Origin of the sequence: uncultured Polaribacter sp., from assembly GCF_947500975.1 — a bacterium.
In the GTDB taxonomy this organism is placed as follows: Bacteria; Bacteroidota; Bacteroidia; order Flavobacteriales; family Flavobacteriaceae; genus Polaribacter.
The window spans coordinates 1-230686 of record NZ_CANMUE010000005.1 but is presented as its reverse complement, the minus strand read 5'-3'; the positions used below and the strand labels follow the sequence as shown (position 1 = coordinate 230686).

The 230686-nt window shown below is 29.8% G+C and carries 200 protein-coding genes, 8 tRNA genes and 1 pseudogene (1 of these 209 cut by a window edge); 75 read left to right on the top strand and 134 right to left on the bottom strand.

Annotation, left to right across the window (positions count from 1 at the left end; all coding sequences use genetic code 11):
• The 10 genes from ligA to Q0733_RS07845 all read right to left on the bottom strand — a co-directional run.
• A protein-coding gene (ligA, locus tag Q0733_RS07890; RefSeq protein ID WP_298781008.1) for an NAD-dependent DNA ligase LigA crosses the window boundary here: on the bottom strand, nt 1–1318 show its 5' portion. It extends 680 nt beyond the left edge of the window; 1318 of the gene's 1998 nt are visible here — the first part of the coding sequence; its start codon is at nt 1316–1318; its stop codon lies beyond the left edge, outside the window.
• The gene (locus Q0733_RS07885; protein ID WP_298781005.1) at nt 1319–1879 is read right to left on the bottom strand and encodes a hypothetical protein; all 561 of its coding nucleotides are present in this window, start codon (nt 1877–1879) and stop codon (nt 1319–1321) included.
• A 411-nt stretch (nt 1880–2290) separates the two neighbouring features.
• Complete coding sequence (locus tag Q0733_RS07880; protein WP_298781002.1) at nt 2291–3979, bottom strand: hypothetical protein; 1689 nt, start codon at nt 3977–3979, stop codon at nt 2291–2293.
• 110 nt (nt 3980–4089) lie between these two features.
• A complete protein-coding gene (locus Q0733_RS07875) occupies nt 4090–4611 on the bottom strand; it encodes a hypothetical protein (RefSeq protein WP_298780999.1) in 522 nt (173 codons plus the stop codon).
• Between the two features lie 54 nt (nt 4612–4665).
• Nucleotides 4666–5118, bottom strand: coding sequence for a DUF1569 domain-containing protein (locus Q0733_RS07870; protein ID WP_298780992.1), 453 nt, complete (start codon nt 5116–5118; stop codon nt 4666–4668).
• A gap of 57 nt (nt 5119–5175) precedes the next feature.
• Entirely contained in the window at nt 5176–6411 is a 1236-nt protein-coding gene (locus tag Q0733_RS07865; RefSeq protein WP_298780989.1) for a DUF6638 family protein, read from the bottom strand.
• Between the two features lie 42 nt (nt 6412–6453).
• Nucleotides 6454–7044 (bottom strand): NUDIX domain-containing protein, encoded by a 591-nt coding sequence (locus Q0733_RS07860; protein WP_298780986.1) that lies wholly within the window; start codon nt 7042–7044, stop codon nt 6454–6456.
• Nucleotides 7034–8995 carry an AAA family ATPase gene (locus Q0733_RS07855; protein ID WP_298780984.1) on the bottom strand — a complete coding sequence of 654 codons (1962 nt, stop codon included), beginning with the start codon at nt 8993–8995 and terminating at the stop codon, nt 7034–7036. Before Q0733_RS07855 ends, Q0733_RS07860 begins: the two co-directional genes overlap by 11 nt.
• Before the next feature lie 67 nt (nt 8996–9062).
• The gene (locus tag Q0733_RS07850) at nt 9063–10112 is read right to left on the bottom strand and encodes a hypothetical protein (protein ID WP_298780982.1); all 1050 of its coding nucleotides are present in this window, start codon (nt 10110–10112) and stop codon (nt 9063–9065) included.
• 87 nt (nt 10113–10199) lie between these two features.
• Entirely contained in the window at nt 10200–11543 is a 1344-nt protein-coding gene (locus Q0733_RS07845; RefSeq protein ID WP_298780980.1) for a microtubule-binding protein, read from the bottom strand.
• Nucleotides 11544–11862: 319 nt separating this feature from the next.
• Between Q0733_RS07845 and Q0733_RS07840 the strand changes: the two genes are divergently transcribed.
• The 5 genes from Q0733_RS07840 (at nt 11863) to Q0733_RS07820 (ending at nt 17885) form a co-directional block, all read left to right on the top strand.
• A complete protein-coding gene (locus Q0733_RS07840; RefSeq protein WP_298780978.1) occupies nt 11863–13491 on the top strand; it encodes an acyl-CoA carboxylase subunit beta in 1629 nt (542 codons plus the stop codon).
• A gap of 133 nt (nt 13492–13624) precedes the next feature.
• Nucleotides 13625–15718, top strand: coding sequence for a phosphate acetyltransferase (pta, locus tag Q0733_RS07835; protein WP_298780975.1), 2094 nt, complete (start codon nt 13625–13627; stop codon nt 15716–15718).
• Between the two features lies 1 nt (nt 15719).
• The gene (locus tag Q0733_RS07830; RefSeq protein ID WP_298780973.1) at nt 15720–16904 is read left to right on the top strand and encodes an acetate/propionate family kinase; all 1185 of its coding nucleotides are present in this window, start codon (nt 15720–15722) and stop codon (nt 16902–16904) included.
• Nucleotides 16905–16992: 88 nt separating this feature from the next.
• Nucleotides 16993–17709, top strand: coding sequence for a YebC/PmpR family DNA-binding transcriptional regulator (locus Q0733_RS07825; RefSeq protein WP_298780971.1), 717 nt, complete (start codon nt 16993–16995; stop codon nt 17707–17709).
• A gap of 23 nt (nt 17710–17732) precedes the next feature.
• Nucleotides 17733–17885, top strand: a complete 153-nt coding sequence (locus Q0733_RS07820; RefSeq protein ID WP_298780969.1) for a hypothetical protein — start codon at nt 17733–17735, stop codon at nt 17883–17885.
• Here the strand turns inward: Q0733_RS07820 and Q0733_RS07815 are convergent.
• Nucleotides 17882–18337 carry a DUF4442 domain-containing protein gene (locus Q0733_RS07815; protein ID WP_298780967.1) on the bottom strand — a complete coding sequence of 152 codons (456 nt, stop codon included), beginning with the start codon at nt 18335–18337 and terminating at the stop codon, nt 17882–17884. The two genes, Q0733_RS07820 and Q0733_RS07815, sit on opposite strands and share 4 nt — an antisense overlap.
• A gap of 153 nt (nt 18338–18490) precedes the next feature.
• On the opposite strand from Q0733_RS07815, the gene Q0733_RS07810 reads away from it, so the two are divergent.
• From Q0733_RS07810 to Q0733_RS07760, 11 genes are all read left to right on the top strand, one after another.
• Complete coding sequence (locus tag Q0733_RS07810) at nt 18491–18931, top strand: DUF4870 domain-containing protein (protein WP_298780965.1); 441 nt, start codon at nt 18491–18493, stop codon at nt 18929–18931.
• 126 nt (nt 18932–19057) lie between these two features.
• Entirely contained in the window at nt 19058–19402 is a 345-nt protein-coding gene (locus tag Q0733_RS07805; RefSeq protein ID WP_298780963.1) for a PadR family transcriptional regulator, read from the top strand.
• Nucleotides 19395–21125 (top strand): PspC domain-containing protein, encoded by a 1731-nt coding sequence (locus tag Q0733_RS07800; RefSeq protein WP_298780961.1) that lies wholly within the window; start codon nt 19395–19397, stop codon nt 21123–21125. Before Q0733_RS07805 ends, Q0733_RS07800 begins: the two co-directional genes overlap by 8 nt.
• A 95-nt stretch (nt 21126–21220) precedes the next feature.
• A complete protein-coding gene (locus Q0733_RS07795) occupies nt 21221–21946 on the top strand; it encodes a head GIN domain-containing protein (RefSeq protein ID WP_298780958.1) in 726 nt (241 codons plus the stop codon).
• Nucleotides 21947–21982: 36 nt separating this feature from the next.
• Nucleotides 21983–22507 (top strand): nuclear transport factor 2 family protein, encoded by a 525-nt coding sequence (locus tag Q0733_RS07790; protein ID WP_298780956.1) that lies wholly within the window; start codon nt 21983–21985, stop codon nt 22505–22507.
• A 291-nt stretch (nt 22508–22798) separates the two neighbouring features.
• The gene (locus Q0733_RS07785; protein WP_298780954.1) at nt 22799–23467 is read left to right on the top strand and encodes a M15 family metallopeptidase; all 669 of its coding nucleotides are present in this window, start codon (nt 22799–22801) and stop codon (nt 23465–23467) included.
• Between the two features lie 80 nt (nt 23468–23547).
• Nucleotides 23548–24222: a hypothetical protein gene (locus Q0733_RS07780; protein WP_298780953.1), complete on the top strand. Its 675-nt coding sequence runs from the start codon at nt 23548–23550 to the stop codon at nt 24220–24222.
• Nucleotides 24223–24353: 131 nt separating this feature from the next.
• Nucleotides 24354–25343 carry a pyruvate dehydrogenase (acetyl-transferring) E1 component subunit alpha gene (gene pdhA, locus Q0733_RS07775; protein WP_298780951.1) on the top strand — a complete coding sequence of 330 codons (990 nt, stop codon included), beginning with the start codon at nt 24354–24356 and terminating at the stop codon, nt 25341–25343.
• A 3-nt stretch (nt 25344–25346) separates the two neighbouring features.
• Nucleotides 25347–26966, top strand: a complete 1620-nt coding sequence (locus tag Q0733_RS07770) for a pyruvate dehydrogenase complex dihydrolipoamide acetyltransferase (RefSeq protein ID WP_298780948.1) — start codon at nt 25347–25349, stop codon at nt 26964–26966.
• Between the two features lie 180 nt (nt 26967–27146).
• Nucleotides 27147–27983, top strand: a complete 837-nt coding sequence (locus Q0733_RS07765) for a hypothetical protein (protein WP_298780946.1) — start codon at nt 27147–27149, stop codon at nt 27981–27983.
• A gap of 74 nt (nt 27984–28057) precedes the next feature.
• Nucleotides 28058–28321: a sigma factor gene (locus tag Q0733_RS07760; protein ID WP_298780944.1), complete on the top strand. Its 264-nt coding sequence runs from the start codon at nt 28058–28060 to the stop codon at nt 28319–28321.
• 22 nt (nt 28322–28343) lie between these two features.
• Here Q0733_RS07760 and Q0733_RS07755 read toward each other — a convergent pair.
• Nucleotides 28344–28714, bottom strand: a pseudogene (locus tag Q0733_RS07755) (aromatic amino acid lyase); the annotation flags it as partial.
• A 39-nt stretch (nt 28715–28753) separates the two neighbouring features.
• Complete coding sequence (locus tag Q0733_RS07750; protein ID WP_298780942.1) at nt 28754–28876, bottom strand: hypothetical protein; 123 nt, start codon at nt 28874–28876, stop codon at nt 28754–28756.
• 117 nt (nt 28877–28993) lie between these two features.
• Between Q0733_RS07750 and Q0733_RS07745 the strand changes: the two genes are divergently transcribed.
• On the top strand, nt 28994–30022 hold the full coding sequence (locus Q0733_RS07745) for a TlpA disulfide reductase family protein (RefSeq protein WP_298780939.1): 1029 nt from the start codon (nt 28994–28996) through the stop codon (nt 30020–30022).
• Nucleotides 30023–30150: 128 nt separating this feature from the next.
• Here the strand turns inward: Q0733_RS07745 and Q0733_RS07740 are convergent, their stop codons facing one another.
• The 7 genes from Q0733_RS07740 to Q0733_RS07710 all read right to left on the bottom strand — a co-directional run bounded on the left by Q0733_RS07740 (nt 30151) and on the right by Q0733_RS07710 (nt 37950).
• Nucleotides 30151–31104: an acetyl-CoA carboxylase carboxyltransferase subunit alpha gene (locus Q0733_RS07740; RefSeq protein WP_298780937.1), complete on the bottom strand. Its 954-nt coding sequence runs from the start codon at nt 31102–31104 to the stop codon at nt 30151–30153.
• Between the two features lie 72 nt (nt 31105–31176).
• On the bottom strand, nt 31177–32091 hold the full coding sequence (locus tag Q0733_RS07735) for an EamA family transporter (RefSeq protein WP_298780934.1): 915 nt from the start codon (nt 32089–32091) through the stop codon (nt 31177–31179).
• Nucleotides 32078–33169, bottom strand: a complete 1092-nt coding sequence (locus tag Q0733_RS07730; protein ID WP_298780932.1) for an LptF/LptG family permease — start codon at nt 33167–33169, stop codon at nt 32078–32080. Before Q0733_RS07730 ends, Q0733_RS07735 begins: the two co-directional genes overlap by 14 nt.
• Before the next feature lie 78 nt (nt 33170–33247).
• Nucleotides 33248–34378, bottom strand: coding sequence for a tRNA guanosine(34) transglycosylase Tgt (gene tgt / locus Q0733_RS07725; RefSeq protein WP_298780930.1), 1131 nt, complete (start codon nt 34376–34378; stop codon nt 33248–33250).
• Between the two features lie 61 nt (nt 34379–34439).
• Nucleotides 34440–35333, bottom strand: coding sequence for a 23S rRNA pseudouridine(2604) synthase RluF (gene rluF, locus Q0733_RS07720; protein WP_298780927.1), 894 nt, complete (start codon nt 35331–35333; stop codon nt 34440–34442).
• A 45-nt stretch (nt 35334–35378) separates the two neighbouring features.
• Nucleotides 35379–36623, bottom strand: a complete 1245-nt coding sequence (locus Q0733_RS07715; protein ID WP_298780924.1) for a hypothetical protein — start codon at nt 36621–36623, stop codon at nt 35379–35381.
• Nucleotide 36624: 1 nt separating this feature from the next.
• Nucleotides 36625–37950: a DUF4270 family protein gene (locus tag Q0733_RS07710; protein WP_298780921.1), complete on the bottom strand. Its 1326-nt coding sequence runs from the start codon at nt 37948–37950 to the stop codon at nt 36625–36627.
• 249 nt (nt 37951–38199) lie between these two features.
• Here Q0733_RS07710 and Q0733_RS07705 point away from each other — a divergent pair, with 249 nt between their 5' ends.
• The 3 genes from Q0733_RS07705 (at nt 38200) to Q0733_RS07695 (ending at nt 41112) form a co-directional block, all read left to right on the top strand.
• A complete protein-coding gene (locus Q0733_RS07705) occupies nt 38200–39207 on the top strand; it encodes a kelch repeat-containing protein (protein WP_298780919.1) in 1008 nt (335 codons plus the stop codon).
• Between the two features lie 411 nt (nt 39208–39618).
• A complete protein-coding gene (locus tag Q0733_RS07700) occupies nt 39619–40401 on the top strand; it encodes a sensor histidine kinase (RefSeq protein ID WP_298780917.1) in 783 nt (260 codons plus the stop codon).
• Nucleotides 40402–40404: 3 nt separating this feature from the next.
• Nucleotides 40405–41112 (top strand): LytTR family DNA-binding domain-containing protein, encoded by a 708-nt coding sequence (locus tag Q0733_RS07695; protein WP_298780914.1) that lies wholly within the window; start codon nt 40405–40407, stop codon nt 41110–41112.
• Between the two features lie 5 nt (nt 41113–41117).
• Here Q0733_RS07695 and Q0733_RS07690 read toward each other — a convergent pair whose 3' ends face one another.
• Together Q0733_RS07690 and Q0733_RS07685 are read right to left on the bottom strand one after the other, a co-directional pair.
• Nucleotides 41118–41720 (bottom strand): alpha-ketoglutarate-dependent dioxygenase AlkB, encoded by a 603-nt coding sequence (locus Q0733_RS07690; RefSeq protein ID WP_298780911.1) that lies wholly within the window; start codon nt 41718–41720, stop codon nt 41118–41120.
• 46 nt (nt 41721–41766) lie between these two features.
• Nucleotides 41767–41851, bottom strand: a tRNA-Ser gene (locus tag Q0733_RS07685).
• 243 nt (nt 41852–42094) lie between these two features.
• On the opposite strand from Q0733_RS07685, the gene aroC reads away from it, so the two are divergent.
• The 4 genes from aroC to Q0733_RS07665 all read left to right on the top strand — a co-directional run bounded on the left by aroC (nt 42095) and on the right by Q0733_RS07665 (nt 46413).
• Entirely contained in the window at nt 42095–43159 is a 1065-nt protein-coding gene (gene aroC, locus Q0733_RS07680) for a chorismate synthase (RefSeq protein ID WP_298780908.1), read from the top strand.
• A 265-nt stretch (nt 43160–43424) separates the two neighbouring features.
• Nucleotides 43425–44183, top strand: a complete 759-nt coding sequence (locus tag Q0733_RS07675) for a hypothetical protein (protein ID WP_298780906.1) — start codon at nt 43425–43427, stop codon at nt 44181–44183.
• 231 nt (nt 44184–44414) lie between these two features.
• On the top strand, nt 44415–45506 hold the full coding sequence (locus tag Q0733_RS07670) for a heparan-alpha-glucosaminide N-acetyltransferase domain-containing protein (RefSeq protein ID WP_298780905.1): 1092 nt from the start codon (nt 44415–44417) through the stop codon (nt 45504–45506).
• A 22-nt stretch (nt 45507–45528) separates the two neighbouring features.
• Complete coding sequence (locus Q0733_RS07665) at nt 45529–46413, top strand: alpha/beta hydrolase (protein ID WP_298780903.1); 885 nt, start codon at nt 45529–45531, stop codon at nt 46411–46413.
• Nucleotides 46414–46463: 50 nt separating this feature from the next.
• Here the strand turns inward: Q0733_RS07665 and Q0733_RS07660 are convergent, their stop codons facing one another.
• From Q0733_RS07660 to Q0733_RS07545, 24 genes are all read right to left on the bottom strand, one after another.
• A complete protein-coding gene (locus tag Q0733_RS07660) occupies nt 46464–46775 on the bottom strand; it encodes a DUF3467 domain-containing protein (RefSeq protein WP_298780900.1) in 312 nt (103 codons plus the stop codon).
• Between the two features lie 91 nt (nt 46776–46866).
• On the bottom strand, nt 46867–51141 hold the full coding sequence (gene rpoC, locus Q0733_RS07655) for a DNA-directed RNA polymerase subunit beta' (RefSeq protein ID WP_298780898.1): 4275 nt from the start codon (nt 51139–51141) through the stop codon (nt 46867–46869).
• Nucleotides 51142–51220: 79 nt separating this feature from the next.
• Nucleotides 51221–55030 (bottom strand): DNA-directed RNA polymerase subunit beta, encoded by a 3810-nt coding sequence (gene rpoB / locus Q0733_RS07650; protein ID WP_298780895.1) that lies wholly within the window; start codon nt 55028–55030, stop codon nt 51221–51223.
• A gap of 147 nt (nt 55031–55177) precedes the next feature.
• Entirely contained in the window at nt 55178–55552 is a 375-nt protein-coding gene (gene rplL, locus Q0733_RS07645) for a 50S ribosomal protein L7/L12 (RefSeq protein WP_298780893.1), read from the bottom strand.
• Between the two features lie 47 nt (nt 55553–55599).
• Nucleotides 55600–56115 (bottom strand): 50S ribosomal protein L10, encoded by a 516-nt coding sequence (gene rplJ / locus Q0733_RS07640; RefSeq protein WP_298780891.1) that lies wholly within the window; start codon nt 56113–56115, stop codon nt 55600–55602.
• A 17-nt stretch (nt 56116–56132) separates the two neighbouring features.
• Complete coding sequence (rplA, locus tag Q0733_RS07635; protein ID WP_298780888.1) at nt 56133–56822, bottom strand: 50S ribosomal protein L1; 690 nt, start codon at nt 56820–56822, stop codon at nt 56133–56135.
• A gap of 20 nt (nt 56823–56842) precedes the next feature.
• The gene (gene rplK / locus Q0733_RS07630) at nt 56843–57280 is read right to left on the bottom strand and encodes a 50S ribosomal protein L11 (protein ID WP_298780885.1); all 438 of its coding nucleotides are present in this window, start codon (nt 57278–57280) and stop codon (nt 56843–56845) included.
• A 71-nt stretch (nt 57281–57351) separates the two neighbouring features.
• Nucleotides 57352–57900, bottom strand: coding sequence for a transcription termination/antitermination protein NusG (gene nusG, locus Q0733_RS07625; RefSeq protein ID WP_298780881.1), 549 nt, complete (start codon nt 57898–57900; stop codon nt 57352–57354).
• A gap of 5 nt (nt 57901–57905) precedes the next feature.
• A complete protein-coding gene (gene secE, locus Q0733_RS07620) occupies nt 57906–58094 on the bottom strand; it encodes a preprotein translocase subunit SecE (RefSeq protein WP_298780879.1) in 189 nt (62 codons plus the stop codon).
• A gap of 21 nt (nt 58095–58115) precedes the next feature.
• A tRNA-Trp gene (locus Q0733_RS07615) sits at nt 58116–58187 on the bottom strand.
• A 78-nt stretch (nt 58188–58265) separates the two neighbouring features.
• Nucleotides 58266–59453, bottom strand: a complete 1188-nt coding sequence (tuf, locus tag Q0733_RS07610; RefSeq protein ID WP_298780877.1) for an elongation factor Tu — start codon at nt 59451–59453, stop codon at nt 58266–58268.
• 63 nt (nt 59454–59516) lie between these two features.
• Nucleotides 59517–59589, bottom strand: a tRNA-Thr gene (locus Q0733_RS07605).
• Between the two features lie 17 nt (nt 59590–59606).
• Nucleotides 59607–59679, bottom strand: a tRNA-Gly gene (locus tag Q0733_RS07600).
• A gap of 14 nt (nt 59680–59693) precedes the next feature.
• Nucleotides 59694–59775: transfer RNA gene (locus Q0733_RS07595), tRNA-Tyr, on the bottom strand.
• A gap of 38 nt (nt 59776–59813) precedes the next feature.
• Nucleotides 59814–59887: transfer RNA gene (locus Q0733_RS07590), tRNA-Thr, on the bottom strand.
• A 101-nt stretch (nt 59888–59988) separates the two neighbouring features.
• Nucleotides 59989–60297, bottom strand: coding sequence for a ribosome-associated translation inhibitor RaiA (raiA, locus tag Q0733_RS07585; protein ID WP_298780875.1), 309 nt, complete (start codon nt 60295–60297; stop codon nt 59989–59991).
• A complete protein-coding gene (locus tag Q0733_RS07580) occupies nt 60294–61187 on the bottom strand; it encodes a tyrosine-type recombinase/integrase (RefSeq protein WP_298780874.1) in 894 nt (297 codons plus the stop codon). Before Q0733_RS07580 ends, raiA begins: the two co-directional genes overlap by 4 nt.
• A gap of 113 nt (nt 61188–61300) precedes the next feature.
• Nucleotides 61301–61498 carry a 30S ribosomal protein S21 gene (gene rpsU, locus Q0733_RS07575; protein ID WP_015480739.1) on the bottom strand — a complete coding sequence of 66 codons (198 nt, stop codon included), beginning with the start codon at nt 61496–61498 and terminating at the stop codon, nt 61301–61303.
• Between the two features lie 277 nt (nt 61499–61775).
• Nucleotides 61776–62942 (bottom strand): acyl-CoA dehydrogenase family protein, encoded by a 1167-nt coding sequence (locus Q0733_RS07570; protein ID WP_298780870.1) that lies wholly within the window; start codon nt 62940–62942, stop codon nt 61776–61778.
• A gap of 27 nt (nt 62943–62969) precedes the next feature.
• On the bottom strand, nt 62970–63878 hold the full coding sequence (locus Q0733_RS07565; protein ID WP_298780867.1) for a helix-hairpin-helix domain-containing protein: 909 nt from the start codon (nt 63876–63878) through the stop codon (nt 62970–62972).
• Nucleotides 63879–63889: 11 nt separating this feature from the next.
• Nucleotides 63890–65494 (bottom strand): sodium:alanine symporter family protein, encoded by a 1605-nt coding sequence (locus Q0733_RS07560; protein WP_298780865.1) that lies wholly within the window; start codon nt 65492–65494, stop codon nt 63890–63892.
• A gap of 75 nt (nt 65495–65569) precedes the next feature.
• Nucleotides 65570–66481: an SDR family oxidoreductase gene (locus Q0733_RS07555; protein ID WP_298780863.1), complete on the bottom strand. Its 912-nt coding sequence runs from the start codon at nt 66479–66481 to the stop codon at nt 65570–65572.
• Nucleotides 66481–67479: a TrkA family potassium uptake protein gene (locus Q0733_RS07550; RefSeq protein WP_298780861.1), complete on the bottom strand. Its 999-nt coding sequence runs from the start codon at nt 67477–67479 to the stop codon at nt 66481–66483. Before Q0733_RS07550 ends, Q0733_RS07555 begins: the two co-directional genes overlap by 1 nt.
• 3 nt (nt 67480–67482) lie before the next feature.
• Nucleotides 67483–67710, bottom strand: a complete 228-nt coding sequence (locus Q0733_RS07545; RefSeq protein WP_298780859.1) for a PspC domain-containing protein — start codon at nt 67708–67710, stop codon at nt 67483–67485.
• 110 nt (nt 67711–67820) lie between these two features.
• Between Q0733_RS07545 and uvrA the strand changes: the two genes are divergently transcribed.
• The 5 genes from uvrA (at nt 67821) to Q0733_RS07520 (ending at nt 79429) form a co-directional block, all read left to right on the top strand.
• Nucleotides 67821–70643, top strand: a complete 2823-nt coding sequence (gene uvrA / locus Q0733_RS07540; protein WP_298780857.1) for an excinuclease ABC subunit UvrA — start codon at nt 67821–67823, stop codon at nt 70641–70643.
• A 45-nt stretch (nt 70644–70688) separates the two neighbouring features.
• Nucleotides 70689–71396 (top strand): TIGR00730 family Rossman fold protein, encoded by a 708-nt coding sequence (locus tag Q0733_RS07535; RefSeq protein WP_298780855.1) that lies wholly within the window; start codon nt 70689–70691, stop codon nt 71394–71396.
• A 113-nt stretch (nt 71397–71509) separates the two neighbouring features.
• A complete protein-coding gene (locus Q0733_RS07530; RefSeq protein WP_298780854.1) occupies nt 71510–74275 on the top strand; it encodes an aminopeptidase in 2766 nt (921 codons plus the stop codon).
• Nucleotides 74276–74415: 140 nt separating this feature from the next.
• Nucleotides 74416–76869, top strand: a complete 2454-nt coding sequence (locus Q0733_RS07525) for a thiamine pyrophosphate-dependent enzyme (protein ID WP_298780852.1) — start codon at nt 74416–74418, stop codon at nt 76867–76869.
• A 133-nt stretch (nt 76870–77002) separates the two neighbouring features.
• Nucleotides 77003–79429 carry a zinc-dependent metalloprotease gene (locus Q0733_RS07520; RefSeq protein ID WP_298780850.1) on the top strand — a complete coding sequence of 809 codons (2427 nt, stop codon included), beginning with the start codon at nt 77003–77005 and terminating at the stop codon, nt 79427–79429.
• A 1-nt stretch (nt 79430) separates the two neighbouring features.
• Here the strand turns inward: Q0733_RS07520 and Q0733_RS07515 are convergent, their stop codons facing one another.
• On the bottom strand, nt 79431–80702 hold the full coding sequence (locus Q0733_RS07515) for a DUF2851 family protein (RefSeq protein ID WP_298780848.1): 1272 nt from the start codon (nt 80700–80702) through the stop codon (nt 79431–79433).
• Between the two features lie 108 nt (nt 80703–80810).
• Between Q0733_RS07515 and Q0733_RS07510 the strand changes: the two genes are divergently transcribed.
• The 9 genes from Q0733_RS07510 (at nt 80811) to Q0733_RS07470 (ending at nt 89007) form a co-directional block, all read left to right on the top strand.
• Nucleotides 80811–81443: an NAD(P)H-dependent oxidoreductase gene (locus tag Q0733_RS07510; RefSeq protein WP_298780846.1), complete on the top strand. Its 633-nt coding sequence runs from the start codon at nt 80811–80813 to the stop codon at nt 81441–81443.
• Between the two features lie 136 nt (nt 81444–81579).
• A complete protein-coding gene (locus Q0733_RS07505; protein ID WP_298780844.1) occupies nt 81580–83046 on the top strand; it encodes an aminoacyl-histidine dipeptidase in 1467 nt (488 codons plus the stop codon).
• 174 nt (nt 83047–83220) lie between these two features.
• Complete coding sequence (locus tag Q0733_RS07500; protein WP_298780842.1) at nt 83221–83985, top strand: ParA family protein; 765 nt, start codon at nt 83221–83223, stop codon at nt 83983–83985.
• 1 nt (nt 83986) lies between these two features.
• The gene (locus tag Q0733_RS07495; protein WP_298780840.1) at nt 83987–84871 is read left to right on the top strand and encodes a ParB/RepB/Spo0J family partition protein; all 885 of its coding nucleotides are present in this window, start codon (nt 83987–83989) and stop codon (nt 84869–84871) included.
• Nucleotides 84872–84913: 42 nt separating this feature from the next.
• On the top strand, nt 84914–85474 hold the full coding sequence (locus Q0733_RS07490; RefSeq protein WP_298780838.1) for a DUF5683 domain-containing protein: 561 nt from the start codon (nt 84914–84916) through the stop codon (nt 85472–85474).
• Nucleotide 85475: 1 nt separating this feature from the next.
• On the top strand, nt 85476–86177 hold the full coding sequence (dapB, locus tag Q0733_RS07485; protein ID WP_298780836.1) for a 4-hydroxy-tetrahydrodipicolinate reductase: 702 nt from the start codon (nt 85476–85478) through the stop codon (nt 86175–86177).
• A gap of 80 nt (nt 86178–86257) precedes the next feature.
• Entirely contained in the window at nt 86258–87994 is a 1737-nt protein-coding gene (gene lepB, locus Q0733_RS07480) for a signal peptidase I (protein WP_298780833.1), read from the top strand.
• Nucleotides 87995–87999: 5 nt separating this feature from the next.
• Nucleotides 88000–88596 carry a WbqC family protein gene (locus tag Q0733_RS07475; protein ID WP_298780831.1) on the top strand — a complete coding sequence of 199 codons (597 nt, stop codon included), beginning with the start codon at nt 88000–88002 and terminating at the stop codon, nt 88594–88596.
• A gap of 105 nt (nt 88597–88701) precedes the next feature.
• Nucleotides 88702–89007, top strand: a complete 306-nt coding sequence (locus tag Q0733_RS07470) for a DUF6122 family protein (protein ID WP_298780829.1) — start codon at nt 88702–88704, stop codon at nt 89005–89007.
• Here the strand turns inward: Q0733_RS07470 and Q0733_RS07465 are convergent.
• Genes Q0733_RS07465 through Q0733_RS07445 form a run of 5 tightly spaced genes read right to left on the bottom strand, consistent with a single transcriptional unit; the run spans nt 89002 to nt 95649 of the window.
• Nucleotides 89002–90495 carry a lipopolysaccharide biosynthesis protein gene (locus tag Q0733_RS07465; RefSeq protein ID WP_298780827.1) on the bottom strand — a complete coding sequence of 498 codons (1494 nt, stop codon included), beginning with the start codon at nt 90493–90495 and terminating at the stop codon, nt 89002–89004. The genes Q0733_RS07470 and Q0733_RS07465 overlap by 6 nt on opposite strands.
• Before the next feature lie 8 nt (nt 90496–90503).
• Entirely contained in the window at nt 90504–91763 is a 1260-nt protein-coding gene (locus Q0733_RS07460) for a glycosyltransferase family 4 protein (RefSeq protein WP_298780824.1), read from the bottom strand.
• The gene (locus Q0733_RS07455) at nt 91760–92938 is read right to left on the bottom strand and encodes a glycosyltransferase family 4 protein (protein WP_298780821.1); all 1179 of its coding nucleotides are present in this window, start codon (nt 92936–92938) and stop codon (nt 91760–91762) included. The genes Q0733_RS07460 and Q0733_RS07455 overlap by 4 nt, the downstream gene beginning before the upstream one ends.
• A gap of 8 nt (nt 92939–92946) precedes the next feature.
• Nucleotides 92947–95388 (bottom strand): YfhO family protein, encoded by a 2442-nt coding sequence (locus Q0733_RS07450; RefSeq protein WP_298780819.1) that lies wholly within the window; start codon nt 95386–95388, stop codon nt 92947–92949.
• A 3-nt stretch (nt 95389–95391) separates the two neighbouring features.
• Entirely contained in the window at nt 95392–95649 is a 258-nt protein-coding gene (locus Q0733_RS07445; RefSeq protein WP_298780817.1) for a DUF4834 family protein, read from the bottom strand.
• Between the two features lie 176 nt (nt 95650–95825).
• Between Q0733_RS07445 and Q0733_RS07440 the strand changes: the two genes are divergently transcribed.
• Genes Q0733_RS07440 through Q0733_RS07415 form a run of 6 tightly spaced genes read left to right on the top strand, consistent with a single transcriptional unit; the run spans nt 95826 to nt 101495 of the window.
• Nucleotides 95826–96968 carry a transporter gene (locus Q0733_RS07440; RefSeq protein WP_298780815.1) on the top strand — a complete coding sequence of 381 codons (1143 nt, stop codon included), beginning with the start codon at nt 95826–95828 and terminating at the stop codon, nt 96966–96968.
• Nucleotides 96969–96985: 17 nt separating this feature from the next.
• On the top strand, nt 96986–98119 hold the full coding sequence (locus tag Q0733_RS07435) for a GTP cyclohydrolase (protein WP_298780812.1): 1134 nt from the start codon (nt 96986–96988) through the stop codon (nt 98117–98119).
• Entirely contained in the window at nt 98103–98810 is a 708-nt protein-coding gene (locus Q0733_RS07430; RefSeq protein WP_298780809.1) for a 16S rRNA (uracil(1498)-N(3))-methyltransferase, read from the top strand. Before Q0733_RS07435 ends, Q0733_RS07430 begins: the two co-directional genes overlap by 17 nt.
• A 38-nt stretch (nt 98811–98848) precedes the next feature.
• Nucleotides 98849–99490, top strand: a complete 642-nt coding sequence (locus Q0733_RS07425) for a DUF4159 domain-containing protein (RefSeq protein ID WP_298780806.1) — start codon at nt 98849–98851, stop codon at nt 99488–99490.
• Nucleotides 99474–100394, top strand: a complete 921-nt coding sequence (locus tag Q0733_RS07420; protein WP_298780804.1) for a bile acid:sodium symporter family protein — start codon at nt 99474–99476, stop codon at nt 100392–100394. The genes Q0733_RS07425 and Q0733_RS07420 overlap by 17 nt, the downstream gene beginning before the upstream one ends.
• Before the next feature lie 18 nt (nt 100395–100412).
• Complete coding sequence (locus Q0733_RS07415) at nt 100413–101495, top strand: lysophospholipid acyltransferase family protein (RefSeq protein ID WP_298780802.1); 1083 nt, start codon at nt 100413–100415, stop codon at nt 101493–101495.
• 68 nt (nt 101496–101563) lie between these two features.
• On the opposite strand, the gene Q0733_RS07410 is transcribed toward Q0733_RS07415, so the two are convergent.
• From Q0733_RS07410 to Q0733_RS07390, 5 genes are all read right to left on the bottom strand, one after another.
• Nucleotides 101564–104482 (bottom strand): glycoside hydrolase family 3 N-terminal domain-containing protein, encoded by a 2919-nt coding sequence (locus Q0733_RS07410; RefSeq protein ID WP_298780800.1) that lies wholly within the window; start codon nt 104480–104482, stop codon nt 101564–101566.
• Between the two features lie 21 nt (nt 104483–104503).
• Nucleotides 104504–104989: an ABC transporter ATPase gene (locus Q0733_RS07405; RefSeq protein ID WP_298780798.1), complete on the bottom strand. Its 486-nt coding sequence runs from the start codon at nt 104987–104989 to the stop codon at nt 104504–104506.
• A 10-nt stretch (nt 104990–104999) separates the two neighbouring features.
• Nucleotides 105000–105887, bottom strand: a complete 888-nt coding sequence (locus Q0733_RS07400) for a carboxypeptidase-like regulatory domain-containing protein (protein WP_298780796.1) — start codon at nt 105885–105887, stop codon at nt 105000–105002.
• A gap of 18 nt (nt 105888–105905) precedes the next feature.
• Complete coding sequence (locus tag Q0733_RS07395; protein ID WP_298780794.1) at nt 105906–106733, bottom strand: 3'-5' exonuclease; 828 nt, start codon at nt 106731–106733, stop codon at nt 105906–105908.
• A gap of 65 nt (nt 106734–106798) precedes the next feature.
• Nucleotides 106799–107659 (bottom strand): PPK2 family polyphosphate kinase, encoded by an 861-nt coding sequence (locus Q0733_RS07390; protein WP_298780791.1) that lies wholly within the window; start codon nt 107657–107659, stop codon nt 106799–106801.
• 136 nt (nt 107660–107795) lie between these two features.
• On the opposite strand from Q0733_RS07390, the gene Q0733_RS07385 reads away from it, so the two are divergent.
• Entirely contained in the window at nt 107796–107957 is a 162-nt protein-coding gene (locus Q0733_RS07385; protein ID WP_298780789.1) for a hypothetical protein, read from the top strand.
• Between the two features lie 62 nt (nt 107958–108019).
• Here Q0733_RS07385 and Q0733_RS07380 read toward each other — a convergent pair whose 3' ends face one another.
• The 3 genes from Q0733_RS07380 to Q0733_RS07370 are packed head-to-tail and all read right to left on the bottom strand — an operon-like array spanning nt 108020 to nt 109243.
• On the bottom strand, nt 108020–108277 hold the full coding sequence (locus tag Q0733_RS07380) for a hypothetical protein (protein WP_298780786.1): 258 nt from the start codon (nt 108275–108277) through the stop codon (nt 108020–108022).
• Nucleotides 108278–108279: 2 nt separating this feature from the next.
• Nucleotides 108280–108588 carry a co-chaperone YbbN gene (locus tag Q0733_RS07375; RefSeq protein ID WP_298780785.1) on the bottom strand — a complete coding sequence of 103 codons (309 nt, stop codon included), beginning with the start codon at nt 108586–108588 and terminating at the stop codon, nt 108280–108282.
• Between the two features lie 13 nt (nt 108589–108601).
• Nucleotides 108602–109243: a peroxiredoxin gene (locus tag Q0733_RS07370; RefSeq protein ID WP_298780782.1), complete on the bottom strand. Its 642-nt coding sequence runs from the start codon at nt 109241–109243 to the stop codon at nt 108602–108604.
• A gap of 256 nt (nt 109244–109499) precedes the next feature.
• On the opposite strand from Q0733_RS07370, the gene katG reads away from it, so the two are divergent.
• Nucleotides 109500–111698: a catalase/peroxidase HPI gene (katG, locus tag Q0733_RS07365; RefSeq protein WP_298780778.1), complete on the top strand. Its 2199-nt coding sequence runs from the start codon at nt 109500–109502 to the stop codon at nt 111696–111698.
• A 71-nt stretch (nt 111699–111769) separates the two neighbouring features.
• Here katG and Q0733_RS07360 read toward each other — a convergent pair whose 3' ends face one another.
• From Q0733_RS07360 to Q0733_RS07350, 4 genes are all read right to left on the bottom strand, one after another.
• Complete coding sequence (locus Q0733_RS07360; RefSeq protein ID WP_298780776.1) at nt 111770–113548, bottom strand: hypothetical protein; 1779 nt, start codon at nt 113546–113548, stop codon at nt 111770–111772.
• Between the two features lie 166 nt (nt 113549–113714).
• A complete protein-coding gene (locus tag Q0733_RS13135; RefSeq protein ID WP_367276300.1) occupies nt 113715–113918 on the bottom strand; it encodes a T9SS type B sorting domain-containing protein in 204 nt (67 codons plus the stop codon).
• 82 nt (nt 113919–114000) lie between these two features.
• Nucleotides 114001–115893, bottom strand: coding sequence for a phosphoglycerate dehydrogenase (gene serA, locus Q0733_RS07355; protein WP_298780774.1), 1893 nt, complete (start codon nt 115891–115893; stop codon nt 114001–114003).
• Between the two features lie 140 nt (nt 115894–116033).
• Nucleotides 116034–116855, bottom strand: coding sequence for a hypothetical protein (locus Q0733_RS07350; protein WP_298780772.1), 822 nt, complete (start codon nt 116853–116855; stop codon nt 116034–116036).
• Between the two features lie 186 nt (nt 116856–117041).
• Between Q0733_RS07350 and gcvP the strand changes: the two genes are divergently transcribed.
• Complete coding sequence (gene gcvP, locus Q0733_RS07345; protein WP_298780771.1) at nt 117042–119879, top strand: aminomethyl-transferring glycine dehydrogenase; 2838 nt, start codon at nt 117042–117044, stop codon at nt 119877–119879.
• Between the two features lie 106 nt (nt 119880–119985).
• Here gcvP and Q0733_RS07340 read toward each other — a convergent pair whose 3' ends face one another.
• Complete coding sequence (locus Q0733_RS07340) at nt 119986–121491, bottom strand: FMN-binding glutamate synthase family protein (protein WP_298780770.1); 1506 nt, start codon at nt 121489–121491, stop codon at nt 119986–119988.
• 259 nt (nt 121492–121750) lie between these two features.
• The gene (locus tag Q0733_RS07335) at nt 121751–122002 is read right to left on the bottom strand and encodes a type B 50S ribosomal protein L31 (RefSeq protein WP_068363688.1); all 252 of its coding nucleotides are present in this window, start codon (nt 122000–122002) and stop codon (nt 121751–121753) included.
• A 262-nt stretch (nt 122003–122264) separates the two neighbouring features.
• Here Q0733_RS07335 and Q0733_RS07330 point away from each other — a divergent pair, with 262 nt between their 5' ends.
• A complete protein-coding gene (locus tag Q0733_RS07330) occupies nt 122265–123302 on the top strand; it encodes a glutaminyl-peptide cyclotransferase (protein WP_298780767.1) in 1038 nt (345 codons plus the stop codon).
• 44 nt (nt 123303–123346) lie between these two features.
• A complete protein-coding gene (locus Q0733_RS07325; protein WP_298780765.1) occupies nt 123347–124861 on the top strand; it encodes a hypothetical protein in 1515 nt (504 codons plus the stop codon).
• Between the two features lie 55 nt (nt 124862–124916).
• Here Q0733_RS07325 and Q0733_RS07320 read toward each other — a convergent pair whose 3' ends face one another.
• Nucleotides 124917–125108, bottom strand: a complete 192-nt coding sequence (locus tag Q0733_RS07320; RefSeq protein ID WP_298780762.1) for a hypothetical protein — start codon at nt 125106–125108, stop codon at nt 124917–124919.
• A 6-nt stretch (nt 125109–125114) separates the two neighbouring features.
• Nucleotides 125115–126395 (bottom strand): amidohydrolase family protein, encoded by a 1281-nt coding sequence (locus tag Q0733_RS07315; RefSeq protein WP_298780759.1) that lies wholly within the window; start codon nt 126393–126395, stop codon nt 125115–125117.
• A gap of 70 nt (nt 126396–126465) precedes the next feature.
• On the opposite strand from Q0733_RS07315, the gene Q0733_RS07310 reads away from it, so the two are divergent.
• Both Q0733_RS07310 and Q0733_RS07305 read left to right on the top strand, forming a co-directional pair.
• The gene (locus tag Q0733_RS07310; protein WP_298780755.1) at nt 126466–127146 is read left to right on the top strand and encodes an SDR family oxidoreductase; all 681 of its coding nucleotides are present in this window, start codon (nt 126466–126468) and stop codon (nt 127144–127146) included.
• 11 nt (nt 127147–127157) lie between these two features.
• Nucleotides 127158–127751 (top strand): SprT-like domain-containing protein, encoded by a 594-nt coding sequence (locus tag Q0733_RS07305; RefSeq protein ID WP_298780754.1) that lies wholly within the window; start codon nt 127158–127160, stop codon nt 127749–127751.
• 11 nt (nt 127752–127762) lie between these two features.
• Here the strand turns inward: Q0733_RS07305 and glpK are convergent, their stop codons facing one another.
• The 6 genes from glpK to Q0733_RS07275 form a co-directional block, all read right to left on the bottom strand.
• On the bottom strand, nt 127763–130933 hold the full coding sequence (gene glpK / locus Q0733_RS07300; protein ID WP_298780751.1) for a glycerol kinase GlpK: 3171 nt from the start codon (nt 130931–130933) through the stop codon (nt 127763–127765).
• An 18-nt stretch (nt 130934–130951) separates the two neighbouring features.
• Complete coding sequence (locus tag Q0733_RS07295; protein WP_298780748.1) at nt 130952–132436, bottom strand: DUF389 domain-containing protein; 1485 nt, start codon at nt 132434–132436, stop codon at nt 130952–130954.
• 55 nt (nt 132437–132491) lie between these two features.
• Entirely contained in the window at nt 132492–132989 is a 498-nt protein-coding gene (locus Q0733_RS07290) for a CIA30 family protein (protein ID WP_298780745.1), read from the bottom strand.
• A 78-nt stretch (nt 132990–133067) separates the two neighbouring features.
• Nucleotides 133068–133140: transfer RNA gene (locus Q0733_RS07285), tRNA-Lys, on the bottom strand.
• A gap of 60 nt (nt 133141–133200) precedes the next feature.
• A complete protein-coding gene (locus Q0733_RS07280) occupies nt 133201–133968 on the bottom strand; it encodes an ABC transporter ATP-binding protein (protein WP_298780743.1) in 768 nt (255 codons plus the stop codon).
• On the bottom strand, nt 133969–134709 hold the full coding sequence (locus Q0733_RS07275) for an ABC transporter permease (RefSeq protein ID WP_298780741.1): 741 nt from the start codon (nt 134707–134709) through the stop codon (nt 133969–133971).
• A gap of 112 nt (nt 134710–134821) precedes the next feature.
• Here Q0733_RS07275 and pafA point away from each other — a divergent pair, with 112 nt between their 5' ends.
• On the top strand, nt 134822–136465 hold the full coding sequence (pafA, locus tag Q0733_RS07270; RefSeq protein ID WP_298780739.1) for an alkaline phosphatase PafA: 1644 nt from the start codon (nt 134822–134824) through the stop codon (nt 136463–136465).
• A gap of 6 nt (nt 136466–136471) precedes the next feature.
• On the opposite strand, the gene Q0733_RS07265 is transcribed toward pafA, so the two are convergent.
• The 39 genes from Q0733_RS07265 to rpsL all read right to left on the bottom strand — a co-directional run bounded on the left by Q0733_RS07265 (nt 136472) and on the right by rpsL (nt 166454).
• Nucleotides 136472–137146: a PrsW family glutamic-type intramembrane protease gene (locus tag Q0733_RS07265; protein ID WP_298780735.1), complete on the bottom strand. Its 675-nt coding sequence runs from the start codon at nt 137144–137146 to the stop codon at nt 136472–136474.
• A gap of 44 nt (nt 137147–137190) precedes the next feature.
• Nucleotides 137191–138123 carry a citrulline utilization hydrolase CtlX gene (gene ctlX, locus Q0733_RS07260; RefSeq protein WP_298780733.1) on the bottom strand — a complete coding sequence of 311 codons (933 nt, stop codon included), beginning with the start codon at nt 138121–138123 and terminating at the stop codon, nt 137191–137193.
• 119 nt (nt 138124–138242) lie between these two features.
• Nucleotides 138243–139157: a dimethylarginine dimethylaminohydrolase family protein gene (locus tag Q0733_RS07255; protein WP_298780730.1), complete on the bottom strand. Its 915-nt coding sequence runs from the start codon at nt 139155–139157 to the stop codon at nt 138243–138245.
• 67 nt (nt 139158–139224) lie between these two features.
• Nucleotides 139225–140511: a citrate synthase gene (locus Q0733_RS07250; protein ID WP_298780727.1), complete on the bottom strand. Its 1287-nt coding sequence runs from the start codon at nt 140509–140511 to the stop codon at nt 139225–139227.
• 177 nt (nt 140512–140688) lie between these two features.
• Nucleotides 140689–141978, bottom strand: coding sequence for a phosphopyruvate hydratase (eno, locus tag Q0733_RS07245; RefSeq protein WP_298780725.1), 1290 nt, complete (start codon nt 141976–141978; stop codon nt 140689–140691).
• 158 nt (nt 141979–142136) lie between these two features.
• Nucleotides 142137–147407, bottom strand: coding sequence for a DUF11 domain-containing protein (locus Q0733_RS07240; protein WP_298780722.1), 5271 nt, complete (start codon nt 147405–147407; stop codon nt 142137–142139).
• 428 nt (nt 147408–147835) lie between these two features.
• Complete coding sequence (carA, locus tag Q0733_RS07235) at nt 147836–148954, bottom strand: glutamine-hydrolyzing carbamoyl-phosphate synthase small subunit (protein WP_298780719.1); 1119 nt, start codon at nt 148952–148954, stop codon at nt 147836–147838.
• Nucleotides 148955–149046: 92 nt separating this feature from the next.
• Nucleotides 149047–149520, bottom strand: coding sequence for a 50S ribosomal protein L17 (gene rplQ / locus Q0733_RS07230; RefSeq protein ID WP_298780716.1), 474 nt, complete (start codon nt 149518–149520; stop codon nt 149047–149049).
• A 59-nt stretch (nt 149521–149579) separates the two neighbouring features.
• Nucleotides 149580–150572, bottom strand: coding sequence for a DNA-directed RNA polymerase subunit alpha (locus Q0733_RS07225; RefSeq protein WP_298780714.1), 993 nt, complete (start codon nt 150570–150572; stop codon nt 149580–149582).
• 93 nt (nt 150573–150665) lie between these two features.
• Nucleotides 150666–151271 carry a 30S ribosomal protein S4 gene (rpsD, locus tag Q0733_RS07220; RefSeq protein WP_298780712.1) on the bottom strand — a complete coding sequence of 202 codons (606 nt, stop codon included), beginning with the start codon at nt 151269–151271 and terminating at the stop codon, nt 150666–150668.
• Between the two features lie 125 nt (nt 151272–151396).
• Nucleotides 151397–151780 carry a 30S ribosomal protein S11 gene (gene rpsK / locus Q0733_RS07215; protein WP_298780709.1) on the bottom strand — a complete coding sequence of 128 codons (384 nt, stop codon included), beginning with the start codon at nt 151778–151780 and terminating at the stop codon, nt 151397–151399.
• A gap of 78 nt (nt 151781–151858) precedes the next feature.
• The gene (gene rpsM / locus Q0733_RS07210; RefSeq protein ID WP_298780706.1) at nt 151859–152224 is read right to left on the bottom strand and encodes a 30S ribosomal protein S13; all 366 of its coding nucleotides are present in this window, start codon (nt 152222–152224) and stop codon (nt 151859–151861) included.
• Nucleotides 152224–152340 carry a type B 50S ribosomal protein L36 gene (ykgO, locus tag Q0733_RS07205; protein ID WP_004568720.1) on the bottom strand — a complete coding sequence of 39 codons (117 nt, stop codon included), beginning with the start codon at nt 152338–152340 and terminating at the stop codon, nt 152224–152226. Before ykgO ends, rpsM begins: the two co-directional genes overlap by 1 nt.
• A gap of 16 nt (nt 152341–152356) precedes the next feature.
• Nucleotides 152357–152572, bottom strand: coding sequence for a translation initiation factor IF-1 (gene infA, locus Q0733_RS07200; protein WP_004568721.1), 216 nt, complete (start codon nt 152570–152572; stop codon nt 152357–152359).
• Between the two features lie 6 nt (nt 152573–152578).
• Nucleotides 152579–153901 carry a preprotein translocase subunit SecY gene (gene secY / locus Q0733_RS07195; protein ID WP_298781017.1) on the bottom strand — a complete coding sequence of 441 codons (1323 nt, stop codon included), beginning with the start codon at nt 153899–153901 and terminating at the stop codon, nt 152579–152581.
• A 13-nt stretch (nt 153902–153914) separates the two neighbouring features.
• On the bottom strand, nt 153915–154367 hold the full coding sequence (gene rplO, locus Q0733_RS07190; RefSeq protein WP_298780704.1) for a 50S ribosomal protein L15: 453 nt from the start codon (nt 154365–154367) through the stop codon (nt 153915–153917).
• Nucleotides 154368–154377: 10 nt separating this feature from the next.
• Nucleotides 154378–154560 (bottom strand): 50S ribosomal protein L30, encoded by a 183-nt coding sequence (gene rpmD, locus Q0733_RS07185; protein ID WP_298780702.1) that lies wholly within the window; start codon nt 154558–154560, stop codon nt 154378–154380.
• A gap of 11 nt (nt 154561–154571) precedes the next feature.
• Complete coding sequence (rpsE, locus tag Q0733_RS07180) at nt 154572–155096, bottom strand: 30S ribosomal protein S5 (RefSeq protein ID WP_298781014.1); 525 nt, start codon at nt 155094–155096, stop codon at nt 154572–154574.
• Between the two features lie 3 nt (nt 155097–155099).
• Nucleotides 155100–155450 (bottom strand): 50S ribosomal protein L18, encoded by a 351-nt coding sequence (rplR, locus tag Q0733_RS07175; protein ID WP_298780700.1) that lies wholly within the window; start codon nt 155448–155450, stop codon nt 155100–155102.
• An 11-nt stretch (nt 155451–155461) separates the two neighbouring features.
• Complete coding sequence (rplF, locus tag Q0733_RS07170; RefSeq protein ID WP_298780697.1) at nt 155462–156007, bottom strand: 50S ribosomal protein L6; 546 nt, start codon at nt 156005–156007, stop codon at nt 155462–155464.
• A gap of 10 nt (nt 156008–156017) precedes the next feature.
• Nucleotides 156018–156416 carry a 30S ribosomal protein S8 gene (gene rpsH, locus Q0733_RS07165; protein WP_298780694.1) on the bottom strand — a complete coding sequence of 133 codons (399 nt, stop codon included), beginning with the start codon at nt 156414–156416 and terminating at the stop codon, nt 156018–156020.
• 162 nt (nt 156417–156578) lie between these two features.
• The gene (gene rpsN, locus Q0733_RS07160) at nt 156579–156848 is read right to left on the bottom strand and encodes a 30S ribosomal protein S14 (protein WP_298780691.1); all 270 of its coding nucleotides are present in this window, start codon (nt 156846–156848) and stop codon (nt 156579–156581) included.
• A gap of 3 nt (nt 156849–156851) precedes the next feature.
• Nucleotides 156852–157403, bottom strand: coding sequence for a 50S ribosomal protein L5 (gene rplE / locus Q0733_RS07155; RefSeq protein ID WP_298780688.1), 552 nt, complete (start codon nt 157401–157403; stop codon nt 156852–156854).
• An 8-nt stretch (nt 157404–157411) separates the two neighbouring features.
• Nucleotides 157412–157714 (bottom strand): 50S ribosomal protein L24, encoded by a 303-nt coding sequence (gene rplX, locus Q0733_RS07150; protein WP_298780685.1) that lies wholly within the window; start codon nt 157712–157714, stop codon nt 157412–157414.
• A 12-nt stretch (nt 157715–157726) separates the two neighbouring features.
• Nucleotides 157727–158095 carry a 50S ribosomal protein L14 gene (rplN, locus tag Q0733_RS07145; RefSeq protein ID WP_298780683.1) on the bottom strand — a complete coding sequence of 123 codons (369 nt, stop codon included), beginning with the start codon at nt 158093–158095 and terminating at the stop codon, nt 157727–157729.
• 1 nt (nt 158096) lies between these two features.
• On the bottom strand, nt 158097–158354 hold the full coding sequence (rpsQ, locus tag Q0733_RS07140) for a 30S ribosomal protein S17 (RefSeq protein WP_298780681.1): 258 nt from the start codon (nt 158352–158354) through the stop codon (nt 158097–158099).
• Between the two features lie 20 nt (nt 158355–158374).
• Nucleotides 158375–158566, bottom strand: a complete 192-nt coding sequence (rpmC, locus tag Q0733_RS07135) for a 50S ribosomal protein L29 (protein ID WP_298780679.1) — start codon at nt 158564–158566, stop codon at nt 158375–158377.
• Nucleotides 158567–158577: 11 nt separating this feature from the next.
• Nucleotides 158578–159009 (bottom strand): 50S ribosomal protein L16, encoded by a 432-nt coding sequence (rplP, locus tag Q0733_RS07130; protein WP_298780677.1) that lies wholly within the window; start codon nt 159007–159009, stop codon nt 158578–158580.
• Nucleotides 159010–159030: 21 nt separating this feature from the next.
• The gene (gene rpsC / locus Q0733_RS07125; RefSeq protein ID WP_298780674.1) at nt 159031–159753 is read right to left on the bottom strand and encodes a 30S ribosomal protein S3; all 723 of its coding nucleotides are present in this window, start codon (nt 159751–159753) and stop codon (nt 159031–159033) included.
• A gap of 11 nt (nt 159754–159764) precedes the next feature.
• Nucleotides 159765–160169, bottom strand: a complete 405-nt coding sequence (gene rplV / locus Q0733_RS07120) for a 50S ribosomal protein L22 (RefSeq protein WP_298780671.1) — start codon at nt 160167–160169, stop codon at nt 159765–159767.
• Nucleotides 160170–160175: 6 nt separating this feature from the next.
• Nucleotides 160176–160454, bottom strand: coding sequence for a 30S ribosomal protein S19 (gene rpsS, locus Q0733_RS07115; protein ID WP_015482224.1), 279 nt, complete (start codon nt 160452–160454; stop codon nt 160176–160178).
• Between the two features lie 6 nt (nt 160455–160460).
• Nucleotides 160461–161285, bottom strand: coding sequence for a 50S ribosomal protein L2 (rplB, locus tag Q0733_RS07110; RefSeq protein WP_298780669.1), 825 nt, complete (start codon nt 161283–161285; stop codon nt 160461–160463).
• Nucleotides 161286–161296: 11 nt separating this feature from the next.
• Complete coding sequence (rplW, locus tag Q0733_RS07105) at nt 161297–161587, bottom strand: 50S ribosomal protein L23 (protein ID WP_298780667.1); 291 nt, start codon at nt 161585–161587, stop codon at nt 161297–161299.
• Between the two features lie 4 nt (nt 161588–161591).
• Entirely contained in the window at nt 161592–162221 is a 630-nt protein-coding gene (gene rplD / locus Q0733_RS07100) for a 50S ribosomal protein L4 (RefSeq protein WP_298780665.1), read from the bottom strand.
• Nucleotides 162221–162838, bottom strand: coding sequence for a 50S ribosomal protein L3 (rplC, locus tag Q0733_RS07095; RefSeq protein ID WP_298780661.1), 618 nt, complete (start codon nt 162836–162838; stop codon nt 162221–162223). Before rplC ends, rplD begins: the two co-directional genes overlap by 1 nt.
• Before the next feature lie 290 nt (nt 162839–163128).
• Complete coding sequence (rpsJ, locus tag Q0733_RS07090) at nt 163129–163434, bottom strand: 30S ribosomal protein S10 (protein ID WP_068363283.1); 306 nt, start codon at nt 163432–163434, stop codon at nt 163129–163131.
• Nucleotides 163435–163452: 18 nt separating this feature from the next.
• The gene (fusA, locus tag Q0733_RS07085; protein ID WP_298780655.1) at nt 163453–165570 is read right to left on the bottom strand and encodes an elongation factor G; all 2118 of its coding nucleotides are present in this window, start codon (nt 165568–165570) and stop codon (nt 163453–163455) included.
• 3 nt (nt 165571–165573) lie between these two features.
• Nucleotides 165574–166053: a 30S ribosomal protein S7 gene (rpsG, locus tag Q0733_RS07080; RefSeq protein WP_298780653.1), complete on the bottom strand. Its 480-nt coding sequence runs from the start codon at nt 166051–166053 to the stop codon at nt 165574–165576.
• 26 nt (nt 166054–166079) lie between these two features.
• Nucleotides 166080–166454, bottom strand: a complete 375-nt coding sequence (gene rpsL, locus Q0733_RS07075) for a 30S ribosomal protein S12 (protein ID WP_018943587.1) — start codon at nt 166452–166454, stop codon at nt 166080–166082.
• A gap of 221 nt (nt 166455–166675) precedes the next feature.
• Between rpsL and Q0733_RS07070 the strand changes: the two genes are divergently transcribed.
• From Q0733_RS07070 to Q0733_RS13130, 4 genes are all read left to right on the top strand, one after another.
• Nucleotides 166676–168256, top strand: a complete 1581-nt coding sequence (locus tag Q0733_RS07070; protein ID WP_298780650.1) for a BamA/TamA family outer membrane protein — start codon at nt 166676–166678, stop codon at nt 168254–168256.
• A gap of 162 nt (nt 168257–168418) precedes the next feature.
• Nucleotides 168419–171541, top strand: coding sequence for a SusC/RagA family TonB-linked outer membrane protein (locus tag Q0733_RS07065; protein WP_298780649.1), 3123 nt, complete (start codon nt 168419–168421; stop codon nt 171539–171541).
• 25 nt (nt 171542–171566) lie between these two features.
• Nucleotides 171567–173180: a RagB/SusD family nutrient uptake outer membrane protein gene (locus tag Q0733_RS07060; RefSeq protein WP_298780646.1), complete on the top strand. Its 1614-nt coding sequence runs from the start codon at nt 171567–171569 to the stop codon at nt 173178–173180.
• Nucleotides 173181–173941: 761 nt separating this feature from the next.
• Nucleotides 173942–174145, top strand: coding sequence for a transposase (locus Q0733_RS13130; RefSeq protein ID WP_367276299.1), 204 nt, complete (start codon nt 173942–173944; stop codon nt 174143–174145).
• Between the two features lie 590 nt (nt 174146–174735).
• Here the strand turns inward: Q0733_RS13130 and Q0733_RS07055 are convergent.
• From Q0733_RS07055 to Q0733_RS07040, 4 genes are all read right to left on the bottom strand, one after another.
• On the bottom strand, nt 174736–178716 hold the full coding sequence (locus Q0733_RS07055; protein ID WP_298780643.1) for an FG-GAP-like repeat-containing protein: 3981 nt from the start codon (nt 178714–178716) through the stop codon (nt 174736–174738).
• A 69-nt stretch (nt 178717–178785) separates the two neighbouring features.
• The gene (locus Q0733_RS07050) at nt 178786–179721 is read right to left on the bottom strand and encodes a hypothetical protein (RefSeq protein ID WP_298780639.1); all 936 of its coding nucleotides are present in this window, start codon (nt 179719–179721) and stop codon (nt 178786–178788) included.
• A gap of 17 nt (nt 179722–179738) precedes the next feature.
• Entirely contained in the window at nt 179739–181361 is a 1623-nt protein-coding gene (locus Q0733_RS07045) for a SusD/RagB family nutrient-binding outer membrane lipoprotein (protein ID WP_298780636.1), read from the bottom strand.
• 17 nt (nt 181362–181378) lie between these two features.
• Nucleotides 181379–184576, bottom strand: coding sequence for a SusC/RagA family TonB-linked outer membrane protein (locus Q0733_RS07040; protein ID WP_298780634.1), 3198 nt, complete (start codon nt 184574–184576; stop codon nt 181379–181381).
• A 351-nt stretch (nt 184577–184927) separates the two neighbouring features.
• On the opposite strand from Q0733_RS07040, the gene Q0733_RS07035 reads away from it, so the two are divergent.
• The 7 genes from Q0733_RS07035 to rlmB all read left to right on the top strand — a co-directional run bounded on the left by Q0733_RS07035 (nt 184928) and on the right by rlmB (nt 195680).
• The gene (locus tag Q0733_RS07035; RefSeq protein ID WP_298780632.1) at nt 184928–185086 is read left to right on the top strand and encodes a hypothetical protein; all 159 of its coding nucleotides are present in this window, start codon (nt 184928–184930) and stop codon (nt 185084–185086) included.
• Nucleotides 185087–185244: 158 nt separating this feature from the next.
• Complete coding sequence (locus Q0733_RS07030) at nt 185245–188394, top strand: SusC/RagA family TonB-linked outer membrane protein (protein WP_298780630.1); 3150 nt, start codon at nt 185245–185247, stop codon at nt 188392–188394.
• An 11-nt stretch (nt 188395–188405) separates the two neighbouring features.
• Nucleotides 188406–189824, top strand: coding sequence for a SusD/RagB family nutrient-binding outer membrane lipoprotein (locus Q0733_RS07025; protein WP_298780628.1), 1419 nt, complete (start codon nt 188406–188408; stop codon nt 189822–189824).
• A gap of 29 nt (nt 189825–189853) precedes the next feature.
• Nucleotides 189854–190651, top strand: a complete 798-nt coding sequence (locus tag Q0733_RS07020; protein WP_298780626.1) for a hypothetical protein — start codon at nt 189854–189856, stop codon at nt 190649–190651.
• 15 nt (nt 190652–190666) lie between these two features.
• The gene (locus Q0733_RS07015; protein WP_298780624.1) at nt 190667–191533 is read left to right on the top strand and encodes a hypothetical protein; all 867 of its coding nucleotides are present in this window, start codon (nt 190667–190669) and stop codon (nt 191531–191533) included.
• A 90-nt stretch (nt 191534–191623) separates the two neighbouring features.
• Entirely contained in the window at nt 191624–194809 is a 3186-nt protein-coding gene (locus Q0733_RS07010) for a PA domain-containing protein (RefSeq protein ID WP_298780621.1), read from the top strand.
• A 127-nt stretch (nt 194810–194936) separates the two neighbouring features.
• Complete coding sequence (rlmB, locus tag Q0733_RS07005) at nt 194937–195680, top strand: 23S rRNA (guanosine(2251)-2'-O)-methyltransferase RlmB (protein ID WP_298780619.1); 744 nt, start codon at nt 194937–194939, stop codon at nt 195678–195680.
• A gap of 20 nt (nt 195681–195700) precedes the next feature.
• Here rlmB and Q0733_RS07000 read toward each other — a convergent pair whose 3' ends face one another.
• The gene (locus Q0733_RS07000) at nt 195701–196369 is read right to left on the bottom strand and encodes a rhomboid family intramembrane serine protease (protein ID WP_298780617.1); all 669 of its coding nucleotides are present in this window, start codon (nt 196367–196369) and stop codon (nt 195701–195703) included.
• A gap of 76 nt (nt 196370–196445) precedes the next feature.
• Here Q0733_RS07000 and Q0733_RS06995 point away from each other — a divergent pair, with 76 nt between their 5' ends.
• Nucleotides 196446–197717 carry a replication-associated recombination protein A gene (locus tag Q0733_RS06995; RefSeq protein WP_298780614.1) on the top strand — a complete coding sequence of 424 codons (1272 nt, stop codon included), beginning with the start codon at nt 196446–196448 and terminating at the stop codon, nt 197715–197717.
• Here Q0733_RS06995 and Q0733_RS06990 read toward each other — a convergent pair.
• From Q0733_RS06990 to Q0733_RS06975, 4 genes are read right to left on the bottom strand one after another with little or no spacing between them, the layout of a single operon-like run.
• Complete coding sequence (locus tag Q0733_RS06990) at nt 197714–198448, bottom strand: hypothetical protein (protein WP_298780611.1); 735 nt, start codon at nt 198446–198448, stop codon at nt 197714–197716. The two genes, Q0733_RS06995 and Q0733_RS06990, sit on opposite strands and share 4 nt — an antisense overlap.
• 37 nt (nt 198449–198485) lie before the next feature.
• The gene (locus Q0733_RS06985) at nt 198486–199817 is read right to left on the bottom strand and encodes a DUF5723 family protein (RefSeq protein WP_298780609.1); all 1332 of its coding nucleotides are present in this window, start codon (nt 199815–199817) and stop codon (nt 198486–198488) included.
• A gap of 41 nt (nt 199818–199858) precedes the next feature.
• Nucleotides 199859–200404: a hypothetical protein gene (locus Q0733_RS06980; RefSeq protein WP_298780606.1), complete on the bottom strand. Its 546-nt coding sequence runs from the start codon at nt 200402–200404 to the stop codon at nt 199859–199861.
• A gap of 31 nt (nt 200405–200435) precedes the next feature.
• A complete protein-coding gene (locus Q0733_RS06975) occupies nt 200436–201119 on the bottom strand; it encodes a YjjG family noncanonical pyrimidine nucleotidase (RefSeq protein ID WP_298780603.1) in 684 nt (227 codons plus the stop codon).
• Nucleotides 201120–201195: 76 nt separating this feature from the next.
• Between Q0733_RS06975 and Q0733_RS06970 the strand changes: the two genes are divergently transcribed.
• Nucleotides 201196–202332 carry a glycosyltransferase family 4 protein gene (locus tag Q0733_RS06970; protein ID WP_298780600.1) on the top strand — a complete coding sequence of 379 codons (1137 nt, stop codon included), beginning with the start codon at nt 201196–201198 and terminating at the stop codon, nt 202330–202332.
• Nucleotides 202333–202349: 17 nt separating this feature from the next.
• On the top strand, nt 202350–203615 hold the full coding sequence (locus Q0733_RS06965; protein ID WP_298780598.1) for a polysaccharide biosynthesis C-terminal domain-containing protein: 1266 nt from the start codon (nt 202350–202352) through the stop codon (nt 203613–203615).
• Here the strand turns inward: Q0733_RS06965 and Q0733_RS06960 are convergent.
• The 3 genes from Q0733_RS06960 to radC all read right to left on the bottom strand — a co-directional run bounded on the left by Q0733_RS06960 (nt 203595) and on the right by radC (nt 206565).
• Nucleotides 203595–204503: a hypothetical protein gene (locus tag Q0733_RS06960; protein ID WP_298780596.1), complete on the bottom strand. Its 909-nt coding sequence runs from the start codon at nt 204501–204503 to the stop codon at nt 203595–203597. The two genes, Q0733_RS06965 and Q0733_RS06960, sit on opposite strands and share 21 nt — an antisense overlap.
• Nucleotides 204504–205808, bottom strand: a complete 1305-nt coding sequence (locus Q0733_RS06955; RefSeq protein ID WP_298780594.1) for a polysaccharide deacetylase family protein — start codon at nt 205806–205808, stop codon at nt 204504–204506.
• A gap of 70 nt (nt 205809–205878) precedes the next feature.
• A complete protein-coding gene (radC, locus tag Q0733_RS06950) occupies nt 205879–206565 on the bottom strand; it encodes a DNA repair protein RadC (RefSeq protein WP_298780592.1) in 687 nt (228 codons plus the stop codon).
• A gap of 114 nt (nt 206566–206679) precedes the next feature.
• Here radC and trkA point away from each other — a divergent pair, with 114 nt between their 5' ends.
• Together trkA and Q0733_RS06940 are read left to right on the top strand one after the other, a co-directional pair.
• On the top strand, nt 206680–208026 hold the full coding sequence (gene trkA, locus Q0733_RS06945) for a Trk system potassium transporter TrkA (protein ID WP_298780590.1): 1347 nt from the start codon (nt 206680–206682) through the stop codon (nt 208024–208026).
• A gap of 3 nt (nt 208027–208029) precedes the next feature.
• A complete protein-coding gene (locus Q0733_RS06940) occupies nt 208030–209529 on the top strand; it encodes a TrkH family potassium uptake protein (RefSeq protein ID WP_298780588.1) in 1500 nt (499 codons plus the stop codon).
• Nucleotides 209530–209949: 420 nt separating this feature from the next.
• On the opposite strand, the gene Q0733_RS06935 is transcribed toward Q0733_RS06940, so the two are convergent.
• From Q0733_RS06935 to Q0733_RS06900, 8 genes are all read right to left on the bottom strand, one after another.
• A tRNA-Val gene (locus Q0733_RS06935) sits at nt 209950–210027 on the bottom strand.
• Nucleotides 210028–210086: 59 nt separating this feature from the next.
• Complete coding sequence (locus Q0733_RS06930) at nt 210087–211295, bottom strand: folylpolyglutamate synthase/dihydrofolate synthase family protein (RefSeq protein ID WP_298780586.1); 1209 nt, start codon at nt 211293–211295, stop codon at nt 210087–210089.
• A gap of 17 nt (nt 211296–211312) precedes the next feature.
• Complete coding sequence (locus Q0733_RS06925; protein ID WP_298780584.1) at nt 211313–212137, bottom strand: energy transducer TonB; 825 nt, start codon at nt 212135–212137, stop codon at nt 211313–211315.
• Nucleotides 212138–212140: 3 nt separating this feature from the next.
• Entirely contained in the window at nt 212141–212533 is a 393-nt protein-coding gene (locus Q0733_RS06920; RefSeq protein ID WP_298780582.1) for a biopolymer transporter ExbD, read from the bottom strand.
• 89 nt (nt 212534–212622) lie between these two features.
• Nucleotides 212623–213303, bottom strand: a complete 681-nt coding sequence (locus Q0733_RS06915) for a MotA/TolQ/ExbB proton channel family protein (protein WP_298780580.1) — start codon at nt 213301–213303, stop codon at nt 212623–212625.
• Nucleotides 213304–213409: 106 nt separating this feature from the next.
• Nucleotides 213410–214906, bottom strand: coding sequence for a sodium/proton antiporter NhaB (nhaB, locus tag Q0733_RS06910; RefSeq protein ID WP_298780578.1), 1497 nt, complete (start codon nt 214904–214906; stop codon nt 213410–213412).
• A gap of 23 nt (nt 214907–214929) precedes the next feature.
• Nucleotides 214930–216156 carry a Glu/Leu/Phe/Val dehydrogenase dimerization domain-containing protein gene (locus tag Q0733_RS06905; protein WP_298780575.1) on the bottom strand — a complete coding sequence of 409 codons (1227 nt, stop codon included), beginning with the start codon at nt 216154–216156 and terminating at the stop codon, nt 214930–214932.
• A 176-nt stretch (nt 216157–216332) separates the two neighbouring features.
• On the bottom strand, nt 216333–217394 hold the full coding sequence (locus tag Q0733_RS06900; RefSeq protein WP_298780572.1) for an anhydro-N-acetylmuramic acid kinase: 1062 nt from the start codon (nt 217392–217394) through the stop codon (nt 216333–216335).
• 89 nt (nt 217395–217483) lie between these two features.
• On the opposite strand from Q0733_RS06900, the gene Q0733_RS06895 reads away from it, so the two are divergent.
• Nucleotides 217484–218626, top strand: coding sequence for an acyl-CoA dehydrogenase (locus tag Q0733_RS06895; RefSeq protein ID WP_298780569.1), 1143 nt, complete (start codon nt 217484–217486; stop codon nt 218624–218626).
• Between the two features lie 233 nt (nt 218627–218859).
• On the opposite strand, the gene Q0733_RS06890 is transcribed toward Q0733_RS06895, so the two are convergent.
• Entirely contained in the window at nt 218860–219642 is a 783-nt protein-coding gene (locus Q0733_RS06890) for a tRNA pseudouridine(38-40) synthase TruA (RefSeq protein ID WP_298780567.1), read from the bottom strand.
• A gap of 267 nt (nt 219643–219909) precedes the next feature.
• On the opposite strand from Q0733_RS06890, the gene Q0733_RS06885 reads away from it, so the two are divergent.
• From Q0733_RS06885 to Q0733_RS06860, 6 genes are all read left to right on the top strand, one after another.
• Nucleotides 219910–220896, top strand: coding sequence for an outer membrane beta-barrel protein (locus tag Q0733_RS06885; protein ID WP_298780565.1), 987 nt, complete (start codon nt 219910–219912; stop codon nt 220894–220896).
• A 40-nt stretch (nt 220897–220936) separates the two neighbouring features.
• Nucleotides 220937–222244, top strand: coding sequence for an ammonium transporter (locus tag Q0733_RS06880; protein ID WP_298780562.1), 1308 nt, complete (start codon nt 220937–220939; stop codon nt 222242–222244).
• 117 nt (nt 222245–222361) lie between these two features.
• Complete coding sequence (locus Q0733_RS06875) at nt 222362–222700, top strand: P-II family nitrogen regulator (protein WP_298780560.1); 339 nt, start codon at nt 222362–222364, stop codon at nt 222698–222700.
• A 15-nt stretch (nt 222701–222715) separates the two neighbouring features.
• Nucleotides 222716–223942 (top strand): ammonium transporter, encoded by a 1227-nt coding sequence (locus Q0733_RS06870; protein WP_298780557.1) that lies wholly within the window; start codon nt 222716–222718, stop codon nt 223940–223942.
• A 232-nt stretch (nt 223943–224174) separates the two neighbouring features.
• Complete coding sequence (gene gltB / locus Q0733_RS06865; protein ID WP_298780555.1) at nt 224175–228686, top strand: glutamate synthase large subunit; 4512 nt, start codon at nt 224175–224177, stop codon at nt 228684–228686.
• A 4-nt stretch (nt 228687–228690) separates the two neighbouring features.
• Nucleotides 228691–230154, top strand: coding sequence for a glutamate synthase subunit beta (locus tag Q0733_RS06860; RefSeq protein WP_298780553.1), 1464 nt, complete (start codon nt 228691–228693; stop codon nt 230152–230154).
• The last annotated feature ends 532 nt before the right edge of the window (nt 230155–230686 follow it).

The window sequence follows — 230686 nt, the reverse complement described above, 5'->3', positions numbered from 1 at the left end:
AAATGAAATGCTTAATTCTACCTGTAATTTGAGGCGCACAACCAAACTCATTAGAACAATAATGTTTTGCATCGCCTTCAGACCTAATTAATTCTGTATTACATTCTGGGCAATTGGTTACATAAACCGTTGGATTAGAATATTCTGGACGTTTTGAAAAATCAACAGCAATAATTTTTGGAATAATTTCACCTCCTTTTTCTACAAAAACAGTATCATTAATTCTAATATCTAACTTTTCAATTTGATCTGCATTATGCAAAGAAGCACGTTTCACAATAGTTCCTGCGAGCTGTACAGGTTCTAAATTTGCAACAGGTGTAATTGCACCAGTTCTACCAACCTGATAAGTAATCTCATTTAAAGTTGTAGATACTTGCTCCGCCTTAAACTTGTATGCAATTGCCCATCTTGGCGCTTTAGATGTAAAACCTAATTCTTCTTGTTGTTGTAAATTATTTACTTTAATAACAATTCCGTCAGTTTCATAAGGCAAATTATGACGTTCTGCATCCCAATAATTTACAAACTCAAAAACTTTATCAATAGTTTTAGCTAAAACAATTGTGTCTGGAACCTTAAATCCTACTTTTCGGGCATTTTCTAAACTTTCAAAATGTGTTTTGTATTTTCGTTCATCAGTAACTACTTGATATAATAAACAATCTAATGGTCGTTTTGCAACTTCAGCACTATCTTGAAGCTTTAAACTTCCACTTGCTGTGTTTCTTGGGTTTCTATATTCTTCTTCATTATTTGCTACGCGTTCTTCATTCATTTTATTAAAACCATCTAATGGTAAAATAATTTCTCCTCGCATTTCAAAATTAGAAACGAAATCTTCTTTTATTGATAAGGGTATTGAACGAATGGTTTTGATATTATTTGTTACATCATCTCCTTGAAAACCATCACCTCTAGTAACTGCTTTCATAAATTGACCGTTTTCAAAAGTTAAATTAATAGAAGCTCCATCATATTTTAACTCACACGTATACTCAATTTCTGATGTTCCTAAAGCTTTTTGAATACGCTTTTCCCAATCAAATAAATCTTCTTTTGAATATGAATTATCCAAAGAATACATTCTATTCTTATGAGTTATTGTTTCAAAATTTTTTGTAATGGTACCTCCTACTCTTTGTGTTGGAGAATTTTCATCAAAAAAGATAGGATTCTCTTTTTCTAACTTTTCTAGTTCTTTTAGCTTTTTGTCAAACTCAAAATCAGAAATTGTTGCATTATCTAATACATAATAATTATATGTATGTGTATTTAATTCATCTCTTAACGAATATATTAATTGTTCTATTGTCATTTAGCTTTTCTTTATACCCTGTAAAACACTAACTCCTTTTGGAAAAGGATTACCAGAAGATCGTCTAAAAGAAACAACTTGACCTACATGCCAAATTGCATCTGCTATAGGGCCATTAATTGCATTCCAAAATGGATATACTTTTTCTCCAAAAATCAATTTAAATTCTGACACATCATTACTGTTTCTTAAAATATCACTTGCCTTTTTTAGGTTTATTAATGTTTTTTTACGTTTCTCAGCATAAGTCATTTCTGGTTGTTTGGCTCCGTTTGCAACTTTTAAAGTAGCATTTAAAATTACTTGAGACAAACCCAAAATATGATCTATAGTTTCCTCAGTTGTTCTTGCTTCTTCATTTGGTTTAAATCTTAAATCTTTTTCCGTTAAACCCTCTGTTGCCCAATAATACCTGAAACCCAAACCATCTACCATTCTACTTGCTGTTGTACCTGGAGTAAATTCTTTCGCAGGTTCAGGAATTTGATAGTAAGGTAATTTATCTTGAGAATTCATAGAAAAGATAGTTGTTAAGATAATTATTAAGGTGATTTTTTTCATCAATATAATTTTTGATAAAAATAAGAAAAAGGATTTTGAATTTCACAAATAGTTGTGTTCCTTTTTTAATAAAGAACTTACTGCAGTATTATTGTTTTGTTACTTAAATTTAGATCAAACAAGTAACTATAATGAACAAGTAATAATTTACCTATTCAAAAAAAAAGCCAAAATACAATTGCTTTTTGCTATGAAAAGTAGGTTGTTATTTAATAAATAAATATTTTTTTCAACTCTTAAAATTAGCAAACTAGTTTAGCCCTGATTGTAGCAATTGTTTGAGCTCTTTTTTTTGATGATTTAAAAAACTTACTATCTACAATAATCTATTAGTCTTTTATAAAAAGAAGAGAAAATAAATTCAGCATAAAAAAAGCGAGTGCGGAAAGCAGGAAATAGCTTCAAAATAAATTATTCATTCATTTTAATAGAATCTATTTGTTTTTGAAGTTCTTGAATCTTTTTTACATTAATTTCTTTCTTGGAAAGTATCTTTATAGAATCTAATATTTGTTGATTTTTTTCTACAATTGTTTTTTCTTTATCAAAATAAATATTAGTTTTTTCACTTGATCTCCAAGCTTCATTTAATTGTTTGTAAACTTCTTCGTTCCAAGTACTCGGTCTTTTTGCATCAATCCAAACAACATCTCTATACTCACTATCAATTAATGCTAAATCTGGCGTTGCAGAACCATCGAACTGTGAATTTTCTTTTTTAATAGCAGAAATTGTACTCAAAAAAAACATTCGTTTTCTACCAGAAATATTTTTAATATATGGTCTAAATTCTACTGGTTTATTTACAGACCAATCATATTCTTTTTTAGATTCAATTACTTTTAAAGGCATTGCAGAAACACCTGCATAACCTTGTTTTTTTGAAGCATGATCGTAATAATACAAAGCATCTGTACCGTCTGCAGGAATAAAAACACTAAAGGTTAAACTGGTTCGTTCATCGCCAACTGGCTCTAATCCAAACCAATGATACAAACCACTGTAAGCACCCGTTTTGGTATCAGAAAAATCGAAATCGGTTACAAAAGGTTGTTGATTTTGATCATCTGTTAAATCTGGAATTTTAACAGCTGTTTTCATATTCCAAGGCAATGGATCTTGAAAACCACCTAAAAACTTTAAACTCTCTGCTTTTAATCTAGAAACTTTTTCAGATAAGGTATTTTGCCTTGTTAAAAATTGATAGTTTTTCATTTCTTCTGGCGAAATAAATTTTCCTTTACCAATTGTAATTCTCTCTAAATAATCGTTAAAATCATGCGCTCCGTTTTCTATCACCATTACTCCGCCAAAAGTTGGGTAAGGAAAAAAGAAACCTTTCCATTTTATTAAACTTACCACTTCTACCCAAGCACCTTTATCGTTTTTCATATAATAGGTATCACTTGGCTCGTAATTAAATAATTTCCAAATATTTAAACGTTGAACAACTGCATTATAAGTGTTTCTACTAAATTTTAAAGATTCTCCAATTGAAAACGTAACAGGTATTCTATTTTCACTAGAAAAACGAGGAAAAGGTGTTGTACTTGACACCGAAAAAACCTCTTCGGTATTGTCTTTTATACCTTGCCAAACATATTTTTCTGTGGGCTGAATTGCCATTGTCCATTGATTAGAACCATCAATTCTAACCAAATGCGGCAAAGAAACATCTTTAGTTTCGCCTACAGATTCATTTGCCATTGAAAAAATATTTCTTAATGGTTGAATTCTTTCATTCTGTGTTAATGGTAATTCTACAATTTCAACTCGATTTAAATCATTAAAAACATTATAGGTTTTCATATAATCATAAAATTTAAAATGAAACCCTACAAAATAAACTGCACCAAAAAAGAAGGATATCAAAATTAAAATCCCTATTCTTTTTCCTGAACTTGCTGAATTTCTGAATTTTCTCAACCCAAAAAACAAAACTGTAAAACCTAATAAAATTAGAAAAATGAATTTTCTAAAAAATAATAATGCTGGTTGATAATCATCTCTTAAAAAAAATAATAACACTAAAGCTATTATACTTAATAAAACAACTACCTTCTTTTGTTTTGCTCCTTTTTTCCAATAATTTTTTAACATAATATATATCTGTCATTGCTAGACTTTTGAAAAAAAGTCGTGGCAATCTGTTAATTTTTAGTTTTAATTTAAAAGATTTCTTCGTCGAAAACTCCTCGTAATGAGACTTACTACAACAAACCTTTATCTTTTAAACGCTCTCTAGCACTTTTTTCATCAGCCTTAGGTGCTTCTTTATTTACTTCTATCTCTTCTATTTTTTTTGAATCTTTTGTTTGTAAATCCTCAATAAAATCTTTTCCTTTTTCTATAACATCTTGAAATTTATCTTCTAAAGAATCAGCTTGTTCTTCTATAACCGCTGTTGATTTAAAAATAAAACCTGCTAAATAGGTTCCTACTAAAGTTCCAAAAATCATTGAAGCAAATAAGGAAATAGTTGCTAAATCAATAGGAATTAGAAATCTTGTTATTAGAATTATTATCAAAAATAAAGCTATTATAAAAACCAATCTTAATAAAAGTGACTGTTGATACACAAACCCTTTTTTATCTCCTGATTTCATTTGTAATTCTTTGGAATTCATTATTTTATTAAAAAAACGATAAATAGCATTTCCTTGAGATTCTCTCCAGAAAATAATTGCTCCAAATAAAATAGATGCTATAAATATGATAAGTTCTAGTGTCATAATTTTTAAATTTAAGAATTAAAAGCTTTAAACCTTTAACTGAATATTATTTAATTAAACTCCAAATTGAGATAAATGATGATCCAAGTGTTTGTAAAACATATTATTCCATTCTTTTTTATTCAATTTACCAAATGAATGTGATTCTTTTTGATCAAAATAAGTAGCTCCTAACTTTTGGGTTTTCTTAATATAATCTATTAAGTTTTTCTTTTCCTTCTCAAATTCTCTTTCATCAGATATTAAAAATTGTGGTGCAGTTTTTCCATTTTTTGAATATTCTTTTTCTCCAACAACAATCTTTTTAACAAATGTTTTTAAAATAAGCTTCATTACAAAATTTGGTTTTGGGTGTTTCTCAGTATAAACCATTTCGTAAGTTACATTACAATGAGCTAGCATTTGCGAAACATTCATTTTACCCCATAAACTTTTCGTTGCTGGTGTTAATAAATTAATTCTATCAATAATTTCTGATGATACTTCTAATTCAAATATGTTTTTCATCCTTAGATTTTAACTAAAATATATTTTCAACTTCTTATAAAATTAATCTATTTTTTTCTAAAATCCACTTTTAATCGTTTCAATAATCCAATCTTTAGTTGAGTCATCAAAAGTTTTAAAGAGCTTAAAAAATTGTTCTTTATCATACCAATATAAAAATAAGACATCTTTTGGTGCAATATTAACCAACAAATGCCAAATTAAATCTTGATGATTGGGTCTTAACGATGAGTGTGGTTTATGCAATGCAACATAAAATTCTTCATCAACAATATCTTTAATTTTAATGGTATTATTAATTGATTTTTTTTCTAAATACAATTCAACACTCATTACTTTTTTACGCGATTTTAAATCAATTTTATTCAAATAACTCTTAAACAACATTTTATCACTTAAAATATCTCTAATTGGGTGTTGTGAATCTTTTAAGTATTCAGAAAAAATAAAATTCTTTATTCTATTATATCTATTTGTTTGTGCTTCTTCTGATAAATTGCACTCAATAATTAGATGATCTTTTAATTGGTTTATTAATTCAGGTTGTGAAATATGAAACATTAAAACATCATGAGTGGTATCATTAATTGCTTCTTTATAAGCTTCTTTTTCGACAAAAATTAAAATAGGTGAAATAAAATTTCGCAATAAATAAATTCCTCCAAAAGCTTCTGTATAAAAAGAGTCTGTTGTAAAAGTTATAGGATCTAAAGTTAAATCTCTAGTTCTTAAATCTCCATATTGTTTTGCTGATGAAATTAGTTGTTCATGTAAATTTTCGTCTATAAAATTAAAATCTCTATTAAAAGTTTCTATTAATAAAAGTTGCTCCTTTTTAGCCTTCTCTAAATCATCAATTAAATGAAAATTAATAACAACATCTTTGTATTTTAAAACATCTAAAGGTTCATAAAAAACATCTATACTTTGATCAAAATCTACACAAATTGCAGAATCTCTAGTTATATTTTGAATTTTTTTAAAGTGTGTTTTAAACACTAATTTCATCAATTCTTTATCAAAAGAATGAAAAGAACAGTAAACTGGCAACCCTTTTTGAAGTGGTGTAATAATAATTGCATGCGGATTTGCCTCGCCATTATTTAAATAAAAAGGTTCGTTTTTTTCTTCAGCAATTTCTGGACTCCAACCAATAGCATCAATAGAAAAAGAGGTTAACTTAGTTTTTGTAAAACCTAATTTAATCAAACATTTATTGTAACGCTCTACTAGTTTTCCACTAATAGGTATTAGTTCGTTTCTATATAATTTTGCTTCTTTTAGTTTTTGCATATGACCTATCCTAAAATCCTTCTATAGAAAAAAGAATTTTTCTTATTCTATTAATTTATTAATCTGTAAATATTGCAACAACATAATTGTTCTTGCATCAATAATCTCTTCTACTTCTATCATTTTCAAAGCATTTATAAATGATGTTTCTAAAACTTCAATTTCTTCATTTTCTTCTTCAAGTCCTCCTCCTTTTTCGGTTTTGTCTTCGTTTGTATATTCTCCTATAAACAGGTGTACTCTTTCTTTTACAATTCCAGGAGATAAAAAAGTGGTAGTTACTTTTTTTACTTCAGATATTTTATAACCAACTTCTTCTTCTGTTTCGCGAATTACACAATTTTCTGGTGATTCGTTTGTATCTATAGCACCACCAACAACTTCAATAGAAAATCCATTTGAAATACCTGCATGATAAACAGGCATTCTAAATTGTTTAGATAAAATTACATTTTTAGTCTTTACATTATATAATAAAATTGCAACCCCATCATTTTTTCCATAGACTTCATGTGTTAAGTTTACTAATTTTCCATTTTTAAATGTAAAATCAAAATTGATGTGTTCTAATTTTCCCCAAAAGCTGGAAACTACTTTAGAAGTAACATTTTTAATTTTATTACTAATTTTCATTTTCAAAATTTCTTCTAGCCTCCAAATCAATATTTAATTGATTTACTCTTGCATCTACTTTTCTCTTAAAATCTGTATCTGCAATTGTAGCAACATTATCCAAATAACGTACTACTTCTTGTCTTCTAATTTCAGAAAAATCTAATCCATTCATATTACTTTTCATCAACTCTTGCAACATATTAAACTTGGTTTGGTAATCTTTTTTGAAATAAATTTCAGGATTCTCAAACCAATCTTGTTCTAAATCAAAATCTGTTAATCGTAATGATATTGCAGATTGTATATTTCTAACATCTCTTGATGAAAAGAATGGAAATATTTTTTGAATTTCTTTATACAAGCTTGCAAAAAACAAATGTTCGCTAGTTTTGTGCAATTTTTGAGCTTTATCATAAGCTTCTAAAACTCTTTCTTCGGATGGTTTTGCAACAGAGTTTAAAATATCACCCATGTTTTTTGCTAAACCCTGATCTTTTAAAAACTCATAATTCGTAGGATTTTGCATATTTACAAAATCAGGAATTGTTTTTTCAAATTTCTTCCACCAAATATAATCTTGATCTAAAAAATCATGTTCTGTTCTTGCTCCATCAATCTTAAACCTACCTTGCACTCTAGAGATCACAGCTTTATCTAACATTTCGGGTAAGTTTGTAAACAATCCTACAGAAGAATTTCCATAATTTACAGCATAAGCGCCTTCTGTATAACGTAAGAAAACACCGATAACTTCTTTAACTCCAGCAGAAACTCCTTGTGCAGTTCTTTCCTGTAAATTATTTTCAGCATCATCAATAGGTGCAAAAATTAATTTTGTAGGATCTTGCATCGGCTTCATCCACTCTACCATTTTTTCTGCAGATCCTCCTTGAAAAGTTGATATCAACGTATCTGGCATTGGATGAAACAAAAACGGTATCTCTAAATTATCACAATGCTCTTTTAAACGAGTTGCAATAGCTGCAATTAACATACTTTTTCCTGTTCCTGGAATTCCGTATCCCATAAACACAGGCATAAAACCACCTAACTCTTGAAACGGATTTTTTTGTGCATCAAAATCATAACTTAACATTCGTTCTGTTAAACGACGTGCAAAATGTTTTGCATCTTTATTACCTACAATTTGTTCAAACTGAATTTCATTAAATTCTACACTTACTGCTGTTCCTGCAAAAGTATTTTCCCAACCAGAAATAGCAAAATCTGTATTTTCAAGTTTATAGGTTCTATCTGTAATGGTTTCTGTATATTCTAAACTACTTTTTCTTAGATTAATTTCGTCTATGAAAGCTTCAAAATACACAACTGTAAAATCAACTACATCTTTATCGCTTTTAATAATATCTGGATGTCCTAAATATTTTTCATAATAAAACAACATACACGCAATTCCTTTTAGTGGCGATAAAAAAGACACCTCTGGAATACCTGCAAATTTTTGTTTCATTACTGATAAATCTTCTGATGCGCTCGTTTTTAAATCGTGTAATATTTTATAGGAAGTTGCAAATATTTGAAAAGCTGTTGCTGTTTGCATTTTACTTTCAAATTCTCTTTTTCCATTTGAATCTAAAGCTGATTTTTTTTCTGACAAACTAGATAAACCAGAGGCATCGTAATAACTATCTTTTATCCAAATACCTAAAGTAAGTCCTTCTTGAACCGCATATAAAGTCTGATTTAAATGTACAGGAATAGCAATTGAATCTGGTAATAATCGTTTTTTTAATGCTAAAATTGTTTTAGAAACAGACGTTATTTCTACATTACTTCCACTATTTGCTCTTGACAAATACAATAAAATAGATTCGTCTTTTGCATCATTATCTTTATTTTTTGCTCTATTACCTTGCTCCCATTGAACAGATTTTAAATAACCAGAGGCTTCATCTCTGAGCATATCTAATTCATTTTGTTTTATTGGGAATGTTGAATTATGTTCCATAGTTTTTTAGTGTACAGTTTTCATTTACAGCAATCAGTTTTCTAAACTAATACTGTAACTACCAACTTTATTTTTTATCAATTTTTAAATCTGCCATTTGAATTGGCTCTTTTGCTAGCTCATGTAAAGATTCAGGTGTTTGATTGTGTAATAATTGAATAATTCTGTGTGGTGCAAAAACATATTTTTGTGGAATTACATCACTCCATTTCTGTAAGGTTGTTTTTGAAAAAAATCCACCTTCGGTAAAAGTATCTCCAGAAAAAACCTCATCAATCTTTAGAGATAAGGCATAAGATTCTATAGAAATATCTTTTCGCCCAATTCCTTCTAAAATAGCATGTGTAATTTCATTTTCATCTTTTGCAAAAACATTGTGTAAAGGTCCTAAATCTATTCTTTTAATATGTTTTGGTTGAATTTCTGGCAATTTCCTATCAATTGTATAAGCCATTGTATTTAATGCCATTTCTCTATCTGCACTTTCTTTTAAAACTTGATAGATTTTTTCTTTATCCTTTTCTATTTTTTTTCCATCATAATCAAAATACATAAAGCAAACAAATGGTCTGTTATGGCTTACATCGTAAAAACTCCAACTTGTTAAATATTGAGATGTAGAACCTTTTGGAGCTTCTAAAATTTTACCTTGTACAAACCTGTTAAAAATATATTTTTTTTCTACTGATGTATAATAAATGATTGAAGATGCTTTAAATAAATCTGACTTTTTAACTGGTTTTTTATGAACTAAAAGAGTGTCTAAAAATGTTTTTTTTAATGTTTCTGTGTCAACTAGTTTATCTGTGTATTCCTTTTTAAGCTCTAAATCATTATACAAAAATCTGAATTCTAAATAATTAGGAAAACCAGAATCTGTTAGATCAATCTTCATATTATCTTCTTCATCATACATATACTTAATACGCATTGCTTCAATTGAATACAATAACAAATCTGAATATTGTTTAAAAAAAACAATTTCTTGTTGAGTACAAAGTTGTTGCTGCTGAATCCTAACAATCAATTCTTTAAGCGCAAAATCTACCATTTTATGGTAAAAAACATATTGCTCTTTAGAATTTAAAACAGCTGAATCTAAAGGTGTAGTAATCATTTATTTTTAAGTTTACAGCATTCAATTAACAGTTTACAGCTAAGTTGATTGTTAACCATAAACTGTTTTATTTAACTGATTCCTTTTTTATGACAACATGTCGTCATTTGAAGATTCTTTTTTTGGTGCTTCAGATGGTTTATCATCTTCTCCTTCTGGAGCATCGGCATCTGCTTTGTAATAGTCTTCAAAAATTTCTTTCATATCAATTCCGTAACGATCTGCGAAATTCTTTTGAATGTCTGAATCTTTATCACGAATTTCTTGTAAAGCCTCTGCATAAGAACTATAAACACCTTTCATTACTTTTTCATGAACAGGAATATTATCCATCATATCTTGTCTTGCTCTTGCACTTGCAGAATGCATAGATGCTAAAGTTTCTCCAATATGTTCATCTGTTTTAACACCTAAATGCTCTAAAATGGCTGCAAATTCTTGATCTGTTCTTGCTTTTAAAGCAACAATATAACCATCATAATATTTTAATCTTTCTTCAGTATCAGACTTTAATTTAGCTCTATGAGTTTGTAAATTAGAACGCAAAGAAGTTAAAACCTTTATGGTTAAATTATGCTTATGAACAAAACTATCTTTACTGGCAGCTAAAGTTGTATAAGCGTTTTTTAGACCTTCTAACTCCTCTACTTTTTGTTCTATAGAAGTTACTTTACCAATTGCTTCAGAATATTCTGTTGATTGTTTATCTGCAATCTCTTCTAATTCTTGACGAGATTGTTTTAATAAAGCATATTGCTCCTCTAGCTTACCTTCTACTTCTTTCTTTTTTTCTAAAGCTTTTGTATGGTTTTTAGAAGCCTCAACTATGGCAACTTTCAACTTTTCTTCTACTTCTTTAATTTCTACTTCTCTATTTTTTAAACGAGTAACAGCAGCTTGAGATTTGTAAGAAAGTTCTCCTAACAAGGTTTCAACATCGGCACTTTCAATTCTTTGTTGAAACATTGCTTTCGCTTTATTATCTGCACCTAAGCGTACCTTTTCTGCTTCTTTAAATTCTTGTTGTTCTTTTTTAATTTTACTTTTTCTTCCCCAAAGATTATTCCACCAAGTATCTGGTTTATTTTCTGCGTCTTCTAACTCAATTCTTGCTCTTTCTAATTCTTTTTGAGCATCATCAATAACCTTTTGTTCTGTTGCGTTTAATGATGAAAATTTCTCAAACATAATACCAACTTCATCTTGGTAATCTGTTAAATCTTTTATAGCATCTAATAATGTTGTTCTATCTTTTTCTGCCATTTGAACAACATCATCTAACGTAGCATTTAATATTTTTTGACGTGTTTGAGGGTCATCTTCCTGTGCTAATTTAGACTTCATGGTATCTATAGCTTTCCCCCAATTTACATCTACTTTTTCAGTTTTCTGGTTCGAATTAGTTTCTAATAAATCAAAATCATCAGACATATTTTTTTAGTTTTTAAAGTTGAACAATTTTTAGACAAGCAATTTCGTTAAAAATTTTGAAATAAAATAAAATTGTATCTAAATATATGTAGTAATTACATCTTATTTGTTACAAAGAGTCTAATATTTTTTTTTATGAAAACATATTACTTGTGTTATTTATCAAACTTACTCGAAGAAACTATAGAGAAAGAGTAGCAGAATAAAAGCTGACTTTAAAAAAATAGCTATAAAAAAATCAAAAAAAACTGTTGAAAATATTATCAATTCTTACAATTAAAATTTAGTAAATTAGCCATCAAAATTCAAATACTTTTTTATGGATATTAACTTCAATAAAAACGAAGATTATAACAAACTTTTAGCTTCGGACTTAAAAAAACGTTTTGCTAAAGTAAAATTAGGTGGTGGTCAAAAAAGAATTGATAAGCTTCACGAAAAAGGTAAAATGACTGCAAGAGAAAGAGTTGATTATCTTTTAGATAAAAAATCAAAATCTATAGAAATTGGTGCTTTTGCTGGTGAAGATATGTACGCAGAACACGGAGGCTGTCCTTCTGGAGGTGTTGTTGTAAAAATAGGTTATATTAAAGGAAAGCAGTGTATTGTAGTAGCCAATGATGCTACAGTAAAAGCTGGCGCTTGGTTTCCTATTACAGGAAAAAAGAATTTACGAGCGCAAGAAATTTCCATAGAAAATAGATTGCCAATTATTTATTTGGTAGATTCTGCTGGGGTTTACTTACCAATGCAAGATGAAATTTTTCCTGATAAAGAACATTTCGGGCGCATATTTAGAAACAATGCGGTAATGAGTAGCATGGGCATTACACAAATTTCTGCAGTAATGGGAAGCTGTGTTGCTGGTGGTGCATATTTGCCAATTATGAGCGATGAAGCTTTAATTGTTGACAAAACCGCAAGTATTTTTCTTGCAGGGAGTTACTTGGTAAAAGCTGCAATTGGCGAAAGTATTGATAATGAAACATTAGGTGGAGCAACTACACATTGTGAAATTTCTGGCGTTACAGATTACAAAGCCAAAGATGATAAAGACGCATTAGATAAAATAAAGTTTATTGTTGATAAAATTGGTGATTACGACAAAGCTGGTTTTAGTAAAACTGAATCTTTTCCTCCAAAGGAAAAAGAAGATGATATTTTTGGAATTCTTCCTAAAGAGAGAAATGCACAATATGACATGTTAGAAATTATTAAACGTTTAGTTGATAATTCTGAATTTGAACAATATAAAGAAGGCTACGGTCAAACCATTTTAACAGGGTATGCAAGAATAGATGGTTGGGCAGTTGGTATTGTTGCCAATCAACGAAAATTAGTAAAAACAAAAAAAGGAGAAATGCAATTTGGTGGGGTTATCTATAACGATTCTGCTGATAAATCTACACGTTTTATTGCCAATTGTAATCAGAAAAAAATACCTTTAGTTTTCTTGCAAGACGTAACTGGTTTTATGGTTGGTAGCAAATCTGAACACGGCGGAATTATAAAAGATGGTGCTAAAATGGTAAATGCAGTTAGTAACTCTGTAGTACCAAAATTTACAATTGTTATTGGAAATTCTTACGGAGCAGGAAATTACGCCATGTGTGGAAAAGCTTATGACCCAAGATTAATTGCCGCTTGGCCAAGCGCAGAATTGGCCGTAATGAGTGGTAATTCGGCAGCAAAAGTTTTATTACAAATAGAAACTGCTTCACTTAAAAAACGAGGAGAAGAAATTACTCCTGAAAAAGAAGCTGAGTTATTTGATAAAATAAAATCTAGGTATGACAAGCAAATTTCGCCTTATTATGCTGCTGCAAGAATTTGGACAGATGCAGTAATAAATCCCTTAGAAACAAGAACTTGGATTTCTATGGGAATTGAAGCTGCAAACCATGCTCCTATTGAAAAGAAATTTAATATGGGCGTTTTACAAGTTTAAAAATGAAAGCTATAAATTTTACAAAAAAAATACTCTAAACAATGTTATGAGTGAAAAATGTTTCCAAAATTAATGACTAATATCACAATTAGTCATTTTTTTATGCCTTATTTTTGCATAAGAATTAAAAGAAATGAGCAAAGCAATATACGTAACTACCATAGAGTCTAACAGTGGTAAATCATTAGTATCATTAGGTATTTTAAGAATGATGCTAAATCAATCTTCTAAAGTTGGTTATTTTAGACCCATTATCAATAAAGATAAAAATAACACACTCGATAATCATATAAATACAGCAATTAACTTTTTTAATTTAGATATTAATTATGACGATTGTTACGCTTTTGATCAAAGCGAAGTTGTAGAATTATTGAGCGAAGGAAAAACTGATGATGTAATTCATAACATCATCAAAAAATATAAAGACCTAGAAGAAAAATACGATTACGTTTTAGTAGAAGGTACCGATTTTTCTGGTAAAGGAGGTTTTACAGAATTGGATGTAAACCTTATGGTTGCTAAAAACTTAGGAATACCTGTATTAATTGTTGGTGCCGGAAATGATAAAAAGAAGAAAGATTTTATCAACACAATGCAATTAACCTACAAATCTTTTATTCAAAAAGAAGTAGATGTTATTGGTGTTATTGCTAACAAAATTGAAGTTGATGAGATTGACTATATAGAAACAGAATTAAAGAAAGTAATTCCTACAGAAATTCATATTGATGTTGTTCCTAAAGTTAACTTTTTAGCATATCCAACAGTAAAAGAAGTTGTTGAATCTTTAAACGGAAAAGTACTTTTTGGAGAGCAATTTTTAAACAATGCAATAGGTAGCTATAGCACTGGCGCAATGCAATTGCGTAACTACATAACACGTATTAAAGAAAATGCACTTGTAATTACCCCGGGAGACAGAGCCGATATTATTTTAGGCGCATTACAAGCAAATGCATCTAGTAATTATCCAAAAATATCAGGCATCATTTTAACAGGGAATTTAACTCCAGAAGATTCAATCTTAAAACTGATTGAAGGTGTACAATCTACTATACCAATTATTTCTGTTGAAGGAGGAACTTTTGGTATTTCTAATAAAATTGGCGATGTAAAACCAAAAATTTATGCCTCTAACAGTAAAAAAATATTATTAGCTTTAGATACTTTTGATACCTATATTAATGTTAATGCTCTTAAAAACATTTTGTCTAGCTTTAATTCAGACAAGTTAACACCAAGTATGTTTCAATATAATTTGTTACAAAAAGCAAAAATCAATAAAAAACATATTGTTTTACCAGAAGGAAATGATGATAGAATAATACAAGCCGCAGCTCGTTTGCAATTATTAAATATTGTTAACTTAACTTTATTAGGAGATAAAAAAGAAATTCAGATTAAAGCAAATCAATTAGGTTTACAAATAGATTTAAACAAAATAAACATCTTAAATCCAGAAGATTCTATTCATAATAAAAACTTTGCTAAAACGCTTTACGAAGCTAGAAAACACAAAGGAATGACGGAAACAACTGCACAAGATTTAACTAGAGATGTTTCTTATTATGGAACTTTAATGATCTTAAACGGTTTAGCTGATGGTATGGTTTCTGGAGCAGTACACACAACAATGCACACCATAAAACCAGCCTTGCAAATTATTAAAACAAAACCCGGAGTTTCAGTTGTTTCTTCTGTCTTTTTTATGTGTTTATCAGATAGAGTTTCTGTTATGGGAGATTGTGCTGTTAATCCGAACCCAAATGCAGAACAATTAGCAGAAATTGCAATTTCTTCTGCACAATCTGCTGAAGCCTTTGGTATTAAAGCAAAAGTAGCAATGTTGTCTTATTCATCTGGAAGTTCTGGAAAAGGAGAAGAAGTAGAAAAAGTAAGAAAAGCCACTGAGATTGCAAAAAATATAAATCCAAATTTGTTAATTGAAGGGCCAATACAATATGATGCTGCTGTAGATATGTCTGTGGCAAAAACAAAAATGCCAGATTCTAAAGTTGCCGGTCAAGCATCTGTTTTAATTTTTCCTGATTTAAATACCGGTAATAATACCTACAAAGCCATTCAAAGAGAAACGGGCGCTTTGGCAATTGGTCCAATGCTACAAGGCTTAAACAAACCTGTAAACGATTTAAGTAGAGGTTGTACAGTAGATGATATTTTTAATACCGTTTTATTAACCGCAATTCAAGCTCATCAAAATTAATATGAATATTTTAATTATAAATGCTGGCTCATCATCTTTAAAATACCAGGTGATAGAAATGCCTTCTGAAAACGTAAAATGTGTAGGTTTAGTAGAAAGAATTGGTATGGAAGATGCCATTTTTACACATCAAAAAAACAACCAAAAGCACTCTGAAACACTATCAATTAAAAACCATGAGATAGGTTTACAAAAAATTACAAAAACCTTATTAGATACAAAAATTGGAGTAATAAATTCTGTGGAGGAAATTGAAGCAGTGGGTCATAGAGTGGTTCATGGTGGTAGTAAATTTAGCAAAACAGTTATTGTAAATAAAGAAGTTAAAGACAATATTCGTAATTTATTTGACTTGGCTCCTTTGCACAATCCAGCAAATTTAACAGGAATTGAAATTGCTGAAACTATTTTTACAACCGCAAAACAAATTGCAATTTTCGATACCGCTTTTCATCAAACAATGCCTAAAGAAGCCTATCAATATGCAATTGATAATCAATTTCTCGAAAAGCATAAAATTAGAGCTTACGGTTTTCATGGTACAAGCCATAAATATGTTTCTGAAAAAGCGATTGAATTCTTAAATAACAATTCTTCAAAAATTATAACAATTCATTTAGGAAATGGATGCAGCATGTCTGCCATTAAAGACGGAAAAAGCATTGAAAACTCTTTAGGTTTCGGACCAATGAATGGCCTAGTTATGGGTACGCGTTCTGGAGATATAGATCAATCTGTAATCTTCTTTTTGATGAAAAAACTAAATAAAACTGCTGATGAAGTTTCAAATTTACTCAATAAAGAATCTGGAATGAAAGGTTTAACAGGTTTTTCTGATTTGCGTGAAATTGAAGAAGCTGCCAATAAAGGTAATGAAAATTGTAAAAATGCACTACAACTAGCTGCATATAGAATTAAAAAATATATAGGCTCTTATACAGCTATTTTAAATGGCTTAGATGCCATTATTTTTACTGCTGGTATTGGAGAAAACTCATCTTTAATGAGAAAATTATCTTGTGAAAATTTAGATTTTTTAGGAATTGATTTAAACAATACAAAAAACGAAATTCGTTCTAAAGAAATTAGAGAAATTCAAAGTGAAACATCCAAAGTAAAAATATTAATCATACCAACAAATGAAGAAATTGAAATTGCTAAGCAATCTTATCAACTATTAAAATAACCATACAATTGAAATCCTAAATTATAATTGTAAAAGACCATCTTGTTTTTTACATTTGTGAGCATTTTAATTAAAACAATCAACAGAAATGGGTAGAGCATTTGAGTTCAGGAAAGCAAGAAAGATGAAACGTTGGTCAGCAATGGCAAAAACTTTTACCAGAATTGGTAAAGATATTGTGATGGCTGTAAAAGAAGGTGGACCAAACCCTGATTCTAATTCAAGATTAAGAGCGGTAATGCAAAACGCCAAGGCTGCAAATATGCCTAAGGATAATGTTGAACGTGCTATTAAAAAAGCAACTGATAAAGACACTGCAGATTATAAAGAAGTACTTTTTGAAGGATATGCCCCTCATGGTATTGCTATTTTATTAGAAACCGCAACTGACAATAATAATAGAACTGTTGCTAATGTAAGAGCTGCATTTAATAAATGTGATGGTAATTTAGGAACTTCTGGCTCTGTAGTATTTATGTTTGACCATACTTGTAATTTTACTGTTAAAAAGGAAGATATTACAATGGACATGGAAGAGTTAGAATTAGAATTAATTGATTTTGAAGTTGAAGAGGTTTTTGATGACGAAGAAGGTGTTATCATTTATGCTCCTTTTGAGCAATTTGGCGCTATACAATCTTTCTTTGAAGAAAACAATGTAGAAATTTTATCTTCTGGTTTTGAGAGAATACCAACAACTACCACAAAATTAAATGAGGATCAGAAAGCTGATGTAGAAAAACTTTTGGAAAAACTAGAAGAAGATGATGATGTAAACTCTGTTTATCATTCTATGGAAGAATAGAGTAAATCAATTAAAAAGATATTATGAAGTATTTAACTCCAGAACTAGAAGCTTTTTATAAAAAATCTGAAACTACAAAATCATTAGCACGTACAAATGTATCTTGTGGAATTTTTCAGGATTGCGACCCAAAAGAAGAAAGGCCTAAATTATATCAAAAGAAAACAAAAAACTAGTTTTTGACTTTTAAACTCCATTGAAATTTAAACTCTGAAACTACTACCCCATTTTCATTTTTTCCTTCTGAAGTTAAAAAAACCACTTGTCCTTCTCCTGTATTTATAGATTCTTGTATTGCATCTTTAATCTCATTTCCGCCCAAACAAGTAAACATAATTTTACCAGTAGCTTTTTTATAAAAATTTGCTTCTTGATGCGTAACTAACATAGATACATTTCGTTTAGAGTTTGCTATTGCTTGCATAACCAAAACACCTGTACTCATTTCCGCAGCCATACCTTGAGCAGCCCAAAACATACTTTTAAACGGATTTTGGTTTATCCATTTATGCTTAATTTTCACTTCGCAGGTAGTATCTGTTAAACTTCTTACCCTCATTCCAGACAACCAACCTAAAGGCAATTTAAAAAACATAAAAGCATTAACATTTTTTGGAGTAATCTTCATTTGTATTGGTTTTACTGGCAAAATACCACTTTTTAATCAATAATAAAGATTTTTTTAAATGTTAAAAAAATGTTAATTATAGTACTATGTATTGCACAATACCTTTTTAAAAACATATATTTGCATAAGAAAGTATTATATATTTTATTAGAAATGAAAAAAAACAAAGAAAATACCAACGCTTTTTTAATTCATATTTCGGCATTTGCTGGATTTATGTTTCCTTTTGGTAATATTATTACACCATTAATTGCTTGGCAAACACTAAAAGATAGAAGCGCTTTTTTAGATGAACAAGGTAAAGAAGCTATAAATTTTAATATAAGTTACACACTTTATACGTTTCTTTTAACCATCATTTTTATTCCGTTTGCGTTAGGATCATTATTTAGAAATAGTCACAATCTTTTTAGACACAATAATTTTAATTTTAGTTTCGATTTCAATTTTTCTAACACTTTTGGGTTATTTGGTCTAGGCTCTGTAGCCGGATTCATTTATATTATATCCATAGCATTAGTAATTATTGCCTCATTAAAAGCTAAAGAAGGAGAAAATTATAAGTATCCTTTTACAATAAAATTTATAAAATAAATAACTGCTTTTAACTCTTATAAAAGAAGAAAATAAATTAAAAAATGATTATAATTAATAATATAACGCTCTTACAACAGGTTAACTTCATTAAGGAAGCTAGTATGAGCTTTAAATCTACAATACATGAAGATTGAAAACACAAAAGCGCAAATGCGAAAAGGTGTTTTAGAATATTGCATTTTATCCATTTTAAAAAATGGAGATGCCTATACTTCTGAAATTCTTTCAACGCTAAAAAGTGCACAAATGATTGTGGTTGAAGGAACCATTTACCCATTATTAACACGTTTAAAAAACGCAGGTTTATTAACGTACCGATGGGAAGAATCTACCTCTGGACCACCAAGAAAATATTACGTTTTAACAGAAAACGGCGGCATGTTTTTAAAAGAATTAGATAAAACATGGAGTAATTTAATCAATTCAGTAAACCAAGTAATTAGCAAAAAATCAACTACAGATGAATAAGACAATTAATATAAATTTGGGCGGATTTTTCTTCCACATAGATGAAATTGCCTATCAAAAGCTAAAACGATATTTAGAATCTATTTCTAAATCATTAAGTGATGATCCTCAAGGTAAAAACGAAATTATTGCAGATATCGAAGCAAGAATAAGCGAACTTTTATCAGAAAAAATTACTGATGCAAGACAAGTTGTTAACGAAAATGATATTGAAGATATCATTAAAATAATGGGAGAACCTGAAGATTATGCAGATGCTGAACAAGAATATAGTGATGCTAGTTATTCTTATAAAAGAAATAACACATCTGGCAAAAAACTATTTAGAGATGGCGATGATAAATTTCTAGGTGGTGTTGCTTCTGGTATTGCGCACTATTTTGATTTAGATACAATTTGGATACGTTTAGGTTTACTAGCTTTATTTGTTTTTGGAGGCTTTGGAGTATTACTTTACATTATCCTTTGGATTTTATTACCAGAAGCTAAAACTACTTCTGAGAAATTACAGATGGAAGGTTCTCCTGTAAATATTGATAATATTGAAAAGAAAATTAGAGAAGAGTTTAATAATGTTTCTGCAAATGTTAAAGATTTAGCAACACAAGCATCAGAAAAAATTAAAGATGGCGCAAATGAGTTTTCTGATAAAATGAGTCAAACTTTTTCAGCAAAGACAAAAAAAAATAACGGTTTACAAGACTTCTTTGAAACAATTGGAAAAATAATTCTTGCTATTTTTAAAGTAATTGGTAAGTTTATTGGTGTAATTATCATTTTTGTTTCTGCATCTGTTATTTTATCTCTAATTATTGGAGGGTTTTCTGTTGGAAGTTTAGAGTGGTTAAATGTTGATGCTGATTTTGTGCATTACCCACCTTTTTTCTTTGACTCGATATTACCAAAATGGTTATTAACACTTAGTACTTTTTTATTAGTTGGTATTCCATTTTTAATCTTATTTGTTTTAGGGTTAAGAATTTTATCTAGCAATGTAAAAAAGTTTAGTAAAGCAACTTCTTTAACCTTATTAGGTATATGGTTAGTTGCCTTATTAGCAATAATTTTTACAGGTTTAGATTTTGGAACTTCGCACTCTAACTACGGAGAAATTGTAGAAAAAAACTCATTATCTTTTGTAGAAAACGATACCATTAAATTAAAGATGATAAATGATGATACTATTTATTATCAACATAATTTAAGAAGAAGTAGTTATAGAGAAGAAGTTGAAATTGATGGCAAAAAAATGGTGTACTCTAGTTACATAAAAATAGACGTTAAAAAGAGTCATACAAACGAATCTTATGTGTTAATTCAAAAAGAATCTAGAGGCAAAAGCAAGAGTAAAGCCAGAGCAAATGCAAAAAAAATAGATTATAAATATGAAGTTATTGATAATACAATAATCTTAGATGCCTATTATTTATCAGCCTATAAAAACCTTTGGAAAGATGAAGAAATAAATGTTACTATTTATGTACCAGAAAACATTGTGTTGTATTTTGATTATTCAACAAAAAACTTCTTAAACAATGTTAAAAACGAAGGAGATATTTATGATAAAGAAATGGTAAATCATCACTTTATAATGACGGATGTAACATTAAAATGTACTGATTGCGAGTTAGAAACTGAAGAAGAAATCAAAGAAGAAGTGATAGAGAAAATTGAAAAGAAAGTAGATAACAAACTAGATGAAATTGAAAAAGAAGAAATTTAAAACACAATTCAACTAAAAAAATCAACAATTGAGTAACCCAAATTTCTTTTTAAGCGTCTATTAAAAGACATTTGAACTGTAAAAATAAAAACATCATGAAAACATCGATCACAAAAATTATAACAATCTTATTTGTTGCAACCCTTTTTAGCTCTTGCGGAGTTGATATGTTCAACAGAGTAAATGGTAACAGAAATGTTGTTACTGAAGACAGAAGTGTAAAAGAAAAGTTTACTGAAATTAAAGTAAGTACAGGTTTAGATTTATATATTTCTCAAGGTTCTAGAAATGAAATAATTGTGGAAGCTGATGAAAATTTGCAAGACATTATTATGACAGAAGTTAAAAACGGAGTTCTAAAAATTTATTCAGAAAAAAATATTTGGAAAGCAAAAGCAAGAAAAATATATGTAACCATTTCTAATTTAGAAGCAATTACGGCAACAAGTGGGTCTGATGTTTACACCAAAGAAACTTTAAAAGTAAATGATATAAAAGTTAGTGCTACAAGTGGCGCAGATATTAGAATTTCTGTAAATGCAAATACTGTAGAAACAAGTACTACAAGTGGTTCAGATATAGAAATTTCTGGAATTGCAAATAATCATATTTCAAAAGCTACAAGTGGATCCTCAATAGATGGTTATGAATTAAAAAGTAAGAATGCTAGCGCGAAAGTTACAAGTGGAGCAGACATAAATATTTATGCATCAGAAACAATAGAGGCAAAAGCAACAAGTGGTGGAGATATCGATTTTAAAGGAAATCCAAAACTGGTAAACAAAAAATCTTCTTCAGGTGGAAGTATTTCTGCTAAATAATATCAACTCTAAATAAATCAACTAAAAAAACTAACTATGAATTCATTTTTTGAACCTTTTAAAGATTCTTTTATTTTTAAGATTCTTCTTTTTATAGTGATGTTTTTTTATAGCATTCTTATACAAGCACAAGTTGATAAAAAAACCAATTTATATAAAACATTAAAATCAAAAGACAGCATCATTTTTGAAAATGCTTTTAATAAATGTAATATCCAAAAATTATCACCAATGATTTCTGAAAACTTTGAATTTTATCATGATACTGGTGGTATCCAAAATAAAAAACAATTTTTAGAAACTATTAAAAAGAACATTTGTTCTTATCCTGATAATTTTACTAGAGAGTTAATTGAAGCTTCTTTAGAAGTTTTTCCTATGAAAAATAACGGAAATTTATATGGCGCAATTCAAAATGGAAAACATACATTTCAAGAAAAACAAGACGGAAAATTAAAAACTGTAGGAATTGCTGATTTTACACATCTTTGGATTTTAAAAGACAATCAATGGAAATTAAAAAGGGTGTTGAGCTTTAATCACAAACCTTATTCCGAATAAAAATTTATGAGAAAGCTAACTTCTCATTATTAGTACTAATACTTGGTTTTATTAGTTTACTTGGTAAGTTGTCGTTTTGAAAAAAACGACACTTACTTTTTTAAATACTCTGCAATATCTGCAATATGATGTAGTAAAGCTTTTACCTAATTTTGTATTTCTTTTATTAAAGTTTCAAATAAATAATCGATAAAGCTATTGCCAACAATGCAAATTCGATTATAATCGCTTAAAATTAAATAATATTTCAACTAAAAAATATTACATCCATTTTTTCTGTATTTTTGATAAATGAAAAAAATAATTTTTATTTTTAGTTTTATCATAAGCTTTTCTTCATTCTCTCAAAAAATGGCAGAAGGATTTGTTTATTTATCTGATGTAGATGCAACCATAAAATCTGAACTCAGGTATTTAAGCTCAAATAATTTTATGGGAAAACCGATTAATGGTTATAAAAATAACTGTATAATTATTACAAAAGAAGCTGCAAATGCATTAAAAAAAGTGCAAGAAATATTATTCAAAAAAGGCTTAAGTCTTAAAATTTACGATGCATACAGACCACAACAAGCAGTAAATCATTTTGTAAAATGGGCAAAGGTTTTAAGTGACACTTTAATGAAAAGAGAATATTACCCAAAAGTACCAAAAAGTCAACTGTTTAATTTAGGTTTTATTGCTTCAAAATCTGGTCATACAAGAGGTAGTACAGCAGACTTAACAATAATTAATGCAAAAACTGGCAAAGAATTAGATATGGGTTTTCCGTATGATTTTTTTGGTAATGAATCTCATCCTTTTTACAAAAAAATAAATCAAGAACAACAAAAAAACAGGTTGTTTTTAAGAAAAATAATGTTAGAAAATGGTTTTAAACCATATGATAATGAATGGTGGCATTTTACTCTAAGAAAAGAACCTTTTCCTAAAACTTATTTTAATTTTCCGGTAGAATAGTCTATTTTAACAAACCTTAAACACACTAGTTTAAAATCGGCACTATCTTTGTGGTTTATTAAAAAATGATAATTACAACTATGAAACATTTTTTTAAATCTTTATTTTATTTAATTCTAATATTTACTTCAACTTCTTTTTTTGGACAAATAGACACCAATAATGGCACCACCAATAATAAAGGAAAAGTAAATGCTGTTGTTCTAAATAATGCTAAAGAGGTAAAAAAACCAAACTCAATAGAGTTAAATGGAACTGATGGATTTAAAAAAGCATTTGACGAAGAAAACGAGAAATTAAAAAAGAAGCAAAAAGAACGTGATTTAAAGAATAAAGGTATACTTACAAAAGAAAAAATAAAGGAAGAGCGTTTTTTAAAATCATTCAAAAAAATAAATGGTCAATATATTTATCCTAAAATTGATCAAAATTTAGGTGCTATAAGAACTAATTCTGGTAGTGTAAATATTATTTGTAGAGATTTTCAATACCCAGATGGAGATAGAGTTACAATTTTTGTTAACGACATTCCTGTAATTCACAACATCACTTTAACAAGTAACTATAAAAAATTTAATATTCCTTTAGAAATTGGTATCAATAAAATTGTTATTAAAGCTTTAAATCAAGGTACTTCTGGCCCAAATACAGCAGCATTTAAAGTGTTTAATGAAGAAGGTATGTTAATTTCTTCAAACGAGTGGAATCTAGCAACAGATGCTAAAGCTACACTAACTGTTGCTAAAGATAAATAACATCAAAAATAGCTCACGAAATCGTTTGCGCTAAAATTCATAATCTCTAGTTTTTTTATTCTGTTTAAAACCTTTATTTTTGTATTGAAATACAACAACTGATTAAACGTTTAAGCAAATAACAATATAGAATGAAAAAAATCACCAAAGAAACTTATTTAAATTGGTACAAAGACATGCTTTTTTGGCGTAAGTTCGAAGACAAGTTAGCATCTGTTTACATTCAACAAAAAGTTAGAGGATTTTTGCACCTTTATAATGGTCAAGAAGCTATTTTAGCAGGTGCTTTACATGCTATGGATTTATCGCATGATAAAATGATAACTGCATACAGAAATCATGTTCAGCCAATTGGTATGGGAGAAGATCCTAAACGAGTAATGGCTGAATTATATGGTAAAGCTACTGGAACTTCGAAAGGAATGGGTGGTTCTATGCATATATTTTCTAAAGAATTTGGTTTTTATGGAGGTCATGGTATTGTTGGTGGTCAAATTCCATTAGGAGCTGGTTTAGCATTTGCTGATAAATATAAAGGAAGTAAAGGTGTTACATTAACATGTTTTGGTGATGGTGCTGCAAGACAAGGTTCTTTACACGAAGCTTTTAACTTAGCAATGCTTTGGAAGTTACCTGTAATTTTTATTTGTGAAAATAACGGTTATGCAATGGGTACTTCTGTTGATAGAACAGCAAACCATACAGATATTTGGAAACTTGGTTTAGGATATGAAATGCCATGTGGACCTGTTGATGCTATGAATCCTATTAAAGTTGCAGAAGCTATTGATGAAGCTTTAGAAAGAGCAAGACGTGGTGATGGGCCAACATTTTTAGAAATGAAAACGTACAGATATAGAGGTCACTCAATGTCTGATGCACAACATTATAGGACTAAAGATGAAGTAGAAGAATACAAGAAAATAGATCCTATTACACAAGTTTTAGACATCATTAAAGAAAATAATTACGCAACTGATGAAGAGATTGATGTAATTAATAAAGAAGTAAAAGACAAGGTTAAAGAATGCGAAAAGTTCGCTGAAGAATCTCCATATCCAGAAACACAACAGTTATATGATATGGTATACGAACAAGAAGATTATCCTTTTATAAGTTAAGATATGGCTACAATTATAAATATGCCTCGTTTAAGCGACACTATGGAAGAAGGTGTTGTGGCAAAATGGTTAAAGAATGTTGGAGATAAAATTGAAGAAGGTGATATCTTAGCAGAAATAGAAACTGATAAAGCAACTATGGAATTTGAGTCCTTTCATGAAGGAACTTTATTACATATAGGTATTCAAGAAGGTGAAACTTCACCTGTTGATGTTTTATTAGCTGTTATTGGTGAAGAAGGTGAAGACATTTCTGATATTTTAAGCGGTAACACCCAAGCTACAACAACTGAAGTTAAAGAAGAAGTTATTGAAGAAAAAACTACAGATTCTGCTGCTGCTGTTGAAATTCCTGCAGGAGTACAAGTAATAACAATGCCTCGTTTAAGTGATACCATGACTGATGGTACTATTGCAACCTGGTTAAAAAATGTTGGTGATGTAGTTGAAGAAGGTGATATGCTTGCTGAAATTGAAACTGACAAAGCTACAATGGAATTTGAATGCTTCTATGAAGGTACCATTTTATATATTGGTGTTCAAGAAGGAGAAACTGCACCTGTAGATAGTTTATTAACTATTATTGGCCCTGCTGGAACAGATGTTTCTGCAATTGTTGCCAATGGAGGAGCAGCAACTGCTACTGTTGATTCTTCGAGCGAGAAGAAAGAAACTAAAAAAGAAGAAAAAATTGTTGAAGAAATAAAAACTTCAACAGCAAATACAACTACTAACAATTCTGGTGGGCGAATTTTTGCATCTCCTTTAGCTAAAAAAATAGCTTCTGATAAAGGAATTAATTTAGCAGATATTACTGGTTCTGGTGAAAACGGAAGAATCATAAAAAAAGATGTAGAAAACTACACTCCTTCTACAAAAACTGTTGAAGCATCTCAAGGCTCTACTTCTACTCCTTCTGCAAATTTTGTTGCTGTAGGTGAAGAAAAATCAGAAGAAGTTAAAAATTCACAAATGCGTAAAGCAATTGCAAAATCTTTAGGAAACTCTAAGTTTTCTGCTCCAGATTTCAGTTTAAATATTGAAGTGGATATGGATAATGCAATGGCTTCTAGAAAAACAATCAATGCAATACCTGATGTAAAAGTATCATTTAACGATATGGTTGTAAAAGCATGTGCAATGGCTTTACAAAAACATCCACAAGTAAATACATCTTGGACAGATGCAAATACAGTTTACCATAGTCATATTCACGTTGGTGTTGCTGTAGCTGTAGATGATGGTTTATTAGTACCTGTAATAAAACACACAAATACATTGAGCTTAACTCAAATTGGAGCTGGTGTTAGAGATTTAGCTGGAAAAGCTAGAAACAAGAAAATTTCTCCAGCAGAAATGCAAGGGAGTACATTTACTGTTTCTAATTTAGGTATGTTTGGTATTGATAATTTTACTTCAATTATCAATCAACCAAATTCTGCAATTTTATCTGTAGGTGCAATTGTTGAAAAACCAGTTGTTAAAAACGGGCAAATAGTTGTAGGTAACACTATGAATTTAACTTTAACTTGCGATCACAGAACTGTTGATGGTGCAGTTGGAGCTCAATTTTTACAAACTTTAAAAACATTTATTGAAAACCCTGTTACAATGTTAGCATAGTTTTTCTATAATATATTTTATACATTTTAAAAATCCTAAACCTTATGGTTTAGGATTTTTTTTTATAAAAAAATGTTTACTAGTTTATATTCATTTGACTTTCTGCTCAAAAAAATATAACTTAGCTAACTATGGGTATTAAAAATATAATATATTCATGTTAACGATTGCTATAATTAGATGAACAAAACAAAAGCCATACAAATTTTAAATAAAGTTTATCATCATACAAACACAAATTATGATGATAAAGAAACTTTTTATAAGTATGGTTTATTTCCTTTTAAAACTGATTTCCTAACAGACGAACAAATTCAAACTTTAAAAAAGAACAACCTTATTCCAAATCTAATTGAACAAAAAAATCATAATGACTTTTTATCAGATTTGATAGCAATAAGAAAACATCCAAAAATAAATATAGAATTTGTAACAAAATTATTTCTAAAAGGATTGTCAGGAGAATCTAGATTTAGGCAAAGTCTTATGAGCTACTGGTTTATAAAGGACTTAAAAAAACACGATTACAATCAGGTAACAGAATATAGAGATACAAATTGGTGTTCTTGTGGACTTCCTGATAAAAAATCATACGACATTACCCACCAATTATATACTTATCATATTGGACATTCTTGGAATGAATTTCCTGAAACATTTGCATTAGAGTTGAATGAAATAATTAACTACCCAGAACCTGAAATTTTAAAATCTGATAAAGACCGACTTATAAAGCTTCTTAAAGTTATTGCAAATGCACCAGAAAATGAAACCCCTGGAAAATTAGAAAAACGGATTGGAAAAGAAAAAATACTTCCAAAAACAGATAAATATAAACGATATGGAATATTGCAAACCTTAGCTGTAACAGAAATTTTACCTAGCAATAAAAAATTTGATAAACAGCCTTTTAAATCTGACATTGTAATGCCGCTTGCTGGATGGAAAGGAGAGTTAGGAGTCGATTTTAAAAAAGCAGAAGAAATATTTAAAATAACAATACCTAACACTTTATAAAATTAATTTCTTATAAAAATTATTTTACTACATTAATGTTAAACCATAAAACTAATCGTAAAAAAATAACCTAAGTGAAAACTGAAATTAATACTATTTGGATTGACCTTAATGAAGAGTTTTATAAGTTCATCTTAGGAAAAACAAAAGATGTAAAAGCTTCAAAAGATATTCATCAAGAAGTTTTCTTAAAAGTTCAAACTAAAATCCATCAACTAAAACATACTTCAAAACTAACATCTTGGGTTTATCAAATTACAAGAAATACCATTGTTGATTACTTCAGAAAAGGAAACAATAAAAACTTATCAATAAATGATTTAGAAATTCCAGAATAGGAAACTAATAATATCTGTGATCAGAAACTAACTGATACGTTCTTCTTTCTGATATATTTCCTAATTCTGATAAGACAATTGCTAAAAAAAAATCTAATCCTAAAGCTATAGGTTGTCCATGAAAATTTCCTCAAGAAATAATTTCGTCATCCTCCACAAAAATATTAGGATTATTTGCAACTGAATTTATTTCAGCAAAAAAATTCTTGGTAGCAAACTTAATGGTATCTTTTGTTACTCCAGGAACTTGAGGTATACACCTAAAAGAATACGGATCTTGTACATATTGTTTTGCTTAAACAAATAACCCTCTATTTGCTAAGAAATCTTTAGTTCTTTCTACAGTTTAATTTGCCCATTATGAGCTCTCACATAATGTATTAATTCCATAAATTGGCTTCGAAATAGATTTCGTTTTTTCATTTAAAAAGGCTATACAATTTTATTTTTTTGAATTGCTGATTCAGATAAGCTAACCTTTAAACCAGAAAAAATAATTTCTTGAATTTTATTTAAATCAAATGGTGAAGCATCTATAAAATGAATTAAACTCATATTTATATCTTATTTTTTTATCAAATGTGTAAACTAACGGCTATTTACATAAGTTTTTTAAAGTATTTTTATCTAATATAAACTCTATATTTGCTAAAAATTTGAAATTTTTAAAAAATGAAAAAAATTATCACATTACTATTTGGTTTGTTAATAATGGTTTCTTGTAAAGAAGAACACCCAAAAGAATACCTTACCTTATCTGGAAAATTAGAAAACAATAAAGATTCTATCATTTCAATTATGAGTAGAAAAGGTATTGTTAAAACAATAAAAATTAATGATGATGGATCATTTAAAGACACTTTAAAAGTTGAGAAAGCTGCAGTTTATTCATTTGAAACAAGCCCCAATAGAAGAGCTCCAATTTATTTAAAAAATGGTTATGATATTGTTTTAAAAGGAGATGCTGGTAATTCTATGAAAAGCTTTAAATTCTCTGGTTTTGGATCTGAAAATAGTAATTTTATTCTTGCTCAAATAGAAAAAAGTCAAAAAATGGGAGACCCTCAAGAAATATTAAATTTAGAGGAAGCTACATTCAGAAAAAAAATTGATGAAATAAAATTTGAATATGATAGTATACTAAATTCTTACTCTAATATTGATAGTACCCTATACAGTACTGCAAAACAACAAAATGAACAATTAGTAACTTATTTTGAGAATGCATATTCTCAAAATAAAATAATGGGAAAGGGACAACCTTCACCTAAATTTGAAAATTACATCGATATTAAAGGAGGCACAAAATCTTTAGAATCATTTAAAGGAAAGTTTGTATATATTGATATTTGGGCAACTTGGTGCGGTCCTTGTATACAACAAATACCCTATTTAGAAAAGTTAGAAAAAGAGTATCACGGTAAAAATATTGAGTTTGTAAGTATTTCTACTGATGAGTATACCAGAAATGGTGGATCATGGGAAGCTGCGGAAAAAAAATGGAGAAATTTTGTAAAAAACAAAAATATGGGAGGCACTCAATTATGGTCTGGTCAAGATTATTCTTTTCAACAAGCGTATAAAATAACCAGTATTCCAAGGTTTATATTAATTGATACAGAAGGAAAAATTGTAAATGCAAATGCTCCTCGCCCTTCAGAACCAAGATTAAAAAAGTTATTTGCTTCTTTAGGTATTTAAAAAAAATATAAATAAAAGTTCGATAAAGGTTAAATTAATTACAGCTAACAATTCTATTGTAAAAAACAAAAAAGGAAATTCATAAAATGAATTTCCTTTTTTTATATTATTTTTTTTAAGAATTTACACTATTCTTTGTAAACTCCCATATTAGCGTATTTTTCCATCCTTGATAAAACCAAATCAGAATCAGACAAATCTTTTAATTCTTCAAAAGCAGCGATAATTTGTTCTTTTACAGCCTTAAAAGCCCCTTCTCTATCAGAATGTGCTCCACCTATTGGCTCTTTAATTATAGCATCAATTAACTTTAGTCTTTTCATATCTGACCCTGTTAATTTTAATGCTTCAGCTGCTTGCTCTTTAAACTCCCAACTTCTCCATAAAATAGAAGAACAAGACTCTGGAGAAATAACTGTATACCAAGTATTTTCCATCATATACACCTTATCTCCTACTCCTATTCCAATAGCACCACCAGAGGCTCCTTCACCAATAACAATTGATATAATCGGAGTTTTTAAACGAGTCATTTCTAAAATATTTCTAGCAATTGCTTCACCTTGCCCACGCTCTTCTGCTTCTAAGCCAGGATAAGCTCCTGGGGTATCTACCAAAGTAACCACAGGAATACCAAATTTTTCTGCCATTTTCATTAAACGCAGAGCCTTTCTGTATCCTTCAGGATTTGCCATACCAAAGTTTCTATATTGGCGTGTTTTTGTATTGTATCCTTTTTGCTGACCTATAAACATAAATGATTGATCTCCAATTTTACCCAACCCTCCAATCATTGCTTTGTCATCTTTTACATTTCTATCTCCATGAAGTTCCATAAATGTATCTCCACAAATAGCTTTAATATAATCTAAAGTATAAGGCCTGTTTGGGTGCCTGGATAATTGAACTCTTTGCCAAGGAGTTAAATTTTTATAGATATCTTTTCTAGCAGTTGCTAGTTTTTTTTCTATTTTCTTACAAGTTGCAGTAACATCAACATCACTTTCTTTACCAATAATCTGACACTTTTCTAGCTGATCTTTTAGCTCTTTTATTGGCATTTCAAAATCTAAATATTCCATTTTGTAATAATTTGGTCTTAGTTTTCCTATTAACAAACATACATAAAAATTACTTTTTATAGTAAATTTGATTTACTTTTTTGCTTTTAATCTTTGTTGTATTCTTTGCTTTAAATAATCTTTATTTTTAACAACCCCATTTAACAATACAACCAATAAAACAATAAAAGTACCTAGATAAAATTCAGGGTTCATTTTTTCTTTTTCTCCAAAAATTAACAACGCTAATATTATTGCATAAATAGGTTCTAAATTAATGGTTAGCATTACTGTATAAGGCGATAAAAATTTCATCACCTTTACTGATGAAACAAAGGCATAAGCAGTACAAATACTACTTAAAACTAATAAGTAAAACCAATCTGTTTTTGATAAACTAAAAAAAGATACTGAAAAATTCTGATTGATAAAAAGGTAAATTGTTACAAATAAAGCGCCAAAAAAAAGTTGATATAATGAGATTCTATGTTCATCATATTTCTTAACAAAGAGTCCGTTTAAAACAGAAAATAACGCACCAAAAAACGATGAAATTAATGCATAAATAATACCTAATCTATATTGGGTTTCAAAATTAAAAATAACATATAAACCTACTATTACCATTAATCCAAAAAACATTTCTAAAAAATTAATTTTCCTTTTAAAAAAAAAAGGTTCTATTAAAGATGTAAAAAAAGCACCTGTACTCATGGTAACCAGTGCAATAGATACGTTAGAGGTTTTTATGGCTTTGAAAAAGAAAATCCAATGTAGTGCTATTATAATACCAGTAAATAAAAATTTTACTAAGCCTTTTTTATCAATAATAAAACTTTTCTTTTTGAAAATAAAATAAATCGAAATAAATACTACTGCAAAACTCATCCTAAAGAAAACTAAAGGAATTGCTTCAACTGTAATTAATGCACCTAGAATTGCAGTAAACCCCCAAATAAAAACAATAAAATGAAGTAAAAAATAGTTTTTTAATTTACTTTCTTGCATTGTAATAGAGATAAATTGCCAAACAGCCAAAAACTAAATTTGGCATCCAAACATATAAAAGTGAACTTACACCTGCAACTGCCCCTAAAACTTCAGAAATCTTCATTAGAAAAATGTAAATAAACATAATTCCAATTCCTATCGCCAAATTAATCCCTGTACCTCCTCTACGCTTTCTAAAAGCCAATGCTACAGCAATAATAGTTAAAATGTAGGAAGCCAATGGTAAACTTGTTCTTTTATGAAACTCTACTAAATACGCATTTAAGTTTTTCACACCTCTTTTTCTTGATAAATCTATAAAACTTAATAATTCATCAGAAGGCATTTCTTGAGATAAAGCTGATTTATAAATTAAATCTTTTGGGGTAAAATTTAATAATGTATCTATTTTTGTACCAGAAAATATACTATCCCTATTGCTATAAATTTGTCTTCTTCTCCAATTACTTAAAGTAAAAACAGAATCCTTTTTATTAAACTTTATCCTGTTTGATACTAATTTTGATTTTAATTCTAATCCATCATAAGTTTCTGAAGTAAAATCATAACCTATATTATTTTCTGTATCAAAATTTCGAATAAAAATATAAGTGCTGTCTGTTAATTGTAAACTAAAATCTCTTACATATTTTAGTTCGTTTTTTAGTCTTTTGTGATTAATGTACTCTCTTTCGAACTTTTTTCTAGTTTTACTACTACTTGGCACCACAAAATGATTCATCAATAATGATAAAATTGTAATTAAAGTTGCACCAATAAAATAAGGATATAAAAACCTAGTGAAAGAGACTTTTGCATTATTAATAGCAATAATTTCTGTATTATTAGAAAGCTTAGATGTAAATAAAATTACTGCAATAAACAACGCCAAAGGCATAAATGTGTTTGAGTAATATATTATAAAATTTTTATAATACTCATCTACAACTTGATAAAACCCTAAATCTGCATGTTCTAAAAAATTATCTATTTTTTCAGAAATATCAATGGCAATTGCTATTGGAATCAATATCAATAAGGTAAACAAAAATGTCACCAAAAATCTTTTTAATATGTACCAATCAATAATTTTCAAAAGCCTAGCTTTATTTAATATTTAAAATTAACTCTTTAAAATTTAAAATCCCTTCTGCTTCCGCAGAAACAAAAAATTTTACAACCTTTTATCCATTTGTTTTACCATTTTATCTTTCCATTCTCTAAAATCTCCAGCTAAAATATGTTTTCGTGCTTCCCTTGTTAACCAAACATAAAACCCTAAATTATGTATAGATGCAATTTGTTTACCTAACATTTCTTTGGCTGCAAATAAATGACGTAAATATGCTTTCGAATACATGGTATCTACCCAAGTAATTCCCATTTCATCAATAGGAGAAAAATCATCTTCCCACTTTTTATTTTTGATATTTATACTCCCATGTGCAGTAAACAACATTCCATTTCTGGCATTTCTAGTTGGCATTACACAATCAAACATATCAATACCTAAAGCAATATTCTCTAGTATATTAATTGGCGTTCCAACTCCCATTAAATATCGAGGTTTATCTTCAGGTAAAATTGCTGTTACCACCTCAGTCATTGCATACATTTCTTCCGCAGGTTCTCCTACAGAAAGACCTCCAATTGCATTTGCTTGTTGATTTGAGTTTGCAATATATTCTGCAGATTGTTTTCTTAAATCTTTATAAGTACTTCCTTGCACAATTGGCATAAACGTTTGTTCATAACCATATTTAAAAGGTACTTTTTGTAAATGTTTTATACACCTATCTAACCATCTATGTGTCATATGCATAGATCGTTTTGCGTAATTATAATCACAAGGATATGGTGTACATTCATCAAAAGCCATGATTATATCTGCACCAATTGTCCGTTGCGTTTCCATGACATTTTCTGGAGTAAAAAAATGCATAGAACCATCTATATGACTTTTAAATTTTACACCTTCTTCGTTTATTTTTCTTCTGCCTGATAAAGAATATACCTGATACCCTCCAGAATCTGTTAAAATATTGCGATCCCAATTCATAAACTTGTGCAAACCACCAGCCTTTTCTAAAATATCTAATTTAGGTCGTAAATATAAATGATATGTGTTTCCTAAAATTATATCAGGATTTATCTCATTTTTTAGTTCTGTTTGATGCACCCCTTTTACAGTACCTACAGTACCTACAGGCATAAAAATTGGTGTTTCTATTACACCGTGGTCAGTAGTTATAACTCCTGCTCTGGCTTGACTTTTTGGGTCAGTAAGTTTTAAATCGAATTTCATTGGGGTCAAAGATACTATTATTGTAAGAAGTTAAAAACTAAAAGATTCTTAAATGATTTTACTAAAACCTTCTTTTCTTTTTTGATGAAAAACCAATACTCTTCTTTTTGTTTTTTGATGATGATTTTCTAAAAGCTGCACTTTTTTTATTAAAATCGTTTTTTGAAGGAGCCAACTTTTTCTTAGTAACTTGCTTTTTGGGTTTTTCTTTAATTGTAGACGCTTCTTCAGTTTTTGATGATGTTGAAATCATAGAGTTAATCTCTTTCATTTCATCTTCAGTTAATTCGCGCCAATCACCAGTTTGTAGATATCCTAATTCTACATTCATAATTCTAGTGCGTTTTAACTTTGTAACTTCAAAACCTAAATACTCACACATTCTACGAATTTGCCTATTTAAACCTTGCGTTAAAATAATTTTAAAAATTTTATCACTTACTTTATCAACTTTACATTTTTGAGTTATGGTTCCTAAAATTGGAATCCCATTCCCCATTTTTTCAATAAAATCTTCGGTAATTGACTTGTTAACAGATACAAAATACTCTTTTTCATGATTGTTGCCTGCTCTTAAAATTTTATTTACAATATCTCCATCATTCGTTAAAAAAATTAACCCTTCGGATGGTTTATCTAAACGTCCTATTGGAAATAATCTCTCAGGATAATTTATGTGCTGTACTATATTATTTGGTTCTCTCTCATCAGTAGTAGAAACAATACCAACGGGTTTATTTAACGCAATGTATAAAGTATTATTTTTAGGAATTACTATACGACCATCTAACTTTACTATATCTTTTTTACCAACTCTATTTCCTAACTGTGTGGGTTTTCCATTAATTGAAACCCTACCCTCTTTAATAAATTTTTCTGCTTCTCTACGAGAACAAATTCCGGAAGAACTTATATACTTATTAAGGTTTATAGATTGTTGATTTGTATTATCCAAAGAAAAATATTTTCAACAAAAGTAAGTATAAGATTATTAATTTATTTAATCTATTTTCTTTTTATTAAACCAACTACCTACAAAGTTTAAGTTTAAGGTAATCTTATGAAAACTTTCTTGAATTAAATTATTTTCTAAAGTACCTTCTTTACCATAAGAGTACGAAATATTAAAATTATCATTACTGTATTTCTTCATAGGCAACCCTAACCCAAAAGACACAAAATAACTATCTATTTGTTTATTAGAAATCTTTAAAAAACCAGTATTGTAGTTTAAACCAAATCTGTATTTTATATTTGATGCATAAGTATATTTATTTTTTGTTGGCTTATATTCTAACCCAAATGCATAAATAGATTGATCTACATAACTTTCATTATTTTTATCTTGACTAGTGTCATTCCATAACAGTTTACGATAATCTATACTGGTTGAAAACTTTTTATCTATAATAGAGGTAATTCCAAAACCGTAAGAAACCGGAAGTTCAAAATTTTCTAAATCATTTTCAACCTCATCTTCTATAGCAATATATGCACCACCAGATGTTGTTTTATAAGAACTTCTCGTTTGTTTTCCGCTTAAAGATGAAGGCAACTCAAAAGTACCACCAATTATGGTTTCTACAGTTTTAATTTTTGGTAGTTTATATTGAAAACCGGTCTTTAATTTTACACCGCTATAATAATTTTGATCACTTATTGATACAAAAGATTCCGAATAAATTTGACTTTCTTCTTCAATTGATCCAAAAAGAAAAGATAAATCTAAACCAAAAGATAAGTTTTTTAATGGTTTATAACCTGTTGCTATATAAAATTTATTTAAACCACCTATACCAGTTATTCTTGTTAAGTAAGTATCTGTAGAGCCTTCAATAGGGTTTTCTATATCTATATTATAACCCGTTTTAGTATAAGGTAAAAGACCAGTACTCATGCCCCAATTTTTGGCAATTGGAAATGCAATTACAACATGAGAAAAATTAGCATTATTACTGGTTGAACTTGTATTGTTTGTTTTTAAATGTGAAACAACACCATTTAAACCAAACTCATATAAAAAAGATTTTTGTAAAATATTACCTAAACTTGCTGGATTAAATAAATTTATCTCAAAAGGATTTGTTTGTGCAATACCTGTATTTCCTAATCCAGACAAACCACCTGTTGCCGTTTTATTTTCTACACCCAAACCAAATAAAGAATAAGGCGTATTAGCATTATTTTGGCTATATAAAACATTAGCAAAAACTACTAATAACAATAATAATATTTCTTTTTTCATATTAATAATTTAAATATTTTACTGATAATTTTACTTCTTTATTTGTATTCGTATTCTGCTCTATAACTATATTATTTACGTTATCAGAAAAGTCCTCATATTGAATCATTAAAGCATAATTTAAGTCTATTTCTGATTGTAAAATCTCTTCAACAAACCCACTTAAATCGACACTATAATAAGTATTTGCACCAAATTCATCTTGTTCATCATTTAAAATAGCATAAACAACATTGGTGTTGTTTACATCCAATAATTGGCGTATTATTCTATTTTTATGATCTACTATATAAACAGCTAAATTTTCTGGCAAAGGGTTATCATCATTATAACTATTACTTAAAGGACTAAATGTTAACTCGGCACTCATAGTAGTAGCATTTTCAGAAATTTCTAAAAGTTTTTTAATTGATGATATTTCTATTCTTGCTGTAATTCCTGATCCTGCTTGTGTAAAAATTAAATCATCAGTTTCAGAACTTAATTTAATTTCTTCATTATCTACAAAATCACCTAAACTAGTACTAGATAAATCTACTTCTATTTCATTAAATTGTTGTGTAGAGCTAGATATTACAAAATCTACATAATAACTATTATCTTCATTATCATCATCCTTAATGGTGTAATACAAACGCATACTAGAGTTACCATCTGTATCTTCTGTTGTTAAAGCATTAAAGCCTAAAACATGACTATTTTCAACTGTATTTGGTACAATTGCTAATCCTTTAAAATATTGTAAAAAATCATCTGTATTATTAATATCATTATCTACAATTTTATTAAAAATTTCTTCACCTAAAGCATCATCCATTTTAATAAAAAGAGAATCTGTTGATTTATTTGGTTTTGGTGTAAATGAAATTTGTCCTAAAACATTAGTTTCATCATAATCTAATGATGAAGTATTATAAAAATATGCCCCCTCTTCTGGTTCAAAAGTTTCGGTTATTCTATGTAATTTATAAGTTTGGGTTTTAGTAGTATCACCATAATAGTAAGTATCATAATTCAAAACCATTCCTATAGAATCGTAAATAGCATCTTCATCAATAGAAAAAGTAGAAGTTACAAGTTCTAAATACGATTTTGCTGATAAATTTCCTAAATTTTCATCGCTTACATTTCCTAGTAAAATTCTGTTTTTACCAGATGTTATTAAGGAGTCTAATTTAAAAGTACCTGTTTTTACCGAAAAAGTATCTATAACTCTTACCTGAACATTATTATCTATAAAGTCACTTCCTACCTCATAAATTGTATCTGTTGTAGTGCAAGATGCAACAAATATCAAACTAAAAACCCCAATTATAAAATATCTCATTTTACTTTTTAAAGCAAAAATATTAGGCTAAATATCATAAGAAATCATAAAATATATAAACAACACTTTTTTATAGACTTATGACAACAAAACACCTCTAAACTCTACATTTAACAACTTTTAAGAAAATTAACATTTGATTTACATGGTTATCTATAAAATACAACTGTTTGTCTATTTCATACTATTTTAAATTAAATAGCTTTTAGGTTTGCTGCATAATTTAAGAAAATGAAAAAATTAAACATAATGAGAAAAACAAATTTATTACAAAAAAGTAGCGTTCTATTTTTTGCTACATTATTATCCTTATTAGCAATAAGTTGTGGTAGCGACGATGATGAGGAGGAGGAGTATGGAAACTGGGTTGAAAGTTCAACTTTTGATGGAAATTCAAGAGCTAATTCTGTAAGTTTTACAATTGGTACAAAAGGATATTTAGTTACTGGTTATGATGGAGACGATTATTTAGCGGATACTTGGGAGTATAATTCAGAAGGTGATTATTGGGTTAGAAAAGCAGATTTTCCAGGAACTCCAAGAAGTGGTGCTGTAGGTTTTTCAATCAATGATAAAGGATATTTAGGTACTGGTTATGATGGGGATAATGAACTTAATGATTTCTGGGAATATGACCCAACCTCAGATTCATGGACACAAAAAGCAGATTTTGGTGGAACTGCTAGATACGGTGCCATTGGTTTTTCTTTAGGTAATGACGGTTACATTGGTACAGGTTATGATGGTAGTGAACAAAAAGATTTTTGGAAATATAATGTTGCTACAGATTCTTGGGAACAGTCAGTAGGTTTTGGAGGAGAAAAACGTCAAAACGCATCTGTTTTTAAAATTAATGATGTTGCATATATTGGTTTAGGAATACACAATGGAGCTTATGAAGAAGATTTCTATTCTTTTAACGGAACAACTTGGACAAGATTAACTGATTTAGATGATGATGACGATGATGATAATGATTACGAAATATTATTAAGTAGTGGAGTTGGATTTTCTTTAAATGGAATGGGATATGTAACTACTGGTATTTCTGGTTCAATAACTACAGAAACTTGGTCTTATGATCCATCAACTGATACTTGGGATGAGTTACCTGAATTTGAAGGTTCTGCAAGACAAAATGCTTCTGCATTTGTTTTTGATGATAAAGCTTTTGTTTTAATGGGTAGAAGTGGTAGTTATTATTTTGATGATGTATGGGAATTTAGACCAGACGAATATGAAAATGATGATGATTAACCATCTTTAAACTTTAATTAGATTACACGTTTTAAGATTAAAAATTAAACTACTAAAAAAGTAGTTTAATTTTTAATCTTTTTTTTGTGATAAAAACAACAGTTTCTTGGGAGAATTTTAAGAATCTTACTCTCTAATTTTGCACTTTAAAGCAATAAATTGAAACCTATTTTAAAAAAAATAAATACTTATATAATTATCCATAGTCTTTTATGGGTTTTCTTTATTATTATTACAGCTATTCAATCTTATTCTAGGTTTAGTAAAATACCAAATGAATTTTACTGCTTAAACATCATTTTTATAGCTGTTTTTTATTTAAACTATGCGGTATTAATACCTAATTTTCTACTTAATAAAAAAATTGGTTTATATGTTTTTATTTCTATAGTATTAATACTATTTATATTTTTGATAGAAGACCCTATATTAAAAAGTCAAATAAAGCCTCCCTTTTTTGACAACGAATTTAATAATGATTTTCACAGACCCAGAAAAATACGAACAAATTTAAGACCACCAATTTTACTCCTTTTATTTTATGCTTTAAGTACTTGTATAAAACTTGTTTCTGAATGGTATAAATCTGAAAAAGAAAGAACACTAGTGGCTACTCAAAAAATAAATTCTGAATTATCTTTTTTAAAAGCACAATTGAATCCTCATTTTTTATTTAACACACTTAACAGTATTTATTCTTTAGCAAATAAAAAATCTGATAACACAACAGTAGCTATTGTTACACTTTCAGAATTAATGAGATATATGATTTATGAAGCCAAAGAAGAATTTATATCCTTAGAAAAAGAAATAGACTACATAAAAAACTACATCTCTTTACAATTATTAAGATTAAAAGACTCCAGTGGTGTAAAAATAAATATTCATGGTAATTTAAACTATAAAATAGAGCCTTTACTTCTTATTTCATTTATAGAAAATGCTTTTAAATATGGAACAGATTATAGAGGGAAAACTGATATTAGGGTTGTTATTTCTATAAATAACAATGAATTAGAGCTAAAAGTTTACAACCTATCTTCTTTACAAAATTCAACCAATAAAAATTCAGGTATAGGTTTAGAAAACATCAAAAATAGATTGAATTTATTATACCCAAACACCCATACATTAGAAATTAAAAATACTAAAGAGGCCTTTGAAGTAAATTTAAAAATCAAATTAAAAAGTTAACGTATGAAATGTATAATTATTGATGATGAGCCTCTAGCTTTAGAGTTATTAGAAGATTTTATATCTAAAATTCCTTTTTTAGAATTGATTGCAAGCTGCTCTAATGGTTTTGAAGCAACAGCAATTCTACAAGAACAAAAAGTTGATTTAATTTTTACTGATATAGAAATGCCAGATTTTTCAGGAATCGATTTTATTAAATCATTAGAAATTAAACCAATGTTTATTTTTACAACTGCATACTCACATTATGCCGTTGAAGGTTTTAATTTAAATGCAATAGATTACCTTGTAAAACCAATACCTTTTCATCGATTTTTAAAAGCTTCAACTAGAGCACAAAATTTATTAAAACTAAAAAAAGAAGATGAACCTCTTATCTTAAAAAAAGAAACTTTAGAAGAGTTTATTTTTGTAAAATCTGAGTATGAAAATTTAAAAATTAACTTATCAGATATAAAATATATAGAGTCTTTAAAGGATTATATTAAAATTCATACTCATAAAGAAAAACCTATTTTAACTTTAAGCAGCCTTAAAAATTTTGAAGAAAAATTAGGCAAAACAAACTTTATTCGTGTTCATAAATCATATATAGTTTCTTTAAAACACATCTATTCAGTTCAAAGAAATAGAATTATAATTGATGACAATTGGATACCTATTGGGTTAAACTACAGAGACGATTTTATAAAAAGAATTGAAAATTAAAAAAATTACAATTCAATTGTTCTAAAAGTTAAATTAATTCTTGGAGAACTTACTTTTTTAGTAGTTGGTAATCTATGAAGCCAATTTGTTTGTGTCCCTTTTTTCATTACCAACAAACTTCCCCTTTCTAATACAATATCTACTCGTTGCTTATTTACTTTATGTTTAAAAGAAAACTTGCGTTCTGCACCTAAAGATAAAGAGGCTATTGCCCCGTTTTTTTTTAACATCTTCTCACCATCTGAATGATATGCCATTCCTTCATCACCAGAATGATATAAATTTAATAAACAAGAATTAAAGGTTTCACCACACTCTTGCTCTACTATTTTCTTTAGCTCTAACAACTCTTTTGTAAAAATGTTAGCAGTTTTTGTAACTTTAGAATATGTATATGAATAGTCAGATTCTCCATACCAAGCTACTTTTCGTTTAGTAATTATTTTCTTACCAAAAATAATTGCTTCATCATTTTTCCAATTTATACTATCTAATAATATTTGATAATAAAATTTGTTTTGATTCTTATTTAAAATAACACCATGGTAATTAGTTATTCCATCAAAAGGCAAAATGTTTTTTATTTTTTCTGTAGAAAATAAATCCATAAAATAAAGGTAATAAAAAAACCTCACAATAAATTGTGAGGTTTTGCGGAGAAAGAGGGATTCGAACCCCCGGACCTGTTACAGTCAACAGTTTTCAAGACTGCCGCATTCGACCACTCTGCCATTTCTCCAGAATTAAGTCTCATCAGATATTCTCTGATTGCGGGTGCAAATATAAAACCCTTTTTTAATTTTCAGAAATAAATCTTTAATTATTTTTTATATTTTTTGAATATCGTTGTTTTTTTATGTTATTAGTTTAATAATCAGCAATTATTAATTTTACAACATCAATAGAAATCATCAAAACACATAAAGAATAAGTTTTATTATTGATACTTTAGTATCTTTGCACCTTACTAAAAACACTAATTATGTCTTTTAATTCTTTTGGCAATTTATTAAAAATTACAACTTTTGGAGAATCACACGGAACTGCTATTGGAGGAGTTATAGATGGCTTTCCTGCCGGTTTAAAAGTTGATTTTGAAGCTATTCAGCAAGAATTAGATAGGCGTAAACCAGGGCAATCTAAAATTGTTACACAACGTAAAGAACCGGATACTGTTGAGTTTCTCTCAGGAATATTTGAAGGAAAAACCACAGGAACATCTATTGGTTTTATCATTAGAAACACCAATCAAAAAAGTAAAGATTATAACCATAATACTAATATCTACAGACCTTCACATGCAGATTACACATATGATAAAAAATATGGCTTAAGAGATTTTAGAGGTGGTGGAAGAAGTTCTGCTCGTGAAACTGCAAATTGGGTAGTTGCGGGTGCATTGGCAAAACAATTAATTGCTAGCATTCATATAAATGCGTTTACATCTTCTGTGGGTGATATTTTTTTAGATAAACCGTATCAAGATTTAGATTTTTCTAAAACTGAAAGCAATATTATTCGTTGCCCAGATGAAACTTCAGCTGAAAAAATGATTGATAAAGTTAAAGAAATTAGAAAAGCTGGTGATACTATTGGAGGTACTATTACTTGTGTTGCGCAAAATGTTCCTGTTGGCTTAGGTGAACCTATTTTTAATAAATTACATGCAGAGTTAGGCAAAGCAATGCTTTCTATAAATGCAGTAAAAGGTTTTGAATTTGGAAGTGGATTTTGTGGCGCAAAAATGAAAGGCACAGAACATAATGATATTTTTAACTCAGATGGCTCTACACAATCTAATTTATCTGGTGGGGTCCAAGGTGGTATTAGCAATGGAATGGATATTTATTTTAGAGTAGCATTTAAACCTGTTGCCACAATAATGAGTAGTCAACAAACAATTAACTCAGAAAATGAAATTACCGAAATTACAGGTAAAGGTAGGCATGACCCTTGTGTAGTTCCAAGAGCTGTACCAATTGTAGAAGCTTTAACTGCTTTGGTTTTAGCAGATTTTTGGTTGATAAATAAAACTAGAAAAATATAGTTTTAAGAGAATCTTTGGTCATTTAATTTTTGAATTAGAAAATCAATGAGAAGATTTTATTGATTTAAAACAAGCAAATGATATTAAAAAGTTTCGTTTAATAAATATTATTATTAGTTGTGGGCAATACCGAAGAGACCAAAAAATAACTTCAGTAAATTGTTAAACGTAAACTGAAAAAAAACAACTAATTGATTATAGTTGACTTAATTTCACTTCAATCAAAATTAAATTTTAATAACAATTTTTCAACAAGCAAAAGATTATGAAAAAAACAATTCAATTATTACTCGTTATATTAACTTTTACGGTAAGTGCTAATGCTCAAGAGATAGACGAAAGCAAAAATTTTATTTACAAAACTGATGGAAGTATTCTCTACGGTAAGAATCTAGAATATCAAACACCCATGTTTAAAAAGAATTATTTTAATTTAGATAGTTTAACGATTAAAAGTAAAGATGTTAAATTTTACAAATCAGGAGTAGACTTTTTTGGAAATATTCAAGGAAGTCGAGGAAGTTTTGCACGTAGAACAATTAAAGGCAAAGTTAATTATTATGTGCTAACTAGTAACTACAATAATGCTGTACCAATTAATAATATGGGAGGAATAGGATTGGGAGGCACTAGCACTACTCAAAATTATTACTACAATTCTGGATTCAATTCTTTAAAAATTGCTAACTATGAAAATTTAAGTGTTGATTTACAAAGAAATCCAAAAAGTATTGTCTATTTAAAAAAGCACCATAATGCTAAAAAGAAAAGAACAATAGCTTATGTATTAGGAGGAATTGCTATGGTAGCGGGAATTTTGACATCAGCAAAAAAAACAGGTGAAACTACAAATTCTTTCAATCCTAATACTGGAACATTTGAAACTACTGATGTGACTGAATTACGACCTGTAAACTTAGCCATTGGTTTGGCGGGTTTTGGAACGGTTGTCGCTACAATGATTTCTTCAAAAAAGAAAAAACAATACATTCAAAAAGCAATTGAAGTATATAATGAAAATTAAAATTTGGGGAAATAAAATACTGCCCACAACAAAAGCTATAAGTAATTGATACATTAGTATATTTAGAAATTTTTCGCAAGTTTGAGTGTTTAGAAATTTTTACAGTGCTAGTTGTTAAACACACGAAACTACCCATAGCCGAGACGTTAAATGCAACAATAATTTATCTTTTTAAGATGAAAACCATAAACACTTATAAAATTCTTATCTTTAAAGATTATAAAGATAATTTTGAAAAACAACAGACTTTATTTTATCGATCTCATTAGAGCTTTTGCTATTTTAATGATGTTACAAGGGCATTTTATTGATGCTTTGTTAGATTCATCTTATCGTGATTTAAATTCAATACCTTATTCAATTTGGTCTTATTTTAGAGGTATAACAGCCCCAACTTTTTTTACGATATCTGGTTTAATATTCACTTATTTAATGATAAAAGCCAAAGAAAAAGGACAGGTAAATCTAAGAATGCGTAAAGGCATTATCAGAGGATTATTTTTAATAGGTGTTGGTTATTTAATACGAATTCCTGTATTTGCATGGTTATCAGGAAAATTTAGCACTTATTTTTTAGTTGTTGATGTGTTACAATGTATTGGGTTAAGCTTGATATTAATTGTTGGGCTATATTTTATCTCTATAAAAAAAACATTACTATTTTCTTTTCTATGTTTATTTTTAGGAGTTATAATATTTTTATTTGAACCTGTTTATCGTGATTTAAATATTGAAAATATTCCGTTTTTTTTAAACAACTATATATCAAAAAATAACGGTTCCGTTTTTACAATTATACCCTGGTTTGGTTATGTTTCATTTGGTGCATTTATTGCTACTATTTTCTATCGATATGTACATAAACCTAAATTTAAAAAAATTATAGTACCACTTTTTTTTATACTCGGATGTCTTTTAATCTTCTACTCCTCAAGTTTATTAGTGTATTTATACAGGTTTACAAAAATTAAATTATTTTTAGATTCAGCAAATTATAATTACTTATTTACAAGACTAGGAAATGTTTTTTTATATTTCTCATTCTTCTATGGATTTGAAAAATATTTAAAATTTCCATTAATCCTAAAAATAGGTCAAAAAACACTATCCATTTATATTATACACTTTATTGTTATTTATGGAAGTTTTACTGGTTTTGGTTTAAGGCAAATTATTGGTGCAAATTTAACTCCATGGCAAGGTGTTTTTGGTGCAATAATATTTTTAACATGTATCTGTTTTTTGGCTTTTTATTATGTTAAACCAAATGCTTTTGTATATAATAATTTGAGAAAATTGTTTGATAAAATGAAAGGAAAATGATAGCATTTCGACTTCAATAATTATGAAGGCTAAAATATTAATAATATTACTTTTTACATTTAAAGTATCAATTGCTCAAAAGCAATTTTTAAATAAAAAATATGCTGTTTCTAAAAGAACGTATACATACCATAAAAACAAAAAAAAGAAACTAAAATTAGACTTTTACAAACCTAAGAGAATAAAAAAAGATGTTCCTTTGATAGTTTATGTTCATGGTGGTAGTTTTTCGGGCGGAAATAGAAATGATAATAATATAGTTCAGTTTGCAAATGAAATGGCCAAACGCGGTTTTGCATTTGCCTCTGTTTCGTATAGATTAACTATGAAAAAATTAGGTTTTGGTTGCCAAACAAAATCAGAAGAAAAAATAAATGCTTTTAATTACGCTTCTGAAGATATCAGTTTAGCTGTAAAATATTTACTCAAAAACAAGAAAAAATTTAATATCAAAACAAATAAAATTATACTTGCAGGATCTAGTGCAGGTGCTGAAGCCATTTTAAATTTGGTATATGTTTTTGATAATAAAATTTTACCTAGAAACTTTAAGTTTGCAGGTATTATTTCAATGGCTGGAGCAATAACAACTACAGAAAATATTACTCAAAATAATGTAATTCCTATACAACTTTTTCATGGAACAGCAGATAAATTGGTTCCTTATAATATTGCCCCCCATCATTATTGTCAAAAAAATGATGTAGGTTTTTTAAAACTTTTTGGTTCAAAAGCAATTGCTAATAGGATAAAAAATATAAATAAATCATTTTATTTATATTCAATAAATAAAGGTGACCACAGTTGGTCTGGAAGACCAATGCATCAATGTTTAGATAATATTTTAGATTTTTTATATAATGATGTGTTGCAAAAAAGTAAAAGACAGATAACTATTTTAATCTAAAAAAAAGCAACTAAGTAAAACTTAATTGCTTGTTAAATAAAATATATCATTTAAGCCTGGCCTGTTGGTCCAAAATTCATTGGAATTGGTGGTTTTTCATAATCTTTAATTTCACCGTGTTCATTCTCAAATTTTCTTACATTATCAGACAAAGCTTTTACTAACCTTTTGGCATGTTGAGGTGTTAAAATAATTCTAGATTTTACTTTAGCTTTTGGAATTCCTGGCATAATATTAATAAAATCTACAATAAACTCTGACATAGAATGATTAATTATTGCTAGATTAGAATAAGTTCCTTCTGCAATTTCTTGGTCTAATTCTATATTTAATTGACCTTCTTGGTTTTTATTTTCTTTCATAATTTATATCATAAAAAAAGTTGAATTGAATAATGTAATTAAAATACAGTAAACAATTCAACTTTTATATTTTTAACGATTTACCGTTTATTTAGAAACTTCTTTCTATTTCTTCTTTAGGACCAACAATTACGTTATCATAAGATCTCATACCAGTACCTGCAGGAATTTTCTTACCTACAATTACATTTTCTTTCAAGCCTTCTAAAGTATCTATTTTACCACTAACAGCAGCTTCATTTAATACTTTTGTAGTTTCTTGGAAAGATGCAGCAGAAATAAATGATTTAGTCTGTAAAGAAGCTCTTGTAATTCCTTGTAACACTTGTTCTGCTGTTGCAGGTCTTGCATCTCTTGCTTCTACTAAATTTTTATCATTTCTTCTTAATAAAGAATTTTCATCTCTTAATTTACGAGCAGAAATAATCTGACCCTCTTTTAAGTTTTCAGAATCTCCAGCATTTTCAACAACTTTCATTCCGTAAATTGCGTCGTTATCCTTTATAAAGTCAATTTTATGAATTAATTGATTCTCTAAGAATAATGTATCTCCAGAATCTATAATTTTAACTTTACGCATCATTTGACGTACAACAACTTCAAAATGTTTATCATTAATTTTTACACCTTGTAAACGATAAACTTCTTGTATTTCATTTACTAAGTATTCTTGTACAGCAGACGGTCCTTTAATTCTTAAAATATCAGAAGGAGTTGTTGCTCCATCAGATAAAGGCATACCAGCTTTAATAAAATCGTTCTCTTGAACTAAAATCTGATTAGATAATTTTACTAAATACTTACTAACTTCTCCTGTTTTAGATTCAACAATAATCTCTCTATTACCTCTTTTAATTTTACCAAAAGAAACCACACCATCTATTTCTGAAACTACAGATGGATTAGAAGGATTACGTGCTTCAAACAATTCAGTTACACGTGGTAAACCTCCCGTAATATCACCTGCTTTACCAGATTTTCTTGGTATTTTAACTAGTGTATGACCAGATTTTACAGCCTCACCATCATTTACCATTAAGTGTGCACCAACAGGTAAACTGTAAGAACGTAAAGCATTACCATCTTTATCTTCAATAATTAAAGAAGCAATAATTTTTTTGTTCTTAGAATCTGTAATTACTTTTTCTTGGAAACCAGTTTGTTCATCAATTTCAACAGAGTAGTTCATACCTTGTTCTAAATTATCAAACTTAACTTTTCCTTCAAATTCAGAAACAATTACACCATTAAATGGATCCCATTGTACAATTACATCTCCTTTTTTAATTGATTTTCTGTCTTTATCAAAGATATAAGAACCATAAGGAATAATATTTGTACTTAAATTAATTCCTGTTTTCTTATCAGTAATTTTAATTTCAGCAGTTCTAGAAATTACAATATCAACATCATTACCTTCATTGTCTTTTCCAACAACTGTACGTAAATCTTCAATAGTTACTTTTCCGTCAAACTTAGCTATTAATTTATTTTCTTCTGATATGTTACCAGCTACCCCACCAACGTGGAAAGTTCTTAATGTTAATTGTGTACCAGGTTCTCCAATAGATTGAGCCGCAATTACACCAACAGACTCTCCAATTTGTACTTTATTAAGGGTAGATAAACTTTGACCATAACATTTAGCACAAATACCTTTAGTAGACTCACATGTTAATGCAGATCTTACTTGAACAGTATCAATGCCAGAAGCTTGAACAGCTTGAGCTAATTGATGAGTTATTGGTTGATTTGCTTCAATAATTAAATCTCCAGTTAGAGGATGAAATACATCTTGCAAACAAACACGTCCTTCAATTCTATCTGCCAAAGATTCTACAATCTCATCGTTCTTCTTTAAAGGAGAAACTTCTAATCCTCTTAAAGTACCACAATCTTCTTCGTTAATAATAACGTCTTGTGATACATCTACAAGTCTACGAGTTAAGTAACCAGCATCTGCAGTTTTTAAGGCTGTATCGGCAAGTCCTTTACGTGCACCGTGAGTAGAAATAAAGTATTCAAGAATTGATAAACCTTCCTTAAAGTTAGAAAGAATTGGATTCTCAATAATTTCTCCACCTCCAGCAGTAGATTTTTTAGGCTTTGCCATTAATCCACGCATACCTGTTAACTGACGAATTTGTTCTTTAGAACCCCTTGCACCAGAATCAAGCATCATATATACTGAGTTGAAACCTTGTTGGTCTTCTCGTAAACGTTTCATAGATAATTCTGTTAACTGGTTATTGGTTCTTCCCCAAATATCAATTACCTGATTGTAACGCTCTTTTTGCGTTAACATACCCATATTATAATTTGCTACAATGACATCTACTTCTTTATTAGCTTCGTCAATCATAGATTGTTTTTCTTTAGGAATAATAATATCTCCTAATGAAAATGATAAACCACCTTGGAAGGCAAATTTATACCCCATATTTTTAATTTGATCTAAGAAATCTCCTGTAGTTGGAATATCAGTAGCTTTTAAAATATTACCAATAATTCCACGTAAATTTTTCTTAGTCAATACTTCATTGATATAACCAGCAGCAGCAGGAACTTTTTCATTAAATAAAACTCTACCAACTGTAGTTTTTATAATTTTAGTTACTTGCTCTCCATTCTCATCAATATCTTGAGTTCTTACTTTAATACCAGCATTTAAGTCTACCTTTTCTTCGTTAAAAGCAATCGTTACTTCTTCTGGTGAATAGAAAGTTAATCCTTCTCCTTTGATTTTAACCTCTGGAGTAGATATTCTTTCTTTAGTCATATAGTATAAACCAAGTACCATATCCTGAGAAGGTACAGTAACTGGAGCTCCATTTGCAGGGTTCAAGATATTATGAGAAGCCAACATTAATATTTGTGCTTCTAAAATAGCTTCTGGTCCTAATGGTAAGTGAACTGCCATTTGATCCCCATCAAAATCGGCATTAAATGCAGAACATGCTAATGGGTGTAATTGAATTGCTTTTCCTTCAATTAATTTTGGTTGAAAAGCCTGAATACCAAGTCTGTGTAAAGTAGGAGCTCTGTTTAATAAAACAGGATGTCCTTTAATTACATTTTCTAAAATATCCCAAACAACTGGTTCTTTTCTATCTATTATTTTCTTAGCAGATTTAACTGTTTTTACAATTCCTCTTTCAATTAGTTTTCTAATTACAAAAGGCTTGTAAAGTTCAGCTGCCATATCTTTAGGGATACCACATTCTGACAATCTTAATTCTGGTCCAACAACAATTACAGAACGAGCTGAATAATCAACACGTTTTCCTAATAAATTCTGACGGAAACGTCCTTGTTTACCTTTTAATGAATCTGATAAAGATTTTAAAGGTCTATTAGATTCTGTTTTTACTGCTGATGATTTACGTGTGTTATCAAATAATGAATCTACAGATTCTTGTAACATACGTTTTTCATTACGTAAAATAACTTCAGGAGCTTTTATTTCAACTAATCTTTTTAAACGATTATTTCTAATAATAACTCTTCTATAAAGATCATTTAAATCTGAAGTAGCAAAACGTCCACCATCTAAAGGAACTAAGGGTCTTAATTCTGGTGGAATTACAGGCACAGCCTTCATAATCATCCACTCAGGATTATTTTCTCTATTCTTTTGAGAATCTCTAAATGCTTCAACAACATTTAAACGTTTTAATGCTTCAGTTTTTCTTTGCTTAGAAGTTTCAGTATTGGCTTTATGTCTTAATTCAAAAGATAATCCTTCTAAATCTATACGAGCTAGTAAATCAATTAGACATTCTGCACCCATTTTAGCTATAAACTTATTTGGGTCTTCATCATCTAAATATTGATTTTCTTGTGGTAACTCATCAACAATATCTAAATATTCTTCTTCCGTTAAGAAATCCATTTTTTGTAATGGTTCTCCTTCAGGTCCTTTTGCAATACCAGGTTGAATTACTACATATCTTTCGTAGTAAATAATCATATCTAACTTTTTAGATGGTAAACCTAAAAGGTACCCCATTTTGTTAGGTAATGATCTAAAGTACCAAATATGAGCAACTGGCACCACTAAGTTAATGTGACCTACTCTATCTCTACGTACTTTCTTTTCTGTTACTTCTACACCACATCTATCACAAACGATTCCTTTATAACGGATTCTTTTGTATTTTCCACATGCACATTCATAATCCTTTACCGGACCAAAAATACGCTCACAGAATAAACCATCTCTCTCTGGTTTGTGTGTACGGTAATTTATTGTTTCTGGTTTTAAAACTTCACCTTTAGATATTTCTAAAATTGCTTCTGGTGATGATAAACCAATTGATATTTTGTTAAACTTTTTTACAGTGTACTTTTCTTGTTTTCTTGCCATGTCTTTTAATAAGTATTCAGTTGGCAGTATTCAGTTTTCAGTAACATAATTGCTACTGAAAACTGGTTACTGAAAAAATTTATTCTTCTAATCTAACGTCTAAACCTAAACCTTTAAGTTCATGCATTAATACATTAAACGATTCTGGTAAACCTGGTTCTGGCATAGTTTCACCTTTAACAATACTTTCGTATGTTTTAGCTCTACCCATAACGTCATCAGATTTTACAGTTAAGATTTCTCTTAATATACTTGATGCTCCATAAGCCTCAAGTGCCCAAACTTCCATCTCTCCAAAACGCTGACCACCAAACTGTGCTTTACCACCTAATGGTTGTTGTGTAATTAATGAGTATGGTCCAATAGAACGCGCGTGCATTTTGTCTTCAATCATGTGTCCTAACTTAATCATATAAATGATACCAACTGTTGCTGGTTGATCGAAACGTTTACCTGTTCCACCATCATATAAATGAGTATGTCCAAATCTTGGTACACCTGCCTCATCAGTAATTCCATTAATCTGATCTAAAGATGCTCCATCAAAAATTGGTGTAGCATATTTAGTTCCTAATTTTTGACCTGCCCAACCAAGTACAGTTTCATAAATTTGACCAATATTCATACGAGAAGGTACACCTAATGGGTTTAGTACAATATCTACAGGAGTTCCGTCTTCTAAGAAAGGCATATCTTCTGCTCTTACAATACGAGCAACAATACCTTTATTACCATGACGACCTGCCATTTTATCACCTACTTTTAACTTACGCTTTTTGGCAATATAAACTTTAGCTAGTTTTAAAATTCCTGCTGGTAATTCATCTCCAACCGAAATTGTAAACTTCTCTCTTCTTAAATTACCTTGTAAATCGTTTACTTTAATTTTATAGTTATGAACTAGTTCACCTACTAAACTATTTAAATCGTTATCTGTAGTCCAATTTCCTGTTAAGTGAACATAATCATCAACAGAGTTTAACATTTTAAGTGTGTATTTTTTACCTTTTGGTAAAACTTCTTCACCTAAATCATTATAAACACCTTGTGATGTTTTACCACTGATAAGTGTAAATAACTTATCGATTAAAATATCTTTTAAACTTTCAAATTTACCAACAAAAGATGCTTCTAAAGTAGCTACAGCTTCTTTATCTCTTAATCTCTTGTTTTTATCTTTTACGGCTCTTCTAAATAATTTTTTATCAATTACTACACCTCTTAATGATGGAGAAGCTTTTAATGATGCATCTTTTACATCACCTGCTTTATCACCAAAAATAGCTCTTAATAATTTTTCTTCTGGAGTTGGATCAGATTCTCCTTTTGGTGTAATTTTACCAATTAAGATATCACCAGGATTTACTTCTGCTCCAATTCTTATCATTCCATTTTCATCTAAATCTTTGGTAGCTTCTTCAGATACGTTTGGAATATCATTAGTTAACTCTTCAGTTCCTAATTTAGTATCTCTTACGTCTAAAGAATACTCATCAATATGAATAGAAGTAAATATATCTTCACGAACAACTTTTTCTGAAATTACAATCGCATCCTCAAAGTTATACCCTTTCCAAGGCATAAAGGCTACTTTCATATTTCTACCTAAAGCTAATTCTCCTTTTTGTGTAGCATAACCTTCACAAAGAACTTGACCTTCAGAAACTCTATCTCCTTTTTCAACAATTGGTTTTAGGTTAATAGATGTACCTTGATTTGTTTTTCTAAACTTTATTAAATTATAAGAAATTTCATCAGATTCAAAACTAACTAATTGTTCTTGTTCAGTTTTATCATACTTAATTGTAATCTTATTTGCATCTACATATTCAACAACACCATTTCCTTCTGCATTGATTAAAATTCTAGAATCTTTTGCAACTCTTCGCTCTAAACCTGTTCCAACAATTGGAGACTCTGGGCGTAATAATGGAACTGCTTGACGCATCATATTAGATCCCATTAATGCACGGTTGGCATCATCATGTTCTAAGAACGGAATTAAAGATGCAGATATAGAAGCAATTTGATTTGGAGCAACATCCATATAATTAATCGCATCTGGATTAACTACTGGAAAATCTCCTTCCTCACGTGCAATAACTCTATCTAAAACAATAGCACCATTCTCTTTTAATTCTAAATTAGATTGAGCAATTTTCATACCCTCTTCTTCTTCAGCACTTAAATAAATAGGCTTGTCATTTGCAACTACACCATTATCTACTTTTCTATAAGGTGTTTCAATAAAACCTAAATTATTCACTTTTGCAAAAACAGCAAGTGAAGAAATTAAACCAATATTTGGTCCCTCAGGAGTTTCAATTGGACATAAACGACCATAATGAGTATAGTGAACATCACGTACCTCAAAACCTGCTCTTTCTCTTGATAAACCACCAGGTCCAAGTGCAGATAATCTACGCTTATGAGTAATCTCTGCTAATGGATTTGTTTGATCCATAAACTGAGATAACTGGTTTGTACCAAAGAATGAGTTAATAACTGATGATAATGTTTTTGCATTAATTAAATCAATTGGTGTAAACACCTCATTATCACGCACGTTCATACGCTCACGAATTGTTCTAGCCATACGAGCTAAACCAACACCAAATTGTCCTGCTAACTGTTCACCAACAGTTCTAACACGTCTATTTGATAAGTGATCAATATCATCTACTTCTGCTTTTGAATTAATTAATTCAATTAAATATTTAATGATAGTAATAATATCTAATTTCGTTAATACCTTCTGATCTATAGGCTCATTTAGTTGAAGTTTAGTGTTCATTCTAAAACGTCCAACTTCGCCTAAATTATATCTTTGTTCAGAAAAGAATAACTTATCTATAATACCTCTTGCAGTTTCCTCATCTGGCGGTTCTGCATTACGTAATTGTCTATAAATATGTTCTACAGCTTCTTTTTCAGAATTTGTAGGATCTTTCTGTAATGTATTATGTATAATAGCATAGTCTGCCATATGGTTATCTTCTTTATGAAGTAAAACCGTTTTAGCACCTGCTTCTATAATTTCATCTATATGTTCTTTTTCTAAAATTGTATCACGATCGAAAATAATTTCATTTCTTTCAATTGATACAACTTCTCCAGTATCTTCATCAACGAAATCTTCATGCCAAGTTTTTAAAACTCTAGCTGCTAATTTTCGTCCTAATACTTTTTTTAATCCAGCTTTAGACACTTTAACTTCTTCTGCTAAATCAAAAATTTCTAATATATCTTTATCTCTTTCAAAACCTATGGCTCTAAATAAAGTAGTTACTGGTAATTTTTTCTTTCTATCAATATAAGCATACATTACTTGATTGATATCAGTTGCAAACTCAATCCAAGAACCTTTAAAAGGAATTACCCTTGCAGAGTATAATTTTGTACCATTGGCATGAAAAGATTGTCCAAAGAAAACCCCCGGAGATCTGTGTAATTGAGATACTACAACTCTTTCTGCTCCATTGATTACAAATGTTCCAGAATTTGTCATATAAGGTATAGTACCTAAATAAACGTCTTGTACTATAGTTTCAAAATCTTCATGTTCAGGATCTGTACAGTATAATTTTAAACGTGCTTTTAATGGCACACTATGTGTAAGACCTCTTTCAATACATTCTTGAATGCTGTATCTTGGTGGATCTACAAAGTAGTCTAAAAATTCTAATACAAATTGATTTCTTGTATCTGTTATTGGAAAATTATCCATGAAGGTTTTATATAAACCTTCTTCACCTCTTTCTTCTGCTTTCGTTTGAAGTTGGAAAAAATCTTGGAAAGATTTTACCTGAATATCCAAAAAGTCTGGATACTCTTTTATTAATTGAGATGTTGCGAAGTTAATTCTTTCAGTGGTGTTTTTCGTTGCCAAAAGAGAATGTATTTTTGATTAAAATCTTAATTAAAATAAATAACTAATATATACACAAAATGGTTTAGGACTAAAAAAATAATTTTTTAGTACCTAAACCTATATTTGTTTTCCCGTTTCGAAAAAAATCGAAATCGGGAGCAAGAATTACTTAAGCTCTACTTCAGCACCTGCTTCTTCTAAAGATTTTTTAAGACCTTCAGCCTCATCTTTAGATACTCCTTCTTTTACTGCTGCTGGCGCGCTATCAACGATACCTTTAGCTTCTTTTAAACCTAAACCAGTTAATTCTTTAACTAATTTTACAACTGCTAATTTAGAACCTCCTGCTGCTGTTAAGATAACATCAAATTCAGTTTGTTCATCAGCTGCCGCATCTCCTCCTGCTGCTGGACCTGCTACAGCTACAGCTGCTGCTGCTGGCTCAATACCATATTCATCTTTTAAGATAGTAGCTAATTCATTAACTTCTTTTACTGTTAAGTTAACTAATTGTTCTGCGAAATCTTTTAAATCTGCCATTTTACTTGTTTTTAATTTTGTTTATTATAGTTTATTTGTGCGCGTAATTATTTTTCAGATAAAGTCTTAATAATACCTGAAAGTGTTTGACCACCTGATTGTAATGCTGAAATAACATTTTTAGCTGGTGATTGTAATAATCCAATGATATCCCCAATTAATTCTTCTCTAGATTTAATATCTACTAAAGCATCTAATTGTTCATCTCCAATATATACAGATTCTTCTGCAAAAGCACCTTTTAATAATGGCTTTTGAGATTTTTTTCTGAATTCTTTGATTAATTTTGCTGGAGCATTTGCTGCTTCAGAAATCATCATAGAAGTATTACCTTTTAATGTTGTTGGAAGATCACCAAAATCTTTGTCTGATGCTTCCATTGCTTTCGCAAGTAACGTGTTTTTAACAACTGATAACTGAATACCTGCTTTAAAACAAGCTCTACGTAAATTAGAGGTTGTATCTGCATTTAATCCAGATATATCAGCTAAATATAAAGTATTTGTATCTGCTAATGTTGCTGTTAAATCTTGTATTACTTGTGATTTCTCTTCTCTAGTCATAATTATAATTTAACGTATTAAACAGCTTTTACTTCAACAGCAATACTAGGACTCATTGTACTAGACATAAAAACGCTTTTTACATACGTTCCTTTTGCAGTTGTAGGTTTTAATTTAATAATTGTTTGTATTAACTCGTTTGCATTTTCTTCAATTTTTTTAGCATCAAAAGATACTTTTCCAATTGAAGCGTGGATGATTCCTGTTTTATCAACTTTAAAATCAATTTTACCAGCTTTTACATCCTGTACAGCTTTTGCAACATCCATTGTTACAGTACCTGTCTTTGGGTTTGGCATTAAACCTCTAGGACCTAAAACTCTACCTAAAGGACCTAATTTACCCATTACACTTGGCATTGTAATAATTACATCTACATCTGTCCATCCTCCTTTAATTTTTTGAAGGTACTCATCTAATCCAACATAATCAGCACCTGCTGCTGTAGCTTCTGCTTCTTTATCTGGAGTTACTAATGCTAAAACTTTTACATCTTTACCAGTTCCGTGAGGTAATGTTACTACACCTCTAACCATTTGATTAGCTTTACGTGGATCTACTCCTAAACGTATTGCTAAATCTACTGATGCATCAAACTTTACATTGGTAATGTCTTTGACTAGCGATGAAGCTGATGCTAAATCATACGATTGAGAACGATCTAACTTCGCGTGAGCTTCTTTTTGCTTTTTTGTTAATTTTGCCATTTTACTACTTTTTATAAAGTTTATGCTGGTGCATCACCTTTTACTGTTAATCCCATAGAACGTGCTGTACCTGCAATCATACGCATTGCTGAAGAAATTTCAAAGGCATTTAAATCTACCATTTTATCTTCTGCAATTACTTTAATTTGATCCCAAGTAACTGATGCTACTTTTTTCCTGTTTGGTTCTCCTGAACCTTTTTTAATTTTGGCCGCTTCTAGTAACTGAACTGCTGCAGGAGGAGTTTTTACAACAAAGTCGAAAGACTTGTCTTTGAAAACAGTAATAACAACAGGTAAAACTTTACCTTGTTTGTCTTGCGTTCTTGCATTAAACTGTTTACAGAACTCCATAATGTTAACACCAGCAGCTCCTAAAGCGGGTCCAACCGGCGGCGATGGATTCGCTGCGCCTCCCCTTACTTGTAACTTAACTACTTTACTAACTTCTTTTGCCATTTTAAAAATGTTTAATGATTTATTTTAAGTTGGAAGCCAAAAAATAAATCGGTATATATATTTGGTAACAATTATATTTTTTCTACTTGCATATAACTTAACTCTAGTGGTGTTTTTCTTCCGAATATTTTCACCATTACTTCAAGTTTACGCTTTTCTTCATTAACTTTTTCTATAGTTCCGTCAAATCCATTAAAAGGACCATCTACAACCTTTACAGTTTCACCTATATTAAAAGGAATTGACACATTTTCTTCTTGTACAGAAAGCTCATCAACCTTACCTAACATTCTGTTTACTTCAGACTTACGCATTGGTACTGGTTCACCTCCTTTAGTTTCTCCTAAAAAACCAATTACTCCAGTTATTGATTTTATAACATGAGGCACCTCTCCTGAAAGATTTGCTTCAACCATAATATAACCAGGAAAGTAAACTTTTTCTCTATTTACTTTTTTACCGTTTCTAATTTGAACAACCTTTTCAGTTGGTACTATTACTTGGCTAACATAATCAGATAAACCTACTCTAGAAATTTCTGTTTCTATATAGGCCTTCACTTTATTTTCTTGCCCACCAATTGCTCTTACAACATACCATTTCATTACTGAATCAGCCATAATCTTTAAAATAATTTAAAAAAGTTATCTAATCCAGTTTGAAAAACGTAGTCAATACCTGCAACTGATAAAGCAAATATAATTGTAAAAACCGCCACAGTTACCGTAGTTTTTTGCGCATCTTCTTTAGAGATCCATGTCATATGGTTATTTAACTCTTCAAAAGAATCCTTTATATATTGTATAAAATTCATCTTACTATTATATTTAATTTGCACGGACGGAGAGATTCGAACTCCCGACACCTGGTTTTGGAGACCAGTGCTCTACCGCTGAACTACGTCCGTTTCTTATTCATTGATAAAGGCGTTCCGTTAAAAACGGAACACCCTTATTATATTATTAATTAAAAAACTAATTAAATATTAGTCTAATAATTCAGTTACCTGACCTGCACCTACTGTTCTACCTCCTTCACGGATTGCAAAACGTAAACCTACGTTTAATGCAATAGCTTGAATTAAGTCTACAGTAATTGTTAAGTTATCTCCTGGCATTACCATTTCAACTCCTGAAGGTAAGTTAATAGTACCTGTTACATCTGTAGTTCTAACATAGAACTGAGGACGATAGTTGTTATGGAATGGTGTATGACGACCACCTTCTTCTTTCTTAAGAATATAAACCTCTGCTTTAAATTTAGCATGTGGAGTTACTGAACCTGGCTTACAGATTACCATACCTCTTTTTATATCTTCTTTTGCAATACCTCTTAATAAGATACCTGCATTATCTCCAGCCTCACCTCTATCTAAGATTTGACGGAACATTTCGATACCTGTAATAGTAGAAGTCATTTTTTCAGCTCCCATACCAATAATATCAACAACATCTCCAGTATTTGCAATTCCAGTTTCGATACGTCCAGTTGCTACTGTACCACGACCTGTAATAGAAAACACATCCTCAACTGGCATTAAGAAATCTTTATCAACCTCTCTTAACGGCTCTTCAATCCATGCATCAACCTGCTCCATCAATTCTAAAACAGTATTAACCCACTTTTCTTCACCATTTAAAGCTCCCAAAGCAGAACCTGAAACCACAGGACCATTATCTCCATCATACTCATAGAAAGATAACAACTCTCTAACCTCCATATCCACTAATTCTAAAAGCTCTTCATCATCAACCATATCCACTTTGTTTAAGAAAACAACGATACGTGGAATACCTACCTGACGACCTAATAAGATATGCTCTCTAGTTTGTGGCATAGGACCATCCGTAGCCGCAACTACTAAAATAGCACCATCCATTTGAGCAGCACCTGTAACCATGTTCTTCACATAATCCGCGTGACCAGGACAGTCAACATGCGCATAGTGACGATTAGCAGTCTGATACTCTACATGAGAAGTATTAATTGTAATACCTCTTTCTTTTTCTTCTGGTGCATTATCAATCTGATCAAAAGATCTAGCTTCAGAGAATCCTGCATCAGCTAATACTTTAGTAATAGCCGCAGTTAAAGTTGTTTTACCGTGATCTACGTGTCCGATAGTACCAATATTTAAGTGTGGTTTCGAACGGTCAAAAGTTCCTTTTGCCATAATTATTGATTTTAATTCTTAGTTTAAATATATTTAGTGTCTAATTTAATACTTTTTTAAATGAGCCAATGATGGGATTTGAACCCATGACCTCATCCCTACCAAGGATGCGCTCTACCAACTGAGCTACACCGGCTTGGTTGATTTAATTTGAGCGAAAGACCGGGTTCGAACCGGCGACATTCAGCTTGGAAGGCTGACGCTCTACCAACTGAGCTACTTTCGCAATATGTGATTTTGTGGGGAGAGCAGGATTCGAACCTGCGAAGACATAGTCAACGGAGTTACAGTCCGTCCTCGTTGGCCGCTTGAGTATCTCCCCTGTAAAATCACTATTTTAATGAACTTTTGTTTTTTTTGAGCCGATGGAGGGACTCGAACCCACGACCTGCTGATTACAAATCAGCTGCTCTAGCCAGCTGAGCTACATCGGCTTTTTGTTGCAAAAAAAACAACCCGCTATTTCTAACGGATTGCAAATGTATAAAGTTTTTTTTTATTCTAAAACATTTTACAATTATTTTTTTATTTTTTTTTATGAAATTAATGAATCTCTATGTTTTTCCTTAGATTTTTTTAACTGTCTTTTCAAAGATTCTACTGCAGAATTAACCCCTTCTTCAAAAACCCTACTATCTCTCTTAACAATTAACTCTTGTCCAGGGATATTCATTTTTATTTCTGTAATCTTATTTTCTTTATCACTTGTGTTCTGTACTTTTAAAAAAACCTCTGCATCTACAATTTTGTCATGAAATTTTACAAGTGCACCTACTTTTTTTTCTACAAATGCTATTAAATCTTTATCTGCATTAAAATTTACTGACTGGATGAATACTTTCATAAATCATTCTTTTTTTTAGCGCTCCTAGGGTGAGCCTGGTTATACACTTTTTTTATCGCATCTAAACTATTATGGGTATAGACTTGAGTTGAGGCTAAACTAGAATGCCCTAGCAATTCTTTAACCGAATTTAAATCTGCTCCTTCATTTAAAAGATGTGTTGCAAAAGAATGCCTTAATATATGTGGACTCTTTTTTACCTTCGAAGAAACGTTACTAAAATACGAATTTATAATTCGGTAAACAAGTGTTTCGTAAATTTTGTTTCCTTTTTCTGTAACAAAAAAAGCATCACTTGTACTTAAAATATCCATCTTTAATTTCTGATACTTATTAATCGTTTCAATTACAGATGGTAAGATAGGCACAAACCGTTCTTTATTTCTTTTTCCTAAAACTTTTATGGCTTTATTAGCAACTCTAACATCACTTTCTTTAATATTAATTAACTCAGCTCTTCGCATTCCAGTTGAATAAAATAATTCTACAATTAGTTTATTTCGTACTGATTTAAAATTGTTTTCTGCAAATGAATTAATTACATTATTTATTTCTTTAGACGTAAACGGAACTTGTACTTTTTTTTCAACTTTTAAAGCCCTATGTTTTGCTAACGGATTTAAATCTAATTGTTTTGTTTTTTGAAGATATTTATAAAATGATTTTAAAGAGCTAATTTTTCTATTGATACTTTTGTTTGATATTCCTAAATCTACCAAACTAATAATCCAACTTCTTATTTGATTGTAATGTATTTCTAATAAGTTTTCTTCATTAAATTCTGTAAGACAAAAATCTCTAAAAGAAATTAAATCGTTTTTATAAGCTGTAATGGTATGTACAGAATACTTTTTCTCAAGAGATAAATAATCTAAAAATGAAGCTATCAAGTTGTTCGTTATTCGTTGTTTGTAAATTTACAAAATTTAGCGCATAAAAAATCTCGTATTGAAAATTCAATACGAGATTTATATTTTAAGAATTAGTTAAAGTTATAGTTTTACTAACCTACTTCTTCTTGTGTTCTTAATCTTTGAACATAAGACGCTTTAATTCTTTGAGCTCTTTTAGCTACAGATGGCTTCGTAAAGTTTTTTCTGTTACGCAAGTTCTTCATAGTCTTTGTACGATCAAATTTTCGTTTGTAACGTTTTAAAGCTCTATCTATATTCTCTCCTTCTTTTACAGGTATAATTAACATAAGTTTGCACCTCCCTTCATAGTATCTTTATATTTTGAATAGTTATTAAAAACTATTTGGTTTATTTTTTGGACTGCAAATGTAATTACAAATTATGAATTGACAATTAGTAATTAAAATTATTTTTTGAAGTTACAATTTTGCGTTAGAGATTGAAACGACATCCTTTTTTGTTTTTCACAAAAAAGATATAGTGAAAAGCCCGACCTTTTTAGGAAACGCCCAAGTAAAAACAGTTTTAAAATAACTTAGAATTAAACACTTTAAAACGTTCTTACTAAGTTGCGGGCTTATATTCTTTACCGTCAATTATCATTTTTGCAATAATTTCTTTTAAAATTTCAGATGTTCCTCCTCCAATTGGCCCTAATCTACTATCTCTTAATAAACGTGCCATCGGATAATCTTCCATATAACCATAACCTCCTAACATTTGTAAAGCATCATAAATTACTTCATCTGCCATTTTTGTTGATAATAATTTAGACATACTTGCCTCTTTTACCACATAATGACCATCGTTTAAACGCTTGGTTATTGAGTAATTATATTCTCTACACATATCAACCCTACTTGCCATTTCAGCAATCTTATGCCTTAACGCCTGAAAACGATCTAAAGATTTACCAAAAGCAACTCGCTCTTCCATATAATTTATAGCATAATCTACTGCATATTCTGCTCTTGCATGAGCATTTATTCCCATAATTAATCGCTCTAAAGCAAAATGCTGCATAATGTAAGGGAAGCCTTTTCCTTCTTCTCCCATTAAATTAGAAGTTGGAACCTCTACATTGTCAAAAGCAATTTCTCCGGTATCAGAAGCACGCCAACCTAATTTATCTAATTTAGTTGCAGAAACCCCTTTTGCATTTCTATCAACCACAAAAATGCTAATTCCTTTATACTTATCGGAAGGATCTGTTTTTGCAGCAACTATTAAATAGTCGGAATACACCCCGTTTGTAATAAATGTTTTTGAACCATTTAAAATATACTTATCTCCTTGTTTTATTGCAGTAGATCGCATACCTGCAACATCGCTTCCCCCAAAAGGCTCTGTGATACATAAACAACCAATCATATCTCCTTCTACACTTGGCACTAAATATTTTTGCTTGATAAAATCATCACCTTCTTTATTAAGATGTGTCATAGCTAAATATTCATGCGCCCACATTGCCGCTGCAAATCCACCTGAATTTATTTTCTGTAATTCTTCTAAAAAGATTACTGTATAGAAAAGATCTAGATTCATTCCTCCATATTCCTCAGGAGTTGACAATCCAAAGTAACCCATTTCACCAAATTTTTTCCAAATGAAACGTTCTATATTTCCAGTTTTCTCCCATTTTTCTATATGAGGAACCACTTCTTTTTGTAAAAAATCTTTAAAGCTTTGACGAAATGCTTCATGTTCTTCAGTAAAATACATACTGTTCATAAGCCAATAAATGTGTTTGTTGTTTGTTTATTTAGCTAACAAATATAACACTATTCTGTTATACTTTTCCATAGGAAAATCCTTGATATTTTTTAATTCTGAAATATTTTCAAGTTCAGCTACCGCATCTCTATAATTAAAAATTTTCTTACACAAATCATAATCTATATAAGGGTTTTTAAGAAGCTCTTTAAATGTTACCGTGTTTATATTTACCTTTTTAATTAGAGGTTTTTCAACTATTTTAAACGTAGACAAAACCTTACTTGCTACATCTTTTTCTAAACCCCAAACTTCATACAATTGATTCACTAAAGAAAAACCTTGCAATCTCTTTCTGTACTTTATAATTCTTTCCGATAATTTATCTCCAACTCCGTTAATAGATTGCAAATCTTTTACAGTTGCTTTGTTAATATCTGTAGTTGATAATTTGTATTTTAAACTTTCACTAGCAGATTGCTTCGTTCCTCGCAATGACAACCTTGATTTTTGTTTCACAAACTCCTGATTTCTTTTAGAAACCCAATCTGGAAATTTAAAAAAAGGAGAGATTTTATTTAATAAAGAATCTGAAATTTTTGTTACTTGTTGAAATTCTTTTTTAGAATTGATAAATTTATTGGTTTTTCTAAAAGCTAATAATCTATCAATTTCCAGTATAGACATTCCTAATTGTTCCCCTTTATAATCTGTTATATAATTTGGATTAAAAGGATAAATCTTTGGTTTTCTATTTTCAATTTCAACAATTTTTAAGCTATCTATTTGCTTTTGAAAAGCAATAAGTTCTGATTTATTTACATCTACAATTTCATTTGAAGAAAAACCATCAACAAAAATAAAAACTTGAAGAACAATAATTAACGTTACCAACAAAAAAATCCCATTTCGTTGGTTTTTGTTATACCAGAAATGGGATTTAAATATGTTCATAAAAATAAGCTTTATGCTTTTGCTTCTTTTGAAGCTTTTAATTCTTTAATGGCATCCATATACCTCTTTAATTGTTTTTTAACAACTGGGAATAAAAAGAATAAACCAATCATGTTTGGAAACACCATAGCAAAAATCATTGCATCTGAGAAAGCCCAAATAGAATTCATACTTGCAGAAGCTCCAATAATTACAAATGTTAAAAATAAAAACTTATATGTTAAATCTGCAGCTTTACCTCTACCAAATAAGAATTTCCAAGATTGCAACCCATAATAAGACCAAGAAATCATTGTTGAAACTGCAAATAACACAACGGCTATTGTTAAGAAAACATCTGAATAAGGAATATACTGAGCAAATGCCATTGATGTAATTCCTGCTCCTTCATAAGAAACACCATCAATTAACACAGAACCTTCACCTCCATATTGAAAAGCTCCACCAAAATTAAAAATAATAATCACTAAAGCTGTCATTGTACAAATCACAACAGTATCAATAAAAGGTTCTAATAAAGCTACTAAACCTTCAGAAGCAGAATATTTTGTTTTTACAGCTGAATGTGCAATTGATGCAGAACCTGCTCCTGCCTCATTTGAAAAAGCTGCTCTTTTAAATCCTACTAACAACACTCCAATAACACTACCAACACCAATTGCTGTTGGATTAAAAGCTTCTGCTAATATTAAAGAAATTGCATCATCTATTAATGAAAAGTTACTTAAAATAATATATAAACAAGCTACTAAATACATTACAGCCATTAATGGCACAACTTTTTCAGTTACTTGTGCAATTCTTTTAATACCTCCGATGATAATAATACCTACTAAGATAGCTAGTACCACTCCAATCCAAAATCCTGCACCAGAATTTTCTAAGTTCATTAAATCTTTTAATACTATTGTAGCTTGGTTAGATTGTGCAGCATTACCACCACCAAAAGAACCACCAATACAAAAAATCGCAAAAAATATTGCCGCAATTTTTCCTAAAGTTTTAAATCCTCTTTCTTTTAAACCTTTACTAATATAATACATTGGCCCTCCATAAATAGTACCATCCTCTCCAACATCTCTATATTGAACACCTAATGTACATTCTACAAATTTTGAAGACATACCTAATAACCCACAAATAATCATCCAAAAAGTTGCTCCTGGACCACCTAAAGCAATTGCCAAAGCTACACCCGCAATGTTACCATTACCAACTGTACCTGAAACCGCAGTAGCCAAAGCTTGAAAGTGAGTTACCTCTCCTTCTTTACTTTCATCTCTAATTGTATCTACAATATCTCCATCAATAGCCAAATCTGAATTCACTTCAGAATGCCCTTCATCTAATTCATCATATTTCCCTCTAACAACATTAATTGCAGTAGGAAATCTTCTAATATTAACAAAACCAAAATAAATAGTAAAAAATAATGCACTTCCCACTAATAGAACCAATACTATTGGCACTCCTAAAACTGGAAAAAATACTATATCTGAAACAGCATCTGAAAAAGGTTTAAATGCCTCATCAATTTTTTGGTCTATCCCTTTTTCTTGAGCAAATGTTAGCGATGATATTGCTAGTAAAAGCAATGTAAGAAGTTTTTTCTTCATAATATATTATTGTTAGTTTTTGAATTAGTAGTGCGCAATATGATAAAAAAATGAAGTTTTGACAACTTTTAAGCGTTAAAAGTGATTTTTCATTATAACTTCTTTAAATCTTTGCAAATTTTCTTTAAATGATTTTGGATAAAAATTCAATACATGATTCGTTTTTGATAAATCAAAACCCGTTTTTGCTGGTCTTGGCGCAGTTTGATTCAATGTTGATGTAGAAATTGGTTTAATTAAGCTTTTATCTAGACAAAAAGTTTCTGCGATTTGCTGAGCTATTTCAAAAATACTTAACAATTGATTTGATGATATATTAAAAATCCCAGTTGCATTTTTATCCATAGAAATTTTGCACGCCAAAGCTAAATCTTCAACATACGTTGGTGCTCTGTATTGATCATCAACAATAGTAATTTCTTTTCCTTTTTCTAACATTTCTTTTACCCAAAGTACAATGTTATTCCTACTCATATCAAACACTTTACCGTAGACCAAAATGGTTCTTAAAATAGTATAATTAATATCAGAATTCACTAAGACTTTTTCAGATTTTAATTTTGATTCGCCATAATAACTTAAAGGGTTTGCTGCATCTGTTTCTTTGTAGTTTCCTTTTATTCCATCAAAAATAAAATCTGTAGAAATATGGATTAAATGAGCGTCTAATTCTTTAGAAGTTTCAGACAACCATTTTACAACATCAATATTTAACAAATCACAAGCTCCCCTATTATCTTCACAATCATCAACTTGTGTCATTGCTGCTGTATTAATAATAAAATCTGGATTAATATCTTTTATTGATGATTTTAAGTTTCTCTCATCTGTAATATCAATAGAAACATATTTATAATCACCTCTACCACTTCTATTTTTTCCTCTAGAAAAACCAAAAACCTGATATTTTTCTTTTTCTTGCAACAATAAATTAACCAAAGATTGACCAAGTAGACCATTACTACCTGTAATAATAACTTTTTTCATTAAAATAATTCTCTTAATTTATTAATCTGCTCTGGCCTCCCTAAAACAATTAAATGGGCGTCTTCTACCAATTTTGTTGATGCTTCTGGATTTATAATATAATCTTTATCTGGATTTCTAAAACCAATAACGGTACAACCTGTTTTTTTACGCAAATCTAAATCTAAAATAGTTTTATTCATGTATTTTTTAGGCAACTCATTTACATCAATTTCCTCTAAGTTGGCAGTTGTTTCACCCTCAATAGTTAATCTATCTACAAACTCAATTACATCTGGTGTAACCACTAAAGATGCCATGTGATTGCCCCCTAATTTATCTGGCATAATCACATTATCTGCGCCAGCAATTTTTAATTTATTATAAGAACTTTCTTTAGATGCTCTACTTATTATTGTACAATTTTTATTTAGTTGTCGGGCACTTAAAACCACAAATAAATTATCTGCATCTGATGGCAAAGCTGTAATTAAACTTTTTGCTTTTAAAATTCCAGCTTTTAGTAAAATTTCATCTGTTGTTGCATCACCTTCTACATTTAAAACCTCTTGTTCATCTAAACTTTCTATTAAATTTTTACTTTTTTCAATAACCACAAAATCTTTATCATAGTTTTGTAATTTCAAAATTGCTTGCTTACCATTTCTACCATAACCACATACAATAGTATGTTCTTCTAATCTTCCTATTTGTTTTTCCACTTTTCTATGTTTAAAATGATCAAATAATTTTCCGCTAACCAAATATTCCGAAAATGCTGAAACCGCATAACCAAAAATGGTTATACTCGTTAAAATTAAAAAAATTGTAAATATCTTTTCTTCTGACGAAAAAGGCTGAAGTTCTCCAAAACCTACAGTTGTAACTGTAATTATGGTCATATATAAAGCATCTACAAAATTATAACCAGACAAAAACATGTATCCCAACGTTCCAATTGCAATAATTGAAATTACAAGAAACAATATTTTGTTAATTTTTGAGCTTAAAATATTCATACATTACAAATCAAAAACTGAACTTCTTTTGGTATAAATCATATCTTTTAAACGTAACAAAAAAGCTAATGTTAAATATAAAGCAAAAGACAAACCTGCAGTTACAAAAGAAATATAAATAAAAAACAAACGTACATTTGTGGCACGCATTCCTAATTTATCTGCAAATCTTGATGATACCGCAAAACCATGTCTTTCAAAAAAATGCCTAACAGAGTTAATAATTTTCATTAGATTTTCTTTTAAATGCAAGATAGCATAATTGACGGATTTGTTATCAAATTTTCAATCAAAAATGATTTTGAATCGTTAACTTTGCTTTTTTCCTAAAAACACCTTTTTTGAAAGACCAAGAATACATAGAAGTTTACGGAGCAAGAGCACACAATCTTAAAAATATCGATGTAAAAATTCCACGTGAAAAACTAGTAGTAATTACAGGTTTAAGTGGTAGTGGAAAGTCTTCTTTAGCCTTTGACACCATTTATGCCGAAGGACAAAGACGTTATATTGAAACATTTTCTGCTTACGCTCGTCAATTTTTAGGTGGATTAGAAAGACCTGATGTTGATAAAATTGATGGACTTTCTCCCGTAATTTCTATCGAACAAAAAACAACTAATAAAAGTCCACGTTCTACCGTAGGTACAATTACAGAAATTTACGATTTTCTACGATTATTGTTTTCAAGAGCAGCAGATGCTTATTCTTACAACACTAATGAGCAAATGGTTAGCTATTCCGATCAACAAATTAAAGAGCTAATTCTTACTGATTTTGCAAATAAAAAAGTAGCTATTCTTGCACCATTAATCAAATCTAGAAAAGGACATTATCGTGAGCTTTTTGAACAAATTTCAAAACAAGGCTTTGTAAAAGTTAGAGTTGATGGAGAAATTAGAGAAATAGAAAAAGGCATGCGTTTAGATAGATATAAAACGCATGATATTGAAGTTGTTATTGATAGATTATTAATAAATAAATCATCTGAAAAACGACTTGAAGAAACCATAAAAACAGCTTTATATTCTGGTAATAATATTATGATGATTATTGATATTGATGATAATAATCCTAGATATTTTAGCCGTGAGTTAATGTGCCCAACAACTGGGATTGCTTACCCAAATCCTGAGCCAAATACATTTTCATTTAACTCTCCAAAAGGTGCTTGTAATAATTGTAATGGGTTAGGTATTACCAATGAAATTAACTTAGACAAAGTAATTACAGACAATTCCGTTTCTATAAAAAATGGTGGAATTATTCCTTTAGGAGAACAAAAAAATAGTTGGATTTTTAAACAAATTCAAAACATAGCAGAACGTTACAAATTTAAATTAACTGATGCAATCAAAGATATTCCAAAAGAAGCTTTAGAAATTATTTTAAATGGAGGAAATGAGTCTTTTGAAATAGCGTCTAAAACTGTTGGCGTTACCAGAAATTACAAAATTGATTTTGAAGGTATTATTTCTTTTATCGAAAATCAATATAAAAGTGCAGAAAGCACCTCTATAAAAAGATGGGCTAAAAATTTTATGGATGAAGTTTCTTGTTCAACTTGCCAAGGAAATCGACTTAAAAAAGAAGCTTTACATTTTAAAATTGCTGATAAAAATATTAGCGATTTAGTAAAAATGGATGCCGTTGAATTAGCGAACTGGTTTGAGAATATTGAAAAACAATTATCAAAAAAACAGTTAATTATTGCTGCTGAAATCCTAAAAGAAATTAGAACCAGAATTCAATTTTTATTAGATGTTGGTTTAGATTATTTAACTTTAGACAGAACCTCAAAATCACTTTCTGGAGGAGAAGCACAAAGAATTCGTTTAGCAACTCAAATTGGATCTCAATTAGTAGGGGTTTTATATATTTTAGATGAACCTAGCATTGGTTTACATCAGCGAGATAATGAAAAACTAATAGACTCTTTACTTAAACTAAGGGATGTTGGAAATTCTGTTTTAGTTGTAGAACATGATGAGGATATGATAAAAAATGCCGATTTTGTTTTAGATATTGGGCCTGGAGCAGGAAAACATGGAGGTCAAGTAGTAAGTAAAGGCACTTTTGAAGATTTAAAAACTCATAAAACTTTAACTGCTGATTATTTAACAGGAAGAAAAAAGATTGAAGTTCCTAAAAAACGAAGAGAAGGAAATGGAAATTTCATCAAACTAAAAGGCGCTTCTGGAAATAATTTAAAAAACGTTTCTGTTGAGTTCCCTTTAGGAAAAATGATTTGTGTTACTGGGGTTTCTGGAAGTGGAAAATCTACTTTAATCAACGAAACTTTATATCCAATTTTAAACGCACATATTTATAGAGGTGTAAAAAAACCAATGCCTTACAAGAAAATTGAAGGTTTAGAACATATTGATAAAGTAATTGATATTGATCAATCTCCAATTGGAAGAACTCCACGATCAAACCCAGCAACATATACCAAAACTTTTGATGAAATAAGAAGCTTATTTGCCAAAACACCTGAAGCTGCCATACGTGGTTATAAACCTGGTAGATTTTCTTTTAATGTAAAAGGCGGACGTTGTGAAACTTGCCAAGGTGGTGGCCTTAGAATTATTGAAATGAACTTTTTACCAGATGTGCAAGTTGAGTGCGAAACTTGTCAAGGAAAACGTTTTAATAGAGAAACTTTAGAAATTCGCTACAAAGGAAAATCAATTTCTGATGTCTTAAATATGACTATTGAAGACGCTACAGATTTCTTTGAAATGATTCCTAAAATCCATAGAAAATTAAAAACAATAAAAGATGTTGGCTTAGGATACATTACTCTTGGACAACAATCTACAACGCTGTCTGGTGGTGAAGCACAGAGAATAAAATTAGCATCAGAATTATCTAAAAGAGATACAGGAAATACTTTTTATATTTTAGACGAACCTACAACAGGACTTCATTTTGAAGATATTAGAGTATTAATGGATGTTTTAAACAAACTAGCCAACAAAGGAAATACTGTACTAATTATTGAACATAATTTAGATGTGATAAAATTAGCCGATTATATTATTGATGTTGGTATGGAAGGCGGAAAAAATGGTGGAAAAATTTTATGTACCGGTACACCGGAAGAAATTGCCAAACACAAAACGAGTTATACCGCAAAGTTTTTGAAAAAAGAATTATCTTAGTTAGCTTACTTTTTTAGTAAGTTTACAAAATAAAAAATACAGATTATGACAAATGATGATAGAAAAATAAAAGAAAAATTACAAGCAAAAACTTGGAACGAAATAAAAACTAACGATTCTTGGGCCATATTTAAAATTATGGCAGAATTTGTTGAAGGATATGAAAGATTAAGTAAAATAGGGCCATGTGTTTCTATTTTTGGATCTGCACGTACAAAACCAGATCATCCTTATTATAAATTAGCAGAAGAAGTTGCATACAAATTAACACAAAATGGTTTTGGTGTAATTACTGGTGGTGGACCAGGTATTATGGAAGCTGGTAACAAAGGTGCTAATAGAGGAAAAGGTGTTTCTGTTGGTTTAAATATCGAATTACCTTTTGAGCAACATGACAACCCTTGGATAGATCAAGGTAAAAGTTTAGATTTCGATTACTTTTTTGTTCGTAAAGTTATGTTTGTAAAATACTCTCAAGGTTTTGTTGTCATGCCAGGTGGATTTGGAACTATGGATGAACTTTTTGAAGCTATTACACTAATTCAAACACATAAAATTGGTCGTTTTCCTATTGTTTTAGTGGGAACAAAATTTTGGGGAGGTTTATTAGATTGGATTAAAAACACTCTTTTAGAAGAAGGAAACATTAGTGAAAAAGATTTAAATTTATTTAGAGTTGTTGATACTGCTGATGAAGCTATAGAGCACTTAAACAAGTTTTATGCTAAGTATAAATTGAAACCTAATTTTTAAAATTATTTTCACAAACAAAGCTGTTTAATTTTTTAAAATATCAACCTATAAAAAGACAATAAATTAATTTGAAAGCTAAATGTAAAGTATTTCTTTTTTGTTTTTTTATTTGCATGTTTTCTTATGCTCAAAAAAACTCAATATCACTAAAAGCCACTTTAGATACGGAAAAAGATGAATTGCTTATTCAGCAAGAAATTATTTTTTTAAACAATACAGATTCAATTTTAAAAAACATTTATTTACACAATTGGGCAAACAGTTTTAAAGACAGAAAAACACCGCTATCCAAACGTTTTATAAAAGATTTTAACAAAAAACTATACTTTGCAAAAGAAAAAAAACTAGGTAATTCTACTATAAAAAACCTAACAGTAAACTTTGAAAACACAAGTTTTAGTGAACTTAAGAATCAGTCAGATATTTTAAAAATATCATTAAAAAATACTTTAAAACCAAAAGATAGCGCAAAAATATCTGTTACTTATATTGTAAAAATTCCAAGCGCAGAATTTACCAATTATGGAAAAACCAAAGAAGGTTATCATTTACGTTTTTGGTATTTAACTCCAGCTATATATACAGATAGCTGGCAATTAATGAGCAACCTTAACATTGATGATTTATACGAATGTCAAACTAACTTTAATGCCGAAATTAAGATTCCAAAAAACCTAGTTTTAGAAAGCAACTTACAGCAAACTATAAAACACCAAGCAGGTTTTGCAGAATATACTTTAACAGGAAAAGGAAAAACTGATATTATTTTATCAATCAATAATAAAAAACAATTCAAAACATTCAAGGCACAGAATATTAATATCAAAACAGACATATTTAATGAAGAAATAAGCCATGAAATAAGCTCTAATATTTTAAAAAGAGAAATAAACTTTATTGAAAAATATCTAGGAAGATATCCACATCAAGAAATTTTTATTGATAAAACTACTCAACAAAAAAACCCTATTTATGGCCTAAATCAATTACCAAATTTTATGCGTCCTTTTTCTGATACTTTTAAGTGGGACATAACCATATTTAAGGCTTTAACTAAAAAATATATAGAAAACACTTTACTGTTAAACAAAAGAAAAGATTATTGGTTTTTAAATGGTTTACAAAATTATTTAATGTTAGAATATATTGATGAATTTTACCCAGAAGTTAAACTATTAGGAAATGTATCAAACTTGTGGTTTATTAAAAAATTTAATATTTCAAAATTAGATTTTAATGATAAATATCCATTAATATACCAATTTGTATCAAGAAAATTTTTAGACCAAGCATTAACAACATCTGCAGATTCTTTATCAAATTTTAATAGGAAAATAACTAATAAATACAAATCAGGTTTAGCTTTCAAATATCTAAAAGGCTATTTAGGTGGAAAAATTTTAAACGAAAGTATTAAAGAATTATATCAAAAAAATCATACAAAATTAATTAGCAGTAAAGAGTTTCAAAAAATATTAACCAATAAAACAGATAAAAATATTGATTGGTTTTTTAATGATTTTATTAAAACTAATAAAAAAATAGATTATACAATTGACAAAGTAGCACCAAAAAAAGATAGCATAGATGTTACCATCAGAAATAAAAGAAACATTACAACCCCTGTTTTATTATATGGTTTAAATAATAAAGAAATTATTTTTAAAAAATGGATTAACGATGTTAATGACACCAAAACAATTACACTATCTAGTAAAAATATTAATAAGGTTTCTTTAAATTACGAAAATATTTACCCCGAATTAAACACTTTAGATAACTGGAAAAGTTTAGAAAATAAACTCTTTAATAAACCTTTAAAATTGAGTTTTATAAAAGACATTCAAGAGCCATATTACAATCAACTTTTTTATCAACCAACTTTTGGATATAACTTTTACAACGGTTTACTTTTAGGTGCAAAAATACATAACAAACCATTTATAAAAAGAAATTTAGAAATCTCAATCTCACCTTCGTACGGTTTTAAGAGTAATACAATAGCAGGCTCATTTTCGGTTATGTATAATCAATATTTTGAAAAAACTAACATTTACAAGATTAGATATGGAATTGCAGGATCTACAAGAGATTACAAACAAAATTTATCCTACAATTCATTAATTCCGTTTATAGATATTAGATTTAAAAGGAAATCACTAAGAGATGCCACTTCAGAATCATTTACAGCAAAAATTGTGCATATTGAAAAAGACGTTGCATCATCAGAAATAAAAACCGAACAAGATAATTATAATGTTCTAAGTTTGAACTATAATTATATTAACCCAGATATAATAAAAGAATTTAGATATAATTTTAATGTAGAGTTTGCCAAAAATTTTTCTAAAATTGCTGCAGACATTCGTTTTAGATCGTTAACAGATTCTGATACTCAATTAGATTTTAGGTTTTTTGCAGGTGCTTTTTTAAAAAATAATTCTACCGGAAACTATTTCAACTTTGGTTTAGACAGAACAAATGATTATTTATTTCAGCATAACTATTATGGACGCTCAGAGCAAACAGGTTTTTTTAGCCAACAATTTATAATTACTGAAGGTGGTTTTAAATCTGTTTTACCTACAAGATTTGCCAATCAATATATGGCAGCTTTTAATTCGAGTATTGGTCTTTGGAGATGGATAGAATTTTATAACGATGTTGCCTTTTTAAAAAATAAAAATAAGCCAATTTACTTTGCCTTTAATAACGGCATCAGATTGAATTTTGTTCATAATATTTTCGAATTTTACTTTCCTTTATACTCAAACAATGGTTGGGAAATCTCTCAAAATGCTTATCCAGAAAAAATTAGATTTACATTAACAGGACAAATATCCAGTATTTACAATTTTTTTAGAAGAGGATTTTTATAAAAAACACCCCTATTTTGTTTAATTCACAACAAACAAGTAAATAAACCTGTAAATATTAACATATTCTTAATCATTTTAGATATTTTTAATATATCAACTAAAAAAACTATCTTTGCATAACCAAAATTACAAATAATTGTATGTTGCAAAAAACAATCCCCTCTAAAACCAAAGAAATTTCATTCAATGATTTTAAAGCAGAAGTTCTAAAAGACTACAAAATTGCTAAAATTAGTAGAGAATGTAGTTTATTGGGTAGAAGAGAAGTTTTAACGGGTAAGGCTAAATTTGGAATTTTCGGTGATGGAAAAGAAGTGCCTCAATTAGCCATGGCAAAAGCCTTTAAAAAAGGAGATTTTAGATCTGGATATTATAGAGATCAAACTTTTATGATGGCAATTGGAGAACTTACTGCTCAACAATTTTTTGCTGGCTTATATGCGCATACAGATATTATAGCAGACCCAATGTCTGCTGGTAGGCAAATGGGAGGTCATTTTGCAACTCATAGTTTGTATGAAGATGGCAGCTGGAAAAACTTAACCCAACAATACAATTCTAGCTCAGATATATCACCTACCGCTGGTCAAATGCCTCGTTTATTAGGTTTAGCACAAGCTTCAAAAATTTATAGAAACGAAAAAAGCGTACAAAATAAAACTAATTTTTCTATTGATGGTAATGAGGTTGCTTGGGGTACAATTGGTAACGCAAGCACGAGTGAAGGGTTATTTTTTGAAACCATAAATGCTGCTGGCGTACTACAAGTGCCAATGGTAATGAGTGTTTGGGATGATGAATATGGTATTTCTGTACACGCAAAACATCAAACAACTAAAGAAAGTATTTCTGAAATTTTAAAAGGATTCCAGAGAGATAATGATACAAATGGGTATGAAATTTTTGTTGTAAATGGTTGGGATTATACACAACTTATTAACGTATATCAAAAAGCAGAAAAAATTGCAAGAGAAGAACATGTACCTGTTTTAATTCATGTAAAAGAATTAACTCAACCTCAAGGCCATTCTACTTCTGGATCTCATGAAAGATATAAAGACAAAGCAAGGTTACTTTGGGAAAAAAACCACGATTGCATTACCAAAATGCGTAAATGGATTTTAGATTTTGAACTAGAAACTGAAACTGGAGAAGTTTTACGCTTTGTAGATTCTGAAGAAGAATTAATTTTACTAGACAAAAGTGCAAAAAAAGAAGTTGCTAGCGCCAAAAGAAATGCCTGGAATGCTTACTTAGACGAAATTAAATCCGAACTTTCTAAGACAGCAGAAATTCTTGAAAAAATTGCTAGCAAAAGTAAAAACGGAACATTTATCAATAAATATAGAAACGACTTATTAAGTATTATTGAGCCTACAAGAAAAGATGTTTTATCAACAGCTAGAAAATGTTTACGCTATATAAAAGATGAAAATTTTGTCGAAAAAATAGCATTACAAAACTTTATAAAATCATCACTAAAAAATGCTTATCAAAAATACTCTACACATTTAATTAGTGAAACTGATTTAAGTGCATTAAATCAGCTGGAGAAAAAACCAGTTTATCCTCAAGAAAGAAATTTTGTAGATGCAAGAATTATCATGAGAGATAATTTTGACGCACTACTAAAGAAACATAATGATGTTGTTATTTTTGGTGAAGACGCAGGTTTTATTGGTGATGTTAATCAAGGTTTAGAAGGACTTCAGGAAAAGTTTGGAGATATTAGAATTTCTGATACCGGAATTAGAGAAGCAACCATAATTGGTCAAGGAATTGGTTTAGCAATGCGAGGCTTAAGACCGATTGCAGAAATACAATATTTAGATTACTTATTATATGCTTTACAGATAATGAGTGACGATTTGGCAACCTTACGCTATAGAACTTTTAGCAAACAAAAAGCACCATTAATTATTAGAACAAGAGGTCATCGTTTAGAAGGGATTTGGCATGCTGGCTCACCAATGGGTGGAATAATAAACAACCTAAGAGGCATACACGTTTTAGTACCAAGAAACATGACAAAAGCAGCTGGTTTTTACAACACTTTGTTAGAAGGTGATGATCCTGCCTTAGTTATTGAATGTTTAAACGGCTATCGTTTAAAAGAAGAATTACCTACAAATTTAGGTGAATTTAAAACTCAAATTGGTGTAGTCGAAACTGTAAAAGAAGGAACAGATATTACTATTATTTCTTACGGATCTACTTTACGCTTAGTAGAAGAAGCAGCTAAAGACTTAAGCCAAGTTAATATTGATGTAGAAATTATTGATGCACAAAGTTTATTACCTTTCGACATCAATCATGATTGTGTAAAAAGTTTAGCCAAAACAAACAAATTACTAATTGTTGATGAAGATGTTCCTGGTGGAGCTTCTGCCTATATTCTACAAGAAGTTTTAGAAAATCAAAATGGTTATCAATACTTAGACAGCAAACCAGCTACATTAACCTCAAAAGCACACAGACCTGCTTATGGTACGGATGGTGATTACTTTTCAAAACCTTCTGCAGAAGATATTTTTGAAAAAATATACGAAATTATGCATGAGGCAAATCCAAATAAATTTAAGAGTTTGTATTAAAAAAAATAGTATAAATATTTTTACAAAAACTCAAACTAAAAAGTTTGAGTTTTTTTCATTTTAACATAGTACTTAAAATAAATAACGATATTTTTTTGGTATTTTCACGTTATAATTACCAATGAATAAATATATGAAGAAACTACTACTATTATCATTAATTTTAGCCATTGCATTACCTTCTGAGATAATTGCACAAAGAAAAAAATCAAAAAATAAAGACTCCAAAACAACAACATCAATTCCTGAGAAAAATAAGACTTCAAAATATTCAGATTTTGTAACGAAAAAAACAAAAACAGACGATGGGCTTTTTAAAGTGCACGAAACCAAGGATAAGTATATGTATGAAATTCCTAAATCATTTTTAGGAAAAGAAATGTTATTAGTAACCAGAATTAAAGAAATACCTGCCGGATTAGGTGGTGGTTATGTAAATGCTGGCTCAAAAATAAACACACAAGTAATCGTTTGGGAACATTTTAAAAACAAGGTTTTATTAAAAGTAAAATCCTACAATGCAGTTGCAAATGACTCTTTGCCTATTTACAAATCTGTAAAAGCAAACAATTTAGAACCAATTATTTACGCTTTTGATGTAAAAACTGAAAACCTAGATTCTACGGCTATTTTGGTTGATGTCACAAAATTTTTCTCTTCAGATGTGAAAGCAATTACGGCTTTACCATCTAGATTTAGAAAAAGATACAAAGTAAAGAGATTAGACGCATCAAGAAGCTTCATCAACAATATAAAAAGTTACCCTAAAAATATTGAAGTTGTTCAAGATTTTACGTTTGATGCTGATACACCGCCTAGTAATTCAAGAACAAATACAATTACAATTCGAGTAAATCAATCTATGATTTTATTGCCAGAAGACAAAATGATACCAAGGCTTTATGACAAAAGAGTTGGTTATTTTTCTATCGGAAATATAGATTATAATTCTGAAGCTTTAAAAGCTGACGACAAAAGATACATAAGGCGTTGGCGACTAGAACCCAAAGATTTGGCTGCTTATAATCGTGGTGAATTGGTTGAACCAAAAAAACCAATTATTTATTATTTAGATCCTGCAACTCCAAAAAAATTAAGAAAATACATAAAACAAGGAGTAGATGATTGGCAAAAAGTTTTTGAAACCGCTGGTTTTAAAAATGCAATTATGGCAAAATATCCTCCAACAAAAGATGAAGATCCTGAATTTAGTATGGAAGATATTCGCTATTCATCTATAAGATATGTAGCAAGCACAACCAGAAATGCAATGGGACCAAGTGTTTCTGACCCAAGAACTGGAGAAATTATTGAGAGTGATGTTATTTGGTACCACAACCATTTACGTTCTTATAGAAACAGATATTTATTAGAAACTGGAGCTGCAAACCCTTCTGCTAGAACTTTAGATACTCCTGCTGAAGAAATTGGAGAAATGATGCGCATGGTAATTTCACATGAAGTGGGTCATGCATTAGGTTTACCTCATAATATGGCAGCTAGTTATGCATATCCTGTAGATTCATTACGCTCCGGAAATTTTACTCAAAAATACGGAATTGCAGCAACCATAATGGATTATGCTCGTTATAATTATGTTGCACAACCCGGTGATAAAAACATACGGTTTATTCGCCAATTAGGCCCTTATGACCACTACTCTATCAATTGGGGATATAGACAAATTCCGAATACTAAAAAACCTGAAGATGAATTAGCAACGTTAGATAAATGGATTTCTGAGAAAGCTGAAAATCCTATTTACAGATTTGGAAATAAACGCTATGACCCTTCTTCACAAACAGAAGGTATTGGAAACGATCAAGTTAAAGCTTCTACCTACGGAATCAGTAATTTAAAAATAGTTGCTAAAAATTTACCAAGTTGGACTTCAAATCAAACAAATAATTATGAAGATCTATCAGAATTATATGGCGAACTTTTAGGAGTTTGGAGCAGATATGTAGGGCATGTTACTGGTAATATTGGTGGTATTTATGAATACAATAAGAAACCAAGCCAAAACGGAAATGTATACACCGCTGTTACAAAAGAAAAACAAAAAGAAGCTTTAAAGTGGTTACAAGAAAACGCTTTTAAAACTCAAGAATGGCTAGTTGATAAAAATATTTTAGCAAATACTGATGAAGCTGGTTATACGGATAGAATTTTACGATTACAAAACAGACATTTGTACACAATTTTAAATACCACTAGGTTAAAAAGAATGATTGATCTCGAATTAATTCAAGATAATTATTATTCTGTTGCAGAGATGGTAAGAGATTTAAGAAAAGGTATTTTCAACGAAGTAAGTTATATTAAAAATGTAGATGTTTTTAGACGTAACCTTCAAAAATCTTATATAGATAGACTAGAAAAATTAATGAATGACAAAAACTCACAAAATTCTGACATACAGTCAATTGCAAGAGCAGAATTACAAAGCTTAAATTCTTTATTAACAATTGCTAAAGACAGAAGGACAAACCTTATTACCAAATATCATTATAGAGATTGTTTAGCAAAAATTAAAAGAATTTTACAACCTAAAAACTAACTTAAGTTCTTAGCAAATTATTTCCTATTGCGCATTGCAAACAACGTTTCTTTGCGCAATAATTATTTTTAAGCTGTAATAAAGCTTGACTTTCAAGAGCATTTTCAGCATTAACACTTAAAGTAGAAAAATTAGAAATAATGCTATTTTTTTCTGATGAAATTTGCTTCATCAATTGCATAATATCCTCTTCATCAACTTTTCCCATACTTTTTAAATACACAAATTTTAATGGAATAATTGTATTGATTAACAGTAAGTCTATAAATGATTTGGTTAACTTTTTATGTGATTTTTTTGACTCAGTTTCAAAAGTATAGTGTGTTTTCCAAAAATCAGAAACGTTAATAGAAAACAATTTGTAAAAATCTTCTTTTTTTGAAACAGAAATCAATTTAGAAAATAAACTCTGCTGTAAAAAAAACAAAGAAGCCAACTGCGCTAACCTTATGGTTGGAAAATTATTAGGTCGCATTCTAAAAAACTGAAACTGACCATTAGCAAGAGGCTGTAAATTATATTTATATTTTAAATATTCGTATTCTTTTTTTAATAAAATAGTATACTCTTCTTTTACTTCTTTATCTAAAAAACCAGCTTGTCCAAAAAACAAAGCTGTTAATTGGCACTCATTAAAACGTACTTTTCTAAGAATAGAAAAATCAAAAGATTTTGCCAATTGTAAAAAAGCATCTCCATTCACTTTTAATCCAAAATTCTTTGCTAATAATTGAAATAAAACAGCTTCAAAATCATGATTCGTTTGCTGTAATAACTCTTTAATAAAAATTGATTTTTGCTCTAGCCTCTCAAAATACAAACGCTCTATCCAATTATCGATCACAAACTGTTTTAGACTCTTAATTTGAGATTCACAAGAAATCCAACTTTGCTTATTTAAAACTAATTTTTGATAATTTAACAATAGTTTTCTATCTACAAAACCTTTTATTTCTAAGGTTGCTAAAGCTTTATTATTTTTCATAAAAACTTCAGCATCATGTTCCCACACAATATGTAAAATTACAGCATCATATTTTGTATCTTCTTCATGCTTATGCAAATACCAATCAGAAGACTTTAAATGCATTTCTACATTACCAAACCAAATTTGATCATCTATTTTTAGATGGGCATTAAAAAAATCTGGCCCTGAATTTTTATTATGATTACCAGATTTTAAAATAATTACTTCTTTATTATCAACAGTGTATAAATTAGTTTTAGAAAATAATTTATACTGCCAAACGTAGTATAAAAATTCTTCATTCATAGTTTTTGTTTCAAGATACAAAATTTTTTATTTGCTTATAAATTTTAACAATACAAACAAGAATCAATAAACAAATATTACCCTATTTTTGCACTACAAAACAAAAAAATGAATACAATACAAAGTTTAGAATGGCGCTATGCAGTTAAAAAATTTGATAACAATAAATCTCTATCAAAAACACAAATAAACACCTTAAAGAAAGCTTTTAACTTAACTGCAACTTCTTATGGTTTACAACCTGTAAAGCTTATTATCATTCAAAACAAAGAAATTCAAAAAGAATTAGTTGCTCATTCTTGGAATCAAACTCAAGTGGAACAAGCTTCTCATCTTTTGATTATTTGTATTCCTAAAAATTATACAACTGATGAAGTAAAAAATTATTTTTCATTAGTTAAAAAAATTAGAAACACACCAGATTCAATTATAAATCCATTTAAAGAATTTTTAACATCAGAAATTGATAAAAAATCTCAAAAAGAACTAACTCTTTGGAATAAAAACCAGGCTTATTTAGCGTTAGGAAATTTATTAACTGTTTGTGCTGTTGAAAAAATTGATTCTTGTCCAATGGAAGGTTTTATTGCTGAAAAATATGATGAAATTTTACAATTAGAAAAACACAATTTAACTTCAACCTTGATATTACCTGTAGGATTTAGAGCTGAAGATGATTATATGAAAGACTTAAAAAAAGTACGTAAAAATCTTGATGATGTAATTATTGAAATCAATTAAGCAAACCAAAAACAATTTACTTCTATTAGATTAGAGTTTAGAATTGAAAATTAATAAAATAACACTTTTTTAGAAATCTTTTTTTTAGCCTTAAAAAAACGATACTTTTGAACAACCAATTTTAAGAAATTTTACCATGAGTCAAAATATAAGAAACCTAGAACCAAAAACAGTTTGGAATCATTTTGCAGATTTAAATGCAGTTCCTCGCCCTTCAAAAAAAGAAGAAAGGGTTATTCAATTTATGGTTAATTTTGGCAAGAAACTAAATCTAGAAACTTTTGTTGATAAAGTTGGTAATGTTATCATTAAAAAACCCGCAACAACAGGAATGGAAAACAGAAAAACTGTTGTAATACAAGGTCATTTAGATATGGTTCATCAAAAAAATTCTGATACAGTTTTTGATTTTGATAAAGAAGGAATTAAAATGTTTATTGATAACGATTGGGTAAAAGCTGAAGGTACTACTCTAGGTGCTGACAATGGTTTAGGAGTTGCAGCAATTATGGCTGTTTTATCATCTACAGAAATTAGTCATCCAGAAATTGAAGCGCTTTTTACAATTGATGAAGAAACAGGAATGACTGGCGCAATGGGGTTAGAGGGCGGTATTTTAAAAGGTGAAATTCTTTTAAACCTTGACACAGAAGAAGATGACGAAATTGGCATGGGATGTGCTGGTGGTGTAGATATTACCGCTACAAGAACTTACAAAGAAGAAGAAAAACCAAAAAACACAACCGCTTTTTCTATTGCAGTTACAGGTTTAAATGGTGGTCATTCGGGAATGGATATTATTAAAGGTTTAGGAAATGCGAACAAAATTATGAATCGCATTTTGTTTGATGGTTTTACAAATTATGGTTTGAGGATTTCTGAAATTAATGGAGGAAGTTTACGAAATGCAATTCCTAGAGAAAGTTTTGCTAGTATTTTAGTAGATACTATTTCTAAAGATGCTTTTTTATTAGAAACAAACCAACTTATTAACAATATAAAAGGTGAATTTTTAACAATAGAACCTAACTTATCTATTGAAATAGAAGAAATTTCTTCACCTAAAAACGTAATGAATTTAGGCGTCCAAGAAGGTTTAACAAAAGCTATATATGCTGCTTTAAACGGGGTTTATAGAATGAGCCCAGATATCGAAGGCTTAGTAGAAACTTCTAATAATATAGCAAGAGTTATTGTAAAAGAAGGAAATATTAAAATAGGTTGTTTAACTCGCTCATCATCAGAAACTAATAAATGGGATTTAGCAAACTCTTTAAAATCTTCTTTTGAGTTAGCTGGTTTTGAAGTAGATTTCTCTGGTGAATACCCTGGTTGGTTACCAAATGTAAATTCTGAAATTTTAAAAACGGTTACGCAAACTTATATTGATTTGTTTAAAGAAAATCCTAATGTAGCAGCTTGTCATGCAGGTTTAGAATGCGGAATTTTAGGGCAAAATTATCCTAAAATGGATATGGTTTCTTTTGGACCCAATATAAAAGGAGCACATTCTCCTGATGAAAGAGCTCAAATTTCATCAACACAAAAGTTTTGGAAATTTTTAATAGAAGTACTAAAAAATACACCAATAAAACCTTCTTAATCTTACTTAAAAAAAATCATTATTGTTTTCTCTTTAGAAATTGTTTAAAACTTAAAAAACAAAATATAAAATATTGACTAATAGGTTTTTAAAAATTTATATTTTTGTTAACATCTTTCATAGTTATAAAAGAGAATAAATCGTAATTTTACTTCTAAGAAATATATCTTTTTAATGGGGAAAATAATTGCAATAGCGAATCAAAAAGGAGGTGTAGGAAAAACTACAACGAGTGTAAATCTGGCAGCTTCTTTAGGTGTTTTAGAAAAAAAAATATTACTAATTGATGCTGATCCACAAGCAAATGCATCATCTGGATTAGGTATTGATGTAGATTCGATAGAAGTTGGAACATATCAAGTTTTAGAACATACTGCATCAGCTAAAGATGCAATTATTGGTACAACATCACCTAATGTTGATGTAATACCAGCGCATATAGACTTAGTTGCTATTGAAATTGAATTAGTAGATAAGCAAGAAAGAGAATATATGTTAAAAAAATCATTAACAGATTTAAAAAAAGACTATGACTATATTATTATAGATTGTGCTCCTTCTTTAGGATTAATCACATTAAACTCATTAGTAGCTGCTGATTCCGTGATTATACCAATTCAATGTGAATATTTTGCTTTAGAAGGCTTAGGAAAACTTTTAAATACAATTAAAAGCGTACAAAAAATTCATAATCAAGATTTAGATATTGAAGGTTTATTATTAACCATGTTTGATAGTAGACTTAGGCTATCAAATCAAGTAGTAGATGAAGTTAGAAAACATTTTTCTAGTATGGTTTTTGATACAATTATTAGAAGAAATACACGTTTAGGTGAAGCACCAAGTTATGGAGAAAGTATTATTGCTTATGATGCAACAAGTAAAGGTGCTATAAATTACTTAAATTTAGCTCAAGAATTAATAAAAAAGAATTCGTAAAATGGCGAGAGCAACCAAGAAACAAGCTTTAGGAAGAGGATTATCTGCTTTATTACAAGAAACACCAAACATAAATTCTGCTTCAGATAAAAATGCCGATAAATTAGTTGGTAATATATTAGAAATAGAACTAAACTCAATTGAAGTAAACCCTTATCAACCAAGAACTTACTTTGACGAAGAAGCTTTAAGAGAATTAGCAAGTTCTATTAAAGAACTAGGTGTAATTCAACCAATTACTGTTAGAAAATTAGAAGGAAATAAATTTCAGTTAGTTTCTGGTGAACGCCGCTTTAGAGCATCAAAACTAATTGGAAACAAAACAGTACCTGCTTATATTAGATTAGCAAACGATCAAGAAATGCTCGAAATGGCATTGGTTGAAAACATTCAAAGAAAAAACTTAGACCCAATTGAGGTTGCTCTTTCTTACCAACGTTTAATTGATGAAATTCAATTAACACAAGAAGAATTAAGTACCAGAGTTGGTAAAAAGCGTTCTACGGTTACAAATTACTTACGTTTGTTAAAATTAAATCCAATTTTACAAACTGGAATGAGAGATGGATTTATTTCCATGGGTCATGGCCGTGCAATGATTAACATAGAAAACACTGAAGATCAACTTGTTGTTTACGAAAAAGTATTAAGAGATAAATTATCTGTTAGACAAACAGAAGACCTTGTAAAAAGTATAAAAACCGGCACTATTGCAAAACCTAAAAAGAAAACAATTCCTGCTTTTGTAAAAAGTAGTAAAAAAGATTTTAGTGACTTTTTTGGGCACAAAATAGATATTACCGTTAGTAGTAATGGTAAAGGAAAAATTTCTATTCCTTTTCATTCAGAAGAAGATTTTAATCGTATAAAAAACTTATTAAAATAAGTGCTTTTTAAAAAAGTCATACTCGTTTTTTTCGTTGCTTTTTTGTCTGCGAATCTTTTTGCTCAAAAAGATACAACTGCCGTAAATGTAACATCAAAAAAAGAAAGAAAAAAGTTAAAAAAAATAAACAATCTACAAGGAGTTTATAATCCTTTATCTCCATCAAAAGCAGCATTTTATTCTGCTATTTTTCCTGGAGCTGGACAAATTTACAATAAAAAATATTGGTTAACTCCTGTTGTATGGGGTGCTTTAGCAATACCTACTTACTACTATTTAGAAAACAATAGTGAATATAAACGTTATAGAACAGCTTATAAATTAAGATCCATTGGTTTAGAAGATGAATTTACTGTAGATGGTGTTGAAATTCTTTCTTTAACAGCGTTAGAATCTGCACAAGAACAATTAAAAGAAAACCGAGATATGTCTTTATTATCTGGTGTAATAATTTACGTTTTACAAATTATTGAAGCCAGCGTTAGCGCACATTTGCTACAATTTAATACTGATGATAATCTTACATTTAAACCAACAATAATTCAAGATCCAATAAAATTTGACACAGCATCATTTGGGTTAACAATAAAATATACTTTTTAAAATGAAAATTGCATTACTAGGCTATGGAAGAATGGGAAAAGAAATTGAAAAAATTGCAATTTCTAGAGGTCATGAAATAGTTATTAAAAAAGATGTTAATGATACAATTGACATTACTTTAGCAGATGTTGCTATCGACTTTAGTGTACCAAACTCAGCTTTTAATAATATTACAAATTGTTTAAACAACAATGTTCCGGTAATTTCTGGAACTACAGGGTGGTTAGATAAATATGATGAAGCAACTGCACTATGCGAAGAAAAAAAAGGAGCTTTTATTTATGCATCTAATTACAGTTTAGGCGTAAATATCTTTTTTGAGCTTAATAAACAATTAGCTAAATTGATGAATACTATTGAAGGCTATAACATTTCTATGGAAGAAATTCATCATACCAAAAAATTAGATGCACCAAGTGGTACAGCAATTACATTGGCAGAAGGAGTTATTAATAATTCATCAAAAAAAGGTTGGGAATTAGATCAAAAAACATCCGAAGAAAATATACCTATTGTAGCAAAAAGAATTCCTGAGGTTCCAGGAACACATTCTGTTTGGTACAATTCTGATGTTGATACTATAGAAATTAAACATACAGCTCATAATAGACAAGGTTTTGCTTTAGGTGCTGTAGTTGCTGCAGAATGGATTTTAGACAAAACAGGTGTTTTCTCAATGAAAGATGTGTTAAACATCCGTTAAAAACTGTAACATTTTATTTATTTCGCGCCTTATAGAGCATTAAAAATCATCCTTTTTTAAAAGGATACAAAATATACATTATGACGTTTACACAGTGGTTTATCTTTTTTATAGTTGTACAAGTAATACATTTTTTAGGTACATGGAAACTATATGTAAAAGCTGGTAGAAAAGCTTGGGAAGCTGCAATTCCTATTTACAACGGAATTGTTTTAATGCAAATAATAAATCGTCCAAAATGGTGGATTGCATTATTATTTATACCCATTGTAAACCTATTAATGTTTCCTGTTATTTGGATTGAAACCATTAGAACTTTTGGTTTTTATAAAAAATTAGATTCATTTTTAGTCATAGTAACTTTAGGCTTTTATATTTTTTACGTCAACTATGCAACAGATGCAAAATATAATGCGAATAGAAGTTTAAAACCAAGGTCTGCTTTTGGTGAATGGGTTAGCTCAATTGCATTTGCTATAATTGCTGCAACTTTAGTTCATACATATTTTATGCAGCCTTTTACAATACCAACTTCATCTTTAGAAAAATCTTTATTGGTTGGAGATTATTTATTTGTAAGTAAATTTCATTATGGTGCAAGAGTACCATCAACAGTAATTGCTGCTCCAATGGTACATGATACAATCCCATCTATTCCTGTTCCTCTTGCAGGTTTTAATTTAAATCCTTCGTTTGTATCTTATCTAAAAAAACCACAATTACCTTATACTCGTTTACCTGGATTGCAAAAAATTAAAAACAACGATATTGTTTGTTTCAATTGGCCTGCAGATTCTTTAGCTACAATGTGGGGAGATAATTCTGGAAAATTTACGTATAAACCTGTTGATAAAAAAACAAATTATGTAAAACGTTCTGTTGGAATTGCCGGAGATACTTTAGAAATGAGAGATGGCTACATTTACATAAATGGTAAAAAGAACGAATTACCTTACAGAGCAAAATTACAATTCTATTATACTTTTGAATGTACGCAACCTATAAATCAACGTTCATATCCAAAATTTTTATTAGGTAAAGAGAGAACTGGAGTTTATAAAGTTTTATCTGAATATTGGGATAATCCTAAGGTACAAGAAGCAATTAAAAAGAACGGAAATCTTACAAAAATTGGTCAAGATTCTTTATACACAGAAGTTGCTGGAGGAATTAATCCAGATTTTGCCAATAGATTAAAAATGATTAATGTTGAGAATAAAATAAACATTAACTTAACAGAAGAAGAAGTTGCTAGGCTAGAAAAATACCCCCTAACAGTTTCTGTAACAAAAATAAATCATGCTCCAGATAAAGCTATTTTTCCTCATGTAGAAAAATTAGGTTGGAGTCAAGATAATTTTGGCCCAATTTATATTCCTAAAAAAGGAGCAACAGTAAAATTAGATTTAGAGTCGATTCCTTTTTATGAGCAAATCATTAAAAATTATGAGTTTAATGATTTAGTTATAAATGGTGATGATATTTTTATCAATGGAGAAAAAGCAGATTCTTATACCTTTCAACAAGATTATTTTTATTTAATTGGAGATAATAGACATAACTCTTTAGACGCGCGTTATTGGGGATATGTTCCTTTTGATCATGTTTTAGGAAAACCTGTAATGATTTGGTTTAGTTGGGATGCAAATGCACCAAGTTTTATAGCAAAATTAAAGTCTATTAGATGGAATAGAATGTTTACCACTGTTGGTGGAGATGGAGAACCTGTTTCTTACAGATATTTTGTTTTTGCTTTAATTGCAATTTATATTGGTTGGAGTTTTTATAAAGGAAAGAAAAAAACTGAGAAAAAGTAAATAAGATGTCCTTATTTATACCAACATACTTCTCACCTATTTCTCAATATTCAGAAATTATAAAATCTGATACTGTTACTTTTGAAATGGAAGATAATTTTCAGAAGCAAAGCTATAGAAATCGTTGTTATATATACAACTCTAATGGAAAACAACAATTGACTATTCCTGTTAAACATGTACTTAATAATGGAAGAAAAAAAACGAAAGACACTTTAGTAGAAAACAATTTTCCTTGGCAAGATCAACATTTTAAATCTTTAAAAATAGCTTATAGAACATCGCCTTTTTTTGATTTTTTTGAAGATGACATTGCTTTTATTTTCGAAAAAAAATACAAATATCTTCATGATATAAATATTGATACTTATCTTTTTATTACTGATGCATTGCAATTAAGTACTGATTTTTCGAAAACTACAGCATATAAAGTTGATGTTCCTAAAAATGATTTTAGACAACTAGCAGAAATCAAAAAACAACCTACAAAACTAGTAGATACATACATACAGATGTTTGATGACAAACATGGTTTTATTCCTAATTTATCTATTTTAGACTTATTGTTTATGGAAGGACCGAATACTGAAAGCTTTTTATAATTTCTTTTAATCCCAGAAGAAAGCTTTAAGCTTATTTTAAAATCATCATCTAAAATTTTATTATAATAATCTAAAAAGGCTTTATTTTGCCATAAGTCTTTTTTTATGCTAAAATTTTTAATTCATTATTCACTTCACTTTGTTGTTCCTCTTTTAATCGCTTATGTTTTCTTTAAAAAAAACTGGAAAACCGTTTATATTATTTTCTTATTTTCTATGTTGGTAGATTTAGATCATCTTTTAGCAAACCCAATATTTGACAAAAATAGATGTAGTATTAATTATCACCCTCTACACTCTTACATAGCAATTGCGTTTTATGGTATCGCTTTATTATTTAAAAAGATCAGAGTTGTTGCATTAGCATTGCTATTTCATATGCTAACAGATTTTATAGATTGTCATCTATAATTTAATATACTTCTTTATAAGTGCGTTAATTTGTTCAGAAACTGAAAGCTTAACTACTAAAAATAAATACAGCACTGCAATTAAAATACTTTTACATATAAGGTTAAAAACAGGAGAAATATCTCTATTAAACATTTCTATTGAAGGAAAAGAAAAATTCCAAAAATAGAAAGATAAAAACAAAATAAGAATTGCAAAAAATAACAATACAGTTTTGTTTGTAAATGGAGTTATAGAAAACTTACGCTTTACAAAAAACAACTTAATTGTATTAAATATTAGAATAGTAACTAAAGTTGCCATTGCCAAACCATTTGTTCCAAAATCTAATTCAAAATAAAAAAGTTTATTCAAAAAATAAACAGACAAAGCCATACCAACTCCTATTGGCAAAGCAATTCTATAAAACTTAGAGTTGTTTATTATGGTTCCGTTATTACCTAAAAACATTGTATAAAGCTTAGCTAAAGAAATCATTAAAACAACCAATTCCCCACCAGCATATCCTTTTTCTGGCATTAACTTAAACAATTCATGAACACCACAGTTCACCAATAAGAAAAATAACCCGCCAACTAAAAATAGGTTTATAGAGCTTTTTTTGTACAAGTTTTCTACTTCAACCATATCAGAATCATTTAAAGATTTTGATGTTAAAGGTTGTAAAATTTGAGTCATTGCTCGGCTTGGAGCTTCAATAAAAGACCCCATAAAAACAGCAACCGTATAATAGGCTACTTTTTCAATAGTATCTTTACCAGGTATCATATTTTTATCAATATCTAATAGAATTGCTCCAGCACTTCCCGCTAAAATTATATAAGCAGAATATTTTATAATTTCAGAGATGTTATCTGGCAACTTAAAATAAAACTTAGGTAAATAAACTTTAAAAGCATAAAACATCATCACAAAAGTTCTTAAAATATAAGCCCCTGTTAAGTAATAAATAAATTCAACGTTGGTTATCCATTCAAAAAAAACAGCTACTAATAAAATCATTATTACTGCTCTATTCCAAAGTTCTTTTAAAACATTACCAAAAACGGTGTTTAATTGTACTTTTGTCCATGAATAGAAAAACTCAAAATAAGCACAACAAACAGTAATTATATATATCGAAAAAGTATAATTTTCTATATTTTGATTTTCTTCAGTAACTCTACTCATAATTAATTCATGCATGTAATCCCAGCAAAAACCAAGAGGTAAAGCAATAATTAATGGCATAAATATTAATGAAGATAAAAATCGATCTTTTTCCTCTTTAGTTTCATAAGAAGAAAAGAATTTAACCATAGTAAAATGTGCACCAAATGCTAAAAAAGGCATAATAATATTAGATGTAGAAAATAAATAAACAACTAAACCATAAAATTTTGCCCCTAAGAATTCTGGATAAAAAACAATCGTATTTATACCTCCAATTAAAAAAGCTAAATAAATAATTAATGTATTTCTAAAAGATTGCTTTAATACAATTCCCATTTTTTAAATTAAATATTTTTAATAATTTCTGATAATTGTTTCGTTAATTTCTTTCTATGATATTGCTCAATATTTATAGAATCCACCCTTAAATTACCCGTTTTATATTGATTATATAATCGTTTAATTTCTGATTTTAATTTTTCCTTATCGTTAAAATCTACCAAAACACCCGCTTTTGTATTTTCTAATATTTCTGATAAATCACCACCTTTTGGACCAATTGCTAAAATAGGTCTTTTAGCTGTTAAATACTCAAATAATTTCCCTGTTAAAATTCCTTCAGATTTTTCCACATTAGGTATTAACAACAACAATACTTGCGATTTTTTTTGACATTCAATAGCTTTTCTATGAGAAACGTAGCCAACAAAGTTTGTATTTTTATATAAATTATGATTATTTATATCTGTTTTTACGTCATCAGAAATATCACCAATAAAATTAAGCTTTAAATCATTTTTAAATTCAACATTTTCCTTACATAATTCATGTAAGACCTTAAACAAAAATTTAGGATTACTTTGTTTTGGTAACAAACCAATGTAAGAAATTGAAAACTCAGTATCTAATTTTATCAAGTTTTTTGTTAAAACCTCATCATCAAAACCATTTGTTATTACTTCTACTCTATTTGCAGTTTTTAAGAACTCTTTTTTTAACGAATTACTTACTGTTAAAACACAATTGGCATTTTTTAAAACTAAAGTTTCTAATTTCAAATTCTTCTTTTTTGCAAATGAGAGTTGATTAAATTCTGAATTATAATACAAATTAGACCAAGGATCTCTAAAATCTGCAATCCACTTTATGCTTGTTTTTTGTTGTAATTTCTGTGCAATTAAATGCATACTGTGCGGCGGACCTGTAGAAATTAGAGCATCAACTTTTGTAGTTTCTAAAAACTTTTGAAGATATTTTACAGATGGTTTTATCCAAAATATTTTGGGATCTGGCACAAAAAAATTACCTCTAATAAATGATAAAAAACCATTGTTTACAGAATTAGAAACATCTTTTTTTTGTTGATTTTTCTGCTTCCAAAACATAATATCTGTTGGTTCCCAAATTGGCTGTTTTAAAACAGTAATACTTTTAGGAACTTCATTTAAAAGCGATGCATCATCTTTTGGGTAATTTGCATTATCAACCGTATATACAATGGGTTCAATGCCAAATTTTTGTAAATATTTCACAAATTTTAACCAGCGCTGTACACCGCTTCCTCCTGCAGGAGGCCAATAATATGTTATGATTAATACTTTCAATTTAAAAGGTTATCATATAAATGTAAGAGTTTTTTTGAAGTTTGTTCCCAAGAAAACTCATTTCTAACAAATTGTTTTCCATTTTCACCTAATTGAATTCTTAAAGCTTCATTATAATATAGTTTTAAAACTTTTTCTGTAAAACTATGTACATCTTTTTCTTGATGCACCAAACCAGAATTTGTTTTTTCAACTAATCGTTTTTGAGCAATTGCATCACTTACTAACAAAGGTTTTCCTAAACTCATGTATTGAAAAATTTTGTTTGCATAAGCAACATCGTGTTGTAAGTTTCTATGCAATGGCGAAATACAAATTTTACTAGCAACTATATAAGATTGAAATAAGTTCACATTTTGCCAACCTTCAAAATCAACAAAATTTTCAATTTTTAAATCTTTTACCTGTTGTTTTAAAATAGTATCTGTTGTGTTTTTACCAACAATTACTAATTTTAAGTTAGGTATTTCTTCCTTCAATTTTACAACTGAAGAAATTGCAGTTTGTAACCCTCGTCTTATATGAGTATCACCTAAATACAAAACTACAAAGTTATTTTTATATTTTTCAACAATGTAATTATCTATCTTATAATCTTCAAAAAATGAGGTTCTAATGGTATTTGGCACTAAAACAAATTTCTTTTTTTGTTGGGGTAATCTTACTTGTAGGGTTTCTATAAATTCTGGAGAAACAGAAATAACTTTATTTGATTTCTTTATAAATTCTTCTTCTTTGTGTTTCCATTTTTTTGGTGAAATTATATATTTTCCTGGAAATCTTTGAAGATGAGGATACAGTTTCATTACTTCTGGCATATTATCATGCAAATCTAAAACAACAGGTAAATTGTGTTTTTTATTTGCATTAAAAACTGATTGTGCAATTTTAATATCATGAATATGCAACCCTTCAATTTTTGATTTTTTAATGAAATCAGTAATCTTTTTTTGCATTAAAAAAGTATAAAAAGGAACTGTATATGCTAATGCGGAAAGTTTGTATTCTAATTTATTAGATTGATATCTTTTAACTTTAATTCCGTTGATAATTTCATCTCCTAAATTTTTATCATATTTTAAACAAAAAAGAAAAACTTCATGACCTGCTTTCACTAAAGAAACTGCTTCATTTTCCACTCTTGGATCAGGTGGAAAAACAGCGTCGAGAATCATTCCTATTCTCATAATTTCTTTTTCTTCTTCTTTTTATCGTAAAAAAACCATCCAACGGAAGCTACTATTAAAATAAAGTAAGAAGCTAAAGAAATCATACTTCCTTGTTGAATAACTTTTGGCTCAAACTTAAACTCAATTGTATGTTCTCCTGCTGGAATTTTCATGCCACGTAAAACATAATTCACTCTAAAATGTGGCGTTAAGGCACCATCAATATAAGCAAACCAGCCATCTTCATAATAGATTTCAGAGAAAACTGCAAACTGTTCTTTTTTAGTTTTTGATTGATAAGTTAATTCAGTTACATCATATTTTTTAAGTTCAATTGTAGCTGTAGAATCTTTTTCGAAATTGAAATTTATGTTTTCAACAAACTTACTTTTATCAATAACAGCAGTCGTTTTCGTGTTTAAAGAATCTAAGGATTTTATTTCCTCATTGGCAGAATTTACCACTTTTACATTTTCTACAAACCAAACATTTCCATTTGCATCAGTATTTACTTGTGCTTGTTTTTCACCACTTTTATCTGCTACAATAAAATATTTTGTATTTAACATATTTAAAGTTTCCATGTTATTTTTTGAAATCTGAAAATCAAACAACTCACTATAACGTCCTAATTTTGCTGCATGATAACCTCCAATCGATTGATGAAAATAAGAAGTACTTCCATCGTTCATTGGATTTACTGTAAAATTACCAACTCTAAAATGCGTTTTATCTTGTAATATTAATTTATCAGCAGGTGAAGCTGAAAATGGCTTTTCTATTTTTTTTACTGATTTAAAATCATCTTTATTTACATATTTCTTATCCACAGAAATTAAATCAAACAAAACAAAAACTACTAATATAATAATTGCAATACTTTGTTTTAATTTATCTTTTAATAACATCCATAAAACTCCTGCAGAAAGTAACATTAAAGCTAAAGAACGTAACGTATCCATTAATAACATTGATTTTCTGTCTGAAATTACAGCATCTAAAACGTTTTTTATTTGATACTCTTTTTCAATATTTAAATATGTCGCATCTCTTATTCCTTCAAATGTTGAAAAACCATGTGCAAATAAAAATCCGCCAATAATTAATCCTCCAAAAACATAAACGGCTTTCTTTAAGCCTTCTTCTTTTTCATCCGAAGAAATACTTGACGAAAAGAATTCTTTTAAACCTAAAACAGCTAAAACAGGAACACATAATTCTGTAATTACTTGAATCGAAGAAACTGCTCTAAACTTATTATAAAGCGGAATATAATCAATAAAAAAATTAGTTAACACATCAAAATTCCTTCCCCAACTCATTAAAATTGAAAAGATTGTTGCTGCGACTAACCATTGTTTTAATCTTCCTTTCACTAAGAACATTCCTAAGAAAAATAGAAAGAAAATTACAGCGCCAATATAAGCTGGTGCTTCTACAATTGTTTGATCTCCCCAATAGGTTAGTGCATCTTCTGTGAAAAAATCTGCGCCTCTTTTGCCTAAGTTTGATTTTTCTAAAACTTTATATAAATTTGAATCATCACTTAATCTTTCTTGAGTTCCTCCACCCATAAAACGTGGAATAAACAAATTAAAAGTTTCTAATTTAGCATAACTATATTCAGTAATATATGCTTTATCTAATCCTTTTGAAGCTTCTTTTTTAGTTCCATCAACATTAATTGTTAATTCAGATTTACCTCTTGTACTATGATCTCCATATTCTTTCATCGCCATTAAACGAGAAGAATTTGCGCCAATACCTAATAAAGCTGCTGCGATAATAACAATACTTTGTTTTATAAAAACAGGAATAATTTTTTCTTTAATTGCATTTACAAATTCAACAATTCCTAAAATCAATAAACAGAAACCTAAATAATAAGTTATCTGTGGATGATTGGTGTAAATTTCTAAAGTCATTGCAACACCTGTCACAAAAAAACCGAGAATATATCGTTTTTGAAAAACCCACAAAACACCTGCTACAACTAAAGGCATATATGCAATTGCGTGTGCTTTTGCATTATGTCCTGCTCCGAATATAATAATTAAATATGTTGAAAAACCAAAGGCAAGCGCTCCAAAAATAGCCAATCTCCATTCTACTTTTAGTGCCAACATCAATACAAAAAAGCTTAAAAAATATAAGAAAGTATAATCTGCAGGTCTTGGTAAAAAACGCAATAACTTGTCTAAACCTCTTACAAAATCATTCGGGTAATAAGCACTTATTGAGTACGCTGGCATTCCACTAAAAGATGCACCCGTCCAATAAGGTTCTGTATTTTTATCGGCTCTAAAGTCATTTATTTCTTTTACCATTCCTCTAAATTGGGTAATATCAGATTGTGATATTTTTTGCCCTTTTAAAACAGGATGAAAATAAATAATAGATGCCATTATAAAAATAGCAACTGCAATAATATAGGGTATTACTTTTTTTAGTTTCATTAATTATTCTATTTCTTCAAAATCTACGTATTCACCAACAGTATTTTTACTTTGCTCATTATTTTTTGGTGCTTTATCAATAATAGTTTCTCCTTCTTTTACTGTATTTTTGGGTTGCTGCCCTCCAAATTGTTGTGCTGCTTTTTTCTGTATTGTATCTGCCATTTTTTTTACCAAAAATGGAGCAAATAATCTCGCTAAAAATTTAAAAGCGTAATAAAAAAGTAAAATAAAAAGTAAAGTTTTTAATAAACCTGCCATATTGTAATTTAGTTTAAAACAATCTATCAAAAATAACAATTTGACAACAATTGTAGCGTTAACAAACTATAAAACTTTGTCAAAGTTAAAAAAGTATACAATCCTTTTAAAAATAGCATAATTAAACTATGTTTGTTTTACAAACCCATATTAAAAATAAAATTGTTTTTACAAAAATGAACAACTATAAACTAAATCTTATTTTAATCTTAATTTTATTTAGTTTTTCTTCTGTTTACAGTCAATACACAGATGTTATAAACTCTAATAAACCTGGTTTTTCTGAAAGTCCTTACAGTGTTGGAAGTGGAGTTTATCAATTTGAAAACAACTTCTTTTTAAGAAACGTACCAAGTAAAAATGATTTTTCAATTCCACAGTCATTTGGATTTGATATGTTATTTAGAACTAGTTTTTTTCTTGAAAAGCTAGAATTAAACGCACAAGTTGCCTATCAAAAAGATAAAGTTGTATACAAAAACCTTACAAATCCTAATTATTATACCTCTGGATATAGCAATTTTACAATTGGCGCGAAATATTTAGTTTTTCAACAAGAATATGAAGATAAAACTAAAGAAGTAAGAAGTTGGAAAAGAAGGCTGGCTTTTGATAAAAAACGTTTAATACCATCCGTTGCAGTATATGTTGGTGTAAATACAGATTTTTTAAATGGCATTTATCAAACAGGACAAATATCACCCAAAGCAGGAATTTTATTACAGAATAATTTGAGTAATGATTTTAATGTAATTACTAATTTTTATTATGACAAAATAGGAACTGATTTTGATGAATTTTCTTATATCATAACTGGTACGTATAATTTTAATGGTCGTTTTTCTTCTTTTATTGAAAATCAAACACTATTTAAAAAAACTCAAAATGAGACAAATTTAGGTGCAGGTTTTGCTTACTTATTTAATCCTAATTTACAAATAAATACTTCTGGTAGACTTCTTTTTGAAGAACAAGGAAACGGTTTTTATGTTGGCTTAGGAGTATCGTACAGAATTAATAAACATAAAGATTCATATACAGATTTAGAAAAAAGTAAAAATGACTTAATAGACACACCAATATCTAAATATAACAAACAGCAAAATAATTGGTTTAGAAGATTTTTAAACCTTTTTAATAAAAATGATACTTCAGGAAAACAACGTCAAAGAATAAAGGGAACAAAAAAAAGAGGCTCATCAAAAAAAAGAAAAACAAAGAAAAAAGAAACTGAAGTTGAAAAGTTAGAAAGAGAAATAAAAGAACTAGAAAAACAATTAAAAAAAGACGAGAAGAAAAACAGAAAAAATGACAATTAAAATGTTATTTAAATAAAATGATTACACTTAAAAAAGTAGCTACAAAAAAGGAAATGAAACAATTTGTAATGTTTCCTTTTAAACTTTACAAGAGTAATAAATACTGGGTTCCACCAATTATAAAAGACGAAATTGATAGTTTTAACCCAAAAATAAATCCTGTTTTTAAAAATGCTGATGGGCATTTTTTTATTGCTTTTAAAAACGGAAAAGTTGTTGGTAGAATTGTAGCAATTATCAATTGGTTTGAAGTTGAAAAACAACGAATTAGAAAAATGCGTTTTGGATGGTTTGATGTTGTTGATGATATTGAAGTTTCTAAAACCCTACTAAATAGAGTAAAAGAAATAGGGGTTGAAAATAACCTTAATTATATTGAAGGTCCAGTTGGTTTTAATAATTTAGACAAAACTGGAGTTTTAACTGAAGGTTTTAATCATTTAGGAACCATGATTACTTGGTATAATCATCCATATTATAAAGACCATCTAGAGGAAATAGGTTTTACAAAAGAAAAAGAATATTTAGAAAATAAATTTAAATTTAAAAACGTGGATGCTGATTATTTTAAACGAGCCAGTAGCATTATTAAAACTCGTTTTAAACTAAAAGCATTAGATTTTACAAAAACAAAAGACATCTTACCCTATATTGATGAAATGTTTGATGTTTTTAGTTCTGCATACTCTAAATTATCCACTTTTGTCCCAATTTCTGATTCTCAAATTGCTTATTTTAAAATGAAATATATAAGCTTCATTAACCCAGAATATATCAAATTTGTAATTAATGAAAATAACAAGCTAATTGCTTTTGCAATAGTAATGCCTTCATTTTCTGAAGCTTTACAAAAATCAAAAGGAAAATTATTTCCTTTTGGTATTTACCAGTTATTAAAAGCTAAAAAACATGCAAAAGACGTCACTTTTTATTTAATAGGTGTACATCCAGGCTATCAAAATAAAGGTATACATGCCATTATTTTTGATCAATATGTAAAAACTTTTACTTCTTTAGGAATTAAAAACTGCATACGTACTCCTGAATTAGAAGGCAATGAAGCAATAAAAAAACTGTGGAAAAACTTTAAACCTACCACACATAAAAGACGTAGAACTTACAAACTAGATATTAATGCAACTATTTTATAATTCAGAAATTTCTAAGGAAACCAATAAAATTACTTTTGATAAAGTAGAAAGCAAACATATTGTTCGAGTTTTAAGAAAAAAAGAAGGTGATATTTTAAAAATTACAAATGGAAAAGGTTTTCTGTTTGATGTAAAAATAAATATTGCAAGCGATAAAAAATGTTTAGCAGAAATTATTTCATTTGAAGAAAAACCAAAACCTTGGAACTATTATTTGCACATTGCAATTGCACCAACAAAATTAAATGACCGAATTGAGTGGTTTTTAGAAAAAGCAACTGAAATTGGTATTGATGAAATTACACCAATAATTTGCAGCAATTCTGAAAGAAAAGTTGTAAAACAAGAACGTTTGGAAAAAATTATTCAATCTGCAATGAAACAATCATTAAAATTTACCTTACCCAAACTTAATAAACCAATTAAATTTAAAGAATTTATTAAGCAAGAATTTGAAGGTACAGTTTGTATAGCTCATTGTGAAGAAAAAGAGAAAACATTACTACAACAAGTTGTAAAACCATCAGAAAAAACAACTATTTTAATTGGGCCTGAAGGCGATTTTTCTTCCGAAGAAATAACAAAATGTTTACAAAAAGGTTTCAAACCTATTTCGTTAGGAGAAAGTCGATTAAGAACAGAAACAGCGGGTTTAGTTGCTGTTAACACAGTTTCTTTTATCAATCAATAATCACTATATTAGCTTTAAATTATTTTTTAATTTCATTTATGAAGAAAATTTTATTTCTTTTCATTTGCTCAATGTTTTTTTCTATAAACGCACAAGATGTTGCCATTCTAAAATATAATGGTGGTGGAGATTGGTATGCAAACCCAACTGCAGTCCCTAATTTAATTGCGTTTTCAAATCAAAATATAAAAACTAATATTACAGAAAACCCTCAATCTGTGGCTGTAGATAGCGAAGATATTTTTAACTATCCAATATTGTTTATGACTGGTCATGGAAATGTGTTATTTTCAGACAATGAAATACAAAACCTCAAAAACTACTTAATTTCTGGTGGATTTTTACATATCTCAGATAATTTTGGTCTGGATAAATTTATTAGAAAAGAGTTTAAAAAATTATTTCCAACACAAGAGTTTCAAGAAATCCCTTCAAACCATCCAATTTATAATCAAACATTTAAGTTTGAAAACGGAATGCCTAAAATTCATGAACATGATAAAAAACCAGCTCAAGGTTTTGGTCTTTTTTATGAAGGAAGATTAATAGTTTTTTACGACTTTGAAACTGATTTAAGTGATGGCTGGGAAGATGAAATAATACATAATAATCCAAAAGAAGTTAGAGAAAAAGCATTAAAAATGGGTGCTAATATTATAGAATATGCTTTTAAAAACTGATCAAATAATTAACATTGACGATATAAAAATAAACTTTGATTCTGATGGGTTATGGGTTTTAAATATTGCAATTGCTATTATTATGTTTGGTGTAGCATTAGCAATTTCTATTGACGATTTTAAACGTTTGTTTAAAAATCCTAAAATAGTATTTGTTGGTATTTTATCGCAATTTATATTATTACCAGCAGCAACTTTTTTAGCCATAATTATAATAAAACCTCATCCAAGCTTTGCTTTGGGAATGATGATGATTGCTGCTTGTCCTGGAGGAAATGTATCAAACTTTTTTAGCAAAATGGCCGGCGGAAATGCTGCTCTTTCTGTAAGTTTAACAGCTTTTGCTACTTTAATTTGCATTTTTATGACACCTTTTAACTTACAATTTTGGGGTAGTTTGTACCAACCTACAGACGTTATTTTAAAAACTGTAGAATTAAATTGGGTAGATTTATTAAAGCTAGTTTCTCTTATTTTGGGAATTCCTTTAATATGCGGTATGCTTATTAAACATTACCACTCTAAAATGGCAGGTAAAATTGAAAAAGTTTTAAAACCACTTTCAATGACTGTTTTTATCATTTTAATATTTGTTGCTTTTTCGCAAAACTTAAACGTGTTTGTTAGTTACATTCATCATGTTTTATTCTTAGTGGTATTCCATAACATCTTTGCATATATTTTAGGTTTTTATACTGGTAAAATTTTTAACCTAAACAAAAGAGATTGTAAAACAATTTCTATAGAAACTGGAATTCAAAATGGTGGCTTAGGCTTACTTTTAATTTTTGGTTTTTTTGATGGCTTAGGCGGCATGGCATTATTGGCGGCCTTTTGGGGCATTTGGGATGTATTTTCTGGAATGGCTTTAGCAACATTTTGGGGAAGAACAAAAAAATTATAAATCCTTTTAAATTATAAAATGAGAATATCTCAACTTTGGTTTTTAATGGTTAAAACTTTTGTTAAAATTGGTTTATTTTTTTTCACAAAAAAAACAATTGTAATTGGCAAAGAAAATATACCAAAAAAAGGAGCCGTATTATTTACTGTAAACCATCCAAACGGATTGGTAGACCCTTTATTTCTTGCTACAAATAATGCAAGAATTAATTACTTTTTAGTTAGAGCTGCATCATTTAAAAAACCTTTTATTGATAAAATATTACGTTCTTTAAATATGTTACCTATTTATAGAATTAGAGACGGAATAGATCAACTTGCTAACAATCAAGAAATTTTTGAAAAGTGTTATCAAATATTAAATAACCAAGATACTTTGGTTATTTTTCCTGAAGGAGGGCATTGTAAAGACAGAAATGTAAAGCCTTTAAAAAAAGGATTTACAAGAATTATCATAGGTGCTTTAGAAAAATTTCCAGATCTGAATATTCAAATAATTCCCGTTGGATTAACATATCAAAACCCAGCAATTTACCCGAGTAAAGTTTGTATTAAATACGGAAAACCTATTGATACAAGAATTGTTTTCGAAAACAATAGCCCTGCAAAAACTATTAATATTTTAAAAAGTGAAGTTGCTAAACAACTAGAAAATTTAATTGTAAATATACCTAATAATGAGAATTATAATTTGATAGTTACTAAGTTAAATGATGCACGAGTTGATTATACAAAAGTTGATTTTACTAAGAAAATGATTAAAGAAAATACAATACCTAATCAGAAGAAAAAACCAATAAACTTTGTAAAACCTTTGTATTATTTAATTGTTATAAATAGCTTTTTACCTTGGTTATTATGGAAAAAGGTATTTAAAAAAATTGACGAAATTGAGTTTATTGATACTTTTAGATTTGCAATTAATTTTGGAACATTTCCTATTTATTATTTACTTAAAACTCTACTTGTTTCCTATTTTTTTGGATGGAGTTACGCATTGACCTACCTAATAATTTCTTTGATAGTCGTTTTAATTTACACCAAGTTTTCTATTGATGGCGATAAAATTGACGATCATATATTTGCTGGCAAAAATGCTTAGCCCTGATTGAAACGGCATCCTTTTTTATTTTTCATAAAAAAGATATAGTGTAAAGCAGGAAATAGCTTCTAATCTAAAATAGCATCTTGTATAATTTGCTGAATATTGGTTCTAACATTACTTCTTATTAAACCTCGATTTTTCATGTTAGGATATACTCTATTTGATAAAAACACATAAACAATTTTACTTTTTGGATCTGCCCAAGTATAGGTACCTGTAAATCCTGAATGCCCAAAACTCTCATCAGAAACACAACCACATGTAGCTTTTACCTTTGGATTTAATTGAGGTTTATCGAAACCTAAACCTCTTCTAACTTTTTTATCTTCAAAATAACGTGTATTAAACTTTTGGATAGTTTCTGTTTTTAAATATCGTTCTCCTCCATAAATCCCCTCTTGCAAATACATTTGCATAATTTTGGCAACATCATTTGCATTGGAAAACAACCCCGCATGCCCAGCAACGCCACCCAACATTGCAGCTCCCATATCATGTACATAACCATGTACTAATTGATTTCGATAATAGTCATCTATTTCTGTAGGAACAATCTCTCTTTTAGAAAATTTTTGTAGGGGTAAATACGTCATTCTATCCGCTCCTAAAGATTGATAAAATTCTTGATCCACTAATTTATCTAACGGTTTTTCATATTTATCTTCTAAGGCTTGTTTAAATAGATAATAACCTAAATCGCTATATTTATATCCATCATTTTCTCTTTGATCTGCATTTTTAATAAACTTATAAATACTGTCTTTGTAAGATTTATTTATGTATAAATTTTTAGCAACTTTTATTGAATATTTATTTGATTTTCTTGTTCTATAATATAATGGTAAATTTTCATGAGTAATAGTATCTTGGGTTTTAATGTAAAACGGAATCCATGCTTTTAGTTTTCCGAAATGCGATAAAATTTCTTTTACTGAAACTGCTTCTTTATTTGAATTTTTAAAACTTGGTAAAATGTCTTTTAAGCTTGCTGACAAAGGTATCTTCTTCTCTTCCTCTGCTTTCATAATTAATGGTAAAGAAGCTAAAATTTTGGTTAAAGAAGCTAAATCATATAAATCTGAGTTTTTAACTTTAATTTCTTTTTTTTCTGTGTGATAACCATAACTTTTTTGAAAAACTACCTTACCTTCTCTTGCTACCAAAACTTGAAAACCTGGCGCCATTTTTTGTCTTAAAATAGTGTCAGCAACTTTATCTATTAACGCTAATTTTGATGAAGACATATTTGCATCTTCTGGTACTGTATATTCAAATCTACTTAGACTATCAGTACTTAATCCATGTCCTTCTTTAAACTCTGTACCAATTGAAACTGGCAGCTTTCCTTTGGCATCAAAAACTCCAAAAATTAATTGTGCCGAAAGCTCTTGAGCTAATTTACTATTCTGATAAGAAACAATTATAGATTCGATATTTGTAAAAGTTTTAACTTGTAATAAACTATACGGACTTGTAAAAACATCTAGAATTACTTTTTTTTGACGCGCTATTTCTTGCAACCAAACCAATTCCTTTTCTTTGAATTTATAACTTTTCCAAGGGTGATTATTTGATTTGTGAAAACCTATAATTACTTGATTATATGGCTTTAATTTTCTGATTAATCCATCTAAATTTTTATCAGAAACAACATCAACTTTCGTGTAGTTTTTTAACATCTTTACAAAGTGACTTCCTGAATCATCACCTAATTTTACATATGCAATTTTCTTGTTTTGTAAATCTGCTATAGGAATATCTTGCTTAACATCTCTTAAAACTGTAATTGAATTTTTAACTAATTTTCTATGTAATAATTCGTCTTCTATTGTATTTAAATCTTGTTGTAAATTTTCTATTTCAACAGGTTTATAATCATGTAAACCCAACCAATATTTTGCTTTTAAAATTTTACGAACAGAAAAATTTAATTGTTCTTCTGTTAAAGTTTTTAAAATAATTGCTTGTTTTATTAAACGCACACTTGCTGGTACGTCTTGTGGTATTAATAACAAATCATTACCCGCTTTTATAGCTGCCAAATCTATTTCGGCTGAAGTTGCATAATTGGTTGCACCTTTCATATTTAAACCATCTGTAATAATCAGGCCATTAAAACCAAGCTCTTGCTGCAACAAGTTTGTAACAACATTTTTTGATAATGATGTTGGTAAAGTAGTGTTAGATTCTAAACTTGGTATGTTTAAATGGGCTGTCATAACACTTGTCATACCAGCATCAAATACTTTTTTATATGGATATAATTCAATAGAATCTAATCGTGCTTTATCAAAATTTAAAAGTGGTAGTGTATGGTGAGAATCTGCTGCTGTATCTCCATGACCAGGAAAATGCTTTGCATTTGCCATCACTTTATATTTTTGCATTCCTTGCGTAAATGCGATTGCTTTTTGTGTTACATTCTCTTTACTTTCTCCAAAAGAACGATTTCCAATAATTGGATTTAAAGGATTAATGTTGATATCAACAACTGGTGCAAAATTAACATGAATACCCAGCCTTTTACAATGTTTGCCTAAATGCTCTCCAAATTGTTTAATTAAAGAATCGTTTTTAATTGCACCTAATGTCATATTCCAAGGAAATTTATAGGTGTTTTTTAAGCGCATATCTAACCCCCATTCTCCATCAAAACCTATCATTAACGGTAGTTTAGATAAGGCTTGATATTTATTATTTAATTTAGCTTGTTTTTCTGGAGTACCTTGCATAAAAATTAAATTACCTACATGATATTTTGTAATCATCTCTGTAATAAAGTTTTCATGCTTTTTATCTAAATTAGAATACGCTTGCACCATAAATAACTGACCAATTTTTTCATCAATAGTCATATTTGTTAAAAGACTATCTACCCAAATTTCTTGAGCCTTAAAATCTTTTGTTCTTAAAGGGTCTATGGTTTGTGATTGTAATTTACACGCAAATGCAATTAAAAGTAATAACAGTATTCTTTTTTTCATATTCTTTTTCTAGTTCAATTTTTATACCAAAAAACGTTTGTGCCAACTTTTAGCGGCAGGCACTTCCCAATTATTTTCAAAATCTTCTTTGGTATTAACCATATTATTAAAAACTATAGTTTCTTGTGTAATCTTTTTCTCTTTTACAAATTTCTGAAAATCCGTTAATTTTACTAAATTAATATGTTCATTATCTTTAAATGTAATGTTCATTTTATCCATTAAATCTAACTGTAATTCGTTTTGTAATTGTTGTACAAAACGCACAGAACTATCTATAGAGCAACCAGAAACATTATTAAAACTTTCGTCGACCGCTAAAACCAAAAACTGATTATATTTTATAGTAAAAGAACCTTTTAAATCGTCTCCATGCCTAGTCCATTGATTTATAAAATCTTTTGATTTTTCAGTAATAAACTCAATTTCTTCTTGATTAAATTCTCTGTCTGATTGATAAATCCAAACTCTAGAATTGTTTGGTAAATTTTTATATTCTGTAAACATAAATTGATGTTTAATTGGTTAATTTTAATGCAATAGCTGGCGCGTATTTTCGCATTATTTTTACTTTACTTAATGGGGATAGTTGCCATTTCCCTTTTACAAACATATACATATTACTGTTTCTGTCTTTTTTATTATACTTCGTATAACCTATTATAGGTGAATAGAAAAACTCGTTTTCTGTATCTATTTCTTTTTTACCGTAGGCATTAAAGGGTATTAATAATTTTTCGAAGGCAATAAAAATACCGTTTTCTGGCATTTCTATATTAAAATTTGAAATATCTATTGTCACTTTTTCTTGACCATCTTCAATTTCTACTGGTAAATTAACATTTAAAATATCTTCTTTTGGCAAGCCAGTTTTATCATCTTTACTAAAAATACGAATTCTAAATTTTGATTTTTTTTGATGCACATTTCTTTTAGAGAAATGGATTTCTATTGCTTCTAAAAAATTACAGCATTTTACTCTTTTATCATTTGGAAAGTATTTTGCTAGCATTCTCATTCCAGAAGTATGTACACCTTCAACTTTGTTTTTTACCTCACCTAAAACCACAGATTGCTCTATTCTTTTAGTTAAAGTAATCTCATCTAAAGTAAAAGCTTTAGGCTCTAGCTTTAATATATTATTCTGTAAATTTTTGGCATAAACAACAGTATCTTTAAAATTTAAACAAGAAATGTGAACTTGATTTTCTAAGTATTTTTTATCCAAATTTATAGAGAAAGTACCGTCTTCATTTGAAGAAATTCCTTTTTTAGAATTTAAAAAACTAATATTAGCATAAACTACAGGTTCATTCGTTTCTTTATCAACTAGTTTTCCTGTAATATTTACTTTTTGTGAAAAAAGTTGAGTTGAAATTAATAAAAAGAAAAGTAAATATTTCATAGATTATTTAATTAAAAATTACCTTAAATTAAACTTCTGTTGTAAAGCCTTTAATTTATCTTCATCTGATAAGGTATCTTTGGGAGCAGACATTCTTTCTTTAATTTCTTTTAAAACCTTTTTTGTATATAAAGGAAAATCTGCATTCTGAATCCAATTGTTATAACCTGGGTTTTCTATGAATACCTCTTCAACAGTTCTTCCTTTGTATTTTCCGAAAGAAAAAATTTCTTGATCGTCTTCATTTAATAGAATAAAACCAGCAAAATCTGCTCTTTTTCCATGCGTAGAAAATTCACTTAAAGCATCAACTGTATTTTCTATATCATCATACTTATCTAGTTGTGCCAACAAAATTTCATAGGTTGCATTGGTATCTGCTTCTGCTCCATGTGCACCTTCTAACTCTTTTCCGCAGTAAAATTGATAACCAGCACTTAAAGTTCTTTGTTCTTTTTTATGAAAAATAACTTGCACATCAATGGCTTTTCGATTTTTCATATCAAAATCGATTCCTGCTCTCATTAACTCTTCTGCTAATAAAGGAATATCAAACCTGTTTGAATTAAAACCTGCCATATCGCAATCTTCAATCATTTCATTTACTTTAGAAGCTAATTCTTTAAAAGTAGGCTCTGTTACAACTTGTTCATTTGTAATTCCATGAATATCAGAAGCTTCTTTAGGTATTTCTATTTCAGGATTAACCAACCAAGTTTTACTTTCTTTATTTCCGTTAGGAAAAACTTTTAAAATTGATATTTCAACAATTTTATCTTTTGCTATATTAATACCTGTAGTTTCTAAATCGAAAAATACAATAGGTTTTATTAAGTTTAAATTCATTTTTTATGTTTATAACCTTCTAACTTTACTCAAAAGCATCAATTTATTTGAGCAAAACTGAGTAATTATTCGTTGTTTAATTGTGTTTTAAATTCTTCTACTTGAGCTTGTACTTTTAAAGGCAAAATTGGCTCTTTAAAATTATATTTCTTTAATTCTTTTATTAAAATTTCGGCTAAAATTAGTCTTGCTGTTGGTTTATCATCAGCAGGAATTACAAACCAAGGCGTATTTTCTTTAGATGTTCTGTTTAGTAAATCTTCATAACAAAACATATATTTATCCCAAAGTTTGCGTTCTTTTAAATCGCCAGCAGAAAATTTCCAGTTTTTTTCTGGGATATTTAACCTTCTTAATAATCTGTTCTTTTGTTCACTCTTAGATAGATTTAAAAAAAACTTTAAAACAATAGTTCCGTTTTTAACTAAATGTTCTTCAAACTGATTAATACGCTCCATTCTATCTTCATAAAACGCTTCATTTAAATCGTCTAAAGTTTTTATTGAAGGAATATTTTCTCCAAAAACATATTCAGGATGCACTCTTGTTACCAATACGTTTTCATAATGTGTTCTATTAAAAATACCCATTTTTCCTTTAGCAGGCAAAGCAATATAATGTCTCCATAAAAAATCATGTTTTAATTCTAACTCTGTAGGCACTTTAAAACTGTGTACTTCTACTCCACTTGCATTTACATCTTTAAAAACCTCTCTTATCAGACTATCTTTTCCAGAAGTATCCATTCCTTGTAAACAAATTAACACTCCGTACTTACCTTCTGCATACATTGTGTTTTGCAATTTACTTAACTGCTTTCTACTTTCTTTAAGTTGTTTTTTTGCATTTTCTCTTACTTCTTTTGTAGAAAAATCTTTAAGTTTTACCGTGCTTACAACTTTGTATTTATCTGAATTCATTTTCATTCTTATTAATTTTTAAAGATAAAAAAAATAGTGGGTTTATTAGTTATTTTAAAAACTCATTTATCAATAATAATCATAAAATTATCACATTTTTTTTGATTTAAAATTGTTAAATTTGCTGTATAATTTTGAAGTGATGCCTAAAAAAGGGAAAGCAAAAAATACAGTTAATAAAGCAAAACACACTAAGTTAATGAATCAAAAAATTAACAAAGTAAAGTTAGAAAAAAAGCTTCATAAAGACCGTTTAAAGGCACTCATTAGAAAAGTAAATGAGCAAAAAAAACTTGAGGAATAAAATAATCTATATCCAAAAAAACCACTCAAATGAGTGGTTTTTTGTTTACAAAGGTATCAGTTTTATGAATCTATAGAGCCCATTACACGCTTCATAAAAGCATTTAAAGCTTCTTTTTTAGGCGTACCTTCTTTTATCATTTTATTTACCTCTACAGCTCCATACATGTTAGAAATTAACTCGCCAATAACATCTAATTCTTCATCTTTTAATGATGAAACTTCAGTTAAGGATTCAAGAGTTTCAATTGTTTCTAAAACGTAATCCTGGTCGTTTTCTTCAATAAAATTAGTTAAGTGTTTTATTACTGGTAGTTTCATAATTAAGCTATTTCGTTAACCAATTCTTTTAACACATCAAACTTATTTGTCTGCACTTGATTTTTCTTTTCTCCACCTTCAAAAACTGCGAATGTTGGTAAATTACTAACATCTGCTAATTGTCTACTCTCAGGAAATTTTTCAGCATCAACAATAACAAACTTAATAGTATCTAATTCTGAAGCTAATTTTTTAAATTTTGGCTTCATAATTCTACAGTTACCACACCAAGTTGCAGAGTATTGAACTACTACTTTTTGAGTTCCGCTTACAATTGTTTGTAAATTATCTTCAGTTAATTCTTGAACCATAATAATCTCCTTTTTAGTTAGCTGCTAAATATGCTGCAGTTCCTTTTGCGTTCGGAGCCATAGCTTCTTTTCCTTCTTCCCAATTTGCAGGACAAACTTCTCCATGACTTTGTACATGTGCATAAGCATCAATTAAACGTAAAAATTCATTTACATTTCTACCAACAGGCATGTGATTTACACCTTCATGAAAAACAGTTCCTTCTTCGTCAATTAAATATGTAGCTCTATAAGTTACATTATCTCCTTCAACTTGTACAGTTCCCGTTATCTCGTCATAAGTTTCATTTGAGATATCTAAAATTCCTAATATAGATGATAAATTTCTATTACTATCTGCTAATAAAGGATATGTAACACCTTCAATACCTCCATTATCCTTAGAAGCACTTAACCATGCAAAATGAACTTCTGGAGTATCACAAGAAGCACCAATTACAATTGTGTTTCTTTTTTCAAATTCTCCTAAAGCTGCTTGAAAAGCGTGTAATTCAGTTGGACACACAAACGTGAAATCTTTTGGATACCAAAACAACAATACTTTTTTATTGTTCTTTTTTGCTTCTTCTAATACATTTACTTTAAATGTATCTCCCATTTCATTCATTGCATCTACTGCTAAATTTGGAAATTGTTTACCAACTAATGTTGCCATTTTATTCTATTTTTTTATTAATTAATGTACTCATTATTTTTATTCAGCTGCAAATATATTTCTAATATAAAGTTTTAAATAATAGACATAAAATTTTTTATTTATAACATAATAAAGTTTAGTTATGTTGATAAAAAAAACAATAACCTATAATTTTAATCAATACTATTATAAAAACAATAGATAAAAATTATTAAAGGTTTTTTTGTAATTTTGGAAACACAACTAAAGAAAATAATTAATAAAAATAAAAAATATGGATCATACAAAAACTGGAGACATCAAAGATTGTCCTTTTATGGGAGGTTCTCAAAAGAAAACTGCTGGTAAAGGAACAGCAAATAGAGATTGGTGGCCAAATGAATTAAAATTAAATATTTTACGTCAAAATGCAGAAAAATCTGACCCTTATGGAACAAGTTTTAGTTATGCTGATGCTTTTAATAGTCTAGATTTTGCTGCTTTAAAACAAGATGTAGTTAATGCTATGACAGATTCACAAGATTGGTGGCCTGCAGATTATGGTCATTATGGACCTTTTATGATTCGTATGGCCTGGCATAGCGCAGGTACCTATAGAGTTGGTGATGGACGTGGTGGAGCTGGATCTGGAACACACAGATTTGCACCTTTAAATAGTTGGCCAGATAACGGAAATTTAGACAAAGCCAGATTACTTTTATGGCCTGTAAAAAAGAAATACGGACAAAAAATATCTTGGGCAGATTTAATGATTTTAGCAGGAAATTGTGCCTTAGAATCTATGGGATTCCCTACGTTTGGTTTTGCTGGAGGAAGAGAAGATGTTTGGGAACCTGAACAAGATATATACTGGGGAAGTGAAACTGGTTGGCTAGACAATGACGAACGTTATGATACTAGTGACGGTGATTTAGAAGGCCATTTAGGCGCTGTACATATGGGATTAATTTATGTAAATCCTGAAGGTCCAAATGGAGAACCAGATCCATTAAAATCTGCACACGATATAAAAATAACCTTCAGTAGAATGGCTATGAATGATGAGGAAACTGTAGCGTTAGTTGCGGGTGGTCATACATTTGGTAAAGCACATGGTGCTGCTGATCCAGATAAATACGTAGGCAAAGAACCTCATGGAGCTTCTATGGAAGAAATGAGTACCGGTTGGAAAAACACATTTAAATCTGGTGTTTTAGATGATACAATTACAAGTGGAATTGAAGGAGCTTGGACACCAAACCCTACAAAATGGGATGCTGATTATTTTGATGTTCTTTTAAACTACGATTGGGAATTAACTAAAAGCCCAGCTGGCGCTCACCAATGGACACCAACCTCAGCTTCAAATGCAAGAATGGCACCTAAAGCTGGTGATGCAAATGGTAAACAAGCATTAATGATGACTACTGCGGATATGGCTTTAAAAATGGACCCTACATATTTAGAAATTTCTAAACGTTTTCATAAAGACCATAAAGCCTTTGAAGATGCTTTTGCTAAAGCTTGGTACAAATTAACACATAGAGATATGGGGCCAATTTCTAGATATTTAGGTCCAGAAGTTCCAAAAGAAGAATTATTGTGGCAAGATCCAATTCCTACAGGAAAAAATAACCTTACGGAAAACGATATTACTTCTCTTAAAAAAAATATTTTAGACTCTGAATTAACCATTTCAGAATTAGTTTCTACCGCTTGGGCTTCTGCTTCAACTTTTAGAGGTTCTGATAAACGTGGTGGTGCAAACGGTGGAAGAATTCGTTTAGCTCCTCAAAAAAACTGGGATGTAAATAATCCTAAGCAATTAGCAAAAGTAATTAGCGTCTTAGAAGGTATTCAAAAAGATTTCTCTAAAGAAATTTCTATTGCCGATTTAATTGTTTTAGGTGGTTCTACTGCTATAGAACAAGCTATAAAAAATACAGGACTTGATATTGCTGTTCCATTTTTAGGCGGAAGAGGAGATGCCACTCAAGAACAAACAGATATTGAATCTTTTGGCTATTTAGAGCCTTTAGCTGATGGTTTTAGAAATTACATGAATCCAAAATTAAACATAGCAGCTGAAGATTTACTTATTGATAGAGCTAATTTACTAACCTTATCTATTCCAGAAATGACTGTTTTAGTTGGTGGTTTAAGGGTTCTAGGCACAAATTTTGATGGATCTAAACATGGTGTTTTTACAGAAAATGAAGGTGTATTAACCAATGATTTTTTCACTAATTTACTAGACTTAGGAATTACTTGGAAAGCAACCTCTACTGAAGACAAAGAGTTTATTGGACGTAATCGTAAAACTGGAGCCATGAAATTTTCTGCAACAAGAGCTGATTTAATTTTTGGTTCTAATACAGAATTAAGAGCTATTGCCGAAGTTTATGGAGCTAATGATGGACAAGAGAAGTTTGTTGCTGACTTTGTAAACGCTTGGACAAAAGTGATGAATTTAGATCGTTTCGATGTAAAATAATCACAATTTATAAATATAAAAAAGAGGAAAGTTTAAAACTTTCCTCTTTTTTATATTCTTTTTTTTCAATTTTAACCTCCAAATTTGAATCCCATTTTTAAACCGATGGAAGAAACTGATGTAGCGTTTATATCATCTTTAAATAAATTGTACTCCACAGCAAAAAACAAAGCTCCAAGTCCACCTTCCATTTTAGCATTTAAGTTAGAATACTTATTGTTTTCATAATCAGAGCTTAAAAAACTTAACCCTTCATTATTAATAGTATAAGAAACCATAAACCTTCCTAAATCTTGTTTACTTTTTCCTTGTAAATTAAGAGAAACGCCGCCTCCAAATGTTGGTATATTTTTATTTTCTCCAATACTTATATTTTGTGTACCATCCGTTGTTTTTGAGTAAGAGTATTTTACATTTTGACTAATCAACAAAAGAGAATATTTTCTTTGCCTTCCTAAAGTTACTCCAAAACCATAATTAAATCTACTTAATTTTGTTTCTTCAATTATTTCTGTTTCTTCTAATTGACTTAAATCTATGCCATCAAGATACCCTGGATCTTCTACAGGAACTAACCCTGAAAAATCAACAAAAAAGTTATCATTATATTCTCCAAATACCTCAAATGCTAACTTTCTTGATTTGTAAAAAGTTAAGTCCATACCAAGAGTTAAAGTTGGTATAGAGGTTGTAGTTTGACTACTATTATCTCCCCATATATAATTAAACCCAGTAGAAGCATATAAAAGTATATTTCTTTTACCTCTACCATAATTTACACTAGTTAAAGAACTGGTTACTTTATCTGTAACTTTTCTTCGATTATCTTTTCTAACCTCTTTTTCAAAAGCTTTTCTATCTGCATCAGATAAATAGCTAGACATTCTTTTAAGATCTTTTAATAATGCTTGTTTCTTTTTGTAATTATACGTACTATTATATTGAGAATACAAACTCTGCGCTTTAAACTTTTGATTTCTTACCCAGTTTTCTGTAGAAATTTCTTTTTTAGTTTTTTTCTTTTTTACTGTTTTTTTTGTGGCTTTATTTTTAGTTGTTTGACCTCGTCTTGTTATTTCATCTTTATAAGATTTTAATCGATCTCTAAATTTATCAAATTGAAGTTTATTTACATACACTGGTTCTGGATACTTACCATAAGGCTCTTCTAACGCTATAATTTGCTCTAAAACAATTATTTTTTTATTTAATTCTACAGTAGAAACTTCTTCGATTTTATTATTTACCATAAATACTTCACTATCTTTTTCTAATCTTTCATACTTTTCATACAATCCTTTTTTAGAAGACGAAAGAGATTGTATTTTTCTGATTTCTGAAATTCCTTCTGGAATCAACTCAACATCAGCCCACAATTTTAAAACTAAATCTTTAATACGATTTTTATCTTTTTTTAAATCATGTCTTTTTACAAAATCATCTCTTTGTTCATTTGTTAAATAATAGACATCTAATAAATCACCATCATTTAACATACCAATTTTAAAATCAATAACTCCGTTAAAAACATTATGGTAATACACACTAAATCTACCTTTAATTGAAAATTGTTTGGCAGCATTTTTTATAGGAAGCTTACTGCTTATTATTGTTTGATCTAAATTTACCCCATTTAAAGAGGTAACATTAAAGTTAGTAACACCAACTTTTATTTTTACATCTCCCAAACCTGCATTCATTAATTGAAATTTTACAGTTGCCTCATAACCATAACTTATATTATTAGAATAATTATTAAAGCCAGAAATTTCTTCAGTAAATACTGCTGTTTTTTGGGATAAAGTAATTGTTGAAATAAAAAGGGAAAATAATACTAGTAGTTTTCTCATTTGTTAAAAAATTAATAGTTTTTAAAATAATACACAAAAATATCAATTTTTAAAGAGTAATAAAATACCTACTATTAGGTATTTTATTACTCTTAATAATGAAAAAAGCACCTGAAATTTGTAAGTATTACTATTCAAATCAATGATTTCAATTAAAAAACAATAATCATTTGACGGTAAAGAATAAATAGCCTTTTGAAAAACCATTCCAACCAATATCAAAAATAGAACCTTTATAAACTGTATTTCCGTATCTATTAAAAATAACTAAACTACCTTCTTTATACAAGTTTTGATTTACTCCTTTTATTTTCCAAAAATCATTTTCACCATCTCCATTGGGTGTAAAAAACTTAGGGTATTGTAAAATAAAAAACTCTCTATTAAGTTTTAAAACTTAATAGAGAGTTTTTTATAAATTCAAAGGACTAAAACCTCAATTAAAGTTTTAATTAATACAAAACTCTAAACTTAATTGTACCTTCTATTTCTCTTAAAGATTCTAAAACTTCTTTATTATACTCTTTATCTAAATCTGTAATTACATAACCAACTTTTGGATCTGTTGATAAATATTGTCCATTTATATTTAGATTATATTCTGCTATAACCTTATTAATTTTAGCCATAACACCAGGTACATTTTTATGAATATGTAAAAAGCGGTGAGCATTTGTTTGCCTTGGTAAACGAATATTTGGAAAATTAACAGCATCTACTGTATTTCCTGAATTAATATATGCCATAATTTTACTAGGTACAAAATCTGCAATATCCCTTTGCGCTTCTTCTGTACTACCACCAACGTGAGGTGTTAAAATCACATTTGGTAATCCTTTTAATTCAGTATAAAACTCTCCATTTTTTCTTGGTTCAGAAGGGTATACATCTACAGCAACACCAGCAATTTTACCACTTTTTAAAGCAGCAACCAAAGCAGGAATATCAACCACAAAACCACGTGCAAGATTTACTAAATGTGCGCCATCTTTCATTTGAGAAATTTCTTTTTCTCCAAAGAAATTTTTATTCGCAGCATTGTCATCAACATGTAAAGTAACTACATCAGAAATCTTTAACAATTCTGATAATGTGTCCATTTTAGTTGCATTTCCTAAAGCTAATTTATCTTCAACATCATAGTAATATACATCCATTCCTAACGCTTCTGCTAATACAGATAATTGCTTACCAATATTACCATAACCTACAATTCCTAGTTTTTTACCACGGACTTCTCTAGACCCCTCTGCTGTTTTATTCCATTGTCCATTATGTATCTCAGTACTTCTTTGAAAAACAGAACGCATTAACATAATAATTTCTCCGATGGCTAGTTCAACCACAGAACGCGTATTGCTATAAGGCGCATTAAAAACTACGATTCCTTTTTCTTTACAGGCTTCTAAATCAATTTGTTTAGTACCAATACAAAAAGCACTAACTACCATTAACTTTTCAGCCGCGTCAACAACTTTTTGAGTAACTTGTGTTTTAGAACGAATTCCTAAAACATGTATGTCTTTTATTTTTTCTATTAATTCATCTTCAGATAAACTTTTAGAAACTGTTTCTACAGAAAACCCATCTTTAGTTAACTTTTTAAAAGCATCTGGATGTACGTTTTCTAATAATAAAATTTTAATTCTATTCTTTGGGTATGATATATTTCTTGGCAAATCGTTAATATATAAAAATTCATCTAAATTTGGGGCAATATGGTCAGCGTTTTCTGTAGTTTTTTCTCTTGAAACATTTTCAGTATAAGCAAAAAACTTATCTGCCACACCAGCTTCTCGAGTTACATAATCGCTATAACCATCGCCAATAACTTGTATTTCTCCTTCTAAATTCATGTCTTTTAAACACTGGATTTTTCCATTGTGTTTAGACAACGGATTATCAGCATCAAAACCAATAATTTCGCCATCATTTGCAAACTCAAAAGTATTTGCATAAACTCTCTCAGAAGGTATATTGTATTCTTTTACAATAGGGTCTATAAACTCTTTAAATCCGCAAGAAATCACATAAATATCGTTAGCAAAATTTTCGAAAAACTCTTTATTTCTTTCTATAGATGTAGAAACTTGCTTTTTTAAGGCTTCAACTAAATTAGCTAAATCAGACTTATTTGCATTTAGTAATTTAATCCTTCTTTCTAAAGACTCTGTGAAAGAAATTTCACCATCTATACCTAAATTGGTAATATCAATTATTTCTTGAATAATTTGATCTTTCTTAGGGTTATTAGTTAACGTAATTTCTGCTAAAACATCTAACGCTTCTACTCTGGTTAAAGTACTATCAAAATCAAAAATATAGTTTCTTTTTGTTGTAATCATCACTTAAGAATCACGGTTGAATTTAAGTTGTAAATCTACAACTATAGTAGGGATTTAAGAAGCAATTTTAGAGTTTTATGAAATCGCTTTTATTTATTCTAAATATCAAAAAAACTTTACAAAAAAAGGAAGTTTATTGCTTAAAAATTATGAAATCCTAAAAGAATGAACCACCAAACTATAGGTAAAGATTCTACTAAAAAGGAACTGTAATATTTTGGTTGATCTATTTTTGCTCTCATTAAGAACATGATCACTAAAAAAAAGAAAAGTAAAAAAGGTGTTTTTGTTACCTGGTCTGATGGTATTAAAAACTCTAAAACTAATGTAATAACAAGCAAAATTGATCCTAGATTTTTAGTTTTTTCAACGCCTATTTTTTTAGGTATTGTTTGTAAAGAAATAGCATCATATTTTACATCTCTTATATCAAATGGAAGGATTAAAATAATTACGAATAAAAATCGCTGAATTACAAATAATATAGTAAAAAAATCAATTTCTATATTAACATTTAACAACGGAATTAAAGCCGTAAAACCTGCCCAAACTATAGCAACTATAACAATTTTAAAGTAACTAACTTCTCTTAAATTTTTAGCAAAACCTCTTAAGAACGGAACAGCATATAAAACTGTTAAAAGAGAAAAAGGAATTGTAAAAAGCAACACTTTAAAATCAATTAAACTTGCATAATAACACATAGCTAAAAAGCAAAAAAAAGAAAATATTTGAATAATTTTTAAATTATCCGTCAAACTTATATGGTGTAATTTAGCAACACCAGCATATTTCACAAAATTATAACCAGTAATTGTTCCGTAAAAAATAAAATAGTCTAAGTTTTTATCATAAGGAAGATTAAAATAAATCTCTGTAATTCTGAGCATTGCATATACAGAAAATGCTACATGAATACTGGCATTTAAGTAAAAGTCAAATATTTTTTTTAAAACCTTCATATAACAAAAATAACTTTTATGTTAATAACATTACTTTTTGGTTAATAATTTAACAAAAAATAATAAAAAAATAGAAAATAAATAACATCTAATCACTTATTTTTGACCACTTAAAAAATACATCAATTTATTGTCTAAAAAGTCAAACGAAATCGATTGAAATATAGGCATTATAAAATTTATTAAATGAATACAAATTCGTTTCAATTAAGACATATTGGCCCCAATAAGGAAGAGCAAGAAACAATGCTAAAAGCAATAAAAGCAACTAATTTAGATCAGTTGATTGAAGAAACTGTACCTGATAAAATCCGCTTAAAAGGTGCTTTAAATTTAGACTCAGCAATGAGTGAATATGAATATTTGGCTCATATTAAAGAGGTATCAGAAAAAAACAAAGTTTTTAAAAGCTATATTGGCTTAGGGTATCATGAAGCAATTGTACCAAGTGTAATTCAACGCAATATTTTAGAAAACCCAGGTTGGTACACTGCTTATACGCCTTATCAAGCAGAAATTGCGCAAGGTCGTTTAGAAGCTTTGTTAAATTACCAAACTATGGTTTGCGATTTAACAGGAATGGAATTAGCAAATGCGTCTTTATTAGATGAAGCAACTGCTGCCGCAGAGGCAATGGCATTATTATTTGATGTTAGAGAAAGGGCACAGAAAAAAGCTGGCGTTTGTAAATTCTTTGTTTCCGAAGAAATTTTACCACAAACATTATCCGTTTTACAAACACGTTCTACTCCAATTGGAATTGAATTAGTTGTTGGAAATCATGAAAAGTTTACTTTTTCTGATGATTTTTATGGCGCTATTTTACAATATCCTGGAAAACATGGTCAAATAAATGACTACACAGAATTTGTTTCTAAAGCGAATGAAAATAATATAAAAGTAGCTGTTGCGGCAGATATTTTATCCTTAGTAAAATTAAAAGCGCCTGCTGAATTTGGAGTTGATGTTGTTGTAGGAACTACACAACGTTTTGGAATTCCTTTAGGTTATGGAGGTCCTCATGCAGGGTATTTTGCTACAAAAGAAGCATATAAAAGAAGTATTCCTGGAAGAATTATTGGTGTTACTAAAGATAAAAATGGGAACAGAGCTTTAAGAATGGCTTTGCAAACAAGAGAGCAACATATTAAACGCGAAAAAGCAACTTCAAATATTTGTACTGCTCAAGTTTTATTAGCCGTTATGGCTAGCATGTATGCTGTTTACCATGGTAAAGAAGGCTTAAAACATATTGCAGATTACACACATACGCTTACCAAAACGTTAGCATTAATTTTAGAGGATTTAGGCTTTAAACAAAAAAACTCATCTTATTTTGATACAATTTTAGTAGAAGTAGAAGCTGCAAAATTAAAAACAGTTGCCGAAGCAAATAGTATTAACTTTAACTATATTGATAACAACCACGTTTCTATTTCTATAAATGAAACTGTTGGAATTAAAGAAATAAAAGCAATTGTAAATTGTTTTGAGCAAGCTTTCAATTTAAAAAGTGGCGAATTACCTCTACCAATTAATGTTATATCAGAAAACTTACTAAGAAATACCCCTTTTTTACAAAACGAAATTTTTAATACGCATCAATCAGAAACAAATATGATGCGTTATATAAAAAAATTAGAGCGTAAAGATTTGGCTTTAAATCATTCTATGATTTCTTTAGGGTCTTGTACAATGAAGTTAAATGCTGCTTCAGAAATGTTGCCATTAAGCAATCCTCAATGGGGGAATATTCATCCATTTGTACCATTAAATCAGGCTGAAGGATATCAAGAAGTTTTACAAAAACTAGAACATCAATTAAATATTATCACAGGTTTTGCCGGTACCTCTTTACAACCAAACTCTGGTGCGCAAGGAGAGCTTGCAGGTTTAATGGTAATTAGAGCGTATCATAAAAGTAGAAACGATTCTCATAGAAATATTTGTTTAATTCCTGCTTCAGCACACGGTACAAACCCTGCTTCTGCAGTAATGGCTGGAATGAAAGTTGTAGTTACCAAAACTGCTGAAAATGGAAATATTGATGTAAACGATTTACGTGAAAAAGCTGAGTTACATAAAGACAATTTAGCTGCTTTAATGGTAACTTACCCTTCTACTCACGGAGTTTATGAAAAGGAAATTATGGAAATCACCAAAATAATTCATGACAATGGTGGTCAAGTGTACATGGATGGTGCAAATATGAATGCTCAAGTTGGATTAACAAACCCTGCCACAATTGGTGCAGATGTTTGTCATTTAAATTTACACAAAACCTTTGCTATTCCGCATGGTGGTGGTGGACCAGGAGTTGGACCAATTTGTGTTGCTCCACAATTAGTTCCTTTTTTACCAACAAACCCTATTATAAAAACTGGAGGAGAAAATGCAATTACAGCAATTTCTGCTGCACCTTGGGGTTCTGCCTTGGCTTGTTTAATTTCTTACGGATATATAACAATGTTAGGTTTTAGAGGATTAACAAATTCTACTAAAAATGCCATTTTAAATGCCAACTATATTAAGGAACGTTTAAACGGGCATTTTGACACTTTGTATACTGGAGAAAAAGGGAGAGCTGCCCACGAAATGATTATCGATTGTAGAGACTTTAAACAAAATGGAATTGAAGTTGTTGATATTGCAAAACGTTTAATGGATTATGGTTTTCATGCACCTACAGTTTCTTTTCCTGTTGCAGGAACAATGATGATTGAACCTACAGAATCTGAAAGTTTAGCTGAGTTAGATCGTTTTTGTGATGCTATGATTGCCATTAGAAAAGAAATAGCTGAAGCTACTAAAGAGGATGAAAATAATCCTTTAAAAAACGCACCTCATACTCAAGAAATGTTAACTGCTGATAATTGGGATTTACCATACACAAGAAAACAAGCTGCTTTTCCTTTAGAATATATTGCTGACAATAAATTTTGGCCAACCGTTAGAAGAGTTGATGATGCCTTTGGAGATAGAAACTTAATTTGTTCTTGTAATCCAATTGAAGATTATATGTAAACCTTAGTCTTTTTTAATTTAAAATGGTTTCTTTATATTAATTTTTTTTCAATATAAAGAAACCATTTTTTGTTGAAAATAATTTTACAATAAAATATTAAATTAACTAGTAATAAACCTCTTCTAAGCTTACAATTTCTTCATCTTTTCTACGTCTAAAAACTTCACTTGGTTTTACATCTGAAATAGAATCAATTCCCATAGCCGCAACAACTTCTTTTACAGCAACAATTGTTTTATCATGATAATTTTTAACACGTACATTTTTCTTTTCTACTACTAAAGCTTTAACCAAATCTACATCTTGTGTTGCAACACCCACCGGACAAGTATCTAAATTGCACTCACGAGCTTGTATACACCCTAAGCTCAACATAAAACTACGTGCCATACCAATTGCATCTGCACCTAAAGCCAATAACTTTACAATATCAAAAGCGTCTACAGCTTTACCGGCAGCAATAATTTTTATTTGATTTTTTAAATTGTATTCTTTCAATAATTTGTTCACAAAAACCAAGCCTTCTGTTAATGGAGTTCCCATATAGTTTGTAAACTCTAAAGGCGCAGAACCTGTACCTCCTTCTCCACCATCAACAGATATAAAATCTGGATAATTTTTTGCTTCAGAGAAAGTTTTAATCATCTCTTCAATTTCCTGATTATTACCTACACAAAACTTAATTCCAACTGGTTTTCCTTCGGATAAATCTCTTACGTTTTGAATAAAAGAAATCATTTCTTCATAATTAGAAAAAGCAGAGTGACTTGGTGGTGAATCTACTTGCGTACCTGGTTCCACTGAACGAATTTTTGCAATTTCTACAGTATTTTTCTTTGCAGGCAAAATACCTCCATGGCCAGGTTTTGCGCCTTGAGAGAATTTAATTTCAATCATTTTTACTTCTGGCCTAATAGCATTCTGTTTAAATATTTCATCATCAAAAACACGTTTACCATTTACAGATTTTCCTGCCCCAAAATATCCTGTTCCTACTTGAAAAATTAAGTCTCCTCCTTGTAAATGATAAGGAGATATTCCTCCTTCTCCAGTATTATGGGCAAAATCGCCCATTTTGGCTCCTTGATTTAATGCCATAATTGCATTTTTACTCAAAGACCCAAAAGACATTGCCGAGATATTTATTAAAGAACAATTATATTTTTGTGTACACTTGTCTGAACCAAAAAGAACTTTATCCCCAGTAATTTTATGATGATCTTTAGGAAATAAAGAGTGTTTTACAAATTCATAACCTTTTGAATAAACATTATGCTGAGTCCCAAAAGGTATGGTTTCTTTTTGCAGTTTAGATCGCTGATATACAATACTTCTTTTTTCTCTATTTATTGGAGTTCCATTTAAATTATCTTCTATAAAATATTGTTGAATTTTATCTCTTTCTTCTTCAAAAAACCAACGTAAACGTGCAATTAGTGGAAATGCTCTTAATAAAGAATGTTTGGTTTGTATACTGTCATGGATTACTATTAGAGTTAATAATCCTGAAATTGATAATAAAATTATAGTACCTGTTTGTGGTAAAAAGTAAACTAAAACTCCGCATAAAACAGTAGCTATTATAAATATTGAAAGTATGGTATTTCTCATTTTTTTTGAGTGTAATTTTAAAGATGTTTAAAAGTAATCTTTTCGTTTTAATTTAAAAAATGAAGCTTATAAATATGTGCGTTAAGGATTGAAATGGAAATCCTTTTTGTGAAGTATGAGCAAAAAGATTGAAATGAAAAGCCTGACCTGTAAGGTAACGCCCAAAAAAAAGTTTTAAAATTGTAAATAGTGTTGAGCACAAAAAAACTCCAACAAATAAATGTTGGAGTTTTAAATATGTTGAAAATTCTAAAAAAGATTACTTTTTGAATTTTGCGTATTTGTTTTTAAATTTATCAATACGTCCTGCAGCATCAATAAGTTTAGATTTACCAGTGTAAAATGGGTGAGAAGTTCTTGAAATCTCTAATTTTACTAAAGGATACTCAACACCATCAACTTCTAAAGTTTCTTTAGTGTCTACAGTAGAACGTGTTAAAAAAACATCTTCATTAGACATGTCTTTAAATGCTACCATTCTATAATTTTCTGGATGAATTCCTTTTTTCATTATGTTATATTTTAATACTTTAATGTTATGTTTGTGCGAGTAAAATTGGTAAAGTTTTACTCTAATTACTAAATAGCTGTTTATAACTATTTTGAGGATGCAAATTTAACTATATTTTTTAATCTACAAATAAATAAATTGTTTTTATTTGGTATTAAATACACTTTAATTAAATATAAGGTACTTTTAGTAGATAAAAGTTGGTTTTTTGACCTCTTTTTTTGAATCTTTACTTTTTAAAACATTGAAAACAATACACATAATGAAGAATAACTCAATAATACTTTCTTTTGCTTTTTTATTTCTTTTTGCTTCTTGTAATGAAGATTATAAATTTACACTTAATGTAACTAAAAAAACTACTTTAAATAAAGAAGTTACTATTACTTTAAAAGAAAAAAACAATCAACAAATAGATAAAGTTCAATTTTTTGTAAACGGAAAAGAGATTACAGGAAAAGGAAATTCGATTACAATAAATACCTCAGACTTAGGTGTTGGTAAACATAGTGTTTCTAGTTTAGCTTTTTACCCAGGAAAAACAAAAAAAACAAATAACTCTTTTGAGGTTTTTGCTGAAAATCCTCCTATAATTTACACCTATAAAATTATTAACACTTACCCACATGACCCTAAAGCATATACGCAAGGCTTAGAGTATTATAACGGTTTTCTATACGAAACTACTGGTAGAAAAGGACAATCATCACTTAGAAAAGTAGCAATTAAAACTGGTAAAGTTTTACAAAAAGTAGATTTAGATAAAAAATATTTTGGAGAAGGAATGACCATTGTAAATGATAAAATATTATGGCTAACTTGGAAAAGTAAAAAAGGTTTTATTTATGATTTAGATACCTTTGAACAAGAAAAAGAGTTTAGTTACGGCAAAAGTAAAGAAGGTTGGGGTTTTACTCAAAATGAAACTGAATTGATAAAATCTGACGGAAGTAATAAAATATGGTTTTTAGATAAAGAAACACAAAAGGAAAAACGATCTATTCAGACTTATACACATGACAGAGCATTAAGCCAACTTAATGAATTAGAAATGATTAATGGAAAGTTATATGCAAATTACTGGCAAAAACCAATTATTGCTATAATAAATCCTAAAAATGGTATTGTAGAAGGTTTAATAAACTTAAAAGGTTTAGTTAAAGAGATAGAAAAAACTCAAAAACTAGCTGATCAAGATGATGTTTTAAACGGAATTGCCTTTGATGAAGAAAACAATAGATTATTTGTAACTGGTAAAAATTGGGGGAAACTTTTTGAAATAGAAATCATACAAAAATAATAAACAACTAATTTTAAAGTTCTATTTTTATACAAAATTGATTTATGCGTTATTTTATTACTTTTCTTATTTGTATTGTATTAATTTTTGTTAGTTCTTGTAGAAAAGACTTTTCTACGATTCCTAGTTATGGAAATTTAGAATTTTCTAAAGACACTGTTTTCTTAGACACTATTTTTACAAATATTGGTTCTGCAACTTATAATTTAAAAGTTTATAATAGAGGAAATGAAAGCATTACAATTCCTAAAATTTCATTAGAAAATGGCACCTCATCAAACTACAGATTAAATGTTGATGGAATTCCTGGTAAAGAATTTAGTGATATAGATATTCTTGCTAAAGACAGTATTTTTGTTTTTGTTGAAACTACTATTGATGTAACAAACGCTACAAGTCCGTTATATACAGATAGAATTTTGTTTGATAATGGCAACAATCAACAAGATGTTGATCTAGTAACTTTAGTACAAGATGCTAATTTTATTTTTCCTGGTAGAGATCCAATCACCATGAAAATTGATAGCTTAACTATTACTATTGATGGACAAGCAACTTCAATTCAAGGTCGATTTTTAACAGACACAGAGCTTACTTTTACCAACACAAAACCAACAGTTATTTATGGTTATGCTGCAGTGTCATCAAACAAAACATTAACTATTGAAGCTGGTGCAAAAGTTTATTTTCACAATAACTCTGGTTTAATCATAGATGACGAAGCAACTTTAAAAGTAAATGGTACTTTAAATGAAAAAGTAGTTTTTGAAGGAGATAGGTTAGAATATGGTTTTAATCAAGTTCCTGGGCAATGGGGTACCATTTGGATGCGTGCAGGAAGTAAGGACAACGAAATTTATCATGCACAAATTAAAAACGGAGTTATTGGAATTTTAATTGATAGCATTGGCTCAGTTACAACACCCACTTTAAAGTTACAAAACACCGAAATTTATAATCATTCTAACTTTGGTATTCTTGCAAGAGAAACAAATATTGAAGCTCATAATGTAGTAATTGGTTCAGCAGGACAAGCTTCTTTAGCTGCAACTGAAGGTGGAACGTATAATTTTACACATAGTACTTTTGCAAATTTTTGGAATAACGGAGTTAGACAATTACCTGCAGTTTTAGTAAATAACTTTTTTGCTTATGAAGATGAAAGTGGACAAGAAATTATAGCTGTAAGAGATCTAAATGCAGCAAGTTTTACCAACTGTATTTTTGATGGAAATAATAATATTGAATTTGTTTTAGATAAAGTTGAAGGAAGCTTATTTAATTATAATATCAGTAACTGTATGATACAATTTAATGATATAAGTAACTCTTATTTAGATATACCGGAATTAACTTTTGACAACAATACAAACTATCAGGATATAATTTTAAATGGAAATTCTTATTTTAGAGATACACAAAATGAAGATTTTATTATTGGTGAAAATTCAGACGCTATCAACAAAGCTTCAGCAACATCTTTTTCAATAGATATTTTAGGAATTGACAGAACTACAAGTCCTGATATTGGCGCTTACCAACATATTACTTTTGATTGATAAAACGTGTTTTTTTTGAATTCTTACTTAACAAGAATAAAAATCAATAGTATTTTTATTTAGTTTCTCTCTTTTTAAAATAACCTAATAAACTTACAATAGAAATTAAAGTCCAAATTCCTCTATAGATCCAGGTATTTACTTCAAAACCAAATAAGTTTTTGCTTGTAGTATTATTTACAAACGTCATAATAATGATTATTACCCCAATAATGCCCCAAATTAAATTCCAATTATTATTTCTCATAAAACATTACTGCTTATAAATTATTCCATTTTTCATTACAAAAACAACATTTTCCATTGTAGAAATATTTTTGGTTGGATCTTCATCAACAGCAATAATATCAGCAAAAAAACCTTTTTTAATTTGTCCTATTTCCGACTCCATTTTTAACAACTTTGCATTCGTAATAGTTGCAGATTGTATAGTTTCCATTGCTGGCATTCCTGCCTCCACCATAAAACCAAATTCTTTTCCATTAACGCCATGTTTAAAAACACCTGCATCGGTTCCAAATGCAATTCCAACTCCTTTTTTATAAGCTCTTGCAAAAGTTCCTTGGATTTGAGGTCCAACAGCTAATGCTTTTGGTACAACTATATCTGGGTAAAACCCTTTTATTGTAGCTTTCTCAGCAACTTCTTTTCCTGCTGTAATTGTTGGCACTAAATAAGCATCATGTTTTTTCATCAACTCCATAGTTTCATCACTCATATAAGTACCATGCTCAATTGTTTTTACACCACCAATAATTGCTCTTTGCATACCTTCATCTCCATGAGCATGTGCTGCTACATGCATACCATAATCTTTTGCTGTTTCACAAATTGCTTTTATTTCTTCAATGGTAAACTGCGGATTATCACCAGATTTCGCAACACTTAATACACCTCCAGTAGCTGTTATTTTAATACAGTCTGCTCCATTTTTATATCGCTGTCTTACTGCTTTTTTTGCATCTTCAACAGAATTTACAACACCTTCTTTTGGTCCAGGATCGCCTATTAACACTCTACTGCTACCATTTGTTGGATCTGCATGACCACCTGTTGTTGCTAAAGATTTACCTGCTGTAAAAACTCTTGGACCTGGAATATCACCAGCATTAATTGCATTTCTTAAAGAAATATTTACTCCAGAACCTCCTAAATCTCTAACAGTTGTAAAACCATTTTTAAGTGTTAATTCAGCAAATTTTACAGAGTTAAAAGCCACATCTGCCTCGTTTAAAGTATATTTATTTATTCGCGTTTTTTTATCATATTCCTTTTCAATATGCACATGCATATCTATTAAGCCTGGCATAACAACCTTATCTCTTAAATCAATTAGGTTACCTCCTTTTGGCATAATATAGCCATCTTTTACACCAACAATTTTATTCTCTTTAACAACAATTGTTTTCTCTGTGGCTATTTTTCCTGATTTGGTATCAATTAATTTTCCACATAAAATGTAGGTAGTTTTTGTTTGTGCTGATAAATTTTGCATAAAAAAGATAGCTAAAGCTAGTAGAAATGTTTTTTTCATTTGTATGATTTTAATTCTTAAATGTATGAAATTTTAAGTAGATTGCTGCTGTAAAAAATTCTTAATTTAAATGAAGAACGTTGTTATAACAGGTACAAGTAGAGGAATTGGTTTTGAGCTAGCAAAACTGTTTGCAAATAAAGGACATCAAGTTTTGGCAATTTCTAGAAATACAAAACCTTTAGAAGCTGTAAATCATAAAAACATCTCTTTAATATCTGTAGATATTTCTAAAAATTCTGACCTTGAAAAAGTAACTAATTTTATTAAAACTGAATGGAAAAAAGTTGATATTTTAATCAATAATGCCGGTAAACTTATTAATAAATCTTTTACAGATTTAACTTCAGATGATTTTTTAGATGTTTATAAAGTAAATGTTTTTGGAGTTGCAGAACTAACAAAAAACTTAATTCCGTTTTTACAAAAAGGAAGTCATGTTGTAACAGTTAGTTCTATGGGTGGCGTTCAAGGAAGCATGAAATTTCCTGGTTTGGCAGCATATTCATCAGCAAAAGGAGCTGTAATTACTTTATCAGAATTGTTAGCAGAAGAATACAAAGAGCAACAAATTGCTTTTAATGTTTTGGCACTTGGAGCTGTACAAACAGAAATGCTAGCAGAAGCTTTTCCTGATTATAAAGCACCACTGTCTGCGCAAGAAATGGCAGATTACATCTTTAATTTTTCTTTAACAGGAAATAAATTTTATAACGGTAAAGTATTGCAAGTTTCGTCTACAACTCCGTAAGTAAATATAAATTGAGTTTGAGCTATCAAAATTTTATTCCTGAAAAAGCGATTCCTTTTGTGCAATTTTTAATCGATCAACATTCTTTTGATTTAAAAATTGTAAATCAACGAGCAACAAAACATGGTGATTTTAGAACTTTACCTAATAATCGATTTCAAATTACCATAAACAACAACCTCAACAAATATCAATTTTTACTAACGTTAGTTCATGAAATTGCCCATTATGTTACCCATCAAAAATTTGGTCGAGTGCAACCTCATGGCAAGGAATGGAAAACTGTTTTTCAACATTTAATGTTGCCTTTTTTAAGGCCTGAAATTTATCCGAAAGAAATATTACCACATTTAGCCAGCTATTTAAAAAACCCAAAAGCAAGCACAGATTCTGACGTAAATTTATCTTTAGCTTTGAGAGGAAATGTTGCCGAAACAGGAAAAACGTTTGTATTTGACATCCCTTTTGGAGATTTATTTTTATTTAAAAACACCATTTATAAAAGAGGAAACAAACGTAGAACAAGGTATGAATGCTTAAATATGCAAAATAAAAGAGTGTATTTATTCAATCAAAATACAGAAGTAAAAACGACTTCTACCTAAAATAAAATTTCTTAAAATTCTTCTAAATAATACGTTTTAGCATCTGCTAATAATTGTTCCATTTTTGTTTTTTCATCTTCAACTCTAACTAAGTCCCAATCTAAATAATTAGTGAAATCTTTTAAAACAACATCAAAATAAGTAGTAATACTATTGATATGAAAATACAAACTACCTGTTCTTCTTATAAAAAAATCAGCTAGACTATTTGTCATTTCAAAATGAATACAATACCAAACTTCTGCTCTTATCAGTTTTTCAATCGGAGTACCATTCGCATAAAAATCTATTCTTTCAATAATTTTAGTTGCATTTTTTCCGAAAGTAGAACACAAATACCAGGCAAAATAACTGTCTTTTATTTCAAATTTTAATAAAGATTTTTCTAATTCTTTTTGATACGCTTCAACTTCTTCATCAGTATTTAAAGTAGGAGAAACTAGAGCTATATGCTCTGTTAATGATTTTTTTAATTTCTTTACTTTCTTTTTAGTCAAGGTTCTTAAAACTACATCAAGCACCCTGTGAGCCATTTTTCTGTAGCCAGTTAATTTTCCTCCAGCAATAGAAATTAAACCACTATCAGAAATAAAAATTTCGTCTTTTCTTGATAATTCTGACGGATCTTTATCTTGTTCATGAATTAAAGGACGTAAACCAGCCCAATTAGATTCGATATCTTCAATTGTTAAATTAATATCTGGAAACGTATTATTTGCAGCTTTTAATAAATATTCAGCATCTTCTTTTGTAGCTACCACTCTATCTAAATTACCTGAATAATTAGTATCTGTTGTACCTACATAAGTACATCTTCCTCTAGGAATAGCAAAAACCATTCTACCATCATCTTCTACATCAAAATAAACAGATTGCTTAATTGGCAATTTTTCATGTGGAAAAACAATATGAACTCCTTTGGTTAAGTGTAAATATTTATGATTGATAGAATTGTCTTTTTTCCTTAAAACATCTACCCAAGGTCCAGTTGCAGAAACATAACTTTTTGCAGAAATATTTATCTTTTTACCGGTATTGTGATCTTTACAATTTAAACTTTCAATTTTATTATTAGAGTCGTAAACAAAAGATTGCATCTCACAATAATTAATAATTGTTGCCCCAAATTCTGAAGCTTTTTTAAGTAGTTCAATGGTTAAACGAGCATCATCTGTTCTATATTCTGCATAATAACCGCTTCCTAAAATAGTTTCTTCATCTAACAAAGGCTCTTTTAGTAAAGTTTCTTCTTTATCTAACATCCTTCTACTATCATCTCCACTTACATTTGCCAATAAGTCATAAACCTTTAAACCAATTGACGTCATCATTTTACCATAAGTTCCATCTTCAATTAATGGCAATAACATTTTTTCAGGAATTACTAAATGTGGAGCTAACTTATGCACAATTGCCCTTTCTGAACCAGATTCTCTTACTAAGCCAATTTCTAATTGTTTTAAATAACGTAAACCTCCATGAATCAATTTTGTAGATTTATTACTTGTACCTGAAGCAAAATCATTTTTTTCAATCAAACATACTTTTAAACCTCTTGTAGAAGCGTCTAAAGCAATTCCAGCCCCTGTAACTCCTCCTCCAATAATTACAATATCAAAATTTTTTGAAGCAATTTTCTTTAACTGTTTTGATCTATCTAAAACAGAAAATCGAATAGGTTTATCTTTTAATTTTACTTTAGTAGTTCTTGTTTTATCAATAGCATGTAACCAACCTTTATACTTTTTTGTTCTTACTTTAGATTTCATTTCAGGTGTAAAAACAGTATCTATTGTACGAAGTGACTCTATGTTTTCTAGCACCCAAAAACCAGCTTTTATACCTGCTAATAACGCTGCTCCAAAGGCAGTTACTTCAATCATTATTGGCCTATCAACAGCAACATTTAAAATATCTGATTGAAATTGCATTAAATAATTATTAGAACTTGCGCCACCATCAACTTTTAAAGTAGTCATTTCTTTGCCACTTTCTTCAATCATGGCATTAATTACATCTTTTGTTTGATATGCTAATGCTTCTACAGTTGCTTTTATCAATTCATTTTTACCAGTGTTTAAAGTCATCCCATAAATACTGCCTTTTGCATTTGCATCCCAATAGGGCGCTCCTAATCCTGCAAAAGCTGGTACAACATAAATATCCTCTAAAGGCGGAATACTTTTACAAATTGCTTCGGTTTCTGAAGCATTTTGTATCAATTTCATTTTATCTCTTAACCATTGTATAGAAGCGCCTCCAACAAAAACACTGCCTTCCAAAGCGTATTTTACAGGTTCATTTTCTAAACTACAGGTTAAAGTTGTAAGTAATCCTTTTTTAGAAACTACTTGTTTTTTACCAACATTTAAAAGCATAAAACATCCCGTTCCATAGGTGTTTTTAGCAATTCCAGATTTGAATCCTCCTTGACCAAATAAAGCAGCTTGTTGATCTCCAGCAACTCCTAAAATTGGAATTTGAGTTCCTTTATAATCTACAAAACCAAAATCTGAAGATGATTTTTGAACTTCTGGCAGCATACTTTTCGGGATATTTAAAGCTGATAAAAGAGTTTCATCCCAAGTTAAATTTTTTATATTGTAGAGTAAAGTTCTAGATGCATTTGTATGATCTGTAAGGTGTTTTTTGCCATCTGTAAATTTATAAATTAACCAACTATCAATGGTACCAAAACACAACTCTCCATTTTCAGCTTGCTCTCTTGCCCCATCTACATTATCCAAAATCCATTTTAATTTGGTTCCAGAAAAATAAGAATCTATAACTAAACCTGTATTTTCATTTATATAATCTGATAATCCTTTTTGTTTTAAATCTTCGCAAATATCTTTTGTACGCTTATCTAACCAAACAATTGCATTGTAAATTGGCTCGCCAGTTTTACGATTCCAAACAACTGTTGTTTCTCTTTGATTTGTAATTCCAATCGCTGCAATTTCTTGTGGATGAATGCCTGACTCTGAAATTACATTATAAAAAGTTTCTAATTGATCTTTATAAATATCAGTTGCATTGTGTTCTACCCAACCAGATTCTGGAAAATGTTGGGTTAGTTCTTTTTGAGAAACTGCTTTAATTTCTCCTTTCTGATTAAAAACAATCGTTCTTGTACTTGTTGTACCTTGATCAAAAGCAACTATATACTTTTTATTCATCATTTAAAAAATTGTTTCAGTTTAGTTTTCTCTTTTGATAAAAAGAGTGTCTAACCCCATTTCTTTTTGTAACCAAGTTCTTAATTCTCTTTCCTTTGGCGCTATAATACTATCTGGCGTTTGTAAACTCCATTTTATAGTTGCAATAGGAATTGTATCTATTTTTATAAAATCTTTTGATAATAAAACACTTGCAAACCCTATTTCTTGAATGTCATTATATCTAATTTTTGCATCTTTTGCAATTCTACTAAAAGCAACTACTTTTTGGTTTTTATTTGATGCGTCTTGCTCTATTCTCTGATTAAGCGAAGAAATTGTTTCTTGCAAATCCGTAATTTGTTTTTGTAAACCTGCAATAATGTTTTTACTTTCTTGCAACTCTTCTCTCTTCTCTTTATACGCTGTGGTAATTAATGCAAAACTTTTAGTATCACTTCCTTTAACTTCAATTTTAACATCCTTTAAATTAACATATCTAGGATCGTTAGTTAATTGATTCTGTAACATATTTTCTTCAGCCTCACTTATTTCATTAAAGAAGTTTAAACTAATTTTTTTAGCATCAATATCTAAGTTTTTATCTATCAATTGATATTTTGGGTTTGACTTTATCTCTGTTTTAATATAATTTTTAAATTGAGAGTTCATCCTACTTTCATTTAACGCATTAATAAAAGTATATACTGCCGGAATCATTACAGCTATACCCACTATTGTTGCAACAGTAGTATGACGTTTTCTTCTTGCTGCATTTGCGTATTTATGCATAGGGAAACTTAAAAGTTTCAAAACGATAAATGTTGCTAAAGCAATAAAAATAGTATTAATTGTAAACAAAAACATTGCTCCTAAAGCATATGTAAATCCAATTGTTTCTCCAGAAAAACCTTTTGCCAAACCAAAACCTGCCGTGCAAAGAGGTGGCATTAATGCTGTTGCAATTGCAACCCCAAAAATTACGGATGCTACTGTTCCTTTTTTAGTTCTTGCAACCATTAAAGCTAAACCACCAAAAAAAGCTATTAAAACATCTCTAATATCTGGTTTTGTTCGCCCTAATAACTCAGAAGTATCTTCACCAGCACCAGGAAAAAAATAAAAATAAACAAAGGATGCCAATAAACTTAAAACAATCATTGTTGCTAAACTTACAGCTGACTTCTTAAAAATTTCAATATCGTTAATTGCAAATGCACTACCTATACCTAAAATTGGCCCCATTAATGGAGAAATCAACATGGCTCCAATTACAACAGCAGTAGAATCTGCATTTAAGCCTATAGACGCTACAAAGACAGCAAAAATAAGAATCCATGCTGTAGCACCTTTAAAAGGAATATCTGCTTTAATTGCATTTATTGTAGCCTCATGATCCGTATCATCTCTAAAATCTAAAAGCTCTTTTAAATAGTTTTTAAGATTAACAGCTAAACCTTTAGCGTCTTTTTGTATATTTTTTTTTGATTCATTTGTTGAATCATTTTTAATAATATCTTCTTCCATTTCTATGATTTAAAAGCAAGGAAAGATACAAAAAAGTAGTTTTGTTAAATACTATTTATTGAAGATAAATTTTATCAATCTCTAATTTAAATGATTCATTTTTTTTATTACCAATTAAGATTGCAATTTCTTCAATTACTTCTGATGAAAAATTAGGCATTTCTAGTTTTCTTCCTCTAAATACAGGTTCCATTTCAGATAAAGTTATTTTTATCAATTCCCAATTAAAGCCTGATGAAAATATTTTCACAAAGGAATAATTATTAGAAATATTGTCTTTTATTCTAAATTGATATTTTTTACCATCAGCTCTAATTCTTAAAATAATTTTAGTGTAATTAGAAACGTTTTTCTTATTGAAACGATATCTTAATAAAGAGAACCCTCCATTATTTTCAATAGATACATTCCCATAAAACTCTCCATTATTATTAGCATTTATTTTAATACCTCCAAATGATACACCTCCCATAACCGTATCGTTAATAACCTTCCAATTTAAGGTTGTTTGGTTATCAGAAAATTTAAAAATAGTTTTATTGGTGTCTTTCATAAAAAGAAAAAAAGAAGTTAAAGAAAGTCTTAAAAAAGAAAAAACTCTGCAATAATTTGCAGAGTTTAATTTCTATTGTGACCGGGCTGGGGCTCGAACCCAGGACCCTCTCCTTAAAAGGGAGATGCTCTACCAACTGAGCTACCAGGTCATTGTTTTTATCTTAGCGGCTGCAAATATATATCTTATTTTAAGAAAAACAAATTTTTTTTTATTTTTTTTCATTTAAATATGCCTCTCTAACTTTTTTAAATAAGTTAGAGGAATATACAAAATCCACAACAGCCTCATTATCAGTTTTAAAAATCTCATTACTACTTCCTTCCCATGCTTTTTTACCATTTTTAAGAAATAATATTTTTTCTCCGATTTCCATCACAGAGTTCATATCATGCGTATTAATTACTGTTGTTATATTATATTCATCAGTAATTTCTTTTATTAAATTATCTATTACAATTGCTGTTTGAGGGTCTAAACCTGAGTTTGGTTCATCACAAAATAAATATTTAGGGTTCATAACAATTGCCCTTGCAATGGCTACCCTTTTTTGCATTCCTCCAGACAACTCTGCAGGTAATTTTTTATTTGAGTTTTTTAAATTTACTCTATCTAAAGCAAAATTTACTCTATCTAACATTTCTGTTTTAGATTGATTGGTAAACATCTTTAAAGGAAACATAACGTTATCCTGAACATTTTGAGAATCAAATAATGCACTTCCTTGAAAAACCATTCCAATTTCTTGCCTCCATTGTCTTTTCTCTAATTTGGTGAATTGAGTATTTACTCTTCCATCAAAAGAAATAGTTCCACTCTCTGGTGTGTGTAATCCAATTAATGATTTTAAGAAAACTGTTTTTCCAGAACCACTTTGCCCAATTATTAAACTTGTTTTTCCTGGCTGAAAAGAGGTTGTAATACCTTTTAATACTTTAACATTACCAAAACCTTTATGTAAATCTTTAACCTCTATCATCTAAGTTAACAGCATTTGAGTTAAAAAATAATTTGCTATTACAATTAAAATAGTAGTCCAAACAACAGCTTGAGTACTTGCTTTTCCTACTGCAATTGAGCCTCCTTTAACATAATATCCATGATATGATGGTACAGTTGCTATTAAAAAAGCAAATACTAAGGTTTTAATCATTGCATATATAATTAAAAAAGGCTTGAATTCCATTTGAACACCTTCAATATAATCAATTCCGCTAAAAAGTCCTGTAAGAACCCCTGCTAACCAACCACCAAAAATACCTAAACCCATTGCTAAAGTTATTAAAAAAGGGTAAAAGAAAAGAGTAGAAATTATTTTAGGCAAAACTAAATAGTTTAATGAGTTAACACCCATAACTTCTAAAGCATCAATTTGTTCGGTAACTCTCATTGTTCCAATACTTGACGTAATATAAGAACCAACTTTTCCTGCCAAAATAATTGAGCAAAAGGTAGGTGCAAATTCTAAAATTATCGACCTCTTTGCTGCAAAACCAATTAAAGAATCTGGTATAAAAGGGCTTTCTAAGTTTAAAGCTGTTTGCATAGCAATAACTCCTCCAATAAAAAAAGAGATAAACATTATAATTCCTAGAGATTTTAAGCCTAATTCTTCAATCTCTTTTAATAAAGATTCATAAAAAATTCTACTTTTTTGAGGTTTTTTAAAAACCTGCCCTAGCATCATAAAATATTTACCAATATGTTCCAGGTAATTCATTGCTTTAAATTTTAGGCTAAAGTATTAAAATATCATTAATTGAGTGTAAAGTTAAGTCAATCAAAATAAAAAATTAATTACTTTTGGATTTATTCATAAATAAAAAAGATTAATGAAAAATTATATTTTACTATTATCTATATGTTGTTTAACTTTTTCATGTAAAAAAGTTAAAGAAAAAACAGTTATAAATAAACCAAAATTAGTTATTGGAATTGTTATAGATCAAATGAGATATGATTATTTAACAAGATTTTCAGACAGATATTCTGAACATGGTTTTAAAAGAATTTTAAACAATGGATTTTCATTAGAAAATGCACATTATAATTTAATACCAACATATACTGCAGTTGGTCATGCATCCATTTATACAGGAACAACCCCAAACAATCATGGGATAATATCTAACAATTGGTACGATAAATTTGAAAAAAAATCTATTTACTGTGTAGACGATTCAAATTATAAAACAATAGGCATTAATGGAATTGCAGGGCAAAAATCTCCTAAAAGAATGCTCACAACAACTATAACAGATCAATTACATTTAGCCCAAAACATGAAAGGAAAAACCATTGGTATTGCAGCTAAAGACCGTTCTGCAATTTTACCACTTGGTCATACCGCTAACGCTTCTTACTGGTTTGAAGGTGCTAATGAAGGCAAATGGATTTCTAGTTCATTTTATATGGATAAACTTCCTTCTTGGGTTGTAGATTTTAATGCTTCAAAAAAAGCAGATGCGTATTTGAGTTCACCTTGGAAAACCTTGTACGATATAAAAACATATACGCAAAGTAGAGATGACAATAATATTTATGAAGGATTGTTTACCGGTGAAAAAGAACCCGTATTTCCACATGACATCCCTAATTTAAAATCTAAAAACGCAAACTACAGCATGATAAAAGCAATACCTGCTGGAAATTCTTTTACTATAGATTTTGCTAAAGCAACAATTTTAGGAGAAAACTTAGGGAAATCAAATTTTACTGATTTTCTAGCGATTAGTTTTTCATCAACAGATTATATAGGTCATCAATTTGGGCCAGCTTCAGTAGAAATTGAAGACACTTATTTAAGATTAGATAATGATTTAAAAAATTTATTTAACTTTTTAGACAAAGAGGTTGGAAAAGAAAATTACACTTTATTTTTAACAGCAGATCATGCTGCCGTTCATGTACCTGCTTATTTGCAATCTCTAAAGATTCCTGCACATTATTTAGATATTAAAAAGTTTAGAGAATTTACTTTATCCATCACAAAAAAATATTTTAATACAATTGATATAATTGAAAATGTTTCTAATTACCAGATATTTTTAAATAAACAAAAAATTGAATCTTTAGGTTTAAATAAAAATGAAGTTGCTCAAAAATTAGCTGATGAAATTATTAACTTTGATGGAATTTACAAGGCAGTAACGGCAAGAACTCTGCAAACGAATCACTTTTCTGATGGTATTTTAAATTCTTTACAAAACGGTTATAATCAAAAATTTTCTGGCGATGTAATGATGATACCTTACCCAGCAACTTTAATTGGAGGAAGAACTGGTACAAGTCATGGTTCAGGATATTCTTATGACACACATGTACCAATAATTTTTTATGGAAACGGGATTAAAAAGGGAGTCTCTAAAAAGAGATATGAAATTACTGATATTGCACCAACTATTGCAAACTTATTACAAATAGAAGCACCTAATGGCACAACAGGTAAAATTATTATTGAAGCCTTAAAAGAATAAAAAATATTAAACTTTAAATACCGAACTATTTTGGTGTTTTATAATTGCTTTTCTTGCCAATACTATTCCTGTAAGTAAAGATAAAATTGCTCCTGTTAGCATACCCGGTATAAAGTTTATAAAAAGAAAAAAGTCGTAAGCACCATGAAAAATAGTTGCTGCTAATAAACCCAATAAGTTTAATTGAAATTTGTTTTTAGAAAACTTTGCTTTCCCCATATAATACCCCATTAAAATACCAAAAGTTGCATGTGCAGGAACTGCTGTAAAAGCTCTTACAACTCCTACTCCAGCACCATACTTAAAAACATACAATATGTTTTCTAATAAAGCAAAACCCATTGATACCATTACGGCATATACAATTCCATCAAAAGGTTCATTAAATTCTTTGTTTTTTTGTGCATAGAACTTTACAATGATAAATTTTGAAAATTCTTCTACCAAAGCAACTACAAAAAATGCTTTGATAAACATTTGTAATACGCTTTTCTCATTATCCAGTGGATGAATTAAATTTAGAACAACACTTAATATAAAAGTAATTAAAACACTTGCCGTAGCACCTAAAAGAACATTTTTGAGTAAAAATTTAATTGGTTCTTTTTCAAATTTATCTTTAAAATAAATATATAAAATTACAATTGTTACAGGTGCAACTGCAAGAAGTAATAAACTCATCTGTATAACTTATATTTAAAAATATTGATTAATAAAATAAAACCTTAAGATTTAGGTAGAAAAACTTCAGCCATCATACATCTTGCACTTCCTCCTCCACAGGTTTCAATTGTGGTTAAAGAACTAGATATTATTTTACAATGATTATTGATTTGTGCAATTTGACTTTGGGTTAAACTATCAAAAGCAGCTTGGCTCATTACTAAATAAAGCTGACCATCATTTGCTTTAACTTGTAGCATGTTACCTGCAAAATTGGTAGTTTGAGCTTCAGTAATATCAATTACTTGTTTGCCATCTTCTTTTAACTGTTTTAAAACATTTTTACGTTCTTTTTTATCATCAATTGAATCAAGACAAATTACCGCAAATGTTTTTGCTACACACATCATAACATTAGTATGATATATTGGTTTACGTTTTCCTTCTACAGTTTGATTGGCTATAAAAACAACAGGTGTATATTCAAAATCTTCACAAAACTCAATAAATAATTCTTCATCAGCTCTTGGAGAAATAGCGCAATAAGCCTTCTTGTTTTCGCGATCTAAAATCATACTTCCGGTACCTTCTAAAAAAAACTGTTCTTCTTCAGCAGAAGTATAATCTACAATATCATTAATTAAAAATCCGTTTTTTTCTAATTCTTCTAAAACATCTTCTCTTCTTTCAAATCTCCTATTCTCAGCAAACATTGGATATAATGCAACTACACCTTCTTGATGAAAAGAAACCCAATTATTAGGAAAAATTGAATCTGGGGTATCAAATTTACTTGAATCAGAAACTACAACAACTTCAACTCCAAAACTTCTTAATTTAAAAACAAAATTATCAAATTCAGTTTGAGCTAATTTATTAATCTCAGCATTTTTAATATTTAAATTTTCCTGATAATAATTATTTACTGCTGTTTGTTCATTCATCCTAAAGTTTATAGGACGTATCATTAATATTGTATTGGTAGTTTGATCCATCAGTTTTTAATTTATCTGCAAAATTATACTTTTTATAAGAATAATATTATCATATTAACAAATAGTTTCAGCTACTAAAAAAAGAATTTATAATATGATTAATAGGTTTTAATGTAAAATTAATCTCTAATTAATGGCATTGTAGAGCAACGTAATAAACCTTCTTGTTTTGCAATTTGCGAATAAGCAACTTCTTCAACAGTAAAATCATTTTCTCTTAACCAAGTATTTAATCTTGTAAAATTCTTCTCAGAAATTATTACTTTTTCGGAAATAGAAAATACATTACTATTCATATTATACATTTCGTCTTTAGTAATTTCAAATATATTTTCTTCTCCAAAAAAATCGACCAACCAATTATATTCTTTTTCTACTAAAAAACCGTTTTTATGAAGTATGGCTTTGTTTACACCTATGGGTTGAAAACAACAATCTAAATGAAGAGCGTTTTCTTTTGGATTTAAATTATCTTTTTTTAACTCAAAAGATTTTACAGTTTTATGCGGAAACAATTCTTGTAAAGCAATAACAGCATCAATATTTGTACGTGCAGTAATCTGATCTGGATAATCATCTGCAGAATATGTACCTATAAAAATATAATCATTCCAGGGCATAACATCTCCACCTTCTACATGACATTCTTCTGGTAGTTTTATAATATTGTTTGGATCAATCTGAGAAATCACATGCGATATTGCTTCAATTTCTTGATCTCTATCTGGTAAAATATTAGCTTTGATAAATTTATCTTCAATTACAAAAGCAATATCTCTAGCAAAAATTTGATTGTAATCATTAATAATATTAGGTCTAAATACCTCAACATCATATTTTTTAAAAACTTCAGCAACTGCTTCCATTTCTGCAATCATATCTTTTTCTATTGGATAAGTTCCTGCTAAGACATGCTCTCTACTTTTAGGGTCGTAACAATCTTCTAACTTTGGTGGTTTACCGTTGCTCTGCGCGGTTCCTAAAACTACGCTTCTAAGTCTAGAAGTTTCATTCGTTACATTTAATTTTATCATAGTATAATGCTAAAAAAAGCCTCATAATTTATGAAGCTTTTGTATTTATAAAAATAATAATAATTTTTTATCTTTTGTCTAAAGGTATAAATGATCTTAAATTTTCTCCATTATATATTTGTCTTGGACGACCAATTGGTTCTTTATTAGTTCTCATTTCTTTCCATTGAGCAATCCAACCTGGTAAACGCCCTAAAGCAAACATTACAGTAAACATTTCAACAGGAATACCCATTGCTCTGTATATAATTCCAGAATAAAAATCTACGTTTGGATATAATTTTCTATCAACAAAATAAGGATCACTTAATGCTTCTTCTGATAAGCCTTTTGCAATTTCTAAAATTGGATCATTAATACCTAAATCATTTAAAACTTCTTCCGCAGCCTTTTTGATGATTTTTGCTCTTGGATCAAAGTTTTTATAAACTCTATGCCCAAATCCCATTAATCTAAAAGGATCACTTTTATCTTTGGCTTTTGCCATGTATTTTTTTGTATCTCCACCATCTTGCCTAATAGCTTCCAACATTTCTAAAACTGCTTGATTTGCTCCACCATGTAATGGTCCCCAAAGTGCAGAAATTCCTGTTGATAATGATGCAAATAACCCAACGTGAGATGAACCTGCAATTCTTACTGTAGATGTAGAACAGTTTTGTTCATGATCTGCATGTAAAATTAAAAGTTTATCTAAAGCATTTTTTATAATTGGATTAATCACATAATCTTCATTAGGCTGCTCAAACATCATTTTCATAATATTTTCTACATAACCTAAGTTTTTAGATCCATAATTTAATGGTAATCCTTGTTTTTTACGCATTGTCCAAGCTACTAAAACAGGGAACTTACCCATTATTTTAACTACTGAATTATACATATCTTCCTCTGAATCAACATCAACAGAAGATGGATTAAATGCAGTTAAAGCACTAGTTAATGATGACAAAACACCCATTGGATGTGCTGTTTTAGGAAAAGCATCAACAATTTTCTTAACATCATCATCAACAACTGAATTCGATTTTATATCAGAATGGAACTTTTCTAACTGTTCACTAGTTGGTAAATTACCAAAAATTAACAAATAAGCAACTTCTAAAAAATCAGCTTTTTCAGCTAACTCCTCAATTGAATATCCTCTATATCTTAAAATACCTTTTTCTCCATCTAAAAAAGTAATTCCGCTTACACAAGAACCAGTGTTTTTATACCCTGGATCAATTGTAATTACACCATTTGTTGCATTTCTTAGAGTTTTTACATCTATTGCAACTTCATTTTCTGTACCTTTTATTAAAGGAAACTCATAAGAATTTTCACCGATTTGTAACTTAGCTATATCTGACATTTTCAATCTGTTTTTATTGTTGAATACTCACGCGAAGATACCAAATTATTAAGGATTTATAAAGTGTAAATAATAGATTTTTAACATCAATTTATAATAGAAGTTGATTTAACCATTCTTTAGCACAAAAAAATCCTCATATTAAAATATGAGGATTCTTTTTATATTAATTAAAAATTAAATATTAAATGCTTTTTCTTTTGGAAAAAAAGCAACTTCTTCTAATTGTTCTTCAATTCTTAATAGTTGATTGTATTTTGCCATTCTATCAGAACGAGATGCAGATCCAGTTTTAATTTGTCCACAATTTAAGGCTACTGCTAAGTCAGCAATAGTATTATCTTCTGTTTCACCAGACCTGTGAGACATTACAGATGTATAACCTGCATTTTTTGCCATATTTACAGCTGCAATTGTTTCTGTTAAAGTACCAATTTGGTTTACTTTAATTAAAATAGAATTTGCTATTCCGTTTTCAATTCCTCTAGATAATCGCTCAACATTAGTAACAAATAAATCATCTCCTACTAATTGAACTTTATCTCCGATTTTTTCAGTTAAATATTTCCAACCTTCCCAATCGTTTTCATCCATTCCATCTTCAATAGAAACTATAGGGTATTTTTCAGCTAATTCTGCTAAATAATCTGCTTGCTCTTTACTTGTTCTTATTTTTCCTGTTGGGCCTTCAAATTTTGAATAATCATATTTTCCATCAACAAAAAATTCTGCAGCAGCACAATCTAAGGCTATTTTAATTTCATCACCAAAAGAATAACCAGCGTTTTTTACTGCCAATTCAATAGTACCTAATGCATCTTCTGTTCCTCCCTCTAAATTAGGTGCAAAACCACCTTCATCACCAACAGCAGTAGATAAGTTTCTATCGTGTAAAACTTTCTTTAAGTTATGAAAAATCTCTGATCCCATTTGCATAGCTTGAGAAAATGTTTCAGCTTTTACAGGCATTACCATAAATTCTTGAAATGCAATTGGCGCATCAGAATGAGATCCACCATTAATGATATTCATCATAGGTAATGGTAAAGTATTTGCAGATACACCACCTACATATCTATATAAAGGCATACCTAATTCGTTAGCTGCTGCTTTAGCAACCGCCAAAGAAACACCTAATATTGCATTTGCTCCTAACTTAGATTTATTTGGTGTTCCATCTAAATCAATCATCATCTTGTCAATAGCATTTTGTTCAAAAACAGAAACACCTAAAAGTTCTTCTGCAATAAATGTATTAACATTATTTACAGCTTTAGAAACTCCTTTTCCCATATATGCTTTACCTCCATCACGCAATTCTACTGCCTCATGTTCTCCAGTTGAAGCTCCAGACGGAACTGCTGCTCTACCTAGAACTCCATTTTCTGTTGTTACATCAACTTCAACAGTTGGATTTCCTCTTGAATCAAAAATTTGACGTGCATGAATGTTTATTATTATACTCATTATATGTTGTGTTTAATTAGATTTAAGTCTTAAAAAAAATAATTTTGCTAAATTACAAAATGTCACAATGATTTAATAATTTGTCTTTAATTAATTACGAAAACGTTTGCTAAGAAAATCTAGTTTTTTTTAATAATAGTAATAATTAAAATAATATTTTAATTATTACTATTTGCAGTTGAATCTTTGTCTGTTTGTTTATAAGTGAAAATTTCGGCTTGATTTAAAATAATTGCTCCCGCTGTAGTTACTGTAGCTCCTATTTTTAGCTGTATAGTGTCTCCGTTTCCAATAGACATACTACTTAAATCCCAAATACCTGTTGATGGAGTATAGGTTGTATTGTTTGGTATTGTTGATCCTGTTGCACTATATTGAAGTCCTGTTGGAAGAATATCTTTAACTTGAACTTCAGTAGCAGGATACACACTAGTATTTTTTAAAGTTATTGTAAAAATAATTTCTGCACCTAATTTAACTATTGGCTTATCTACAGTTTTAATTAAACTTAAATCAATAGTACAAGTGTTTTCTGTATCTACCAAAGCAAAAGTAGCATAAGTAGAAACATAGTCTGGTGTTCCATCTTGAGCAGCATCTACACTATCATTTAAACCATCATTATTTGCATCTATACCTTCTATATCTAATATAGCATTTAGTGCACTAGTAGTTGTATTAGTTGTACCATCTCCGTTTTGTATGTCCGCTAATTGTAAATCTATATTTGTTAAAGGAATATTAGACTCAATAGTATCTGGACAACCATCTCCATCTGAATCTAAATCTAAGTAATTAGGCACCCCATCTCCATCGGTGTCTAAAATACCACAAATTGTATTTAAAGTAGTTTCACTATTTGTTTCTATCGTTAAATTAAAGCCTCCTTGACTCAAACCGTTGGTTAAGCGAATTTCTACCTTATCACCTGCAACAACATTTGCTGTTAATGCATTGGGTGAGCTTTCTAAAAAAGATGTATTGTATGCTACCAAAATATCGTTTACATAGATTTCTGCCCAATCGTCTAAATAAGATCCGGCAGGTATAGTAACTGTTCCTGTATTTTCAATAGTTCGCTTGTAAACTAAAGACCAGTTTCCGCTATTACTTGTGGTAAATGGCTCTAAAACAACCAACTCTACACCTGACGCTATAACACTTGTTGTTGGATCTGTATAAGAACTAATGGTTTCCTCATTAAATGTATAAGAAGTAGCACTACCGGTATAGTATCCATGGGCACTAAGTACTGGTGCTTCTCCTGAGGTACCATCTGGACCATGTGAAAAAACATCTGTTGCATTGGATGCATTGGTTATCTCAAAATGACCATCATATACAAAAACTTCCCAAGCTCCTACTGGAGGTGTGTTTTGTATGTTTTTTAATATTAAATTAGAACTACAACCTTCATCAGTATCTAAGACTCCATCATTATCATCATCTAAATCATAGAAATCTGCTACTCCATCTCCATCATGATCATCAAATATATCATCACAGCTATCAGAAACACCATCATTATCCGCATCCGGCCCTACTAAGGTAACATCTGTTGTGGTACCTGTATACGAAGTTGAAGCACCTGTTACAGTACCGTTAGTAGTTTCATAACCTGTTCCGTCTACTTCACCATCACCATCTGAATCTATATGCCCTGATTCTATTGCATCATTACATCTATCTCCATCACTATCCGTATCAAACTTATCCTCTATTCCATCATTATCTGTGTCTTGATAACAACTGTGAACTCTAATATTGGCTCCTAAAGTATCTGGGTCTGTATCTGTTGAATTACCTACAACTGATGACTTAATAATTATCTGATCTATATTTGCAGTCACATTTACACGTAAAGTACTTGCTGGATCGTCATCGGTTGCACCTCCAGTAATTGCTGTAAATACATTGCCATCTTTTAACAAATTGGCTCCTAAATCTGCAATATATGCTACTTTTACCCCATCTTTATAGAAAGTAATCTCAAACTGCTCACTAAAATCTAAATCTCCAGATTGATCTAAGTCTGTTAGTTCTAAATACGCTCCAGATGTTAGATCTATACTAAATAATATACTTAATTCATTTGATGTTGTAAGATTGTTATAATTGTTGTTAAAAGTTATTCTATCTGATGTAGTTAACCCTTTTGTTAAAGTTCCTGAGTCATTTTCTGTATAATTTATTGTTACATCTATCCCCTGAGTAGTTCCATAAGTCTGACCATCTGGATCTAATACATCTCCAGTTATATCAAAATCTAATCTACTATCATTTGGCAAACAATTTTCTTCTTCTGTATCAAAAATACCATCATTATCATTATCTAAATCTATATAGTCAGGAACTCCATCTCCATCGGTATCTTCAGGACAACTGCTTATACCATCTTTAGCTATTGTGTTATATGTAGATGTATAATTAACTGTTCCTGGTAATGTTGAATCTTCTACAACATCTGCCAATCCATTTGCATTTAGATCTCCATTTGTAATTGAGGTTGAAAATGCATAATCTGTTGTTGTATCTGTAGTAGCTCCAGATTCGTAAGCATCACTACACTCATCTTGATCTGAATCTAAATCTAATCTATTTGGAATGCCATCACCATCATCATCGCACTCTGTTGATGCATCTGCACTAGGTATCATACATGTTTCTTTAGAACTATACCATGATTTTTCTATATTTGACCAAGTTGCCCCTCCATCAGCACTATATTGAAAACCCGAAAAACCTGCAGAAATCCATTGATCAACTACATACTGTCTTCCAAAATGCCCTGCTTCTGAAACTACAATTTCTGCTTCATAAGCGGATGGCTCACCTCTTTCATAGCCAGTACCTATAGTTGTTATTGCTGAAGCTGTCCAATTTTCATATCCAAAAGGAGGTGTAGCTCCTCCATATTGAGAACTCACAAAATTGGTTGTATTATTCATATCTAAGAGTGGGCCGTAATCTATACCTTTAGGACTTGAATCTTCAGCAATATTGTAAGTAGGATCAATCCAGTTATTTGGATCACAATCAGAAGAAATTACCCAAGCACCAGATCCTACAGGTGATCTTCCGTTATCTAAAGCATTACTAACTCTTACTTTTATTGTAGTACCATATAAAGTTGACGGAAATTGTATCCAAAAATCAGCCACTACTACTTCTAAGTGGTGTGCTGGGTCTTCCGAAACACAACGAAAGGTTGTATGACCTATAACTGCATCACAGACTAAATCTGCATCAGGAGTTCCTTGTTGTATTGGTAAACCATACTCATCAATATCTAATAAAATCCCTCCTTCAGTAATTGGTACTATACTATGAAGTAATAACTCTTCTGAAATACCTTTCCAGTAACGAACAGTCATTTTTGAATCTGAGGTAATATTTAATGAGGTAGCTGGGCATTCTTCTGTATCTAAAATTCCATCATTATCATCATCTAAATCTACTATATCTTTTATACCATCTAAGTCTGAATCTAAACATACATCATAAAAAGCATTGTTTGCATATTTATAAGTTGGTATATAGTTTAAACCTGTAAATGTACTTGTATCTTCTAATGCATCAGCTAATCCATTTGCATTAGTATCTTCTCCATTAGTTACTGTATTCGTAAATTTATAATTTGCAGTTTTGTCTGTAGTTGCACCTGCTTCTAAAGCATCTGAACAGTTATCTTGATCACTATCTAAATCTAAATGATTGTAAACGGTATCAGAATCTGAATCATCTGTACATGTATCTTTTGGGTTTAAATTTGGATTATAATCTAAAGGATAAAAAATAATTTCTACTATTCTTCCTGTTGCTGTTGCAGTACCAGCAACACCAGCTATTCTATAACTTGAGTATGACGCTCCAGTATTTACAGTGTTGTTAAAATCAAAAGAAGAATTAGTTACGTTTAAAGCTTGAGGGTCAGATAACCTTTCCCAATTTGTTCCTCCATTATTTGATCCTTCTAACTGAAAAGTTACTGAGGCTGGGTATTGGGTATTGGTATATATTCTAACTTTATCTACAATTAAATGAGTAGCATTTGTATTAAGCTCTACTAAAGACAACCCTGAAACTGCCGTGTTAGCAGCTAATTGTGCCCAAGATGATGTTGAAGTGCTAAAACTTTCATCGAACATTAAATCATATGATCTTGTTGAATGAAAAACAAAATCTGTTGTTGTATTTAATTCAGTAAACGCTGCTACTTCTTCTTCTGAATAAAAACAATTTGGACTTTCAATAAAATCTGTAATTCCATCATTATCATCATCTATATCTGTTAAATCTGGTATACCATCATTATCTGTATCTGTTGAAGAATCAGTAGATATGGGTGATACAATTGTGCTACAATTAGCTGCGTCATAACTAGTGGATGTTGGTGGTGTAAATGATGTAGATGTAACCGAGGAGTCAGGTATCACATTTGTGGTATCAAAAGGGCTTGTATCTGTATTTGTTGAATCATAAAAATTAATTCCTTGCCCATCATTACCAAAATTACCTTGATTAATAGTTTCTCCTGTAAAATAATAACTACCTGCCCCATTGATTGTGCTTAAGTTGCTAAATCGAACACCAGAAACCACAGCACCTACACCTTGTGTATAAGTTTGATTGTTTTGAAACAAATCGTTTGGGTACCCATCTATACCTGTTACAATAATATATCCATTATTAACAGTATTACTACTATTATTATTAAAACCCTTATCTGCTGTTAAGTTACAGTTATTTGTAAGAACTGAATTGGAATTGATATTAATAAACTGCATAGAATACAATTTACCATTATTAATAACTGTTCCATTAGGATTAAAATTACCTCCTATAGATTGTACATAGCCATTATTTGTAAATATTGTATTATTATCAGTTGCTAATTCTTGATTAGCTATTACATTCCCATAATTTGTAAAATTAGAACCCGAACTAGATAATGTAAATGAATTGGTAAACTCCATATTTGCGTCTACTCCATTTATTAAAGTTATTGCTCCGTTTATATTTAAAGAAGAAATAAAATTCATTGTACCGTAATTCTCTATAACTACTCCTGCATTAAGGTTTATTCCTCCAAAATTAGTAGTTCCACAATTCTGTACAGTTCCTTGAGGATTATTAAATGATGACGGTGTAAATATGGCTCCATCAGAAACATAAATAACTGCGCCTGAAGGCAAGCTATTTACATTTCCTGTATATGTATATCCATTAGTAAATAAAACGGTTTCTCCAGAATTTAAATTCCCAGTAAAACTATCATTTGTATAAGTTGGAGAAACAGGAGCAGTTGGACAGGAAGTTTGAGCTACAAAAGTTTGAAAACTAAATAATAAAAAAAACAAAAAACAATTTTGATTTTTTATTTTTTCTTTTAAAAAAAAATCTAAAATTGGAATAAAGAATAGTTTCATAATGATAAAAATTTTATTTTTTTTAAAAAAAAACCTATTGTAAGTTACTAAATTTAAACAAGTTAAAGTGAAAATAAATAAAAAAACGATGAAAAGTAAAGAAATGACTATAATAAGCAATAAACTAACCATGAAAACAAATAACTCCTTAAGTTATATTAACTATATAAAATTATTTTTAGCAAGAATACATTTTGGATTAAGAATAAATTATATTTTTTTACTTTCATACATAACTTAATATAAAATGTTAATTCTTAAATGTTTTAATAGTCTCTAATAAAAAACCCACTCAATAAATTGAGTGGGAAAATTGCTATGAAAAAGAATGTGATTTTTCAACCACAGTTCAAATATATATTTATTATATCATTTACAAAACTACCAAATGTTCAAAAACCATTTAATTTCGACGAATAGTCAAAAAGTTACGATAAACCATTTTTTGCGTTTATAATATTAGTGATAAATTGATCAAAAAGATATTCAGAATCATGAGGCCCAGGGCTAGCTTCCGGGTGATATTGAACAGAAAAAACATTCTTATTTTTCATTCTAATACCAGCTACGGTTTGATCGTTTAAATGCACATGTGTAATCTCAACATTAGAATGTTTTTCAGTTTCTTCTTTATTAATTGCAAAACCATGATTTTGAGAAGTAATTTCTCCTTTACCAGTTAATAAATTTTTAACAGGATGATTTATTCCTCTATGACCATTATGCATTTTATAAGTAGAAATACCATTAGCTAATGCAATTACTTGGTGTCCCAAACAGATACCAAATAATGGTAAATTTCTATTAATAATCTCTTTTGCTACAGCTTGTGCTTGAACAAGTGGTTCTGGATCTCCAGGCCCATTTGAAATAAAATAACCATCTGCATTAAATGCTTCCATTTCTTCAAAAGAAGAATTATATGGAAAAACTTTTATATAAGCCCCTCTTTTACTAAGGTTTCTTAGAATATTCTTTTTTATTCCAATATCTAAAGCTGCTATTTTAATTTCAGCATTTTCATCTCCTACATAATAAGGTTTATTGGTTGAAACTTTAGAAGCTAACTCTAAACCATTCATGCTTGGTACTTTTGCAAGTTGATTTTTTAAATCTTCAATATTATCAACATCTGTAGAAATAATTGCATTCATAGCACCATTATCTCTAATATAAGAAACTAATGCACGTGTATCTACATCAGAAATTGCTACCAAATTATGTTTTATAAACCAATCTTTTAGGTTTCCATCAGAATCAGCTCTAGAATGTGTAAAACTAAAATTTCTACAAATTAAACCAGAAATTTTGATTCCATCAGATTCTACCTCAGAATCATTTACTCCATAATTTCCTATATGAGCATTTGTAGCTACCATTAATTGGCCAAAATAAGAAGGGTCTGTAAATATCTCTTGATAACCAGTCATACCTGTGTTAAAACAGATTTCTCCTGTAGAAGTACCTTCTATACCAACAGATTTCCCATAAAAAATTGTTCCATCAGCTAATAAAACTAAGGCTTTTTTTCGTGTTTGATATTTCATTGATTATAGTTGTGTTTGTTAATACAAAAATATAAAAAAAGGGATAAACGTAAACGTTTATCCCTTTTATATTAATTAAAAATTTTCATTTTTTAATCTTCAGATTTTTCTTCTGTTGAAGTCTCTTCTACCTTAGAAGCTTCAGCTTTTTTACTTCTACCTCTACGTGTAGTTTTCTTAGCTTTAGTTCCTTTTGGATTATAAATTTCATTATAATCAACTAATTCAACCATTGCCATTGGAGCATTATCTCCTTGACGGTTTCCTAGTTTGATAATACGTAAATATCCACCTGGTCTATCAGCAACTTTCTGAGAAATTTCTTTGAATAATTCAGTAACAGCGTATTTATCTCGTAAATAAGAGAATACAATACGCCTATTGTGAGTAGTATCAGCTTTAGACTTTGTAATAAGTGGTTCTACAAAAACTCTTAATGCTTTTGCTTTTGCCACAGTTGTGTTAATACGTTTGTGTTCAATTAAAGAACATGCCATATTAGCTAACATTGCCTTTCTGTGTGCTGTTTTTCTACCTAAATGGTTAATTTTTTTTCCGTGTCTCATGACTTTGTTTTATACTTTCATCTTGCATCAACTCATTTTGAGGAGCAAAATATGAAAGGTTAATCTTTATCTAATTTGTATTTTGCTAAATCCATTCCGAAATTTAAACCTTTAACAATAACTAATTCTTCTAGCTCTGTTAATGATTTTTTTCCAAAATTTCTAAATTTCATTAAATCGCTTTTGTTAAAAGAAACTAAATCACCTAATGTATCAACTTCTGCAGCTTTTAAACAATTTAAAGCTCTTACAGAAAGATCCATATCAATTAATCTAGTTTTTAATAATTGACGCATATGTAATGACTCTTCATCATAAGTTTCAGTTTGTGCAATTTCATCAGCTTCTAATGTAATACGCTCATCAGAGAATAGCATAAAGTGGTGAATTAATATTTTTGCAGCTTCTGTTAGTGCGTCTTTTGGATTAATTGAACCATCAGTATCTATATCAAATACTAATTTTTCATAATCTGTTTTTTGTTCAACACGGAAATTTTCAATTGAATATTTTACATTCTTTATTGGAGTGTAAATTGAATCAGTAAAAATTGTTCCTATTGGAGCAGATGCTTTTTTATTTTCTTCTGCAGGTACAAATCCTCTACCTTTTTCTATAGTGATTTCTGCATTTAATTTTACAGATTTATCCATATTACAGATCACTAAATCCGGATTTAAAACTTGAAAACCAGAAATAAATTTTTGTAAATCTCCTGCAGTTAATTGATCTTGACCAGATACAGACACAGATACTGTTTCTCTATCAGTTTCATCAATTTGCTTTTTAAAACGAACTTGTTTTAAATTTAAGATAATTTCTGTAACATCTTCTACAATACCACTAATTGTTGAAAATTCGTGTTCTACACCATCAACTCTTAATGATGTAATTGCAAACCCTTCTAAAGAAGATAAAAGAACTCTTCTTAATGCGTTTCCAACTGTTAAACCAAAACCTGGCTCTAAAGGTCTAAACTCAAATCTACCAGAAAAATCTGTAGATTCAATCATGATTACTTTATCAGGTTTTTGAAAATTTAATATTGCCATTATTCTTCGTTTTAATTGTTATTTAGTTGCGCGGTTTATAAGTTTGAAGAATTCAAATAAACCCTTTGGCTAAATACCAATATGATTAATTTATTATTTAGAATATAATTCTACTATTAATTGCTCTTTAATGTTTTCTGGAATTTGTAATCTTTCTGGTATTTTTACAAAAGTTCCAGTTTTAGTATCTGAATTCCAAGTTAACCATTCAAAAACATTGCTGTTAGACGCTAATGCATTTTCAATAGCAATTAAAGATTTAGATTTTTCTCTTACAGCAACAACATCTCCTTCGTTTAAACGGTAAGAAGGTACATTAACGATATTACCATTAACAGTAATGTGTCTGTGAGAAACTAATTGACGTGCTCCACTTCTAGAGTTAGAAACTCCCATTCTGTAAACTACATTATCTAAACGACGTTCACATAATTGTAATAAGATTTCACCTGTAATTCCTTGAGAAGATGATGCATCTTTAAATAAATTTCTAAACTGACGCTCTAAAATACCATAAGTATATTTAGCTTTTTGCTTCTCCATTAATTGAGTAGCATATTCAGATTTTTTTCCTCTTCTTCTTGCATTTCCATGCTGTCCTGGAGGAAAGTTTCTTTTTTCAAAGTTTTTGTCTTCTCCAAATATTGCTTCTCCAAATTTACGAGCAATTTTAGTTTTTGGTCCTGTATATCTTGCCATTTCGTTTTTGTTATAGATAGGGATTATGAATTAAGGCTTACTCCTTCGATAATCTTGTTCCTATCAAGTTAAAATATAATTAATATGATATTCTCTATTAAAGAAAAAACTGAAATCAATTCAGCTTAAACTCTTCTTCTTTTTGGTGGACGACAACCATTATGTGGGATTGGAGTAACATCAATAATTTCTGATACTTCTATACCTGCATTATGAATTGATCTAATAGCTGATTCTCTACCATTACCAGGTCCTTTAACATAAACTTTTACTTTACGTAAACCTGCTTCTTTAGCAACTGCTGCACAATCTTCTGCTGCTAATTGAGCTGCATAAGGAGTATTCTTTTTAGAACCTCTAAACCCCATTTTACCTGCAGATGACCATGAAATTACATCTCCTTTTTTATTTGTTAAAGAAATAATGATATTATTAAAAGAAGCTGTTACATGTGCTTCCCCAATAGCTTCTACTATTACTTTACGTTTTTTTGCGCTTGATTTTGCCATAATATTTAAGTTTTAGTAATTTAGTTTTCTAGTATTATGCTTTATACAATAACTAGATCTTTATTACTTTATCTAACTTTATTTTTTCTTGTTAGCTACAGTTTTTCTCTTACCTTTTCTAGTTCTAGAGTTGTTCTTAGTTCTCTGACCTCTTAAAGGAAGACCAAGTCTATGACGAATACCTCTCTGACAACCAATATCCATCAAACGTTTGATGTTAATTTGAATCTCAGAACGTAATTCACCTTCAATTGTAAAAGTTCCTGCTTGTTCTCTAATTGCTGCGATTTGATCATCAGTCCAATCTTGAACTTTAATACTTTCGTCAACTTTTGCGTTTGCTAAGATCTCTTTAGATCTGCTGTTTCCTATACCAAAGATGTAAGTTAAAGCAATAACCCCTCTTTTATTCTTTGGAATATCAATACCTGCTATTCTTGCCATTACCCTTGTCTTTGTTTAAATCTAGGATTTTGTTTATTAATTACATATAATCTACCTTTTCTGCGCACTATTTTGCAGTCGGCACTTCTTTTCTTAACTGATGCTCTAACTTTCATCTGTTTATATTTTTTTTTAGTATCTGTATGTTATTCTTGCTTTCGATAAATCATAAGGGCTCATTTCTAGTTTAACCTTATCTCCTGGTAATAATTTAATATAATGCATACGCATTTTACCAGAAATATGAGCAGTTACAATATGACCGTTTTCTAGTTCAACACGAAACATTGCATTAGACAATGCTTCTGTAATTGTTCCATCCTGTTGAATTGCTGATTGTTTAGCCATATTATATTACTTATTTGATTTTCTATTGCTATTTCCCGCTTTCATTAAACCATCATAATGACGATTTAATAAGTACGAATTAATTTGTTGCATTGTATCAATTGCTACACCTACCATAATGATTAATGATGTACCACCATAAAACATTGCCCAACTCTGCTGTACTCCAAATTGAACTACAACTGCTGGTAAAATTGATAAAGCTGCTAAGAATAACGATCCTGGGAAAGTAATTCTAGATAAAACACTATCTAATCTATCTGCTGTGTCTTTTCCTGGTCTAATACCTGGAATAAAACCACCACTTCTTTTTAAATCATCAGCCATTTTATTCGTTGGAATTGTAATAGCTGTATAGAAATAACTAAAAATGATAATTAACAAAGCAAATATAATATTATAACCCAATCCATTCATATCTTGTAAACTTGACATAAAAGGAAATTTTTGAGCTAAAGCAACTGGTAAAAACATAATTGCTTGCGCAAAAATAATAGGCATAACACCTGCTGCGTTTAATTTCAATGGAATATAATCCCTAGAACCTGCAACATTCTGTACATTACCTGCAACAGTTCTTCTAGCATACTGTACTGCAATTTTTCTAACAGCAGTAACTAAAAGCACAGTTAATAAAATTACTACAAACCAAACAATAACTTCAATAAGAATCATCATTAAACCACCTGCACCAGCATTTGTTGTTTTTGCAACAAACTCTTGTAAAAATGCAGCAGGAAAATTAGCTATAATACCAACAGTAATTAATAATGAAATTCCATTACCAACACCTTTATCTGTAATACGTTCTCCCAACCACATTGCAAAAATAGTACCTGCAGTTAAAATGATTATAGAACTTACCCAGAAAGCAGCACCACTAACTAAAAAAGCTTCAGGCCCTAAACCAAATTGAGTTTTAATAGCTGTAATATAAGTTGGTGCTTGAACTAATGTAATAACAATAGTTAACCATCTAGTAATTTGTGTAATTTTTTTACGTCCACTTTCACCATCCTTTTGTAGTTTTTGTAAATAAGGAACAGCAATTCCCATCAACTGAACAACAATAGATGCTGAAATATAAGGCATAATACCAAGAGCCATTACTGATGCTCTAGCAAACGCCCCTCCTGTAAATGCATTCAATAAACCTAAAAGACCACCTGAAGTACTTTCTTTTAATGCTGCTAATTGTAATGGATCTATCCCAGGTAATGGAACAGATGCCATAAAACGATATACAGTAATTAAACCGATAGTAAGAAGAATTTTATTTTTTAACTCTTCTATTGCAAAAATGTCTTTTAATCTATTAATTAAATTCATCATTTACTTTTTGTTATAAGTTTACTGCGTTACCACCCGCAGCTTCAATTGCTGCCTTAGCTGATGCAGTAAATTTATGTACAGTTATATTTAATTTAGCTTTTAATTCTCCACCACCTAATATTTTTACTAAGTCGTTTTTACCTGCTAATCTATTAGCAACTAAAAGATCTAAATCTACTGTATCTGTTATCACTCCACTATCAACTAAAGATTGTAATTTATCTAAATTGATACCTTGATATTCTTTACGATTAATGTTTGTGAAACCAAATTTTGGCACACGTCTTTGAAGTGGCATTTGCCCACCTTCAAAACCAATCTTTCTAGAATAACCTGAACGAGATTTTTGCCCTTTGTGACCTCTAGTAGAAGTACCTCCATGACCAGAACCTTCACCACGCGCAATTCTTTTACCTTTTTTTACAGATCCTTCTGCTGGTGTTAAACTGTGTAAATTACTCATTTTAAATATCTTATTTTAATTCCTCTACAGAAACTAAATGTGAAACTTTATTTACCATACCAACTACTGCAGGAGTTGCCTCATGTTCTACAGTTTGGTTCATTCTTCTTAAACCTAATGCCTCTAAAGTTCTCTTTTGATTCTTAAGACGCCCGATTTGACTTTTTACTTGTGTAACTTTAATTTTTGCCATCGCTCTTAGATTTATCCGTTAAATACTTTATCCAAAGAAATACCTCTTTGCTTAGCTATTGATGAAGCACTTCTTAACTGTAATAAAGCGTCAAATGTAGCTTTAACTGCGTTATGAGGATTAGAAGATCCTTGAGATTTTGATAATACATCATGTACCCCAACAGATTCTAATACTATACGTACAGCACCACCAGCAATAACCCCTGTACCAGGAGATGCAGGCTTTATAAATATTTTTGCTCCACCAAATTTACCTTTTTGCTCATGAGGTAATGTTCCCTCTAAAATTGGTATTCTTACTAAATTTTTCTTTGCATCTTCTACTGCTTTCGCAATTGCTGAAGAAACATCTTTAGATTTTCCTAGTCCATGACCAACAACACCGTTACCGTCACCTACTACTACAATTGCAGAGAAACCAAATGCTCTACCACCTTTTGTAACCTTAGTAACACGTTGTACACCAACTAATCTATCAACAAGCTCTAATCCACTTGGTTTAACTCTTTCTACGTTTTTATAACCTTGCATAATTTCTTAAAATTTTAAACCAGCTTCTCTTGCAGCATCTGCCAAACTTTTAACTCTACCATGGTATAAATAACCATTTCTGTCAAAAGCTACAGTTTCTACACCAGCTTTTGAAGCTTTATCTGCTATTGCTTTACCAACTGCAGTTGCTGCTTCAGATTTTGAACTTGCTTTAATATCTTTATCTCTTGATGAAACTGAAGCTAAAGTAACTCCGTTTACATCGTCAACTATTTGAGCGTAAATCTCTTTATTACTTCTATAAACCGATAATCTTGGTTTAGAAGCAGTACCAGAAACAATTTTTCTGATTCTACGCTTTATTCTAGCTCTTCTTTGTAGCTTTGATAATGCCATAATGCTATATATTATGCAGATTTACCTGCTTTTCTTCTTAATATTTCACCAACAAACTTCACACCTTTACCTTTATAAGGTTCTGGAGCTCTGAAAGAACGAATCTTTGCAGCTATTTGACCAACTAATTGTTTGTCATATGAAGATAATTTAATGATTGGGTTTTTCCCTTTCTCAGATATCGTTTCAACTTTTACTTCTGGAGCTAACTCTAAAACAATATTATGAGAGAAACCTAAAGCTAAATCTAATTTTTGCCCTTGATTAGATGCTCTGTAACCAACACCAACCAATTCTAAATCTTTAGTCCAACCTTTACTTACACCTTCAATCATATTACTGATTAAAGCTCTCATTAAACCATGTTGTGCTTTATGGTTTCTACTTTCAGATGCTCTATCTAAAGTGATAACACCATCTTCAATCTTTACTGTAATACCATCAGAAATTACTTGAGATAACTCTCCTAATTTCCCTTTTACGGTAATTACATTCTCTTTAATGTTTACATCTACACCTTGTGAAATGCTAACGGGATTTTTTCCTATTCTACTCATTTCTTAAGATTTAATAAACGTAACATAAAACTTCTCCTCCAACATTCTCTTGACGTGCTTTTTTGTTTGTCATTACACCTTTAGATGTAGAAACAATAGCAATTCCAAGTCCATTGAGCACTCTTGGCATCTCAGTTGAGCCAACATACTTTCTTAAACCTGGTGTACTGATTCGTTGAATTTTTCTAATTACTGACTCTTTTGTCTCACGGTCATACTTTAAAGCTATTTTGATAGTTCCTTGAACTTTATCATCATTAAATTGATAGCTTAAAATGTACCCTTGTTCAAACAAAATTTTAGTCATTTCCTTCTTCAAATTTGAAGCTGGAACTTCTACCACTCTGTGTCCTGCTGCGATTGCATTTCTTACTCTTGTAAGAAAATCCGCGATTGGATCTGTATACATACTTATTTAAATTGCGATTCCGGTTTTCAACTATCTCTATTTATGCTACAGATTTCTCTGTGATAATTGAACCTATAATCAGTTAAAATTCTAATACTCAAAAAAAATAGAGCGTGCAAAGATACACATTCTATTTTTATTATTTGATTTATTTTTGATTTTCTACCAGCTTGCTTTTTTAACACCTGGTATTAAACCTTGATTTGCCATTTCACGAAAAGTTACACGAGACAAACCAAACTGACGCATATATCCTTTTGGACGACCAGTAAGTTTACATCTATTATGCATTCTAATTGGTGATGCGTTTTTTGGTAATTTTTGCAAACCTTCATAATCTCCAGCTTCTTTTAAAGCTTTCCTTTTTTCAGCATATTTTGCAACTGTCTTTGCTCTTTTACGTTCACGAGCTTTCATTGATTCTTTAGCCATCTCTTAATTTTTTTGGAATGGTAAACCTAATTCTCCTAATAACGACTTAGCTTCTTTATCAGTTGGAGCAGATGTTACAAATGTAATATCCATACCATTGATTTTTTTAACTTGGTCTATATTTATCTCTGGGTAAATGATTTGTTCTGTAATTCCTAAATTGTAATTACCTCTTCCATCAAATCCATTAGCTTTTATACCGTTAAAGTCTCTTACACGAGGTAAAGAAGCAGTAACTAATCTATCTAAAAATTCATACATTTTATCACCACGTAAAGTAACTTTTACACCAATTGGCATACCTTTACGCAATTTAAAAGCTGCAACATCTTTTTTAGACATAGTAGATATAGCTTTTTGACCAGTAATTGTTGTTACTTCTTCTAAAGCGTAATCTATTAATTTCTTATCTGCAATTGCAGCACCAACACCTTTAGAAACAACAATTTTTTCTAATTTAGGAACTTGCATTACATTCTTATAACTGAATTCTTCAGTAAGAGCTTTGATTACTCTTTCTTTGTATTCTGCTTTTAATCTTGGTACGTAACTCATGATTATTCTTATTTTTTAGTTTTTTTAGAGATCCTAGTTTTAGCGTCTCCATCAACTTTATAACCTACTCTTACAGCTACTCCATCTTCTACTAACATTAAGTTAGATATATGCAATGAAGCTTCTTTTTTTACAATACCACCTTGAGGATTTTGAGCGCTAGGTTTGGTATGTTTAGAAACTAAATTTACACCTTCAACTAATACTCTGTCCTTATCCTTGATGATTTGTAAAACCTTACCTTCAGATCCTTTGTGATCTCCTGCAATTACTTTTACAGTATCTCCTGATTTAATTTTAAACTTCTTCATTCTGTTATAATGTTAAAGCACTTCAGGTGCTAATGATACTATTTTCATGAATTGCTTCTCACGAAGTTCTCTTGCAACAGGACCAAAAACACGTGTTCCTCTCATTTCCTCTGTAGGATTTAAAAGTACACAAGCATTATCATCAAATCTGATGTATGATCCATCCTTACGTCTTACTTCTTTTTTTGTTCTTACAACAACTGCTCTAGATACTTGACCTTTCTTTACAGTTCCGTTAGGAGTTGCAGATTTAACAGCTACTACAATCTTGTCTCCAATTCTTGCGTAACGTTTTCTTGTTCCTCCTAAAACTCTAATAACTAAAACTTCTTTAGCTCCAGTATTATCTGCTACTTTTAATCTTGATTCTGTCTGTAACATATTATTTAGCTCTTTCTAGGATTTCTACTAATCTCCAACGTTTAGATTTACTCATAGGTCTTGTTTCCATGATCCTAACAGTATCTCCTTCGTTGCAATCATTCTTTTCGTCGTGTGCAACGTACTTCTTAGTCTTCAATACGAACTTTCCGTACATTGGGTGCTTTACTCTTTTAGTTTCAGAAACAACAATAGACTTTTCCATTTTGTTACTAGAAACAACACCAATTCTCTCTTTTCTAAGATTTCTTTTTTCCATCTTTAAAACTGACTATAGAATTATTGTAATTCTCTTTTTGTTAATTCTGTTGCAATTCTTGCTACAGTTCTTCTTAAACTTCTCAATTGCAATGGGTTCTCCAAAGGAGTAATTGCATGAGCCATTTTAAGATCAGTATAATTTTTTTGAATAGACACAAGTTTTTCGTTAAGATCAACAAGTGCTAATTCTTTTATTTCTGATTGTTTCATATTCTTTAGAATTATGCGTTAATATCAAAGTCTCTTGCGATCACAAACTTTGTTTTCACTGGTAATTTTTGAGCAGCTAAACGCAAAGCTTCTTTTGCTACATTAATTGGCACACCACCAACTTCAAACAAAATTCTTCCTGGTTTAATAACTGCAACAAAATGATCAGGAGCACCTTTACCTTTACCCATACGTACTTCTAAAGGCTTCTTTGTAATAGGCTTATCTGGAAATATCTTAATCCATAATTGTCCCTCTCTTTTCATATAACGAGTAGCTGCAATACGCGCTGCTTCTATTTGACGAGAAGTTAATAGATTTTGGTCTATTGACTTGATACCAAACATACCATTAGATAGCTGGTTTCCTCTTTGAGCGTCTCCAGACATATTACCTTTCCCCTTCTGTACCTTACGATATTTTACTCTTTTTGGCTGTAACATTTTTAATTTCTAATTTAAAAATTATTTTCTTCTACGAGGTTGTTGACGCTTAGATCTATCACCACCTTTATTACCACCTTGTTTCTTAGACAAGCCAACTAATGGAGATAATTCTCTTTTACCATAAACCTCACCTTTCATAATCCATACTTTAACACCTAGTCTCCCATATGTAGTATGTGCTTCAATTAGAGCATAATCAATATCTGCTCTAAAAGTAGAAAGAGGAATTCTACCTTCTTTAAAATGCTCTGAACGTGCCATTTCTGCTCCGTTTAAACGTCCTGAAATTTGAATTTTAATTCCCTCAGCGTTCATACGCATTGTAGCTTGAATAGCCATCTTAATAGCTCTCTTATAAGAAATTCTATTTTCAATTTGACGTGCTACACTAGTTGCAACTAATTTTGCATCTAATTCAGGGCGTTTAATTTCAAAAATATTAATTTGAACTTCTTTACCAGTAATTTTTTTAAGCTCTTCTTTTAACTTATCAACTTCTTGACCACCCTTACCAATAATAATACCTGGTCTAGCAGTAGTAATAGTTACAGTTACAAGCTTTAAAGTACGCTCAATAATTACTCTAGAAACACTAGCTTTAGATAATCTTGCATTAATATACTTTCTTATCTTATCATCTTCAGCAATTTTATCTCCGTAGTCATTACCACCATACCAGTTAGATTCCCAACCTCTTATGATTCCTAAACGATTTCCTATTGGATTAGTTTTTTGTCCCATTTCTACTTTGATTAATTACTTAAATTTTTACTGCCTAACTCTAAAGTAACGTGATTAGAACGCTTACGAATTCTATGAGCACGACCTTGTGGAGCTGGTCTTAATCTTTTTAACATTCCTGCGCTATCAACATAAATTGCTTTAACAAACAACCCTGCTTCTTCAATTGATGCATCTTCATTTTTAGCTTGCCAGTTTGCAATTGCAGACAATAACAATTTTTCTAAATTTATAGATGCTTCTTTTGGACTAAATTTTAAGATCTGTAAAGCTTTTTCAACTTCAACACCTCTAACTTGATCCGCAACTAAACGCATTTTTCTTGGTGATGTAGGACAGTTAGTTAGCTTAGCGAAAGCACGTTGCTTTCTATCCGCTTTTAACTGATCTGCCATATTTTTTTTACGAACTCCCATATCCTACTATTTTTTTCCTTTATTTTTTGCACCAGCATGTCCTCTAAAAGAACGAGTTGGTGAAAATTCGCCTAATTTATGCCCTACCATGTTTTCTGTAACATAAACTGGTACAAACTGACGTCCATTATGAACAGCAATCGTTTGTCCAACAAAATCTGGAGTTATCATACTTGCTCTTGACCAAGTTTTAATAACTGTTTTGTTTCCAGCTTCAACATTAGCTAACACTTTTTTCTCTAATTTATAGTGAACGTAAGGTCCTTTTTTTAATGATCTTGCCATAACTTATTATTTCTTTCTACGTTCTATAATATACTTATTACTAGCTTTAGTCTTAGATCTAGTTTTAAATCCTTTAGCAGGAATACCATTTCTAGATCTTGGATGTCCTCCAGAAGCACGACCTTCACCACCACCCATTGGGTGATCAACAGGGTTCATTCTTACTGCATTAACTCTAGGTCTTCTTCCTAACCATCTTCTTCTACCTGCCTTACCAGACACTAATAATTGATGATCTGAATTAGATACAACTCCAATTGTTGCCATACAAGTTAACAAAATTAATCTTGTTTCTCCAGAAGGTAACTTAACTGTTGCGTATTTACCATCCCTTGCCATTAACTGAGCAAAAGAACCTGCAGAACGAGCCATTACAGCACCTTGTCCAGGACGTAATTCGATACAAGAAATTGTAGTTCCTAAAGGAATAACACTTAATGGCATTGCATTTCCAATTTCTGGAGCAACATCATTACCTGATACAATTACTTGACCTACTTGTAAACCGTTTTGTGCAATTACATAACGTTTTTCACCATCAGCATAACTAAGTAAAGCAATAAATGCAGTACGATTTGGATCGTACTCTATAGTTTTTACTGTTGCAGGAATACCAGATTTATCTCTTTTAAAATCGATAATACGATATTTTTGTTTATGACCACCTCCAATATTACGAGTTGTCATTCTTCCCTGATTGTTTCGACCTCCAGATCTCTTTTTCGGAGCAAGTAAACTTTTCTCCGGCTTATCAGTTGTAATGGTGTCGAACCCATTTACAACTCTAAAACGCTGACCTGGTGTTATTGGTTTTAATTTTCTAACTGACATTTGTCTTTTTCTTAAATATTGTTATAAAAATCAATACTATCTCCTTCAGCTAACTGCACAATTGCTTTTTTATACCCACTCTTAATACCAGTTACCAAACCTTTTTTGGTAAACTTAGTATTTCTTTGAATTGGATAGTTTAAAGTTTTTACACTTAAAATAGAAACTCCATAAGCAGATTCAACTGCATCTTTAATCTCTAGTTTATTAGCATTTTTTGCTACAACAAAAGTGAAACGATTAAACAATTCACTATCATTTGTTGCTTTTTCCGTAATAATAGGTTTTATTAAAACACTCATATCCCTATTTGCTTAAATTTGAATTAATTCCTTCTAAAGAACTTTCAGTAATTACAATCTTAGCAGCATTTAAAACACCGTAAGTATTAATTTCTGAAGCTTTTACAACTTTAGAGTTTTTTAAATTTCTTGAAGATAAATACACATTTGCGTTTTCATCATCTAAAACAAACAATGATTTTTTAGCACCTAATTCTAAAGCCTTTAAAATATTTGTAAAGTTTTTAGTTTTTGGTGTATCAAAGTTAAAATCTTCAATTACTACTAAATTTTTATCATTTGCTTGAATACTTAAAGCAGACTTACGTGCCAAACGCTTTAAGTTCTTATTCAATTTAAAAGAATAACTTCTTGGTCTTGGACCAAACATACGTCCACCACCTCTAAAAACACCAGACTTAATAGAACCTGCTCTTGCAGTTCCAGTCCCTTTTTGTTTTTTTATCTTTCTAGTAGAACCTGCGATTTCAGCTCTTTCTTTAGATTTATGAGTCCCTTGACGTTGATTAGCCAAATACTGCTTAACATCTAAATAAATCGCATGATCGTTAGGTTCAATACCAAATACATCTTTAGAAAGCTCAACCTTTCTACCTGTATCTTTTCCTGTAATATCTAAAACTGCTACTTTCATTATTTCTGAATAGTTACAAAAGCATTTTTGTGTCCAGGAACCGCTCCTTTAACAACAAGTAGATTCTTTTCAGCAACCACTTTTAATACTCTTAAGTTTTGTACTTTCACTTTATCTCCACCCATTCTTCCTGCCATGCGCATTCCTTTGAATACTCTAGCTGGATACGATGCAGCACCAATTGAACCAGGAGCTCTTAAACGATTATGTTGACCATGTGTAGCTTGTCCAACTCCAGCAAATCCATGACGTTTTACAACACCTTGGAAACCTTTACCTTTTGAAACCCCAGACACATCAACAAATTCTCCTTCAGCAAAATGATCTACTGTTATTGAATCCCCTAATTTATACTCCTCTTCAAACCCTTGAAATTCAACGACTTTTTTCTTAGCAGTGGTGCCAGCTTTTTTAAAGTGACCATCTAACGCTTTGTTAGAACTCTTCGCCTTTTTGTCATCGAAACCAAGCTGCAACGCATTGTAGCCGTCAACCTCTTCGGTTCTGACTTGGGTAACAACGCAAGGACCTGCTTCAATAACCGTACAAGGAATATTCTTCCCGTTTTCGTCGAATAAGCTGGTCATTCCAATTTTTCTTCCTATTAACCCAGACATTTAGTTAAAATTTTAGACGATAGATTATTTTACCCAGCGCGTCTATTAATAATTATTTGTTTGAAACTAATGTTTCATAAAACCCCTTGAATTTCTTCAAAAAAAAACAGCATAAAAACACCTTCTATACTGAATTTGTTTTTACCGTTTTTCCTTTGCGAAACGCTCCGGACATGTTATTATTTTTAAAAATAAATTCAAAAATAATTTCACCCTACTCTATTTCGGGTTGCAAAAATATAAAAAACTTTCGATTCAACAAAATTAAACCGAAAGTTTAAAATATTTACTTATACTTTGATTTCAACTTCTACTCCACTTGGCAACTCAAGCTTCATTAAAGCATCGATAGTTTTCGAAGAAGAACTATAAATGTCTAACAACCTTTTATAAGCAGCTAATTGAAATTGCTCTCTAGATTTTTTATTAACGTGTGGAGAACGTAATACTGTAAAAATCTTTTTATGTGTTGGCAATGGTATTGGCCCATTTACTACTGCACCAGTACTTTTTACCGTCTTTACTATTTTTTCAGCAGATTTATCTACTAAATTGTAATCGTAAGACTTTAATTTTATTCTAATTTTTTGACTCATCTTAAATAATTTAGTAGGTTATCCTTTTGCTTTAGCGATTACTTCTTCAGAAACATTAGAAGGAGTTTCTGCATAATGAGAAAATTCCATCGTAGATGTTGCTCTACCAGAAGACATAGTTCTTAAAGCTGTTACATATCCAAACATTTCAGATAATGGCACTAATGCTTTTACAACTTTAGACCCAGCACGATCACTCATATCGTTAACTTGACCTCTTCTTCTATTTAAATCACCAACTATATCACCCATATTTTCTTCAGGAGTTAGAACTTCTAACTTCATCAAAGGCTCCATAATTTTTGCTTTAGCAGCTTTTGCAGCAGCTTTATATCCTAATTTTGCAGCTAACTCAAAAGATAATTGGTCAGAATCCACCGCGTGGAAAGAACCATCTTTTAAAGTAACCTTCATAGAATCCATTTCATATCCAGCTAAAGGACCATTCTTCATCGCTTCTTTAAATCCTTTCTCTACAGAAGGTACAAATTCTCTAGGAACATTTCCACCTTTTATAACAGATTCAAATTGTAAACCTTGAACACCTTCATCTGCAGGCTCCATAGTAAATACAATATCAGCAAATTTTCCACGCCCACCAGATTGTTTCTTATAAACTTCTCTATGATCTGCAGCAGCAGTAATTGCTTCTTTATACTCTACTTGAGGTTGCCCTTGATTAACTTCTACTTTAAATTCACGCTTTAAACGATCTACAATTACATCTAAATGTAATTCTCCCATACCAGAAATAATTGTCTGACCTGAAGCCTCGTCTGAACGAACAGTAAAAGTTGGATCTTCTTCAGCTAATTTACCTAAACCAATACCTAATCTATCAACATCTGCTTTGGTTTTAGGCTCAACAGCAATACCAATTACTGGATCTGGAAAATCCATAGATTCTAATACTATTGGATGTTTTTCAGATGTTAAAGTATCTCCTGTTTTGATAGATTTAAATCCAACAGCAGCTCCAATATCTCCAGCTTCAATAAAATCAATTGCATTTTGCTTATTAGCGTGCATTTGATAAATACGAGAAATACGCTCTTTTTTGTTTGAACGATTATTCAATACATATGAACCAGCGTCTAAACGACCAGAGTAAGCTCTAAAAAATGCTAAACGACCAACAAAAGGATCTGTTGCTATTTTAAATGCTAATGCTGCAAAAGGCTCTTTTACATCTGGCTTACGAATTTCTTCTAAACCTGTATCTGGATTTGTACCAGTGATTCCTTCCTTATCCACTGGAGAAGGTAAGTAACGACAAACAGCATCTAATAAAAATTGAACACCTTTATTTTTAAATGCTGATCCACAAATCATAGGAATGATTGCCATATCCATTACAGCAGCTCTAAGTGCAGCATGCACTTCTTCCTCTGTAATAGAATCTTCATCTTCCATAAATTTCTCTAAAAGATTCTCGTCATAACTTGCAACTTCTTCAATTAAAAGTGCACGGTATTTTCTAGCCTCTTCTTTCATATCCTCAGGAATATCGATAACATCGAAAGTAGCTCCCTGAGTTGCATCATGCCAAACAATAGCACGGTTTTTCACTAAATCAATAACACCTTTAAACTCATCCTCATCACCAATATTTAAAACAATTGGCACTGCGTTTGACTTTAACATGTCTTTTACTTGTTGACAAACACCTAAAAAGTCAGAACCTTGACGATCCATTTTATTAACGAAACCAATTCTTGGCACTTTATAGTTATCAGCCAATCTCCAGTTAGTTTCAGATTGAGGCTCAACACCATCAACTGCACTAAATAAAAATACTAAACCATCTAATACACGTAGTGACCTATTTACTTCAACAGTAAAATCAACGTGACCTGGAGTATCAATAATATTAAAATGATATCCTTTTGTTTCTGGTGTTTTTTGAGCATTTTCCAATGGAAACTCCCATGTACAAGTTGTTGCTGCAGAAGTAATTGTAATACCTCTTTCTTGCTCTTGTTCCATCCAGTCCATTGTAGCAGCACCATCATGCACTTCTCCAATTTTATGAGAAACACCTGTATAATACAATACACGCTCTGTAGTTGTGGTTTTACCAGCATCAATATGTGCTGCAATACCAATATTTCTTGTATATTTTAAATCTCTAGCCATTTCTTAAAATCTAAAGTGAGAGAATGCTTTATTAGCCTCTGCCATTTTGTGAGTATCTGTACGTTTTTTTACAGCAGCCCCTTCCTCTTTAGCCGCGGCTAAAATTTCAGCAGCTAAACGCTGTGCCATAGTTTTTTCGTTTCTCTTACGAGTATACAAAATCATCCATTTAATAGCCATAGACACTTTACGATCTGGTCTAATTTGCATTGGAATTTGGAATGTTGCACCACCTACTCTACGAGATCTTACTTCTACGTGAGGCATTACATTTGACAAACCATCTTTCCAAATTTCTAAAGCGGTTTTCTCTTCGCCTTCTCCTTTTCTTTCTTCTACGATATCTAACGCATCATAAAATACTTTAAACGCTACTGACTTCTTACCACTCCACATTAAGTTATTAACGAAACGCGTTACTAGCTGATCGTTAAACTTTGGATCCGGTAATAAGACTCTTTTTTTTGCTGCTCTTTTTCTCATGTCTTTACATTAAAAAAGTTACTAATTTACTTTTTTGGGCGTTTCGCTCCGTATTTTGATCTACGTTGCGTTCTTCCTTCAACTCCTGCAGTATCTAAAGCTCCACGAACAACGTGATACTTTACACCTGGTAAGTCTTTTACCCTTCCACCTCTAACTAATACTATCGAATGCTCCTGTAAGTTATGTCCTTCACCTGGAATGTACGCGTTTATCTCATTACCATTTGTTAATCTAACTCTGGCAACTTTTCTCATTGCTGAATTAGGTTTCTTTGGCGTAGTAGTATAAACTCTAGTACAAACTCCACGTCTTTGAGGACAAGACGACAAAGCAGCCGATTTACTCTTCTTAGTTATTTTGGTTCTTCCTTTACGAACTAATTGTTGAATAGTTGGCATACTAAATAATTACTGTTTTACGTTTATATTAAACATTATCTCTTTTTTAAGAGTGCGCAAATGTACAATTAATTTCTAATTATTCAAATATCAGTAAGTTATTTTTTAAAAATGATTTTTTTACAATACAATTTCACTCATTTTAATTTACATTTGAATCTAATTTTTTCCTCTTCATTTTGAATCAAAAAATAAGACATTACATATGTATCCTTTTTTTAGTGTTTATTAATCTAAAGGTATACTCTCAAGATTTAGAATTAAAACTATCATCAAGAAACATTAATAATCTAGTAATCTTAAATAAAATTGATTACCAAAAAAAACATATTGATTCAACTTCATTAAAAATCGAAATACTTAAAGTTTCTAAATACCTTCAAACTATTGGTTATTTTACCAATAGTATTGATAGTTTAATTAAAAGCGATAAAAATTTTACAGCTTATTTTACTTTAAACAACAAAACTAACTATGCAGGCATAAAAGTATTATCAGATGAAAATCGAAGCTTTATAACTTCAATTAAAAAACTACAAGACAAACTCAATTTATTAACTAAAGAATTAGAAATAGAAGGAAAACTTTTTTCTAAACTTCAATTAAAAAATATCAAAATAAGAAAAGATACATTATTTGCTGACCTAGAAATTTATCAATCAAAAAAAAGACAAATAGATAAAGTGATTGTTAAAGGTTATGAAAAATTTCCAAAATCATTTATTAAACATTATCTGAATCTAAAAAAAGACTTGATATTTAATCAAAAAAGAATCAATAAAATTTCTGAAGATTTAAAAAGCTTAAAGTTTGCTTCAGAAATAAAACCACCTGAAGTTTTATTTACAAAAGACTCTACTTTATTATATGTATATCTAAAAAAACAACAAAACAACAGCTTTGAGGGATTAATTAGTTTTAATTCAAAAGAAAATGGAGATGTATTTTTTAATGGTAATATTGACTTAAACCTAGAAAACATTTTAGATTCTGGTGAAAAATTTGAATTATTTTGGAATAGCATTGGAGAGGAAAGACAGGAATTTAAAATTGCATCCACAATTCCCTACATATTTAATTCTAGTTTTTCTCCAGAAATGTCTTTCTCAATCTACAAACAAGATTCTACATTTCTAAATACAAAGCTCAATACAAATATCAACTATAATTTAAATAAAAGAATATTTCTTGGATTAAATTACAGTTCAGAAGTATCAGAAAAAACAAATAATAATTCTTTAACAGATATAGATTCTTATAGTAATTATTTTATTGGATTGAATTTTAATTATTCAAAACCTCTAAATGACATCTTCTATAACAACAAAATACATATTATTATTAACCCTTCTTTCGGAAATAGAAAAAGCGGAAACAACTCTTCAAATCAATTTAAATTAAAAACTGCGGCAACATATTTATGGAGCCTCAATGATAGAAACAACATTTACATCAGAAATGAAATTGGTTATTTAAACTCAGACAATTATTTAATCAACGAATTATTTAGAATCGGAGGAATAAACTCAATAAGAGGTTTCGATGAGCAAAGCATTTATACAAACAGCTATACCTTTTTTAATATTGAATACAGATATCTAACATCAGAAAAATCATTTCTTTACTCTATTACAGATTATGGGCAATCAAATGAAGAAAACTTCCTTGGAATAGGAATTGGGTATTCATTTACTACAAATAGCTCTACCATAAACATAGGAAGCGTAATTGGCAGAAATAACAACAACCCTATCAGCTTCAAAAACACTAAAATACTTCTTAATTGGAAGAGTAATTTTTAGTAAAATTACTCTTTTAAAAATAAAAAGCAATACAAATACATTATCATCAAATTGAGAAAATAAATTTGTTAAATTAACAAAAATTAACAATAATTAACAATAATAATAGGTTATTTAACAATTAATAAAGACATTTGGCGCATAATTCAAAATTTAATAAATATGAAAACAAAGTTTAAAGGAATTTTAACGCTTCTATTAGCGTTAATTGTGCAAACCAGTTTCGCGCAAGAAAAAACTATTTCTGGTACGGTTTCTGATGAATCAGGGCCTTTACCAGGAGTAAGCATTTTAATTAAAGGTACCGGAAACGGTACAGAAACAGATTTTGATGGTAAATATCAAATTAAAGCAAAATCAGGTGATATTTTGGTTTTTCGTTATTTAGGATACCAAGCAACTGAAAACAAAATCGGTAGCTCTTCTGTTTTAAACGTTACTTTAAAAGAAGACAATAGCGCTTTAGACGAAGTAGTTATTGTTGCTTATGGTACAACTAGCAAGCAAGCTTTTACTGGTTCTGCAAGTGTTGTTTCTACCAAAGAACTGGCCTTAAGAAATGTAACTTCCCCAATAGCAGCAATTGAAGGTAAAGCAACTGGTGTTCAGTTTATATCAGCTTCTGGTCAACCTGGTTCATCACCAGCAATAGTAATTAGAGGTGTGGGTACCTTAAACGGGAGTTCAGATCCATTAATTGTCATTGATGGAATTCAATTTGAAGGAAGTTTGAATACAATAAACCAAGATGATATTGCTTCAATGACTATTTTAAAAGGAGGTGCATCAACATCTTTATACGGAGCCCGTGCTGCAAATGGTGTTGTTATAATTACTACCAAAACTGGTACAAAAGGAAAACCCCAAGTTAACGTTACTACCCAATATGGATTAGTAACTAGAGGAATCTCAGAATATGATTATGTAAACCCTGGTCAATATTATGAAACAATGTGGGAAGCGTACAAAAACTCTTTAACAGGAGATACTGCAGCTGCAGACGCTTCTGCAGGAATTTATTCGCGTTTAGGCTACAACCCTTTCAATGTTGCAAACGACCAAATAGTTGGTACGGATGGTAAATTAAACCCTGCAGCACAAGTGACTTATAAAAGTTTAAACTGGTATGATGCTTTAGATCAAGTTGGTACAAGATCTAATCATTCTGTAAATGTTTCAGCAGGAGGAGAAAACCATAAAGTTTTCTTTTCTACTTCATACTTGGATGAAGAGGGCTATATTATTACTTCAAAATTTGACCGTATTACTACTCGTGTAAATGGAGATTTTAATGTAAACAAGTGGTTAAAAGTTGGAGGAAGTGCAAATATTTCTGTTTCAGAGTCTAAAGGCCCACCATCTAGAGGAACAAGTATTGCCAACCCTTTTGGATTTGCTAAAAATATTGGTTCTATATACCCAGTATATTTAAATGATGCAGATGGTAATTTAATTCTTGATGCAGCTGGCGACAGAATATTTGATGTAGGTGAAGGAGATATTTCTTTAAACCAAGGATCTAGACCATACAACCCAGGGCGTCATGCAATAGCAGAAGCTATATTAAATGATGAACTAAACAGAAATAACACTTATGGCTTTAGATACTATGCAGACTTTAACATTACTGAAGATCTTAATTTAAGATTAAACTATGGAATGGATATTAATGAAGGAATTAATAAAAGTTACGAAAATCCAATCGTTGGAGATGGTCAACCAACTGCTAGATATGGAGAAACAAGATTTAGAAGAGATGTTATTAACTTTTCTCAAGTTTTAAATTACACTAAATCTTTTAACGATGTACATAATTTTAATGCTACATTAGGTCATGAAAGTTACCAAAGAGATTATTCTGAGAATAATGCTCTAGCAACTACACAAACAGCTGCAGGTATTTTTGAATTTGATAATTTTACAGTTCCTGTAAGTTTAGGTGGAGCTTCAACTACAAAAAGAGTTGAAGGGTATTTTGCTAGATTAAAATACAACTATAACAATAAGTATTATATCTCAGGTTCCGTAAGAACTGATGGTACTTCAGTACTAAGTAAAGAGGCAAGATGGGGTACTTTCTATTCTGTAGGTGGTGCATGGAGATTAGATCAGGAAGATTTCATTAAAAATATTTCTTTTATCGATCGTTTAAAATTAAGAGCTTCTTACGGACAAGTTGGTAATGATGATTTAAATGATTTCTTTATCTCACAAGCATTATATTCTTTAACATCTAATGCAGGTGTTCCTGCTATCGTATTTACAAACCCTGGTAACCAATTATTGGAATGGGAAACTGTAGGAAGTTGGGAAGCTGCTTTAGAGTTTGGCTTATTCAATAACATTTTAGATGGTAGTGTAGAATATTGGGAGAAAAATTCAACAGATTTATTATATAATTTACCAATAGCATTATCTAATGGTATTAATTCTGCTCCTTTTAACATTGCTGATGTTAGTAATTCTGGTATAGAACTTAGCTTAACCGCTCATTTATTAAACAAAAGTGACTTTAAATGGGATGTAACTGTTCAAGCTTCAACTTTTAAAAATGAAATAGTAAAATTACCTGAACCTTTTGTAAATGGTTCAAAAAGATGGGAAATAGGAAGATCTAGATATGATTTCTTTTTATATCATTCTGCAGGTGTAGATCCAGAAAATGGAGATGCATTGTACTATATGTATGAAGATGACGCGGATGGTAACAGTGTTCCTGTTTTAGATGCAGATGGAGTTCATGAAACTACGAATGATTGGAGTAATACTCAAAGAGCATACTCAGAAGCAAACACAATACCTGATATTTTAGGTTCTATTTCTAATTCATTTAGTTATAAAGGATTTACTGCAGACTTACTTTTTACATACGGAATTGGAGGACAAGTTTTAGACAACGGATATTCAGCAATGATGCATACAGGTAATTACGGAAGGTCTTATCACCCTGATATCTTAAATGCATGGAAACAAGCAGGAGACATTACAGATGTTCCTAGATTAGAAGTAGGTAGTACAACACAAGTTCAAACTCAATCTACTAGATTTTTAACTGATGCTTCATTTTTAGCACTTAAAAATATAAATATTGGATACAGTTTTAATGACTTCATTTCAGAAAAATTAGGCGTAAATAATATGAAAATATACGTGTCTGGAGAGAATTTATTCTTAAATGCTGCAAGAACAGGGCTTAACCCACAATACAACTTAGCAGGAACAGGTTCAGGAAACGATTTTAACCCTGCAAAAACTGTAACGGTTGGATTAAATATATCTTTTTAATTTACAATAATAAAAAAACAATAATATGTTAAAAAAAATAAGTTTATTGTTATTAGTGGTTTTAACAATCACAATGACATCATGTGACGAAGACTTTTTAGAGACCACACCAACAGATGCAATAGCAGCCGGAGACGCTCTATCATCTCCGGAGAATATGCGTTTAGTTATTAATGGTCTTCATAAAATAATGTATGCTCAAAATGGTCTTATACCAGGAGGATCAAATAGTAGAGCTGGTATGCAATACTTTATACCGATGTTTGATGTAATAAGTGGAGATTTAATACATTCAGCTAGAAGTAATGGATGGATGAGATCTGAATTACAATGGACTACCCACACGTTAGAGACATCTACCACTGTTGAGCAATTATGGTATCAACGTTATCAAATTATTGCAAGTTGTAATTCTATTATTAACAAGGTAGAACAAGATGGATTAACCAAAGATGCAAATATGAATGATATTTTAGGACAAGCGCATGCCTATAGAGCTTGGGCTTACCATTCTTTAGTATCTACCTACGCTAAGGGTTACATTATAGGAGATCCTTCTACAGACCCTGGCGTACCTTTATTATTTGCAACTGAAGCACCTTACACAAGTCAACCAAGATCTACAGTGCAGGTTATTTACGATCAAGTATATCAAGATATAGATACAGCTATCGACTACTTTAAGGTTGCTGCACCAAGTGATAACAAATCTAATTTAGATCTTAATACAGCGTATGGTATTAAGGCAAGAATTGCTCTATCAGCAGGAAATTGGTCTGTAGCAGCAGAAAATGCTGTTTTAGCTCGTAATGGATATCCTCTTATAAATGAAGCTGGATGGAAATCTGGTTTCAATACTACAGATTTATCTGAAGTTATTTGGGGAGCTAATGTAATTTCTACTGAAACAGTATTTTTCCGTTCTTATTTCTACTATATATCTCCTACTTTTCAAGGAAGTCAGAATAGAGGTAATCCAAAGCTGATAAGCAAAGAAGTGTATGATGCTACACCAGCTACAGATTATAGATCGGAATTATATTTACCAATGGCACCTAATACAAATGGGTCTGCAGCAAATGATCAAGGTGGTTTTGGAAACGACCCTAACTACACAGATGCAGCAGAATTCCAAGCTGCAAGAACTGCAATTGAAGACGCATGGGGTGTTACTTCTAGACATAATCAGCATCCTTATATGCATGTGAAATTTAGACAGGCAAACCCAGGGACAATAGACCCTGATGATGTTATTTTCATGAGAACATCTGAAATGTATTTAATAGAAGCAGAAGCAGAAGCAATGATGAATGATATTGCAGGTGCTCAAGCTGCTTTAAAACCATTAGGTGAAGAAAGAGACTCTGCATATGATGTTACTGTATTTGATACTAAAGACAAATTAATGGAGCATATCAAATGGCAAAGACGTATTGAATTATACGGAGAAGGTTTTGGATACCATGATCATATTCGTTGGGATGAAGGAATTGACTTAACAAATTCTGGTGCGGCACTAGTGTTGTATCAAGATGGTTTTCAACAAGATAAACCATCACTTAATGATGAATGGATCTTTAAAATTCCTCAATCAGAAATTAATGCTAATCCAAACTTATCAGCAGCAGATCAAAATTAATTTGATTTCGCAAAAATAAGCGATACATAATTTACAATTAAAAAGGTAGTGATTTTAATCACTACCTTTTTCTTATACCATTAGTTTTATAAATATAAAGTTTCCTATATTATTAAAATTATTTAGGAATAACAGCAATAAAACATATTATATTTCATAAGACTAATTATATTGTTTATGCAAGTCTATTAATAATGACTAATACATTTTAATATAATTCTAATTCTTATTTTGAATTGAAAACCTATCTTATTATAAAGCAATACAACTTGTTACTTACACAAATCATCAATTGATATTAAACGTGAATTAGATACAACAACGTTGAATTAATTATATGAAAAAAAAAGAATGAAACCGAGAGTTAAAATGTTTATTTTCAGATAATTAACATACTCTCTACTTGTTATTTCTGATAATAAAATTATATAAATTTCCTATTCTTTAGATGATTATATAAGAAAATCATGTTAAATTCTTTCATAAAACATTATTTCTGATAGTTCAACCACGAAAAATGTAATAGAAAATTTAAACCAACTTACATTGAAACGATAACTATTCTTTTAATATTTCACTAAAAGTCTTACCGAAACCTTAAACATTTTTACTTAAACCATATTTATAAATACAGACAAGACGTGTTTCCTGATTGTGTTTCTTATAACAGATTTGTAAAACTGCAAAAAAAGGATTACACAGTCTTTAGCCGTTTTCATGAAAAATGTATTGTTTAGGCGACTGTACAGGTATCTCTTTTCATTGATTCTACGCATTTAAAAAGTATGTCAATAAAAAAGAGAAAAAACAGCATCAAGTTTTTAAAGATATTACTAAAAAAAAGCTATGAAACTAAGGGAAGGCATTTGGGGTTTAAACTACATCTGGTCTGTAATTACAAAGGAAAAATTATTGATTTTATGTATACCCCAGCCAATCTAGACGACAGATATACTCTTAAATAAAAAAAGTTTCATGACAAGTTATTTGAAAAAATTTTTGGAGACAAAGGCTATATTGGGAAGGAATAATTTGAAAGACTTTTTGTAGACGGAATTCATTTAATAACTAAGACTCAAAAAAACATAAAAAAGAAAGCAATGAACTAGATTGATAAAGTTATTCTTCGAAAAAGAGCAATTAAAAAATCTGTAAATGATGTCCATATAAACACTTTCCAAATAGAACATTTAGCCATAGATATTTTGATAACTTCTTAGTAAATTTAATCACTGGATTAAAGGCATATTCTTTTCATAATGCAAAACATTCTATCAAAATACAAAAATTTTTACCCAATATTTGAATAGCTTAAGTCAGGCTTACGTTATATTACATAAAATTAGGAGGATTTAAAACCCTCATAATTTTCTATTTACACAGTTTTTTTTAGATACTACCCGTACGTTCTAGACATTGCTCATTTGACGACTTCTTAAGGAATTTAATAGCTTGTTTAACTGCCTATTTTTTCTTGATTAAAAAACAACTATTAAAATACAAACCTGTTTACCTAAAATAGTTGACGTTAAGTGGAACTCACGTTAATTAAACTTTATTTTACAATAATCTTATATGATTTATCATTATGTTTAATAAAATAAACACCTTTACCCACATGATTTAAACTTAATTCTGTCGATTTACTATATTCTGAATAAATAATACTTTTAAAATTAATTTGTTTACCAATTAAATCAAAGAGATAAAAACTATCATTTAGATTAGTGTTTGAAATTGTTATTTTTTCACCAGTAGATACAGGGTTAGGGAAAAGGCTATTTTGTGTAATTCCTATATTATCATTTTCAAAAAATTTAAATGCAAATTCAAAAGCTTTTTCACCTATTTTATTTCCAATTTTTCTTCCAATTATGTCGTCTACAGGAGGATGGATACCTCCCCAAATTCTTGATAAACTACATTGATCTGATGCATCATAATAAGTTGCCCATTGTAATTCGACGTCTTCACTAGGCCCCTCTTCAAATACTAAAAATTTATCTTTACTAGCAGTAAATTTACCTATTCCACCTGGAAAATATTCACTTCCAGTTAATTTAGTTAACACAACAGCTGCTGTTCTTGAAAAAGTAGAATGCCCAGATACATAACCCGCAAAAGGAGGGGTAACAAATGATGGTCTTTGATATGGCCACCAATTTTCTGCTAAAATCCAACCTACATCAGCTATATCAGTATCAACATTTGTAATATAATCATGCCCTCTCCATGAATATAATTTTATTTTACCCACATTTTCATTTTTATCACCCGCTAACTCATCATTCTCAGAAACAACTTCTATAAAACCCTTTATTAATGGAATACCTTGTACATTATAATTACTTAATGTTTCATCTGTACTTTGTCCTAAACCTGCCATATATCGAATAGCAGATATTGGCCTTATATAATCATACCAGCCTTTAATACTCCATGCAGCTATTGCTGCATCATGCATAGCACCACCCAAAATAAAATACGATTTTATATCCCACTCTAAATCAGAAATAATTTCACCGACTCCACTTATTCTTTTATCTAGCATATCACTATCACTTACATAATTTAACAACGTAAACCAATGTCCAGGGGGTGTTTCAGAGTCTGGACCATCAGCCCAAAACTCAGCCAAAACCCTAGTATAATCTCCTCTTGGTACAAAATTAGGTACGTACTCTTCATTAGTAACAGGATTAATTCTTCTTCCTGTACTTATATCTCCTCCTTCAAACATTTTGTAAAAGCTTGAGTAATCTTTGAAAGAATTAGGCAACAACTCTATATCAAAATTACCAATAGAAAGTGGAGAGATATCCCACATAACTCCATCATTACTGGTTAAATGAGAAGACCAAATTGAAACTAAAGAAAACCCCCATTTATAATATTCAGATAAATTAAGGTCATTTGTAATATAAGCTGGTGCTCCTGGATCTAAATATGTTTTATAAACATCAGAACCCCTTGTATTGATCTTATAATCATCATTTGTTAAAGAAAATGGAAAAACATTACCCCATTCAGGACTTAAAAACTCTGGAGAAGAGTCAGAAATAACATTCCCACTCTGATCTATAAAAACATCTAGTGAAAGCGGTTGCCATCTATTTGGATATTGAATAAGTTTATTTCCAGTCTCATAAGGTGTTAAATTGGGGTTTATAGACTTATAATAGTTATTTACATACAAATTCTCTTCATTAGAACCATCATTTAAACCATACTCAATAACTTTTTCAGCAATAAAATTCCCTAAAGCTTCAGGTTTTCCATTAGAGTAATCAGTTTCATTGTAATCTGGGTCATAACCTAATAATGACATTGTTATTTCTAATAAACTAAAACTTTCTTCTAAATTTGGAGATTCTTTAAAACGTTGTTTTAATATATTGTACATTGCATAACTAATTGTCTTAGCAATAGCAGTGTTTTTATTATCGTCATAATTAAAACTATCAAAATTGACACTAAAATTATTGACTGTTTTTCCTATTAAATATGTTGATGAACTATCTTGATTATAAATTGCCCAAGAATCAAACATTGCCATACTTGTATGAAAAAGATTTCTTGCGTGTATAGTTGGTCTAGCATAATCAAGTCTAATCAGCTCAAGCAAAACCTCATTCCAAAGCCTTGCTATTGATAAGCTATCACTACTTAAAGATGACACACTAAAGTTTAAACTGACATCAAATATTGACTCTTGTGTATAACAATCTGAATCTTTTACCCTTAGCTTAACAATACCCTTAGTATCTATATCCCAAATTACTTTAATATTATTAGTTCCTTGCCCATCTATAATTGTTCCATTTTCTACAGACCAAATGTATTCTTCAAAATCCTGTTCAAATACTGAATATGTTTCCATGTTTAAAGGTGTTGAACTTGTTGATCCATTTATCATTATTGATGGAATATAAGTGCATGAACCATTATTAACAGTAGCATCAATACTGTAATTACATGCAAAAATATCTGTACATCCTAATTCAGGGTTGATAGGTAAATTATCTATTATTACATAACCGTTATTTTCTTTTATTTTAATGGTAGAATTTGCGGGTATATTGTTATATGTTTCAGTAACTCCGCTAGGCCAAGTAACTGTAATTTCATCTACTATAGAAGAATTACCTAAACCAAAATGAATAGGTGTTATAGATTGTGATAAAAATCTTGAACCATGAAATAATCTATTTTGATTAAGACTATAGCTTTTTACATTAATTTTACTCCCGAATGCGTTTATATTGGACTCTGTACCTTCTAAAATTATTTTAAACCAAGTTTTATTTTGGTTATCAATTGTATTTTTATAAAAAATTAAATTACCATCAAAATCACCTGCAATAATATCTAAATCACCATCATTATCAAAATCAAAATCTACAATACTCTTAGTAACTGTTAAATTTTCACCAGATAATTCTGAACTATTATCAACAAAAGTTCTCTCACCATTTAAATTAACATTTTTAAAATAATAATTAGGCTGTTTATTATTCGTACTACCATTACCTATAAATAAATCCTCATAACCATCATTGTCAAAATCAGAAAATATCACACCCCAAGACCATTGAGTATCTTTAACATTATGAGTTTCACTTTCATCTAAAAAAAAACCATGACCTTTATTAATATAAAAACCATTCTGACTTATATTAGTAACAAATAAGTCAAATAACCCATCATTATTGAAATCAGATGTAGCCAAGCCCATACCATCATATGGATCTAGCACATTATAGTTTTCAGCAGATTCGATAAAATCAATACTATTTTTTATGTATAAAAAATTGTCACCATCAAAATCATTTGCAACATAAAGGTCTAATAAACCATCATTATTAAAATCCATCGGAATTGACGAATAACTTATACCAATTTTTTCATTAATAACTGTTTCTTCTAGTAAATTAAAAGTACCATCTTTTTTATTAATATATATTTTATTGGAATTTAAAGAACTATAATCGGATAAAAACAAGTCTAAATATCCATCATTATTATAATCAAACCATAAAGTTGTTGTTGTTATACATGTATCACAAAATTGTTCCAAATTGGCATCTACAGTAACCTCAGTAAATGTGCCATCACCATTATTTTTAAATAAATGATTTAAGCTAACACCAGATAGAAAAAGATCTGGATAAGAGTCATTATTATAATCCCCCCAAGAAGCTCCAATTTTATTACCTAAAGATCTACCTTCAATTTGTTCAGTAAATTGAATATAAAAATCATCAAGACCACTTATAGAAGTAACATTTTCAAAACTACCATCACCTTTATTCCTAAAAAGTCTACTAATTGTATTAGGATTTTCTTGTTCATATTCTTCTTGAGCTACTATAAAGACATCTAAATAACCATCTAAATCGTAATCAACTACTGATACTCCATTACTTTTAATAACATTAGTAAAACCTACTTGATTTGTTACATCTTTAAATTGTTGGCAATATAAATTTTGTATTAATAGTGATAATAGTATTATATTTTTTATTTTTTGCCCCATTTAATAAACTGTTTAATGCAAAAAAGAGGGAAAACGTATTTTCCCTCTTTTTTCTATAAAATAATTTGATTATCTAGTATAAACAGTAGTTCCTTCATCACCCCAAGGATTTGTCCATGAAATAGATATAGTATTACTGTCTATTATTGTTCCGTTTAGATCAACAACTTGCCCCCAATGATCTGTTGAAGTACCTGTAAGTGTAGTACCACAAATTTCACTAAAAGTACCTTCAATTTCCCATGATGCTCCATAAGCAGCTCCATAATGAAAAATATAAGCCCCTCCATATGCATCAATAATAGTATAATCTAAACCACTTGTACCAGCTGCTGAAATAGTAACTGTTGTAGCTAAATCTGTTGCAGGTGTCTGACCATCTGTATTTGTCGCATTAGTTACTCCTGACCAAGTACCTGATAAATCATAAAGAGGTGTTAAACACTTTACAGTTGCAGCATATCTAAAAGGAGTGTTATGTGAAGTAACAGCTACATCTTCTCCAACGTTTGTAGAAGTATATTCTGAACCATCTGTTAATTTAACAACCAATCTCATAATAAATAAATCACCACCATCTAAAATAGAGGTATCAACTCCTGTAGCAGCTATAGCTTCAGAACCTGTGAAAGAAAAAGTATATGTTGGCAATTGATCAGCAACTAATAAAACAGAATCTTCCATTGTAAATTCAGAAGCACTAACATTTTTAAGAAAAGCCTCATCTATTGAAACTACAACATTATCTACTGGTGTTGTATCTATAAATTGTACATAAACATCTACAGATTCAAGCGAATTATTATCAATAAAGTCAGCAAATTGAACTGTTACAGAAGCCGTAGAAGCTCCAGGGTCACCTTTATCAATATCTAAATTGATCTCTTCAACTGTTGTTAAAACAGCTCCATTAGTTATACTATCTGCATTTAATTTATCCGCATCATCACAAGAGTAAATTAAAACTAAACTAGCAAATAATAATATTTTTAAAATTTTATTCATCTTTTTATTATTTTAAATTAATTATCCCAAAAAACTGTTTGATAAACATCTGTTTTCTGTGTAGCATTAGAATTTTGGTTCACGTAATCAGATGGGTAAAAGAAAGAATTTACAAACTGAGTAGTAACACTTTTTCTTAGAGGTTGTAAATTATCTGGCATACCTGTTCGTCTAAAAGTATTGTAAGCTTCTATTCCATTACCATATAATGCAATAAAATATTCTTTTACAATAATATTTAATTTTTCATCATTTGTTGCAGCTGCATCATACAAAGCTAGAACTTCATCAATATAAGACGTAATATATGCAGCATCTGGCACATATGAAGAATTTGCTATAGAAGAACCAAAATTAATTACTTTATCTATTGATTTAGTAATTCCATTTTCCAAATAAGTCCTAGCATCACCTGTAGTTCCAATAGTTAAAGCTGCCTCAGCTAACATAAAGTCAACATAAGAAGACATCATTATTGGAGAAATTCCTTGACCAACTAAACCTACATTTCTATCTGCAATTGAAACAAATGTATCTTCATCAAATGGCCCCCCTACAGGATAAACACCCCAGGTTGCTCTTAAAGATGTATCAGGAGGTATACCTCCATCATCACCATGATCTCTTCCCCAATAACCATCTGTAAGAGTACAATAAGGAATAGCAAAACCGTAATGATCTGGTGGTAAAGTACCATAACATGCTTGTTCTACCGTAGTCTCAGAACTTGTTGATCTTTGTCTATAAAAATAGTAACGTGTTCTTGGATCTACGACTGTTTTACCAGTACTGTATTGATGAACTAATTCATTCATATAATGGTTAGACATATAATCTGTAACACCACTACCTTCTACAAAATTTCTTGCAAAAATTGGATGTCTACTATCAGGATCTGTATCTGTTGAAGAATATTGAAAAAAGAAATCATCATCAGATGATTGAATGTAATTTCCTGAAGCAACAATAGCATTAATTTCAGAAGCTACATCGTCTACTAAACGAGTTTGTAAATAAAACTTTAGTTTTAACGTATTTGCTAATTTTGTCCATTTAGCTTCATCTCCATCATAGTATAAATCAGTTGAAGGAAGTACAGATTCTGTTTTTCCCAAATTAACTATAGCTTCATCTAAAAGAGCAATTAGTTTAGGGTATATTTCTGAACCTAAATCCGCTACTGGATTTAATGACACACCGTCATTACTCTCTGTATAAGGAATATCTCCTATATAATCTACTAATGTTCCTACCATATATGCTTCAGCAATTTGAGCTATAGCTGCATGGGTATACAACTCTTGCTCAATTGCTAATGGAACCAAAGCTCTTGCATCTGGCAATACACCTGAATAAACATTACTCCATGCATTATTCAACTGACTAGCAGCATAACCATTTTCATATGTAGGTCCAAAAAAATGTAGTATCCTAGTTAATTCCATACCTTCTTCAGTTATATTTTCGAAAAAATCTGACATGGTAATTTGAATTGATGATAGGTAAAAATCTACATCAGCAGAACTTTCTGTCAATGCATTGGGGCTATCTAGAAGTTCTAGTTTAGTGGTCTCACAAGAAGAGGCCATAAATATAGAAATTAAAGATATTGAAAAGTATTTTAAAAATTTTGTCTTCATAATATAAAAAGTTTTTTTTAGAATGATAGTTTTAAACTCAAACCATATCTTTTAGCACTTGGCCCAGTTAACCAATCTACTCCTACAGAATTTCCAACACCAGAACTTAAAGAATTTGTGTCGAAATTAATTGCATCTGGAAAATTAAATGCCTTGTACCATAAGTTAGAACCTGAAGCTGTAAAAGAAATTCCTGAAAACGGAGTGTTTTCAAGATTTTCTTTAGGTAAAGAATAGCTAAGACTTACATCGCTTAGTCTTAAAGTGGTTCCATCATAAACTCTAAACTCATTCGGACCATATAGCCAGTTATCAAAAGCTACATTAGTTGCATTAATTTGAGTTGTGTTTACAGCACCAGTAGTTGTTACACCAGGTAAAACATAAGTTCCATATCTATCTAAAGGGAATTCAACTAAACCTCTATTTAATAAAGTTGCTGCAGTTAAAGAATAAATATCTCCTCCATGTCTATAATTAAAAGAAAATGAGAATTTAAAGTTTTTATAACTAATTGTATTGTTTATTGTACTTGTAAAATCTGGATTAGGATTACCAATAACTAGATCATTTTCAACAGTCTCTAAATAGTTACCATCATCACCAACAATATAATTCCCAGAATCATCTCTCTGTATTTGAGTACCAACTAGCACACCATATGCTTCTCCTTCTATTGCAGCATTTAAACCACTATTTAAGAATATGATATCAACATCTTCAGGAAGTTCAACAACAGTTGTTTTATCTTTATAAAAAGTTAAAGAAGTATTCCAATTAAAATCTTTTGTTTTAATTACATCAGCATTTAAATCTACCTCAATACCAGTCGCTTCAATAGTACCTCCATTAATAACAGTTGATGTATAACCTGTAGAAGGGTCTAAATCTTTATTTGTAATTAAGTCTTCTGTTGTTCTTTTAAAAACACTAACATTTAAACCTACTCTATTAAATAATCTTGTATCTAAACCAAATTCTATTTCAGACACAAGTTCTGGCTTTAAATTTGCATTTCCTAAAAAGTTAGATGTAGTATTAGTTGAAACGACATTACCATCATTATCAACATATGATCTTGCACTTAAGCTTAGAGTATTTCTTGTATTATATGGATTTGGAAAACCTGCAGAAGTACCAAAACCTATCCTAGCTTTAAGATAGTTTAAAACATCACCTTTAAGACCTTCTATAGCCTCCGTAGGAACAAATGACAAACTTGCTGAAGGATAAAGTATCGAATTATTTTCTGCTTCTAATGTTGAAGTCCAATCCATTCTAGCCGCAGCATTTAAAAAAAGATAACCTTTATACCCAAGAGTAGCATCAATATAAGTACCTAAAGTATTTTCTTCAGAACTAAATTGCATATTAGCACCACTAAATGAATTAACAGAAGATGTATTAACAAAATTATAATGTCTTAATGTTCCAAACGCTATTTGATCAGTACTCTCAAGACCATCACGATCAAACTCTGCTCTTGTAGAGTTAGCACCAACAATTGCATTAAAATTAAGATCTTCAGAAAAATCTTTATTATAAGTTAAACTTAAAGTATGATCTTTTAAAGTGTTAGTAATATAAGTTGTTCTGTAAACCCCTAATGCATTACCATCAATACCACCAGCATTTTGTCCATAAAAACTACTTTCTGTATATGTATCAATACCGTATTTATATGCTAACTTCATTGACTCACTAAGATCATAAGAAACATTAAAACTACCGTATACACGATTGATTAATTGACCTGTTTTAGAATTTTCTACAGTCCATCTAGGATTTTGTATAGAATTACTCTCTCTATAATACAAACTACCACCATCAGCTCTCTGGTAAGGAATATTCATCAAATCTACATTCCTTGGCGTATACATTAAATCTCCAAAAACCGAAGCTCCTCCACCAAAAACACCACTACCATTAGAAGCCGCTACTGGAGGACTAATATAGTCTGTTTTAGCAAAATTCAGAGTCCCTCCAAACTTAAATTTCCCTTTCTTAGTAGAACCACCTACACCTATATTATCTCTTGATAAACTATTACCTGGAGTAAAACCATCCTCATCATGTTTACTATAATTAACGCTGTATCGACTTGTACCATTTCCTCCACTAACCTGAATTGAGTTAGTCTTAACAATACCAGTTCTAAAAAAAGCGGCAACATTATCATAAGCTTTATAAGCATATGGTGAAGCTGCTAAATCTTCATAACCAGCAATAAAATCACTTTGGCTATTTGTTGCAAAAGGGTGATTAACATACACCTGACCATCCTCTACACTGTTAAAATAACTACCATAAACATTTGGGTTAGTATCTGAAAAAGCAGGCCCCCAATTACTAAAGTACCACCCAAACTCTTGATTGAACCCACCTCCAAATTCATTTTGGTAATCTGGCAAATGTGGGTCAGAAAAGAAAACTGACGAACTAACACTCACACTCGTTTTATCAATACTCCTAGTATCTCCATTTTTAGTGGTTATTACTACAACCCCATTTCTACCTCTTTCACCATATAATGTAGTAGCACTTAAACCTTTCAAAACATTTAGGGTAGCAATATTATTAGGATCTAAATCTAACATTCTACTTGACTCAGTAGAGTTGTCAAAATAAGAAGTTTGAGCATTGGTATTTGTATTAAAAGGCACCCCATCCACAATATACAAAGGCTGATTAGAACCTGTAATTGAAGAATACCCTCTAATAATTACATTTGTAGCTGAACCACTTATACCATTACTACTTGTAACCTGTACACCCGCAGCTTTACCTCTCAAAACCCTAGCTAAATCAGCTTCTGATTTTTGCTCTAATTCTGCACCTTTAATCTTCGTAACAGAATACCCTAAAGACTTACCTTCTCTTTTGATACCAAGAGCCGTTACAACAATCTCATCTAAAACATTATTATCCTCGACCATTAAAACATTAATAGTATTTGATGTTCCAATACTTTTTTCAATAACCTTAAACCCCAGGTACCTAAAAATCAAAACATCTCCTGCTTTAACCTTAACAGAATACTTACCATCAAAATCAGTTTCGGTCCCATTAGCACCACCTTTAACAGCAACACTTACACCAGGTAACGCACCTGATGAATCAGATACTGTTCCAGAAACTGTTTTTTCCTGCGCAAACGTTATTTGCACAACAAACGCTAATAATAGCGTTAAAATTCCTTTAAACTTTGTTTTCATTGTTTATAATAATTTGAATTAATACCCCAAATATTAGAAAATAATGTTAATTAAACAATAAAAAATGTTAAAAGTTGTTAAATTTAACACATAGCAAATTAGAAATATGATTTTAAATGAAAAAACAGGATTTTAATAAAATATTTAAGCTAAAAATAAAAACTATAATTTTAAAATACCTTTTTTTTCAACAACTAAACACTGTAAAAAATTAACATCCTATACTCAACTTAAAAAAACACTTGGCAATAACAGGCAAATCACCTTTTTTTTTCGTAACCAAAACTCTTTTTGCTTCTAAATAATACCGATAAAATAAAAACAACATCTATCAAAAAAATATTATCAGGAATGTTTAAGAAAACCAAATTAACTGATGAAAAACAAACATTTATGAAAGTTAGAAAACTACAAACTTGTCAAATGAAGATAAAATTTGCAGTCATTTTTTTTCCAATAGATTATATCAACAAATCAAAACCAACAACAACCAAAGACTACGATCAATAAATTAACCGTACAAAATCTTTTTAAATAATTTTTATTATTTAAAAACTATTTTTTTTAAGGTTTTTTAAAAAATATAAATTGTAAGTTTATGTTAAAATAATTGCCCTTTTAAGATTAATTTAAGACTTTTGGAGTTAATTAATTCAAATGATTATACAATGAAAACAAAGTTTAATGGAATTTTAACGCTTTTATTAGCGTTTGTCGTGCAGATTTCGTTTGCACAAAACAAAACTATTTCCGGTACTGTATCTGATAGTTCAGGTTCACTCCCAGGAGTAAGTGTAGTAAAAAAAGGAACCAACATTGGTACTGAAACAGATTTTGACGGTAAATATTCTATCAAAGCAAACAATGGAGATATCCTTGTGTTTAGATATTTGGGATATGAAACTGCTGAAAGAACAGTTGGCAACGCTAATACTATCAATGTAAAACTAGTAGAAGGTGGTGAAGTTCTTGATGAGATAATTGTAACTGCATTAGGTATAAAAAGAGAAGAAAAAGCCTTAGGTTACGCAACACAACAAGTTAGTTCTGAAAAATTAACTACAGTTAGAGACGCAAACATCGTCAACTCTTTAAGTGGTAAAGTTGCAGGTGTTAGTATTACAAATTCTTCAGGAGCAGTAGGTGCAGAAAGTAGAATTGTAATTAGAGGTATTTCTTCTATTAGCGGTAATGCTCAACCTTTAATTGTTGTTGATGGAGTTGTAATGGACAATTCTTCCTATGGTAGTTCTGGAGCTTATGGTGGTAACAGTACTCCAAATGGTTTGGCTGATTTAAACCAAGATGATATTGAAAGTATTAATGTTTTAAAAGGTGGTTCGGCAACATCTCTTTATGGTATGCGAGGATCTAATGGTGTCCTTGTTGTTACAACTAAATCTGGTAAAAAATCAGATAAATTAGGTATTGAAATTTCTTCAAGTGTTAGTTTTGAAAATGTTTATATTCTTCCAGATTATCAAAACTCTTATGGTCAAGGACCTAGCTCAACTTATTTTGAATTTGTTGACGGGGTAACAGGTGATGGTGGTGTTGATGAAAGTTGGGGGCCAGCTTTAGATGCTGGACTTGAATTTATACAATGGAATTCTGTTGACGGTGAAGCCTTACCATGGGTTTCACAACCTGACAATGTTAAAGACTTTTATCAGACTGGAATCACAACAAATAATAATATTTCTTTTTCTAAAGGAGGAGAAGGTTACAGTAGTAGATTATCTATAGGAGTTACAGACCAAACTGGTGTTCTGTACAATACTGATTTAACAAAGTATAATATAGGGGGTCGTGTTAATTTTGACCTATCAGATAAATGGACTGCAGGTTTTAGTGTAAACTATTCAAAGTCTGAAAGTGATAACTTACCTTCTGTTGGTTATGGAGATTCTAATAATCAAATAGGTCAATTAGTTTGGGCTGGTCGTAATGTAGATTTTAATGCCTTAAAAGATTATAATAACTTACCTACTGGCTTTGCAGCAGGTGCAGACGTAGCTACACCAATTAACTGGAACTTAGCATATAACAACAATCCATATTGGGCTTTAGATAATAATACTAACTCTTTTGATAGAAATAGGTTATTAGGTAATGTTAATTTAGGTTATAAATTAACTGATAAATTAAGCATTAATGCTCAAACAGGTATTGATTATTTTTCTTCTTTAGACACACAAAAACGTGCTTTTGGAACCTACCAAAGTGTTCGTGGATCTTATTCAGAAACTCAACGTACTAGATATGAAATTAACAGTCAAGCAATATTAAGCTACAATACTGATTTATCTGATGATTTTAAATTGAATGCTAATATTGGTGGTAATATGATGGTTAATAATTACCATAGATTATATATGAGTGCTCCAGAATTACAACTACCTGGTCTATACAATATTTCTAATACTAGAGATGGTGTAACTCCTGTTTTATCGCAAAGACAGATTGATCAAAAAATAAATAGTGTATTTGGTTTTGTGGGTATCTCTTATAAAGATTATGCTTTCTTAGATATTACAGGTAGAAATGATTGGGCATCTGTATTACCTATTAATAATAATAGTTTTTTCTACCCTAGTGTTACTGGTAGTATAATTGTTAGTGAGATGTTTGATATTAAAAGTGATGCAATTTCTTATTTAAAAGTAAGAGGTGGTTGGTCTAATGTTGGTAGTGCCGGTCCTTTAGCACCTTATAGTATAGAACCTAGTTTTTCTTACTCTTCTAATCCATGGGGAACAACTCCTGTTGCTTTTTACCCTGGAGCTCTTTGGAACCCTGATATTAAAAACGAAAGTACAGAAGAAATTGAAGTTGGTTTAGAAGCACGTTTGTTTAAAAGCAGGTTACGTTTAGATGTAACATACTACAACAAAGAAACGACAGATGTAATTATGGCAAAAGATATTGACCCTGCTTCTGGTAATACCTCTTATTGGGATAACGTAGCTGATATTACAAATAAAGGTCTTGAGTTAACATTAGGCGCAGATATCATAAAAAATGAAGATGGATTTAATTTGGGTATAGATATAAATTTTGCAAAGAATGTAAATGAAGCTAATAATATAGATGATGATGCAACAACTAACAATGGACAAGTTGTTTTAGGTGGATTATGGAATGTAGATATTGTTGCTAAAGAAGGAGAAGCTGTAGGTGCAATTTATGGACCTGGCTTTTTAAGAGATGATTCAGGAGAAATTATTTACGCTAATGGATTACCACAAAGAGATCCAACATTTAAAGTTTTAGGAAATATCAATGCTGATTGGACAGGAGGTTTAAATGTAAACATGTCTTACAAAAACTTTAGTTTAACAACTCTATTTGATGTTAAAAGTGGTGGAGATATTTACTCTCAAACTAATTCATGGGGTAAATATGCAGGTGTTTTAGAAGAAACATTACAAGGTCGAGAAACTGGAATAGTTGGAGATGGTGTGATGTCTGATGGAAATGGAGGATATGTAACAAACAATGTTGTAGCATCAGCAAGTAGCTTTTATAGTACTACTTACTCTCAGAACATAGCAGAATCATCTGTATATGATGCTTCTTTTGTAAAATGGAGAGAGTTAGGTTTAACTTATACATTACCAAAAAGATTATTACAAAATACTGGTGTAGACCAAATTTCTTTTGGTACAACTGTTAGAAACTTAGCTTTATTATACAGTAAAGTACCACATATTGATCCAGAATCTGCATTTAGTGGTGCAACTGGTAATCAAGGTATAGAGTATGCTCAAATACCGTCTACTAGAAGTGTTAGTTTTAACTTAAATGTTAAATTTTAAAAAATATTAAAATGAGAAAAATTAAATATTTATTAGTGTTTTTAGTTGTTAGTCAAATAATAACGCTTACAAGTTGTGATAGCGACTTTGAAGAAGTTAATACAAATTCGAATGATCCAGTATCGGTTCCTAGTGAATTATTATTGGCTGGGACATTAAGATCTACAGCAGATAGAATTAACGATTATTTTTTAGCAGGTGAAGCTGGGTCTTGTTGGGTACAACATCTAGCAAAACCAATTTATAATGATAATGAATTGTATATACCTAGGCAAGGAAGTATAGAGTTCTTATGGTCTGTACTATATGCTTCAGTTATTAAAGATGCAGATGTAATGCAAAAATTAGCTTTAGAAGAAGGTAATAGTAACATGCAAGGTGTTGCTTTAGTTATCAAAGCGAATGCATATCAAATTTTAACTGATGCATTTGGTAATATTCCAATGACAGAAGCTTTAGGAGCTGATACTACTGGTAATATTACTCCTGCTTATGATGACAGTCAGACAGAAATATATCCTGCAATTATAGCTATGCTAGAAGAAGCTGATGCGTTACTTAATGGTAATGGTACAATTGATTCAAGTCAAGATTTACTTTATTATGGAGATTATACTGGATGGAAAAAATTTGCTAATTCTCTAAAATTTAGAGTATTAATGAGAAGTGGAAACACAAGTGGTTTACAATCTTTAGTTAATGCGGGTAATTTATTTTCAAGTAATAATGATGAAGCTAAATTAGTTTACCTTTCTGCAGCTCCAAACGCAAACCCTTGGTATGAAGGTCTAGTTGATGGCGGAAGAGATACTGAATGGTGTCTTGGTGAAGAGTTAGTTAATTATATGAATGCTTATGGAGATCCAAGATTAGCCGTTTATGCTCAAGAAGTTGGCGGTAATGGATCTGGTGGTGGATATGTTGGTAAACCTGCAGGTATAGAAGATATTGGAAACTCAATTTACGGTGATTCTAACAATGTTTCTTTAATAGGTGAAAAGTATCTTGAAGCTGAACAACCTGCTTATTTTATGAGCTATGCTCAATTAAATTTATTAATGGCTGAGGCTGCCGAAAAAGGGTACATCTCTGGTGATGCTGCAACTTATTTTGCTGCTGGTATTACTGCATCTTGTGAGGCTAACGGAGTATCTGCTCCTTCAATAAACTACCTTAGTGGTACAGCAGGGTTACAACAAATTGCTGAACAATCTTGGGTTGCTCTATATATGCAAGGATTTGAAGCATGGGCTGAATGGAGAAGAACTGGTTACCCAGAATTACCATTAGCTATAGATGCTGCAGTTTCTTCAATACCTACAAGATTTAACTATCCTGCTACACAACAGTCTTTAAATAATGCTAATTACACTGAAGCAGTTTCTGTACAAGGTGCAGATTTATTAACAACTCCATTATGGTGGCAGTAAAATTATTTAACAAAATAAAATTTTAACAAATGAAACATATAAAAAATATATTTATTGCAATAGCTAGCATAATAGCGTTTACGGCTTGTGAAAGTAATATTGATACAGTTGCTGAAATAGCAGATGAACCAGGGATGATTATTAGTGTTAGTGCTTCATCTGATAGTTCTATATTAGGTAGCCCTGAAGTTGGCGTAGATTTAGATGATGCTACAGTTACAATTACAAATGCATATTTAGATTATACAATTGCATTAGCATCTGGTACGTTAGATAATATTTCTAAAATAGAAATTGTAAAATCATTTAATGGTGGCGAAGATATTGTTTTATCTGAAACTACAACTTTACCATATAATTTAGTTATTGATAATTTAGATGATTTAATATCTGGAATTGATGTAACTGTTGATGATTTAAGAATTGGAGATGTTTTGGCTATTAAAGCAAGAGTTACCCAAAATGATGGAGATGTATATTATTACAATTCTGCATTAGAATATCAATTAGTGATTAACTGTTCTTCTGATTTAGCAGGTACATATACAGTTTACTATAGTTCTGGAAGTTATACTTACACAATTACTGAACTTTCTCCAGGTAAGTATCAAAGTGATCAGATGCTTGGATGGCCTACATCAGGATATTGGGTTAATTTTACTGATACTTGTGGTATTCTTTCAATGAGTATTAACGAATGGGCATTTGCAGGAGGTTATCCTATAACAGCAGAAGGTTATGTTGATGCAGATGGTAGCTTAGTATGGCCTAGTGTTTCTGTTGAAGGAATATTTGATGGTTACTCTTATACAATGTTTAAAAATTAAATAATATAAACAATTATGAAAAAAATATTAAAAAACGTTGGAGTATTTGCTCTTACTTGTATATTTCTTACTTCTTGTAATGAAAATGATGACAATACTGGTGCATCACTAATAAATTATAGCACAGCAACTGTAACTTTAACATCTAGCTCTCCTACTACTTTTAGTGAGAATTCTATTGATGCTGATGATGCTACAACTTATGCAGTAACTATAACGGCAACATTAACTGAAGTACAGCCAATAGATGCTGTTATAGATTTAGTTCAAACAGGAGGTACTGCAAATTCAAGTGATTTTGAAGCTGGTACTATTACAATTAAAGCGGGGAATTTAACAGCCTCAGCATCTGTTAATATATTACAAACTGGTGATATTGAAGGTACTGAAACATTAGAAATTGGTGCTGTATCTAGAGCAAATTTTGATGTAAGCTCTTTTACTCATTCTGTTTCTATTGAAGATGATTATATTAATAATCAATTAGCACTAAGTTTATCTTGGGATTCAACTGCAACTTCTGATGATATTACTATTGGTTCTTTTTGCGAAATTGATTTTGATTTAATATTATATGATTCTGCATTTAATTATTTAGGTTATGTTTTAGGAAGTACTGATTGCCCAGAAGAAAATGTACTTTATGGTTTAGCAGATGGCACTTACTATCTTGTTGCAGATTTATATTCTAACCCTTATTCTAGTTTAGGTTTAACAGACACAATTCCATTAACTTTAAGTTGGAGTCAAGAATATTTTGAGAATACTACTGGGTCAATATCTAGTAATGAATACAATTTAGGAATGGGTTCTGGTTTAGGAGGCTTAATCGTTGTATTAGAAGTAGCTAATGGCTATGAATATACACTTTCTGAGTACTAATATTTAAAGTTACAAATAAATTTTAATTTAAGCACCTGTGTGATTCATTTCTTCATAGGTGCTTTTATATTTAAAAAACAAATTATAAATATGAAAAAAATTATATTATTTTCAACAATAGTTCTTGCAAGTCTACTAACTTTAGTTTTTAGTTTTGGAAATCAAAAAGAATTAAGTTCTATAAATAATTCAAAAATAAAATCAGTTCATAAAAAAAACATAGAGCAAAACCCTTTTAAGGAAACTTTAAAATTATCAAAACTAGAAAGAAAAGCACAAGGTTTAACACCTAATAAATATAACGAAGAACAGTGGATTCTTACTATGAATCCAGAACTAGGTAGACCAACACCAATAAAAGTAGCAGAAATACAAAAAGAACTATTACAAAAAAGTAACAATTATTCACGTACCCCTGGAGATGATATAGATAATATGTGGATAAATAGAGGCCCTAATAATGTTGGAGGCAGAACTAGAGCGCTTATGTTTGATCCAAACGATGCTACTGATGAAACCGTTTTTGCAGGAGGTGTAAGTGGTGGTTTATGGAAAAATTCAAATATTTCTAATGAAAATTCGGTATGGGAAAGAGTTGGAATACCTGAGAACTTAGCAGTTTCTAGTATTACTTTTGACCCAAATGATACAAATGTATTTTATGTTGGTACAGGAGAATCATATGTTGGACATACAGATGGGTCAGTTAATGGTGACGGTATATGGAAATCTATTGATGGGGGTTCAACTTGGACAAACATTTTTGGAGGAAACACAGGTGTTAGCTATTTTGTATCATCATCAAATATTACGGTAAACTCTCCTTCAGAAATTGCCGGTGATTATCAGTCATTTCCTACAACTAACTTTGGCCCAGAAATAACTTCTGTAATATCGGCAGAGTTCATAATGGCAAATGATAGTGCTGATACTGCAACTGAAGCTTGCAACTCATTTGGGGACGATGCAACAGGTAAAATAGCTGTAATAAGAAGAGGTAACTGTGACTTTGTTGTAAAAGTTAAAAATGCTCAAGATAATGGTGCTATAGCGGTTATAATGTTAAATAACGTATCTGGAGAGCCAATACCTATGGGGGGAGAAGATTCAACAATTACAATTCCTGCTGTTATGATATCTAAAGAAACTGGAGATTTAATTGAAGCTGCATTAGAAACTGGTACTGTAAGTGGTTCTTTAAACCCTGCTGAAGGTAATTTTACCGCAATGGTTGTACCTGGAATACAGCATATAAATGATATTAAAATAAAAAATAATGAAGGTGTATCTGAAATTTATGTAGCTGCTGCTGATGCATTATATGGATCTTCTAATTCAGCTACAACTATCGGTGGTTTATCATACGGTTTATATAAATCAATTGATGGTGGAGATAATTGGACGGAATTATCACTTCCATTAACTGAAGATGGAAACAAACACTGCCCTAATGATATTGAAATTGATTCTAGTGGCAAAATATGGGTCTCAACAACTCAGAGCAAAATATACGGAGATGGAGGTGGTGAAATTTTTTCTTCTTCTGATGGTGTAAATTTTTCTAATATTTATACTGTTACAAATGGTTCTAGAACACAAATAGCTGTTTCTTCTACCTCAGCAGGTAAAATTTATGTTTTAGCTGAACTAACAACAGGAGGAGTTACAATAATAAGTACCACTTCTGGATTTGTACCAGCTTTTGGAGTAAGAACAAAAACACTTCCTGACGATGCTGATACAGATATTACAGCAAATGATTTTACAAGAGGACAAGCTTTTTATGATTTATTATTAGAGGTTGCTCCAAATAATGATGATATAGTATATACTGGAGGAATTGACTTATTTAAATCTACCAATGGAGCATCTTCTTGGAATCAGATTTCTCACTGGTATGGTGGTTTTGGTTATCAATATGTTCATTCAGACCAGCACATTGCTGCTTTTGGACATAATGATTCTAATAAAGTTATATTTGGTAATGATGGTGGTGTTGCTTATAGCTCTAATGGTGGTACTACTATTGTAGAAAGAACAAATGGTTTAATCACATCTCAGTTTTATACTTTGGGTGTGGGACCAACGACGGCTTTTGATGGAGATTATTTTGCAGGCGGATTACAAGATAATGGTACGGTATTAATTGAAAACGGTAACTCAAATGGGCCTGATAGTTCTACTGAAATTTATGGAGGTGATGGTGCATATACATTTATGGATCAAGATGGTACAGATAGATATATAATTAGTAATTATGTATATAATGGTGGAATTAATTTATATAACTTTGATGGTGATAATGTTTCAATAAATAGTGAAAATGAGAGTAATGGTGCATTTATCAATCCTCAAGCATTAGATTCTAATTTAGATATTTTATACTCTAATTATTCTGCATCAGGTAATTATATAGTAAAAAGGTATTCTGGTATTAAATCTACAACTACATTAACTAAAACAGATTTAACTGATGAACTATTAACAACAACACCAACAGCCTTTACTGTATCACCACATACTACTACATCATCAACCTTACTTATTGGTACCATTTTAGGTGATGTTCTCTTGGTGGAAAATGCTGACAGTGAAAACCCTACATGGACAGGTTTAGATGAAAACCGATTGATAGGTAGTATTTCTGATTTAGAGTTTGGTCAAACTGAGAATGATATTTTTGTAACCTTACATAATTATGGTGTAAATAATATTTATTATTCAAGTGATAAAGGAGTAACATGGCAAGCAAAAGACGGAAACCTTCCAGACTTGCCTGTAAAAGCAATATTACAAAACCCTCTTAATTTAGAAGAAGTTATTATTGGTACAGAACTTGGAGTTTGGTATACTTCAAACTTTTCTGATACAAACCCTACTTGGCTACCATCTTATAATGGTATGAGTAATGTTAAAGTATTAGATTTAGATTTAAGAGATGATAATATGGTATTTGCAGCTACCCATGGTAGAGGTGTATTTTCTGGTCAATTTACTGCTGAATCTCTAAGTTTAGATGAAAATATTTTATCTTCATCTGAGATAAAAATATATCCTACAGTTTCTAATGGAATTATAAATATCAAGTCTCTAAATGATTTAGGGGAAACTAAATTTATTATTTATAATTTATCAGGTCAAAAAATGTATTCAGATATATTAGAGTTGTCTAACAATGAAAGCTCAATAAATTTATCAAACTTTTCAAGTGGGGTCTATTTAATTAAGTTTTCTGTTGAAGGTAATGAAGTTACACATAAATTTATTATTAACTAATATTTTTAATATAACTTTTAAAATAAACCATCAAAACTTAGAAGTTTTGATGGTTTATTTTTTAAGCTGAAATGCCTAACATTAATATTATTTGGGTTAGATTTTATTTTTAACATACATTTGCAAAATGATAGATAAATTAACAACCATTTTTGGAATTAGAGCAATAATTGAAGCCATAGAAAGTGATTCTACTATAAATAAAATCTACCTTCAAAAAGGATTAAGAGGAAATTTATTTTATGAACTTGATAAAATAATTAAAGAAAGGAAAATTACAACAAGTATAGTACCTGTAGAAAAATTAGATAGATTATCAAAAAACAATAACCATCAGGGTGCTGTTGCCCAAATATCTCCTGTAGAATTTCATGATCTAGAACAATTAATTGAGAAAACATTAGATGAAAATAAAGTACCTCTGTTTTTATTATTAGATCAACTTTCTGATGTTAGAAATTTTGGAGCAATAATAAGAACTGCTGAATGTACTGGTGTCAACGGTATTATTGTTCAGAAAAACGGTAGTGCACCTGTAAATGCTGAAACAATAAAAACCTCAGCTGGCGCAGCTTTTAAAATACCAATATGTAAAGTAGACCATATAAAAGATGCCATTTATATGTTAAATGCTGTTGATATTAAAACTGTTGCTGCTACAGAAAAAACAGAAGACTCTATTTATGATGTTAATTTTAATCAACCAATAGCAATTATTATGGGTTCTGAACATAGAGGGGTAAACCCATCAATTTTAAAAATGTCAGACTATAAAGCAAAACTACCTTTACTTGGCGAAATAGAATCACTAAATGTTTCTGTTGCTTGTGGTGTTTTTTTATATGAAACTGTGAGGCAAAGACAAAAATAATTAGTAAACACATATCACATTTATTCTGGTAGCTCCTCCTCCACTGTTTCTGGAGGAGAAAAATTACCTTCCTCATCAAATAGTAAATCGAACTCTGTTTTTGTAAATTGATGTGCTTCTTTGGTAATCCCCTTATTTCTGTACAAGTAAGCTAAAATTAAACCTACAGTAAAACCAGATAAATGTCCTTCCCAAGACATCCCTTCTTTAATTGGTAAAACATACCAAATCATACTACCATAAAGAAAAATTACTATCAAAGAAAGTGATACTAACCTGTAATGCTTCCTAATAATTCCACTAAAAAAAACAAAACTAAAAAGTAAGTACACTACGCCACTAGCTCCAATATGAAAAGATTCTCTTGCAATAATCCAAGTAATAAAACCAGTAAAGAACCCACCAATCAATAAAACTTTATAAGCAACATCTTTATAAAAATAAAAAACACTACTTAAAAGCACAAATAAAGGAATTGAATTATTAAATAGATGCGATGTGTTACTATGTATAAAATGTGTTAAGAAAACACCTTTAAAACCACTTAAAGTTCTTGGAAAGACCCCAAACTTGTTAAAGTTGAATCCATATTTAATTTCAATTCCATAAATAAACCAAATACTAATTACATAGATTGCAGGAATTAAAAATATTGAATTTGAATATGCGAGTTTTTTGTTTGTTGTCATCAACATAAAAATAACAAAAATCTAACCAAAAAAGATTTATGCAAATTCTGTCAGAAATGTTTATTATTTTTACTGAATGAATGAACCTTTGGCAGAAAGAATAAGGCCTAAAACTTTAGATGATTATATTAGTCAGCAACATTTAGTTGGTAAAAATGGAGTTTTAACTAATTTAATTCAACAAGGAGTCATTCCTTCTTTAATTTTATGGGGACCTCCAGGAATTGGAAAAACCACGTTGGCAAATATTATTGCTACAGAATCTAAGAGACCATTTTATACTTTAAGTGCTATTAGTTCTGGCGTTAAAGATGTAAGAGATGTCATTGAAAAGGCCAAAAAAAGTGGAGGATTATTTTCAACAAAAAATCCAATTTTATTTATTGATGAGATCCACCGGTTTAGTAAATCTCAGCAAGATTCTTTATTAGGTGCTGTAGAAAAAGGTTGGATTACTTTAATTGGGGCAACCACAGAAAACCCAAGTTTTGAAGTAATACCTGCCCTACTTTCTCGTTGTCAGGTATATATTTTAAATTCTTTTGATAAAACTGATTTAATAGCTCTTTTGCATAGAGCAATAGAAAAAGATGAGCTTTTATCGACCAAAAAAATTATTTTAAAAGAAACTGATGCTTTGTTACAGGTTTCTAGTGGTGATGCCAGAAAGCTTCTAAATATTTTTGAGTTATTAGTATCTACTGATGATGAAATTGAAATTACTAACAAACTTGTTTTAGAAAAAATTCAGAAAAATACAGTTCGATATGACAAAACAGGTGAGCAACATTATGATATTATTTCTGCTTTTATAAAATCGATAAGAGGAAGCGACCCAAATGCTGCCGTGTATTGGTTGGCAAGAATGATTGAAGGTGGTGAGGATGTAAAGTTTATTGCTAGAAGGTTGTTGATTTCTGCTTCTGAAGATATTGGAAATGCAAACCCAACAGCTTTAATTTTAGCAAACAATACTTTTCAAGCAGTATCTACAATTGGTTATCCAGAATCTAGAATTATACTGAGTCAATGTGCAGTATATTTAGCAAATTCACCTAAAAGTAACGCTTCTTATGTAGCTATAGGTAAAGCACAAAATTTGGTTCAAAAAACAGGAGATTTATCTATACCTCTTCATTTAAGAAATGCTCCAACTAAATTAATGAAAGACTTAAATTACGGTAAAAACTATAAATATTCTCATGATTACCCAGATAGTTTTGTTGAACAAGAATTTTTACCTGATGAAATTTCAGGTACAAAAATCTATGAACCAGGACAAAATGCTAGGGAAAATCAGTTTAGAGAAATATTACAAAAAAGATGGAAAAAAAAATACGATTACTAGAATTTTATTTGATATTCTTTTTCTACTAATTGATTGTTTTCATAATATTGGGCTAACCAATAGCTATTGTTTTTAAATAAAATTCCGTTTTTATCTTTGATTACAAAAACGTCTTTAACATTAGTTTTTAAAATTATAAAAACAACTTTAGGAGTCATATTTACTAATTGAAATCCGTTTGCATTTGGTTGCGCATATAAAAGTTTAGATTCTTTTTTAATAACTTTGCCTTTCTGCTCTAACTCTTTAACTTTTATTATTTGAGGTGCAATTATTGTTTTTCCAACAGGTTTATCTATAATATTTTTTGGCTTCTTTATTTCCTCAATATTAGAAGATAAATAAGTATTAGAAAAATCTGACATTGTATTATATGCATTTCTAATTGACTCATGATATGCTTTTTTATACGCTTTTTCTTTACTTTTACCTTGTTTAGAACTAAAAATCAACTTACCGCTACAGTCTTTAATCTGTATTGTACTCTTTGTTGAAAACATAGAAGATGCATCTTTAATATCTGTAAATAATGCCAAACATTTATTTGCAGCTAATTCTGCTGGGAATTTTTCGTTACTTAAAAAAACTTCAAAGCCCTTCTTTTTCAATAAAAATTTCATGAGCGAACTTGTTTGATACTCATCCGTTTTTTTTAAAAAATCGAACTTCTCTGGTACAATTATATATTTATAATTATTAGTTGTATTCTGGCTGAAAACAGAAAAATTCATCAAAAAAATTAATAAATAGATTATTTTTTTTATCATTTTAGTTAAATATTAGGTTAATGCCCATTTGAAATGAAATACTATTTGCGGAAGAAAGGTCTTTAAACTCTAAAATGTTATCTATCATTCCGTATAAGTTTACAGCTCCTAATTGAGCAGACAAGCCTGCACCAAGATTAGAGTAAGAAAAATCATCTATAGTGTAAGTTATTTTAGTGTGAATTTTTTTTGTTAACGATTTTTGATAAAAACCCGTTAAAGCTAACTGAGGGCTTAACGGCCTAAAAACACTATATAACTGTACTCCAACTGCATCAGTAAAAAAATCATTATAAGAATTATCATAACAAACCTCACTTCTTTTTTCTCCAAAACTATATTTTAAAGCGAAATTTAATTTGGTTGGTCTCCAAGAAACATAAGATTCATTATCATCAGTTACCGGAACTTCTTCCTCAAATCGGTCAGTAAGCTCATTCCAAGTTTCTATTGAAGATAAATTGTTTAAAGGAAAGTCTAATCCTTCAAAAGCAAAATCACCTTCAACTTTAGTGTTTTTTATATCGTTTTTATAAGAGACATATCCTAGATCTAGGATACTTCCAGAAAATTGTAATTGAGGTGTAATATGATAAGTAACACCAAAATCTAAACCCAAACCTAAATTACCACCTAATAAAGTATTATTCAAAAAGATACTACTATCACTTATATATTCGTCATCTCTAATAATACCTGCTGTTTTAAAGTTAAGATCTACATTATTTAAATACTGTGTGTAAATATTGTTAGTTCCTTGGATTGTTGAAAATGTTCCAGTATTATTTTTAGATTCTAAATTAAATGCCGATGAATAAATTTTAAACCTACTACCAAATGTTAATTTATCATTTACTTTTTTAGTAATTCCAAGATGAAAAACACCTAATAATTCTGCTTTGTAACGAATTTCTGACAAGTTAATATTTCTAAAAACATTATCTCCATTACCTTGTGTTAAAAAAGTAAGAACATCTTTAGGGTAATAACCAATTGCATCTAACTCTTCATAGAACCCTGCGCTCAAATATGTTTTATTATTAAGCCTAAAACCAAAATTTAAAACCTCTATTTGGGTATTAATTTTAAGATAATCTCTTTCATCAATACTATTTAAAACAGAAGCAACTTTATCATTAATATCAATATTGTCAACGGCAAATAAATCAGATAAAACGAATTGCGAAGAACCAAAGTCAAAAGAAACTCCTGATAATAAAGGAATACCTACATGATATTTAAAATTAGTTTCTGCTCCAGGATTCAACAAAAGTGTTTGGGGTAGACCTGCAAAATCATATAAAACTTGTTTATTTTGAGAAAATGTTTTCATAATCAAAAAAAACAGAGGGACAAAAAGTATTTTTCTTATCATTATAAACTTGATTCTATATAAATTGTTGCTGATGATTTAAGTACAAATTCACTTGTATCTGCTGAATTCATAGGTGTTCCAGTATTTTCTATAAATGCAGTAATTCTAATTTTAGCCGTATTGGTTAAGTTTAGATTTGTTGTAGTTTCTATTTCTTCTAAAAAACTATAATTTAATTCTCCTGCATCAATTTCGATGGAATTAAAATTATAAACAGAGTTGTTATTATTGTCTATTAATTCAATTTGTAAAATAACATTTCTATCAAACTCATTTCTAATTTCAAGATTGAAATCCAATTTAACAACATTATCTCTAAAAAAAGAGTTTTCAAATACAGGAAATTCAGACTCTTCAGAAATACTAAATTGTTGTATTCCATTAGAATCAAAAAATTGAAAAGGTAAAACTGTAAAATAAGTTATTGGTGATGTATATACTGGTTTTAAAACATAATTATCTAACTGATCAAAATCTAAAGTCTGATAACAAGAAGTAAGCATTAAAAAGCATAAAAGAAAGCTTATTTTTTGTTTAGATTTCATATATTTTCGTTTTGTAACTAACGTATTAATATTATAAATATTGTTTAATTCCTATAAGCGAAGTTATGGATATGAAATTAATATTGCTAATTTTTTGTTGATCAAAATTACAATGAATTGCTTTCATACCAACATTTAGGGCTCCTTCAATATCAGCCTCAATACTATCTCCTATCATTATAGAATTGTCTTTGTTTGCTCCTGTAATTTGAAAAGCAAACTCAAAAACTTTTGAATTTGGTTTTTTAACTCCAACAGACTCCGAGGTGATAACTTTATCAAAATAATGTGCAATTTTTGAAGATTCCATTTTTTTTGCTTGGGTTTCTTCAAATCCGTTTGTAATTATATGAAGTTGATATTTATTTTTTAAGTAATCTAAAATTTGAAATGCATCCGGAAATAAATGATTAAAATGAGGTAGAAAGTCTAAATAATCAACTGAAATTAAATCAATTAAATCATCAGAAACGGTATAATTCAAAGCATCAAAAGTGTTTTTTAATCTCCCGTATTTTAACTCACTTTTGGTTACTTTTTCATTTCTAAATAATTTCCAGTAATTTAAGTTTATGGGTTTATATACTTCTAAAAAAGCATGAATATCAATTTTAATATTATATTTTAAAAATATTTTTTCAAAAGTTAAATCAGAATTTTTTTCAAAATCCCATAAGGTATGATCTAAATCAAAAAAGACGTGTTGTATTTGCATGCCGTTAAAAGTAAAAATATTACACAACAAATCCTCATTTTAAGTTGTTATATTTGTTTAAATTAAAGGTTATTTTTTGAAACAAAAATTATCAGTTTTATTTATTTGTGGTTGGTACCCTTCTAGAGTATCTCCTTTTAATGGAGATTTTATTGAAAGGCACGCAAAAGCTGTTGCAAAAAAACACTTAGTAGATGTAATTCATATTATTTCTGACAAAAATCAAAAAAATAATATAGAAATTACAGCAGAAAAAGGTAGAAACTTAAATACTCAAATTGCTTATTTAAAAAGTAGTAAAAACCTTTTTTTAAAAACATTTCTGTATTTAAAAGCTTTTTTTATACTCTTAAAAAAAATCGAAAAAATTGATATAATTCACCTAAATGAATTATATCCTTTTGGCATATACTGTTTGTACTTAAAATGGTTTAAGAAAAAGCAATTTATCATATCTGAGCACTGGACAGGTTATCATGAACCACAATCTAAAAATATTTCTGTTTTTCAGAAATTAATCTCAAAAATCATCTGTAAAAATGCTGCTTTTGTTTGCCCCGTTTCAAATAATTTAACAAAATCTATTGAACATATTGGTTTAAAAGGTACATTTAAAAGAGTACCAAATATTGTAGAAACGGATTTATTTTATCCGATAGAGAAACCAACATCAACATATACTATTACGCATGTTTCGAACATGTTGGATACACATAAAAATGTAACCGGTTTTTTAAATGTAATTAAACAGCTTGAAAATGAAATTGAACATTTTAAAGTAAATTTAATTGGTGAAAACTCCCAAAAATATAAAAAACATGCTTTAAAGTTAGGTATTAAGCCTAGTATAATTCACTTTCAAGATCAAATACCATACAAAGAAGTTGCAAAAGTTTTACAAAACAGTAATTTGTTTGTTCTTTTTAGTAATTATGAAAATTTACCTTGTGTTATTTTAGAATCTTTTTCTTGTGGAATACCCGTAATTTCTACAAATGTTGGTGGTATTAGTGAGTTTTTTCCTGAAGATTTTGGAAAATTGATCCCTAAAAAAAATGAACAAAAATTAAAAAAAGAAATCATAAATTTTTATAACAAGAAACATTTTGTTGCTGCAAAAAATAAAATGCACGATTATGTAAAAGCTAACTTTAGTGAAGATACTGTTGCAGATGATTTTACAAGCCTTTACTTAAAAGCAATAAAAGTTTAATTAGCATTTTGTAAATAATGAAACTACTTAAGTATTATCTGTCAAATTTTTTAAATAGATCTGGAAGTTATGTTTTTGGAGCTACTTTATTTGCTAGATTATTTTCATTTATCGCCTCTTGGTTAGCTCTGAAATTAATTTCAAATGATGAGTTAGGTGTTGTCCTTTTTTCTTACAATATTATTGTGTTTATAATACCTATTTCTGGTTTTGGATTACACCAAAGTTTTATTAGGTATGGCGCTCTTTTAAAAAACAAGGAAGAAAAAAACAGTTTATTTATTTCTGTTTTAAAAAAAGGAACCTTAGCATCTTTAGCTTTGATTGCTTTAATTATTATTAGTAGTTTTTTTATCAATTTTGAGTTTGACAAAACACAGTTTTATGTAATTATTTTATCTTTTATAATTCTACCTTCATATTTATTTGAAATAATTAGAGCTCAATTTAGACTTCAGCATAAAAATAAATTATTTGCATATACTGAGCTATCACATAGTATTATAAATTTAATAAGTGTCTTTATTTTAAGTTATTTCTTTAAAGAAGTCGGTTATGCAATTGCTCTTTTAATTACACCTTTAATAACTTCTCTCTTCTTTATTAAAAAATTGAATATTAATTTTAAGGCTAAAGTAAAACTAAACATTATCGATTTTTCTTTTTGGAAATATGGCTTTTTTACAAGCCTATCTAACGTAGTTACTCAATTGCTTTTTGTGATAGATATGTTGTTAATTGGTTATTTACTAAAAGACACAGAAATGATTACAAATTACAGGTACATTTCTTTAATTCCATTTAGCCTCCTTTTTTTACCAAGAGTTTTTATTGCTACCGATTTTGTAACTTTTACTGAAAATATTTTCAATAAAGAATATATTCTGAATTATATAAAAAGTTACATGTTATTTTTCTTTTTATTAAGTTGTGGATTATTACTTTTTTGTTTTTTCTTTTCAGAACAAATTTTAGCTCTTTTGGATAGTAACTTCATTCAATTTAAAGAACCTTTTTTAATATTAATAATTGGAATTATTGGAATTTTTATTTTTAGAGGCCTGTTTGGAAACTTACTCTCATCTATTGGAAAAGCTCATATAAACTATTATATCACAAGTTTATCTTTGGTTATAAATATTGCAAGTAATTATTATTTAATTCCAAAATATGGCATAAAAGGAGCAGCAATTACAACAGCTATTTTAATGTGGTTTTCGGGTATTTTATCTTTACTATGGTTTTGGTTTTTATATAAAAAACTACTTCTTAAACCACTTTAATAAAAAAGGTAAATTATTGTATTTTACCTGTTGATATTTTACTGTTTCGGCTCCAAAACTTTTATAATAATTTGCTATTGATTTCATAGAAGAACCACCAAAATTATACTCATTAAAATTGGGTTGGTATTTAAAAATTGCTCTATCATTAAAAAAAGTATGCGCTCCGTTCTTTCTATTTTTAATATCAGAAACACATACCAATTGAGTAACTTTATGATTATATTTTAAAAAAAATGCTGCAGATACTATATTATTATTAGAATCAAAAACGGTTAATAAATCACCATTTTTTTTCTTTAAACAGATTAGCATTAATTTTAATAATTTATTATAATCATTTTCTTTAATCTCTTTAACTCTAATTCCAATATTTTCTTTGAAAAGAGAAATTAATTTTTCTGGATTATCATTCCAATTTTCTATTAAATCGTTTTTTTTAGCATGTACTAATTCTCTTTTTCTATTTCTATTGTAATTCTTAAAAATAGAATTATAGTCAGAATTTAAAGAAATGAATTGTAAATTTCTATCTATCAAATTTTCTTTTGACTCCTGAATTCTATTAGTAGTATTCATTCTTAACTCTACAAACTTAAACTTATCAAAAAGTACTTTAAAAAAAGGTAGAGAATCTACTTTATCATTTAAAGAAAAAAAACCTAATTCTATCATCCAAAAAGGAGGATACACATATTTAACACCCATTTTTTTTCGCCAAGGAATTGGCATTACAGCTTGGTAATCATCCAAAACTAAAACATCCCAATTATCAGCAGCAATATCTAAATACCAAGAAAGTGCATAGATTCTACTTTGTATTGAATTCTCTATACAAGTATCATATTTTATTAGGTCTAAATCTTGTCTTTTAATGCATTTTATCATTTAAGAAGTCGCAATTTTTAACATCGATTCGTACAAGCGTTTCCAACCTTTCCAACGTAAATAATCGCTTAAAGTTTCATTATGAAATAATGTAATAAAAGTTCCGTTTACGGCTTTAACTTCGTTTTTTAAATCTCTAATTCTACCTAAAGATTGTTTAGGTGTTAATTTCATATAATCATTTAAAGTAGTATCCATCAAAGCAAAAGGAAATACTTTTAAAGGTGTTTGAATTTCAAAATCTATATCGTAAAAATAAAAAGGTGTACAGGTACTTGCTCTAAAACCAACATTACTTGCATATCCCATAGAATAATCTTCTTCTATTTCTAAATCTATTAAATGCTGATAAGTTTCTGGTAAATTAAAACGTAAATAATGCTGTCTTGATCTTTTGGTAGGCATATTTGTAATACTTTCTAATCGTTCTTTTTCTTTTTTTAAAGTTGAAGTATTTTGCATACTAAAATATGATGGATGCAAACCTACTTTTGCATAATCTACCATCTGTTTAATTAATAATTTATATCGATTTTTAGCAGCAGAAATATTCGTATCAAAAGTGGTATAATCACCCATTAAAAAAAAGAAAATAGTATTTACTTTATATTCTTTTTTTAATCTTAAAATTTTATCAAAAGTATCAAAATGATCTTTTTTTAGATTTACAATTACTGCAAAACGATTCCAAATATCAAGAATTTTAAATTTAAAAAAATCATTAATAAAACCACCAACGTTTCTTATTAAACTCTTGTGTTTGTATGCAAAAGCATTATCTATATCAATTGTTGAAATAAATTTATAATCTCTTTTTTTATAGTTATAATCAGGGAATTTATTTTGCAAGACTGCTAAAAATTTAAATGCCCAAATATCTATTACTGGTTTTTCTAAAAACCCTTCTTTATAAGCAATGCTTTGTTCTGCTGTATATCTTCCATGTATGTCTTTTACATGCGGCAAATACTCTTCGTATCTTGAAATTAAATAAAAACTTGCTGCAAAAATATCAAAAGGAATTGTTGATTTTAAATTTGTATTAAAAAAGCAAGGAATTTCATCCCATTTTTGAATTTTTAATTCTAAATCATTTACGCCCTGTTCAAACAATAATGGGTTACTTTTTACAAAAAACTCATTTCCTAATGCCGTATTTGTATAGGATAATTTAGGACCGTTATGCGCAACAAACTCTTCAACTTTAGTTGTAAAATCTACATTTAACATTAAAGTTCTGAAAAAAATATGCTTAAAAATATAACGAACTCTTGGTGTTATTTTATGTGTGTAAACTAATATCATTTTTTTAATTGATAGTTTTCTGTTGCAGTTTTCTGCTAAAAAACTACTATTAGCAACTCCAAACTAAAGATTACAATAATCCTTCATCTGCAAAGCTAAAATACGCTTTTTCGGTAATTATTAAATGATCAAGTAGTTTAATATCTAAAGTAATTCCTGCTTGTTTTATTTTCTGTGTTAATTGTTCATCTGCATTACTAGGTTCTAATTTTTCTGATGGATGATTATGACAAACAATTATACCTACAGAAGCCAACTCTAACGCTCTTTTAAACAACAATCTAATATCTACAACTGTAGCTGTTAAACCCCCTTTACTAATTTGATCTTTAGCTAAAACTTTATTTGAATTATTTAAAAAAAGCACCCAAAATTCTTCGTGCCCAATATTACCAATAATGGGTTGCATTAAATTAAAACCATCTTTACTACATGTTATTTTAGGTTTTTCTAACGCAATTTCAAATTGTCTTCTTTGCCCAAGCTCTAAAGCTGTAATTATAGCAATTGCTTTAGCTTCTCCAATTCCATTAAAAGCTATTAATTTTTCTACAGATAGTTTTGCCAATGCATTAATATTATAATCTACGGATTGTAATATTCTTTTAGATAATGCTACAGCTGATTCTGTTCTATTTCCTGAACCAATTAAAATAGCAATTAACTCAGCATCCGATAAAACATTTTTACCTTTTTCTAATAGTTTTTCGCGAGGTCTATCATCTAAAGCCCAATTTTTTATGGTTAGTTTTTTCATCAATCAATTTTAAATAAAGATACAAAAAACATCAAAATAATTGAAAATGTAGATTTATGCATAAAACCTCATCAAGTCTTTATATCTTTGCAGTCTATCATTTTACACCCAAATATGAAGATTATTATAGCTGGTGCCGGAGACGTTGGTTTTCATTTAGCTAAATTACTTTCTTACGAGTCTCAAGATACTTATATCATAGATTTTGATGGAGAAAAATTAAACTACATAAACAATCATTTAGATGTTATCACCAGAAAAGGTGATGCAACATCCATCAAACTCTTAAAAGAAATTGGTATTGACAAAGCAGATTTGTTAATTGCCGTTACAGATAGCCAGAACACAAACTTTACTATTTCTGTGATTGGAAAATCTTTAGGAGCAAAAAAAACGATTGCAAGAATTGATAATCCAGAATTTTTAAATAATTGCGAAGTTGATTTTAAAAAATTTGGATTAGACTTTATGATTTCTCCTCAAGAATTGGCTGCAGATGAAATTAAAATGCTTTTAAATCAATCTTCATTTAACGATACTGTTGCTTTTGAAAATGGTCTTTTTAATGTGATGGGTACAGCACTTGATTATAAATCTCCATTAATAGATTTAACAGTAAAAGAAGCTAAAGAAAAGTTTTTTGCAGTAGATTTTATTACAATTGCTATTAAAAGAGAGGGCATATCGCAAACGATAATTCCACGTGGAGATACAGTATATCATCAAAATGATCAAGTATACTTTTCTGTACCAAATCATAGTATAGAAAAATTGTATCCAATTATTGGTAAAGATCATGTAACTATAAAAAATGTGATGATTCTTGGAGGTAGTAGTGTTGGCGAAAAAACAGCAAGAAACCTTTGTAAAGATAATTTTAAAGTTAAACTGATAGAAAAAAATAGAGAAAAAGCTGAAAATCTAGCTGAAGATCTAAACAATACTTTAGTAATAAATGGAGATGGTAGAAATTTAGAACTTTTAGAAGAAGAAAATATTAGAGAAATGGATGCTTTTATTGCTGTTACAGGCAATACAGAAACAAACATAATGTCTTGTTTGGTAGCAAAATCTAAAGGCGTTAAAAAAACCATTGCTCTTGTTGAGAATATGGATTATATTGATATATCTCAAACCATTGGTATTGAAACTTTAATCAACAAAAAACTAATTGCCGCTAGTAATATTTTTAAACATATTAGAAAAGGTGAAATTTTAGCACTAGCTAATTTACATAATATTGATGCTGAAGTATTTGAATTTGAAGTACAACCAAATGCAAAAGTTACCGAAAAACCAATTAGAGATTTACGCTTTCCTAGAGAAGCTGTTTTTGGAGGAATTATTAGAGACGGAAAAGCATTAATGTCTTTTGGTAATATGCAAATTCAAAACGGAGATAAAGTAATTGTTTTCTGTTTACCTGAAGCAATAAGTACAGTTGAAGGATTATTTAATTAATAAATGGGATCTTTAAATACAAAAATAATTTATCGTTTTTTAGGAATCACAGCCGTTTTAAACGGTTTGTTTATGTTTATTACATTTCCTTTCAGTGTTTTTTTTAATGAATATGAAAAATGGGGCATTTTAAATGCTGGTATTATTACTGTTTTTATTGGACTACTACTCTACTTTTTTAACAAACCCACAAGTACAAACATCCAAAAAAAAGAAGGCTATTTAATTGTTACTTTAGGCTGGTTAACACTCTCTATTACAGGAATGCTACCATACCTGTTATCAGGTGCTATACCCAATGTTTCAGATGCTTTTTTTGAAACAATATCCGGTTATTCCACCACAGGTTCCTCTATATTAACTGATATTGAAGCGATGCCAAAAGGAATTTTATTTTGGAGAAGCGCAACACATTGGATTGGCGGCATGGGTATTATTGTACTTACAATTGCTATTTTACCTCTATTAGGAATTGGAGGAATGCAACTTTTTATGGCTGAAGCTCCGGGGCCATCTGCAGATAAGTTACACCCAAGAATTACTGATACTGCTAAACGTTTATACCTAATATATGTAATTTTAACTTTTGCTGAATTTTTCTTATTAAAAATTGCGGGTATGACTTGGTTTGATGCCATTAATCATGCAATGGCAACCGTTAGTACTGGTGGTTTTTCTACCAAAGCAGAAAGCATTGCTTTTTATAACGATACTCCAATAATTCAGTATATTATCATCTTTTTTATGTTTGTAGCAGGTACAAACTTTGTATTAACTTATTTCGCATTAAAAGGTAAAGTTCAAAAAGTTTTTCAGAGCGAAGAATTTAAGTATTATTTATTCGGAACTATAGGTATAGCAATAATTATAGCTATAATAATTATCTTTTTTCAAGACCCTAGTTTAAAATCTGTTTTAGCTCACCCAGAAGTTTATGGTAAAACCGAAAGTGCTTTTCGACATGCTTTCTTTATGGTTATCTCTGTTATAACAACTACTGGTTTTGTATCCGCAGATTTTACAATGTGGAATTATTTAGCCACAGGGATTTTCTTTGCACTTTTCTTTACAGGTGGTTCTGCTGGTTCTACAAGTGGTGGTATAAAAGTCGTAAGGCACATTATTATGTTAAAAAATAGTTTTTTAGAGTTTAAAAAAGCGTTGCATCCTAATGCGATTATTCCAGTAAGATACGATAGCAAAACCGTACCTCAAACCATTGTATTTAACATTCTTTCTTTTTTTATTATCTACATGCTAATTTTTATAATTGCTACTGTAATTCTAACTTTTTTTGGTTTGGATTTTATTTCTGCTATAGGTGCTGCAGCATCTTCATTAGGTAATATTGGGCCTGCTATTGGCTCTGTAAGCCCTGTAGATAATTTTGCTCATTTAAGTTCAGGTGCAAAGTGGTTTTGTTCTTTTTTAATGTTGATTGGTCGTCTAGAACTTTTTACAGTTTTAATTTTGTTTACACCATTCTTTTGGAGAAAAAGTTAATTTTACTCTCAACCTCTTTTTTTTCATTAAATAAAATAACTTCAAACATTATAACTAGATTAGATACTAAATGATATTGATTGTTTTTATATTCTTAGAAAAAAAATAAAATGCTTCTTTTATTTCAAATCGAGTACTGATAATAGTAGATTAAAAAATATTTTAGCATGATTACAAAAGTTTAAATAAACAGGATATATGAAATAAAATATACTCACTCAAAAAAAACATTTGATTTTAACAGGTATACTACTTTGACAGAACTTGAAGCCTATCTAATTAAATCCATAAATCCCAAACTACTTAACTTACTAGAAAGTATAAAAACTGTAGGGTAACATCAGTAGGATAAAAGACATAAACCTCTAGAGAAAAGATATTATAAATTTAAAAAACCTCGATAAAAATATCGAGGTTTTATGGTGGGCAATGAGGGATTCGAACCCCCGACCCCCTCGGTGTAAACGAGGTGCTCTGAACCAACTGAGCTAATTGCCCTAACGGGATGCAAATATAAAATAGATTTCCTTTCTACCAAAAGAAAAACAAACTTTTTTTTAAATTATTTCTGCAACTACAAATGTGCTTCCTCCAATATAAATTGTATCATACTGATTTGCATTACTTAATGCTTTTTTTAGTGCTTTTTTTACAGAAGAATATTTTTCCCCTTTTAATTGAAACTTTAAAGATTCTAATTGTAAAACCTCTTCAGATAAACCTCTTGGGATATTTGGCTTGCAAAAATAATACGATGCATCTTTAGGAAAAAAAGGCAAAACCTCTTCTAACTTTTTATCGGAAACAACGCCTAACACAATATGTAATTGCTTATATTCTTCTTTTTTAAGTTGATTTAAAACTATTTTTAAACCTTCTGCGTTATGTGCTGTATCACAAATAACCTTTGGTTTATGCTGCAAAATCTGCCACCTACCTTTTAAATTAGTATTTCTTACAACGTTTAACAATCCATCAGAAATATTTTCTTTTAAAACTTTAAATCCTTTTAACTCTTTAATTGCTTTTACTGCAGTTTTAGAATTTGATTTTTGATAATCACCCAATAAATCAGTTGGAAAATCGATTATTTCATCCGAAGCAAAAAAGATTCTAGAATTTTCTTCTTTTGCTTTTTTTATAAAAACTCGCTCAACATCTAGTTGCCTTTCACCTATAATTACAGGTGTCTCATTTTTAATAATCCCTGCTTTTTCAAACGCTATTTCTGGCAACGTTTCACCTAAAAACTGAGTGTGATCTAAACCTATATTTGTAATTACTGAAACCTCTGGTTTTATTATGTTTGTTGAATCTAATCTTCCTCCCAAGCCGACTTCAATAATAGCAATATCTACTTTTTCATCAGCAAAATAATTAAAAGCTAAACCAACTGTCATTTCAAAAAAAGATAGTTTTTGTTCTTCTAAAAAATCTTTATATTTTTTTATAAATGAGGAAACTTTTCGTTTAGGTATTTCACTCCCATTAATTCTTATTCTCTCTGTAAAATTCTTTAAATGCGGTGAAGTATACAAACCAACTTTATAACCTGCTTCTTGTAAAATTGAGGCTAACATATGACTTGTTGAACCTTTTCCGTTAGTACCACCTACATGAATAGATTTAAACTTTTTTTCTGGATAATTAAGCTCTTTAGAAAACGCTAAAATATTGGTTAAATTTTTTTTGAATGCCGTTTTACCTTCACGTTGATACATGGGTAATTGCGCAAACATCCAATCTAAAGTTTGTTGGTAATTCATTTCGCAAAAATACGTGATTATTTAGATAAAGAAAACTTATAAATAATAGTTCCTATTTGTTTAGTAGGTGCTTTGAGGTCAGCATTCCAAGTTGTATTTAATGCAGCTTCTTTTGCTGGTTTTAACAAACAAAGAGCCGTATTTGTAGATCCCTTTACACCTGCTATTGCACTTATCACCTTTCCGTTTTTATCAACTTCTATCCTAACAACCACAACTCCTTCTTCTTCGCAATCAGGTTGCTCTTTGGGTTTTAACAAAGCTTTTCTTCCTGCTAAATTATAATTCCCACCGGATCCACTTCCTGTATTACCATAATACTTATTAGAATTTGGATCTCCGCTCTCTTTTCCTTTTACACCTTGTTCTTTATAATTACCTTCTCTTTTGGGTTTTCCATCTGATGAATTTCCATTTAGCAAATTATTTAAAGCATCTTGTGTTTCTTTTGATGGTTGTGGCTTAGGAACTTCTTCCTTAACTACCTCTTTTACTTCTTCTTTTACTGGCTCTTTTTTTACCTCTGTTTTTTCTATAACTGGCACTTCTTCTAAACTATCATCAGTAATAACGTCTTCCTTTATAATATCTTTAGAAACTTCTTTTGTATTCTCTACAACTTCTTCCTTTTCAACTACTTTTGGAGGAGCTATTTTCTTTATTTTTTCAACAGGTTTTCCACTTCCAACTTCTGAGTTCCCAAAATTAATTGCTAATCCATATTCTTCGGGTAGATCTAAATACTTCATCCCATAATTAAAAATAACAAACAACAAAAACAGCAAAAGTATTGCTGTTATAATTGCTGATTTTCTTTTATGTTTTGTATCTAAAACTGACATTTTTTATTTACCTTTTACAGCTAAAATCATTTTTAATTTATTCTTATTTGCAATATCAATTACTTTCATCACATTTTTATAAGGTACATCTTTATCTCCACGAATTACAATTGTTTTCTTTTTATCTGCGCCAACACTTTTTAAAATTTCATTTTCTAAACTAGACAAACTTACCTCTGTCTTATCAATATAAAAAAGAGATTTACCTGTAATTGTAACCGCAACAGATTTATTATTTTCAGTTTTCCCACCAGCTTTTGGCAGCAAAACATCAATAGCACTTACCGTTACTAAGGTTGATGTAAGCATAAAAAATATCAACAACAAAAAAACAATATCTGTCATTGACGACATATTAAATGTTGGATCTACTTTATTTCTTCCGCGTAAATTCATTTGTAAGTGATTAAATGATTAAAAAAATCAAAAATTAAAAAACGAGCTACTTCAAACGTTTTTCAATTCTGAAACTTTTTCATTATTTTTTATACTGGTTCGTTTAACAAATCTAAAAACTCAACAGATTTTGCCTCCATTTGATACACTACTTTATCTGTTTTTACCACTAAATGATTATAAGTAATGTAAGCAATAATACCCACAATTAAACCTCCAACCGTTGTTGTCATAGCAGTATACAATCCATCTGAAAGCATTTTAATATCTATTTGACCACCTGCATTTGCAATTGTGTGAATTGCAACAATCATTCCAATTACAGTTCCTAAAAAACCAATCATTGGTGCAGCACCTGCAATTGTTGCTAAAACACTAACATTTTTTTCTAACTGATAAACCTCTAATTTACCTGCGGTTTCAATGGCTGTATTTATATCATTTAAGGGTTTTCCAATTCTAGAAATTCCTTTTTCTATCAACCTTGCAGTTGGCGTGTTTTTACTTTTGCAAAGTTCTTTTGCCGATTCTAATTTACCTTGAGAAACATATTCTTTTATTTGATTCATAAAATTAACATCAACTTTTGATGCAGCTTTTATAGCAAAAAAACGTTCAAAATAAATATACAAGGCAACTGTTAACAGCACAAAAAGTATAGCTATTATTATTTGACCTCCAATACCACCATCCATAATTAATTTATAGATAGAAAGTGTTTTTTCTTGAACCATTTCGTTTGTTAATTCTTGACTTTCTTGTAAAGGCATATGTTTTATTTTTTTTAAATATTAACGATTGATTTTTAATTTAATTGCCTAAAAAAAATCCTGAACTTTAAATTCAGGATTTTTTTATAGTATTTGAATCAAATTTCTAAGATAAAACAACTTTTACCATTATATACCCTAAGCCTCCTAAAACAATAGTATAAGGCAATGCCATTTTTACCATTTTACCATAAGATAGATTTATTAACGGCGCTAGAGAGGAGGTTAACAAAAATAAAAATGCAGCTTGCCCATTTGGTGTTGCTACACTTGGTAAATTTGTACCAGTATTAATAGCAATAGCTAACTTTTCAAAATGTTCTCTTGATATTGTTCCTGCTTCAAATGCACTTTGCACTTCACCTATATAAACAGTTGCCACAAATACATTATCACTAATTGCTGATAAAAATCCGTTTGCTATATAAAATAAACCTGGTTGTGATGCTGGATCTTGCTTTAATGCCCAAGCAATTATTGGACTAAATAAATGCTGATCGTGAATCATAGCTACAATTACAAAGAAAACAACTAACAACCCAGTAAAAGGTAAAGCTTCTTCAAAAGCATGTCCTAAACTATGCTCTTCTATTATTCCCATAAAAGCAGTTTGAACAATTATTAAAGCTAAACCAATTAAACCAACTGGCGCTATATGTAATGCTAGACCTGCAATTAATAAAACTGCAGAAACACCTTGTACCATTAATCCATATTTTTCTTTATCTGAACGATTCTTATCTTCTTCTAAAGTATAACTCTCTATAATATCAGCAGCTACTTTAGGTAACTTTGCTCCAAAGCCAAAAGTTCCAGTTAACTCTAAAATTACAGTTGTTATTAAACCAGCTATTAATACAGGAATTGTAACTGGTGCCATTTGCAGAAAAAAATCAACAAAATTCCATCCTAAACGCTCACCTATTAATAAGTTTTGTGGTTCTCCTACCAAAGTACAAACCCCTCCTAAAGCAGTACCTACTACTCCATGCATTATTAAACTTCTTAAAAAACTACGAAACTGTTCTAATGTTTCACCACTTAATTCTGTTCTATCTAAAACACCATCTTTATCATAATCAGAAGAACTAGAATGAATTTTATGATATACTCCATAAAAACCTACAGCTACACTAATTAATACTGCCGTTACTGTTAATGCATCTAAAAAGGCCGATAATACTGCTGATAAAAAAACAAATAATAATGATAATACTACTTTTGATTTTATTTTAGTAAAAACCTTACTGAAAATAAACATCAATAAAGGTTTCATAAAATAGATACCCGCAACCATAAATACCAAAAGTAATACTACCTCTAGATTTTGATCTACTTCGTGATAAGCATTTTTAGGAGTTGTTAAACCTAAAGCTAGTGCTTGAATAGCTAATAAACCACCAGATTGTAAGGGGTAACATTTTAGTGCCATTGCAAGCGTAAAAATAAATTCACCTATAAAAAGCCAAGCAACTACGCTATGTGCAGTATGAGCTCCCATAAAAATTGGTAATACAAAATACAAAAGAGTATTCAAAACTAGAAACCCTATCATGGTCATTTTAAACCATTTTGGTGAATTTCCTAAAAAGTACTTAAACATATTATTATTATTTAATTATTATTTTATATTAATTCTTTCAAAGCGATTTCAAAAGCAGTTTCACTAATATTTGTTTTTTCAGACCTTTTTGCAAAAGTTTTTTCTAAAGCCTTTTTTATAACATTAGATGTATCATCAAAAATTGCTTTATCAGACATTTTAACTTTTCCTTCCATAAAATAAGCAAAAACTCTTGCCATTCCACAATTTGAAATAAAATCTGGAATTAAACTTACCTTTTTATCAGTGTCTTCCATAATAGAACCAAAGAAAATTTCTTTATCAGCAAAAGGTACATTTGCTCCACAAGATATTACTTCTAAACCAGAATCTATCATTTCATTTATCTGCTCTTGCTTAATTAGCCTTGAGGCTGCACAAGGTGCAAAAATTTCACAAGATAAATTCCAAATTTTTGAATTTACTTCTTCAAAGGAAATCATATTTTGCGCGACTAAAGTATTACCATTTTTGTTTAAAAACAACTCTTTTATCTCATCAAAAGAAAAACCTTCTTCATTTATAACACCACCATCTCTATCAATAATACCTACAACTTTAGCCCCCATTTGCGCTAAATAAAATGCTGCAGCCGAACCCACATTTCCAAAACCTTGAACCACAGCCCTTTTACCAACTACAGATCCACCATAAATATCGTAATAATGACGTACAGCTTCTGCAACACCAAAACCAGTAATCATATCTGCAACTGTATATTTTCTTTTAGTTGATGGAGATAAATTTTCATCTTCTAAAACTTTAATTACACCATGTCTTAATTGACCAATTCTGTTAATTTTATCTGCTTCTGTTGGTTTAAAATGACCATTAAAAACACCTTCTTGCGGATGCCAAACACCACTTTCTTCAGTAATCGGAATTACTTCATGAATTTCATCAACATTTAAATCTCCTCCTGTTCCGTAATAATTTTTTAATAACGGCGCAACTGCTTTATACCAACGTTCTAAAACTCCTTTTTTTCTTGGATCGTGTGGGTTAAAATTAATACCAGATTTTGCTCCTCCAATTGCTGGTCCAGAAACGGTAAATTTTACTTCCATTGTTTTTGCCAATGACAAAACTTCGTTCATATCTAACCCTTCACGCATTCTTGTTCCGCCACCGGCAGCACCGCCTCTTAAAGAGTTGATAACCGTCCAACCTTCTGCTTCTGTTTCTGGATCTTTCCAATTAAAAACAATTTCTGGCTTCTTATTTTCGTATATTTTTAATAATTCTTTCATCTTTAAATTTTAAATAAATTAACTCTAGTGTACTTTTTTTATACTCTTATTTCGAATAAAATCCCCTGCAGGGGAAAAGCTAAAGTTGATTCATTTTAAAAAAATTAAAAAATATTATTTAGATTATACGTTACAAAATTACAGTAAAAAAAATGATTGCTCAATTTTTTTTATTCTCACTTAGGATAATAAATTTTTCCGGATGAATGATTCTCACTAGCGCCCGTTACAGACTTTAAACAATTTACTTGATTTTCAAGCTTTAGCAAACCTAAAAAAGCAAAAATCAATGCTTCTTTAAACTCTATAAATTCTTTATTTGGTATTATAATTTCAATATTTTTAAAGGTCTTTATTTTTGAAATTAAATACTTATTGTAAGTACCTCCACCAGTTAAAAGAACTTTTGCGCCTTTATGAATTGGTTTGGCAATTGCCCATGCAATATGATCTGTAAACGTTTTTAAAAGGTCTTCTGGTTTTCTTTTAGAAGACTCTAGTTTTGGAAAGATTTCTTTCTCTACCCACTCTAACCCTAATGATTTTGGAGGTTTTTGTTGATAAAAATCTAACATTCTTAAATCTGCTTCTAGTTGCATTAAAAATGTACCTGAAGCAGCAATTTTTCCTTCATCGTCATAATTGAAACCTAATTGTTCCGCATATTTATTCAACACAATATTTACAGCACAAATATCAAAAGCAATTCTTTTATTTTCCTTTTTGTAAGAAATATTTGCAAATCCGCCAAGATTTAAACAATAATCATATTCAGAAAACAACAACTCATCTCCAATAGGTACCAAAGGTGCACCTTGCCCACCTAACTGTACATCTTGCGTTCTAAAATCGCAAATTACTTTTTGTTTTGTTTTATCTGCAATTATTTGTCCATCACCAACTTGAAGCGTGATTCCTTTTTCTGGTTGATGCAAAATTGTATGTCCGTGTGAAGCAATAAAATCGATCTTTTTAATTTGAAATTTACTGATAAAATCATTTAAAACATCACCTAAAAGATAACCATAATCAATATTTAACTTGGTTAATTCATCTTTAGAAAAATGAATTCCATTTTGCAGCTTTTTTTTCCAATCATCAGCATAAGAAATTGTTTCTGCATAAATTATTTCAAAATCTTTGTAATTATTCTTATTGAACTTTACATAAACCAAATCGATGCCATCTAAAGAAGTACCTGACATTAACCCGATAGAAAAAACTTCACTTTTATTCATATTTGTCAAAATTAACAAAAGTCTAATGAAAAAATGTTACGAAATCGATATCTTTGAGTTTTAAGATTTCAAATTTAACAAAAAGATACATGGATTTTAGTTTAACAGAAGAGCACATCATGATACGTGATGCCGCAAGAGATTTTGCACAAACAGAATTACTTCCTGGAGTAATAGAAAGAGATAACAAACAAGAATTTCCACAAGAATTAGTGAAAAAAATGGGAGATTTGGGCTTTTTAGGAATCATGGTAGATCCTAAATATGGAGGAAGTGGAATGGATGCAATTTCTTACGTATTAATTATGGAAGAACTTTCTAAAATTGATGCTTCTGCTTCTGTTATGGTTTCTGTAAACAACTCACTAGTTTGTTATGGTTTAGAAGCTTATGGTAATGAAGAACAAAAACAAAAATATTTAACAAAATTAGCAACAGGGGAGTTTATTGGGGCTTTTTGTTTAAGTGAACCAGAAGCTGGTTCTGACGCAACATCACAAGCAACTACAGCTGAAGACAAAGGAGATCATTATGTAATTAACGGAACAAAAAACTGGATTACAAATGGTGGGCGTTCTGATGTTTATTTGGTAATAGCACAAACTGATAGAGAAAAAGGCCATAGAGGAATCAATGCTTTTATTGTTGAAAAAGGAACTGAGGGTTTTCATATTGGGCCTAAAGAAGATAAACTAGGTATTAGAGGTTCAGATACACACACCTTGCAATTTAATGATGTAAAAGTGCCAAAAGAAAACAGAATTGGCGAAGATGGTTTTGGGTTTAAATTTGCTATGAAAACACTTTCTGGTGGTAGAATTGGTATTGCAGCACAAGCTTTAGGAATTGCGGCTGGAGGTTACGAATTGGCCTTAAAATACTCTAAAGAGCGTAAAGCTTTTGGTACAGAGATTTGCAATCATCAAGCAATTGCATTCAAATTAGCAGACATGTATACAGAAATTGAAGCTGCAAGAATGCTGGTTATGAAAGCTGCTTGGGACAAAGATCAAGGTAATAATTACGATATGTCTTCTGCAATGGCAAAACTATACGCATCTAAAGTTGCTATGGAACAAACTGTAGAAGCTGTGCAAATTCACGGTGGTAATGGTTTTGTAAAAGAATATCACGTAGAGCGTTTAATGCGAGATGCAAAAATTACACAGATTTATGAAGGAACTTCAGAAATACAAAAAATAGTAATTTCTAGAGGTGTTATTAAAGGATAACTTACTCATTATCTATTACATTCGAAAATCCATCTTTTTTAAATGATGGATTTTTTTTGAGCATGTTTTTGTAAAAAACAAAAAACACGCTATCCATTATATCTTTTTATGATGACTTTATTTCAGCTTTTTTAAATTTTAAAATACAACAATATAAAAAAAAGGCACACCAACTATTTAGATAAACATAAAAAGGATGCCATTTCTATCGCTCATGCAAGCTTGCTTGCCAACTATGGTAACAATTCAATATTATAGAGTTGCAAGCCAGAAGAAGGAGCGATATTTCGTAAAAAATTTCTATCATTATCTTCTTTTAAAGAATTCTCAATAAAAGTTAAATCTAAATTTCCTTTGCCTAATTCAAAAAGTGTTGCCATCATCAACCTAATTTGGTACCTTAAAAATCCTTTTCCTTTCACCTTTAATACATAGGACACTTCTGGAAAAAAGTTTGCAGTTAAAATATCATTCTTTTCAATTTTGCATGAATCAATAGTTCTTTTAAAAATAGTATTTGCAGAAGGCTTTGTACAATATTTATGAAAATAATGTTCGCCTTCAAACAACTTTGCACCTGCTTTCATAATACTTATATCTAAGTTCTCAGGAATATTTACCAAAAGAGGCGCCGAAAATGGATGATTTTTCTCACCAAAAGAAAAGTAATAATGGTATTCTTTTATTTTAGGAGCGTTAATTATATTATAAGCTCTATCAACTTGATGAATAGATATTGCTTTAAAATCAGCAGAAAAATTAAAATTTAAAGATTTCATAAAAAAAGCTTCATTTATTAATATATCTGTAAACATTTGAATATAATAAGTATTTGCAGAAACTTTAGCATCAGTTCTACCCACACCAACAGTTTTATAGCTAACATCTTTAAAAACAAATGATAATGATTTATCAACCATATCGTGTAAAGTCTTAGCGTTTGTTTGTTTTTGCCATCCAGAAAAACGAAAACCTAAAAATTGAAGTTCTACAAGGTAAGAAAATGTGTATTTCATAACGCAAAAATACAATAATTACATATTTTTTTATAAAAAGTGCATTTTTATGAATATCCTAAAATTATATACCTCTTTTTTGCAAACATAATATTTAGAACCCTACAGATACCCAAAAATAAACTTATCTCAATTTTACCCCTCTTTTTTTGAGGGGCATACCTTAAAATACAGCATTTCACAAAAATAGCCCCCTTGTTAGTTTCAATTAAATATTTACATTTGACACGTTCAATTAAAAAAAACATAAACTAAAAGAACATTATTATGAAGAAAATTATTTTAACTTTATTATTAGCAAGTAGTGTAATAATTAATGCACAGGAAGAAGACAAAGGAACATTTTCATTAAGTGGAACTGTAGATGTTTATCATAGCAGTAACTTAAAAAGTGGTTCTCCAGGTTCTGTAGGTATTTTATCTGACGTAGCTGCAAATGGATTTGGATTAGGAATGGTAAATACAATTTTTTCTTACGAAAAAGGAAAAGCTGGTGTAGTTGCAGATTTAGCTTATGGACCAAGAGCGAATGCTGCGAATGCATACAATGGAGCAATCAATCAATTATATGCTTACTATAATGCATCTGAAAAAGTTACTTTAACTTTAGGTCAGTTTAATACTTTTTATGGTTATGAGGTTATATCTCCAGCATCAAACTTTAACTATTCTGTATCTTATTTATTTAATGCAGGACCTTTTTCTCATACAGGTTTAAAAGTAGATTATGCTGCAACAGAAGATTTATCTTTTATGTTTGCTTTAACAAACCCTCATGGAATAACTCAAGGATCTAACCCAGGTAACGATTACCAATTAGGCTTTCAAGCTGGTTATAAAGGTCAATACTTTAACTTAGCTTACGGAGCTGATGGATTTGGATTTACTGATGTATTATATTTAGATTATACAGGTGGATTTGATCTTTCAGAAACTTTTTACTTAGGGTTAAATGCTGCTTATGCAAACTCTAGTGATGCTGATGCAGGATACCAAGGTGTAGCATTATACTTACAAAACAAATTTTCAGACAAATTCTCTTTAGGATTAAGACCAGAATTTTTTACAACAACTTCTGGAGCTGGAGATGCTAATGTGTCTGCATTTACCTTAACAGGAAACTTATCATTAACAGAAAGCTTAAACATTATTCCAGAAATTAGAATTGATTCATCATCAGATTTAATTATACCTGGCTTCCCAACAGAAAAAAGTATGTCTGGAGCAACTTTAGCTGCTGTATACTCTTTCTAAGAGAAGATAAAACTTTAATTACTAACTAAAATCAACAAATATGAGTTTATTATTAACATTATTTCAAGAAGCTCCGGTTTCTGAAGCTGCAAAAGTTTTAGAGCAAGTAAACGGAGATATGGGAATGCTTTGGATGCTAATTGCAGGTATCTTGGTATTCTTAATGCAAGCTGGATTTACTTTAGTTGAATCTGGAATGACAAGAGCAAAAAATGCAGTTAACATTGCAATGAAAAATTTACTAGACATTTGTGTAGGATCAATAACATTTTGGTTAGTTGGTTATTCTTTAATGTATGGTGATACTTCTAACGGGTGGTTCTTCTGGAGTGGTTTATTCCAAGGTGAAGGAGCAGATTTATTCTTTCAAACAATGTTTGCTGCAACAACAGCTACAATTGTATCTGGAGCAATTGCTGGTAGAACAAAATATACTACATACATTATTTTCTCTTTAGTAATGACTGCAGTTATCTACCCTATTTCAGGAGGTTGGGAATGGAACGGTGGATGGTTGAATAATACTGATGGTATAATGCCAGCTGAATTTATTGACTTTGCCGGTTCTTCAATTGTACACTCTGTAGGTGGATGGGCTGCTTTAGTAGCTGCATTTATGGTAGGTCCTAGAATTGGAAAATTTGTAGATGGTAAAGTATTACCTATACCTGGTCATAATCAAATATTAGCAACTTTAGGGGTATTTATCCTTTGGTTTGGATGGTTTGGTTTTAACGGAGGATCTCAATTAGCTTGGGGTGGTGCTGACGCAATTGGAGCTTCAAACGTAGTTTTAATTACCAACTTAGCTGCTGCTGCTGGAGGTTTAGGAGCTTTAATTACAACTTGGATCTGGTATGGTAAACCAAACTTAGGACAAACATTAAATGGAGCTTTAGCCGGTTTAGTAAGTATTACCGCTGGTTGTGGTAACATGACTGCTGGCGGATCTGTTCTTGCCGGTTTAATTGGTGGTATCATAGTTGTATTCTCTATAGAATTTGTAGAGAAAAAATTAAAAATTGATGATGCTATTGGTGCTTTTTCTGTTCATGGTGTAGCAGGAGTTTGGGGTACTTTAGTAATCGGACTTTGGGGTGTAGATGGTGATACTGGTATTGGATTATTCAATGGTGGTGGTGGTGCACAATTAGGTGCACAAGCAATAGGAGTTATTGCATATGCAGTTTGGGCTGTTGTTTTATCTTTCATTGTTCTAGCAATATTAAAAGCTACAATGGGATTACGTGTTACTAAAGAAGTAGAAATTGAAGGATTAGATATTTCTGAACATGGATCAATTGCTTACCCTGGAAAAAGAGTAAGAGAATTTGAAGAAGATAAATAAAATTTCATTTTTAAATTAAAAAAATCACACAACTTTTATTAGTTGTGTGATTTTTACATGTAAGATTATTTTTTATTATTTTTCCATAAAATTAGAAACGAACAAACAAATTTTATCATGAAAAAAATCGAAGCAATTATTAGAAAATCAAAATTTAGAGCTTTAAAAGAAGCATTGCACAAAGTTGGTGTAAATTTCTTTTCTTATTGGGATGTTACTGGTCTTGGAAATGAAAAAGAAGGACACGTATATAGAGGTGTAAGCTACAGTACTAGCGATATTCAAAGAAGACACATAGCTATTGTTGTAAATGATAATTTTGAAGAAATTACAATAAAAACCATATTAGACGCTGCTAGCACAGGAGAGGTTGGAGATGGAAAAATATTTGTGAGTGACATCAAAGAAGCTTACAGAATAAGAACAGGAGAAAAAGGTGGAGAAACCTTAAACTAACTATTAAAACTTACAATGGAATTACTTACAACAAACAATGTATGGATGATGATCTGTACCGCACTAGTTTTCTTTATGCACTTAGGCTTTGCATTTTTAGAAATTGGATTAACTAGACAAAAAAACACAATCAATATTTTATTTAAAAATATTTTTATCATTACAGTTGGGTTATTACTATACTACATAGCAGGTTTCAACTTAATGTATCCTGAATTTGCAGATGGTTCTGCTGGGTTTATAGATTTTGCTGGGTTTGGTATTGCTCCTCCAGAAAACGGTATGACACCAGATTACGCTGATGGCGGATATACATGGTGGACAGATTTCTTATTCCAGGGTATGTTTGCCGCAACTGCTGCTACAATTGTATCTGGAGCTGTTGCTGAACGAATGAAAATTGGTCCTTTTATGATTTTCACATTACTTTATGTAGGGCTTGTATACCCTATTGCTGGTTCATGGAAATGGGGTGGTGGATTCTTAGATCAAATGGGATTCTATGATTTTGCTGGTTCTACTTTAGTACATTCTGTTGGTGGCTGGGCGGCTTTAGTTGCTGTTTACCTATTAGGTTCTCGTATTGGTAAATTTAAAGACGGAAAACCACAAGCTATTCCAGGACATAATATACCATTAGCTACTGCTGGTGTATTAATTCTTTGGTTAGGATGGTTTGGTTTTAATGGGGGTTCTGTACTTTCTGCTGATCCAGAATTAACATCTTTAACTTTAGTTACAACATGTTTAGCCGCTGCAGCTGGTGGTGTGGTTGCTGCTACAGTATCTTTTATAAAATATAAGAATTTAGATTTAACAATGTTCTTAAATGGTATTTTAGGTGGTTTAGTAGGTATTACTGCCGGAGCTGATGTAATGACACCAGAAAGTGCTATTATTATTGGGGCAATTGCTGGTACATTAATTGTATTTGCTGTTGCTTTTGTTGACGCTATAAAATTAGATGATCCAGTTGGAGCTATCGCGGTACACTTAATTTGTGGTATTTGGGGAACTTTAGCTGTGGGTATTTTCTCAACCAACCCAGAACATACATTCTTAATTCAATTAACAGGTGTTGCTTGTTATGCTGCATTCTGTATCATATCTTCTTTCTTAATAATTTATACACTTAAGAAAGTTACAGGAATTAGAGTTTCAGAAAAAGAAGAATTAGAGGGTTTAGATGCTCACGAACATGGTATGGATGCATACCCAGATTTTAGATTAAACGAACACTAATAATTTATAGTAAAAATTATTATTACTAATAAAAAAGAACTGTAAATTAAATTTACAGTTCTTTTTGCGTTTATAAATTTTATCATATTCATAAATTTTTAAGCTTAAATTATCATTTTTAAATTTATTGTATCAATAATTTATTTTCAATGTAAAAATTTTATCAAAAAGTATAAATCAATACATTATTCCTAACAAAATTTATAATTTAGCCAGCATAATTCAATACAAAATGAAGAAACAAGGCTTATATTTACCAGAATTTGAACACGAAAATTGTGGTGCAGGTTTTATTTGTAATTTAAATGGAGATAAAACAAATCAAATTATACATGATGCGTTAGAAATTCTAGTAAAATTAGAACATAGAGGTGGTGTTAGTGCAGATGGAAAAACTGGTGATGGAGCTGGTTTATTAATTGATATTCCTCATGATTATTTCAAACGTGTGTGTGACTTTATTTTACCCGAACAAAGAGAGTATGCTGTTGGAATGGTTTTTTTACCTAAGGTAGAAAATCAATATGATTTTTGTAAAACTACTTTTGAAAACCAAGTCAAAGAACAAGGCCTTTCTATTTTAGGATGGAGAAAAGTCCCTGTAGATCCAACACAATTAGGGGAAATTGCGTTAGCATCTGAACCAAATATAGAACAACTTTTTATAGGTAAAACCGATATAATAGATGAAGCTACATTTAAAGCAAAATTATATGCAGCACGTAAAATAACTGAACATGAAATCAGAAATTCAAAAATTTCTGAGAGTGATTATTTTTATGTTCCAAGTTTATCTATAACAACAATTATATACAAGGGTATAATTATGCCTGAAGATATTGGGCCTTATTATAAAGACTTACAAGAAATAGATTTAGTTACTCGTTTAGCATTAGTACACCAACGTTTTTCTACAAATACAATGCCTACTTGGGAGTTAGCGCAACCATTTAGACACATGTGTCAAAATGGAGAAATCAATACTTTAAGAGGTAATGTCAGTAGAATGCGTGTACGTGAAGAAATCATGAAAAGCGATGTTTTTGGTGCACAAATAGAGAAACTGTTTCCTATTATTTTACCAGGTAAATCTGATTCTGCTTCTATGGACATGGTTGTAGAATTATTAACACATACAGGGCGTTCATTACCAGAAATTATGATGATGATGATACCTGAAGCTTGGGAAAAACACGCCACAATGTCTAAAGAGCGAAAAGCTTTTTATGAATATAATGGTTGTATTATGGAACCTTGGGATGGTCCAGCTTCTGTGCCTTTTACAGACGGAGATTACATAGGTGCTTTATTAGACAGAAATGGTTTAAGACCATCTAGATATACAGTTACAAAAAGTGGTAAATTAATAATGTCTTCAGAAATTGGTGTTGTAGATGTAGCTCCAGAAGACGTTAAAGAGCACGGTAGATTAGAGCCAGGAAAAATGTTTTTGGTGGATATGAATGAAGGGCGAATTATTGAAGATGAAGAAATAAAAAGTAAAATTGTTTCTGAAAGACCATATCAAGAATGGTTAGACAAAACACGTTTACAATTAAAAGACCTTCCTTATACTAGCGAAACTTGCCCTATTGAAACAATTGACATTAAAACACGTCAACGTTTATTTAATTACACTTTTGAAGATATTCAAGAAGTAATTACACCAATGGCACAAGTTGGTAAAGAAGCCCTAGGTTCTATGGGAATTGATACTCCTTTAGCTGTTTTATCAGATAGACCACAATTAATATCTAACTATTTTAAGCAATTATTTGCACAAGTTACAAATCCACCTTTAGATGGAATTCGCGAAAATATTGTAACAGATATTAGTTTAAACTTAGGAAAAGATAGAAATATTTTCAGTATTTCAGAGAGACAATGTAGAAAACTTGGTATTCAAAACCCAGTCATTTCTAATGCCGATTTAGAAAAAATAAGAAGTATAGATATTGAAAGTTTTAAAACAGAAACTATTGAAATTTTATATCCAAAAGCAAAAGGGCTAAATGGATTAGAAGACGCTTTAGATGACATTGTTATTCAAATAGAAAAAGCAATAGAAAGAAAAACTAATATTATTATTCTTTCAGATAGAGGTGTAAACCAAGAGTATGCCCCTATCCCTGCTCTATTAGCTTGTTCATACGTAAATCATCAATTAAATAGATTAAGAAAACGTTCTTATTTTGATATCATAATTGAATCTGCAGAACCACGTGAACCACATCATTTTGCAACTTTATTTGGATATGGAGCAAGTGCTATAAACCCTTATATGGTTAATGAAATCATTAGAAAGCAAGTTAAAGATGGTTTTATTACTGGTATGGATGAACAAAAAGCTGTAGATAATTTTAATGTAGCTATTGGAAAAGGAATCTTAAAAGTGATGAACAAAATAGGAATATCAACACTACATTCCTACAGAGGTTCTCAAATTTTCGAAATTGTAGGTTTTAACTCTCAATTTGTAGAAAAATATTTTCCTTATACTGCTTCAAGAATTGAAGGTATTGGTTTATATGAAATAGAAAAAGAAATAGATCAACGTTATAAACAAGCGTATCCAGATAATCAAATTGATAAAAATTTAAGTTTAAACATTGGTGGAGATTATAGATGGAGAAGAAATGGAGAACGTCATTTATTTAATCCAACAACCGTTTCTAAATTACAACAAGCTGTAAGATTAAGTGATCAAGCAAGCTATGATGTTTACGCAAAAGCAATAAACGAACAATCAGAAAATTTGATGACAATTCGTGGTTTGTTTGAGTTTGATAACTTAGATCCAATACCGTTAGAAGAAGTAGAACCTTGGACAGAAATTGTAAAACGTTTTAAAACCGGAGCAATGTCTTATGGATCAATTTCTAGAGAAGCACATGAAAACTTAGCAATTGCGATGAATAGAATTGGAGGGAAATCTAATTCTGGAGAAGGTGGTGAAGATAGAAAACGTTTTCAAAAAGACATAAATGGTGATAGCAGAAACTCTGCAATAAAACAAGTTGCTTCTGGTAGATTTGGCGTTACATCTCATTACTTATCAAACGCAAAAGAAATTCAAATTAAAATGGCACAAGGTGCTAAACCTGGTGAAGGTGGTCAATTACCTGGCTATAAAGTTTTACCTTGGATTGCTTCTGCGAGAAACTCAACACCTTTTGTAGGATTGATTTCTCCTCCTCCACATCATGATATTTATTCAATTGAAGATTTAGCACAATTAATTTTCGATTTAAAAAATGCAAATCGTGAAGCTAGAGTTAATGTAAAATTAGTTTCTGAAGTTGGTGTAGGTACAATTGCTGCTGGTGTTGCAAAAGCAAAAGCAGATGTAGTTTTAATTGCTGGTTATGATGGAGGAACAGGTGCATCACCTTTAACATCATTAAAACACGCAGGTTTACCTTGGGAACTTGGTTTAGCTGAAGCACAACAAACGTTAGTAATGAACGACTTACGTAGTAGAATTGTTGTTGAATGTGATGGCCAATTAAAAACTGGTAGAGATGTAGCTATAGCTGCCTTATTAGGTGCAGAAGAATTTGGTTTTGCCACAGCTCCTTTAGTAGCATCTGGCTGTATTATGATGCGTAAATGTCATTTAAACACCTGCCCAGTAGGAATAGCAACTCAAGACAAAGAATTACGTAAAAACTTTAAAGGAACACCTGAACATGTTATTAATTTCTTCTTTTACATTGCTGAAGAATTAAGAAAAATAATGGCACAATTAGGTTTTAGAACTTTAGAAGAAATGGTTGGTCAAACTCATAAAATAAATGCCAACAAAGCAATAAAACATTATAAAGCAAAAGGATTAGATTTATCTAGTATTTTACACAGACCAACATCTTATAAAGACATGACGGTTAGAAATACTGAAAAACAAGATCATAATTTAGAGGAGGTTTTAGATTTTACAATCTTAAAAGATTCTCATAGAGCTTTATACAGAAAAGAAAAAACTAACCTATCTTATCCTATAAAAAATACTGACAGAACAGTAGGGGCAATTGTTAGTAATGAGATATCAAAAATTTATGGACATTTAGGTCTACCAGAAGACACTTTAAATATTAATTATACTGGTTCAGCTGGTCAAAGTTTTGGTGCATTTGGAGCATTTGGATTAACTTTTATTTTAGAAGGAAACTCTAACGATTATTTAGGTAAAGGTTTATCTGGAGCAAAATTAATTGTTAAAAAACCTACTAAAGCAGACTTTTTAGCAGAAGAAAATATAATTGTCGGAAACGTTTGTTTGTTTGGAGCAGTTAATGGTCAAGCCTATATTAATGGTATAGCTGGTGAGCGTTTTGCCGTAAGAAATTCAGGAGCAACAGCAGTAGTTGAGGGAGTTGGAGATCATTGTTGTGAATATATGACAGGTGGTAAAGTTGTTGTACTTGGTAAAACAGGAAGAAATTTTGCGGCAGGTATGAGTGGTGGAATTGCATATGTGTATGACCCTGATAACAAATTTGTAAATGGTCTATGCAATACTGAAACTATAGAATTTGAAACAATTACTGATGAAGATGCTGCAGATTTAAAAGCTACAATTCAAGATCATGTATTATATACTGATAGTAAAAAAGGAAGTAAATTGTTAGAAGACTGGGAAACAAGTTTAAAAAACTTTGTAAGAGTAATGCCAACCGAATATAAGAAAGCATTAATAAGATTAGAAACAGAAGAACCAATGGTTGAAGAATTAACAACAGCATAATGTCATGGGAAAAGTAACAGGATTTAAAGAATTTGAAAGACAGGATGAAAAATACAATTCTGTAAAAGATCGTATAAAAAATTATAACGAGTTTACAGTTCCTCTTTCTGAAAAGGAAATTACAAAACAAGGTTCTCGTTGTATGGATTGCGGTATTCCATTTTGCCATAGTGGATGTCCATTAGGAAATTTAATTCCAGACTTTAATCATATGGTACACCAAGGTGAATGGAAAAAAGCATCATGGATACTACATTCTACAAATAATTTTCCAGAATTTACAGGAAGACTATGTCCTGCACCTTGTGAAAAAGCTTGTGTATTAGGTATCATAGAAGATCCAGTATCTATTGAGAACATTGAAAAAAACATAGTTGAACGTGCTTTTAAAGAAGGATGGATAAAACCACAACCTCCAAAAAATAGAACAGATAAAACTATTGCAATTGTAGGATCTGGCCCTGCAGGTTTAGCTGCAGCACAACAATTAAATAGAGCTGGTCATACGGTTACTGTTTTTGAAAGAGATGATGAAGTTGGTGGTTTATTACGTTACGGAATACCAAACTTTAAAATGGAAAAAGGTATCATAGACAGACGTGTTGCAATTTTAGAAGCTGAAGGTATCACTTTTAAAACTAATGTAAACGTTGGTGTAAATTATGATGTTGAAGAACTAAAATCATTTGATTCGATTGTACTTTGTGGAGGCGCTACAGAAAGAAGATCATTACCAACACCAGGAATAGATGCTGATGGTGTTGTACAGGCAATGGATTTCTTAACACAACAAACAAAAGTAATATTTGGTAAAGATGTAAAGGATCAAGTAATGGCTACAGATAAAAATGTAATTGTTATTGGTGGTGGAGACACTGGATCAGATTGTATTGGTACATCAAATAGGCATGGAGCAAAGTCAGTAGTAAATTTTGAAATAATGCCAAAGCCTCCTGGTCATCGTTCTCCAACAACACCTTGGCCATTTTGGCCATTACAATTAAAAACATCTTCTTCACATCAAGAAGGTGTAGAGCGTAATTGGTTAATCAATACTAAAGAATTTATCAAAAATAAAGAAGGAAAATTAACTGCACTTAAGACAGTAAATGTTGAATGGAAAATGATTCCTGGCCAAAGACCTCAATTAATAGAAATAGAAGGTACAGAGAAAACCTGGCCTTGTGATTTAGCTTTATTAGCACTTGGTTTTACTGGACCAGAGAGTACTCTAGCTGATAAATTAGGTGTAAATAAAGATGCTAGATCTAATTATAAAGCTGAATATGGTAAATACCAAACTAATATTCCAAATATATTTACAGCCGGTGATATGCGTCGTGGGCAATCATTAATTGTATGGGCAATTTCAGAAGGAAGAGAAGCTGCACGTCAAGTAGATTTGTATCTAATGGGAAAATCAACATTACCTTCTAAAGATATTTCTGGTGATTTAGTTGCAATGTAATATTAACAGTCTTAAAACTTATAATTTATAACCTTTTTAAGATTTATTATTAAATTAATAACTAAAGGTAGTGATAATTAAATCACTGCCTTTTTTTAGTTTATATAATTTGTTTGACCTTAATTTAATTAGAAATCAATTTATAATTAATGTAAATTTACGTAGGCACAATTAAGGATGTAATATTTTGACTACAAACAAGTTAACACGTGGTGAATATGTTTTTTACTCTCTTTAGATTGTCTCTTTTACCGTCATAGATAAAGTCAAAAAAAATTTACTATAATATCAAATAACAATTAATATTATACACATAAAATAAGTGTGCATAATTAATTTTGATACAAAAGTTGATGTGATGATTAATATAATTAATTGTTTCCTTAAAACAAGATCATAGAGCCAGTTTTAAAACTATAAGATATACCCAATTAGTTTGGTATAATAGACTTGTGAAACATCAAATAATTATATTTTAGATTTATTGTATAAAAAAACCTCAATTCAAGAAGAATTGAGGTTTATAAATCTT

What these genes read in the sequence shown, in the direction of transcription:
- Q0733_RS07885 (WP_298781005.1), bottom strand. Translation starts at nt 1,879, where the DNA reads ATGAAAAAAATCACCTTAATAATTATCTTAACAACTATCTTTTCTATG.
- Q0733_RS07880 (WP_298781002.1), bottom strand. Translation starts at nt 3,979, where the DNA reads ATGTTAAAAAATTATTGGAAAAAAGGAGCAAAACAAAAGAAGGTAGTT.
- Q0733_RS07875 (WP_298780999.1), bottom strand. Translation starts at nt 4,611, where the DNA reads ATGACACTAGAACTTATCATATTTATAGCATCTATTTTATTTGGAGCA.
- Q0733_RS07870 (WP_298780992.1), bottom strand. Translation starts at nt 5,118, where the DNA reads ATGAAAAACATATTTGAATTAGAAGTATCATCAGAAATTATTGATAGA.
- Q0733_RS07865 (WP_298780989.1), bottom strand. Translation starts at nt 6,411, where the DNA reads ATGCAAAAACTAAAAGAAGCAAAATTATATAGAAACGAACTAATACCT.
- Q0733_RS07860 (WP_298780986.1), bottom strand. Translation starts at nt 7,044, where the DNA reads ATGAAAATTAGTAATAAAATTAAAAATGTTACTTCTAAAGTAGTTTCC.
- Q0733_RS07855 (WP_298780984.1), bottom strand. Translation starts at nt 8,995, where the DNA reads ATGGAACATAATTCAACATTCCCAATAAAACAAAATGAATTAGATATG.
- Q0733_RS07850 (WP_298780982.1), bottom strand. Translation starts at nt 10,112, where the DNA reads ATGATTACTACACCTTTAGATTCAGCTGTTTTAAATTCTAAAGAGCAA.
- Q0733_RS07845 (WP_298780980.1), bottom strand. Translation starts at nt 11,543, where the DNA reads ATGTCTGATGATTTTGATTTATTAGAAACTAATTCGAACCAGAAAACT.
- Q0733_RS07840 (WP_298780978.1), top strand. Translation starts at nt 11,863, where the DNA reads ATGGATATTAACTTCAATAAAAACGAAGATTATAACAAACTTTTAGCT.
- pta (WP_298780975.1), top strand. Translation starts at nt 13,625, where the DNA reads ATGAGCAAAGCAATATACGTAACTACCATAGAGTCTAACAGTGGTAAA.
- Q0733_RS07830 (WP_298780973.1), top strand. Translation starts at nt 15,720, where the DNA reads ATGAATATTTTAATTATAAATGCTGGCTCATCATCTTTAAAATACCAG.
- Q0733_RS07825 (WP_298780971.1), top strand. Translation starts at nt 16,993, where the DNA reads ATGGGTAGAGCATTTGAGTTCAGGAAAGCAAGAAAGATGAAACGTTGG.
- Q0733_RS07820 (WP_298780969.1), top strand. Translation starts at nt 17,733, where the DNA reads ATGAAGTATTTAACTCCAGAACTAGAAGCTTTTTATAAAAAATCTGAA.
- Q0733_RS07815 (WP_298780967.1), bottom strand. Translation starts at nt 18,337, where the DNA reads ATGAAGATTACTCCAAAAAATGTTAATGCTTTTATGTTTTTTAAATTG.
- Q0733_RS07810 (WP_298780965.1), top strand. Translation starts at nt 18,491, where the DNA reads ATGAAAAAAAACAAAGAAAATACCAACGCTTTTTTAATTCATATTTCG.
- Q0733_RS07805 (WP_298780963.1), top strand. Translation starts at nt 19,058, where the DNA reads ATGAAGATTGAAAACACAAAAGCGCAAATGCGAAAAGGTGTTTTAGAA.
- Q0733_RS07800 (WP_298780961.1), top strand. Translation starts at nt 19,395, where the DNA reads ATGAATAAGACAATTAATATAAATTTGGGCGGATTTTTCTTCCACATA.
- Q0733_RS07795 (WP_298780958.1), top strand. Translation starts at nt 21,221, where the DNA reads ATGAAAACATCGATCACAAAAATTATAACAATCTTATTTGTTGCAACC.
- Q0733_RS07790 (WP_298780956.1), top strand. Translation starts at nt 21,983, where the DNA reads ATGAATTCATTTTTTGAACCTTTTAAAGATTCTTTTATTTTTAAGATT.
- Q0733_RS07785 (WP_298780954.1), top strand. Translation starts at nt 22,799, where the DNA reads ATGAAAAAAATAATTTTTATTTTTAGTTTTATCATAAGCTTTTCTTCA.
- Q0733_RS07780 (WP_298780953.1), top strand. Translation starts at nt 23,548, where the DNA reads ATGAAACATTTTTTTAAATCTTTATTTTATTTAATTCTAATATTTACT.
- pdhA (WP_298780951.1), top strand. Translation starts at nt 24,354, where the DNA reads ATGAAAAAAATCACCAAAGAAACTTATTTAAATTGGTACAAAGACATG.
- Q0733_RS07770 (WP_298780948.1), top strand. Translation starts at nt 25,347, where the DNA reads ATGGCTACAATTATAAATATGCCTCGTTTAAGCGACACTATGGAAGAA.
- Q0733_RS07765 (WP_298780946.1), top strand. Translation starts at nt 27,147, where the DNA reads ATGAACAAAACAAAAGCCATACAAATTTTAAATAAAGTTTATCATCAT.
- Q0733_RS07750 (WP_298780942.1), bottom strand. Translation starts at nt 28,876, where the DNA reads ATGAGTTTAATTCATTTTATAGATGCTTCACCATTTGATTTAAATAAA.
- Q0733_RS07745 (WP_298780939.1), top strand. Translation starts at nt 28,994, where the DNA reads ATGAAAAAAATTATCACATTACTATTTGGTTTGTTAATAATGGTTTCT.
- Q0733_RS07740 (WP_298780937.1), bottom strand. Translation starts at nt 31,104, where the DNA reads ATGGAATATTTAGATTTTGAAATGCCAATAAAAGAGCTAAAAGATCAG.
- Q0733_RS07735 (WP_298780934.1), bottom strand. Translation starts at nt 32,091, where the DNA reads ATGCAAGAAAGTAAATTAAAAAACTATTTTTTACTTCATTTTATTGTT.
- tgt (WP_298780930.1), bottom strand. Translation starts at nt 34,378, where the DNA reads ATGAAATTCGATTTAAAACTTACTGACCCAAAAAGTCAAGCCAGAGCA.
- Q0733_RS07715 (WP_298780924.1), bottom strand. Translation starts at nt 36,623, where the DNA reads ATGAAAAAAGAAATATTATTATTGTTATTAGTAGTTTTTGCTAATGTT.
- Q0733_RS07710 (WP_298780921.1), bottom strand. Translation starts at nt 37,950, where the DNA reads ATGAGATATTTTATAATTGGGGTTTTTAGTTTGATATTTGTTGCATCT.
- Q0733_RS07705 (WP_298780919.1), top strand. Translation starts at nt 38,200, where the DNA reads ATGAGAAAAACAAATTTATTACAAAAAAGTAGCGTTCTATTTTTTGCT.
- Q0733_RS07695 (WP_298780914.1), top strand. Translation starts at nt 40,405, where the DNA reads ATGAAATGTATAATTATTGATGATGAGCCTCTAGCTTTAGAGTTATTA.
- Q0733_RS07690 (WP_298780911.1), bottom strand. Translation starts at nt 41,720, where the DNA reads ATGGATTTATTTTCTACAGAAAAAATAAAAAACATTTTGCCTTTTGAT.
- aroC (WP_298780908.1), top strand. Translation starts at nt 42,095, where the DNA reads ATGTCTTTTAATTCTTTTGGCAATTTATTAAAAATTACAACTTTTGGA.
- Q0733_RS07675 (WP_298780906.1), top strand. Translation starts at nt 43,425, where the DNA reads ATGAAAAAAACAATTCAATTATTACTCGTTATATTAACTTTTACGGTA.
- Q0733_RS07665 (WP_298780903.1), top strand. Translation starts at nt 45,529, where the DNA reads ATGAAGGCTAAAATATTAATAATATTACTTTTTACATTTAAAGTATCA.
- Q0733_RS07660 (WP_298780900.1), bottom strand. Translation starts at nt 46,775, where the DNA reads ATGAAAGAAAATAAAAACCAAGAAGGTCAATTAAATATAGAATTAGAC.
- rpoC (WP_298780898.1), bottom strand. Translation starts at nt 51,141, where the DNA reads ATGGCAAGAAAACAAGAAAAGTACACTGTAAAAAAGTTTAACAAAATA.
- rplL (WP_298780893.1), bottom strand. Translation starts at nt 55,552, where the DNA reads ATGGCAGATTTAAAAGATTTCGCAGAACAATTAGTTAACTTAACAGTA.
- rplJ (WP_298780891.1), bottom strand. Translation starts at nt 56,115, where the DNA reads ATGACTAGAGAAGAGAAATCACAAGTAATACAAGATTTAACAGCAACA.
- rplA (WP_298780888.1), bottom strand. Translation starts at nt 56,822, where the DNA reads ATGGCAAAATTAACAAAAAAGCAAAAAGAAGCTCACGCGAAGTTAGAT.
- rplK (WP_298780885.1), bottom strand. Translation starts at nt 57,280, where the DNA reads ATGGCAAAAGAAGTTAGTAAAGTAGTTAAGTTACAAGTAAGGGGAGGC.
- nusG (WP_298780881.1), bottom strand. Translation starts at nt 57,900, where the DNA reads ATGGCTGATTCAGTAATGAAATGGTATGTTGTAAGAGCAATTGGTGGG.
- secE (WP_298780879.1), bottom strand. Translation starts at nt 58,094, where the DNA reads ATGAATTTTATACAATATATAAAGGATTCTTTTGAAGAGTTAAATAAC.
- tuf (WP_298780877.1), bottom strand. Translation starts at nt 59,453, where the DNA reads ATGGCAAAAGGAACTTTTGACCGTTCGAAACCACACTTAAATATTGGT.
- raiA (WP_298780875.1), bottom strand. Translation starts at nt 60,297, where the DNA reads ATGAAAGTATTCATCCAGTCAGTAAATTTTAATGCAGATAAAGATTTA.
- rpsU (WP_015480739.1), bottom strand. Translation starts at nt 61,498, where the DNA reads ATGTTAATTATACCTGTAAAAGAAGGAGAGAATATAGATAGAGCTTTA.
- Q0733_RS07570 (WP_298780870.1), bottom strand. Translation starts at nt 62,942, where the DNA reads ATGAACAGTATGTATTTTACTGAAGAACATGAAGCATTTCGTCAAAGC.
- Q0733_RS07565 (WP_298780867.1), bottom strand. Translation starts at nt 63,878, where the DNA reads ATGAACATATTTAAATCCCATTTCTGGTATAACAAAAACCAACGAAAT.
- Q0733_RS07560 (WP_298780865.1), bottom strand. Translation starts at nt 65,494, where the DNA reads ATGAAGAAAAAACTTCTTACATTGCTTTTACTAGCAATATCATCGCTA.
- Q0733_RS07555 (WP_298780863.1), bottom strand. Translation starts at nt 66,481, where the DNA reads ATGAAAAAAGTTATTATTACAGGTAGTAATGGTCTACTTGGTCAATCT.
- Q0733_RS07550 (WP_298780861.1), bottom strand. Translation starts at nt 67,479, where the DNA reads ATGAATATTTTAAGCTCAAAAATTAACAAAATATTGTTTCTTGTAATT.
- Q0733_RS07545 (WP_298780859.1), bottom strand. Translation starts at nt 67,710, where the DNA reads ATGAAAATTATTAACTCTGTTAGGCATTTTTTTGAAAGACATGGTTTT.
- Q0733_RS07535 (WP_298780855.1), top strand. Translation starts at nt 70,689, where the DNA reads ATGACAAATGATGATAGAAAAATAAAAGAAAAATTACAAGCAAAAACT.
- Q0733_RS07530 (WP_298780854.1), top strand. Translation starts at nt 71,510, where the DNA reads ATGTTTTCTTATGCTCAAAAAAACTCAATATCACTAAAAGCCACTTTA.
- Q0733_RS07525 (WP_298780852.1), top strand. Translation starts at nt 74,416, where the DNA reads ATGTTGCAAAAAACAATCCCCTCTAAAACCAAAGAAATTTCATTCAAT.
- Q0733_RS07520 (WP_298780850.1), top strand. Translation starts at nt 77,003, where the DNA reads ATGAAGAAACTACTACTATTATCATTAATTTTAGCCATTGCATTACCT.
- Q0733_RS07515 (WP_298780848.1), bottom strand. Translation starts at nt 80,702, where the DNA reads ATGAATGAAGAATTTTTATACTACGTTTGGCAGTATAAATTATTTTCT.
- Q0733_RS07510 (WP_298780846.1), top strand. Translation starts at nt 80,811, where the DNA reads ATGAATACAATACAAAGTTTAGAATGGCGCTATGCAGTTAAAAAATTT.
- Q0733_RS07505 (WP_298780844.1), top strand. Translation starts at nt 81,580, where the DNA reads ATGAGTCAAAATATAAGAAACCTAGAACCAAAAACAGTTTGGAATCAT.
- Q0733_RS07500 (WP_298780842.1), top strand. Translation starts at nt 83,221, where the DNA reads ATGGGGAAAATAATTGCAATAGCGAATCAAAAAGGAGGTGTAGGAAAA.
- Q0733_RS07495 (WP_298780840.1), top strand. Translation starts at nt 83,987, where the DNA reads ATGGCGAGAGCAACCAAGAAACAAGCTTTAGGAAGAGGATTATCTGCT.
- dapB (WP_298780836.1), top strand. Translation starts at nt 85,476, where the DNA reads ATGAAAATTGCATTACTAGGCTATGGAAGAATGGGAAAAGAAATTGAA.
- lepB (WP_298780833.1), top strand. Translation starts at nt 86,258, where the DNA reads ATGACGTTTACACAGTGGTTTATCTTTTTTATAGTTGTACAAGTAATA.
- Q0733_RS07475 (WP_298780831.1), top strand. Translation starts at nt 88,000, where the DNA reads ATGTCCTTATTTATACCAACATACTTCTCACCTATTTCTCAATATTCA.
- Q0733_RS07470 (WP_298780829.1), top strand. Translation starts at nt 88,702, where the DNA reads ATGCTAAAATTTTTAATTCATTATTCACTTCACTTTGTTGTTCCTCTT.
- Q0733_RS07465 (WP_298780827.1), bottom strand. Translation starts at nt 90,495, where the DNA reads ATGGGAATTGTATTAAAGCAATCTTTTAGAAATACATTAATTATTTAT.
- Q0733_RS07455 (WP_298780821.1), bottom strand. Translation starts at nt 92,938, where the DNA reads ATGATTCTCGACGCTGTTTTTCCACCTGATCCAAGAGTGGAAAATGAA.
- Q0733_RS07450 (WP_298780819.1), bottom strand. Translation starts at nt 95,388, where the DNA reads ATGAAACTAAAAAAAGTAATACCCTATATTATTGCAGTTGCTATTTTT.
- Q0733_RS07445 (WP_298780817.1), bottom strand. Translation starts at nt 95,649, where the DNA reads ATGGCAGGTTTATTAAAAACTTTACTTTTTATTTTACTTTTTTATTAC.
- Q0733_RS07440 (WP_298780815.1), top strand. Translation starts at nt 95,826, where the DNA reads ATGAACAACTATAAACTAAATCTTATTTTAATCTTAATTTTATTTAGT.
- Q0733_RS07435 (WP_298780812.1), top strand. Translation starts at nt 96,986, where the DNA reads ATGATTACACTTAAAAAAGTAGCTACAAAAAAGGAAATGAAACAATTT.
- Q0733_RS07430 (WP_298780809.1), top strand. Translation starts at nt 98,103, where the DNA reads ATGCAACTATTTTATAATTCAGAAATTTCTAAGGAAACCAATAAAATT.
- Q0733_RS07425 (WP_298780806.1), top strand. Translation starts at nt 98,849, where the DNA reads ATGAAGAAAATTTTATTTCTTTTCATTTGCTCAATGTTTTTTTCTATA.
- Q0733_RS07420 (WP_298780804.1), top strand. Translation starts at nt 99,474, where the DNA reads ATGCTTTTAAAAACTGATCAAATAATTAACATTGACGATATAAAAATA.
- Q0733_RS07415 (WP_298780802.1), top strand. Translation starts at nt 100,413, where the DNA reads ATGAGAATATCTCAACTTTGGTTTTTAATGGTTAAAACTTTTGTTAAA.
- Q0733_RS07410 (WP_298780800.1), bottom strand. Translation starts at nt 104,482, where the DNA reads ATGAAAAAAAGAATACTGTTATTACTTTTAATTGCATTTGCGTGTAAA.
- Q0733_RS07405 (WP_298780798.1), bottom strand. Translation starts at nt 104,989, where the DNA reads ATGTTTACAGAATATAAAAATTTACCAAACAATTCTAGAGTTTGGATT.
- Q0733_RS07400 (WP_298780796.1), bottom strand. Translation starts at nt 105,887, where the DNA reads ATGAAATATTTACTTTTCTTTTTATTAATTTCAACTCAACTTTTTTCA.
- Q0733_RS07395 (WP_298780794.1), bottom strand. Translation starts at nt 106,733, where the DNA reads ATGAATTTAAACTTAATAAAACCTATTGTATTTTTCGATTTAGAAACT.
- Q0733_RS07390 (WP_298780791.1), bottom strand. Translation starts at nt 107,659, where the DNA reads ATGAAAATGAATTCAGATAAATACAAAGTTGTAAGCACGGTAAAACTT.
- Q0733_RS07385 (WP_298780789.1), top strand. Translation starts at nt 107,796, where the DNA reads ATGCCTAAAAAAGGGAAAGCAAAAAATACAGTTAATAAAGCAAAACAC.
- Q0733_RS07380 (WP_298780786.1), bottom strand. Translation starts at nt 108,277, where the DNA reads ATGAAACTACCAGTAATAAAACACTTAACTAATTTTATTGAAGAAAAC.
- Q0733_RS07375 (WP_298780785.1), bottom strand. Translation starts at nt 108,588, where the DNA reads ATGGTTCAAGAATTAACTGAAGATAATTTACAAACAATTGTAAGCGGA.
- Q0733_RS07370 (WP_298780782.1), bottom strand. Translation starts at nt 109,243, where the DNA reads ATGGCAACATTAGTTGGTAAACAATTTCCAAATTTAGCAGTAGATGCA.
- katG (WP_298780778.1), top strand. Translation starts at nt 109,500, where the DNA reads ATGGATCATACAAAAACTGGAGACATCAAAGATTGTCCTTTTATGGGA.
- Q0733_RS07360 (WP_298780776.1), bottom strand. Translation starts at nt 113,548, where the DNA reads ATGAGAAAACTACTAGTATTATTTTCCCTTTTTATTTCAACAATTACT.
- serA (WP_298780774.1), bottom strand. Translation starts at nt 115,893, where the DNA reads ATGATTACAACAAAAAGAAACTATATTTTTGATTTTGATAGTACTTTA.
- Q0733_RS07350 (WP_298780772.1), bottom strand. Translation starts at nt 116,855, where the DNA reads ATGAAGGTTTTAAAAAAAATATTTGACTTTTACTTAAATGCCAGTATT.
- gcvP (WP_298780771.1), top strand. Translation starts at nt 117,042, where the DNA reads ATGAATACAAATTCGTTTCAATTAAGACATATTGGCCCCAATAAGGAA.
- Q0733_RS07340 (WP_298780770.1), bottom strand. Translation starts at nt 121,491, where the DNA reads ATGAGAAATACCATACTTTCAATATTTATAATAGCTACTGTTTTATGC.
- Q0733_RS07335 (WP_068363688.1), bottom strand. Translation starts at nt 122,002, where the DNA reads ATGAAAAAAGGAATTCATCCAGAAAATTATAGAATGGTAGCATTTAAA.
- Q0733_RS07330 (WP_298780767.1), top strand. Translation starts at nt 122,265, where the DNA reads ATGAAGAATAACTCAATAATACTTTCTTTTGCTTTTTTATTTCTTTTT.
- Q0733_RS07325 (WP_298780765.1), top strand. Translation starts at nt 123,347, where the DNA reads ATGCGTTATTTTATTACTTTTCTTATTTGTATTGTATTAATTTTTGTT.
- Q0733_RS07320 (WP_298780762.1), bottom strand. Translation starts at nt 125,108, where the DNA reads ATGAGAAATAATAATTGGAATTTAATTTGGGGCATTATTGGGGTAATA.
- Q0733_RS07315 (WP_298780759.1), bottom strand. Translation starts at nt 126,395, where the DNA reads ATGAAAAAAACATTTCTACTAGCTTTAGCTATCTTTTTTATGCAAAAT.
- Q0733_RS07310 (WP_298780755.1), top strand. Translation starts at nt 126,466, where the DNA reads ATGAAGAACGTTGTTATAACAGGTACAAGTAGAGGAATTGGTTTTGAG.
- glpK (WP_298780751.1), bottom strand. Translation starts at nt 130,933, where the DNA reads ATGATGAATAAAAAGTATATAGTTGCTTTTGATCAAGGTACAACAAGT.
- Q0733_RS07295 (WP_298780748.1), bottom strand. Translation starts at nt 132,436, where the DNA reads ATGGAAGAAGATATTATTAAAAATGATTCAACAAATGAATCAAAAAAA.
- Q0733_RS07290 (WP_298780745.1), bottom strand. Translation starts at nt 132,989, where the DNA reads ATGAAAGACACCAATAAAACTATTTTTAAATTTTCTGATAACCAAACA.
- Q0733_RS07280 (WP_298780743.1), bottom strand. Translation starts at nt 133,968, where the DNA reads ATGATAGAGGTTAAAGATTTACATAAAGGTTTTGGTAATGTTAAAGTA.
- Q0733_RS07275 (WP_298780741.1), bottom strand. Translation starts at nt 134,709, where the DNA reads ATGAATTACCTGGAACATATTGGTAAATATTTTATGATGCTAGGGCAG.
- pafA (WP_298780739.1), top strand. Translation starts at nt 134,822, where the DNA reads ATGAAAAATTATATTTTACTATTATCTATATGTTGTTTAACTTTTTCA.
- Q0733_RS07265 (WP_298780735.1), bottom strand. Translation starts at nt 137,146, where the DNA reads ATGAGTTTATTACTTCTTGCAGTTGCACCTGTAACAATTGTAATTTTA.
- ctlX (WP_298780733.1), bottom strand. Translation starts at nt 138,123, where the DNA reads ATGGATCAAACTACCAATACAATATTAATGATACGTCCTATAAACTTT.
- Q0733_RS07255 (WP_298780730.1), bottom strand. Translation starts at nt 139,157, where the DNA reads ATGATAAAATTAAATGTAACGAATGAAACTTCTAGACTTAGAAGCGTA.
- Q0733_RS07250 (WP_298780727.1), bottom strand. Translation starts at nt 140,511, where the DNA reads ATGTCAGATATAGCTAAGTTACAAATCGGTGAAAATTCTTATGAGTTT.
- eno (WP_298780725.1), bottom strand. Translation starts at nt 141,978, where the DNA reads ATGAGTATAATAATAAACATTCATGCACGTCAAATTTTTGATTCAAGA.
- Q0733_RS07240 (WP_298780722.1), bottom strand. Translation starts at nt 147,407, where the DNA reads ATGAAACTATTCTTTATTCCAATTTTAGATTTTTTTTTAAAAGAAAAA.
- carA (WP_298780719.1), bottom strand. Translation starts at nt 148,954, where the DNA reads ATGAAATATCAAACACGAAAAAAAGCCTTAGTTTTATTAGCTGATGGA.
- rplQ (WP_298780716.1), bottom strand. Translation starts at nt 149,520, where the DNA reads ATGAGACACGGAAAAAAAATTAACCATTTAGGTAGAAAAACAGCACAC.
- Q0733_RS07225 (WP_298780714.1), bottom strand. Translation starts at nt 150,572, where the DNA reads ATGGCAATATTAAATTTTCAAAAACCTGATAAAGTAATCATGATTGAA.
- rpsD (WP_298780712.1), bottom strand. Translation starts at nt 151,271, where the DNA reads ATGGCAAGATATACAGGACCAAAAACTAAAATTGCTCGTAAATTTGGA.
- rpsK (WP_298780709.1), bottom strand. Translation starts at nt 151,780, where the DNA reads ATGGCAAAATCAAGCGCAAAAAAACGTAAAGTAATAGTAGAAGCTATT.
- rpsM (WP_298780706.1), bottom strand. Translation starts at nt 152,224, where the DNA reads ATGGCAAGAATAGCAGGTATTGATATTCCAAAGAATAAAAGAGGGGTT.
- ykgO (WP_004568720.1), bottom strand. Translation starts at nt 152,340, where the DNA reads ATGAAAGTTAGAGCATCAGTTAAGAAAAGAAGTGCCGACTGCAAAATA.
- infA (WP_004568721.1), bottom strand. Translation starts at nt 152,572, where the DNA reads ATGGCTAAACAATCAGCAATTCAACAGGATGGAACAATTACAGAAGCA.
- secY (WP_298781017.1), bottom strand. Translation starts at nt 153,901, where the DNA reads ATGAATTTAATTAATAGATTAAAAGACATTTTTGCAATAGAAGAGTTA.
- rplO (WP_298780704.1), bottom strand. Translation starts at nt 154,367, where the DNA reads ATGAGTAATTTACACAGTTTAACACCAGCAGAAGGATCTGTAAAAAAA.
- rpmD (WP_298780702.1), bottom strand. Translation starts at nt 154,560, where the DNA reads ATGGCAAAAATTAAAGTTACACAAGTAAAAAGTCAAATCGGGCGTCTT.
- rplR (WP_298780700.1), bottom strand. Translation starts at nt 155,450, where the DNA reads ATGGCATTATCAAAGCTACAAAGAAGAGCTAGAATAAAGCGTAGAATC.
- rplF (WP_298780697.1), bottom strand. Translation starts at nt 156,007, where the DNA reads ATGAGTAGAATAGGAAAAAATCCCGTTAGCATTTCACAAGGTGTAGAT.
- rpsH (WP_298780694.1), bottom strand. Translation starts at nt 156,416, where the DNA reads ATGTATACAGATCCAATCGCGGATTTTCTTACAAGAGTAAGAAATGCA.
- rpsN (WP_298780691.1), bottom strand. Translation starts at nt 156,848, where the DNA reads ATGGCTAAAGAATCAATGAAAGCTCGTGAACGTAAAAGAGCAAAGACA.
- rplE (WP_298780688.1), bottom strand. Translation starts at nt 157,403, where the DNA reads ATGAGTTACGTACCAAGATTAAAAGCAGAATACAAAGAAAGAGTAATC.
- rplX (WP_298780685.1), bottom strand. Translation starts at nt 157,714, where the DNA reads ATGAAGAAGTTTAAAATTAAATCAGGAGATACTGTAAAAGTAATTGCA.
- rplN (WP_298780683.1), bottom strand. Translation starts at nt 158,095, where the DNA reads ATGTTACAGACAGAATCAAGATTAAAAGTAGCAGATAATACTGGAGCT.
- rpsQ (WP_298780681.1), bottom strand. Translation starts at nt 158,354, where the DNA reads ATGGAAAAAAGAAATCTTAGAAAAGAGAGAATTGGTGTTGTTTCTAGT.
- rpmC (WP_298780679.1), bottom strand. Translation starts at nt 158,566, where the DNA reads ATGAAACAATCAGAAATAAAAGAATTAGCACTTGTTGATCTTAACGAA.
- rplP (WP_298780677.1), bottom strand. Translation starts at nt 159,009, where the DNA reads ATGTTACAGCCAAAAAGAGTAAAATATCGTAAGGTACAGAAGGGGAAA.
- rpsC (WP_298780674.1), bottom strand. Translation starts at nt 159,753, where the DNA reads ATGGGACAAAAAACTAATCCAATAGGAAATCGTTTAGGAATCATAAGA.
- rplV (WP_298780671.1), bottom strand. Translation starts at nt 160,169, where the DNA reads ATGGGAGTTCGTAAAAAAAATATGGCAGATCAGTTAAAAGCGGATAGA.
- rpsS (WP_015482224.1), bottom strand. Translation starts at nt 160,454, where the DNA reads ATGGCAAGATCATTAAAAAAAGGACCTTACGTTCACTATAAATTAGAG.
- rplB (WP_298780669.1), bottom strand. Translation starts at nt 161,285, where the DNA reads ATGTCAGTTAGAAAATTAAAACCAATAACACCAGGTCAGCGTTTTAGA.
- rplW (WP_298780667.1), bottom strand. Translation starts at nt 161,587, where the DNA reads ATGAGTGTTTTAATAAAACCTATTATTACGGAAAAAGCAACAAATGAT.
- rplD (WP_298780665.1), bottom strand. Translation starts at nt 162,221, where the DNA reads ATGAAAGTAGCAGTTTTAGATATTACAGGAAAAGATACAGGTAGAAAG.
- rplC (WP_298780661.1), bottom strand. Translation starts at nt 162,838, where the DNA reads ATGTCTGGGTTAATAGGAAGAAAAATTGGAATGACCAGCTTATTCGAC.
- rpsJ (WP_068363283.1), bottom strand. Translation starts at nt 163,434, where the DNA reads ATGAGTCAAAAAATTAGAATAAAATTAAAGTCTTACGATTACAATTTA.
- fusA (WP_298780655.1), bottom strand. Translation starts at nt 165,570, where the DNA reads ATGGCTAGAGATTTAAAATATACAAGAAATATTGGTATTGCAGCACAT.
- rpsG (WP_298780653.1), bottom strand. Translation starts at nt 166,053, where the DNA reads ATGAGAAAAAGAGCAGCAAAAAAAAGAGTCTTATTACCGGATCCAAAG.
- rpsL (WP_018943587.1), bottom strand. Translation starts at nt 166,454, where the DNA reads ATGCCAACTATTCAACAATTAGTTCGTAAAGGAAGAACCAAAATAACT.
- Q0733_RS07065 (WP_298780649.1), top strand. Translation starts at nt 168,419, where the DNA reads ATGAAAACAAAGTTTAAAGGAATTTTAACGCTTCTATTAGCGTTAATT.
- Q0733_RS07060 (WP_298780646.1), top strand. Translation starts at nt 171,567, where the DNA reads ATGTTAAAAAAAATAAGTTTATTGTTATTAGTGGTTTTAACAATCACA.
- Q0733_RS07055 (WP_298780643.1), bottom strand. Translation starts at nt 178,716, where the DNA reads ATGGGGCAAAAAATAAAAAATATAATACTATTATCACTATTAATACAA.
- Q0733_RS07050 (WP_298780639.1), bottom strand. Translation starts at nt 179,721, where the DNA reads ATGAATAAAATTTTAAAAATATTATTATTTGCTAGTTTAGTTTTAATT.
- Q0733_RS07045 (WP_298780636.1), bottom strand. Translation starts at nt 181,361, where the DNA reads ATGAAGACAAAATTTTTAAAATACTTTTCAATATCTTTAATTTCTATA.
- Q0733_RS07040 (WP_298780634.1), bottom strand. Translation starts at nt 184,576, where the DNA reads ATGAAAACAAAGTTTAAAGGAATTTTAACGCTATTATTAGCGTTTGTT.
- Q0733_RS07035 (WP_298780632.1), top strand. Translation starts at nt 184,928, where the DNA reads ATGTTTAAGAAAACCAAATTAACTGATGAAAAACAAACATTTATGAAA.
- Q0733_RS07030 (WP_298780630.1), top strand. Translation starts at nt 185,245, where the DNA reads ATGAAAACAAAGTTTAATGGAATTTTAACGCTTTTATTAGCGTTTGTC.
- Q0733_RS07025 (WP_298780628.1), top strand. Translation starts at nt 188,406, where the DNA reads ATGAGAAAAATTAAATATTTATTAGTGTTTTTAGTTGTTAGTCAAATA.
- Q0733_RS07020 (WP_298780626.1), top strand. Translation starts at nt 189,854, where the DNA reads ATGAAACATATAAAAAATATATTTATTGCAATAGCTAGCATAATAGCG.
- Q0733_RS07015 (WP_298780624.1), top strand. Translation starts at nt 190,667, where the DNA reads ATGAAAAAAATATTAAAAAACGTTGGAGTATTTGCTCTTACTTGTATA.
- Q0733_RS07010 (WP_298780621.1), top strand. Translation starts at nt 191,624, where the DNA reads ATGAAAAAAATTATATTATTTTCAACAATAGTTCTTGCAAGTCTACTA.
- rlmB (WP_298780619.1), top strand. Translation starts at nt 194,937, where the DNA reads ATGATAGATAAATTAACAACCATTTTTGGAATTAGAGCAATAATTGAA.
- Q0733_RS07000 (WP_298780617.1), bottom strand. Translation starts at nt 196,369, where the DNA reads ATGACAACAAACAAAAAACTCGCATATTCAAATTCAATATTTTTAATT.
- Q0733_RS06995 (WP_298780614.1), top strand. Translation starts at nt 196,446, where the DNA reads ATGAATGAACCTTTGGCAGAAAGAATAAGGCCTAAAACTTTAGATGAT.
- Q0733_RS06990 (WP_298780611.1), bottom strand. Translation starts at nt 198,448, where the DNA reads ATGAATTTTTCTGTTTTCAGCCAGAATACAACTAATAATTATAAATAT.
- Q0733_RS06985 (WP_298780609.1), bottom strand. Translation starts at nt 199,817, where the DNA reads ATGAAAACATTTTCTCAAAATAAACAAGTTTTATATGATTTTGCAGGT.
- Q0733_RS06980 (WP_298780606.1), bottom strand. Translation starts at nt 200,404, where the DNA reads ATGAAATCTAAACAAAAAATAAGCTTTCTTTTATGCTTTTTAATGCTT.
- Q0733_RS06975 (WP_298780603.1), bottom strand. Translation starts at nt 201,119, where the DNA reads ATGCAAATACAACACGTCTTTTTTGATTTAGATCATACCTTATGGGAT.
- Q0733_RS06965 (WP_298780598.1), top strand. Translation starts at nt 202,350, where the DNA reads ATGAAACTACTTAAGTATTATCTGTCAAATTTTTTAAATAGATCTGGA.
- Q0733_RS06960 (WP_298780596.1), bottom strand. Translation starts at nt 204,503, where the DNA reads ATGATAAAATGCATTAAAAGACAAGATTTAGACCTAATAAAATATGAT.
- Q0733_RS06955 (WP_298780594.1), bottom strand. Translation starts at nt 205,808, where the DNA reads ATGATATTAGTTTACACACATAAAATAACACCAAGAGTTCGTTATATT.
- radC (WP_298780592.1), bottom strand. Translation starts at nt 206,565, where the DNA reads ATGAAAAAACTAACCATAAAAAATTGGGCTTTAGATGATAGACCTCGC.
- trkA (WP_298780590.1), top strand. Translation starts at nt 206,680, where the DNA reads ATGAAGATTATTATAGCTGGTGCCGGAGACGTTGGTTTTCATTTAGCT.
- Q0733_RS06940 (WP_298780588.1), top strand. Translation starts at nt 208,030, where the DNA reads ATGGGATCTTTAAATACAAAAATAATTTATCGTTTTTTAGGAATCACA.
- Q0733_RS06930 (WP_298780586.1), bottom strand. Translation starts at nt 211,295, where the DNA reads ATGAATTACCAACAAACTTTAGATTGGATGTTTGCGCAATTACCCATG.
- Q0733_RS06925 (WP_298780584.1), bottom strand. Translation starts at nt 212,137, where the DNA reads ATGTCAGTTTTAGATACAAAACATAAAAGAAAATCAGCAATTATAACA.
- Q0733_RS06920 (WP_298780582.1), bottom strand. Translation starts at nt 212,533, where the DNA reads ATGAATTTACGCGGAAGAAATAAAGTAGATCCAACATTTAATATGTCG.
- Q0733_RS06915 (WP_298780580.1), bottom strand. Translation starts at nt 213,303, where the DNA reads ATGCCTTTACAAGAAAGTCAAGAATTAACAAACGAAATGGTTCAAGAA.
- nhaB (WP_298780578.1), bottom strand. Translation starts at nt 214,906, where the DNA reads ATGTTTAAGTACTTTTTAGGAAATTCACCAAAATGGTTTAAAATGACC.
- Q0733_RS06905 (WP_298780575.1), bottom strand. Translation starts at nt 216,156, where the DNA reads ATGAAAGAATTATTAAAAATATACGAAAATAAGAAGCCAGAAATTGTT.
- Q0733_RS06900 (WP_298780572.1), bottom strand. Translation starts at nt 217,394, where the DNA reads ATGAATAAAAGTGAAGTTTTTTCTATCGGGTTAATGTCAGGTACTTCT.
- Q0733_RS06895 (WP_298780569.1), top strand. Translation starts at nt 217,484, where the DNA reads ATGGATTTTAGTTTAACAGAAGAGCACATCATGATACGTGATGCCGCA.
- Q0733_RS06890 (WP_298780567.1), bottom strand. Translation starts at nt 219,642, where the DNA reads ATGAAATACACATTTTCTTACCTTGTAGAACTTCAATTTTTAGGTTTT.
- Q0733_RS06885 (WP_298780565.1), top strand. Translation starts at nt 219,910, where the DNA reads ATGAAGAAAATTATTTTAACTTTATTATTAGCAAGTAGTGTAATAATT.
- Q0733_RS06880 (WP_298780562.1), top strand. Translation starts at nt 220,937, where the DNA reads ATGAGTTTATTATTAACATTATTTCAAGAAGCTCCGGTTTCTGAAGCT.
- Q0733_RS06875 (WP_298780560.1), top strand. Translation starts at nt 222,362, where the DNA reads ATGAAAAAAATCGAAGCAATTATTAGAAAATCAAAATTTAGAGCTTTA.
- Q0733_RS06870 (WP_298780557.1), top strand. Translation starts at nt 222,716, where the DNA reads ATGGAATTACTTACAACAAACAATGTATGGATGATGATCTGTACCGCA.
- gltB (WP_298780555.1), top strand. Translation starts at nt 224,175, where the DNA reads ATGAAGAAACAAGGCTTATATTTACCAGAATTTGAACACGAAAATTGT.
- Q0733_RS06860 (WP_298780553.1), top strand. Translation starts at nt 228,691, where the DNA reads ATGGGAAAAGTAACAGGATTTAAAGAATTTGAAAGACAGGATGAAAAA.